This window comes from Kitasatospora sp. NPDC002522, assembly GCF_053595195.1.
Genome location: NZ_JBSFXE010000001.1, coordinates 171,099 through 353,124, shown reverse-complemented (window position 1 = coordinate 353,124; position 182,026 = coordinate 171,099). Strand labels below are relative to the sequence as shown.

Annotated in this window: 175 protein-coding genes, 4 tRNA genes and 2 pseudogenes (1 of these 181 running past the window's edge); 148 read left to right on the top strand and 33 right to left on the bottom strand. The window is 71.9% G+C overall.

Features of this window, described 5'->3' with window-relative positions; genetic code table 11:
* From ACWD4U_RS01630 to ACWD4U_RS01620, 3 genes and pseudogenes are all read left to right on the top strand, one after another.
* A pseudogene (locus ACWD4U_RS01630) lies at nucleotides 1–151 on the top strand (ABC transporter); the annotation flags it as partial.
* Nucleotides 148–930, top strand: coding sequence for an ABC transporter permease (locus ACWD4U_RS01625; RefSeq protein WP_363451219.1), 783 nt, complete (start codon nucleotides 148–150; stop codon nucleotides 928–930). The pseudogene ACWD4U_RS01630 and the gene ACWD4U_RS01625, both read left to right, overlap by 4 nt.
* A 414-nt stretch (nucleotides 931–1,344) precedes the next feature.
* A complete protein-coding gene (locus tag ACWD4U_RS01620) occupies nucleotides 1,345–1,719 on the top strand; it encodes a VOC family protein (protein ID WP_363451217.1) in 375 nt (124 codons plus the stop codon).
* Nucleotides 1,720–1,758: 39 nt separating this feature from the next.
* On the opposite strand, the gene ACWD4U_RS01615 is transcribed toward ACWD4U_RS01620, so the two are convergent.
* Nucleotides 1,759–2,469 (bottom strand): MOSC domain-containing protein, encoded by a 711-nt coding sequence (locus tag ACWD4U_RS01615; protein WP_363451215.1) that lies wholly within the window; start codon nucleotides 2,467–2,469, stop codon nucleotides 1,759–1,761.
* An 82-nt stretch (nucleotides 2,470–2,551) separates the two neighbouring features.
* Nucleotides 2,552–3,292 carry a cyclase family protein gene (locus ACWD4U_RS01610; protein WP_363451213.1) on the bottom strand — a complete coding sequence of 247 codons (741 nt, stop codon included), beginning with the start codon at nucleotides 3,290–3,292 and terminating at the stop codon, nucleotides 2,552–2,554.
* A gap of 230 nt (nucleotides 3,293–3,522) precedes the next feature.
* Here ACWD4U_RS01610 and ACWD4U_RS01605 point away from each other — a divergent pair, with 230 nt between their 5' ends.
* The 6 genes from ACWD4U_RS01605 (at nucleotide 3,523) to ACWD4U_RS01580 (ending at nucleotide 9,203) form a co-directional block, all read left to right on the top strand.
* Entirely contained in the window at nucleotides 3,523–4,200 is a 678-nt protein-coding gene (locus tag ACWD4U_RS01605; protein ID WP_363451211.1) for a UbiX family flavin prenyltransferase, read from the top strand.
* 119 nt (nucleotides 4,201–4,319) lie between these two features.
* On the top strand, nucleotides 4,320–4,781 hold the full coding sequence (locus ACWD4U_RS01600; protein ID WP_363451209.1) for an Lrp/AsnC family transcriptional regulator: 462 nt from the start codon (nucleotides 4,320–4,322) through the stop codon (nucleotides 4,779–4,781).
* A gap of 51 nt (nucleotides 4,782–4,832) precedes the next feature.
* Nucleotides 4,833–5,795, top strand: coding sequence for a threonine ammonia-lyase (locus ACWD4U_RS01595; protein WP_363451207.1), 963 nt, complete (start codon nucleotides 4,833–4,835; stop codon nucleotides 5,793–5,795).
* Between the two features lie 53 nt (nucleotides 5,796–5,848).
* Nucleotides 5,849–7,012, top strand: coding sequence for an aminofutalosine synthase MqnE (mqnE, locus tag ACWD4U_RS01590; protein ID WP_363451205.1), 1,164 nt, complete (start codon nucleotides 5,849–5,851; stop codon nucleotides 7,010–7,012).
* A gap of 208 nt (nucleotides 7,013–7,220) precedes the next feature.
* The gene (locus tag ACWD4U_RS01585; protein WP_363451203.1) at nucleotides 7,221–8,162 is read left to right on the top strand and encodes a L,D-transpeptidase family protein; all 942 of its coding nucleotides are present in this window, start codon (nucleotides 7,221–7,223) and stop codon (nucleotides 8,160–8,162) included.
* A 96-nt stretch (nucleotides 8,163–8,258) separates the two neighbouring features.
* Nucleotides 8,259–9,203 carry a beta-ketoacyl-ACP synthase III gene (locus ACWD4U_RS01580; RefSeq protein ID WP_363451201.1) on the top strand — a complete coding sequence of 315 codons (945 nt, stop codon included), beginning with the start codon at nucleotides 8,259–8,261 and terminating at the stop codon, nucleotides 9,201–9,203.
* A gap of 213 nt (nucleotides 9,204–9,416) precedes the next feature.
* Here ACWD4U_RS01580 and ACWD4U_RS01575 read toward each other — a convergent pair whose 3' ends face one another.
* Nucleotides 9,417–10,058, bottom strand: a complete 642-nt coding sequence (locus ACWD4U_RS01575; RefSeq protein ID WP_363451198.1) for a TetR family transcriptional regulator — start codon at nucleotides 10,056–10,058, stop codon at nucleotides 9,417–9,419.
* A gap of 296 nt (nucleotides 10,059–10,354) precedes the next feature.
* Here ACWD4U_RS01575 and ACWD4U_RS01570 point away from each other — a divergent pair, with 296 nt between their 5' ends.
* Nucleotides 10,355–12,622, top strand: coding sequence for a serine/threonine-protein kinase (locus tag ACWD4U_RS01570; protein ID WP_363451196.1), 2,268 nt, complete (start codon nucleotides 10,355–10,357; stop codon nucleotides 12,620–12,622).
* Between the two features lie 68 nt (nucleotides 12,623–12,690).
* Here ACWD4U_RS01570 and galE read toward each other — a convergent pair whose 3' ends face one another.
* Complete coding sequence (galE, locus tag ACWD4U_RS01565; protein ID WP_363451194.1) at nucleotides 12,691–13,665, bottom strand: UDP-glucose 4-epimerase GalE; 975 nt, start codon at nucleotides 13,663–13,665, stop codon at nucleotides 12,691–12,693.
* Nucleotides 13,666–13,856: 191 nt separating this feature from the next.
* Here galE and ACWD4U_RS01560 point away from each other — a divergent pair, with 191 nt between their 5' ends.
* Nucleotides 13,857–14,897 (top strand): S1C family serine protease, encoded by a 1,041-nt coding sequence (locus ACWD4U_RS01560; RefSeq protein WP_363451422.1) that lies wholly within the window; start codon nucleotides 13,857–13,859, stop codon nucleotides 14,895–14,897.
* A gap of 98 nt (nucleotides 14,898–14,995) precedes the next feature.
* Here the strand turns inward: ACWD4U_RS01560 and ACWD4U_RS01555 are convergent, their stop codons facing one another.
* A complete protein-coding gene (locus ACWD4U_RS01555) occupies nucleotides 14,996–16,150 on the bottom strand; it encodes a sensor histidine kinase (RefSeq protein ID WP_363451191.1) in 1,155 nt (384 codons plus the stop codon).
* 226 nt (nucleotides 16,151–16,376) lie between these two features.
* Here ACWD4U_RS01555 and ACWD4U_RS01550 point away from each other — a divergent pair, with 226 nt between their 5' ends.
* From ACWD4U_RS01550 to ACWD4U_RS01480, 15 genes are all read left to right on the top strand, one after another.
* Nucleotides 16,377–16,784: an NADH-quinone oxidoreductase subunit A gene (locus ACWD4U_RS01550; RefSeq protein ID WP_363451189.1), complete on the top strand. Its 408-nt coding sequence runs from the start codon at nucleotides 16,377–16,379 to the stop codon at nucleotides 16,782–16,784.
* Nucleotides 16,775–17,419: an NADH-quinone oxidoreductase subunit B gene (locus tag ACWD4U_RS01545; RefSeq protein ID WP_363451187.1), complete on the top strand. Its 645-nt coding sequence runs from the start codon at nucleotides 16,775–16,777 to the stop codon at nucleotides 17,417–17,419. The genes ACWD4U_RS01550 and ACWD4U_RS01545 overlap by 10 nt, the downstream gene beginning before the upstream one ends.
* Nucleotides 17,416–18,525: an NADH-quinone oxidoreductase subunit C gene (locus tag ACWD4U_RS01540; RefSeq protein WP_449787062.1), complete on the top strand. Its 1,110-nt coding sequence runs from the start codon at nucleotides 17,416–17,418 to the stop codon at nucleotides 18,523–18,525. Before ACWD4U_RS01545 ends, ACWD4U_RS01540 begins: the two co-directional genes overlap by 4 nt.
* Nucleotides 18,522–19,481, top strand: coding sequence for an NADH-quinone oxidoreductase subunit NuoH (gene nuoH, locus ACWD4U_RS01535; protein WP_363451185.1), 960 nt, complete (start codon nucleotides 18,522–18,524; stop codon nucleotides 19,479–19,481). Before ACWD4U_RS01540 ends, nuoH begins: the two co-directional genes overlap by 4 nt.
* Entirely contained in the window at nucleotides 19,478–20,035 is a 558-nt protein-coding gene (locus ACWD4U_RS01530) for a NuoI/complex I 23 kDa subunit family protein (protein WP_363451418.1), read from the top strand. The genes nuoH and ACWD4U_RS01530 overlap by 4 nt, the downstream gene beginning before the upstream one ends.
* An 8-nt stretch (nucleotides 20,036–20,043) precedes the next feature.
* Nucleotides 20,044–20,589 (top strand): NADH-quinone oxidoreductase subunit J family protein, encoded by a 546-nt coding sequence (locus ACWD4U_RS01525; protein WP_363451416.1) that lies wholly within the window; start codon nucleotides 20,044–20,046, stop codon nucleotides 20,587–20,589.
* 2 nt (nucleotides 20,590–20,591) lie between these two features.
* Nucleotides 20,592–20,960 carry an NADH-quinone oxidoreductase subunit NuoK gene (nuoK, locus tag ACWD4U_RS01520; protein ID WP_363451183.1) on the top strand — a complete coding sequence of 123 codons (369 nt, stop codon included), beginning with the start codon at nucleotides 20,592–20,594 and terminating at the stop codon, nucleotides 20,958–20,960.
* Nucleotides 20,957–22,975, top strand: coding sequence for an NADH-quinone oxidoreductase subunit 5 family protein (locus ACWD4U_RS01515; protein ID WP_363451181.1), 2,019 nt, complete (start codon nucleotides 20,957–20,959; stop codon nucleotides 22,973–22,975). Before nuoK ends, ACWD4U_RS01515 begins: the two co-directional genes overlap by 4 nt.
* A gap of 43 nt (nucleotides 22,976–23,018) precedes the next feature.
* The gene (locus ACWD4U_RS01510) at nucleotides 23,019–24,545 is read left to right on the top strand and encodes a complex I subunit 4 family protein (protein WP_363451179.1); all 1,527 of its coding nucleotides are present in this window, start codon (nucleotides 23,019–23,021) and stop codon (nucleotides 24,543–24,545) included.
* A gap of 32 nt (nucleotides 24,546–24,577) precedes the next feature.
* Nucleotides 24,578–26,086, top strand: coding sequence for an NADH-quinone oxidoreductase subunit N (locus ACWD4U_RS01505; protein ID WP_363451414.1), 1,509 nt, complete (start codon nucleotides 24,578–24,580; stop codon nucleotides 26,084–26,086).
* Nucleotides 26,087–26,191: 105 nt separating this feature from the next.
* The gene (htpX, locus tag ACWD4U_RS01500; protein ID WP_363451177.1) at nucleotides 26,192–27,049 is read left to right on the top strand and encodes a zinc metalloprotease HtpX; all 858 of its coding nucleotides are present in this window, start codon (nucleotides 26,192–26,194) and stop codon (nucleotides 27,047–27,049) included.
* A 105-nt stretch (nucleotides 27,050–27,154) separates the two neighbouring features.
* Nucleotides 27,155–28,867: an aa3-type cytochrome oxidase subunit I gene (gene ctaD, locus ACWD4U_RS01495; protein ID WP_363451412.1), complete on the top strand. Its 1,713-nt coding sequence runs from the start codon at nucleotides 27,155–27,157 to the stop codon at nucleotides 28,865–28,867.
* Nucleotides 28,868–28,994: 127 nt separating this feature from the next.
* Nucleotides 28,995–29,402 carry an SHOCT domain-containing protein gene (locus tag ACWD4U_RS01490; protein WP_363451175.1) on the top strand — a complete coding sequence of 136 codons (408 nt, stop codon included), beginning with the start codon at nucleotides 28,995–28,997 and terminating at the stop codon, nucleotides 29,400–29,402.
* Between the two features lie 151 nt (nucleotides 29,403–29,553).
* Entirely contained in the window at nucleotides 29,554–29,955 is a 402-nt protein-coding gene (locus ACWD4U_RS01485; protein ID WP_363451173.1) for a YccF domain-containing protein, read from the top strand.
* A gap of 152 nt (nucleotides 29,956–30,107) precedes the next feature.
* Nucleotides 30,108–30,872, top strand: coding sequence for a phosphotransferase enzyme family protein (locus ACWD4U_RS01480; protein WP_363451171.1), 765 nt, complete (start codon nucleotides 30,108–30,110; stop codon nucleotides 30,870–30,872).
* A gap of 18 nt (nucleotides 30,873–30,890) precedes the next feature.
* Here the strand turns inward: ACWD4U_RS01480 and mug are convergent, their stop codons facing one another.
* A complete protein-coding gene (gene mug / locus ACWD4U_RS01475) occupies nucleotides 30,891–31,466 on the bottom strand; it encodes a G/U mismatch-specific DNA glycosylase (RefSeq protein ID WP_363451169.1) in 576 nt (191 codons plus the stop codon).
* 122 nt (nucleotides 31,467–31,588) lie between these two features.
* Between mug and ACWD4U_RS01470 the strand changes: the two genes are divergently transcribed.
* Together ACWD4U_RS01470 and ACWD4U_RS01465 are read left to right on the top strand one after the other, a co-directional pair.
* Nucleotides 31,589–32,056, top strand: coding sequence for a hypothetical protein (locus ACWD4U_RS01470; protein ID WP_363451167.1), 468 nt, complete (start codon nucleotides 31,589–31,591; stop codon nucleotides 32,054–32,056).
* Nucleotides 32,057–32,241: 185 nt separating this feature from the next.
* Nucleotides 32,242–32,793 carry a hypothetical protein gene (locus tag ACWD4U_RS01465; RefSeq protein ID WP_363451165.1) on the top strand — a complete coding sequence of 184 codons (552 nt, stop codon included), beginning with the start codon at nucleotides 32,242–32,244 and terminating at the stop codon, nucleotides 32,791–32,793.
* A gap of 73 nt (nucleotides 32,794–32,866) precedes the next feature.
* On the opposite strand, the gene ACWD4U_RS01460 is transcribed toward ACWD4U_RS01465, so the two are convergent.
* Nucleotides 32,867–33,355: a YajQ family cyclic di-GMP-binding protein gene (locus ACWD4U_RS01460; protein ID WP_363451163.1), complete on the bottom strand. Its 489-nt coding sequence runs from the start codon at nucleotides 33,353–33,355 to the stop codon at nucleotides 32,867–32,869.
* 214 nt (nucleotides 33,356–33,569) lie between these two features.
* Between ACWD4U_RS01460 and ACWD4U_RS01455 the strand changes: the two genes are divergently transcribed.
* Nucleotides 33,570–33,650 (top strand) — tRNA-Tyr (locus tag ACWD4U_RS01455).
* Nucleotides 33,651–33,791: 141 nt separating this feature from the next.
* Here ACWD4U_RS01455 and ACWD4U_RS01450 read toward each other — a convergent pair.
* Nucleotides 33,792–36,581: a PKD domain-containing protein gene (locus tag ACWD4U_RS01450; RefSeq protein ID WP_363451161.1), complete on the bottom strand. Its 2,790-nt coding sequence runs from the start codon at nucleotides 36,579–36,581 to the stop codon at nucleotides 33,792–33,794.
* Nucleotides 36,582–36,889: 308 nt separating this feature from the next.
* Here ACWD4U_RS01450 and ACWD4U_RS01445 point away from each other — a divergent pair, with 308 nt between their 5' ends.
* The 4 genes from ACWD4U_RS01445 (at nucleotide 36,890) to ACWD4U_RS01430 (ending at nucleotide 43,277) form a co-directional block, all read left to right on the top strand.
* Complete coding sequence (locus tag ACWD4U_RS01445) at nucleotides 36,890–38,935, top strand: phosphocholine-specific phospholipase C (protein ID WP_363451159.1); 2,046 nt, start codon at nucleotides 36,890–36,892, stop codon at nucleotides 38,933–38,935.
* A gap of 137 nt (nucleotides 38,936–39,072) precedes the next feature.
* A complete protein-coding gene (locus ACWD4U_RS01440; RefSeq protein ID WP_363451157.1) occupies nucleotides 39,073–39,222 on the top strand; it encodes a hypothetical protein in 150 nt (49 codons plus the stop codon).
* Nucleotides 39,219–39,608: a type II toxin-antitoxin system death-on-curing family toxin gene (locus ACWD4U_RS01435; RefSeq protein WP_363451155.1), complete on the top strand. Its 390-nt coding sequence runs from the start codon at nucleotides 39,219–39,221 to the stop codon at nucleotides 39,606–39,608. Before ACWD4U_RS01440 ends, ACWD4U_RS01435 begins: the two co-directional genes overlap by 4 nt.
* Nucleotides 39,609–39,668: 60 nt before the next feature.
* A complete protein-coding gene (locus tag ACWD4U_RS01430; RefSeq protein WP_363451153.1) occupies nucleotides 39,669–43,277 on the top strand; it encodes a leucine-rich repeat domain-containing protein in 3,609 nt (1,202 codons plus the stop codon).
* A gap of 25 nt (nucleotides 43,278–43,302) precedes the next feature.
* On the opposite strand, the gene ACWD4U_RS01425 is transcribed toward ACWD4U_RS01430, so the two are convergent.
* Nucleotides 43,303–44,556: an amidohydrolase family protein gene (locus ACWD4U_RS01425; RefSeq protein ID WP_363451151.1), complete on the bottom strand. Its 1,254-nt coding sequence runs from the start codon at nucleotides 44,554–44,556 to the stop codon at nucleotides 43,303–43,305.
* Between the two features lie 220 nt (nucleotides 44,557–44,776).
* Here ACWD4U_RS01425 and ACWD4U_RS01420 point away from each other — a divergent pair.
* The 9 genes from ACWD4U_RS01420 (at nucleotide 44,777) to ACWD4U_RS01380 (ending at nucleotide 49,968) form a co-directional block, all read left to right on the top strand.
* A tRNA-Thr gene (locus ACWD4U_RS01420) sits at nucleotides 44,777–44,849 on the top strand.
* Nucleotides 44,850–44,890: 41 nt separating this feature from the next.
* Nucleotides 44,891–44,963, top strand: a tRNA-Met gene (locus tag ACWD4U_RS01415).
* Between the two features lie 82 nt (nucleotides 44,964–45,045).
* Nucleotides 45,046–45,210 (top strand): 50S ribosomal protein L33, encoded by a 165-nt coding sequence (gene rpmG / locus ACWD4U_RS01410; RefSeq protein WP_006604855.1) that lies wholly within the window; start codon nucleotides 45,046–45,048, stop codon nucleotides 45,208–45,210.
* Between the two features lie 84 nt (nucleotides 45,211–45,294).
* Nucleotides 45,295–45,750, top strand: coding sequence for a MaoC family dehydratase N-terminal domain-containing protein (locus ACWD4U_RS01405; protein WP_363451149.1), 456 nt, complete (start codon nucleotides 45,295–45,297; stop codon nucleotides 45,748–45,750).
* Nucleotide 45,751: 1 nt separating this feature from the next.
* Entirely contained in the window at nucleotides 45,752–46,174 is a 423-nt protein-coding gene (locus ACWD4U_RS01400; protein WP_363451147.1) for a MaoC family dehydratase, read from the top strand.
* Nucleotides 46,175–46,262: 88 nt separating this feature from the next.
* Complete coding sequence (locus ACWD4U_RS01395) at nucleotides 46,263–46,835, top strand: TetR/AcrR family transcriptional regulator (RefSeq protein ID WP_363451145.1); 573 nt, start codon at nucleotides 46,263–46,265, stop codon at nucleotides 46,833–46,835.
* A 147-nt stretch (nucleotides 46,836–46,982) separates the two neighbouring features.
* Nucleotides 46,983–48,359: a DHA2 family efflux MFS transporter permease subunit gene (locus ACWD4U_RS01390; RefSeq protein ID WP_449787069.1), complete on the top strand. Its 1,377-nt coding sequence runs from the start codon at nucleotides 46,983–46,985 to the stop codon at nucleotides 48,357–48,359.
* 23 nt (nucleotides 48,360–48,382) lie between these two features.
* On the top strand, nucleotides 48,383–48,802 hold the full coding sequence (locus ACWD4U_RS01385) for an antibiotic biosynthesis monooxygenase (protein WP_363451141.1): 420 nt from the start codon (nucleotides 48,383–48,385) through the stop codon (nucleotides 48,800–48,802).
* Nucleotides 48,803–48,927: 125 nt separating this feature from the next.
* Nucleotides 48,928–49,968 (top strand): UDP-N-acetylmuramate dehydrogenase, encoded by a 1,041-nt coding sequence (locus tag ACWD4U_RS01380; RefSeq protein WP_363451139.1) that lies wholly within the window; start codon nucleotides 48,928–48,930, stop codon nucleotides 49,966–49,968.
* Nucleotides 49,969–49,981: 13 nt separating this feature from the next.
* On the opposite strand, the gene ACWD4U_RS01375 is transcribed toward ACWD4U_RS01380, so the two are convergent.
* Together ACWD4U_RS01375 and ACWD4U_RS01370 are read right to left on the bottom strand one after the other, a co-directional pair.
* On the bottom strand, nucleotides 49,982–51,004 hold the full coding sequence (locus ACWD4U_RS01375) for an adenosine deaminase (RefSeq protein ID WP_363451137.1): 1,023 nt from the start codon (nucleotides 51,002–51,004) through the stop codon (nucleotides 49,982–49,984).
* Between the two features lie 111 nt (nucleotides 51,005–51,115).
* Complete coding sequence (locus tag ACWD4U_RS01370; RefSeq protein WP_363451135.1) at nucleotides 51,116–52,354, bottom strand: pyridoxal phosphate-dependent aminotransferase; 1,239 nt, start codon at nucleotides 52,352–52,354, stop codon at nucleotides 51,116–51,118.
* A 262-nt stretch (nucleotides 52,355–52,616) separates the two neighbouring features.
* Here ACWD4U_RS01370 and ACWD4U_RS01365 point away from each other — a divergent pair.
* From ACWD4U_RS01365 to ACWD4U_RS01270, 20 genes are all read left to right on the top strand, one after another.
* Nucleotides 52,617–52,689 (top strand) — tRNA-Trp (locus tag ACWD4U_RS01365).
* Between the two features lie 238 nt (nucleotides 52,690–52,927).
* Nucleotides 52,928–53,194 (top strand): preprotein translocase subunit SecE, encoded by a 267-nt coding sequence (secE, locus tag ACWD4U_RS01360; RefSeq protein ID WP_363451410.1) that lies wholly within the window; start codon nucleotides 52,928–52,930, stop codon nucleotides 53,192–53,194.
* 176 nt (nucleotides 53,195–53,370) lie between these two features.
* Nucleotides 53,371–54,261, top strand: a complete 891-nt coding sequence (gene nusG / locus ACWD4U_RS01355; RefSeq protein WP_449787061.1) for a transcription termination/antitermination protein NusG — start codon at nucleotides 53,371–53,373, stop codon at nucleotides 54,259–54,261.
* 167 nt (nucleotides 54,262–54,428) lie between these two features.
* On the top strand, nucleotides 54,429–54,863 hold the full coding sequence (gene rplK, locus ACWD4U_RS01350) for a 50S ribosomal protein L11 (RefSeq protein WP_030457453.1): 435 nt from the start codon (nucleotides 54,429–54,431) through the stop codon (nucleotides 54,861–54,863).
* A gap of 77 nt (nucleotides 54,864–54,940) precedes the next feature.
* Nucleotides 54,941–55,663 carry a 50S ribosomal protein L1 gene (gene rplA, locus ACWD4U_RS01345; protein WP_363451132.1) on the top strand — a complete coding sequence of 241 codons (723 nt, stop codon included), beginning with the start codon at nucleotides 54,941–54,943 and terminating at the stop codon, nucleotides 55,661–55,663.
* A 159-nt stretch (nucleotides 55,664–55,822) separates the two neighbouring features.
* The gene (locus tag ACWD4U_RS01340; RefSeq protein ID WP_363451130.1) at nucleotides 55,823–56,725 is read left to right on the top strand and encodes a hypothetical protein; all 903 of its coding nucleotides are present in this window, start codon (nucleotides 55,823–55,825) and stop codon (nucleotides 56,723–56,725) included.
* Nucleotides 56,722–57,585 carry a LolA-like protein gene (locus ACWD4U_RS01335; RefSeq protein WP_363451128.1) on the top strand — a complete coding sequence of 288 codons (864 nt, stop codon included), beginning with the start codon at nucleotides 56,722–56,724 and terminating at the stop codon, nucleotides 57,583–57,585. Before ACWD4U_RS01340 ends, ACWD4U_RS01335 begins: the two co-directional genes overlap by 4 nt.
* A gap of 70 nt (nucleotides 57,586–57,655) precedes the next feature.
* Nucleotides 57,656–58,453, top strand: coding sequence for a hypothetical protein (locus tag ACWD4U_RS01330; protein ID WP_363451126.1), 798 nt, complete (start codon nucleotides 57,656–57,658; stop codon nucleotides 58,451–58,453).
* Nucleotides 58,454–58,744: 291 nt separating this feature from the next.
* Nucleotides 58,745–59,299, top strand: a complete 555-nt coding sequence (gene rplJ, locus ACWD4U_RS01325) for a 50S ribosomal protein L10 (protein WP_363451124.1) — start codon at nucleotides 58,745–58,747, stop codon at nucleotides 59,297–59,299.
* A gap of 84 nt (nucleotides 59,300–59,383) precedes the next feature.
* The gene (gene rplL / locus ACWD4U_RS01320; protein WP_363451122.1) at nucleotides 59,384–59,767 is read left to right on the top strand and encodes a 50S ribosomal protein L7/L12; all 384 of its coding nucleotides are present in this window, start codon (nucleotides 59,384–59,386) and stop codon (nucleotides 59,765–59,767) included.
* Nucleotides 59,768–60,387: 620 nt separating this feature from the next.
* Complete coding sequence (rpoB, locus tag ACWD4U_RS01315) at nucleotides 60,388–63,861, top strand: DNA-directed RNA polymerase subunit beta (RefSeq protein ID WP_363451120.1); 3,474 nt, start codon at nucleotides 60,388–60,390, stop codon at nucleotides 63,859–63,861.
* A gap of 103 nt (nucleotides 63,862–63,964) precedes the next feature.
* On the top strand, nucleotides 63,965–67,858 hold the full coding sequence (locus ACWD4U_RS01310; RefSeq protein WP_363451118.1) for a DNA-directed RNA polymerase subunit beta': 3,894 nt from the start codon (nucleotides 63,965–63,967) through the stop codon (nucleotides 67,856–67,858).
* A gap of 170 nt (nucleotides 67,859–68,028) precedes the next feature.
* Nucleotides 68,029–68,697, top strand: coding sequence for a DUF4097 family beta strand repeat-containing protein (locus tag ACWD4U_RS01305; protein ID WP_363451116.1), 669 nt, complete (start codon nucleotides 68,029–68,031; stop codon nucleotides 68,695–68,697).
* Nucleotides 68,698–68,802: 105 nt separating this feature from the next.
* Nucleotides 68,803–70,257 (top strand): WGR domain-containing protein, encoded by a 1,455-nt coding sequence (locus tag ACWD4U_RS01300; RefSeq protein ID WP_363451114.1) that lies wholly within the window; start codon nucleotides 68,803–68,805, stop codon nucleotides 70,255–70,257.
* An 89-nt stretch (nucleotides 70,258–70,346) separates the two neighbouring features.
* The gene (locus ACWD4U_RS01295; protein ID WP_363451112.1) at nucleotides 70,347–71,507 is read left to right on the top strand and encodes a sensor histidine kinase; all 1,161 of its coding nucleotides are present in this window, start codon (nucleotides 70,347–70,349) and stop codon (nucleotides 71,505–71,507) included.
* A 14-nt stretch (nucleotides 71,508–71,521) separates the two neighbouring features.
* Nucleotides 71,522–72,202 (top strand): response regulator transcription factor, encoded by a 681-nt coding sequence (locus ACWD4U_RS01290; RefSeq protein WP_363451110.1) that lies wholly within the window; start codon nucleotides 71,522–71,524, stop codon nucleotides 72,200–72,202.
* Between the two features lie 139 nt (nucleotides 72,203–72,341).
* Complete coding sequence (locus ACWD4U_RS01285; protein ID WP_363451108.1) at nucleotides 72,342–72,923, top strand: hypothetical protein; 582 nt, start codon at nucleotides 72,342–72,344, stop codon at nucleotides 72,921–72,923.
* Nucleotides 72,920–73,669, top strand: coding sequence for an SIR2 family NAD-dependent protein deacylase (locus tag ACWD4U_RS01280; RefSeq protein ID WP_363451106.1), 750 nt, complete (start codon nucleotides 72,920–72,922; stop codon nucleotides 73,667–73,669). The genes ACWD4U_RS01285 and ACWD4U_RS01280 overlap by 4 nt, the downstream gene beginning before the upstream one ends.
* Nucleotides 73,670–73,729: 60 nt before the next feature.
* Nucleotides 73,730–74,944 carry a cytochrome P450 gene (locus ACWD4U_RS01275; RefSeq protein WP_363451104.1) on the top strand — a complete coding sequence of 405 codons (1,215 nt, stop codon included), beginning with the start codon at nucleotides 73,730–73,732 and terminating at the stop codon, nucleotides 74,942–74,944.
* 44 nt (nucleotides 74,945–74,988) lie between these two features.
* On the top strand, nucleotides 74,989–75,963 hold the full coding sequence (locus tag ACWD4U_RS01270; RefSeq protein WP_363451406.1) for an ADP-ribosylglycohydrolase family protein: 975 nt from the start codon (nucleotides 74,989–74,991) through the stop codon (nucleotides 75,961–75,963).
* 42 nt (nucleotides 75,964–76,005) lie between these two features.
* Here ACWD4U_RS01270 and ACWD4U_RS01265 read toward each other — a convergent pair whose 3' ends face one another.
* From ACWD4U_RS01265 to ACWD4U_RS01240, 6 genes are all read right to left on the bottom strand, one after another.
* Nucleotides 76,006–77,709 carry a type IV secretory system conjugative DNA transfer family protein gene (locus tag ACWD4U_RS01265; protein ID WP_363451102.1) on the bottom strand — a complete coding sequence of 568 codons (1,704 nt, stop codon included), beginning with the start codon at nucleotides 77,707–77,709 and terminating at the stop codon, nucleotides 76,006–76,008.
* A gap of 99 nt (nucleotides 77,710–77,808) precedes the next feature.
* Nucleotides 77,809–78,531, bottom strand: a complete 723-nt coding sequence (locus ACWD4U_RS01260; protein WP_363451100.1) for a VWA domain-containing protein — start codon at nucleotides 78,529–78,531, stop codon at nucleotides 77,809–77,811.
* A complete protein-coding gene (locus ACWD4U_RS01255; protein ID WP_363451098.1) occupies nucleotides 78,528–79,562 on the bottom strand; it encodes an ADP-ribosylglycohydrolase family protein in 1,035 nt (344 codons plus the stop codon). The genes ACWD4U_RS01260 and ACWD4U_RS01255 overlap by 4 nt, the downstream gene beginning before the upstream one ends.
* Nucleotides 79,563–79,626: 64 nt before the next feature.
* Nucleotides 79,627–80,919: a DUF2786 domain-containing protein gene (locus tag ACWD4U_RS01250; protein ID WP_363451096.1), complete on the bottom strand. Its 1,293-nt coding sequence runs from the start codon at nucleotides 80,917–80,919 to the stop codon at nucleotides 79,627–79,629.
* Between the two features lie 64 nt (nucleotides 80,920–80,983).
* Nucleotides 80,984–82,594, bottom strand: coding sequence for a transporter (locus ACWD4U_RS01245; protein ID WP_363451094.1), 1,611 nt, complete (start codon nucleotides 82,592–82,594; stop codon nucleotides 80,984–80,986).
* The gene (locus ACWD4U_RS01240; protein WP_363451092.1) at nucleotides 82,591–83,370 is read right to left on the bottom strand and encodes an ABC transporter ATP-binding protein; all 780 of its coding nucleotides are present in this window, start codon (nucleotides 83,368–83,370) and stop codon (nucleotides 82,591–82,593) included. The genes ACWD4U_RS01245 and ACWD4U_RS01240 overlap by 4 nt, the downstream gene beginning before the upstream one ends.
* 198 nt (nucleotides 83,371–83,568) lie before the next feature.
* Here ACWD4U_RS01240 and ACWD4U_RS01235 point away from each other — a divergent pair, with 198 nt between their 5' ends.
* From ACWD4U_RS01235 to ACWD4U_RS01200, 8 genes are all read left to right on the top strand, one after another.
* Complete coding sequence (locus ACWD4U_RS01235; RefSeq protein WP_363451090.1) at nucleotides 83,569–84,114, top strand: DUF1707 and DUF4190 domain-containing protein; 546 nt, start codon at nucleotides 83,569–83,571, stop codon at nucleotides 84,112–84,114.
* A 145-nt stretch (nucleotides 84,115–84,259) separates the two neighbouring features.
* Complete coding sequence (locus ACWD4U_RS01230; protein ID WP_363451088.1) at nucleotides 84,260–85,927, top strand: hypothetical protein; 1,668 nt, start codon at nucleotides 84,260–84,262, stop codon at nucleotides 85,925–85,927.
* A complete protein-coding gene (locus ACWD4U_RS01225) occupies nucleotides 85,924–87,525 on the top strand; it encodes a DUF2142 domain-containing protein (protein ID WP_363451086.1) in 1,602 nt (533 codons plus the stop codon). The genes ACWD4U_RS01230 and ACWD4U_RS01225 overlap by 4 nt, the downstream gene beginning before the upstream one ends.
* A 295-nt stretch (nucleotides 87,526–87,820) precedes the next feature.
* A complete protein-coding gene (gene rpsL, locus ACWD4U_RS01220; RefSeq protein ID WP_014144289.1) occupies nucleotides 87,821–88,192 on the top strand; it encodes a 30S ribosomal protein S12 in 372 nt (123 codons plus the stop codon).
* 2 nt (nucleotides 88,193–88,194) lie between these two features.
* Entirely contained in the window at nucleotides 88,195–88,665 is a 471-nt protein-coding gene (gene rpsG, locus ACWD4U_RS01215; protein ID WP_030457432.1) for a 30S ribosomal protein S7, read from the top strand.
* Between the two features lie 39 nt (nucleotides 88,666–88,704).
* Nucleotides 88,705–90,810: an elongation factor G gene (gene fusA, locus ACWD4U_RS01210; RefSeq protein WP_363451084.1), complete on the top strand. Its 2,106-nt coding sequence runs from the start codon at nucleotides 88,705–88,707 to the stop codon at nucleotides 90,808–90,810.
* Nucleotides 90,811–91,009: 199 nt separating this feature from the next.
* Entirely contained in the window at nucleotides 91,010–92,203 is a 1,194-nt protein-coding gene (gene tuf, locus ACWD4U_RS01205; RefSeq protein ID WP_363451082.1) for an elongation factor Tu, read from the top strand.
* A 114-nt stretch (nucleotides 92,204–92,317) separates the two neighbouring features.
* Nucleotides 92,318–94,321, top strand: a complete 2,004-nt coding sequence (locus ACWD4U_RS01200) for a hypothetical protein (RefSeq protein WP_363451080.1) — start codon at nucleotides 92,318–92,320, stop codon at nucleotides 94,319–94,321.
* 88 nt (nucleotides 94,322–94,409) lie between these two features.
* On the opposite strand, the gene rfbC is transcribed toward ACWD4U_RS01200, so the two are convergent.
* Nucleotides 94,410–95,009, bottom strand: coding sequence for a dTDP-4-dehydrorhamnose 3,5-epimerase (rfbC, locus tag ACWD4U_RS01195; RefSeq protein WP_363451078.1), 600 nt, complete (start codon nucleotides 95,007–95,009; stop codon nucleotides 94,410–94,412).
* Nucleotides 95,006–95,881: a glucose-1-phosphate thymidylyltransferase RfbA gene (rfbA, locus tag ACWD4U_RS01190; RefSeq protein WP_363451076.1), complete on the bottom strand. Its 876-nt coding sequence runs from the start codon at nucleotides 95,879–95,881 to the stop codon at nucleotides 95,006–95,008. Before rfbA ends, rfbC begins: the two co-directional genes overlap by 4 nt.
* Before the next feature lie 83 nt (nucleotides 95,882–95,964).
* Between rfbA and rfbB the strand changes: the two genes are divergently transcribed.
* The 43 genes from rfbB (at nucleotide 95,965) to glmM (ending at nucleotide 125,767) form a co-directional block, all read left to right on the top strand.
* Nucleotides 95,965–96,942, top strand: a complete 978-nt coding sequence (gene rfbB / locus ACWD4U_RS01185) for a dTDP-glucose 4,6-dehydratase (protein WP_363451074.1) — start codon at nucleotides 95,965–95,967, stop codon at nucleotides 96,940–96,942.
* Nucleotides 96,939–97,856 carry a dTDP-4-dehydrorhamnose reductase gene (gene rfbD / locus ACWD4U_RS01180; protein ID WP_363451072.1) on the top strand — a complete coding sequence of 306 codons (918 nt, stop codon included), beginning with the start codon at nucleotides 96,939–96,941 and terminating at the stop codon, nucleotides 97,854–97,856. Before rfbB ends, rfbD begins: the two co-directional genes overlap by 4 nt.
* Complete coding sequence (locus ACWD4U_RS01175; RefSeq protein WP_363451070.1) at nucleotides 97,853–99,181, top strand: polysaccharide biosynthesis protein; 1,329 nt, start codon at nucleotides 97,853–97,855, stop codon at nucleotides 99,179–99,181. The genes rfbD and ACWD4U_RS01175 overlap by 4 nt, the downstream gene beginning before the upstream one ends.
* 72 nt (nucleotides 99,182–99,253) lie before the next feature.
* Nucleotides 99,254–99,943, top strand: a complete 690-nt coding sequence (locus ACWD4U_RS01170) for a glycosyltransferase family 2 protein (protein WP_363451068.1) — start codon at nucleotides 99,254–99,256, stop codon at nucleotides 99,941–99,943.
* Entirely contained in the window at nucleotides 99,940–100,332 is a 393-nt protein-coding gene (locus tag ACWD4U_RS01165) for a DUF2304 domain-containing protein (protein ID WP_363451066.1), read from the top strand. The genes ACWD4U_RS01170 and ACWD4U_RS01165 overlap by 4 nt, the downstream gene beginning before the upstream one ends.
* 4 nt (nucleotides 100,333–100,336) lie before the next feature.
* Nucleotides 100,337–101,245: a glycosyltransferase family 2 protein gene (locus tag ACWD4U_RS01160; protein WP_363451064.1), complete on the top strand. Its 909-nt coding sequence runs from the start codon at nucleotides 100,337–100,339 to the stop codon at nucleotides 101,243–101,245.
* Between the two features lie 32 nt (nucleotides 101,246–101,277).
* Nucleotides 101,278–103,086: a hypothetical protein gene (locus ACWD4U_RS01155; RefSeq protein ID WP_363451062.1), complete on the top strand. Its 1,809-nt coding sequence runs from the start codon at nucleotides 101,278–101,280 to the stop codon at nucleotides 103,084–103,086.
* A 438-nt stretch (nucleotides 103,087–103,524) separates the two neighbouring features.
* Nucleotides 103,525–103,833, top strand: a complete 309-nt coding sequence (rpsJ, locus tag ACWD4U_RS01150; RefSeq protein WP_012785157.1) for a 30S ribosomal protein S10 — start codon at nucleotides 103,525–103,527, stop codon at nucleotides 103,831–103,833.
* A gap of 14 nt (nucleotides 103,834–103,847) precedes the next feature.
* Nucleotides 103,848–104,495 (top strand): 50S ribosomal protein L3, encoded by a 648-nt coding sequence (rplC, locus tag ACWD4U_RS01145; protein ID WP_035863529.1) that lies wholly within the window; start codon nucleotides 103,848–103,850, stop codon nucleotides 104,493–104,495.
* 5 nt (nucleotides 104,496–104,500) lie between these two features.
* Complete coding sequence (rplD, locus tag ACWD4U_RS01140) at nucleotides 104,501–105,178, top strand: 50S ribosomal protein L4 (RefSeq protein ID WP_363451059.1); 678 nt, start codon at nucleotides 104,501–104,503, stop codon at nucleotides 105,176–105,178.
* The gene (rplW, locus tag ACWD4U_RS01135) at nucleotides 105,178–105,495 is read left to right on the top strand and encodes a 50S ribosomal protein L23 (RefSeq protein WP_033214018.1); all 318 of its coding nucleotides are present in this window, start codon (nucleotides 105,178–105,180) and stop codon (nucleotides 105,493–105,495) included. The genes rplD and rplW overlap by 1 nt, the downstream gene beginning before the upstream one ends.
* A gap of 45 nt (nucleotides 105,496–105,540) precedes the next feature.
* Nucleotides 105,541–106,377: a 50S ribosomal protein L2 gene (gene rplB / locus ACWD4U_RS01130; RefSeq protein WP_449787060.1), complete on the top strand. Its 837-nt coding sequence runs from the start codon at nucleotides 105,541–105,543 to the stop codon at nucleotides 106,375–106,377.
* Nucleotides 106,378–106,388: 11 nt separating this feature from the next.
* Nucleotides 106,389–106,670 (top strand): 30S ribosomal protein S19, encoded by a 282-nt coding sequence (gene rpsS, locus ACWD4U_RS01125; protein ID WP_043914586.1) that lies wholly within the window; start codon nucleotides 106,389–106,391, stop codon nucleotides 106,668–106,670.
* 60 nt (nucleotides 106,671–106,730) lie between these two features.
* Entirely contained in the window at nucleotides 106,731–107,078 is a 348-nt protein-coding gene (gene rplV / locus ACWD4U_RS01120) for a 50S ribosomal protein L22 (RefSeq protein ID WP_363462168.1), read from the top strand.
* Complete coding sequence (rpsC, locus tag ACWD4U_RS01115) at nucleotides 107,078–107,902, top strand: 30S ribosomal protein S3 (RefSeq protein ID WP_363462166.1); 825 nt, start codon at nucleotides 107,078–107,080, stop codon at nucleotides 107,900–107,902. Before rplV ends, rpsC begins: the two co-directional genes overlap by 1 nt.
* A gap of 4 nt (nucleotides 107,903–107,906) precedes the next feature.
* On the top strand, nucleotides 107,907–108,326 hold the full coding sequence (gene rplP, locus ACWD4U_RS01110; RefSeq protein WP_014136280.1) for a 50S ribosomal protein L16: 420 nt from the start codon (nucleotides 107,907–107,909) through the stop codon (nucleotides 108,324–108,326).
* Nucleotides 108,326–108,550 (top strand): 50S ribosomal protein L29, encoded by a 225-nt coding sequence (gene rpmC, locus ACWD4U_RS01105; protein WP_030457414.1) that lies wholly within the window; start codon nucleotides 108,326–108,328, stop codon nucleotides 108,548–108,550. The genes rplP and rpmC overlap by 1 nt, the downstream gene beginning before the upstream one ends.
* Nucleotides 108,550–108,822: a 30S ribosomal protein S17 gene (gene rpsQ / locus ACWD4U_RS01100; protein ID WP_014136278.1), complete on the top strand. Its 273-nt coding sequence runs from the start codon at nucleotides 108,550–108,552 to the stop codon at nucleotides 108,820–108,822. Before rpmC ends, rpsQ begins: the two co-directional genes overlap by 1 nt.
* A 102-nt stretch (nucleotides 108,823–108,924) precedes the next feature.
* Nucleotides 108,925–109,296: a 50S ribosomal protein L14 gene (gene rplN / locus ACWD4U_RS01095; protein WP_030263487.1), complete on the top strand. Its 372-nt coding sequence runs from the start codon at nucleotides 108,925–108,927 to the stop codon at nucleotides 109,294–109,296.
* A 15-nt stretch (nucleotides 109,297–109,311) separates the two neighbouring features.
* Complete coding sequence (rplX, locus tag ACWD4U_RS01090) at nucleotides 109,312–109,623, top strand: 50S ribosomal protein L24 (protein WP_033214113.1); 312 nt, start codon at nucleotides 109,312–109,314, stop codon at nucleotides 109,621–109,623.
* On the top strand, nucleotides 109,623–110,192 hold the full coding sequence (gene rplE, locus ACWD4U_RS01085; RefSeq protein WP_345697573.1) for a 50S ribosomal protein L5: 570 nt from the start codon (nucleotides 109,623–109,625) through the stop codon (nucleotides 110,190–110,192). The genes rplX and rplE overlap by 1 nt, the downstream gene beginning before the upstream one ends.
* 3 nt (nucleotides 110,193–110,195) lie before the next feature.
* Complete coding sequence (locus ACWD4U_RS01080; protein ID WP_008747480.1) at nucleotides 110,196–110,381, top strand: type Z 30S ribosomal protein S14; 186 nt, start codon at nucleotides 110,196–110,198, stop codon at nucleotides 110,379–110,381.
* A gap of 266 nt (nucleotides 110,382–110,647) precedes the next feature.
* Entirely contained in the window at nucleotides 110,648–111,055 is a 408-nt protein-coding gene (rpsH, locus tag ACWD4U_RS01075) for a 30S ribosomal protein S8 (protein ID WP_043914570.1), read from the top strand.
* 22 nt (nucleotides 111,056–111,077) lie between these two features.
* Complete coding sequence (gene rplF / locus ACWD4U_RS01070) at nucleotides 111,078–111,617, top strand: 50S ribosomal protein L6 (protein ID WP_363462161.1); 540 nt, start codon at nucleotides 111,078–111,080, stop codon at nucleotides 111,615–111,617.
* 3 nt (nucleotides 111,618–111,620) lie between these two features.
* The gene (rplR, locus tag ACWD4U_RS01065) at nucleotides 111,621–112,004 is read left to right on the top strand and encodes a 50S ribosomal protein L18 (RefSeq protein ID WP_035863513.1); all 384 of its coding nucleotides are present in this window, start codon (nucleotides 111,621–111,623) and stop codon (nucleotides 112,002–112,004) included.
* Between the two features lie 48 nt (nucleotides 112,005–112,052).
* Nucleotides 112,053–112,673 carry a 30S ribosomal protein S5 gene (rpsE, locus tag ACWD4U_RS01060; protein ID WP_449787059.1) on the top strand — a complete coding sequence of 207 codons (621 nt, stop codon included), beginning with the start codon at nucleotides 112,053–112,055 and terminating at the stop codon, nucleotides 112,671–112,673.
* The gene (gene rpmD, locus ACWD4U_RS01055) at nucleotides 112,673–112,855 is read left to right on the top strand and encodes a 50S ribosomal protein L30 (protein WP_014136270.1); all 183 of its coding nucleotides are present in this window, start codon (nucleotides 112,673–112,675) and stop codon (nucleotides 112,853–112,855) included. The genes rpsE and rpmD overlap by 1 nt, the downstream gene beginning before the upstream one ends.
* A 2-nt stretch (nucleotides 112,856–112,857) precedes the next feature.
* Complete coding sequence (gene rplO / locus ACWD4U_RS01050; RefSeq protein ID WP_449787058.1) at nucleotides 112,858–113,310, top strand: 50S ribosomal protein L15; 453 nt, start codon at nucleotides 112,858–112,860, stop codon at nucleotides 113,308–113,310.
* Between the two features lie 262 nt (nucleotides 113,311–113,572).
* Entirely contained in the window at nucleotides 113,573–114,880 is a 1,308-nt protein-coding gene (gene secY, locus ACWD4U_RS01045; RefSeq protein WP_363459885.1) for a preprotein translocase subunit SecY, read from the top strand.
* Nucleotides 114,880–115,539, top strand: coding sequence for an adenylate kinase (locus tag ACWD4U_RS01040; protein ID WP_363459884.1), 660 nt, complete (start codon nucleotides 114,880–114,882; stop codon nucleotides 115,537–115,539). The genes secY and ACWD4U_RS01040 overlap by 1 nt, the downstream gene beginning before the upstream one ends.
* A gap of 107 nt (nucleotides 115,540–115,646) precedes the next feature.
* Entirely contained in the window at nucleotides 115,647–116,483 is an 837-nt protein-coding gene (gene map / locus ACWD4U_RS01035) for a type I methionyl aminopeptidase (RefSeq protein ID WP_363459883.1), read from the top strand.
* A gap of 97 nt (nucleotides 116,484–116,580) precedes the next feature.
* On the top strand, nucleotides 116,581–117,015 hold the full coding sequence (gene mscL / locus ACWD4U_RS01030; protein ID WP_363459882.1) for a large conductance mechanosensitive channel protein MscL: 435 nt from the start codon (nucleotides 116,581–116,583) through the stop codon (nucleotides 117,013–117,015).
* Nucleotides 117,016–117,170: 155 nt separating this feature from the next.
* On the top strand, nucleotides 117,171–117,392 hold the full coding sequence (infA, locus tag ACWD4U_RS01025) for a translation initiation factor IF-1 (RefSeq protein ID WP_003956442.1): 222 nt from the start codon (nucleotides 117,171–117,173) through the stop codon (nucleotides 117,390–117,392).
* 35 nt (nucleotides 117,393–117,427) lie between these two features.
* The gene (gene rpmJ / locus ACWD4U_RS01020) at nucleotides 117,428–117,541 is read left to right on the top strand and encodes a 50S ribosomal protein L36 (RefSeq protein WP_003956441.1); all 114 of its coding nucleotides are present in this window, start codon (nucleotides 117,428–117,430) and stop codon (nucleotides 117,539–117,541) included.
* Nucleotides 117,542–117,716: 175 nt separating this feature from the next.
* Nucleotides 117,717–118,097 carry a 30S ribosomal protein S13 gene (gene rpsM, locus ACWD4U_RS01015; protein ID WP_363459881.1) on the top strand — a complete coding sequence of 127 codons (381 nt, stop codon included), beginning with the start codon at nucleotides 117,717–117,719 and terminating at the stop codon, nucleotides 118,095–118,097.
* 72 nt (nucleotides 118,098–118,169) lie between these two features.
* Nucleotides 118,170–118,577: a 30S ribosomal protein S11 gene (gene rpsK, locus ACWD4U_RS01010; RefSeq protein ID WP_030232513.1), complete on the top strand. Its 408-nt coding sequence runs from the start codon at nucleotides 118,170–118,172 to the stop codon at nucleotides 118,575–118,577.
* 133 nt (nucleotides 118,578–118,710) lie between these two features.
* The gene (locus ACWD4U_RS01005; RefSeq protein ID WP_030457404.1) at nucleotides 118,711–119,733 is read left to right on the top strand and encodes a DNA-directed RNA polymerase subunit alpha; all 1,023 of its coding nucleotides are present in this window, start codon (nucleotides 118,711–118,713) and stop codon (nucleotides 119,731–119,733) included.
* 129 nt (nucleotides 119,734–119,862) lie between these two features.
* Complete coding sequence (gene rplQ / locus ACWD4U_RS01000) at nucleotides 119,863–120,345, top strand: 50S ribosomal protein L17 (protein ID WP_363459880.1); 483 nt, start codon at nucleotides 119,863–119,865, stop codon at nucleotides 120,343–120,345.
* A gap of 79 nt (nucleotides 120,346–120,424) precedes the next feature.
* Nucleotides 120,425–121,366 carry a tRNA pseudouridine(38-40) synthase TruA gene (gene truA / locus ACWD4U_RS00995; protein ID WP_363459879.1) on the top strand — a complete coding sequence of 314 codons (942 nt, stop codon included), beginning with the start codon at nucleotides 120,425–120,427 and terminating at the stop codon, nucleotides 121,364–121,366.
* A gap of 42 nt (nucleotides 121,367–121,408) precedes the next feature.
* A complete protein-coding gene (locus ACWD4U_RS00990; RefSeq protein ID WP_363459878.1) occupies nucleotides 121,409–123,067 on the top strand; it encodes an ABC-F family ATP-binding cassette domain-containing protein in 1,659 nt (552 codons plus the stop codon).
* Between the two features lie 209 nt (nucleotides 123,068–123,276).
* Nucleotides 123,277–123,720 (top strand): 50S ribosomal protein L13, encoded by a 444-nt coding sequence (gene rplM / locus ACWD4U_RS00985; RefSeq protein ID WP_363459877.1) that lies wholly within the window; start codon nucleotides 123,277–123,279, stop codon nucleotides 123,718–123,720.
* Nucleotides 123,721–123,766: 46 nt separating this feature from the next.
* Entirely contained in the window at nucleotides 123,767–124,270 is a 504-nt protein-coding gene (gene rpsI / locus ACWD4U_RS00980; protein WP_363459876.1) for a 30S ribosomal protein S9, read from the top strand.
* A 132-nt stretch (nucleotides 124,271–124,402) separates the two neighbouring features.
* Nucleotides 124,403–125,767 (top strand): phosphoglucosamine mutase, encoded by a 1,365-nt coding sequence (glmM, locus tag ACWD4U_RS00975; protein ID WP_363459875.1) that lies wholly within the window; start codon nucleotides 124,403–124,405, stop codon nucleotides 125,765–125,767.
* Nucleotides 125,768–125,824: 57 nt separating this feature from the next.
* On the opposite strand, the gene ACWD4U_RS00970 is transcribed toward glmM, so the two are convergent.
* From ACWD4U_RS00970 to ACWD4U_RS00960, 3 genes are read right to left on the bottom strand one after another with little or no spacing between them, the layout of a single operon-like run.
* Nucleotides 125,825–127,543, bottom strand: a complete 1,719-nt coding sequence (locus tag ACWD4U_RS00970; RefSeq protein ID WP_363459874.1) for an ArnT family glycosyltransferase — start codon at nucleotides 127,541–127,543, stop codon at nucleotides 125,825–125,827.
* Entirely contained in the window at nucleotides 127,543–128,550 is a 1,008-nt protein-coding gene (locus tag ACWD4U_RS00965; protein ID WP_363459873.1) for a glycoside hydrolase family 26 protein, read from the bottom strand. Before ACWD4U_RS00965 ends, ACWD4U_RS00970 begins: the two co-directional genes overlap by 1 nt.
* The gene (locus tag ACWD4U_RS00960; protein ID WP_449787057.1) at nucleotides 128,547–130,160 is read right to left on the bottom strand and encodes a glycosyltransferase family 2 protein; all 1,614 of its coding nucleotides are present in this window, start codon (nucleotides 130,158–130,160) and stop codon (nucleotides 128,547–128,549) included. The genes ACWD4U_RS00965 and ACWD4U_RS00960 overlap by 4 nt, the downstream gene beginning before the upstream one ends.
* 324 nt (nucleotides 130,161–130,484) lie before the next feature.
* On the opposite strand from ACWD4U_RS00960, the gene ACWD4U_RS00955 reads away from it, so the two are divergent.
* Nucleotides 130,485–131,312: a hypothetical protein gene (locus tag ACWD4U_RS00955; RefSeq protein WP_363459872.1), complete on the top strand. Its 828-nt coding sequence runs from the start codon at nucleotides 130,485–130,487 to the stop codon at nucleotides 131,310–131,312.
* A gap of 191 nt (nucleotides 131,313–131,503) precedes the next feature.
* Nucleotides 131,504–132,397: a glycoside hydrolase family 26 protein gene (locus ACWD4U_RS00950; RefSeq protein WP_363459871.1), complete on the top strand. Its 894-nt coding sequence runs from the start codon at nucleotides 131,504–131,506 to the stop codon at nucleotides 132,395–132,397.
* Nucleotides 132,398–132,404: 7 nt separating this feature from the next.
* On the opposite strand, the gene coaA is transcribed toward ACWD4U_RS00950, so the two are convergent.
* Nucleotides 132,405–133,397: a type I pantothenate kinase gene (gene coaA, locus ACWD4U_RS00945; protein WP_363459870.1), complete on the bottom strand. Its 993-nt coding sequence runs from the start codon at nucleotides 133,395–133,397 to the stop codon at nucleotides 132,405–132,407.
* A 99-nt stretch (nucleotides 133,398–133,496) separates the two neighbouring features.
* Between coaA and glmS the strand changes: the two genes are divergently transcribed.
* The 7 genes from glmS to ACWD4U_RS00910 all read left to right on the top strand — a co-directional run bounded on the left by glmS (nucleotide 133,497) and on the right by ACWD4U_RS00910 (nucleotide 141,107).
* Nucleotides 133,497–135,353, top strand: coding sequence for a glutamine--fructose-6-phosphate transaminase (isomerizing) (glmS, locus tag ACWD4U_RS00940; protein WP_363459869.1), 1,857 nt, complete (start codon nucleotides 133,497–133,499; stop codon nucleotides 135,351–135,353).
* 89 nt (nucleotides 135,354–135,442) lie between these two features.
* A complete protein-coding gene (locus tag ACWD4U_RS00935; protein ID WP_363459868.1) occupies nucleotides 135,443–135,811 on the top strand; it encodes a holo-ACP synthase in 369 nt (122 codons plus the stop codon).
* A gap of 184 nt (nucleotides 135,812–135,995) precedes the next feature.
* Nucleotides 135,996–137,435 (top strand): NAD(P)H-hydrate dehydratase, encoded by a 1,440-nt coding sequence (locus ACWD4U_RS00930; RefSeq protein ID WP_363459867.1) that lies wholly within the window; start codon nucleotides 135,996–135,998, stop codon nucleotides 137,433–137,435.
* Nucleotides 137,436–137,900: 465 nt separating this feature from the next.
* Nucleotides 137,901–139,085 (top strand): alanine racemase, encoded by a 1,185-nt coding sequence (gene alr, locus ACWD4U_RS00925; protein ID WP_363459866.1) that lies wholly within the window; start codon nucleotides 137,901–137,903, stop codon nucleotides 139,083–139,085.
* Nucleotides 139,085–140,260 carry an alpha/beta fold hydrolase gene (locus ACWD4U_RS00920; protein ID WP_363459865.1) on the top strand — a complete coding sequence of 392 codons (1,176 nt, stop codon included), beginning with the start codon at nucleotides 139,085–139,087 and terminating at the stop codon, nucleotides 140,258–140,260. The genes alr and ACWD4U_RS00920 overlap by 1 nt, the downstream gene beginning before the upstream one ends.
* A gap of 61 nt (nucleotides 140,261–140,321) precedes the next feature.
* The gene (gene tsaE / locus ACWD4U_RS00915; RefSeq protein WP_363459864.1) at nucleotides 140,322–140,831 is read left to right on the top strand and encodes a tRNA (adenosine(37)-N6)-threonylcarbamoyltransferase complex ATPase subunit type 1 TsaE; all 510 of its coding nucleotides are present in this window, start codon (nucleotides 140,322–140,324) and stop codon (nucleotides 140,829–140,831) included.
* Nucleotides 140,832–140,933: 102 nt separating this feature from the next.
* Complete coding sequence (locus ACWD4U_RS00910) at nucleotides 140,934–141,107, top strand: hypothetical protein (RefSeq protein WP_449787056.1); 174 nt, start codon at nucleotides 140,934–140,936, stop codon at nucleotides 141,105–141,107.
* 29 nt (nucleotides 141,108–141,136) lie between these two features.
* Here the strand turns inward: ACWD4U_RS00910 and ACWD4U_RS00905 are convergent, their stop codons facing one another.
* Nucleotides 141,137–141,706, bottom strand: a complete 570-nt coding sequence (locus ACWD4U_RS00905) for a hypothetical protein (RefSeq protein WP_363459863.1) — start codon at nucleotides 141,704–141,706, stop codon at nucleotides 141,137–141,139.
* Nucleotides 141,707–141,840: 134 nt separating this feature from the next.
* Between ACWD4U_RS00905 and tsaB the strand changes: the two genes are divergently transcribed.
* The 5 genes from tsaB to ACWD4U_RS00880 all read left to right on the top strand — a co-directional run bounded on the left by tsaB (nucleotide 141,841) and on the right by ACWD4U_RS00880 (nucleotide 145,287).
* Nucleotides 141,841–142,488: a tRNA (adenosine(37)-N6)-threonylcarbamoyltransferase complex dimerization subunit type 1 TsaB gene (gene tsaB / locus ACWD4U_RS00900; RefSeq protein ID WP_363459862.1), complete on the top strand. Its 648-nt coding sequence runs from the start codon at nucleotides 141,841–141,843 to the stop codon at nucleotides 142,486–142,488.
* Between the two features lie 36 nt (nucleotides 142,489–142,524).
* A complete protein-coding gene (gene rimI, locus ACWD4U_RS00895; RefSeq protein WP_363459861.1) occupies nucleotides 142,525–142,995 on the top strand; it encodes a ribosomal protein S18-alanine N-acetyltransferase in 471 nt (156 codons plus the stop codon).
* Nucleotides 142,988–144,082, top strand: coding sequence for a tRNA (adenosine(37)-N6)-threonylcarbamoyltransferase complex transferase subunit TsaD (tsaD, locus tag ACWD4U_RS00890; RefSeq protein WP_363459860.1), 1,095 nt, complete (start codon nucleotides 142,988–142,990; stop codon nucleotides 144,080–144,082). The genes rimI and tsaD overlap by 8 nt, the downstream gene beginning before the upstream one ends.
* Entirely contained in the window at nucleotides 144,079–144,339 is a 261-nt protein-coding gene (locus tag ACWD4U_RS00885) for a hypothetical protein (protein ID WP_363459859.1), read from the top strand. The genes tsaD and ACWD4U_RS00885 overlap by 4 nt, the downstream gene beginning before the upstream one ends.
* A 69-nt stretch (nucleotides 144,340–144,408) precedes the next feature.
* Nucleotides 144,409–145,287 (top strand): polysaccharide deacetylase family protein, encoded by an 879-nt coding sequence (locus ACWD4U_RS00880; RefSeq protein ID WP_363459858.1) that lies wholly within the window; start codon nucleotides 144,409–144,411, stop codon nucleotides 145,285–145,287.
* Here the strand turns inward: ACWD4U_RS00880 and ACWD4U_RS00875 are convergent.
* Nucleotides 145,263–146,441 (bottom strand): class I SAM-dependent methyltransferase, encoded by a 1,179-nt coding sequence (locus ACWD4U_RS00875; protein ID WP_363459857.1) that lies wholly within the window; start codon nucleotides 146,439–146,441, stop codon nucleotides 145,263–145,265. The two genes, ACWD4U_RS00880 and ACWD4U_RS00875, sit on opposite strands and share 25 nt — an antisense overlap.
* A gap of 21 nt (nucleotides 146,442–146,462) precedes the next feature.
* Complete coding sequence (locus tag ACWD4U_RS00870) at nucleotides 146,463–146,837, bottom strand: DUF6234 family protein (protein ID WP_363459856.1); 375 nt, start codon at nucleotides 146,835–146,837, stop codon at nucleotides 146,463–146,465.
* A gap of 265 nt (nucleotides 146,838–147,102) precedes the next feature.
* On the opposite strand from ACWD4U_RS00870, the gene groES reads away from it, so the two are divergent.
* The 3 genes from groES (at nucleotide 147,103) to ACWD4U_RS00855 (ending at nucleotide 150,314) form a co-directional block, all read left to right on the top strand.
* On the top strand, nucleotides 147,103–147,408 hold the full coding sequence (gene groES / locus ACWD4U_RS00865; RefSeq protein WP_014136232.1) for a co-chaperone GroES: 306 nt from the start codon (nucleotides 147,103–147,105) through the stop codon (nucleotides 147,406–147,408).
* A gap of 100 nt (nucleotides 147,409–147,508) precedes the next feature.
* Nucleotides 147,509–149,143 (top strand): chaperonin GroEL, encoded by a 1,635-nt coding sequence (groL, locus tag ACWD4U_RS00860; RefSeq protein ID WP_363459855.1) that lies wholly within the window; start codon nucleotides 147,509–147,511, stop codon nucleotides 149,141–149,143.
* 169 nt (nucleotides 149,144–149,312) lie between these two features.
* On the top strand, nucleotides 149,313–150,314 hold the full coding sequence (locus tag ACWD4U_RS00855) for a LysR family transcriptional regulator (protein WP_363459854.1): 1,002 nt from the start codon (nucleotides 149,313–149,315) through the stop codon (nucleotides 150,312–150,314).
* 175 nt (nucleotides 150,315–150,489) lie between these two features.
* Here ACWD4U_RS00855 and ACWD4U_RS00850 read toward each other — a convergent pair whose 3' ends face one another.
* Nucleotides 150,490–150,816, bottom strand: coding sequence for a WhiB family transcriptional regulator (locus tag ACWD4U_RS00850; RefSeq protein ID WP_363459853.1), 327 nt, complete (start codon nucleotides 150,814–150,816; stop codon nucleotides 150,490–150,492).
* A gap of 536 nt (nucleotides 150,817–151,352) precedes the next feature.
* Here ACWD4U_RS00850 and ACWD4U_RS00845 point away from each other — a divergent pair.
* The 13 genes and pseudogenes from ACWD4U_RS00845 (at nucleotide 151,353) to ACWD4U_RS00785 (ending at nucleotide 169,689) form a co-directional block, all read left to right on the top strand.
* The gene (locus ACWD4U_RS00845; RefSeq protein ID WP_014136228.1) at nucleotides 151,353–151,964 is read left to right on the top strand and encodes a response regulator transcription factor; all 612 of its coding nucleotides are present in this window, start codon (nucleotides 151,353–151,355) and stop codon (nucleotides 151,962–151,964) included.
* 199 nt (nucleotides 151,965–152,163) lie between these two features.
* A complete protein-coding gene (shbA, locus tag ACWD4U_RS00840; RefSeq protein WP_363459852.1) occupies nucleotides 152,164–152,910 on the top strand; it encodes an RNA polymerase sigma factor ShbA in 747 nt (248 codons plus the stop codon).
* A 257-nt stretch (nucleotides 152,911–153,167) separates the two neighbouring features.
* Nucleotides 153,168–154,670 carry an IMP dehydrogenase gene (gene guaB, locus ACWD4U_RS00835; protein ID WP_363459851.1) on the top strand — a complete coding sequence of 501 codons (1,503 nt, stop codon included), beginning with the start codon at nucleotides 153,168–153,170 and terminating at the stop codon, nucleotides 154,668–154,670.
* A gap of 173 nt (nucleotides 154,671–154,843) precedes the next feature.
* Nucleotides 154,844–155,962, top strand: a complete 1,119-nt coding sequence (locus tag ACWD4U_RS00830; RefSeq protein ID WP_363459850.1) for a GuaB3 family IMP dehydrogenase-related protein — start codon at nucleotides 154,844–154,846, stop codon at nucleotides 155,960–155,962.
* A gap of 436 nt (nucleotides 155,963–156,398) precedes the next feature.
* Entirely contained in the window at nucleotides 156,399–158,051 is a 1,653-nt protein-coding gene (locus ACWD4U_RS00825; protein ID WP_363459849.1) for a serine/threonine-protein kinase, read from the top strand.
* Between the two features lie 127 nt (nucleotides 158,052–158,178).
* On the top strand, nucleotides 158,179–159,270 hold the full coding sequence (locus ACWD4U_RS00820; protein WP_363459848.1) for a protein kinase domain-containing protein: 1,092 nt from the start codon (nucleotides 158,179–158,181) through the stop codon (nucleotides 159,268–159,270).
* 159 nt (nucleotides 159,271–159,429) lie between these two features.
* The gene (locus ACWD4U_RS00815) at nucleotides 159,430–161,106 is read left to right on the top strand and encodes a serine/threonine-protein kinase (RefSeq protein ID WP_449787055.1); all 1,677 of its coding nucleotides are present in this window, start codon (nucleotides 159,430–159,432) and stop codon (nucleotides 161,104–161,106) included.
* An 86-nt stretch (nucleotides 161,107–161,192) separates the two neighbouring features.
* The gene (locus ACWD4U_RS00810; RefSeq protein WP_363461817.1) at nucleotides 161,193–162,815 is read left to right on the top strand and encodes a succinic semialdehyde dehydrogenase; all 1,623 of its coding nucleotides are present in this window, start codon (nucleotides 161,193–161,195) and stop codon (nucleotides 162,813–162,815) included.
* Nucleotides 162,816–162,827: 12 nt separating this feature from the next.
* A complete protein-coding gene (locus tag ACWD4U_RS00805; RefSeq protein WP_363461815.1) occupies nucleotides 162,828–164,594 on the top strand; it encodes a GMC family oxidoreductase in 1,767 nt (588 codons plus the stop codon).
* A 73-nt stretch (nucleotides 164,595–164,667) separates the two neighbouring features.
* Nucleotides 164,668–166,137 carry a hypothetical protein gene (locus ACWD4U_RS00800; protein WP_363461813.1) on the top strand — a complete coding sequence of 490 codons (1,470 nt, stop codon included), beginning with the start codon at nucleotides 164,668–164,670 and terminating at the stop codon, nucleotides 166,135–166,137.
* A 765-nt stretch (nucleotides 166,138–166,902) separates the two neighbouring features.
* Nucleotides 166,903–168,489 carry a glutamine-hydrolyzing GMP synthase gene (gene guaA, locus ACWD4U_RS00795; RefSeq protein WP_363461811.1) on the top strand — a complete coding sequence of 529 codons (1,587 nt, stop codon included), beginning with the start codon at nucleotides 166,903–166,905 and terminating at the stop codon, nucleotides 168,487–168,489.
* Nucleotides 168,490–168,627: 138 nt separating this feature from the next.
* Nucleotides 168,628–169,149: pseudogene (locus ACWD4U_RS00790) on the top strand (DoxX family membrane protein); the annotation flags it as partial.
* Nucleotides 169,150–169,179: 30 nt separating this feature from the next.
* Complete coding sequence (locus ACWD4U_RS00785) at nucleotides 169,180–169,689, top strand: QcrA and Rieske domain-containing protein (RefSeq protein WP_449787068.1); 510 nt, start codon at nucleotides 169,180–169,182, stop codon at nucleotides 169,687–169,689.
* A gap of 22 nt (nucleotides 169,690–169,711) precedes the next feature.
* Here ACWD4U_RS00785 and ACWD4U_RS00780 read toward each other — a convergent pair whose 3' ends face one another.
* Both ACWD4U_RS00780 and ACWD4U_RS00775 read right to left on the bottom strand, forming a co-directional pair.
* On the bottom strand, nucleotides 169,712–169,933 hold the full coding sequence (locus ACWD4U_RS00780; RefSeq protein WP_363461807.1) for a hypothetical protein: 222 nt from the start codon (nucleotides 169,931–169,933) through the stop codon (nucleotides 169,712–169,714).
* Nucleotides 169,930–171,414 (bottom strand): PspC domain-containing protein, encoded by a 1,485-nt coding sequence (locus ACWD4U_RS00775; RefSeq protein ID WP_363461805.1) that lies wholly within the window; start codon nucleotides 171,412–171,414, stop codon nucleotides 169,930–169,932. Before ACWD4U_RS00775 ends, ACWD4U_RS00780 begins: the two co-directional genes overlap by 4 nt.
* Before the next feature lie 134 nt (nucleotides 171,415–171,548).
* Here ACWD4U_RS00775 and ACWD4U_RS00770 point away from each other — a divergent pair, with 134 nt between their 5' ends.
* From ACWD4U_RS00770 to ACWD4U_RS00760, 3 genes are all read left to right on the top strand, one after another.
* Complete coding sequence (locus tag ACWD4U_RS00770) at nucleotides 171,549–172,961, top strand: PspC domain-containing protein (protein WP_363461803.1); 1,413 nt, start codon at nucleotides 171,549–171,551, stop codon at nucleotides 172,959–172,961.
* Nucleotides 172,954–173,634: a response regulator transcription factor gene (locus ACWD4U_RS00765; RefSeq protein ID WP_363461801.1), complete on the top strand. Its 681-nt coding sequence runs from the start codon at nucleotides 172,954–172,956 to the stop codon at nucleotides 173,632–173,634. The genes ACWD4U_RS00770 and ACWD4U_RS00765 overlap by 8 nt, the downstream gene beginning before the upstream one ends.
* A gap of 117 nt (nucleotides 173,635–173,751) precedes the next feature.
* Complete coding sequence (locus tag ACWD4U_RS00760) at nucleotides 173,752–174,930, top strand: glycosyltransferase family 39 protein (RefSeq protein ID WP_363461799.1); 1,179 nt, start codon at nucleotides 173,752–173,754, stop codon at nucleotides 174,928–174,930.
* Nucleotides 174,931–174,937: 7 nt separating this feature from the next.
* Here ACWD4U_RS00760 and ACWD4U_RS00755 read toward each other — a convergent pair whose 3' ends face one another.
* Complete coding sequence (locus ACWD4U_RS00755; protein WP_363461797.1) at nucleotides 174,938–175,933, bottom strand: C40 family peptidase; 996 nt, start codon at nucleotides 175,931–175,933, stop codon at nucleotides 174,938–174,940.
* Nucleotides 175,934–176,232: 299 nt separating this feature from the next.
* Here ACWD4U_RS00755 and pcrA point away from each other — a divergent pair, with 299 nt between their 5' ends.
* Together pcrA and ACWD4U_RS00745 are read left to right on the top strand one after the other, a co-directional pair.
* The gene (gene pcrA / locus ACWD4U_RS00750) at nucleotides 176,233–178,875 is read left to right on the top strand and encodes a DNA helicase PcrA (protein WP_363461795.1); all 2,643 of its coding nucleotides are present in this window, start codon (nucleotides 176,233–176,235) and stop codon (nucleotides 178,873–178,875) included.
* Nucleotides 178,876–179,072: 197 nt separating this feature from the next.
* Nucleotides 179,073–179,480 carry a cobalamin B12-binding domain-containing protein gene (locus ACWD4U_RS00745; protein WP_363461216.1) on the top strand — a complete coding sequence of 136 codons (408 nt, stop codon included), beginning with the start codon at nucleotides 179,073–179,075 and terminating at the stop codon, nucleotides 179,478–179,480.
* Between the two features lie 151 nt (nucleotides 179,481–179,631).
* On the opposite strand, the gene ACWD4U_RS00740 is transcribed toward ACWD4U_RS00745, so the two are convergent.
* The 3 genes in view from ACWD4U_RS00740 to ACWD4U_RS00730 are tightly spaced (at most 37 nt apart) and all read right to left on the bottom strand, a layout consistent with a single transcriptional unit that may run on beyond the window.
* Entirely contained in the window at nucleotides 179,632–181,200 is a 1,569-nt protein-coding gene (locus tag ACWD4U_RS00740; RefSeq protein ID WP_363461218.1) for a DUF5691 domain-containing protein, read from the bottom strand.
* The gene (locus tag ACWD4U_RS00735; protein WP_363461220.1) at nucleotides 181,197–181,358 is read right to left on the bottom strand and encodes a hypothetical protein; all 162 of its coding nucleotides are present in this window, start codon (nucleotides 181,356–181,358) and stop codon (nucleotides 181,197–181,199) included. Before ACWD4U_RS00735 ends, ACWD4U_RS00740 begins: the two co-directional genes overlap by 4 nt.
* 37 nt (nucleotides 181,359–181,395) lie before the next feature.
* Nucleotides 181,396–182,026, bottom strand: partial view of an SWIM zinc finger family protein gene (locus ACWD4U_RS00730; RefSeq protein ID WP_363461222.1) — the end only. It continues 686 nt past the right edge of the window; 631 of the gene's 1,317 nt are visible here — the last part of the coding sequence; its start codon lies off the right edge, out of view; the stop codon is at nucleotides 181,396–181,398.

Here is a 182,026-nt window from a genome sequence, read left to right as displayed (position 1 = left end):
CCTCCTCGACCGCCTCCACACCGCCCACATCGAAGCCGACGAACTCACCGTCCACACCCCCGACCTCGACGACGTCTTCTTCGCCCTCACCGGCGCCACCACCGTCCCCGCCCAGAACCAGCCCGCTCAGTCGAAGGAGAACGCCCGATGAGCACCCTCGCCCTGGCCGTGCGCGACTCGTCCACGATGCTGCGCCGCAACCTGCTGCACGCCCGCCGCTACCCCTCGCTGACGCTGAACCTGCTGCTCACCCCGGTGATGCTGCTGCTGCTCTTCGTCTACATCTTCGGCGACACCATGAGCGCCGGGATGTCCGGCGGCCGCACCGCCTACATCGCCTACCTGCTGCCCGGCATCCTGCTGATGACCATCGGCTCCACCACCATCGGCACCGCCGTCTCGGTCGCCACCGACATGACCGAGGGCATCATCGCCCGCTTCCGCACCATGGCCATCCACCGCGGCTCGGTGCTGATCGGACACGTCGTCGGCAGCGTCATCCAGGCCGTGGCCAGCGTCCTCCTGGTCGGCGCGGTCGGCCTGGCGATCGGGTTCCGCACCACCGGCGCCACCGCGCTGGAGTGGCTCGCCGCCCTCGGCCTGCTCGCCGCGTTCTCGCTCGCCCTGACCTGGATCGCCGTCGGCATGGGCATGGGCAGCCCGAACGCGGAGGCCGCCTCCAACAGCGCGATGCCGCTGATCCTGCTGCCGCTGATCTCCAGCGCCTTCGTCCCGCTGCACTCGATGCCCGGCTGGTTCCAGCCGATCGCCCAGTACCAGCCCTTCACCCCCGCCATCGAAACCCTGCGCGGACTGCTCCTCGGCACCGCGATCGGCAACAACTGGTGGATCGCGCTGGCCTGGTGCCTCGCCCTCACCGTCCTCGGCTACCGCTGGTCCAAGAGCCAGTTCGACCGCGACCCCAAGTAACCGGCGTGCGCACCCGGGCCGCGAGCCGGCCCCCGCCACCCCCCGAAGGCCCGTCGCCGCCACCGTCCAGGTGGCAGCGACGGGCCTCCTCGCGTCCGAGGGGGCGCCTACCCCCGCAACGCGAGCCGCGCGTACGCCCGGACGTCCGCATCGGCGTCGGCCAGCCGCTCCCGCAGCGCCTGCGCCACCCCCGGCCCGGCGACCGCCCCCGCCAGCGCCCGGACGGCGGCCTTCCGGACGTCGGCGTCCTGATTGGCCGGGGTTTTCGTTGCTGCGCCGTCACGCCACCTGACGGACCGTCCGACCCGGCGCTGAGCTGGGCGGACGGCGCCCCCGCCGGATGAACCGCCACCCCGCCCGGCGATGCGCCATGCTGGAAGCACGGGCATCGAGCGACCAGGACGGTGAGGTCTGATGATCGGCGTACTGCAGTGCGTGGTGCTGGACTGCCACTACCCGGCGGGCCTGGCCCACTTCTACGCGGGCCTGCTCGGCGGCGAGGTCGACCGCCCCGACGCGCGCTGGTCGCCGGACGACGACTGGTCGACGGTCCACCTGCCCGACGGGATGGTGCTCTGCTTCCAGCGGGCCCCGGACTTCCGCCCGCCGATCTGGCCCGACCCCGCGCACCCGCAGCAGCTCCACCTGGACATCGAGGTCGAGGACCTGGCCGTCGCCGAGCGGCGGGCGCTGGAACTCGGCGCCGAGGTCAAGGACCGCAAGCCGACCTGGACGGTGTACGTCGACCCCGCCGGGCACCCGTTCTGCCTGGTCCGGAAGGTCCCGTGACGGGCATCCGGCCGCTGCGGGGCCGGTGCTGACGCGGGGTCAGTGCAGCGTCAACGCGTCGCCGACCCGCAGTCGGCCCGGCCGGTCGACGGTGGCCAGCGCGTCCAGCCGCCCGTCGTGCTCGTGGACCAGCGTCTTGAGGATCTCCGGCGCGTGCGGCAGGCCCGGCTGCGGGGTGCCCACCATCGCGCAGCGCTCGCTGGAGCGGACGAACGCCAGCCGCACCCCGCCCTTCACCCGGCCCTCGCGGCCGAACCAGCGGTCCTCGGTGAACGGCGGCGTCCCCGGCGGGGTGCGCAGCAGCACGTTCGGGCGGAACCGGCGCTCGTCCACCACCGCCATCGGCACCGCGGCGGCCACCCAGTCCAGGGTGGCGGTGGTCAGCACGCTCACCGGCAGCTGGTCGAAGTGCGAGACGGCGTCCTCGCGGGCGAGTTCCACGTCCTCCTGCTCCAGGTAGGCGCGCAGGAAGGAGGTGGGGTCGGCGACCGGTGAGCCCAGCGGGTCGAACAGTTCCGGGGCGTCGATCCGGGCGCCGAGCCGGGCGCTCAGCCGCAGCAGCCCGTCCATCCGGCGGAAGCGCCGGGTGTTCTTCCCCGACCCGAGCTTCCCGGCCCCGTCCCGGACGGCGTACAGCCGGTCGCCGGCCAGGCCGCGCTCGTCCACCTCGACGGCGTCCAGCAGCTCGCCGCCCGTGGACTTCACGGGGTATCGCCACAGCCGCTCGACGACACCGATCACCTCAGCCATGGGCGCGAGCCTAGCGGCGCTCTCCGGCTTTGGTCTAGACCAAGTCCGGTGCCGCGGAAGGGCGCTGGTGCCGGCGCCGCGCTCAGCCGATCCGCGCCACCGCCCGCACCGGCGCCCCGTCCGCCGCGGTCAGCCGCAGCGGGAACAGCGACACCTCGACCGGCGTGCCCGCCGCCTGCGCCTCCAGCAGCAGCGTCAGGTCCGTCAGGTTCTCCGCGATCACCCCGCCGCCCTCCGGGCCCAGCAGCACCCGGTGCGCCGCCAGCGTCGGCGGCTCCGGAGCCGGATCGTGCTCGTCCGCCAACTCGGCCAGCAGCCGCGCCACTTCGGGGTCCGAAGGGCCCGGGTCCGGCGTCGGGTCCACCGACAGCGCATCGATCCCCACGGTGCGCACCCCGGCGTCCACGATCGCCCGGGCGGCCTCCTCGGTCAGGTACGGGTGCGCGAAGTAGCGGTCCGTCCCCCAGTACCGGGGCCAGCCCGTCGCCAGCAGCAGCACCGTGCCCGGCCCCGACGCGGCCAGCGCCTCGGCGAGATGACGCCCCGTCACCGCCCCGCGGGCCGGGACCTCCCGCAGGTCCACCACCACGGCGGGCCCGGTGAACAGCTCCAACGGCAGCCCGTCCAGCGTCGGCCACCGCACGTCCAGGTGGTACGGCGCGTCCACGTGCGTCCCGGTCTGCGACCCCAGGTGCACCTGCAACACGTTCACCCCCTCCACCTCGGCCGTGAGCGCCGCCCGCAACTCCACTCCGGGATCACCGGGGTACACCGGCATCCCGGACACCACCGGATGCGTCAGATCCACCAACACCGCTGCCATACCTCCATTCTGAGGGGAAGTCGCCCCAACCAGGGGCTCTGGGGGTACCTCCCGGCCCCCCTTGGGGCTGGGGGCGGAACTGCGAGGCGAGTGGCGGTCCGGGTTCCGGGGCGCTGCGAGGTCTGGGCGCCGACGGTTTCCCAAGGCCCCCAGCCGAGCTCAGACCACCAGACACTCGCCTCGCAGTTCCCCGAGCCCCCAGTGGTTGCTCCACAGCGACAATGGGCCCCATGAGCAACACCCGAAAGCCCTGGATCGTCGGCGTCTCCGGTGCCTCCGGCACCCCCTACGCCGCTTCCGTGATCCGCGCCCTGCTCGACGCCGGCGAAGCCGTCGACCTGATCGTCAGCCGGGCCGCGCGGCTCACCATCCTGGACGAGACCGGCATCTCCTTCCGGGACGCCCACTGGCGGGCCGACCTGGCCGACTGGCTGGGCCTCGCCGAGCAGGCGCTGGGGGACGTCCGGTACTGGCCCGCGGGCGACTTCGCGGCGGGCCCGTCCTCCGGCTCGTACCCCGCCAAGGGGATGCTGGTGGTGCCGGCCACCACCGGCGCGGCGGCGGGCATCGCGCTCGGCCTCTCCAAGGACCTGCTCCAGCGCACCGCCTCGGTCACCCTGAAGGAGCGCCGCCCGCTGGTGCTCTGCCTGCGCGAGACCCCGCTGACCGGCGCCACCCTGCGCCACCTGGTGGCCCTCGACGAGCAGGGCGCGGTCGTCCTCCCCGCCTCCCCGGGCTTCTACGCGGGCGGCTCCACCGCCCGGGAACTGGTCGACTTCGTGGCCGGCCGGGTGCTGGACGCGGTCGGCGTCCCGCACGAGCTGTACCGCCGCTGGTCAGGCAGCCTGGGAGAGGCGGCGAGCACCCCCGCGCGACACCGCGAAGTCCACCCGAGCCGGGGCGAGTGAGCGGGCTCGTTACGGGAGAGTATGTTCTCTGGGATACCCGGGTTGATCGGCGCACGACGCCTTGGATTCCGGATAATGATCTGTGGTTCTGGAGAGGTTCGGAAGGACGCGGCAGGCACATGGACTCTGTGGACAGACAGCTCATCCAGGCACTGAGGGAGAACGGCCGCGCCTCGTACGCGGAGCTGGGCCGCCTGGTGGGCCTCTCCGGGCCGAGCGTGACGGACCGGATCAACCGGCTGGAGCAGGCCGGCGTGATCACCGGCTACCGGGCGACCGTCAACCCGGCGAGCCTCGGCTACGGGGTGACGGCACTGATCGGCCTCCAGCTCACCGACGCCGCCGACCACGACGACGTCTCGCACCGGCTGAAGGACCTCCCCGAGGTGGAGGACTGCTGGTTCATCGCGGGCGACGACTCCTACATGCTCAAGGTCCGGGTGCCGGACGTCGAGGGCCTGGAGTCGGTGGTCAAGCGGCTGTCCGGCACCAAGGGCGTGGCCCGCACCCGCACCACCGTGGTGCTCTCCACCAAGTGGGAGAACCGGGTCAGTGAGCTGCCGCTCGACCTGGCCGAGTAACGTCCGCTGCGAAGCGCGCCACTGACGCACCGTCAACGAGAGGGAGCGGACATGACCCTGATCGGCCTGGAGGAACTGCACGCCGCGCAGCGGCGGATCGCCGGCACCGCCGTGCGCACCCCGCTGCTGCCCTGCCCGTGGGCCGCGTCCGGCCCGCGCGAGCTGTGGCTGAAGCCGGAGAACCTCCAGCCGACCGGGGCGTTCAAGATCCGCGGCGCGATGAACCGGCTGGCCGCGCTCACCGACGAGGAGCGCGCCCGCGGCGTGGTCGCCCAGTCCAGCGGCAACCACGCCCAGGCGGTGGCCTACGCGGCGCAGCGCCTCGGCCTCAAGGCGGTCATCGTCATGCCCGACACCTCGCCCGCGGTGAAGATCGAGAACACCCGCGCGTTCGGCGCCGAGGTGGTCATCGTCACCGCCGAGGAACGCGACACCGTCCCCGCCGAGCTGGCCGACGAGCACGGCTACGTCTGGGTGCCGCCGTACGACGACCCGTACATCATCGCGGGCCAGGGCACCGTCGGCGTGGAGATCGCCGAGGACGCCCCCGACGAGCTGGACACCGTGCTGGTGCCGGTCTCCGGCGGCGGACTGATCTCCGGCACCGCCGCCGCGCTCAAGCTGGCCTGCCCGGGCGTGCGGGTGATCGGCGTCGAGCCGGAGTTCGCCGCCGACGCCCAGGCCAGCCTGCGCGCCGGGGTGCGCACCGCCTGGCCGGTCGCCGACACCTACCGCACCATCGCCGACGGCCTGCGCACCACCTCCGTCGGCGTGCTCCCGTTCGAGCACCTCACCGCCTACGTGGACGACATCGTGACGGTCTCCGAGGACGAGATCCGCGCCACCGTCGCGCTGCTCGCCCGGCGCGGCCGGATCGTCGCCGAACCGTCCGGCGCGGTCGCCCCCGCCGCCTACTTCCACCGCGCCGAGGAGCTCGGCGGCCGCGTGTTCGCCGCCGTCGTCAGCGGCGGCAACCTCGACCCCGCCCTGCTGGCCGAGCTGCTGGCCGCCTAGGCGTAGTCTCGACTTCGGCAACGAATCGAAGTCGCAAGGAGGCGGAGCGCCGCATGGACGCAGGGCTCAAGCGCGAGCTGGAGGCGAAGGTCTACGCCGGTGAGCGGCTGACCCGCGAGGACGGGATCGCACTCTACGAGAGCGACGACCTGGCCTGGCTGGGCGGCCTGGCGCACCACGTGCGGACGCGGAAGAACGGCGACGTCGTCCACTTCAACGTCAACCGCCACCTCAACATGACCAACGTCTGCAGCGCCTCCTGCGCCTACTGCTCGTTCCAGCGCAAGCCGGGCGAGAAGGACGCGTACACCATGCGCATCGAGGAGGCCGTGCGGCTGGCCAAGGCGATGGAGGTGGAGTCCCTCACCGAGCTCCACATCGTCAACGGCCTGCACCCGACGCTGCCCTGGCGCTACTACCCGCGCTCCCTCAAGGAGCTCAAGGCCGCGCTGCCGAACGTCTCGCTGAAGGCCTTCACCGCCACCGAGATCCACTGGTTCGAGCGGATCAGCGGCCTGACGGCCAGTGAGATCCTCGACGAGCTGATCGACGCCGGCCTGGAGTCGCTCACCGGCGGCGGCGCGGAGATCTTCGACTGGGAGGTCCGCCAGCACATCGTCGACCACGACACCCACTGGGAGGACTGGTCGCGGATCCACCGCCTGGCGCACGAGAAGGGTCTCAAGACCCCGTGCACCATGCTGTACGGCCACATCGAGGAGCCCCGCCACCGGGTCGACCACGTGCTGCGGCTGCGTGAACTGCAGGACGAGACCGGCGGCTTCCAGGTCTTCATCCCGCTGCGCTACCAGCACGACTTCCACGACTCCAAGGACGGCAAGGTCCGCAACCGTCTGATGGACCGCACCGAGATGGCCACCGGCGCCGAGGCGCTGAAGACCTTCGCGGTCTCCCGGCTGCTCTTCGACAACGTCCCGCACGTCAAGGTCTTCTGGGTGATGCACGGCGTCACCACCGCCCAGCTCGCGCTCAGCCACGGCGCCGACGACATGGACGGCTCGGTGGTCGAGTACAAGATCACCCACGACGCGGACAACTTCGGCACCCCGAACAAGCTCGGCCGCGACGACCTGCTCGACCTGATCCGCGACGCCGGCTTCCGCCCGGTCGAGCGCAACACCCGCTACGAGATCATCCGCGAGTACGACGGCCCGGACCTCCAGCGCCGCGAGACCCCGCAGGCGATGCGCCTCTGACGACCGCCCGACCCGCGCCCCGGTGGCTGCTTCCGACATTCGGAACCGGCCACCGGGGCGCGGTCGTACCCGCGGGGCGTGCGGCGCTGCGCCGCACCACCGAGGGCCTGCGGCGGCGGTGAAGAAACGTTTCCGGCCGCGTATGCTCACAGGCTCATCACACGTCCCGGGTTCCGCACCGGTCTCCGGGTCTGGGAGGATCGACCGCATGTCCGGTTCCCATCGCGCCGCCTCGCACCGCCGTTCGGCCGCCGCGCCGAGCACCCGGAGCGGGGTCCCGGCCGCCGCGCCGAGCACCCGGAACGGGGCCGAGCAGCCCCAGGGCCGTGCCGCGGGCCGCCGTCGCAAGCCGAAGCCGCGCCGGACCCGCAAGTTCACCGTCGGCACCGCGACGCTGCTGGCGCTGGCCGCCGGCTGGTTCACGATCGGCCCGGGCCGGACCTTCCCGCAGACCGCCAGCGCCGCCCCGGACCGCGAGCCCGGCGAGCAGGTGGTCCCGATGCAGGCCGCCGAAGCGCACACCGACGCCCCGGCCGCGGACCGCTCCAGCCGCGACAAGATCACCGCGATTCCCGGTCTCGGCCCCACCTGGACCGCCCAGATCCCCGCCGAGACCCGCCAGCTGCTGGTCGCCAGCGGCAAGGACAAGGACTCCTCCGACTCCACCGTCACGCTCTGGACCCGCGGCGACGACGGCAGCTGGCAGGCCGGCCAGGCCTGGCCCGCGCACAACGCGTACAAGGGCTGGACCGCCGACCACAAGGCCAACGACCTGCGCAGCCCGATCGGCCTGTTCGCGCTCACCGACGCCGGCGGCCGCAAGGCCGACCCCGGTGCCAAGCTCCCGTACGACCGCGACAACGCCTTCCAGATGTCCGGGCGCGGCTTCAACAACGAGCCGCTGGCGGGCTCCTTCGACTACGTCATCGCGATCAACTACAACCGGGTCGCCGGCACCTCGCCGCTCGACACCGGCTTCCCGATGGGCGCCGCCAAGGGCGGCGGCATCTGGCTGCACCTCGACCACGGCGGCCCCACCCACGGCTGCATCTCGCTGACCGAGGACCACATCGTCGAGCTGCTGAAGACCCTCGACCCGGCGATGCATCCGATGATCGTCATGGGTGACGCCCCCGCACTGGCCGCCTGACCAGCGCCGAGTTGTGAGGCCCCTACAGCATCCGGCACCCGATCCTGTGCCAGAGTGTTACCGCCCGACTCACCGGTAACCCGGTTGAGTGGCTGTATGACCGCCTCCCGCATCGTGTCGCTCGGCCACTACCAGCCACCCAAGATCCTCACCAACGACGAGTTGGCGAAGCTGGTCGACACCGACGACGAGTGGATCCGCACCCGGGTCGGCATCCGCACCAGGCACATCGCCGAGTCCGAGACCCTGGTCGACCTCGCCACCGAGGCCGCCCAGAAGGCGCTGGCCGCCAGCGGGTTCTCCGCCGACCAGATCGACCTGGTCGCGGTCGCCACCTGCACCGCCGTGGAACGCAGCCCCAGCACCGCCGCCGCGGTCGCCGCCCGGCTCGGCATCCCCACCCCCGCCGCGTACGAGTTGAACACCGCCTGCTCCGGCTTCTCCTACGCGCTGGCCACCGCCGACCACGCGATCCGGGCCGGCGCCGCCACCCGCGCGCTGGTGATCGGGGTGGAGCGGATGTCCGACATCATCGACTGGACCGACCGGACCACCTGCGTGATCTTCGGCGACGGCGCGGGAGCCGCGGTGGTCGAGGCGGTTCCGGACGAGCAGTCAGGCATCGGCCCGGTGGTGTGGGGCTCCGAGCCGGAGAAGGGCGACGCCGTCGCGATCAGCGGCTGGCAGCCCGTCATCAGCCAGCAGGGCCAGACCGTCTTCCGCTGGGCCACCACGCAGATCGCCCCGCTGGCCCGCCAGGCCTGCGAGAGGGCCGGCCTCGACCCGTCCCAGCTGCGCGGCTTCGTCGCCCACCAGGCCAACCTGCGGATCATCGACGCCATCGCCGGCAAGCTCGGCCTGCCCGAGGACGCGGTGGTCGCCCGCGACGTGGTCGACTCCGGCAACACCTCCGCCGCCTCCATCCCGCTCGCCCTCTCCAAACTGGTCGCGCGCGGCGAGCTCGCCAGCGGCGACCCCGTGCTGCTCTTCGGCTTCGGCGGCGGCCTGGCCTACGCCGGCCAGGTGGTGCGCTGCCCCTGACCGGGCACCCGGGACACCGGGCCGGCCCCGACGGGGCGCCGGACACGACGAAGGGGCGGTCGGGAGAATCTCTCCCGACCGCCCCTTGCGTCCGTAGATGGGTGGCGCACTACGGTACGTCGGCGAACCTCCCCCGAGGACACGGCCGCCGTCCGCCACACCCCGGACAGGAAACCGGGGTTCGCACGCCAGGTGGACTGAGCTCTGCGGCTGTTACTTCGGCGGCTTCTTTCCGGTGACTCCGAGGTACACCTGGAGCGCCAGGTTGGGCTTGAGGTCCTTGACCTTCACGCCCCACGAGGTGAACGCCTTCGAGTGCTCCGCCGCGGAGGCCAGCAACGAGACCAGGGAGCCGGCGATCGCCGACGGATCGACCGACTTGTCGGTCTTGCCCTGGTTGTTGCGGACCGCCTCGGTGAGCGGCGCCGCCACCGAGTTGAGGACCTTCATGCGGATCTTGAAGAACCGCTTGTCCCCTTCCGCGGCACCGAGTGTGACCACTCGGAGAATGGCGTCATTCTTGCGCCAGAAGGCGAGGAATCCGTCCACCAGATCTTCCGAAGTGGTGAACCCGGTCTTTCCCGCCCAGGACTTTCCATCGACGAGCTCTTTGAGCCCGCCGCTGTCCTCGGCCATTTCCTCGGCGATCTCAAGGACTGCGCCCTCGACATCCGGGAAGTACTGGTAGAAGGTCGCGGGGGAGGTACCCGCCATACGGGCGACGTCGATGACCTTGACGTCCCGGTACGGCGACGTGCTGAGCATCTCGCGGAGGCAGTCGAGCAGCTTCTGCCGCGTCTCCTGTCCGCGCCGCCCGGCGACGCGACCGTCGACGGTGCGAACTTGTCCTGTCATGCCGTCAGCTTACCGCCACAAGATCTTGGCGCGATTCGGTGATGCGACTATTAGTCCGCCCGAGGGGGGAAACGACGGTTTTTCAGCGTGTGTTGTTGCCCCCCCGTGCACTGATGACCCCACAGCGTGACGACAAGTCAGCTTCCGCGGTCCTTCCGGGCGGCGGAGCGACCCGGCGGCCGAGGCTGAGGGGCGTGTCACGGGCGGGGGAGATTGGCTCCCGGGCGGTGGGCAATGGAGAATCGTGGGCGCGCCACCGCCGGGGGGCGCTGGCGGACAGGGGAGGTGGCTGCGGAGTGGACCAGCTGACGGCGCACGATCCGAGGCGGATCGGGCCCTTCGAGGTGCTCGCCCGGCTCGGCGCGGGCGGGATGGGCCTGGTCTACCTGGCCCGGTCGGCCTCCGGGCGCCGGGTGGCCATCAAGACCGTGCGCAGCGAGCTCGCCGAGGACAACCTGTTCCGGGTCCGCTTCGCCCGTGAGATCGCCGCGGCCAAGACGGTCGGCGGCTTCTACACCGCCGCCGTGGTGGACGCGGACGCCGACGCCGCGGTCCCGTGGCTGGCCACCGCGTACGTGCCCGCGCCCTCGTTGGAGGACCTGGTCACCGGCTGCGGGCCGCTGCCGGTGGGCGCGGTGCGCTGGCTGACCGCCGGCATCGCGGAGGCCCTGCAGTCCATCCACGCCGCGGGCCTGGTGCACCGTGACCTCAAGCCGTCCAACGTGCTGGTGGTCGAGGACGGGCCGCGGGTGATCGACTTCGGGATCGCCGCCGGGGTCTCCACCACCCGGCTCACCATGACCAACGTCGCGGTCGGCACCCCCGCCTACATGTCGCCCGAGCAGGCCCGGGACAGCCGCAGCGTCACCGGTGCCAGCGACGTCTTCTCGCTCGGCTCGCTGGTGGTGTTCTGCGCCACCGGGCACCCGCCGTACCGCGGCTCCAACCCGGTGGAGACGGTCTTCCAGCTGCTGCGCGACCAACCCGACCTGTCCGGACTGCCGGTGGACCTGGTGGACCTGGTGCGGGCCTGCATGCGGCCCGCGCCCGAGCACCGTCCGACGCCCGCTCAGATCCAGGCCGAGCTGGCGCCGCACCTGTTCTCCCGGGCGGACGCCTCCGGCGAGGCGGGGGACTGGCTGCCGCCGGTCGCGCTGGACCTGATCGAGGCCAAGCGCTCCAGCCGCCGCCCGCCCGCCGCGGCGCCCGCGGTGCCGCCGCAGCCGCTCGCACCGCCCGAGCCGCCGCCGTCGCAGGCCGCCCCGGTCGGCGGGCCCGGCTCCGCCGTCGCCGAGGTGGCCACCGAGCGGATGCGCCCGCACCAACCGCCGCCCGGCCGCCCCGGCGGCGAGGTGCGGCTGCCCGGGACCCAGGTGCCGATAGGGCCCGGGCCCCGGGTCGAGCCGTCCGCGCCCTCCCTCGCGCCGGCCGGCACCGACTGGGTCCGCCGGACCAGCGCCCCCGCGGCGCCGCCGGCCGCCCGCTGGCGGCCCTGGCGGTTCCGGATGTCCAACGACGTGTGGGGCACCCCCGTGGTCGCCGACGGCACCCTGTTCGTCTCCAGCTTCGAGGTGCACGCCCTCGACATCGCCTCCGGGCAGCGCCGCTACAAGACCCACGACGTGGCCTGGGCGCTGGCCGTCGACAACGGCCGGGTGCACGCCGCCGACGGCCCGCACCTCTACACCGTCGACGTCGCCGACGGCACCGAGCGCTGGCGCAGCTCGCTGGACGGCTGGGTGTACTCGCTGGACGCCGCCGACGGCGTGCTCTGCTGCGGCATCCGCGGCGGCGGGGTGCAGCTGCGCTCGGCCGCCAGCGGCGCCGAGCTGTGGCGCGCCGAGGACGCCCAGCAGGAGTACGAGAACCCGCAGTCCGGCCCGGCGCTGGTCGGCGGTGCCGCGTACTACCAGGGCGGCGGGCGGCTGCACTGCGTCGACCCGCGCGGCGGCGGGGTGCGCTGGGCGGTGCCGGTCGGCGGCGACGTGCCGTCCCGGCCGGTGGAGCGCGGCGGGGTGCTGTACGTGACGGCGGGTCAGCGGGTGTACGCGCTGGACGCGGCGACCGGTGCCGAGCGCTGGCGCTTCGACGCGCCGGTGGTGCTGTTCACCCCGCCCGCGGTGGACGGCGCGGCGGTGTACGTCGCCGACTACCTCGGCACCCTGTACGCGCTGGACGCCGTCACCGGGCAGGGCCGCTGGCGGGCCGCCACGGCCGCCAGACAGGGCGCCGAGCCCGCCGTGGTCGCCGACGGCGCGGTGCTGCTCGGCTCGGGCGACACCCTGTTCGCGTTCGACGCGGCCACCGGCCGGGAACGCTGGCGCTACGCCACCCGCGGCGAACTGGTCGGCTCCCCGGCCGTCGCCGACGGCCTGGTCCACCTCGGCAGCCGCGACCACTCGCTGCACACCCTGGAGCTCGCCACCGGCCGGCTGCGCTGGGAACTCGGCACCAAGGGCGAACTGACCGGCTCCCCGGTCGCCGTCGGCGGCCGGGTCTTCGTCGGCTCCAAGGACCGCTGCGTCTACGCGCTCGACGCGTTCTACGGCACGGCGGTGCCGTAACCACCAGGGGCTCCGGGGGTACCTCCCGCCCCCCCCGAGCCCCTGGGTGTTGCACCTTCCCCTGGTAGTTACGGGTGCCGGTGCTGCCAGCCGGCCCACGCGGAGGTGACCATCTCGCGGACGTCGTAGCGGGCGGTCCAGCCGAGCTCGCGGTGGATCAGGTCGGCGGCGGCGACCACCCGGGCGGGGTCGCCGGGGCGGCGGGGGGTGACCTCGGGGGCCAGGTCGAGGCCGGTGACCTCGGCGATCTCGGCGAGCATCTCGCGCACCGAGACGCCCTCGCCGCGGCCGATGTTCAGCACCAGGTTGACCTGCTCGTCCTCGCCCGCCGCGTTCAGCCGACGGACCGCCGCCAGGTGCGCGGAGGCGATGTCCGAGACGTGGATGAAGTCGCGGATGCAGGTGCCGTCCGGGGTCGGGTAGTCGGCGCCGAAGATCCGCGGCGGCTGACCGGCCGTCAGCCGCTCGAAGACCATCGGGACCAGGTTGGTGACGCCCTCGTCGGACAGCTCCGGCGTGGCCGCGCCCGCCACGTTGAAGTAGCGCAGCGCCACGGTCGACATCCCGTACGCGGTGGCGGAGGCGTTCAGCAGCCACTCGCCGATCAGCTTGGACTCGCCGTACGGGTTGATCGGCGCGCACGGGGTGGACTCGGTGACCAGGTCGACGTCCGGCATGCCGTAGACCGCGGCGGAGGAGGAGAGCAGGATGCGCCGCACCCCGCCCGCGACGGCGGCCTCCAGGACCAGGCGCAGGCCCTCGACGTTCTCCTGGTAGTAGCGCAGCGGCTCGGCCACCGACTCGCCGACCTGCTTCTTGGCGGCGATGTGCAGGATGCCGGTGACGCCGTGCTCGGCGATCACCTTGTCCAGCAGCGGGCGGTCGAGGGTGGAGCCGACCACCAGCGGGACGCCGGCCGGCAGGCGGTCCGCGGATCCGCTGCTCAGGTCGTCCAGGACGACGACCGGCTCGCCGGCCCCGGCCAGCTCGCGCACCACATGTCCGCCGATGTATCCGGCCCCGCCGGTGATCAACCAGGTCATGCCGCGATCCTAGTCCGACGTCGCCGGGACGAACTTGGGTGTGTCTCCAAGGGCAACCGGACATAACGGTGAAATGCTGACAAAGTCCTGTCCAGCGACCGGAGGTGGCCGCCGTGCGCCCGAAGAAGGAACCGACCCGCCCGATCCCGGCCGGGCCCCGGCCCACCGGGCCCAAGCTGTGGCTCGGCCCGATGGCGCTGCTGGCCGCGGCCGGACTGCTCGTCACCGGTTGTTCCAGCTCCGGCTCCAGTTCCTCCAGCTCGACGGCGGCCACCGGTCCGGCCTCCGCGGCGGCCACGCCGTCCAGCAGCAACCAGCTGCAGGACGACTACCAGCGGGTGATCGGGCAGGTGCTGCCGTCGGTGGTGCAGATCACCGCGGGGGACAGCCTCGGCTCGGGGATCGTCTTCGACGACAAGGGCGACATCGTCACCAACGCGCACGTGATCGGCAGCGCGCAGACCTTCACCGTCACGCTGGCCAACAGCACCACGCCGCTGGACGCCACCCTGGTCGGCTCCTACCCGGACTCCGACCTCGCGGTGATCAAGCTGAGCAGTCCGCCGAGCGGGCTGAAGCCGGCCGTCTTCGGTGACAGCTCCAAGGTGGAGGTCGGGCAGATCACGCTGGCCATGGGCAGCCCGCTGGGGCTGTCCAGCTCGGTCACCCAGGGCATCGTCTCGGCCACCGGACGGACCGTCAGCGAGCCGAAGAACGCCACCTCGCCGGGCGCCACCATCGGCAACATGGTGCAGACCTCGGCCGCGATCAACCCGGGCAACAGCGGCGGCGCGCTGGTCAACCTCTCCAGCCAGGTGATCGGCATCAACACGCTGGCCGCCGTCGACCAGGAGCTGAACGGCTCGGCCGCGCCCGGCATCGGCTTCGCCATCCCGGCGGTGACCGTCACCGGCATCGCCAACCAGCTGATCAAGGACGGCAAGGTCACCAACTCCGGCCGGGCCGCGCTCGGGGTGACGGTCCGTCCGTACTTCGACGCCAACTACCAGCCGGCCGGGGCGGTGATCGTCTCGGTCACCTCGGGTGGCCCGGCGGCCTCCGCCGGGCTGCAGGCGGGCGACGTGATCACCAAGATCAACGACACCCAGATCACCTCGCCCGCCACGCTGACCACCGCACTGGCCTCGCTCAGCCCCGGCGACAAGGTCACCGTCGGCTACCAGCGCGGCGGCCAGAACCAGACCGCACAGGTCACCCTCGGGACGCTCTAGGGCTTGTCAGACAAGCCTTGGCACCGCCGAACCCGGGCCCGGAGTGCCGTACCGCGCAAGGGAAGCGGCACTCCGGGCCCGCCCATGCCGGCCGTCGGTCAGGAGCGGGCGCCGGCGCGGGTGCGCCAGGGCAGCTCGACCGTGACCGAGGTGGGGCCGCCGGCGGGGCTGTCCACCACGAAGACGCCGTCCACCGACTCGACCCGCTCGGCCAGCCCGGCCAGGCCGCCGCCCGGGCGGACCGTGGCGCCGCCCTTGCCGTCGTCCTGCACCATCAGCATCAGCCGGTCCTCCTGGCGCCAGAGGTCCACCGAGGCGGTCCGGGCGCCGGAGTGCTTGGAGGCGTTGGTGAGCAGCTCGCTGACGGTGAAGTAGGCGATCCCCTCGACCGCGGAGTCCGGGCGGTCGCCGCCCAGCTCGACGTGCACCCGGACCCCGCCGGGGACGGTGCAGCGGGCCGCCACCGAGGAGAGCGCGGCGTCCAGTCCGCGGTCGGTGAGCACCGCCGGGTGGATGCCGCGGGCCAGGTCGCGCAGCTCCTGCAGGGCGAGCTTCACCTCGCCGTGCGCCGCGTCCACCATGTGCCGGGCGGCCTCCGGGTCCTCGGACAGCTTCTCCTTGGCCAGGCCGAGGTCCATCGCCAGCGCCACCAGCCGGGCCTGCGCGCCGTCGTGCAGGTCGCGCTCGATCCGGCGCAGGTCGGCCGCGGCGGTGTCGACCACCGCGCCGCGGTCGTCCTCCAGTTCGCGCACCCGCTCGGACAGCGCGCTCGGCGAGAGCAGGCTCTCCACCAGCATCCGGGACGCCCAGGCCATCGCCCGCATCACGAACGGCAGCACCGGCCAGCCGACGATCAGCACCGCCAGCGTCACCGCGAAGGTCAGCACGCCCCACGGCAGCAGTACCACGCAGTACAGCGCCGAGCGCCAGCTCAGCGAGTCCGTCAACGCCGCGGTGACCCGGCCGCCGAGACCGGCGCGGGACGGCTCCACCGGCACCGGCTCGCCCACCCGGCTGCCGAGGTCGGTGCGGGCGCGGGCCCGGGCGACCGCCCCGAACCAGCGGCAGCCGGCCAGCCCGAAGGCCAGCAGCGGCAGCCCGACCACCGTCACCGCCAGGCCCAGGCCGACCGTGAGCATCACGGTGGTGAACACGAACCCGGCCAGTGCGACCGGCAGGTTCAGCAGCCCGTGCCCGACCTGCCGCCACATCTGCGGCCCGTACAGCGACGGGCGCTTCGGCTCCTCTCCCATGCGCGGCGCACTCTCCTCACTCTCGCCCGGCTGGTGTCGATCACCAGCATCCCGGGAGCGGCCCCGGCGGCGCCATGGTGCTGGATGCCGTCTTCTCCCGGGGGTTAACCCCACCCCCGGTGGTGGACCGTCTTGCAGGGCGGGCGGGTGAAGGGGTAAACGGACGGTGCACATAGACTCGCGCGTTAGCGATGGTCATTGACTGGCAAAGAAGAAGGGCGAACGCATGGAGGGGCAGCCGCTCGCTGCCGACCCCGCCGTCGGCAGCGGCTACTTCGACGCCTACGCGGCCGTCGGCCTGCTGACGGTCATCGGCGTCCTCTTCGTCGCGGTGGCCTTCACCGCCAACCGCCTGCTGCGGCCGGTCGTCCACACCCCGGAGAAGCTGCTCACCTACGAGTGCGGCGTCGACCCGGTCGGTGAGGGCTGGGCCCACACCCAGGTCCGGTACTACGTCTACGCCTTCCTGTACGTGATCTTCGCGGTCGACGCGATCTACCTGTTCCCGTGGGCCACGGTCTTCGCGGCGGCGGGATACGGCGCGACCACGCTGGTGGAGATGTTCGTCTTCATCGGCTTCCTCGCGGTCGGGCTGCTCTACGCCTGGAAGAAGGGCGTTCTGGAATGGACGTGACGCATTCGCACGGGACGCCGGGCTCCGGCCCCGTCCCGCTCGGCATCCCCGACCCGGCCCACCCCGGCGCCGCGGTCGAGCAGCGGCGCCTCGGCCCGCTCGCCCGGCTGGCCCCGGACCCGGTCAAGGTGGTGCTCAACTGGGGCCGCCGGTACAGCCTCTGGTGCTTCAACTTCGGCCTGGCCTGCTGCGCGATCGAGTTCATCGCCGCGTCGATGGCCAAGCACGACTTCATCCGAATGGGCGTCATCCCGTTCGCGCCCGGCCCGCGCCAGGCCGACCTGATGATCGTCTCCGGCACCGTCACCGACAAGATGGCGCCCGCCGTCAAGCGGCTCTACGAGCAGATGCCGGAGCCCAAGTACGTGATCTCCTTCGGCGCCTGCTCCAACTCCGGCGGCCCGTACTGGGACTCGTACTCGGTCACCAAGGGCGTCGACCAGATCATCCCGGTCGACGTCTACGTGCCCGGCTGCCCGCCCCGGCCCGAGGCGCTGCTGCAGGGCATCCTCAAGCTGCAGGAGAAGATCGCCGCCGAGGACGTCCCGCAGCGCTACGCCGCACCCGACGCCGCACTGCGCCGCCCGTTGCAGGCCGCGCCGCCCGCGCCGACCGTCCCGGGGGAGGGCCAGTGACCGACACCCCGGACGCCCCGACGCCCGACGAGCCGTCAACTCCCGCCGAGCCCACGGCGGCCGAGCGCACCGCCGCCGCGATCGGGCCCTGGGCGAGCGGTGCCGAGGCGTACCAGCTGCTCACCGTCGACGTGCCCGCCGAGCACTGGATCGAGGCGCTCACCGCCGCCCGCGACGGGCTCGGCCTCGCCTTCCTGGACTGGCTGAGCGCCGTCGACGACCTCGCCGAGGGCTTCGCGGTCTGCGCCCACCTCGCCGCCGTCGGCCGGCCCGGCGAGGTGCGCCGGCTGCTGCTGCGCACCCGGGTGCCGCGCGAGGGGGCCGTGCTGCCCACCGCCACGGGCGTGTACGCGGGCGCCGCCTGGCACGAGCGCGAGACCCACGAGATGTTCGGCATCGACTTCGCCGGACACCCGCACCTGATCGCCCTGCTGCTGCCGGACGGCTTCGAGGGCCACCCGCTGCGCAAGGACTTCGTGCTGGCCGCCCGGGTCGCCAAGGACTGGCCGGGCGCCAAGGAGCCCGGCGAGTCCGCCGACCACGGCGGCCCGGCCCGGCGCAAGATGCAGCCGGCCGGCGTCCCCGACCCGAACGAGTGGGGCCCGCTCAAGGGCACCCTCCCGCCGGTCGCCGAACGCCCCGCCCGGGCCGCCCGGGCCGGAGCGGCCGCCGGGGTCGACCGTCCGCGCCGTACCCGCAGCGTCGGCGAGGGCTCCGCCACCCAGGCCGCACCGGCCGAGGGCGACACCCCGCCGGTCCGCGCCGACCGTCCGCGCCGCACCCGCAGTGTCGGCGAGGGCTCGGTCAGCCAGGCGCCCGACACCCCGGCGACGCCCGGCACCGCGCCCGAGCCCGCCCCGCGCCGGTCGAGCGACGCCCCGTGGCACGCGCCGGTCCCGGCGTACGACGAGAAGCCCGGATCGGAGGCGGTGCCCGAGGCCGCGCCCGCGCCCGCGGCGAAACCTGACGCCGTCCCCGCGCCGGAGGCCGAGCCCGAGCAGCGGCCCGAGCCCGAGCAGCCGCAGCCCGAGCAGCCGCAGCGCGAGCCGTCGCAGCCCGACAGCGAACCCGACCAGCCCACCGACCGGAACGGAGACAGCGCGTGAACCTCATCGACACGCTGCTGCGCTGCGTCGGGACGCTGGCGGTGTTCCTGGTGCTGCCGCTGGTGGTCGGGCAGACCGAGCACAAGGTGATGGCGCACATGCAGGGCCGGCTCGGCCCGATGTACGCGGGCGGCTTCCACGGCTGGGCGCAGCTGGTCGCCGACGGCGTGAAGTTCGCGCAGAAGGAGGACGTCGTCCCGGCCGGTGCCGACCGGCGGATCTTCCAGGCCGCCCCGGCGGTGGCGCTGCTGCCGTACCTGCTGGTGCTGCTGGCGATCCCGGTCGGGCCGAACGGCTTCGTCGGGCAGGCGATCGACGCGGGCATCTTCTTCGTGCTCGCGGTGATGGGCATCGGCGTGCTCGGCTCGCTGATGGCGGGCTGGGCGTCGGCCAACAAGTTCTCGCTGCTGGGCGCGCTGCGCTCCGCCGCGCAGCTGATGTCGTACGAGCTGCCGATGCTGCTGGCCGCCGCGTCGGTGGCGATGGCGGCCGGGACGGTGTCGCTGCCGGGGATCGTGGACGCCTTCCACTGGTGGTGGATCCCGTGGCAGCTGATCGGCGCGTTCGTGTTCTTCACCGCGGGCCTGGCCGAGCTGCAGCGCCCGCCGTTCGACATGCCGGTGGCCGACTCGGAGATCATCTTCGGCGCGTACACCGAGTACACCGGCCTGCGGTTCGCGCTCTTCCTGCTCGCCGAGTACGCGGGCATCGTGGTGATCTGCGCGCTGACCTCGGTGCTCTTCCTCGGCGGCTGGCACGGCCCGTTCTCCGACGGCCTCGGCTGGCTGTGGACGCTGCTGAAGACCCTGGCGCTGGCCTTCGTGGTGCTCTGGCTGCGGGTCACCTACCCGCGGCTGCGCGAGGACCAGCTGATGCGTTTCGCCTGGACGGTGCTGATCCCGCTCGCCCTGGCCCAGCTCGCCCTCACCGGCATCATCAAGGTGGCGATCTCCTGATGAAGATTCCCGGCAGCGGCCTGGCCAAGGGCCTGGCCGTCACCATGCGCACGATGACCCGCAGGACCGTCACCGCGCAGTACCCCGACGTGCAGCCCGCGCTGCCGCCCCGCTCCCGCGGGGTGATCGGGCTGCTGGAGGAGAACTGCACGGTCTGCATGCTGTGCGCCCGCGAGTGCCCGGACTGGTGCATCTACATCGACTCCCACAAGGAGACGCTGCCCGCCGCCGACCCGAACGCCCGGGCCCGCACCCGCAACGTGCTGGACCGCTTCGCGATCGACTTCTCGCTGTGCATGTACTGCGGGATCTGCATCGAGGTCTGCCCGTTCGACGCGCTGTTCTGGTCCCCGGAGTTCGAGTACGCGGAGACCGACATCCGCGAGCTCACCCACGAGCGGGACCGGCTGCGCGAGTGGATGTGGACCGTCCCCGCGCCGCCCGCGCACGACGGTGCGGCGGAGGAGCCCAAGGAGATCGCCATGGCCCGCAAGGCGGCCGACAAGCTCGCCGCCGCCGCGGCGGCCCAGGAGCAGGAGGGTGGGGAGAGTTGAGCACCCTGCTGGCCGCGGCCGGCTCGCTGGAGCCCGCGGCGCGCTCGTACCTCTCGCCGACCGGGCAGGAGGTCGTCTTCCTGCTGGTCGGGGTGCTCGTGCTCGGCGCCGCGGTGGTCTCGGTGACCACCCGTCAGCTGGTGCACGCCGCGCTCTGGCTGGTGGTCGCGCTCGGCGGCCTGGCGGTGGAGTTCCTGCTGCTGACGGCCGAGTTCGTGGCCTGGGTGCAGGTGCTGGTGTACCTGGGCTCGGTGGTGGTGCTGGTGCTGTTCGGGCTGATGCTCACCCGCGCCCCGATCGGCCGCTCCCCGGACGCCGACTCCGGCAACCGCCCGGCCGCGCTGGCGGTCGGCCTGGCCTCCGCCGCGACCCTGGTCACCCTGGTGGTGGACGCCTTCCGCTCGTCCTGGATCGACCTGTCCGGCGCGGCCGGCACCACCCGGCTGACCGGTGAGTACCTGTTCTCGCACTGGGTGCTGCCGTTCGAGGCGCTCTCGGTGCTGCTGCTCGCCGCCCTGGTCGGCGCGATCGTGCTGTCCCGCAAGGAGCGCTGAGAGTGCATCTCGCCTACCCCGCAGTCCTCGCCGCGCTGCTGTTCAGCGTCGGCGTCTACGGCGTGCTCGCCCGGCGCAACGTCATCCTGGTGCTGATGTCGGTCGAGCTGATGCTGAACGCCGTCAACCTCAACCTGGTCGCCTTCGACGTCTGGCTGCGCGACACCCTGCACGCCGGCCAGGCGCTCACGCTGTTCACCATCACCATCGCCGCCGCCGAGATCGGCCTCGGCCTGGCCGTCGTGCTGCTGGTCTACCGCACCCGCCGCACCGCCGACGTCGACCGGATCACCGCGCTCGGCGACCGGCACGAGGCCGAACTCGCGGACGAGCGGCCCGCCGAGACCGAGAAGGCGCAGGTCACCGCATGAACCTCGCCCTGCCGATCCTGGTCCCGGCGCTGCCCGCGCTCGGCGCCGCCGCCGGCCTCGCCACCGGACGCCGCCACCCGGGCCTGGCCCGCCCGCTGGCCGTCCTGCCGGTCGCGGTGGCCGCCGTGCTGGCCCTGGTGACGGCCCTTCAGCTGGGCACCGGCGCCACCCTGGACGCCGCCACCCGGCTGGCCCCCACCGGCGGCCCGGAGATCTCGCTCGCCCTGCACCTGGACGGCTTCTCCTCGCTGATCTCGGTGCTGGTCGGCCTGGTCGCCACCTGCGTGCAGGTCTACTCCACCGCGTACCTGAAGGACGACCCGCGCTACCCCTCGTACGCGGCGCTGGTCTCGCTGTTCACCGCGGCGATGTTCCTGGTCGTCTACTCCGGCGACCTGATCGTGCTGCTGGTCGGCTGGGAGGTGATGGGCATCTGCTCGTACTTCCTGATCGGCCACCACTGGGAGACCGCCGACGCCCGCAGCGCCTCGCTGAAGGCCTTCCTGGTCACCAAGCTCGGCGACGTGCCGTTCCTGTTCGGCCTGTTCCTGCTCGGCGCGGACGCCGGCAGCTTCCGGATCGACGAGGTGCTGAAGGCCGCCGCCGAGGGCCGGCTCGGCCACCCCACGCTGATCGCGCTGCTGCTGCTGGGCGGCGTCGCGGGCAAGAGCGCCCAGTTCCCGCTGCACACCTGGCTGCCGGACGCGATGGCCGGCCCGACCCCGGTCTCCGCGCTGATCCACGCCGCCACCATGGTCGCGGCCGGCATCTACCTGGTCGCCCGGCTGCTGCCGGTCTTCCTGCTGTCCTCCACCGCGCTGCTGGTGCTCGCGATCATGGCCGCGATCACCATGATCGGCTCGGCGCTGTGCGCGCTGGCCCAGGACGACCTGAAGCGGGTGCTCGCCTACTCGACGGTCGGCCAGCTCGGCTACATGGCCGGCGCGCTGGCCTCCGGCGACCGCGACGCCGCGGTCTTCCACCTGATCACCCACGGCGCGTTCAAGGCGCTGCTGTTCCTCGCCGCCGGTGTGGTGATCCACGCCGCGCACACCAACTCGATCAGCGTGATGTCGCGGATCGACGGCCTGCGCCACCGCGTCCCCGACGCCTACTGGACGATGGGCATCGGCCTGATCGCCCTGATCGGCCTGCCGCCGTTCGCCGGCTTCTTCTCCAAGGAGGCGGTGCTCTCCGCCGCCGAGCACGCCGCGAACGGCGAGGCGCTCACCGGCGGCCTCGGCCCGGCCTCCGCGGTCCCGGCCGCGGCCGGCTCGATCGTGCTCGGCGCCGGACTGCTCACCGCCCTGCTCACCGGCGCCTACGCCACCCGGATGTGGCTGGTCGCCTTCCACGGCAAGCCGCTCCCCGCCGCGGCGGGCACCCACCAGGCCGGCGCCCCGTACTCCCCGGAGATCGACGAGGCCGACCCCGCCAAGGCCGAGCCCGGCGCGATGCGCTGGCCGCTGTGGGTGCTGGCGGTCCCCTCGATGGGCCTCGGCCTGGCCGGGCTGCGCACCGACTGGCTGCCCGCCCTGCTCGACGGCGAGTCGCTGCGCCCGTCCACCACCACCGCGGTGATCGGCACCGGCGTCGCCCTCGCGGGCATCCTGATCAGCTACGCCGCCTGGCGCACCGTCACCTCGCGGCAGGCCGCGCAGCAGCCGGCCGGCCAGGTGCTGGTGCCCGGCCAGCCCGGGCCGCCGGCCGCCGAGACCCTCCCGGCCGACCCCGCGCCCCGCCTGCTCGGCCCGCTCTACCGGCCCGCGCTGCACGGCTTCGGCGTCGACCGGCTGTACCACCTGCTGTTCGTCCGGCCCACCGAGGCCGCCGCCCGGCTGGTCCGCTTCCTGGACAAGGCCGTGGTGGAGACCTACGTCCGCGGCGCGGGCGCGGCCCCCGGCTGGCTCGGCCGGGCGGTGCGCTTCGCCCAGACCGGCAACGCCCAGGGCTACCTGAGCGCCCTGCTCGCCGGGGCCGTCCTGCTCGCCGTCCTGGTGGCGGTCGGCTCATGACCCACCTTCAGCTCCCGTCCCCGGCACGCCCTTGGAGCCCCCGATGAACGCGGTCCTCATCGCCCTCCTGGTGCTGCCGCTGCTCGGCGCGGCCGCCACCCTCGCCCCGATCGGCGAGAAGCAGGCGCTGCGCCTGGGCACCGCCGTCACCGGCGCCACCCTGGCGCTGGCGATCGCCCTGGCGGCCGGCTTCGACCACGACGCCCCGAGCCGGATGCAGGCCGTCACCGACGTCGCCTGGATCCCGGCCCTGGACGTCCGCCTGCACCTGGGCACCGACGGCATCTCGCTGCCGCTGCTGGTGCTCACCGCGCTGCTCACCTTCCTGTGCGCGCTGTACTCGCTGCGCAAGCTCCCCGACGGCCCCGGAGGCCGGGGCTTCACCGGGCTGCTGCTCCTGCTCGAGACCGGCATGCTCGCCACCTTCGCGGTGCTCGACCTGCTGCTGTTCTTCCTGGCCTTCGAGATCGTGCTGATCCCGATGTACTTCCTGATCGCCCGCTGGGGCAGCGGGCAGAAGGTCGCGGCCGCCAACCGGTTCATCCTGTACACCCTGCTCGGCTCCGCGGTGATGCTGCTCGGTTTCCTGCTGATCGGCGTCAAGGCCGGCACCTTCGACATGGTGAAGCTCGCCGACGCGCACGGCGCCGGCCTGTCGCACACCACCCAGCTGATCGCCGCGCTCGCCATCCTGGTCGGCCTCGCCGTGAAGGCCCCCGCCTGGCCGCTGCACTCCTGGCTGCCCGACGCGCACACCGCCGCGCCGACCGCCGGCTCGGTGCTGCTGGCCGGCGTGATGCTCAAGATGGGCACCTACGGCCTGGTCCGCGTCCTGCTGCCGATCGTCCCCGACGGCACCGCCACCTACGCCCCGTACCTCGGCGCGTTCGCCGCCGTCGGCATCGTCTACGGCTCGCTGGCCTGCCTGGCGCTGGCCCGGCAGGGCGCGAAGGGTGACCTGAAGCGGCTGATCGCGTACTCCTCGGTCGGCCACATGGGCTTCGTGCTGCTCGGCATCGCCTCGCTCACCCAGACCGGAGTGAACGGCGCGCTGTTCGCCAACATCGCGCACGGCCTGATCACCGGCCTGCTGTTCTTCCTGGTCGGCGCCGTCAAGGACCGCTACGGCACCGCCGACCTGGACACCCTGTCCGGCACCACCGGCGCCGCCCTGTACGGCCGCGCGCCCCGGATCGGCGGGCTGCTGGTGTTCGCCGCCGTCGCCAGCCTCGGCCTGCCCGGCCTGGCCGGCTTCTGGGGCGAACTGCTCGCCATGTACGGCGCCTTCGACCCGGCCGCGGGCCTGTCCCGGCCCGCCTTCGTGACGTACATGGTGCTGGCCGGCCTCGGCACCCTGCTGACCGCCGCCTACCTGCTGATCGTGGTCAAGCGGGTCTGCATGGGCGACCCGAAGCAGCCCGCCCCGGTCGCCGACCTGCCGGACATCAAGGGCTACGAGGCCGCCAGCTGGACGCCGCTCGCCGCGCTCACCCTGCTCGCGGGCCTGTGGCCGGCCCTGCTGCTCGGCCTCTCCGACCCGGCCGTCAAGCACCTCCTCGGAGGCGGCTGATGACCACCACTCACGACCTGGGGCAGCCCGTCATGACCTCGCTCGCCGTCGCCGACCCGGGCCGGCTGATCCAGTCCGTCGACTGGCTCGCCATCGCCCCGCCGCTGATCGCCGCGCTCGCCGCCCTCGCCGTGCTGGTCGCCGACCTGTTCCTGCCCGACGACCGCAAGCGGCTGCTCGGCTGGCTGACCGTCACCGGGCTGCTCGCCGCGCTGGCCATGCTGCTGCCACTGGTGCTCGGCGACACCCGCTCGACCTTCTGCTTCAAGAGCCCCGGCGGCGGCTGCTCCTACACCGCCGACCACTTCGCGCTCGCCTTCCAACTGCTCGTCCTCGGCGGCGCGCTGCTCACCGCGCTGCTCTCGCTGCACACCGTCGACGACGACCGGCTGCCCCGCGGCGAGTACTGGTTCCTGCTGCTCTCCTCCGCCTGCGGCGCCGCCCTGCTGCCCGCCGCCCGCGACCTCGCCACCCTGGTGATCGCCCTGGAGGTGGCCTCGCTGCCCGCCTTCGCCCTGGTCGCCCTGCGCCGGGACGGCCGCGGCGCGGAGAGCGCGCTGAAGTTCTTCCTGTCCTCGGTCACCGCCACCGCCGTCATGCTGCTCGGCGTCAGCTTCGTCTACGCCGCCGCCGGCACCCTCCAGCTGCAGGGCGTCGCCGAGGGCCTCGCGCACGCCCCCGCCCAGCTGAAGCCGCTGGCCGAGGCCGGCGCGGTGCTCACCCTGGTCGGCTTCGCCTTCAAGACCGCCGCCGTCCCGTTCCACTTCTGGGTGCCCGACACCTACGTCGGCGCTCCGCTCCCGGTGGCCGGCTACCTCTCGGTGGTCGGCAAGGCGGCGGGCCTGTCCGGCCTGGCCCTGGTCACCACCCTGGCGTTCCGCCCGTACGGCCACACCTGGGGCCTGGTGCTGGCGGTGCTCGCCGCGCTCACCATGACGGTCGGCAACGCCGCCGCGCTGCGCCAGCGCACCGGCACCGCGTTCGGCGCGGTGCGGCTGCTCGCCTGGTCCTCGATCGGCCAGGCCGGCTACCTGCTGGTGCCGCTGGCCGCCGCCGGGTACGCCGACTCCGCCGAGCCGCTGGGCGCGACGGTGGCGTACGCGCTGATCTACGGCCTGGTGAACCTGGGCGCGTTCGGCGTGGTCGCGCTGGTCGGTGGCTCGGGCCGGCTGGACGACTTCCGCGGCCTGGCCGCCCGCAACCGCTGGGCGGCGTACGGCCTCGCCTTCTTCCTGCTCTGCCTGGCCGGCCTGCCGCCGGGCGTGGTCGGCCTGTTCGGCAAGGTCGTGGTGTTCCGCGCCGCGGTCGACGCGGGCCTGGGCTGGCTGGCCGTGGTGATGGCGGTGAACGTGGTGATCGCGCTCGCCTACTACCTGAAGTGGACGGCGCTGCTGTTCGCCCCGGCCGCCGCCGAGACCCCCGAGCAGCGCCGCACCCCGGCCTCGCTGAGCGCCGCGCTGGGCCTGGCGGCCTGCGGCGCGGTCGTGCTGTCGGTGGCTCCGCAACTGGTCCTTCAGGTGGTGTCGGGCAGCCTGTTCTGACCTGTGCGAGAGTGCCCGGGGGAACGAACCCGCGAGTTCGGGGCGTTGATCCGGGCAGAGGGAGCCCGCCGGAGGGCCTCCACAGGCACCACAGGAGGGCCCGCAGTGCACCGCCACCACAACGGATTGCGGACGGCCGTCCTCCTCGGCGGACTGTCCGCGCTGATCCTGGTGATCGGCAGCTTCTTCGGCCGGGCGGGCCTGCTGATCGCCCTGGTGGTGGCCGTCGGCACCAACGCCTACGCGTACTGGAACAGCGACAAGCTGGCGCTGCGCGCGATGCGGGCCCGCCCGGTCAGCGAGATCGAGGCCCCGCAGCTGTACCGGATCGTCCGCGAGCTCTCCACCTCGGCCCGCCAGCCGATGCCCCGGCTGTACATCTCGCCCACCCCCGCCCCGAACGCCTTCGCCACCGGCCGCAACCCGCGCAACGCCGCGGTCTGCTGCACCGACGGCATCCTGCAGCTGCTGGACGAGCGCGAGCTGCGCGGGGTGCTCGGCCACGAGCTCAGCCACGTCTACAACCGGGACATCCTGATCTCCTCGGTCGCCGGGGCGCTCGCCTCGGTGGTGATGTTCCTGGTCAACTTCGCCTGGCTGATCCCGATCGGCCGCAGCGACGACGACGACGGCCCCGGCCTGGTCGGGCTGCTGCTGATCATGATCCTCGGCCCGGTCGCCGCGGGCCTGATCCAACTGGCCGTCAGCCGTTCCCGCGAGTACCAGGCGGACGCCGACGGCGCCCGGATCACCGGCGACCCGCTCGCCCTGGCCAGCGCCCTGCGCAAGCTGGAGTCCGGCACCCAGCGCCTCCCGCTCCCGCCGGAGCCGCAGCTGCAGACCGCCAGCCACATGATGATCGCCAACCCGTTCCGCCCGGGCGAGGTCGGCGCCAAGCTGTTCTCCACCCACCCGCCGATGCGCGAGCGGATCGCCCGCCTGGAGCGCCTGGCCGGCCGCTGACCCGTGTGGGCGACCGCAGCGGCGAGCGTCCCCGGCCCACCCGGCCCGCACTGGTAGTGCTTGACGCACTGCCAGACCCGAGGCCGGAGGTGCGGTGCGGTGACGATGCTGCCGAGCGATGCCGAACTGGGGCTGTCCGGCCCGCCCGCGCCACCCCGCCGGCGCCGCCGCTTCGGCCGCGCCTCCCGCCCGTACCGGGGCCGGAAGCTGGTGGTCTGGCTGACCACCACCGATCACAAGCAGATCGGCACCCTCTACATGGGGACGTCGTTCGCCTTCTTCCTGGTGGGCGGGGTGCTGGCTCTGGTGATGCGGGCCGAACTGGCGCGGCCGGGGACCCAGTTGATCTCCAACGAGCAGTTCAACCAGGCGTTCACCATGCACGGCACGATCATGCTGCTGATGTTCGCCACCCCGCTGTTCGCGGGCTTCGCCAACTGGTTCATGCCGCTCCAGATCGGCGCCCCCGACGTCGCCTTCCCCCGGCTGAACGCCTTCGCCTACTGGCTCTACCTGATCGGCTCGCTGATCGCCGTCGGCGGCTTCCTCACCCCGCAGGGCGCCGCCGACTTCGGCTGGTTCGCCTACGCGCCGCTGAACAGCGCGGTGCACTCGCCGGGCATCGGATCCGACATGTGGATCATGGGCCTGGCCTTCTCCGGCTTCGGCACCATCCTCGGCTCGGTCAACTTCATCACCACGGTCATCTGCCTGCGCGCGCCCGGGATGACCATGTTCCGGATGCCGATCTTCGTCTGGAACATCCTGCTCACCTCGGTCCTGGTGCTGATGGCCTTCCCGGTCCTGGCCGCCGCCCTGCTCTGCCTGGAGGCCGACCGGAAGTTCGGCGCGCACGTCTTCGACCCGGCCAACGGCGGCGCGATGCTCTGGCAGCACCTGTTCTGGTTCTTCGGCCACCCCGAGGTGTACATCATCGCGCTGCCGTTCTTCGGCATCGTCACCGAGATCTTCCCGGTCTTCAGCCGCAAGCCGACCTTCGGCTACTCCGGCCTGATCGCCGCCACCATCGCCATCACCGGCCTGTCGGTCACCGTCTGGGCGCACCACATGTTCGTCACCGGCCAGGTGCTGCTGCCGTTCTTCTCCTTCATGACCTTCCTGATCGCCGTCCCGACCGGGGTGAAGTTCTTCAACTGGATCGGCACCATGTGGCAGGGCTCGCTGAGCTTCGAGACCCCGATGCTCTGGTCGATCGGCTTCCTGGTCACCTTCCTCTTCGGCGGCCTCACCGGCGTCATCCTGGCCGCCCCGCCGCTGGACTTCCACGTCTCCGACTCGTACTTCGTGGTCGCCCACTTCCACTACGTGGTCTTCGGCACCGTCGTCTTCGCGATGTTCGCCGGCTTCTACTTCTGGTGGCCCAAGATGACCGGCAGGATGCTGGACGAACGCCTCGGCCGGGTCCACTTCTGGACGCTCTTCGTCGGCTTCCACACCACCTTCCTGGTCCAGCACTGGCTGGGCGCCGAGGGCATGCCGCGCCGCTACGCCGACTACCTCGCCTCGGACGGCTTCACCACCCTCAACACCGTCTCCACCATCGGCTCGTTCCTGCTCGGCCTGTCCACCCTGCCGTTCCTCTACAACGTCTGGCACACCGCCAAGTACCAGCCCAAGGTCGGCGTCGACGACCCGTGGGGCTACGGCCGCTCGCTGGAGTGGGCCACCTCCTGCCCGCCGCCCCGGCACAACTTCGTCACCCTGCCGCGGATCCGCTCCGAGTCCCCGGCCTTCGACCTGCACCACCCCGACATCGCCGAGCTCGACCGCCTGCAGAACGAGATCGAGACCAGCTAGCCCCCCGGTCGCCCGGTGGCCGCACCTGGCATGCGATGTCCGTTTCATGGTGATACGAATCGTTTCGTCCCCTGCGCCATCCGGCCGCCGGGGCGACTCGTCGGACCGTGTGCGGGATCGGAGCGTCATGGACAACTATCCGCTGCTCAACATCTTCTGGACGATGCTGGAGCTGTTCCTCTGGATCCTCTGGTTCTTCCTGCTCTTCAAGATCATCACGGACATCTTCCGCAGTGACGACATGGGCGGCTGGGGCAAGGCCGGCTGGACGTTCTTCGTGATCCTGCTGCCCTTCCTCGGCGTCCTGGTCTACCTGATCGTCCGCGGCGGATCGATGACCCAACGCGACATCACCCAGGCCAAGCAGGCCGACGCCGCGTTCCAGGACTACATCCGCAAGACCGCCGCCACCCCCGCCGGCGGCGGTGCCGCCGCGTCCCACGTGGACGACCTGGCCAAGCTCGCGGACATGAAGAACAGCGGCGCGCTCACCGAGGAGGAGTACCAGAAGGCGAAGGCCAAGCTCCTCACCTGACCCCTCCCACCCGCGAAAGGCCCGCCCCGGAAGCCCCGGGACGGGCCTTTCGCCGTCCCTCGCACCCCGTCGGCCCCGCCCGCGTCACACGCTTGCCACAACCGGGCTCCGCCCGGTCCCCGATCCGCCCCCGATGTGCGAGCCTGGACCCATGAAGGTGATCAACTTCGTACTCAACGTCATCTGGCTGCTCTTCTGCGGACTCTGGATGGCCATCGGTTACGCCATCGCCGGGATCATCTGCTTCATCCTGATCATCACGATCCCCTTCGGCGTCGCCGCGTTCCGCCTGGCCGGCTTCATGCTCTGGCCCTTCGGCCGCACCACCGTCGAGAAGCCCGACGCCGGCGCCGCCTCCTGCGTCGGCAACGTCATCTGGCTGGTCTTCGCCGGCTGGTGGCTCGCCCTCGCCCACCTGGTCACCAGCATCCCGCTCTTCCTCTCCATCATCGGCATCCCCTTCGGCTGGGCGAACCTCAAGATGATCCCCATCTCCCTGATGCCCCTCGGCCGCGAGGTCGTCTCCACCGACGAGGGCTTCGGCGGCCGCTAGCCCGTTCCCCGGCGGGGGACGCTCTTCTCACCCCCCCGGCGCCCTTCCCTCGTTCGCTCCCGCAGTCCGCCCGAGGACCGAAATCCCCTCCCCGGGCGGACTCCGCTGTGCCTACACTCCCCGCGCAGCAGGAGTCGACCCGAAGGAGCCCCGTGCCCGACCAGGAAACCCTCCGTGGCGGCGTCAACCAGGTGGTCCGCATCGGCGCCACCGTCCTCCGCCCCACCGGCCCCAGGTCGCCCGCCGTGCACGGTCTCCTGACCCACCTCCGAGCTCGCGGCTTCACCGCCGCCCCCGCCTTCCACGGCCTGACCGAGGACGGTCGCGAGATCCTCGACTTCCTGCCCGGCGAGGTCTCCAACTACCCGCCGACGCCCGCCGCCGCCTCCCGCACCGCGCTGCTGACCGCCGCCCGCCTCCTGCGGGCGTACCACGACGCCACCCTCGGCTACACCGCCGACGGCTGGATGCTCCCCGCCCGCGAGCCCGTCGAGGTGGTCTGCCACGGTGACTTCGCCCCGCACAACTGCGTCCTGGACGGCGAACGCGTGGTCGGCGTCATCGACTTCGACACCGCCCACCCCGGCCCCCGGCTGTGGGACGTCGCCTACGCGGTCTACCGCTGGGCCCCCACCACGGCCCCCGGCAACGCCGACGGCTTCGGCACGCCCGTCGAACAGGCCCGCCGGGTACGGGAGTTCTGCGACGCGTACGGTCTGGACCCGGCCGACCGGGCCGCCCTGGTGGACGCCGTCGCGGACCGCCTGCACGCCCTGGTCGACTTCATGCACGCCGAGGCCGCCGCCGGCAACGCCGCCTTCGCCTCCCACCTCGCCGACGGCCACCACCTGATGTACCTCGCCGACGCCGCCTACGTCCGGCGTGAACGCGCCCTCTTCGAAGCCGAGTTGGCCTGACCGTCAGTCGCCTCGCGTTCAGCCCTCCGTGGACTCCACGTGCTCCCGCAGCACCCGGAACTCGGCCGCGATGCCGTCCAGCGTGTAGTGCGCGTTCAGGCCGCTCGGGTTGGGCAGCAGCCACACCTCGGTGTCGCCGATCGGCTCCGCCTGCCGCCCGACCGAGGCCCGCGGCCGACCGAACGCCGCCCGGTACGCCCCGATGCCCAGCACCGCGAGGGCGCGCGGGCGCAGCCGCAGCACCCGGTCGACCAGGGCCGCGCCGCCCACCCGGTACTCCTCGGGCGTGAGTTCGGCGGCCTTGGCGGTGGTCCGGGCCACCACGTTGGTGATGCCGAGGCCATGGGCGAGCAGTTCGTCCTGCTCCTCGGGCCGGAGTTGGCGCGGGGTGAAGCCGGAGCGGTGCAGCGCGGGCCAGAACCGGTTGCCCGGCCGGGCGAAGTGGTGTCCGGTCGCGCCCGACCACAGGCCGGGGTTGATGCCGCAGAACAGCACCCGCAGGCCGGGTCCGGAGACGTCCGGGATGGTGGCGTCCTGGGCGGCGGCGAGCTGCTCGGCGGTGGGCCGCGGACGGGGCGCGGGAGTGCTGGTCACCCGCCCCACTCTGCCAGTTCGCCTCCATGAGCGCCCAAGTGCGGTCTGGCCCCGCCAATCGGATGGATTGTCAGTTCGATTGTTTTCCTGACCGGATCGCAATTCCGGCGGAGAATGGGGAGGTGTCATACGAACTGAACGCACTGCTGGCCACCGCCGAACTGCTCGCCGTGGTGGCCGCCGAGGTCCCGGCCGCGCGGATGACCCGCCTGTCCCACGACCTTGCGCTCATCCCGATGACCGACGAGCTTTTCGATGCACTCCAACAACCGTCCCGCAGCGCCGACTTCGGCTTCAAGCGGTTCCCGGACGGATTCGGCCTGCGGATCGCCGCCTGGTCCAAGTCCGCCCCGATCGCGTACGTGGAGACCGACGCCGAACACTCCGGCACCCCGGGCGGCCAGCGCGCCGCCGCCTGGTACGACGGCCGCGTCGTCCTCGGCCCGATCGACGTCGCCACCGGCGACCCCGCGCCCGCCGCGGGACGGCCGCTCGACCAGGTGCTCCGCCACCTCGGCGTCCCGGTCCGGGCCGACCAGGACCCGTGCCGCGTGGTCGGCCTCCACCGCTACCGGCCGCGGGCCGCCTGACGCGGTTCCGGTGCCGCCCTCAGTGGTGGCTGATCCCCCGTCGGATCCGGAGGTGACGGTCCGTCGGCCGCGGCTCCCTGGCTCCGCACCATTCGGCGTACGCGCGGTGGCCGCCCCCGTACGGGTGGCCCAACGTGTGGTGCAGGCGAAATGCCTGAACTCCGCTGAAAGGAACGGCTTTACCCATGCGTGCCCACTGGCCGGCCGCCGCGCTGACCGCAGTCCTGAGCCTCACCACGGTCACCCTGGCGACCGCCATCCCCGCGTCCGCTGCCGACACCGCCGACGTGTTCCGCAACCGTCCCGCCGTCACCCGGCCGATCGCGCCGCCACAGCTGCCCATCGGGCTGCCGGGGCTGCCCGGGCTGCCGATCACGGTCCCCGCCCCGCCGACCGGGTCCACCCAGACCGGTTCGCTGCCGGCCACGGGGGGTCTGCCGACCGACACCCTGCCGGTCTCCCCGCCCTCGACGCCGTCCGTGCCCGCACCGCCCTCGCTGGACCTGCTCGGCACCCTCGGCAACCTGCTGAAATCGCTGACCGGACTGCTGGGAGGCCTGCTCCCGACGAGCGGCGCGCCCGACACCGGCGCGATCCAGAAACTGGTCGAGCAGCTCACCAGCACGATCCAGGGGCTACTCGGCGGCCTCCCGTCCCCGCCCAGCCTGCCGACCCCGACAGGCCTCCCGACCCCGACGAGCCTCCCCAGCCCGCCGGCCGTCCTCACCGTCCACTGACCCGACCTGTTCACGAACCGGACCGGCCGGGCCGCCCCCACCGCACGGGGGTCGGCCCGGCCGGTCCCGCGTGTCAGCGGTAGTTGACGAACTGCAGCGCGAAGTCCAGGTCCTTGCCCTTGAGCAGGGCCTGCACGGCCTGCAGGTCATCACGCGACTTCGAGCTGACCCGCAGCTCGTCGCCCTGCACCTGGGCCTTGACGCCCTTGGGGCCCTCGTCGCGGATGATCTTCGCCACCTTCTTGGCGTCGTCGGTGGTGATGCCTTCCTTCACGTCCGCGAAGATCTTGTACTCCTTGCCGGACAGCTGCGGCTCCGCCGCGTCCAGCGCCTTCAGCGACAGCCCGCGCTTCACGAACTTGGTCTGCAGCACGTCCAGGATCGCCCGGACCCGCTCCTCGCCGTTGGCCTTCATCTCGATCTTCTCGCCGGACCGCTTGATCTCGGCGCCCACGTTCTTGAAGTCGAAGCGCGTGGCGATCTCGCGGGAGGTCTGGTTGATCGCGTTGTCGACCTCCTGCCACTCGACCTTCGAGACGATGTCGAAACTGGAGTCGGCCATGGGTGTTGGTCTCCTTGAGCTACAGGCTTGACGGTCTCGCCACCCGTCCCGGACGGGCGACGCCCCAGCCTATCCAGCGCCCCGCACCCCCGCCCGCAACCGCAGCGCGCCGTCCTTGATCATTGCGTGACTTAACCGAGTGGCAGACCACCCCCCAACATCAGGTATCGTTTACGACGTCGAACAGGGAAGCCCCCTGCGAGACACCATCCCTGGCTGGTTGCCCGAGCGGCCAAAGGGAGCAGACTGTAAATCTGTCGCGCAAGCTACGCAGGTTCGAACCCTGCACCAGCCACCGGATAGTGAACAGCCCCTGATCTGCGGAAACGCTGATCAGGGGCTGTTTCGTTGTGTCCGCCCGCCAGGCTGGCGCGGATGGCCGTTATGGGTGGCCCGGCCCCACCGAAGTTCCGGTGGGGCCGATCAGGTGGGGGGTCTAGCCGGCGGTGAAGTAGCCGAAGAGGTCGGTGATGACGTTGGTCGTGCCGACGTGGTTGTAGACGTCGAAGGAGCCGTTGGAGACCGGGGTGATGACCTGGTTGGGGATGGTGCGGCCGGGGCCGAAGTTGAGGTTGCTGGTGGCCGGGCGCGGGGTGGTGGTGGCGTGGACGGTGAGGAAGCTGTCGGCGGTGCCGTCGACGGCGGTGACGTTGAGGACGGCGGCGGTGGCGTTGGCCGGGACGCCGCCGACCGAGATGCTCGAGTTCGGGGTGAGGGCGTGTCGGCCCGGCTGGCGGGTGTCCATCAGGCGCTGGGGGGAGACGGGGATGAACTTGCCCTTGCTGTCGGGGCTGTAGTAACCGAAGACGTCGACCACCGCGTGCACGCTGCCGATGTGGTTGTAGATGTCGATGCTGCCGCCCTGGCCCACGGGGACGATGACCTGGTTCCCGGTGTCGGTCCCGGCCTTGAAGTTGACGTTCGAGGCGTTCGGGAGCTGGGCACCGGTGGGGTAGACGGTGAGGAAGCTGTCGGCGGTGCCCTCAGTGGCCGTGACGTTCAGTGCGACGGCGGTGGCGTTGGCCGGGATGGCGGAGGCTCCCGCGACCTGGAGGCTGCGGACACCGAACTGGCCCAACGGGGAGTTGGTGGTGCGGGTGTCGAGCAGTCGGGTCGGCGTCGCGGGGGTGTAGTTCGAACCGGCGGCGGGCTTGTAGTAGCCGAGCACGTCGGCGACCACGTGGACGGTGCCGACGTGGTTGTAGAGGCTGATGGTGCCGTCGGCCGTCATCGGGATCGTGACGACGTTGGAGACGTCCTGGCCCGGCTTGAAGTTGACGTTCGAGGCGGTCGGCACCTTGGTGCCGGTGGGGAAGGCGGTCAGGAAGCTGTCGTCGGTGCCCTGCGTCGCCGTCAGGTTGACGACCACGGCGGTCGCGCCGATGGGTACGGCGTTCGGGCCGCTGCCCCCGGCCGCCTGGACGACGGTCGTCGCGCCGGGGCCGAGGGGGGCGGGCCCGGAGGCGGACCAGCGGGTGTCGAGGATGCGGGTGGGCGTGAGCGCGACGTAACCGGCGGGGTCGTAGGCGGTGGTGACCTGCTGGACGGTGGTCGCCTTGGCACCGGACTCGTCGGTGACGGTCAGCGTGACGGCGTAGGTGCCGGGCTGGGGGAAGGTGTGCTGGAGGAACACGCCGGACGAGTCGGTGGTGGGCGTGGATCCGTCGTTCCAGTCGATGACGTACGTGGTGATCTTGTACGGGCCGGAGGAGGCCGACGCGTCGAGGTTGTACCTCATCGGGGAGCTCCACGGCTTCACCGTGAACGAGGGCTGCAGCGTCGCGTCGGCGGGGGCGACGGTCACGTCCTGGTAGGGCTCGCTGGTCACCTTGCCGCCGACGCCGTCGGTGACGGTGACCGTCGGGTGGTACTTGCCCGGCGTGCCGTAGACGTGGGTGGTGGTCGGCTGGTCGCCGGTCTGGGTGGTGCCGTCGCCGAAGTCGTAGGTGTACGTGAGCTTGGTGGGCCAGTCGTTGGTCACGGTGGCGCTGAAGGTCGCCGTGAACGGTGCCGGGCCCTGCGGCGTCCGGTAGCGGCCCGTCGCGCTCAACTCGGCCCGCTTCAGGCCCTGGAGCTGGTACGCGCCGCGGTCGAGCAGGTTTCCGTCGGCCGGCGTGGGGACCTTCGGGTCGTCGGTCGGGCCGTAGCCGAGCAGGTCGGTGGCCGGCACCCCGGGGGCGTTCGGGTCGGCGGACTTGAGGGCCGCGGTGTCGGCGTCGGTCAGCCGGTCGCCGAAGAGCACCGTCCGGTCGAAGACGATGGCGGAGTCGACGTCGTGGGCACCCTGCTGGCTCGTCGCCCGGAAGTCGGCCACGCCGGCGAGGGCGGTTCCGGCCCAGTTGTAGTCGGGGTGACCGGCGGGCGCGTGGACGATGTTGTAGTCGACCTTGGTCCGGGTGACGGACCCCGCGGAGACGGCGATCTGCGCGTCAGGACTACCCGTCGAGGACGGAGCACTCGTCGCGTCCACCACGATGTTGTTCTCGACCGTGGCGTCGGTGGCGGCGCCGAGGAGGGAGATGCCGGGCCCGGTGCCGGCCGAGACGGTGTTGTTGGTGACCACGGCCCCGGGGGCCGCGACGTGGATCGCGCCGGCCAGCGAGCCGGGCAGGTCGTTGCCGGCGATGGTGGTGTTCCCGACCAGGGGGTCGACCACGATGCCGTGCGTGGCTTCCAGGTACGAGCGGCTCAGGGTGACGTGGTCGCCCTGACCGGTGATCAGGACGCCCGCCCCGGCCGACGACTGGGGGGCCTCGCCGACGTCGAGGTGGTCGAGGAGCACGCGGCTGGAGTCCTTGACCACGATCGGGCCGCTGGTCGCGGAGCCGGAGGCGTAGAGGCCGTCGATCACCACGTCGTGGACGCCGGACAGCGTGAGCGCCGGCTGGCCGCCGACGGCGTCGATCTCGGGCTGGCTGGGGAAGTCGTCCGACCCCTTGATGGTGATCGGGTGCCCCGGCAGGCCGGACTTGGTGATCCGGACGGCCTCGTTCAGGGGCGCGCCCGGGGCCACCTGGACCGTCTGGTCGGGCTGGGCGCTGTCGGCGGCCGCGGTGAGGGTGCAGAACGGCAGGGCCTGAGTGCCCGTGCCGCTGTCGGAACACCGGGCGGCGACCGGGTTGACGTAGATCGTGGCGTCGGCCGCGGAGGCGGACGCCGGAACGGCCAGTCCGAGGATGCCCGTGATGCAGGCGACGGACAGGACGGAGGCGCGGTTGGTGCGCACGTGGAATCCCCCCAGAGATGTTGCCTCGCTCGCGGTGTGCGCGATGAGGCCACGCGCAGGGAGCGGAGCAGCAGAGTAACGGAGGGGGTGGACCGTCGATCGTCGGCCCCCCGGTCGTTGTGGGCGGCTGGGTGCCGAAGTGGCAAGGGTCGGTTGCCTGCGAAGTGGCCGAAGCGGGCCGGAGGCCGTGCGACGGCCCCTGGGTGTTCCGAGTTGTTCAGACATCTGCCACTGCGCGCGGGCTAGGCAGTTACCCGACGGTAGGAGAGTCTCTGGTCGACTCATCCGTCGCTGGAGGGAGACCAGGGATGACACCTGTCAATCGGAGGACCTTTCTCGGGTCCGCGGCCGCGCTCGGTGCGGTGCTCGGGTTGGAGAGCCTGCCCGGGACGCTCGGCCGGGCCGAAGCCGCCACCACCGGGACCATCACGGACGTGAAGCACGTGGTGGTGCTGATGCAGGAGAACCGCAGTTTCGACCACTACTTCGGGACGCTGAAGGGCGTACGCGGTTTCGCCGACCGCAGTGCGATCCTGACGGCCGGGGGCAACAGCGTCTTCAACCAGGTGAACGGCAGCGGGCGGCAGTACCCGTGGCAGCTGAGCGCCAACAACACCTGGTGGTGGGGGACCAGCGCGGAGAGCATCGCCCAGTGCGACGGCTCGCTGGACCACGGCTGGTCGACCCAGCACTCCGCCTGGAACGCCGGGAAGATGGACAACTGGATCTCGGCCAAGGGCTCCAACCGCACCATGGGCTACATGGCGCGCGCCGACATCCCGTTCCACTACGCGCTCGCCGACGCCTACACCATCTGCGACGCCTACCACTGCTCGATCCTGAGCGCGACCGGCCCCAACCGCACCTACCTGTGGTCCGGCAGCATCGACCCGAACGGCACCGCGGGCGGGCCGGCGTACGACGGCGGCTCCGAGTCGGGGCTGACCTGGCAGACGTACGCGGAGGCGCTGCAGAACGCCGGGGTCAGCTGGAAGGTGTACCAGAACGCCTCGGACAACTTCGGGGACAACGGGCTCGCCTACTTCAAGCAGTTCACCGACGCGGCGAGTTCCAGCCCGCTGGCGCAGCGCGGCATGGGCTCGGTGCCGAAGGCCAGCGGCTCGACCCCGGACGACATCGCCGCGGCGATCAGGGCGGACGCGCTGGCCGGGACGCTGCCGCAGGTCTCCTGGGTGGTCGCCGACCAGGCGCACTCCGAGCACCCGGACGCCCCGCCGAACGACGGCGCGCACTTCGTCAACCAGGTGATCAACGCGCTGGCCGCCAGCCCGGAGGTCTTCGACTCGACCGTCCTGTTCCTCAACTACGACGAGAACGACGGCTTCTTCGACCACGTCCCGCCGCCGGTGCCGGCCGACGGGACGGCGGACGAGTTCACCGAGGGCGCCGCGATCGGCCTCGGCTTCCGGGTGCCGATGATCATCGTCTCGCCGTGGACCCGCGGTGGCTGGGTCGACTCCGAGGTGTTCGACCACACCTCGGTGATCCGCTTCCTGGAGACCTGGACCTCCGCCATCGGCAAGCCCGCGGCCTGCCCCAACATCTCCGCGTGGCGCCGCCAGGTCTGCGGCGACCTGACCAGTGCCTTCGACTTCGCCCACCCCGTGTACGGGCTGCCCGCGCTCCCCGACGTCAGCGCCACCGTCCACCAGGCCGGCTGCAACGTCACCCCGAACCCCGGTCCGACGACCAACGCGCTGCCCGCCCAGGAGCCAGGCACCAGGCCGGCCCGCGCGCTGCCGTACCAGCCGAACGGCAACGTCGACCGGATCGAGTTCCAGGACGGCGGCAAGACGCTGGTCTGGCTGTCGATGGCCAACCAGGGCCAACCGGCCTCCCGCGCCGCGCACTTCGCGGTCTACGCCAACGCCTACCGCACCGGCGGACCGTGGCAGTACACGGTCGGCGCAGGCGGCAGCGCCACCGACTTCTTCAACGTCGGCACCGGCTTCGGCGACGGCAAGTACGACCTCACCATGACCGGCCCGAACCGCTTCCTGCGCCGCTTCACCGGCAACACCACCACCGCGGGCCGCAGCGTGGAGGCCACCGCGCGCTACGCCGCGGCGCCGGACACCGGCAAGGCGGCGATCTGGTTCCGCATGGTCAACACCTCGGCGGCGTCGGTGAAGTTCACCGTCACCTCGAACAACTACCGCTCCGGCACCTGGACGTACCAGGTCGCCGCGGGCGCGGCGGTCGAGGACTTCTTCAACGCCGAGGCGATCGCGTCCGGTTGGTACGACTTCACGATCACCGTGGACTCCGACGCCGCCTGGACCCGCCGCTTCGTCGGCCACCTGGAGACGGGCGCCGCCAGCATCAGCGGCTGAACCGCGGCCGCCCTGCCCGTACCGGTCGCCCCGGTGCGGGCAGGGCGCTGCCCGGCGACACCAGCCGGAAATCCGTTCGACGGCTCCCTTCCGGCCCCGTTAGCGTCGGCGGCCGGCGACCAGGGAGGAGGCCCGGTATGGAGCAGCAGGAGCAGCAGGACCAGCAGCCGGAGCAGCGGGCGGAGCAGGAGCTCTCGCCGGAGGCGAAGGCGGAGCTCCGGGCCGCGCTGGTCGCGCGGATCCGGGCTGCGAACGCCGAGACGCTGGAGAGGCTGGCCGAGCTGTGAGCGACCGCCGTACCGCGTACCTGGACGAGGGCGACGTCGACTACCTGGTCGGCGAGGCGGCAGTGGTCCGTGACCGGGCGCTGCTGCTCTCCGCACTGGGCCGCCCGCGGGCCAGTGCGTTCGGCGCCGACGCGTACCCGGACGTGTGGACCAAGGCGGTCGCGCTCGGCGAGTCGATCGCCCGCAACCACCCGATGACCGACCGGAACAAGCGCACCGCCTTCGAGTCGATGCTGCTCGTCCTCGACTACAACCACCAGCCCTACACCGACCCCCACCCGGACGCCGCGGTGACCTTCGTGCTGCGCCTCGCCCAGGGCGGATACGCGGGCCAACTGGCGGAAGCGGTAGGGGATTTCCGGCTGATGCTGGGCGCGGAGGACTGACCGCCGCCGCGGTTGGCCGAACGGCTGACCGGGGCGGCGGCGTCTCGTTACGCTCGCTGGGTGGATTCCGAAGAACTGGACGACGCCCGACAGGCGATCGCGGAGGCCCTCGCGGACCGCAGCCGAAGCCTCGTGCTGGAGCTGGAGGGCGTGCCGGAGCAGGAGGTCGACTCCCTCGGGCCGGCGATGCGACAGCTCACCGAACTGCGCGAGCTGGAGCTGGTGGTCGACAAGCTGCCCGCGTGGCTGGCCGAGCTGACCTGGCTGGAGGGGCTCGACCTCAGCTACGCGGACATCGATGAACTTCCGGAATTCATCGGCGAGTTGGCGAATCTGCAAGTGTTGGACCTGACGGAGAGTCCGGTGACCCGGCTGCCCGTCGGGCTGGCCCGGCTGTCCGAATTGCGGGAGCTCGCGCTCGACTTCGTCGACCTGGAGGAATTCCCGGATTTCATCGGCGATTTCAGGCACCTGCGGAAGCTCTCGCTGATCGGCGCGAAAATCCGGCGGCTCCCGGACTGCGTGCGCCGACTCGACGCGCTCGAAACACTCGACCTGGGAATGTCCGATCTGGAGGAAATGCCGCACTGGATCGGCGAGTTGACCTCGCTGACCGAGCTGACGCTGGCCGCCTGCGGGCAGCTGGCCGGACTTCCCGAGCACCTTGCCGAGCTCCGGTCCCTGCGCTACCTGGCGGTGGGCGACCTGGACCTGCCGGCACTGCCGGACTGGATCGGCCGGTTGACGGCCCTGCAGCTGCTCAGCGCGCCCAACAACCAGTTCGAAGAATTCCCCTCCTGCGTCCGGGAGTTGTCCAACCTGACCAGCCTCGATCTGGCCAGCAACGAGCAGCTGGGCAGCCTGCCGGAGTGGATCGGCGAGCTCACCCGGCTCGAACGGCTCGAGCTCAACCGCTGTGGCCTGACCGGGCTCCCGGCCGAGATCGGTGCGCTCGAACAGCTCACCTCGCTCCACCTCATGGCCAACGAGATCACCGAACTCCCGGACTCCATCGGCAGGTTGTCCAGCATCAGGTCCATCGACCTGGACGGCAACCGGCTGGTCGAGCTGCCCGACTCGATCTGCGAACTGCGGAGCCTGTCCATCCTCGACCTGCGCGGAAACCGGCTGACCCGGCTCCCGGACGGCATCGGCCGGCTCGGCAACCTGGGCACGCTCTACCTGCAGTTCAACCGGCTCACCATCCTGCCGCGCGGCCTCGGCGACCTGGCCCTCCAGCTCCTGTCCGTCACCGGCAACCCGCTGCCGCCCGAAGTGCTCGCCGCCGACGAGGACGGCCCCGATGGCCTGGGCACCTTCCTGCGCCTGGTCGCCGACGAGGGCGAGCTGATCCGGGAGGCCAAGCTGGTGCTGGTGGGGGAGGGGGCGGTCGGGAAGTCGAGCCTGCTGGGGGCGTTGCGGGGGGAGGCGTTCGTCGAGGGGCGGAACACCACGCACGGGATCGAGATCAAGCCGGTGGAGGTGACCGCTCCCGGCGGGGCGGTGATCACCTTGAACGGGTGGGACTTCGGCGGGCAGCAGATCTACCGGCCCACCCACCAGCTGTTCTTCACCGAGCCGGCGGTGTACCTGGTGGTGTGGAAGCCCCGGGAGGGGCCGGAGCTCGGGCAGGTGGACGAGTGGATCCGGATGATCCGGCACCGGGCCGGCAGCTCGGCCCGGATCCACGTGGTGGCCACCCACGGCGGCCCGGGTGCCCGGTACGCGCACATCGACGAGGCGGCGCTGCGCGAGCGGTACGGCGAGATGATCGCGGGGTTCCACCACGTCGACAGCCGGGTCCCGGACGCCGCGCTGGCCGGGCTGAGGGACGCCATCGCCCGGACCGCGGCCGGGCTGGCGCACGTGCAGCGCTGGTACCCGCGCAGTTGGAGCCTGCTGCGGCAGGACCTCGGGGCCGGTCCGGAGCCGTACCTGCGCTACGAGGACTACCTGAGCGCGGCCGCCGCGCGCGGGTTGTCCGAGCGCAGTGCCGAGTCGCTGGTCCGCAACGGGCACGCGCTGGGGCACTGGATCCACTACGCGGACGACCCGGGCCTGAACGAGCTGGTGATCCTCAAGGCGGACTGGCTGAGCGTCGCGGTCGGCTTCGTGCTGGACGACCCGGAGACCGTGCAGAGCGCCGGACTGCTGCGCCACCGGAGGCTGGCCCGGATCTGGGCCGACCCGGCCCGCGACCCGGAGCAACGCTACCCGCACCAGCTGCAGCAGATGTTCCTGCGGCTCATGGAACGCTTCGAACTGAGCTACCGGGTGCCGGAGTTGACCGGCGGGGAGCCGCTCAGCCTGGTCGCCCAGCTGGTCCAGGCGCACCGGCCCGACCTCACCGCCGCCTGGGGCTCGTACCGGCCGGGAGATCCCGAACTCGCCCAGATCATCGGGGTGTTCGATCGCGAGAGCCGCCGCCAGGTGTGGCCGGACGGGCTGATGCACCGGCTGATCGTGCTGTTCCACCGGCACTCGCTCGGCCGGGAGAACGTCACCGAGGCGGTGCACTGGTCCGGCGGGATGGTGCTGGCCGAGCGGTACGGCGCCCGCGCGCTGATCACCCTCGCCCAGGAGGGCCTGGTGGTCCGGGTCCGCGGGCTCAACCCGCAGGCCTTCCTGGACCACCTGGTGCGCGAGGTCCGGGACTACGTGGACGGCTTCTGGAAGGGGCTGGAGACCCGGGTGCAGCTCTCCTGCACCGCGCTCTGCCGCCTGCAGCCGGCCGGCCGCGGCCGCTTCGACCTGGACAAGCTCTACCGCCAACTCGACCGCGGACGCGTCGACTTCCCCTGCTCCGAGCCCAGCTGCGACGAGGACCTGGAGATCACCGCGCTGCTGCACGGACTGGACCGCCGCGGCCCCGCCGTCGGCCTCGGCGAACTGGTCCGCTCCGCCGTGGACGACGTGCTGGAGAGCCACATCGACCGGGTCATCGCCGCCCAGAGCGCCGGCACCACCCGCCTGCTCGGCCGCCTCGACGGCCTCGACGACGACCTGCGGATGCGCTTCAGCCGGGTCGACGCCCAGCTCTCCGCCACCCTGCACGCCTTGGCGGACGAGGCGGTCAACGGCCCGCGGCTGTTCAGCCTGGAGGAGCTCGACCGCACGCTGCGCCACCCCGGCCTCACCACCCGCCGCCTGCGGCTCACCCTCTACTGCGAGCACAGCCGCCTCCCGGTCCACCGGCTGGAGACCGGCCGCCCCGACGCCGGGGTGTACGAGATCGAGGTCCCGCGGGAGTGGTGGGTGCGCGCCGCCCCGCTGCTGCGGGCCACCGCCGCCCTGGTCAAGACCCTGCTGCCGGTCAGCCTGGCCGCCCTCGAGTACCAGCTGGACGACCAGGAGTGGGACTCCGTCAAGAAGCAACTCGCCCTCGCCAAGGAGTCCCTGGGCGCCGCCGCGGAGGCCGGGCAGGCGCTCCCCGAGGAACTCGACGCCGACGGCCGGCTCGTCGACTGGGAGGGCCCCGCCGAACTCGCCGAGGGCGGGCTGCTCCGCGAACTGCACGCCCTGCTGGCCGACGAGGACATCGGCTACGCCGACCTGCGCCGGGTCACCGACGCGCAGGGCCGCTACCTCTGGGTGCACCGCCGCTTCGTCGACGTCTACCAGCCGCCGCTCCCGGTCATCCCGGTCGGGCTAACCCGCCTGGGCGGCTGAAGCGGCACGCTCCCGAGGGCGGGCCCTACCCCGGGTGGTTCTGCCGGGGCAGGGCCAGCGCCACGGTGTCCGCGAACTCCCGCACCGCGCTGGTGCGGGAGACCACCCGGCCGTTGTGGACCACCAGTCGGGAGTGGCCACCGGACAGGGCCGCGCCCAGGCTGTCGCCGCGCACCGCGAGCAACTCGGCCGGGAACCCGGCGTCCACCCGTACCAAGGCCAGCCCCAGCGCCGCCCGGGCCTGCCCGGAGACCGCCTCGTACGCCGCCTCCGGCGAGACCGCCCCGCTCGCGGCCAGCAGGCGGGCCGCCTCCAGCGGGTCGGCCCGACCGACCGGGTTGGCGGTGTCCCGCAGGGCTCCGCCGCCCGCCGTCAGGGGGACCCGGGCGATGGTCAACTCCCGTACCAGCGATGGACGCAGGCCGACCGGCGGACCCTCCAGGCCGGTGCAGCCGCCGTTCTGCGGGAGGCAGACCACCCGCATGCCGGCGGTGGCCAGCACGGTCGAGCCGCCCGGCGCCAGCGCGCTGCACGGGCCGACCGTCACCCGCGGCCGGTGCGGCGCCAGCACGGCGACCAGCCGGGCGAGTTGGGCCTGGTCGACGGCGTCGGTGTGCAGGTCGACCGGGCAGTCCGCCTCGCCCGCCGCCTCCAGCAGCGCCTGCACGTAGCCGACCGGGTCCGGGTCCAGGTCGGGGCAGCCCCCGGCGGCGTCCGCGCCCAGCTTCAGCGCCTCCCGCAGCTGCGCCCGCCCGTCCGCCCCGGCCAGTCCGGTGAGCAGCCGTGGCATCGCCACCGCCTGCAGGTCGGCCAGCCCGCGCAGCGCCTGCCGGGCGGTCAGCACCGCCTCCAGCCGGCCGAGCCCGTGCACGTCGCCGATCCGGACGTGGGTGCGCTGGGCGGTCGCCCCGTACCCGAGTGAGGTGAGCGCCGCGTCGGTGACCCGGCGCACCAGGTCGCCCGGCCCCTCCGGCGGCGGGTTGGGCAGCGTCGCGGTGAAGGCGCTGTCGTAGTGCCCGTGCGGCTCGGCGGGCGCGGGCAGCAGCAGGTACCCCGAGAGGTCGATCCGGGCGCCGGTGGTCACCGTCGGCTGCCCGGGCAGCGCGGGCAGCGGGCCGAGGCTGCCGACCGTCCCGACCGCCTGGATCCGGTCCCCGCTGATCCGGACGTCCACCACCCGTCCGTCCGCCAGCCGGCCCCCGGTGAGCAGCAGCACCGGTCCGTGCCCGAGCGGGTTGGCGGCGGACGGCGGCTGGGCTCCCTCGCTGCGTTCACTCATCGGCCCGCTCCTCGCAAGATCGCTGACGGTCGAGCCTAGGCCGCGCTCGCCCGGGACGCTCGGAGGCGGGCTGACGGACGTGTCGGATCACCCCGGTTGCCGACCCGGTCGAACTGGTGTCGGGTGACGGCCCGTCAGTGCGGCCCCGCCGACCTGCGCTGATCCGGCGCGGATACGGATTTCACCTCTGGCCTGGAACCGTGTAATCTCTTCCTCGTTCGCCCCTATAGCTCAGTCGGTAGAGCGTCTCCATGGTAAGGAGAAGGTCTGCGGTTCGATTCCGCATGGGGGCTCTGGTGAAAGGCACTCACCCCGGTGAGGGTTCGATCATCAAAGCGGTGTAGCTCAGTTGGTAGAGCAAGCGGCTCATAATCGCTGTGTCACCGGTTCAAGTCCGGTCACCGCTACTCCGCGTAGTCGATCGGGGGATCCCTCCCGATCGGCTACTCTTGTCTGTGTTCTTATTCGTTGTCCCAGGAAGGCACTCCCGTGGCTGCCACTGACGTCCGCCCGAAGATCACGCTGGCCTGCGTGGAGTGCAAGGAGCGGAACTACATCACCAAGAAGAACCGGCGTAACGACCCGGACCGTCTTGAGATGAAGAAGCACTGCCCGCGTTGCAACTCTCACACCGCGCACCGCGAGACCCGCTGACTTTGCCTCGACTCCAGGCCGCACCCCATCAGGGGGAGCGGCCTGGAGTCATTTCTGCCTGACGAAGCATCAGAGGAGTTGCCCATGCCGCTCGACCCCTCCTTCATCGGGCGGACCTACCCGCCCACCGCGCCGTACGAGGTGGGCCGGGAGAAGATCCGCGAGTTCGCCGCCGCGATCGGCGACGCCAACCCGGCGTACTCCGACGTCGAGGCCGCCAAGTCCCTCGGCCACCTCGACGTGATCGCGCCGCCGACCTTCCCCTTCATCCTCACCTTCCAGGCCGCCGCCCAGGTGGTGAACGACCCCGAGCTGGGCCTCGACTACAGCCGGGTCGTGCACGGCGACCAGAAGTTCAGCTACCTCCGCCCGGTCCGGGCCGGCGACCGGCTCTCGGTCACCGTCTCCATCGACGCGATCAAGTCGCTGGCCGGCAACGACGTCCTGACCGTCCGTGGCGAGGTCCACGACGTCAGCGGCGAGCACGTGGTGACCTCGATCATGACGCTGGTGGCGCGTGCCGCCGACGGGGAGGAGTGACATGACGATCAACTTCGACGAGGTCCAGGTCGGCACCGAGCTGCCCGCCCAGGCCTTCCCGGTGACCCGGGCCGCGCTGGTCCAGTACGCGGGCGCCTCCGGCGACTTCAACCCGATCCACTGGAACGAGAAGTTCGCCCGCGAGGTCGGCCTGCCCGACGTCATCGCGCACGGCATGTTCACCATGGCCGAGGCCATCCGCGTGGTCACCGACTGGACCGGCGACCCCGCCTCCGTCGTCGACTACGGCGTCCGCTTCACCAAGCCCGTGGTCGTCCCCAACGACGAGACCGGCGCCACCATCGAGGTCACGGCCAAGGTCGCCGCCCTCCTCGACGACCGCCGCGTCCGCGTCGACCTGGTCGCCACCAGCGCCGGACAGAAGGTGCTGGGCATGTCGAAGGCGATCGTCCAGCTGAGCTGAGACGCTCGGTCGCACCATCCAGGGCCCCGGGGGCACCTGCGGTGGTTGCTCTCTTGCAAAGTTAGTCATCAATTACTAACCTGAAGCCATGGCCCGGAACAGCATGCGGATGTCCGCCGAGGAGCGGCGCGAGAGCGTCGTCCGTGCGGCGATGGTGGAGTTCGCCCGGGGTGGGTACCGGGGGACGTCCACGGAGGCGATCGCCCGGCGGGTGGGCGTCTCGCAGCCGTACCTGTTCCGCCTGTTCCCCAACAAGCAGGCGATCTTCGAAGCGGCGTGCGAGCACTGCATCGAGGAGACCTGGCGGGTCTTCGACAAGGCGTCCGAGGGCCTGAGCGGGACCGAGGCGCGCGAGGCCATGGGTGAGGCGTACCTGAACCTGGTCGAGGACCGCGAGCAGGTCATGATGCAGATGCAGATGTACGTCTCGGTGTTCGCCGCCGAGTCGCTCGGCGAGATGGAGGTCGGCGAGTCGGCGCGCGCGGCGTGGCTGCGGCTGTTCGAGCGGATCCGGGAGCGCGTGGGCGGTGACCAGAAGGAGGCCACCCAGTTCATGGCGTTCGGGATGCTGATCAACACGCTGGTGGCGCTGGGCTACCCGACGGACCATCAGATCTGGTCCGGGCTGGAGCACGGCGACGACGAGGCCGAGGGCAGCTGAGGCGCTCCGCCCCCGGTGGCGGCGCGCCCTTTTTTCGGCCCACGAAAGTTATTGATCAATCACAACCTTTCGAGACAAGGAAGCAAGGGGGACACCGTGAACAGGCAAGCGATCTGGACCCTGGTGGTGGTCAGCGTGGCCGGCTTCATGGCCGGGCTCGACAACCTGGTGGTCACCACCGCCCTGCCCGCGATCCGTACCGACCTGGGCGGCGCACTCGCCGACCTGGAGTGGACGGTGAGCGCCTACACCCTGACCTTCGCGGTCCTGCTGATGCTCGGCGCGGCCCTCGGCGACCGGTTCGGCCGGCGCCGGATGTTCCTCGGCGGGCTCGCCGTCTTCACGCTCGGCTCCGCCTCGGCGGCGCTCGCGCCGAGCATGGGCGCGCTGATCGCCGCCCGCGCCGTCCAGGGCGCCGGCGCCGCGGTGATGATGCCGCTCACCCTCACGCTGCTCACCGTCGCCGTCCCGGCGGCCAAGCGCGGGATGGCGCTCGGCATCTGGTCCGGCGCCACCGGACTCTCCGTCGCCTTCGGGCCGCTGATCGGCGGCAGCCTCACCGAGCACTTCTCCTGGCAGTGGATCTTCTGGGTGAACGTCCCGGTCGGCCTCGCCCTGCTGCCGATCGCCCGGATCGGCCTCGCCGAGAGCCGCAGCGAGAACCCCCGCCTCGACATCCCCGGCACCGCCCTGGTCAGCGCCGGACTCTTCGGCCTGATCCTCGGCCTGGTCCGCGGCAACCCCGACGGCTGGACCGACCCGCTGGTGCTCACCGCGCTGATCTCGGGCGTCGCGCTGCTGATCGCCTTCGTCGGATACGAGGCCCGCTTCGCACGCCGCCCGATGCTGCCGATGCGACTGTTCCGCAACCGCGCCTTCAGCGCCGTCAACTCCGCCAGCCTGCTGATGTTCCTCGGCATGTTCGGCTCGATCTTCCTGATCAGCCAGTACTTCCAGGGCATCGGCGGCTACACCCCCGAACAGGCCGGCATCCGGATGCTGCCCTGGACCGCCATGCCGCTGATCATCTCCCCGCTGGCCGGCATCCTCTCCGACCGGATCGGCGGCCGTCCGATCGTGGTCACCGGACTCCTCCTGCAGGCCCTCGGCCTGGCCGGCTTCGCCCTGCTCGCCGACCACTCGGCCGGCTACGGCCAGCAGATCCCGGTCCTGGTGCTCTGCGGCATCGGGATGTCCCTCTACTTCGCGCCCACCGCCAACCTGGTGATGGCCAGCGTCCCGCGCGCCGACCAGGGCATCGCCTCCGGCACCAACAACGCCATGCGGGAGGTCGGCGGCGCCCTCGGCGTGGCCGTGCTCTCCGCCGTCTTCTCCGCCCAGGGCGACTACGGCTCCGCGACCGCCTTCACCGACGGCCTGGTCCCCGCCCTGACGGTCGGCTCTGCCGCCGTCGCCGCCGCGGCGCTGGCCGCCGCACTCATCCCGCGCCGGCACGGCATGAAGCCGGTGACGGAGCGTCAGACCACCGCGATGCCCACCGCGCGCGCCGCGGTGCGGTCCTGAACCCGGAACCCGGAGCCACCACGATGCTCACCCTTCCCTGGACCCCGGGCCCCGCGACGCTCCGCGCCCCGGCCACGCCGGTGGTGATGGCCGCCGAACTCCGCGTCCGCAGCCTGCGGTACGTGCCGGGCTTCCTGCGACACTCGCTGCGCATCCGCCGCCAGACCCGCACCGCCGACGGGGCGCTCGGCGTCACCCTGCGCGCCGCCCCGCTGCGCGGCACCTTCTGGGTGCTGTCCGCGTGGACCGATCGCGAAGCGCTCGGGCGCTTCGTCAAGACCGACCCGCACCGCACCGCGATGCTGGCCCTCCGCCCGCACATGGCCGGCTCCCACTTCGCCACCTGGGACGCCACCAGCCCGGGCAGGCCGGATTGGGAAGAAGCAATGAGCCAGTTGCAAGCGTCCAGGGGCCCGGGGAACGGCGGGGGCACGGGGCGGTGACGGTTCCGGGGCGCTGAAAGGTCTGGGCGCATAGAGGTCTCCAGAGACCTACAGCCAAGCTCAGACCACCACGCACTCGCCTCGCAGTTCCCCGAGCCCCTTGATGGTGCAACTACTCTGGGGGCGTGAATGTGGAGATGGATGCGCCGCTGGCCCCGCTGACCACGCTGCGGTTGGGCGGGCCGGCGAGGCGGTTGGTGACGGCGGAGACGGACGCCGAGGTGGTGGCGACGGTTCGCGAGGCGGACCAGGCGGGTGAGCCGCTGCTGGTGATCGGTGGTGGCTCGAACCTGGTGATCGGCGACGCCGGCTTCCCGGGGACGGTGCTGCGGATCGCCACCAAGGGGTTCGCGCTGGACGGGACCCTGCTGGAGCTGGCGGCCGGCGAGGTGTGGTCCGAGGCGGTGGCCCGCACCGTCGCGGCGGGCCTGGCCGGGATCGAGTTCCTGGCCGGCATCCCGGGCTCCGCGGGGGCGACCCCGGTGCAGAACGTGGGGGCGTACGGGCAGGAGGTCGCCGAGACCGTCAGCGAGGTGGTGGCGTACGACCGCCTGCTCGGCGAGACGGTGACGCTGGCCAACGCCGACTGCGCGTTCTCCTACCGGCACAGCCTGTTCAAGGCCGACCCGGACCGCTACGTGGTGCTGCGGGTGCGGTTCCGGCTCGCCGACGAGGGCGGGCTGTCCGCGCCGGTGAAGTACGCCGAGGTGGCGCGCTCGCTGGGGGTCGAGGCCGAGCAGCGGGTGAAGCTGCAGGACGCGCACGACGAGGTGCTGCGGCTGCGTGCGGGCAAGGGCATGGTGCTGGACCCGGCGGACCACGACACCTGGTCGGCGGGCTCGTTCTTCACCAACCCGATCCTGACGGAGGGTCAGTTCGCCGCGTTCAGCGCTCGGTTGGGCGAGCTGCGGGCGCCGAGCTACCCGGCGGGGGAGGGGCGGACCAAGACCTCCGCGGCCTGGCTGATCGACAACGCGGGCTTCCGCAAGGGCCACGGCAGCGGCCCGGCGACGCTCTCCACCAAGCACACGCTCGCCCTGACCAACCGTGGCGCGGCCACCACCGAGGACCTGCTGGCGCTGGCCCGCGAGGTCCGCGACGGCGTGCGCGCGGCGTTCGGCGTGGAGCTGGTCAACGAGCCGGTGATGGTCGGCGTCACCCTCTAGGGTCGGCCTCGCGCTAGGCGTCCAGCAGCCAGCCGTCGATGTCGGCGAGCAGTTCCTTGACGACGTGCTCGGGGGCCCGCGACGAGCGGACCGACTGGCGGGCCAGTTCGGCGAGTTCGGCGTCGGTGAAGGCGTGCGACTCGCGGGCCAGGGTGTACTGGTCGGCGAGCCGGGAGCCGAACAGCAGCGGGTCGTCGGCGCCGAGGGCGAGCGGGACGCCGGCCTCGAAGAGGGTGCGCAGCGGGACGTCCTCGGGGCGCTCGTAGACGCCGAGGGCGACGTTGGAGGCGGGGCAGACCTCGCAGGTGATCTGGCGGTCGGCGAGGCGTTGGAGCAGCCGGGCGTCCTCGGCGGCGCGCACCCCGTGGCCGATCCGGCCGGCGCCGAGGTCGTCCAGGCAGTCGCGGACCGAGCCGGGCCCGGCGAGCTCGCCGCCGTGCGGTGCGGCCAGCAGTCCGCCGTCCCGGGCGATGGCGAAGGCGCGGTCGAAGTCCCGTGCCAGGCCCCGGCGTTCGTCGTTGGAGAGGCCGAAGCCGACCACCCCCCGGTCGGCGTAGCGGACCGCCAGGCGGGCCAGCGTGCGGGCGTCCATCGGGGACTTCATCCGGTTCGCCGCGACCAGCACCCGGATCCCCACCCCGGTCGCCTCCGAGGCGTCCCGGACCGCGTCCAGGATCAGCTCCAGCGTCGGGGTCAGGCCCCCGAGCAGCGGGGCGTACGAGGTCGGGTCGACCTGGATCTCCAGCCACCGGGAGCCGTCGGCGCGTTCGTCCTCGGCGGTCTCCAGGACCAGGCGGCGGATGTCGGACTCGTCGCGCAGGCAGGACCGGGCGGTGTCGTAGAGCCGCTGGAAGCGGAACCAGCCGCGCTCGTCGGTCGCCCGGAGCTTGGGGGGATGGCCCGAGCTGAGCGCCTCCGGCAGCCGGACGCCGTGCTTGTCGGCGAGTTCCAGCAGGGTGGCGGGGCGCATCGAACCGGTGAAGTGCAGGTGCAGATGGGCCTTCGGCAGGCTCCGGACATCACGCAGGCGATCCATTCACCGATCCTGCCGTAAAACCCGCCCGATGTGGAACCGCCCTCCGCACATCCCCCGAAGGGGTGAGATGCGGAGGGCGGCTCCGAAAGGCGTCGGAGGCGTCGGGAGGCGTCAGGCGCGGGCCTCGCCGAGCAGCTTCTGCAGCCGGCTGATGCCCTCCACCAGGTCGGCGTCGCCCAGCGCGTAGGAGAGCCGCAGGTAGCCGGGGGTGCCGAAGGCCTCGCCGGGGACGACCGCGACCTCGGCCTCGTCCAGGATCAGCGCGGCCAGCTCGGCGGAGGTCTGCGGGCGCTTGCCGCGGAGCTCCTTGCCCAGCAGGGCCTTCACCGACGGGTAGGCGTAGAACGCGCCCTCCGGCTCGGGGCAGTAGACGCCCTCGATCTCGTTCAGCATCGCCACGATGGTGCGGCGGCGGCGGTCGAAGGCGGTCTTCATCTCGTCGACCGCGGACAGGTCGCCCGCGACGGCGGCCAGCGCGGCGCGCTGCGCCACGTTGGAGACGTTCGAGGTGGCGTGCGACTGCAGGTTCGCGGCGGCGTTGACGACGTCCTTGGGGCCGATCATCCAGCCCACCCGCCAGCCGGTCATCGCGTAGGTCTTGGCCACGCCGTTGACCACGATGCACTTGTCGGCGAGCTCGGGCAGCAGGGCCGGCAGCGAGGTGAACTTCGCGTCGCCGTACACCAGGTGCTCGTAGATCTCGTCGGTGAGCACCCACAGCCCGTGCTCCAGCGCCCAGCGGCCGAACGCCTCCGCCTCGGCCTCGGTGTACACCGCGCCGGTCGGGTTGGACGGCGAGACGAACAGCACCACCTTGGTGTTCTCGGTGCGGGCCGCCTCCAGCTGCTCCACCGAGACCTTGTAGCCGGTGGTCTCGTCGGCGACCACCTCGACCGGGGTGCCGCCCGCGAGCTTCACCGCCTCCGGGTAGGTGGTCCAGTACGGGGCGGGGATGATCACCTCGTCGCCCGGGTCGAGGATCGCGGCGAAGGCGTTGTAGATCGCCTGCTTGCCGCCGTTGGTCACCAGCACCTGCGAGGCGTCCACCTGGTAGCCGGAGTCGCGCAGCGTCTTGGCGGCGATCGCGGACTTCAGCTCCGGCAGGCCGCCGGCCGGGGTGTAGCGGTGGTTGGCCGGGTCCTGGCAGGCCGCCACGGCGGCGTCCACGATGTAGCCCGGGGTCGGGAAGTCGGGCTCGCCGGCGCCGAAGCCGATCACCGGACGGCCGGCCGCCTTGAGGGCCTTGGCCTTCGCGTCCACGGCGAGGGTCGCGGACTCGGCGATGGCGCCGACCCGGGCGGAGACCCGGCGGTTTGCGGGGGAGACGTTCTCGGGGGTGGGTGCGCTCATGCCTGCATGGTCCCAGAACGCAAGGGGGCGGAGCACGACGGTTTCAGCATGCGTACCGCTGCGTCCACGATCCGTACGCCCGTCGCCGTGGACTCCGGATTGGCGGTTACGGAAAGGCGGTGAATGAGGTTCGACCAATCGGCGAAGAACCCGTACACTCACTGCTCGATGGCTCCCGAAGTGCGGATCCGTCCGCCGGGTTCACCACTTGGCGGTCCGGATGCGGTAGGTTGGGGGCCGCGCCGGAGCCGCAAGGTTTCGAAGGGCACTAGCTCAATTGGTAGAGCACCGGTCTCCAAAACCGGCGGTTGGGGGTTCGAGTCCCTCGTGCCCTGCTGCTTGATCCGTACCAAGCCCGTTCGCTCCGCAGAGCGAGCGGGCTTGATGCGGAGAGGGCCCCACCCAGCACTGCTTTCGCCGGATCGCCCGTGCACCAGGCACGGAAGCTCCGCAGGACCCGGATTCAGGTGAGGACGAGTGACGGAGACCACGGGCTCCACCGCAACGCCTGAGAGCGGCAACCCCGAGGGGACCGACGGCGCGGCGGACGAGACCACCGCGGCGGACGGCAAGCTGTCCCGCCGCGAGCGCCGGCGGGCCAACAAGGCCTCCGGCGGTGACGGCAAGAAGTCCGGCAAGCGGGCCAAGAAGGGCCTGTTCGCCCGGATCGCCGTCTTCTACCGGCAGATCATCGCCGAGCTCCGCAAGGTGGTCTGGCCGACCCGCAGCGAGCTGATCCAGTACACCACCGTCGTGGTGACCTTCGTGATCGTGATGATGCTCCTCGTCGCCGGTCTCGACTGGTGCTTCTCGAAGCTGAGCTTCTGGGTCTTCGGCTGACGCCGGACCCCCATACCGAACTCACCGGGATCCCGCGGGATCCTCGCGCGAACTCCACCCGACCCGGGCCGAACCCTTCGGCCCGGGTCGAGCTGTCGGCGCGAAGCACCGCGGGCGACTACCGTTGAGTCGGTACTGTTGAGGTAACCGTTCCAACCAGGAAAGAAGCAGCGACCGTGTCTGAGTCCCCCCTGTACGACGCCGACGAGACCGTCCGCGAGGCGGATGTCGCCGCCGAGCTGGACGCGGCCGAGGCTGCCGACGTCGAGGCCGCCGAGGAGATCGTGGACGAGGCGGACGCCGCGGAGGACGAGGTCGAGGCCGCCGACGAGGAGGCCGGCGAGCCGGCCGAGGTCGCCGCCGTGCACGAGGTGGACGAGGCCGAGGCCGCTGCGGAGGAAGCCGTCGCCGAGGAGGCCGCGGACGCCGAGGAGACCGAGGAGCCGGCCGAGGAGGTCGAGAGCGACCCGGTCGCCGAGTTCCGCGAGCAGCTGCGCCGCGCCCCGGGCGAGTGGTACGTCATCCACACCTACGCGGGCTACGAGAACCGGGTGAAGCAGAACCTGGAGCAGCGCTCCGTCTCGCTGAACGTCGAGGACTACATCTTCGAGTCCCAGGTTCCGCAGGAGGAGGTCGTCCAGATCAAGAACGGCGACCGCAAGACCATCCGGCAGAACAAGCTCCCCGGCTACGTCCTGGTGCGCATGGACCTCACCCCGGAGTCCTGGGGCGTCGTGCGCAACACCCCCGGTGTCACCGGCTTCGTGGGCAACGCCTACGACCCGTACCCGCTGACCCTGGACGAGGTCGTCAAGATGCTCGCCCCGGACGTCGAGCGCGCCGCCGCCAAGGAGGCCGGCAAGCCGTCTCCGGTCAAGCCGAGCGAGATCCAGGTGCTGGACTTCGAGGTCGGCGACTCGGTCACCGTCACCGACGGTCCGTTCGCCACCCTGCAGGCGACCATCAACGAGATCAACCCCGACTCGAAGAAGGTCAAGGGCCTGGTGGAGATCTTCGGCCGGGAGACCCCGGTGGAGCTCTCCTTCGACCAGATCCAGAAGAACTGATCCACGCGCTTCGGTTCCGGGGCGGGGGCGAAGGCCTCCGCCCCGGAACCGTTTTGGTCCAGCACCGCATCAGCGGTTAGCCTGGTCGGATGTGTGCCTTGGCGGCCGGGTTTCGCCCCGGAGGCCGGGCGCATCAGCACTCACCTCTCGGAAGGACCCGGAGAGACATGCCTCCCAAGAAGAAGAAGGTCACGGGGCTTATCAAGCTCCAGATCAACGCCGGTGCGGCCAACCCGGCGCCGCCGGTCGGCCCCGCGCTGGGTCAGCACGGCGTCAACATCATGGAGTTCTGCAAGGCGTACAACGCGGCCACCGAGTCGCAGCGCGGCATGATCGTGCCGGTGGAGATCACGGTCTACGACGACCGTTCCTTCACCTTCGTCACGAAGACCCCGCCGGCTGCGCGCCTCATCCTGAAGGCCGCGGGCATCGACAAGGGCTCCAAGGAGCCGCACAAGACCAAGGTCGCCAAGCTGACCTCGGCCCAGGTGCGCGAGATCGCCACCACCAAGATGCCCGACCTGAACGCCAACGACCTGGACGCCGCGGAGAAGATCATCGCCGGCACCGCCCGGTCGATGGGCATCACCGTCGAGGGCTGATCAGCCCGTACGTCCTCCGTGGTAGGGCCGGCGCGGCCCGTGAATACCACGAACTCCAATAGCCACCAGGAGCAGCAGTGAAGCGCAGCAAGGCCCTCAAGGCCGCGGACGCCCAGGTCGACCGCACCCGGATCTACGCCCCCCTCGAGGCCGTTCGCCTCGCCAAGGCGACCTCCACCACCAAGTTCGACGGCACCGTCGAGGTCGCCATGCGTCTGGGTGTCGACCCGCGCAAGGCCGACCAGATGGTCCGCAGCACCGTCATCCTCCCGCACGGCACCGGTAAGACCGCTCGGGTCCTGGTCTTCGCGAACGGTGAGCGTGCCGAGGCCGCGCGTGCCGCGGGCGCCGACATCGTCGGCTCCGACGAGCTGATCGACGAGGTCGCCAAGGGTCGTCTGGACTTCGACGCCGTCGTCGCCACCCCGGACCTCATGGGCAAGGTCGGCCGCCTCGGCCGCGTGCTCGGTCCCCGTGGCCTGATGCCGAACCCGAAGACCGGCACCGTGACCCCGGACGTCGCCAAGGCCGTCAACGAGATCAAGGGCGGCAAGATCGAGTTCCGCGTCGACAAGCACTCGAACCTGCACCTGATCATCGGCAAGACCTCGTTCTCCGATGAGCAGCTGGTCGAGAACTACGCCGCCGCGCTGGACGAGGTCCTCCGGGCCAAGCCGTCCGCCGCCAAGGGCCGCTACATCAAGAAGATCGCGTTCTCGACCACCATGGGCCCGGGCGTCCAGGTGGACCCGAACCGCACCCGCAACCTCCTCGTCGAGGAGGACCCGGCGGCGGTCTGACCTCCGGTCAGTTCGTAGCACGGTCGAGCCACCGGGCCCGCACCCCATTGGGGTGCGGGCCCGGTGGCGTTTGCCATTGGTTTGCACAGCGGTCGGGGGGATCGGATACAGTCCGCGTCGCGTCTCTTCAATGAGAATCGGATTAGAGGGGGGATATCCGTGCGCACCCTGCGTACCGTTGCCGCCGCCTGTCTGGCGGCCGGACTGCTCACCGCCTGCACGTCCACCGGGTCGACCGGGGGAGCCTCCGACAACAAGCCCGGCGGCGCGGCCGCCGCCTCGGGCAGCGCCGCGGCCGGCGGATCGGCCGGCGCCACCGGGTCCGCCGCCCCCGGGTCGGCCGCCCAGGGCGGGGCCGCCAAGCCGGCGCCCAAGGAGGCCCTGCTGGCCTCCGCCGCCGTCATGGAGAAGGCCGGCAGCGCCAAGGTCACCGTCACCCCCGGGGACGGCAACGGCAGCGGCGGCACCGGCGAGTACGTCTGGAAGAACCCGCCGTCCTTCCTGCTGAACACCGAGATCGACGGCCAGCAGGGCAAGATCCTGTTCGTCGCCGACGCGATGTACCTCGGCGCTCCGGCCGAGCTGGCCACGCTGGCCGGCGGCAAGAACTGGATGAAGCTCGACCCGCGGGACGCCGTGACCGGTGTGCCCGGCAGCACCGACATCGTGCCGTTCGCCACGATGATGCAGCTGATGGACCCCGGCGTGCAGCTGGTCGCCGCCGCCCCCACCGCCACCCTGGTCGGTCCGGAGACCGTGGCCGGTCAGGCCACCGTCCACTACCGCAGCGAGGTGCAGGTGGACACCCTGGTCGGCGCGATGAAGCTGACCCCCGAGCTGAAGACCAAGGTCAACGCCCAGCTCAAGGCGAGCGGCGCCAGCGCCGTCACCGACTACTGGATCAACGCCAAGGGCGAGCTGGTGCAGCAGTCGAGCACCGACCTGGCCACCACGAAGACCGACAAGCCGAGCACCGTGGTCTACAGCGCGCTCGGCACCGTCCAGGCCACCAAGGCCCCATCCGCGTCCGAGGTCTTCAACCTCGGCGACATCCTGAAGTGAGTTCCCGCAAAGTGCGTCTGCTCCGCTCCGTCCCCGCCCTCGCCCTCACCGCCGCGCTGGTCGGCGGCCTGACCGCCTGCACCGGCGGCGGCTCCGGCAGCCACGACGCCGCGCCGGCGGCCTCCTCGGCCGCGGCCAAGCCGTCCTCCGCCTCGCCGAGCCCCACCCAGGACCCGGCCACCCTGCTGCGCACCGCCGCCGCGAGCCTGCAGCAGGCCGGGGGCGCCAAGTTCACCATGTCCGGCGGGGTCGAGGACGGCTCCGGCGTGATGGTCTGGAAGAGCCCGGTCGGCTTCTCCTTCGTCGGCTCCGACGGCGCCGAGGAGTCGCAGTACCGGTTCGTCGACGGCACGGTCTACCTCGCCACCTCGGCGAAGGACCGCGACAGCACCTTCAAGGGCAAGCACTGGCTGAAGTACGACGCCAAGTCGGTCACCGACAAGGCGGCCGGCGCCGACTCGGCCGCGCTGGTCGGCGTGCTGTTCCTGTCCCGCAACCCGGTGGCCGACCTGACCACCGCGGTCGAGAAGGGCACCCCGACCCTGGTCGGCCCCGAGGCGGTCAAGTCCGTCCCGGCCACCCGCTTCAAGGCCACCTTCACCGCGGACGACCTGGTCGGTGCGCTCGCCGGCCTGACGGACGATCAGAAGGCCCGCACCGTGGCCGACTACAAGAAGAACGGCACCGGCAGCATCACCGTCGACTTCTGGCTGAACGCGAAGGGCGAGCTGATCCAGCTCCGGGAGACCGCCGGCTCCGGCAAGCCCACCGTGATCGGCCTGACCGAGTACGGCACCACGACGCTGGAGGCCCCGGCGGCGAGCGACTGCTTCAACCTGGCCGATCTGCTCAAGGGCTGATCCAGGGCCCACCGGGGCCGCATGGCATGGTGGGGGTGTGACGGACCGGACGGCGGCGGGAGGAGGGGCGATGGCGGTGCGCTGGCAGGTGGCGGCGGCCGGGCTGACGGCCGGGCTGCTGCTGGCCGGGTGCGGCGGCTCCGGCGGGGGCGGCGCCACGCCCGGGCCGAGCAGCCCGCCGTCCTCCTCCTCCGCCCAGCCGACGCCCACCGACCGCTCCCCGCACGGGGTGCTGCTCTCCGCCCAGCTGGTGCTGCACGACGCCCGGCGCGCGGAGTTCCGCTCCACGCTGGGAGGGGAGCGCGCCAAGGGGGCGCTGTTCTGGGCGCCCAAGACCGTGCTGCAGTACCGGCCGGACACCGAGACCCGCCAGCTGATCGTCCTGGACACCTCCGCCTACCTGGGCGGCGACCCGGACACCGCGGCCCGGCTCGGCGGGCCGCACTGGCAGAAGTACGTCGCCAAGGACATCCCGTACGCCGGGCTGGCGGACCGGCTCAACCCGCTGGTCGCCGCCACCGCCGCGGCCGCCGCCGCCCAGCCCGAACTGGTCGGCGACGAGAAGCTGCAGGACAGCACCGTGCACCACTACCGGGCGGTGCTCAGCGCCGCCCGGTACGCCGCCGCGCAGACCCAGCTCACCCCGGCCCGCCGGCAGGCACTGGAGACCGCGCTCGGCCCCGGCGACGTGGTGCTCGACCTCTGGCTCAACGACCACGACCAGCTGGTCCAACTCCGCCGCGCCGCCGCCGACGTGGACACCATCGCCTACACCGAGTTCGGCGCCTCCTCGCTCTCCGTCCAGGCCCCGGCCGAAGCGGACGTCCAGGACGCCGGCACCGCCACCCCGCCCCCGGTGCCCGGATAGGCGATTTGGTCCAGCCGGACGGGTCCCGTAAGCTGACAGAGCCAAAGACCGCTGGTCGTCGCCGTGTCCCCGCAAGGGTGGACGGCACCGAAGGATCCGTACCTCATTCGGATCGCCCGCGCAGGTTATGGAGCAGAGAAGATCTCCGGACCGTTCCGGTCCGTCGAGGTCGTTTCAAGCCCCGTGCGCCTGCGCGCCGGGGCTTCTTCGCTTCCTGGGGTCCGCGGTGTTTGATGGTCGACTTCTCGAAGGTCGGCCCGACTTCGACATCACGGAAGGAGGCGTAAGCCTATGGCCAGGCCCGACAAGGCTGCCGACGTCGCCGAGATCACGGACAAGTTCCGTGCCTCCAGCGCCGCCGTTCTGACCGAGTACCGCGGTCTCACGGTGAAGCAGCTGAAGACGCTGCGTCGCTCGCTCACCGGCAACGCCGATTACGCCGTGGTGAAGAACACGCTGACCAAGATCGCGGCCAACGAGGCCGGGATCTCCGAGCTCGACGACCTGTTCGCCGGTCCGACGGCTGTCGCCTTCGTCACCGGTGACCCGGTGGAGTCGGCGAAGGCTCTGCGTGACTTCGCCAAGGAGAACCCTGCTCTCATCATCAAGGGCGGTGTCCTTGAGGGTAAGGCGCTGACCGCCGATGAGATCAAGAAGCTCGCGGACCTCGAGTCCCGCGAGGTGCTGCTCGCCAAGCTGGCGGGTGCGATGAAGGCCAAGCCGTCCCAGGCTGCCGCGGTCTTCCAGGCGCTCCCGTCCAAGCTCGTTCGCACCGTGGAAGCGCTGCGCGAGAAGGTCGAGCAGGGCGGTGCCGGTACTCCGGCTCCCGCCGAGGACGCGGAGTAACCACTCCCCGTCCCAGCGGGCCCGTATGCACGCCCGCCAATCCGTACATCCGGCACCTGCCGATTTAGTGGAAGGACGCCAATCATGGCGAAGCTCAGCACCGAGGACCTGCTCGAGCAGTTCGAGGGCATGACCCTGATCGAGCTCTCCGAGTTCGTGAAGGCCTTCGAGGAGAAGTTCGACGTCACCGCCGCCGCCCCGGTCGCCGTTGCCGGCCCGGCCGGCCCGGCCGCCGCCGAGGCCGCTGTCGAGGAGCAGGACGAGTTCGACGTCATCCTCGACGGTGCCGGCGACAAGAAGATCCAGGTCATCAAGGAGGTGCGCGCCCTCACCTCCCTCGGCCTGAAGGAGGCCAAGGACCTCGTCGACACCGCCGGTGCGAAGGTTCTCGAGAAGGTCGCGAAGGACGTCGCCGAGAAGGCGAAGGCCCAGCTCGAGGGCGCTGGCGCCAAGGTCACCGTCAAGTGACTCGTTCCTCTCTCTGAGAGGTTCTCCGCAGGCCGGGTCGGCCACCCTTCGGGGTGGCCGACCCGGCCTGCTTTCGTCCCCGGCGGCCACCTGACGGCCATCGGGCCGTCCCCCGATGGCCCAAGCCGGACTCGGTCGTTGTCGGCGCCCGGGGGTAGGGTGATCGCTGTCGTCGGGGCCCCTGGCTCGGTGCGGTTGTAACGCGCGCAGCGGGTCCGACGATGAGTGGGGCAAGAGGTCCACACCCTGGTGGGGGCCTTGACGAACAGCACGAGGCGCGCGATTCTCAAGGCGCGTGTCCAAGCGGAACCGTCTCCGATGCATATTCGGCGGCGGCACTGGGAAGGTTCCCGGTGACGCAGACGTGGGTGCGACGGCCCGGCCGGTGAGGGATCACTGCCCGGGTTGTCGGTTGTACGGGAGGAGCGTCCGATTCGGTCTCCGAATCAGGGCTTGCTAGCAGTGTCGCCTTTGGCTACACTGTCCCTTTGCGCTGCCTGTTAGCTGCTCCGTGACTCGTCGCCCGGAGTGGCCCCTGTCCTGACCTGGGGTTTCCGCCTCGGCCAAGGCCCGGAGGGTATGCGCGTAGTGAGCTCCGAGCCCTCGGAAGGACCCCCCTCTTGGCCGCGCCGCGCAACGCCTCGAACAATTCCGCATCCACCGCCCCGCTCCGCGTCTCGTTCGCGAAGATCAAGGAGCCCCTCGAGGTTCCGAACCTCCTGGCCCTGCAGACCGAGAGCTTTGACTGGCTGCTCGGCAATGCGGCCTGGAAGTCTCGGGTCGAGGCCGCCCTGGAGAGTGGTCAGGACGTCCCCACGAAGTCCGGTCTGGAGGAGATCTTCGAGGAGATCTCCCCGATCGAGGACTTCAGCGGGTCGATGTCCCTGACCTTCCGGGATCACCGTTTCGAGCCGCCGAAGAACTCCATCGACGAGTGCAAGGACCGCGACTTCACCTTCGCGGCCCCGCTCTTCGTCACCGCGGAGTTCACCAACAACGAGACCGGTGAGATCAAGTCCCAGACGGTCTTCATGGGCGACTTCCCGCTCATGACCAACAAGGGCACCTTCATCATCAACGGCACCGAGCGTGTCGTCGTCTCGCAGCTGGTGCGCTCCCCCGGCGTCTACTTCGACTCCACCCTGGACAAGGTGTCCGACAAGGACATCTACTCCGCCAAGATCATCCCCTCCCGCGGTGCCTGGCTGGAGATGGAGATCGACAAGCGCGACATGGTCGGTGTCCGCATCGACCGCAAGCGCAAGCAGTCGGTCACCGTGCTGCTGAAGGCACTCGGCTGGACCAACGAGATGATCATCGAGGAGTTCGGCGAGTACGAGTCGATGCGCGCCACCCTGGAGAAGGACCACACCCAGGGCCAGGACGACGCGCTGCTCGACATCTACCGCAAGCTGCGCCCGGGCGAGCCGCCCACGCGTGAGGCCGCGCAGACGCTGCTGGAGAACCTGTACTTCAACCCGAAGCGTTACGACCTCGCGAAGGTCGGCCGCTACAAGGTGAACCGGAAGCTGGGCAACGCCGAGTCCCTGGACTCCGGCGTGCTCACCGAGCCGGACATCATCGGTGCGATCAAGTACCTGGTGAAGCTGCACGCCGGCGAGACCGAGTGGCGGGACGGCGAGAGCCGCGACATCGTCATCGAGGTCGACGACATCGACCACTTCGGCAACCGTCGTCTCCGCAACGTCGGCGAGCTGATCCAGAACCAGGTCCGTACGGGTCTCGCCCGCATGGAGCGCGTCGTGCGCGAGCGCATGACCACCCAGGACGTCGAGGCGATCACGCCGCAGACCCTGATCAACATCCGGCCGGTCGTCGCCTCCATCAAGGAGTTCTTCGGCACCAGCCAGCTGTCGCAGTTCATGGACCAGACGAACCCGCTGTCGGGCCTGACCCACAAGCGTCGTCTGTCCGCGCTCGGCCCCGGTGGTCTGTCCCGTGAGCGGGCCGGCTTCGAGGTCCGTGACGTGCACCCCTCGCACTACGGCCGCATGTGTCCGATCGAGACCCCCGAAGGCCCGAACATCGGTCTGATCGGCTCGCTCGCCTCCTACGGCCGGGTCAACGCGTTCGGTTTCATCGAGACCCCGTACCGCAAGGTCGTCGACGGTGTCGTCACCGAGGCCGTGGACTACCTGACCGCCGACGAGGAGGACCGCTACGTCATCGCGCAGGCCAACGCCCCGCTGACCGCGGAGCTGACCTTCGCCGAGCCGCGTGTCCTGGTCCGCCGCCGTGGCGGCGAGATCGACTACATCCCCGGCACCGAGATCGACTACATGGACGTCTCGCCGCGCCAGATGGTGTCGGTCGCGACCGCCATGATCCCGTTCCTCGAGCACGACGACGCCAACCGCGCGCTCATGGGCTCGAACATGATGCGCCAGGCGGTGCCGCTGCTGCGCAGCGAGGCCCCGCTGGTCGGCACCGGCATGGAGTACCGCTGCGCGGTCGACGCCGGCGACGTCATCACCGCCGAGAAGGCCGGTGTGGTGCAGGAGGTCTCGGCCGACTACATCACCGTGGCCAACGACGACGGCACGTACACCACGTACCGCGCCGCCAAGTTCACCCGCTCCAACCAGGGCACCGCCTTCAACCAGAAGGTGCTCGTGGACGAGGGCGCCCGGGTCGAGGTCAACCAGGTGCTGGCCGACGGCCCCTGCACCGACCAGGGCGAGATGGCGCTCGGCAAGAACCTCCTCGTGGCGTTCATGTCGTGGGAGGGCCACAACTACGAGGACGCGATCATCCTGTCGCAGCGCCTCGTGCAGGACGACGTCCTCTCCTCGATCCACATCGAGGAGCACGAGGTCGACGCCCGTGACACCAAGCTGGGCCCCGAGGAGATCACCCGGGACATCCCGAACGTCTCCGAGGAGGTCCTCGCCGACCTCGACGAGCGCGGCATCATCCGGATCGGTGCGGACGTCGTCACCGGCGACATCCTGGTCGGCAAGGTCACCCCGAAGGGTGAGACCGAGCTGACCCCGGAGGAGCGCCTGCTCCGCGCGATCTTCGGTGAGAAGGCCCGTGAGGTCCGCGACACCTCGCTGAAGGTGCCGCACGGTGAGTCCGGCAAGGTCATCGGCGTCCGCGTCTTCGACCGCGAGGAGGGGGACGAGCTTCCCCCGGGCGTGAACCAGCTGGTCCGCGTCTACGTCGCCCAGAAGCGCAAGATCACCAACGGTGACAAGCTGGCCGGCCGTCACGGCAACAAGGGCGTCATCTCCAAGATCCTGCCGGTCGAGGACATGCCGTTCCTGGAGGACGGCACCCCGGTCGACATCATCCTGAACCCGCTGGGTGTCCCGTCCCGAATGAACCCGGGACAGGTCCTGGAGATCCACCTCGGCTGGCTCGCCCAGCAGGGCTGGGACGTCTCCGGTCTCGCCGACGAGTGGGCCAAGCGCCTGCAGGCGATCGGCGCCGACACGGTCGAGGGCGGCACCAACCTGGCCACCCCGGTCTTCGACGGCGCCCGCGAGGACGAGATCACCGGCCTGCTGGACAACACCACCCTCACCCGTGACGGTGAGCGCCTGGTGAACTCCACCGGCAAGGCGCGGCTGTTCGACGGCCGCTCCGGCGAGCCGTTCCCGATGCCGATCTCGGTCGGCTACATGTACATCCTCAAGCTGCACCACCTGGTCGACGACAAGCTCCACGCCCGCTCGACCGGTCCGTACTCGATGATCACCCAGCAGCCGCTCGGTGGTAAGGCGCAGTTCGGTGGTCAGCGCTTCGGTGAGATGGAGGTGTGGGCCCTTGAGGCCTACGGCGCCGCGTACGCGCTGCAGGAACTGCTCACCATCAAGTCCGACGACGTCCTCGGCCGTGTGAAGGTCTACGAGGCCATCGTCAAGGGCGAGAACATCCCCGAGCCCGGCATTCCCGAGTCCTTCAAGGTCCTCATCAAGGAAATGCAGTCGCTCTGCCTCAACGTGGAGGTGCTGTCCTCGGACGGCCAGTCCATCGAGATGCGGGACTCCGACGAGGACGTGTTCCGCGCCGCCGAGGAGCTCGGCATTGACCTGTCCCGGCGCGAGCCGAGCAGCGTCGAAGAGGTCTGACGGAGGCCGGGTCGGCTCTCGCACGTGAGAGCCGGCCCAGCCCCCAGGCCCCCCTCAGACCAACAGACAGACTCTCGAATCACGAAAGAGGGCTTGACGACCAGTGCTTGACGTCAACTTCTTCGACGAGCTCCGCATCGGACTGGCCACCGCCGACGACATCCGCCAGTGGTCGCACGGCGAGGTGAAGAAGCCGGAGACCATCAACTACCGCACGCTGAAGCCGGAAAAGGACGGCCTTTTCTGCGAGAAGATCTTCGGTCCCACCCGGGACTGGGAGTGCTACTGCGGCAAGTACAAGCGCGTCCGCTTCAAGGGCATCATCTGTGAGCGCTGCGGCGTCGAGGTGACCCGCGCCAAGGTGCGCCGTGAGCGGATGGGCCACATCGAGCTGGCCGCTCCGGTCACCCACATCTGGTACTTCAAGGGCGTGCCGTCGCGCCTGGGCTACCTGTTGGACCTGGCGCCGAAGGACCTCGAGAAGGTCATCTACTTCGCCGCCTACATGATCACCTGGGTGGACGACGAGCGCCGTCAGCGCGACCTGCCGTCCCTCGAGGCGCACGTCTCGGTCGAGCGCCAGCAGATCGAGAACCGCCGCGACGCCGACCTGGAAGGCCGGGCCAAGAAGGCCGAGTCCGACCTGGCCGAGCTGGAGGCGGAGGGCGCCAAGGCCGACGTGCGCCGCAAGGTGCGCGAGGGCGCCGAGCGCGAGATGAAGCAGCTGCGCGACCGCGCCCAGCGCGAGCTGGACCGGCTCGACGAGGTGTGGACCCGCTTCAAGAACCTCAAGGTCCAGGACCTCGAGGGCGACGAGCTGCTCTACCGCGAGCTGCGTGACCGTTTCGGCACGTACTTCTCGGGCTCGATGGGCGCGGCGGCCCTCAAGGACCGCCTCGAGTCCTTCGACCTGGCCGAGGAGGCCGAGCGCCTCCGCGAGATCATCCGCACCGGCAAGGGCCAGAAGAAGACCCGTGCGCTCAAGCGCCTCAAGGTCGTCTCCGCCTTCCTGCAGACCAGCAACAAGCCCAAGGGCATGGTGCTCGACTGCGTCCCGGTGATCCCGCCGGACCTGCGTCCGATGGTCCAGCTCGACGGTGGCCGCTTCGCCACCTCCGACCTGAACGACCTGTACCGCCGCGTGATCAACCGCAACAACCGCCTGAAGCGGCTTCTCGACCTCGGCGCGCCCGAGATCATCGTGAACAACGAGAAGCGCATGCTCCAGGAGGCCGTCGACGCGCTCTTCGACAACGGCCGTCGTGGTCGCCCGGTCACGGGCCCCGGCAACCGTCCGCTGAAGTCGCTGTCCGACATGCTCAAGGGCAAGCAGGGTCGTTTCCGTCAGAACCTGCTCGGCAAGCGCGTCGACTACTCGGCCCGTTCGGTCATCGTCGTCGGCCCGCAGCTCAAGCTGCACCAGTGCGGTCTGCCGAAGGCCATGGCGCTGGAGCTCTTCAAGCCGTTCGTGATGAAGCGCCTGGTCGACCTGAACCACGCGCAGAACATCAAGTCGGCCAAGCGCATGGTCGAGCGCGCCCGTCCGGTCGTGTGGGACGTCCTCGAAGAGGTCATCGCCGAGCACCCGGTCCTGCTGAACCGTGCGCCCACCCTGCACCGCCTCGGCATCCAGGCCTTCGAGCCGCAGCTGGTCGAGGGCAAGGCCATCCAGATCCACCCGCTCGTCTGCACCGCGTTCAACGCGGACTTCGACGGTGACCAGATGGCCGTCCACCTGCCGCTCTCCGCGGAGGCGCAGGCCGAGGCCCGCATCCTGATGCTGTCCTCGAACAACATCCTGAAGCCGGCCGACGGTCGCCCCGTCACCATGCCGACCCAGGACATGGTGCTCGGTCTGTTCTTCCTCACCTCGGACCGCGAGGAGGTCAAGGGCAAGGGCCGTTCCTTCTCCTCGACCGCCGAGGCGATCATGGCCTTCGACGCCCGCGAGCTGGACGTCCAGGCCCCGATCGACCTGCGGATGGCCGCCGGCACCGTGCCGCCGCGCGGCTGGACCCCGCCGGTGGACGAGGACGGGCAGCCGACCTGGACCGAGGGTGAGCCGTTCCGGATCACCACCACCCTGGGCCGCGCGCTCTTCAACGAGCTGCTGCCCGAGGACTACCCGTTCGTCGACTACGAGATCGGCAAGAAGCAGCTCTCGGCGATCGTCAACGACCTCGCCGAGCGCTACCCGAAGGTCGTCGTCGCCGCGGCGCTCGACAACCTGAAGGCGGCCGGCTTCCACTGGTCGACCCGCTCGGGTGTCACCGTCTCGATCTCGGACGTCATCGTCCCGCCGAGCAAGCCCGCCATCCTGGAGGGCTACGAGGCGCAGGCGGAGAAGGTCCAGCGCCAGTACGAGCGCGGTCTGATCACCGACAACGAGCGCAAGTCCGAGCTCATCGGCATCTGGACCCGTGCGACCAACGAGGTCGCCGACGCGATGGCCGCGAACTTCCCGAAGACAAACCCCATCTTCATGATGGTCGACTCGGGCGCCCGCGGAAACATGATGCAGATGCGTCAGATCGCCGGTATGCGTGGTCTGGTGTCGAACGCGAAGAACGAGACCATCGCGCGTCCCATCAAGGCCTCGTTCCGTGAGGGCCTGTCCGTGCTGGAGTACTTCATCTCCACCCACGGTGCCCGTAAGGGTCTGGCCGACACCGCGCTGCGTACCGCCGACTCGGGTTACCTGACCCGTCGTCTGGTGGACGTCTCGCAGGACGTGATCATCCGCGAGGAGGACTGCGGCACCGAGCGCGGCCTCAAGCTGTCGATCGGTTCGGTCGGTGCGGACGGCGTGCTGCGCAAGGCCGACGACGTCGAGACCAGCGTGTACGCCCGCATGCTGGCCGAGGACATCACCATCGACGGCAAGCTGCTGGCCACCGCCAACACCGACCTCGGCGACGTCCTGATGGACGAGCTGATCCGGCACGGCGTGAGCGAGGTCAAGGTCCGCTCGATCCTGACCTGTGAGTCGGCGGTCGGCACCTGTGCCTTCTGCTACGGCCGTTCGCTGGCCACCGGCAAGCTGGTCGACATCGGTGAGGCGGTCGGCATCATCGCCGCCCAGTCCATCGGTGAGCCCGGCACCCAGCTGACGATGCGTACCTTCCACACCGGTGGTGTGGCCGGTGACGACATCACCCAGGGTCTGCCGCGTGTCGTCGAGCTCTTCGAGGCCCGTACCCCCAAGGGTGTGGCCCCGATCTCGGAGGCGCAGGGCCGGGTCCGGATCGAGGACACCGAGAAGACCCGCAAGGTCGTGGTGACCCCCGACGACGGCACGGACGAGATCGCCTACCCGGTCTCCAAGCGCGTCAAGCTGCTGGTCAGCGAGGGCGAGGCGGTCGAGGTCGGCCAGAAGCTGACCGTCGGTGCGACCAACCCGCACGACGTGCTGCGGATCATGGGCCAGCGTGCCGTCCAGATCCACCTGGTGGCCGAGGTCCAGAAGGTCTACAACTCGCAGGGTGTGTCGATCCACGACAAGCACATCGAGATCATCATCCGGCAGATGCTCCGCCGCGTGACGATCATCGAGTCGGGCGACGCCGAGCTGCTGCCGGGCGAGCTGGTCGAGCGCGGCCGCTTCGAGACCGAGAACCGTCGCGTGGTCTCCGAGGGCGGTCACCCCGCCTCCGGCCGTCCGCAGCTGATGGGTATCACCAAGGCCTCGCTGGCCACCGAGTCCTGGCTGTCGGCCGCCTCCTTCCAGGAGACGACCCGGGTGCTCACCGACGCGGCGATCCACGCCAAGTCGGACCCGCTGCTGGGCCTCAAGGAGAACGTCATCCTCGGCAAGCTCATCCCGGCCGGTACGGGTCTGCCCCGCTACCGCAACATCCGGGTCGAGCCGACCGAGGAGGCCAAGGCCGCGATGTACTCGGCCGTCGGCTACGACGACTACGACCTGTCGCCGTTCGGCGCGGGCTCCGGTCAGGCCGTCCCGCTGGACGACTACGACTACGGTCCGTACACCGGCTGAGCGATCGGCTGATCCGCAGGGCGGTCACCCCACACGGGGTGGCCGCCCTGCGGCGTTCCACCTAGGGGATCCCCCAGGGGACGGAGGTGGGCGAACCCCACTCCAGAGGGAGGCGGGCGGGGGTACGGGGGCGGGAGACTCGGGGGGAGCGAACGGACTGAGGGGGAGCGGTGAAGCGGATCACGGGGGCGTTGCTGGTGGCCGGGGTGCTGGTGGCCGGGGCGGTGGGCTGCGACCGGTGGGACGAGAACCACAAGACGGTGTCGTACGAGGTGCCCGGGCAGGTCACCGAGCTGGTGCTGGACGGGAAGGTCGGCGGCATCGAGGTGATCGCCTCGGACGGACCGGTGCGGGTGATCGAGAAGCAGGGCTGGCGCGACCAGGAGCCGAACGCCACCCACACCCTGGAGGGCGGGGTGCTGAAGCTGGCGTACTCCTGCTCGGACTGCGGGATCGGCTACCAGGTGCGGGTGCCCGCGGGCACGAAGCTGCGGCTGACCGAGGACACCGGTGGGATCAAGCTGGTCGACATGGCCGGGGAGATCGACGCCCGGGCCGACACCGGCGGGATCCAGGCGACCGGGCTGCGGGCGCAGCAGGTGAAGCTGACCGTGCAGACGGGTGGGATCCAGGCGCGGTTCGCCGTCGCCCCGGCCTCCGCCGAACTGCGCACCGACACCGGCGGGGTGGACCTGGCGGTGCCCGGCGGCGCCGACTACCAGGTGGACGCGCACGCCGAAAGCGGTGGCAGCGACTCGTCGGTCCCCTCACAGGCCGGGGCGACGCACAAGCTGGTGGCGCGGGCCGGCAGCGGCGGGGTGCGGGTGCACACCGGCTGATCGGGTGATCAACTGTCAGTGCCGGGGCCTAGATTGGTGGGTGTCGGCAGGTGGCGAGGCCCCTCCCGGTATCCCGAAACCCGTTGCCCGAAAGGGGAGTCGGCCATGTCTGCCACCGTTTCCGCGGAGCCGCAGGTGACCTACCTGGAGCTGTCCGAGGACCAGGGGAGCGCGCACAAGTTCTACGAAGTGCGGCTCGCCGGAGCCGAGTTGACGATCCGCTACGGCCGGATCGGCGACGAGGGGCAGGCCAAGACCACCTCGTACCCGAGCGCCGAGAAGGCGGCGGCCGCGGCCGCCAAGAAGGTCGGCGAGAAGGTCCGCAAGGGCTACGCGCCGGCCGTCCTGGGGGTGCGCCAGCGCCGGGCGGTGACCCGCCGTCAGATCACCTCGTCGCGCTCCACCGCCCGCCAGGCACCGATGCTGTGGCGCTTCCGCTCCGGCTCGCCCGCGTTCGGGGTGTTCGTCGGCGAGGAGCACGCGTGGGTCGGAAACGAGAACGGCGACGTATACACCCTCACCCACACCGGCGAGGTCACCGGCCGCTTCGGCCTGCCCGACGGCGTCAAGTGCATCGTCGCCGACGACTGGTGGATCTACGCCGGCTGCGACGACGGCAAGGTGTACGACCTGGGCGGCAAGGTGCCGCGGGTGGCGTACGAGATCGCCCAGGACGTCGACATCTACTGGCTGGACATCCACGACGGCGTGCTCGGCGTCGCCGACGAGCGCGGCGGGCTGACCACGGTCGACCACGAGGACGAGTTCCAGTGGCGGCGCAACGCCGAGGGCCGGGCCGGCTGGATGGTGCGCTGCGACGCCGAGGCGGTCTACCACGGCCACTCCGCGGGCGTGGCCCGGTACGCGAAGCGCGGCGGCGAGCAGCAGTGGCACACCCGGACCAAGGGGCAGGTGCTGTTCGGCTGGCAGGAGCCCACCGAGGTGTTCGCCGGCACCTCGCAGGGCTGGGTGCACCGGCTGCGGAAGTCCGACGGGTCCGAGGTCGCCGCCTACAAGTGCGACGCCGCGGTGTTCTCCTGCGCGGCCTCGCCCGACGGCGAGTTCGTCTTCGCCGGCGACAACCACTCCTCGGTGTACTGCTTCGCCGCCGACGGCACCCGGCTGTGGAAGCTCGGCACCGGCTGCGGCTCCGCGTACAGCATGCAGTACCGCGACGGGCGGCTGTACGTGGTCACCACCGACGGTTCGCTGGCCTGCCTGGACGCCTCGCCGGACGCGGTGCAGGCCGCCGAGCAGGGCTCGCTGCCGGCCACCGCCGAGGTGCAGGGCGGTGGCATCGAGCGGGTGGTGCCGAGCGCCGAGCTGGAGACGGTCAGCGTCGCGGCGGTCGCCTCCGGTGGCGGCGTCGAGGTCGAGTGCGTGGCCGAGGCGGGCCGGCTGCGGGTCCGGGTGGTCTCGCCCGGCTTCGACCCGAGCTGGCGGGTGCAGTTCCCCAAGGAGGTCCGGGTCGCCGGTGCGCGCTACCTGGTCGCCGAGGTGCGGGAGTCCGGTTCCGGCGGCTTCTACCGGGCGCGTGGGGAGATCAAGCGGCTGCTGTGACGGTCCGTCACCGCGCGGAGGGCGCTCCCGGACGGGGGCGCCCTCCGGCGCGTTGCGGGACGACCGGCGACGGATGGGAGGATGCCCGGATGGGTGACGGGGGAGCGGCTCTGCTGGGCTGGTGGCGGGCCCGGCCGTGGCTGGTCGACGGGCTGCTGGTGGCGCTGTCCGCCGGGGTGTCGCTGTGGGCGGTGGCCAACGACGAGCCGTCCTGGCCGTGGTGGGCCTACGCGCTGGCGCTGGCGAGCGCGGTGCCGCTGTGGTGGCGGCGCCGCCGGCCGTGGGCGGTGATGGCGGCCGCCGGGGCGCCGACCATGGCGCTGTCGGTGCTGGCGCACTCGGCGATGCCGCAGGTCCAGGTCTGCATGGTGGTCGCGATCCACACGCTCGCCGACCGCGGCAAGGACTGGCAGCGCTGGACGCTGCTCACCCTGCTGGTGGTCGGCAACGTGGTCGGCACCCGCTCGCCCAACGGCATGCTGTTCAGCCTGGTCGTCTCGGTCGGCAGCTTCGTCTTCGGCAGCCTGGTCCGCGAGTTGCGCCGGCTCGCCACCGCCGAGGCCGACCGGGCCCACCAGGTCGGCCTGCGGGCCGCCAGCGACGCGGCCCGGGCCGTCGCCGAGGAGCGGGCCCGGATCGCCCGCGAGATGCACGACATCCTCGCCCACGCCGTCTCCCTGATGGTGATTCAGGCCGAGGCCGGCCCGCTGGTGGTCCGCTCCGACCCCGACCGGGCGATCCGCGCGTTCGACGCGATCGCCGACTCCGGCCGCGACGCGATGGTCCAACTGCGGCGGGTGCTGGGCGTGTTGAAGGAGGCCGGGGCAGCGCCCGCGCTGGTGCCGCAGCCGCGGCTGGCCGAACTCGGCGAGGTGCTGGAACGGGTCCGCGGCTCCGGGGTGGAGGTGGACGCGGCCGTCGAGGAGGCCGGGCCGGCCGAGGTCCAGGCCGCCGCCTACCGGATCGTCCAGGAGGCGCTCACCAACGTGGTCAAGCACGCCCGGGCCCGGCGGGTGACCGTCCGGGTCGGGGTGCGCGGCGGCGACGTGCTGGCGGTCTCGGTCACCGACGACGGACGCGGCTCCGGTGCGACCGGTGGCGGTGGCGGTGGCGGTGACGGCTGGTCGGGCGGGCGCGGGCTGGTGTCGATCCGGGAGCGGGCCGCCGCATGCGGGGGCACCGCCCGGATCGGTCCGGGGGCGGACGGCTCCGGGTTCGTGGTGGCGGCCGAGCTGCCGCTCAAGGCGTGAGGGAGAGGGACGGGTTGACGATTCGGGTGGTCATCGCGGATGACCAGGAACTGGTGCGGGCCGGCTTCGGCATGATCCTGGACGCCCAGCCGGACATCACGGTGGTCGCCGAGGCCGCCGACGGGGCCGAGGCGGTCTCCGCCGTGCGCGAGCACGGGCCGGACGTGCTGCTGCTGGACGTCCGGATGCCCGTGATGGACGGGCTGGAGGCGGCGCGGCGGGTGTGCGCGGAGTTCCCCGACTGCAAGGTGATCATGCTGACCACCTTCGACGTCGACGACTACGTGTTCGACGCGCTGTACGCGGGCGCGAGCGGCTTCCTGCTGAAGGACGTGCGACGCGACGACCTGGCGCACGCGGTGCGGGTCGTCGCGTCCGGTGACGCGCTGCTGGCGCCGTCGGTGACCCGGCGGGTGATCGGCGAGGCCACCGCGCGACGCGGCGCGGCCGGCGCGGTCGGCTCCGGGCGCCCGCCCGCCCGACTGCTGGAGCGGCTCACGGTACGGGAGTTGGAGACCCTGCGGCTGGTCGCCCGGGGCATGTCGAACGCGGAGATCGCGGCCGAGCTGGTGGTGAGCGAGCACACGGTGAAGACGCACGTGAGCAACGTGCTGGCGAAGCTGGCCCTGCGGGACCGGGTGCACGCGGTGGTCTTCGCCTACGAGGCCGGGGCGGTGGTAGCGGGCGGGGAGTGAGCGCGGCGACTCCCTAGTGGACGTCCCCTACCCCTCGCGGGGGAGGCCGCCGTTTCGCCGGTGCGGGGGAGGTGCACGGGAGGCGGTGGCGGCAGGGTTGGGGGTGTCGGAGATGGCACTCGGGTAGGGGAGTCGGGCGATGGTGACGGGGCGTCGGGCGTTGGGGTGGTCCGCGGGGCTGCTGGCGGTGTACGGACTGGTACGGCTGGTACCGGGGTCGCGCGGGATCGGGGCCGGGTGGATGGTCGGGCACCTGGCACTGTTCGCGGCGCTCGCGCTGCTGGGCGTCGGACTGGGGGAGTTGGCGCGGCTCGGCGGCGGGCGCGGGGTGTGGGGCCGGATCTGGCGGGACCTCGGGTGGGCGGGCATCGCGGCCTCGCTGGTGCAGACCGGGATCGACCTGTACGTGGGCGCGGTGGCGAGGAACGTGGCGGACCGGTCGGAGCTGTTCGACAAGGTGCAGTCGGTGCCCGGGGTGATGCCGGTGGTGTACACGGTGGTGCCGATGCTGGTCTACGTCGGCCTGCTCGGACTGCTGGTGCGGGCGGTGCTCGCGGGCGCCGCGCCGTGGTGGAGCGCGGCGCTGGTGCTGGTGGGCACGGTGGTGATGGGGGCGTCGCTGGACTTCCTCGCGGTCGGGGCGGTGCTGTACGGGCTGGCCTTCCGGCCGGTGATAACCGGTGGTCACAAGGGGCCGCGGGCCGTACCGTCCGGAGCATGACTGAGAAGCGTCCGCTGGTGGCGGTGTTGACGGGGGCGGGGATCTCGACGGACTCGGGGATCCCCGACTACCGCGGGCCGCAAGGGCTCTGGCAGCGCGATCCGAGCGCGCAGGAACTCGTGACGATCGGGCCGTACCTGGAGAGCACCGAGGTGCGGCGCCGGTCCTGGCTGCTGCGGCGGGACGCCGGGGCGGGGTCCGCCGAGCCGAACCCGGGGCACCTGGCGCTGGTCGAGCTGGAGCGCTCCGGCGTGCCGATGCGGGTGCTGACGCAGAACGTGGACGGGCTGCACCAGAAGGCGGGCCTGCCGGCCCGGAAGGTGATCGAACTGCACGGCACCGCGGCCGAGGTGCAGTGCGTCGGCTGCGCGGCGGTGACGACGATGGCGGCGGCGCTGGAGCGGGTGGCGGCGGGGGAGGACGACCCGGGCTGCGCGCAGTGCGGCGAGGTGCTGCGACCGCGCACGGTGATGTTCGGCGAGCCGCTGGACGACCGGGTGGTGGAGCAGGCGGCCACCGTCGCGAGCGCCTGCCAGCTGTTCATCGCGGTGGGCACCAGCCTCCAGGTGACGCCCGCGGCGTTGCTGCCCGCCGAGGCGCTGGAGAACGGCGCGAAGCTGATCATCGTCAACGGCGAGCCCACCCACTACGACGGCGACGCCGCCGAGGTGATCCGGGAGCCGATCTCCGAGGCGCTGCCGAAGCTGGTGCGCCGGATCGTCGACGGCGACCTGTCCCGCGGCTGACCGTCGGACCCGCTCGTCGGGCTGTTTACCATGGCAGCCCGACGAGCAGGGAGAAGATCGATGGCGAGTGCGGCGTTCGACCCGTGGTCGGCCGAGTTCGTGGCCCACCCGTACCCGGCCTACGCGCAGCTGCGGGAGCAGGCGCCGGTGAGCCACTACGCGCCGAGCGACCAGTGGCTGATCGCCCGGTACGCGGACGTCAGCGCCCTGCTGAGGGACCGTCGACTCGGCCGGACCTACACCCACCGCTTCACCCACGAGGAGTTCGGACGGCCCGCGCCGGATCCGGCGCACGAGCCGTTCCACACCCTCAACGACCACGGGCTGCTGGACCTGGAGGCCCCGGACCACACCCGGATCCGGCGGCTGGTGTCCAAGGCGTTCACGCCGCGGATGGTGGAGTCGCTGCGCCCGGCGGTGGCCCGGCTGGCGGGCGAGCTGGTCGACGGACTGCTCGCGGACGGCGGCGGCGACCTGATCGCCGCGGTCGCGGAGCCGCTGCCGGTCGCGGTGATCGCCGAGATGCTGGGCGTGCCCGAGTCCGACCGGCACCAGCTGCGGCCCTGGTCGGCCGACATCACCGGGATGTTCGAGCTCAACCCGAGCCCCGAGACGGCCCGCCGCGCGGTCGCCGCCAGCGTCGAGTTCTCCGACTACCTGCGGGAGTTGATCCGCCGTCGGCGCGCCGAACCGGGCGGCGACCTGATCTCCGCGCTCGCGCAGGCCGCGGAGGACGGCGACCGGCTGAGCGAGCAGGAGATGGTCTCCACCTGCGTGCTGCTGCTGAACGCCGGCCACGAGGCGACCGTCAACACCACCGGCAACGGCTGGTGGGCGCTGTTTCGCAACCCCGGCGAACTGGCCCGCCTGCGCGCCGACGTGGACGGGCTGCTGCCCACCGCGATCGAGGAACTGATGCGCTACGACACCCCGCTGCAGATGTTCGAGCGCTGGGTGCTGGACGACATCGAGGTCGGCGGGGTGCGGATCCCGCGCGGCGCCGAGGTGGCGCTGCTGTTCGGCTCCGCCAACCGCGACCCGGAGCGGTTCGCCGACCCGGACCGGCTCGACCTGGGCCGCGCCGACAACCCGCACATCACCTTCGGCGCGGGAATCCACTTCTGTCTCGGCGCTCCGCTTGCCAGACTTGAGCTCACCGAGTCCTACGGCGCACTGCTCCGCAAGGCCCCCGGGCTGTCGCTGGTGCGCGAGCCCGAGTGGCAGCCCGGCTACGTGATCCGCGGGCTGAAGGAACTGCCGGTCGAGGTCCGGTAGGCCGAGGTCAAGGGGAGGACGCCGTGGGGCGGGCGACGGGCGCGATGCTGGGGTTGGCGATCGGCGACGCCATGGGCAAGCCGACCGAGTTCCTGACGTACGACGAGATCCGGCTGCTCAGCCCGGACTGGCGGCGGCTGCCGCTGCCGAAGCGGGCGAAGGTCACCGACGACACCCAGATGACGCTCGCCGTGGCACGCGCCCTGCGGGCGGCCCTGGCGGACGGTCCGCTGGTCCCGCTGCGCCTCGAACTGCCGCTGCGCGACGAGTTCGTGGACTGGTGGCGCTCCCCGGACAACGACCGCGCGCCCGGCATGACGTGCCTGCGGTCCTGCTTCCGGCTCTCCACCGATCGGGCCTGGCAGGACGCCAGCGACCTCGGCTCCAAGGGCTGCGGCGCCAACATGCGGGTCGCCCCGGTGGGCCTGGTCCGGGAGTTGAGCGACCGCCAGGTCGCCGGTGCGGCGCAGCTGCAGTCCGGCCTCACCCACGGCCACCCCACCGCGCTGGCCGCCAGCGAGCTCACCGCGTTCACGGTGCGCTGGCTGGCGCAGGGCGCCGACCCGGCCGGCCTGCCCGCCCGGCTGCGCGCGCACGCCCTCGAACAGCGGCTCAGCTACGACGAGTTCTGGCTCGGCGAGCTCGCCGAGAAGGCCCAGGACCACTCGCGCGAGGCGTTCATCGCCCGCGGCTGGGACGACTGCCTGCTCGCCCTGGACCGGCTCGACGCGGCGCTCGCCGCCGGCGAGGTGGACGCCGATCCCTGCGAGCGCACCGGCGCCGGCTGGGTGGCCGAGGAGGCGTTCGCCACCGCGCTGCTCTGCTTCCTGCTGCTGCCGGACGACCCGGTGGCGGCGGTCCGCCGGGCCGCCGCCTCCTCCGGCGACTCCGACTCGCTGGCCTGCCTGGCCGGCGCGTTCGCGGGCACCGCGCACGGCGAGCAGGCGTGGCCGCAGGAGTGGGTGGAGCGGATCGAGTACCGCGAGGAGCTGCTGGCCTTCGGCAAGCTCTGGGACTGACGCCGGGCTCCGGGGCCGGTGCCGCCCCGGTCCGACGCCCCGTCAGTTCCCGGCCAGCGCTGACCGGACGTCGGCGGCGTGCGGGCCGTCCCACCAGGGCACCGCGCGGGCCAGCAGCGGGCGGCTGCCGGACGGCAGCACCAGCACCCGGCCGGCCGGCAGCGCGGCCAGCTCGGCCACGTCCAGCAGCGGTAGCTGCACCTCGTTGCGGGTGACGGTGCGGGCGGCGGCGCCCGGCTGCGCGAGGTGGCCGACCTGGAAGCGGGCCGCGGTGTGCGACCCGGTCAGTTCGGAGAGCATCCGCAGGAAGGCGGGCTCGGCGACGCCGCCGCCGTAGACCCGCACCGTCGCCGCCGACCAGAGCTTGCGCATCCCGGTCTCACCCCAGGCCTCCGCGCCCTGGGACCAGGACTGCAGCAGCGTCAGCAGGCAGATCCCGCGCGAGCCGTAGTAGGCGTACAGGTCCGGCAGGCGCCGCCAGCGGCAGACGGCGGCCGCGTCGTCCAGGACGCCGACCAGCGGGGTGGCCAGCCGGCCGAGCCGCTGGTCGGCGGCCCGGCGCTCGGCGGTCTCCAGCGCGGTCACGGTCAGCGCGGCGGTCAGCGGGCCGGCCGGGTCGGCGCCCTGCCGGGAGAGCGCGTACAGGGTGCCGCCGGCGTCGAGGAGTTCGCCGAGGTCCAGCCGGGGGCGGCCGCCGCCCGGGGTGATCCAGGCGGCCGCCCGCGGGTCGGTCAGGCAGGCGGTCTGCGCCAGCGCGGCGGCGTGGACGGCCAGCCGGTGCGCGTCCGGGGCCTGGGTCCCGGCGGCCAGGCTCTCCGCGGCCCGGTCCTCGCCCGCCTCGCACAGGATCCGCAGCGCGGCGTCGTCCTTCGGCCGGGACAGCCAGGTGCGCACCCGGGTGACCGGGGCGCCGGAGAGCGCGGCGGCCAGCAGCAGACAGGCAGTCAACTCCTCGGCCGCCGGGTCGGGGAGCTCGTCGGAGCGGGCCCCGCCGGGCCGGGCGCCGTCCGCGAACACCCCGGCCAGGGTGCGGGCGGCGGCCAGGTCACCCACCGTGTCCAGCGGGTTCCACCACCACTCGGCCCGCTCGCCGGTCAGCTGCTGCGGGTCGAACACCCGGACCGGGCCGCGGCGTTCGCGCAGCGCGCGGGTGGCGAGCAGCAGCTCGCGCCCGGTGGAGGTGGCCAGCACCGGGCCCGGCGCGTCGAGCACCGCCGGGATCGCCCGGGCGGTGGTCTTGCCGGCCCGCGGACCCCACACGTCGAGCTGCTGGTCCTCGTAACTTCCGTACAGCGGTCGGCCGGTGGCCAGTTCGTCGGCGATCCGCGGGCCGGGCACGGCGCCCTCCGGCAGGACGGTGCCGTGCCGCTCGGCGACCGTGCGGGCCCGCTCGGCGGACAGCCGGTCGGCGGCCGCGACGGGCACCATCAGCCGGGCCACCGTCTCCAGCGGCGCCGGGCCGGAGCGGCGGGCCTGCGCCCGGGCCACCGCCGCGGCCAGCACCGTGCCCAGCTCCAGCGTCGCGTGCTCGCCCTCCGGGTCGCCCAGCAGCGCGGGCAGCACCGGCAGGCCGTCCCAGCGGCCGGCCGGCTCGGCGGCCAGCACGTCGGCCGGCGCGTCGGCGGCGGCGACCAGCAGGTCCGCCGCGGACTGCACGCTGTCCAGCAGGTCCCAGACCGCGCTCTCGACCGCGGCGTCGTCCTCCCGGGCCATCGCGTCCCGCAGTCGGCGCACTCGTTCCAGCATGACGATTCCCCCGAATCACCCTTGTACGACGCCTGGTTGAGGCATCGTCACCGGGTGGGATGCCCCCGCCCGGCCGCCGGTTCCAGTATCCCGCGCCGGTCAGACAGCGCCCAGGACGCCTGCCGCCGCCGCTGCCCGCAGCCACTGCGGGAACTCCGAGAGCAGCCGGTCGTACAGCACCTCGTCGGGCACCGCGCGCGGGTCGCGGCCGGCCGGGAAGAACCCGGCGTTGTCGACCGGCCGGCGGCGCGGCACGGGCAGTTCGTCCAGCCGGTGCAGGAACGCGAACTCCCGGTCGGCGGGGTCGCCGAACCCTACGAACTGCCAGAACATCGGCAGTTCCGCGGCGAGGCAGAGCATGTCCTGCGCCGCGGTCCGCGAGGTCGGACCGCCGTCGGTCTGGAACACCACCAGCGCGGGCGCGGTGTTCCCGGAGCGCAGGTAGTGCCCGATCACCGCCTTCATCGCCACGTGGTAGCTGGTCAGGCCCATCCTGCCCATCGCCTGGTGGGCCTGGTCGATCCGGCCCCGGTAGTCGTCCACCGAGAGCTCGGCCACCCCGTCCACGCCGGTGGAGAAGAACACCACCGGCACCGTGCCGTCGTCGTCCAGGTGCGCGGAGAGCGCCAGCACCTGCTCGGCGAAGTGCTGCACCGCGCCCGAGCGGTAGAACGAGCGCATCGACCCGGAGCGGTCCAGCACCAGGTACACCGCGGCGCGCGTCCCGGTCAGGCCGGTCTTGTCCAGGCTGACCTTGGCCGACTTGTACAGGACGACCAGGCCGGGTGCGGTGCGCGCCAGCTTCTCCAGGCTCACGCTCACCGCGGCGCCCCCGGGTAGCGGTCGGCGACCTCGGCCGGCCGCCGCTCGGCGAAGACCGCCAGCAGGTCGTCGGCCACCCGCAGCACCGTCGCGCGGCCCTCCACCTCGGTGCACCAGTCGGCGGGCAGCCCGGCGGTGCCGTGGAGCGCGCCGACCAGGTTCCCGCAGACCGCACCGGTCGAGTCGCTGTCGCCGGAGTGGTTCACCGACAGCACCAGCGCCGCCCGGGCGTCCGCTCCGGCCAGCGCCGCGTACACCGCGATCGCCAGGCACTCCTCGGCGATCCAGCCGAGGCCGACCCGCTCCACCGTCTCGGCGGCGGGCGGCTCCTCGGCCGCGAGGCGCACCGCGCGGCGCAGCGCCTGCGCGGTCTCCGCGCCGCCCGGGTGCTGCTCGACCTGCGCGATGGTCTCCTCGACCGCCGCGGGCAGCTCCGCCCCGGCGGCGAGCCGCTCCACCAGCGCCGCGAACGCCCCGGCGGCCAGGTAGCCGGTCGGGTGTCCGTGCGTCAACTGGGCACACTGGGCGGCCAGTTCGAAGGCCTGCTCGGCGCCGAGGCCGATCAGCCCGAACGGCGCCGAGCGCATCACGGTGCCGCAGCCCTTGGACTGCGGGTTCACCCGGCCGTCCTGTCCGAACGGCACCAGGCCCCGGAACTCCGGGCTGCCGCCGATCCCGGACAGGCAGGCGCCGCCCGGCGCGCGCGAGGCGTACAGGAACGGCTGGGCCAGCAGCCAGCCGTCCGGCTGCCGCTCCGGGCCGGGCAGTCGCTGCGTCAGCAGCCAGCGCCGGTACGCCTGGTGGAGGTCGGACGGGCGGCCGCCGCGGATCAGGCCCTCCGCGGTGAACAGCGTCATCTGGGTGTCGTCGGTGACCTCACCGCCGCGGCCGCCCGCCGCCAGGCCGGTCAGGCCCGCCGGGCCGAACCGCGCCCGGATCTGATCCAGCTGCAGGAACTCCACCGGCCAGCCCAGGGCGTCGCCCAGCGCCCCGCCCAGCAGCGACCCGCGCACCCGCTCCGCGTACTCCAACTCCCGCCCCTCACCCTCGAGTCGATATGTCGTCAGCTCGATACGTGGCCCGCTCGAGCCGACGTCAGCGGGCGATCCGGCCCGCCGCGCCGTGCAGCGAGGCCCGGTCGGCGGCGGCCCGGCCCTCGTGCCAGCCCTCGCCGTCGCTCACCCGCACCCGCTGCGACACCAGCTTCGGGAACATCTTCCCCACCGCGTCGTCCACCGCCTCCGCCCGGGCCGCCAGCACCGGCAGCAGCCGCTCGTCCGGCAACGGCCGCTCGTCCGGCGCGAGTTGCACCTCGGCGCCGTCCTCGTCCAGAGGTCGCCCGGCGGCCGCGTCCTCGGTCGCCCGCTCGGTCGCCGCCGCCAGCCGCTCGCGGATCCGCGCAGCGTACGCGACCAGGAACGACTGCCGGAAGGCCTTGGTGCGCGGCGCCCCGTCCTTGTGCTTGCGGCTGCCCGCCCGGTGCATCGCCGCGGTCGCCTGCACCAGCAGCGAGGTGTACAGCAGCTCCACCGCGTCCAGGTCCGCGTCGAACCCGATCACCGTGCAGAAGCCGAACTCCTTCGCCCACACCACCCGGCACCGGTTCGCCGCCGCCACCGCGTCCAGCAGCATCGTCTTCGGGCCCTCGTACGGGTTGTCCACCCCGATCCGCACCGCCCCCGGCTCGTCCGCGGACGGACCGCCGACCGCCAGCAGCGCCTCGTCGATCGAGTGACGGGCCATCAGCTGCTGGGCCTTCGCGGTCAGCGCCTCCGCCTCCTCCGGGAAGCCGGTCGACTCCGCCTTCGCCAGCAGCGCCCGGATCCGGCCCAGCATCCGCGGCTCACCGCCGCGCGGCGCCCGCACCGACGTGGACGCCTGCTGCCCCGGGACCGGCCCCACCGGGGTGATCGGCGGCAGGTGGGCCCAGGTCCGCAGCAGCTCCAGGGCGGCCGTCGCCAGCGCGAACCGGTCCAGCCGGTGCCGCTCGGCGAACCGCTGCAGGAACTCGTCGTCCGACGGCCACCACGGCTCGGCCTCCAACTCCCGCAGCTGGTCCTGCCAGCGGCGGTCCAGCGCGGCCGCCGGATGGCGGCGGCCCTCCGCGGCGATCAGGTCCACCGCCAGCGCCAGGTGCGCCGGGTCCAGCTCCCGCCGGGCCACCCGCACCAGGTCCGCGGGCCGCCAGCCCGCCGTCCAGCACCGGCCGATCGAGCGCTCCGCCAGTCCCAGCAGCGCCCGGCTGACCAGCGGCCAGCGCTCCACCGACGCGGCCAGCACCGACGCCGCGCCGTCCACCACGTACTCCAGCCCGTCCGCGGGCGCCGCCACCACCTGCTGCACCGCGCCCGCCAGCAACTCGTCGACGGACTGCTCGCTGGTGGTCACGGGGTCCTGCTTCCTTCGGGGTGTCGGCCGCTGTCCATGATGCCGGAGGCCGCCCGCAAGGCCGTCAGCGCTCGACCACCCGGGCCAGGATCTCGGGGGAGCGGGTCAGCAGCCGCCCGGCGGCCAGCCGCATGCCCAGCAGCGCCAGCGCCGCGCCGTACAGCACGCCGACCGGGAGCACCGGCCAGGCGGCGCGGTGGTCCAGCAGCAGCCAGCCGAGCAGCGCGCCGACCGGCAGGCAGAGCACGGCGACGCCGATCATCGAGCCGAAGGCGTTCAGCATCACGACGCCGTTCTGGCCCGGCGCGGCGTTGCGCATCGGGTTGCCGTCGGCGGGCAGCGCGAACGGGGCGAGCACGCTGAGCAGGCAGCCCAGGCCCGCGCCGGCGCCGAGCGCCGCCATGGTCAGGCCGAGTGCGGGCGCCAGGTTCGCCCAGTCGCCGGTGACGGCGGCCAGCAGCGGGGCGAGCACCAGCACCAGCGGGACGGCGTAGCCGAGGATCGCGTAGACCCGGCCGGCGAGTTCGTCCCGGGCGTCCTGACGGGTGCTCAGCGCGGCGGCGACCATCCAGAACGCGGAGCCGTCCATGCCGAACAGGTTGGCGGTCTGCAGGCCCAGCATCAGCCCGCCGGCGCAGATCACGTACACCGAGCTCCAGCCCTGCACCACCGAGAGCACGGCGAAGACGCAGGTCATGCCGACGCCGGTGAAGATCGCGGCCTTGGCGCGCGGCTCCCGCCAGGCGTACCGCAGGTGCCGCTGCAGCACCGCGCCGACCCGGCCCTGCGGGAGCAGCCGCCAGGCCCGGGTGGAGCGTGCCGAGGAGGTGTCCACCAGCGTGGAGGCGTCGCCGCTGACCATCAGGTTTTGCAGGCTGCGCAGCCACCAGCGCAGCAGCAGCGCCAGCAGGCCGCCGGTGAGCGCCAGCTGCAGCGCCGCGAACGCGTAGTCGCCGTCCCCGGCGGAGCGCACCGCGTCCAGGCCGGAGACCGGCGGGATCCAGCGCAGCACGGCGGCGTACGGGTGCAGCGGCGAGAGGTCGAGGCCGCGGCCCGGGTCCTTGACGGCGCTCTGGAAGCCCAGGTTGCCGATCTGCACCAGCACCGCGAAGGCCAGCCCGCCGAAGATCGCGAAGTCCTTGCCGCGGCGCGAGGAGAGCAGCCGGGCGTTGCCGGCCGCCACCGAACGGGACAGCGCCAGCAGCGTGACCAGGGTGAGCGGCACCGCGACCACCGCCACCACGGCGGACGCCGGGCCCGCGCCGGCCGCGACCGCGGCGCCCGCGAGCAGCAGCAGGCCGATCGCCGGGCCCGGGCCGATCAGGCTGCCCAGCAGGGTGCCGCGCAGCAGCGCGGGCGGGCGCAGCGGCAGCATGGTGAGCCGGGTCGGGTCGGCGCTCTCGTCGCCCGCGAACAGGAACAGCGGCAGCGAGGCCCAGCAGAGGGTGAGCGCGGCGGTGAGCACCGCGGCGGCGTCGGCGGCGCCCGGGTGCCCGTGCAGCACCGCGAAGCCGGTGGCCACGCCGGCGGCCAGCAGCACCCCGAACACGGTGCCCAGCACGTACCCGACGGCCCGCCCGGGGCTGCGCCGCAGCCCGTTGCGCAGCAGCCGCACCTTCAGCGCGACCAGGGCCCGGACGACGGTCCGGTCGTCGGCGGTGACGGTGGAGCTCACCGGTTGCCCCCGCCCAGCCAGTCCAGCGCCTGCCCGTCGTCCTCGCGCACCCCGACCAGGCCGAGGAAGGCCTGGTGCAGCGAGGTGGCGCCGCGGACCTCGTCCAGCGGACCGGCGGCCACCACCTGCCCGGCGTTGATCACCGCCACCCAGTCGCACAGCGACTCGACCAGCTCCATCACGTGGCTGGAGAAGACCACGGTGGAGCCGGAGGCGGCGTAGCGGCTCAGCACGCCGCGGATGGTCTGCGCGGAGACCGGGTCGACGCCCTCGAAGGGCTCGTCGAGGAACAGCACGTCCGGGTTGTGCAGCAGCGCGGCGGCCAGGCCGATCTTCTTGCGCATGCCGGTGGAGTAGTCGGCGACCAGCTTGTCCGCGGCGCCGGTCAGGTCGAGCACGGCCAGCAGCTCCTCGGCGCGCCGGTCGGTCTCCGGGCCGGGCAGGCCGCGCAGCCGGCCGTTGTACTGCAGCAGCTCCCGGCCGCTGAGCCGCTCGAACATCCGCAGGCCCTCCGGCAGGATGCCGATCCGGGCCTTCACCGCGACCGGGTCCTGCCAGACGTCGGCGCCGTGCACCAGCACCGTCCCGTGGTCCGGCCGCAGCAGGCCGGTGACCATCGACAGCGTGGTGGTCTTGCCCGCGCCGTTCGGCCCGACCAGGCCGATGAACGACCCGGCCGGCAGGTCGAGGCTGAGTCCGGCGACCGCGGTCTGCGCGCCGAAGCGCTTCCACAGGTCGCGGATCGAGACGGCGGGCGGCGAGGTGGGCGCCTGCATGGCGGGGGATCTCCTTCTCGGACCGGGGCGGGGCGGATCAGTACGACCCTATGATCGCCGCCCCTCCTCTCCCATCCCCCGTTCGGCGGTACCCGTACCCCGCCGACCTGCCCGGCCGCGTCGGCAACTACCCGGGCCCGCCGTTCGTCCTGCATCCTGGGAGCACCCGCAGCGCGGGGAATCGGGAGGGAGGCCGTGATGGCCGGACAGTGGGGACCTCCGGCGCCGTACGGGCAGCAGCCCTGGCAGCCGGCGCCGACGCAGCAGTCCGCCATGCGGGCCGCGCACACCGACCGTGAGCGGACCGTCGACGTGCTGAAGGCCGCCTACGCGGAGGGCCGGCTCAGCGCCGCCGAGTACGAGCACCGGATGGGCGCCGCCCACCAGGCCGCCACCTACGGGCAGCTCGCCGCGCTGGTCGCCGACCTGCCGGCCGGCCCGATGGTCGCCCCGTTCGGCGCCGCCGTCCCGCTCGTGCCGCCGACCTTCCTGCCCAGCCCGCCGCGCCCGCGCAACGGCATGGCGCTGGCCGCCGCGGTCCTCGGCGGCCTGTGCATCCCCACCATGGGCACCACCGCGCTGCCCGCCGTGATCACCGGCCACATCGCCCGCGCCCAGATCCGCAGCACGCGCGAGGACGGCGACAACCTGGCGGTCCTCGGCCTGGTCCTCGGCTGGGTCTCGATCGCCGGCTGGGCGCTGCTGCTCGGCCTCACGGTGCTGGTCGGCGTCACCGGCGGGTGACCCGCCGGCGCCCGCCGGCACCCACGCTGAACTGGCCTTCCGCTCAGGGCTGTGCTAGCCGCAGCCGGTCTGGACCTGCCCAGTAGGATGCGTGGTCGCTGCCCCTGTGCGGCGCCGGACGACGACCAGCAAGAGGAAACCACCTGTGACTGTCAGTACCGAGGGGTCGGCGGGCGTGCTGCCCGGCCCCGAGAGCCGCGCCGCCGCGCGCGGGCGCGGACGGGCCGGGTGGGCCCGGCTGGCGGGGTCCGCGCCCGCCCTGCTGGCCATGGAGGCGGCGGTGGCGTTCCTCGCCGCGCTGATCCTCCCGTTCATGGCCCGGAGCTTCCAGCTCGACCCGCTGGACCGGATCGCCCAGGTCAGCGGCCTGGCCGCGATCCAGCTGCGGTTCGCGCTGCTCGGCCTGGTCTGCCTCGCCGCCGTGGTGATCGCCATGCGGCTGCGCCGTGGCCGGCACTTCGACCTGGTGGTGCGGTTCGCCAGCGCCGCCATAGCGGGCCTGGCCAGCGGCTTCGTCGCGGCCGGCGCCGTGATGGCGCTGCTCGGCACGCCGTGGCCGATGTTCGGCCTGAACGGCGACAGCGGCCGGATCGTCGAATGGGCGCAGGCCGTCGCGCACGGCCAGCCGTCCGGCTCCGCGGTCTACCCGCCCGGCCCGCTGTACACCCTCGGCTACTACGCGCAGTGGTTCCACGACGGCAACACCGCGTACGCCTTCAAGGACCTGCAGATCCTCGGCGCCGCCGCGTTCGGCCCGCTGACCTACCTCGCCTGGCGGATGCTGCTCAGCCCGCTGCGCGCCCTGGCCTTCGGCGTCGCCCCGGCGTTCACCCTGATCGACGCCTACAAGCCGTACAGCCAGACCGTGCTGGCGGTGCTGATCCCCACGCTGATCGCCCTGGTGGTGGCGCTGCGGCGGAGCGGGAACCAGCGCTGGCCCAAGCTGCTGGCGATCGGCGCCGGCTTCGGCGTGCTGCTCGCCCTGCTCTTCCTCACCTACTCCGGCTGGTTCCTGTGGAGCGCCGCCGGCGTGCTGGTCGCCGCGCTGCTGTACTTCCCCTGGCGCACCGCCCCGGGCAAGGGCGCCGCCTTCCTGGGCTCCACCGTGCTGGCCTTCCTGCTGCTGGCCGGCAGCTACCTGTCGGTGATGCTCACCGAGGGCCAGAGCACCAAGGACTCGAACTTCCGGTTCGACAACTTCACCGACCCCGCCTACTACCTGATGTGGCGCACCGACATGCCCGGCAAGGTCACCGACTGGCCGCCGCCCGGCGAGTACGGCGGCCTCGGCCTGTTCGCGGTGGTCACCTTCGTCTGCCTGGGCGTGGCCCTCTGGCTCGGCATCCGCCGCCCGCTGGTGGTCACCGTGGTGGCGATGTTCGTCAGCGCCTGGCTGATGCGGATGTACATCGCCTCGCACATGTACGAGACGCACACCGTCCAGCTGTACACCCGCACCGACAACCAACTGCTGTACTGCGGCATGATCCTCTGCGCGCTGGTCGCGCACGTGGTCACGCTGCGACTCGCCGAGCGGCAGCGCGCCACGGGGGACAACGGGCCCGCCGCACTGCTCGGCACCATCGGCCGGCCCGCCGCCGTGATAGGCGCGCTGTGCGGCCTGCTGCTCCTCCTGGGTACGGTCTCCTCCTCCATGTCGGACCGCTACCTGCCCGCCAACGACGGCACCTACCGGGTGCTGCCGTGGGTCTCGCACACCGTGCGCAAACTCGACGGCACCTGCCCGAAGTTCGCACCGAATCACCAGTGTTCCAAGGACGGGGACCAGACGTGGCTGACGTACATCCGATGAGCGCGCAGAGCCGGACGACGGCCCGCCTGAGCCGCCTCGCCGACCGGATGACCCGTTCCCCGCGCCGCCTGTGGCTGGTCTCCTTCGCGCTCTTCATGGCGCTGGCCGGCGCCTGGTCGGCCGCCACCCCGCTGGGCGCCTCCCCGGACGAGCACGCGCACTTCATCCGCGCCGCCGCGGTCGCCCGCGGCCAGTTCGGCGGCACCGAGGTGATGGTCAAGCACACCGTGGCCGGCGTCGACGGCTACTTCGCCGAGACCGGCGTCCAGCTGCCCGCGTGGTACCGCGACCTGTCCTCGGACTACCAGTGCTACGCCTGGGAGCCCCGCAACACCGCGAACTGCATGCCGAAGATCGGCTCCGGCGGCCCGACCGTGCAGGCCACCACCGCGGCCGGCCGCTACCACCCCGCCTACTACCTCTTCACCGGCCTGCCCACGCTGGTCACCAGCGGCCCGGCCGCGCTGTACCTGATGCGCCTGCTGTCCGCCGGGCTGTGCGCCGCGCTGCTGGCCAGCGCCATGGTCGGGGTCAACGAGTGGCGGCGCAGGGCGCCCGCGATGCTCGGCCTGCTGGTCGCGGCCACCCCGATGGCGCTGTTCATGGCCGGCATGGTCAACCCCAGCGGCGGCGAGATCGCGGCCGGCATCCTGGTGTGGACCGCGGCGCTGTCCATCCTGATGTCGCCCGACCCGCTGCTGCTCAACCGCCGACTGGCCAGACTCGGCCTGGGCGGCGTGGTGCTGATCAACATCCGCCCGCTGGGTCTGTTCTGGTTCGCCGGCGCGATCGCCTTCGCACTCCTGCTCCAGCAGCGCGGCGCGGTCCGCCAGGTGCTGCGCCGCAAGGCGCTGTGGCTCTGGGCGGCCCTGCTCGGCGCCTCCGCGGTCGGCGCGCTGGCCTGGGCCGCCGCGCACCCCGACAACTCGGTGATCGACATCCCGTACTGGTACAACCCCTGGTACGCCGCCAAGACGACCTTCGCGTACGGCATGGAACACATCGAGCAGATGATCGGCTTCTTCGGCTGGCTGGACACCAAGGCCCCGCCGATCACCTGGGTGGTGTGGATCGGCGCGACCGGCCTGCTGGCCATGCTGACGGTCACCCTGGGCAACCGCCGGCAGATCTTCGCGGTGATCGCGATGACCCTCGCCACGCTCTTCGTCCCGGCCGCCGCGCAGGCCGCCCAGTACCAGCTCGGCCCGGTCTGGCAGGGCCGCTACCTGCTGCCCTTCGCGGTCGGCCTGCCGCTGCTGTGCGGCTTCGTGCTGTCCGCCAAGGACGAGGAACGGCCGATGCTGCCCTGGCGCCGGCTGACCGGCATCACCGCGGTCTCGATGGCCGGGGTCAACGCACTGGCGTTCTACTGGACGCTGCGCCGCTACGCCCTGGGCACCGACGGCTCCTGGCTGATCCACCACGCCCGCTGGCTGCCGCCGCTGGGCTGGCTGCCGTGGCTGGCGATCTACACCGCGGCCGCGCTGTTGGTGCTGGTCCCGGCGTTCGCGACCAACCGCGCCCCGGGCGAGCGCCCGGAGCGGTTCTCGGGCTTCGGCACCGGTCGCCGGAGCTCGCGACTGGCCTCGGTGGACTGAGCCGAACGCCGCACACCCCGGGCGCGCCCCATTTGTTTTGACCGCCGCCCATGCGCTAGGTAGGCTCTGACCTTGTGCCTGGGGTGTGCCCGGGTCCTTGTGCGTGCCAGCAGACCGGCCGCCGCGGCGGAGTTTCCTCCCGTCCGGCCTGTGCCGTCGCCGCAGCTCAGCTCATGGGATTCCGTGATTCTTCCCCCGAAGAGGCCCAACACGCCCGACCGCGTGGGTCGGTGGTGGTGGGAGAACACCGCAGGTTAGTTTTACCAAGCCTTGGCACACAGAAAACGGAGAAACGGTGCCTACGATCCAGCAGCTGGTCCGAAAGGGCCGGCAGGACAAGGTCGAGAAGAACAAGACGCCCGCACTGAAGGGTTCGCCCCAGCGTCGCGGCGTCTGCACGCGTGTGTACACGACCACCCCGAAGAAGCCGAACTCGGCTCTCCGTAAGGTCGCCCGTGTGCGCCTCACCAGCGGGATCGAGGTCACCGCTTACATTCCGGGCGAGGGCCACAACCTGCAGGAGCACTCCATCGTGCTGGTTCGCGGTGGTCGTGTGAAGGACCTTCCTGGTGTCCGCTACAAGATCATCCGCGGTTCGCTCGACACCCAGGGTGTCAAGAACCGCAAGCAGGCTCGCAGCCGCTACGGCGCCAAGAAGGAGAAGTAAGAATGCCTCGTAAGGGCCCCGCCCCGAAGCGCCCGGTCATCATCGACCCGGTCTACGGCTCCCCGCTGGTGACCTCGCTGGTCAACAAGATCCTGCTGCACGGCAAGCGCTCCACCGCCGAGCGGATCGTCTACGGCGCCCTCGAGGGCGTCCGTGAGAAGACCGGTGCCGACCCGGTCGTCGCGCTCAAGCGCGCGCTGGAGAACGTCAAGCCGACCCTCGAGGTCAAGTCCCGCCGCGTCGGTGGCGCCACCTACCAGGTGCCGGTCGAGGTCCGTCCGGGCCGCGCCAACACCCTGGCGCTGCGCTGGCTGGTCGGTTACTCCCGCGCCCGTCGCGAGAAGACCATGACCGAGCGTCTGCTCAACGAGATCCTCGACGCCAGCAACGGCCTGGGCGCTTCCGTGAAGCGTCGCGAGGACACCCACAAGATGGCCGAGTCCAACAAGGCCTTCGCGCACTACCGCTGGTAGTCCGAACCCCGTCACTAGACAGAGAGAGAACGAGCCACCATGGCTGCAACCTCCCTTGACCTCGCCAAGGTCCGCAACATCGGGATCATGGCGCACATCGACGCGGGCAAGACCACCACCACCGAGCGGATCCTGTTCTACACCGGTGTCTCGTACAAGATCGGTGAGGTCCACGATGGCGCTGCCACCATGGACTGGATGGAGCAGGAGCAGGAGCGCGGCATCACCATCACGTCGGCCGCGACGACCTGTCACTGGACCCTCGACGACTCCGACCACACCATCAACATCATCGACACCCCGGGCCACGTCGACTTCACCGTCGAGGTGGAGCGTTCGCTGCGCGTGCTCGACGGTGGCGTGACGGTGTTCGACGGCGTCGCCGGTGTGGAGCCCCAGTCCGAGACCGTGTGGCGGCAGGCTGACCGCTACGGCGTCCCGCGCATCTGCTTCATCAACAAGCTGGACCGCACGGGCGCCGACTTCTACTTCTGCGTGCAGACCATCGTGGACCGCCTCGGCGCCACCCCGCTGGTCATGCAGCTGCCGATCGGCGCCGAGGGCGACTTCGCCGGTGTCGTCGACCTGGTGAAGATGAAGGCCCTGGTCTGGTCCGCCGACGCGCCCAAGGGCGAGATGTACGACACCGTCGACATCCCGGCCGACCTCGCCGAGAAGGCCGCGGAGTACCGCGAGGCCCTGCTCGACACCGTGTCGAACGTCAGCGACGAGGTGATGGAGCTCGCCCTCGAGGGCGAGGACATCCCCGAGGAGCTGCTGGTCGCCGCGATCCGCAAGGGCACGCTGAACTCGGACTTCACCCCGATCTTCTGCGGCTCGGCGTTCAAGAACAAGGGCGTCCAGCCCCTGCTCGACGCGGTTGTGAAGTACCTGCCGTCGCCGCTCGACATCGAGGGCATCGAGGGCACCAAGCCGAACAACCCCGACGAGAAGATCGTCCGTCAGGCCTCGGACGACGAGCCGCTCGCCGCGCTCGCGTTCAAGATCATGTCTGACCCGCACCTGGGCAAGCTCACCTTCGTCCGCGTGTACTCCGGCCGCCTGGAGTCCGGCACCTCGGTGCTGAACTCCGTCAAGGGCAAGAAGGAGCGCATCGGCAAGATCTACCGCATGCACGCGAACAAGCGTGAGGAGATCGACTCGGTGGGCGCCGGCGACATCATCGCCGTCATGGGCCTCAAGCAGACCACCACCGGTGAGACGCTGTCCGACGAGAAGCAGCCGGTCATCCTGGAGTCCATGGACTTCCCGGCCCCGGTCATCCGCGTCGCGATCGAGCCCAAGTCGAAGGGCGACCAGGAGAAGCTGGGCGTCGCGATCCAGCGTCTGGCCGAGGAGGACCCGTCCTTCCAGGTCAACACCGACGAGGAGACCGGCCAGACCATCATCGCGGGTATGGGCGAGCTGCACCTCGAGGTGCTGGTCGACCGTATGCGCCGTGAGTTCAAGGTCGAGGCCAACGTCGGCAAGCCGCAGGTCGCGTACCGCGAGACGATCCGCAAGGCCGTCGAGCGCATCGACTACACGCACAAGAAGCAGACCGGTGGTTCCGGCCAGTTCGCGAAGATCCAGATCGCGATCGAGCCGCTGGAGTCCGGCGAGGGCTACGAGTTCGTCAACAAGGTCACCGGTGGCCGCGTGCCGAAGGAGTACATCCCCTCGGTCGACGCCGGTTGCCAGGAGGCCATGGAGTTCGGCGTGCTCGCCGGCTACCCGCTCCAGGGCGTCCGCGTGAGCCTGCTCGACGGTGCGTCGCACGACGTCGACTCGTCCGAGCTCGCGTTCAAGATCGCCGGTTCCATGGCGTTCAAGGAAGGTGCCAAGAAGGCGTCGCCGGCTCTGCTCGAGCCGATGATGGCCGTCGAGGTCACCACCCCCGAGGACTACATGGGCGACGTGATCGGCGACATCAACTCCCGCCGTGGCCAGATCCGGGCCATGGAGGAGCGTCACGGTGCTCGCGTCGTCAAGGCGCTTGTGCCGCTCTCCGAGATGTTCGGCTACGTCGGTGACCTGCGCAGCAAGACCTCTGGTCGCGCAAGCTACTCGATGCAGTTCGACTCGTACGCCGAGGTTCCGCGGAACGTGGCGGACGACATCATCGCCAAGGCCAAGGGCGAGTGACCTCCCGGTAATCGGGACGAATCGCAACCTTTAGGCTTGAAGGAGGGCACCCGGGCGCAATCCGTCCGGGTTCCGCCCGGGAGCCCTCCGGCACCCCACCCCGCGGGACGGCATGGGGCGCGACCAGCGCCCCGTTCCCAACCCGATCCAGACCAACTGACGTCGTACGGCGTACAGAACTGTCCCCAGGAGGACTGCAGTGGCGAAGGCGAAGTTCGAGCGGACGAAGCCCCACGTCAACATCGGCACCATCGGTCACATCGACCACGGCAAGACCACGCTGACCGCGGCCATCACCAAGGTGCTGCACGACGCGTACCCGGAGATCAACCCCTTCACGCCGTTCGACCAGATCGACAAGGCGCCGGAGGAGCGGCAGCGCGGTATCACCATCTCGATCGCGCACGTCGAGTACCAGACCGAGGCGCGTCACTACGCCCACGTCGACTGCCCGGGTCACGCCGACTACATCAAGAACATGATCACCGGTGCGGCCCAGATGGACGGCGCGATCCTCGTCGTCGCCGCCACCGACGGCCCGATGCCGCAGACCAAGGAGCACGTGCTCCTGGCCCGCCAGGTCGGCGTCCCCTACATCGTCGTCGCCCTGAACAAGGCCGACATGGTGGACGACGAGGAGATCCTGGAGCTCGTCGAGCTCGAGGTCCGTGAGCTCCTCTCCGAGTACGAGTTCCCGGGCGACGACCTGCCGGTCGTCCGCGTCTCCGCGCTGAAGGCGCTGGAGGGCGACAAGGAGTGGGGCGAGAAGCTCCTCGGCCTGATGGCCGCGGTCGACGAGGCCATCCCGACCCCGGCTCGCCTCACCGACCAGCCGTTCCTGATGCCGATCGAGGACGTCTTCACGATCACCGGTCGTGGCACCGTCGTCACCGGTCGTATCGAGCGTGGCATCCTCAAGGTCAACGAGACCGTCGACATCATCGGCATCAAGACCACCAAGACCACCACCACGGTCACCGGTATCGAGATGTTCCGCAAGCTGCTCGACGAGGGCCAGGCCGGTGAGAACGTCGGTCTGCTGCTCCGCGGCATCAAGCGCGAGGACGTCGAGCGCGGCCAGGTCATCATCAAGCCGGGTTCGGTCACGCCGCACACCGACTTCGAGGCCCAGGCCTACATCCTGTCGAAGGACGAGGGTGGCCGCCACACCCCGTTCTTCAACAACTACCGCCCGCAGTTCTACTTCCGTACCACTGACGTGACCGGCGTCGTGACCCTCCCCGAGGGCACCGAGATGGTCATGCCGGGCGACAACACCGCCATGACGGTCGCGCTGATCCAGCCGGTCGCCATGGAGGAGGGCCTGAAGTTCGCCATCCGTGAGGGTGGCCGCACCGTCGGCGCCGGCCAGGTCACCAAGATCGTGAAGTAATTTCACATCTTCTGACCATCGGTCATTCGGAGGGCCCGGCCCCGTCCCGCAAGGGAGGGGGCCGGGCCCTCCGGCGTTACCCGGTATGCTCCTGCGGTGCCTGCGTCTGCTGTTGTGGAAAATGTAAAGGCCCGGCGCCGCCTACCCGGGCGGAAGACCGCCGCCGGCCGCGACCTCTCCCCGGTCGCCCTGGCCGCCGGGCTCGCCGGGGCCTGGCTGGTCCCGTTGCTCACCCACCTGGCAGGCGTCGACCTGCTGCTGCTGCCGCTCCTGGTGCTGGCGGTGGCGAGCGTGCTGCGGATCGGCGGCGGGCTGGTCGACCGGCTGGTTGCGGCCGGACTGGTGACGGCCGGATCGGTGATGGTCTTCGGCCTGCTGTTCTCGGTCTGGCCCTGGGGCCTCGCCCCGGTGCCCACCGTCGGCACCATGCTGACCGCGGTCGTGCTCACCGCCTGGCTGGCCGACCGCCGCCCCGAACTGCCCTGGCGGCGGCTGCGCGGAACCGACCTGGTGATCGCCGGCGTCGGCGCGGTCGTCCTGTACTACCTGCACGGCACCATCCGCGGCCGCTCGGCCGCCGACCGGCTGCCGTACTTCCTGGTCTCCGAGGACCGGATGGGGCACTTCTCGTACTTCGAGGGCATCCGCGAACTCGGCGGCTACGCCTTCCTGCACCAGGACGCCGCCCGGACGTACATGATGACGCCCGCCGAGGGCGTCTACCCGCAGGGCTCGCACTTCCTGCTCGCCTGGATCGACGCGCTGGTCCGCGGCGGCAACGACGCCGGGCCGGTGCTCGGCGAGATGAACCGGTACTTCCTGTACGTGCTGGCCGCCAACGCCCTGCTGTGCGCGGTCGTGGTGTGGGCAGCCCGCTGGGTCGGCGGACCACGCCTGCGCGGCTGGCGGGCGGCCGCGGTGGTCGCCGTGGTCGGCGCGCTGATGCTCTCCGGACTGACCGTCAAACTCTCGCTGCGCGGCTTCGATTCGGAGCTGATCGGCCTGCTCTTCCTGGCCGCCGCGATGGCGCTGCTGATGCGGCCCGCGATGGGCGCCGCCGAGTTCGCCGCCGTCTCGGTCGCCGCGCTGGTCACCGTCACCTACACGTACAACCTGTACGGCGCCTTCGTCGGCCTCGCCCTGGTGGTGGTCTGCTGGGTCTACCGGCGCCGCTTCGCCGGCCGCCGGCGGGCGCTGCTCGCGGTGCTGCTCGGCGGGCTCGCGGTCGCCGCGATCCCCAGCGTGGTCTCGGTGCTCGGCGAACTCGACGTCGCCAAGACCTCCAACCTGCCCGGCCCGATGGCCTCCGCGGACCGCCCGCTGCTGGTCGGCGGCGCCTTCCTGGTGCTGCTCGCCCTGCTGGTCCCCGGCAACCGCCGCACCGGCGTGGCCCGCACCCTGCTGCTGACCCTGCTCGGCAGCGGAAGCGTCCTGCTGGTCTTCGGCCTCTGGCAGAAGGCCACCATCGGCTACTACTCGTACTACTTCGAGAAGCTCGCCATGGCGGTCCTGATCACCGCCGTGATCGCCTTCGGCACCACCGGCTGGCTGCTCCAGCCCCTGGTCCGCCGCCGCCGCGACCACCTGCTGCTCTCGGTCCTGGCCACCGGCGCCGCCTTCAGCCTGATCGCCGGCATCCAGTGGGGCTTCCCCTCCGCCGAGGGCATCCCGGAGAAGAAGAACAGCCCCACCGCCTTCGAGACCGGCGACCTGGTCGCCTTCGCGAAGGGCTCGAGCAAGGTCGACGACTCGCAGACCAGCCAGGTGCTCGCCCGGCGCGACATGAAGCGGATCGACCAGAGCCGCCCGGTGATCGCGCTGTACAGCACCTACTCGTTCCAGAACCTGCGGCAGACCTTCCTGGCCCAGCTGCTGTCGAAGCAGGCCGGGGACATGGTCCCGCTGTACGAGATCTACAACGTCAAGATGGGCGGCAGCCCGGCGCCCGGCGAGATCGACTACCAGAAGTCGCTCACCAGCCTGCGCAAGGCGATCTCCGGCCTCTCCGAGCCGCCCACCGTACTGGTCGGCGACTGGACCCTGACGAACCGCCTCAAGCACGACCTGGGCCCGTCCGGCGTGACCGTCCTGTACGCGCCGGTCGACGGCACGCCCTGACCGGTCCGCACCGGGAGTGAGACGGCCGGGCGGCCCCCCTCGCGGGGAGGCCGCCCGGCCGCTGTCGTCCCGTCAGTCCGACGGGCCGTCAGGCCTGGTTCAGGGTGCGGTAGAAGTCCTGGCAGGCCTGGTAGTCCGGGAGCAGGCCGGACTCGCGGGCCTCGGCGAAGGACGGGGCGGCGGCGTCGCGGGCGGAGAGCTGCGGGTCGTCGGCCGGCCACTCGATGCCCAGGTCGGGGTCGAGCGGGTGGACGGAGTGCTCGGCGGTCGGGTTGAAGGTCTCCGAGCACAGGTACGACAGGGTGGCGTCGTCGGTCAGCGCGCAGAAGCCGTGGCCCATGCCCTCGGGGATGTACACCCCGCGGCGGTCGGTGTCGTCCAGCCGGACGCCCTCCCAGCGGCCGAAGGTGGGGGAGCCCACCCGCAGGTCGACGATCACGTCGAGCACCGCGCCGCGCACGCAGGTGACGTACTTCGCCTGGCTCGGCGGCACGTCGGCGAAGTGGATGCCGCGCACCACGCCGCGGGCGGAGACCGACAGGTTGGCCTGCGCCAGCTTCAGCGGGTGGCCGACCACCTCGGCGAGCCGGTCGAAGCGGTACCACTCGGTGAACAGGCCGCGCGGGTCGCCGTGCAGCTGCGGGGTGACCTCGAAGACACCCTCGATGGAGAGCTCGCGGAACTTCACTTCGCGTCCTCCTCTTCCAGCAGGCGCACCAGGTACTGGCCGTAGCCGCTCTTCAGCAGCGGCTCGGCGAGCGCGCGCAGCTGCTCGCCGTCGATCAGCCCGGCGCGCCAGCACGCCTCCTCGATGCAGCCGATCTTGAAGCCCTGGCGCTCCTCGATGACCCGGACGAACTCCGAGGCCTGCACCATCGACACGTGGGTGCCGGTGTCGAGCCACGCGGTGCCGCGGTCCAGGATCGTCACCTGAAGTTCACCCGCGTTCAGGTAGGCCTCGTTCACCGCGGTGATCTCCAGCTCGCCGCGGGCGCTGGGCTTCAGGCCGCGGGCGATCTCCACCACCTGGTTGTCGTAGAAGTACAGGCCGGGCACCGCGTAGCGGGACTTCGGCTTCTCGGGCTTCTCCTCGATGGAGATGGCCCGGCCGGCCTCGTCGAACTCGACCACGCCGTACGCGGTCGGGTCGGCCACCGGGTAGGCGAAGACCCGGCCGCCCTGGGCGCCGGTGTGCTCGGCGAGCCGGGTGCCCAGGCCGCTGCCGTGGAAGATGTTGTCGCCGAGGATCAGCGCCACGGACTCGTCGCCGATGAAGTCCGCGCCCAGCAGGAAGGCCTGGGCGATGCCCTCGGGGCGCTCCTGGACGGCGTACTCCAGCCGCAGGCCGAACTGCGAGCCGTCGCCGAGCAGCCGCTCGAACTGGGCCCGGTCCTCGGGCGTCGTGATGATGAGGATCTCGCTGATACCGGCCATCACCAGAGTGGACAGCGGGTAGTAGATCATCGGCTTGTCGAAGACGGGGAGCAGCTGCTTCGAGACTGCCCGGGTCAGCGGCCACAACCGGGATCCGGTACCGCCGGCCAAAAGGATTCCACGCATGGCAGCACCCTATTCGACGCAGGTGTCCGCCCGGTCGGCCCGGGGCCGGGGTACCCCGGCGCGGGCGATAGACTCGCGACACTATGCGCATCCTTGTGACCGGCGGCGCCGGCTTCATCGGTTCTGAGTTCGTCCGCCAGCAGCTGGGAGCGGACGCCACTGCCCAGATCACGGTCTTCGACAAGCTCACCTACTCGGGTGTCGAGGAGAACCTCGCTCCGGTGGCCCACCTCCCGGGCTACCGCTTCGTGCAGGGCGACATCTGCGACGTCGAGGCGGTCGACCAGGTGATGGCCGGCCACGACGTGGTCGTCCACTTCGCCGCCGAGTCGCACGTCGACCGTTCGATCGCGGGCGCGGGCCCGTTCGTGATGACCAACGTGGTCGGCACCCAGGTGCTCCTGGACGCCGCCCGCAAGCACGGCGTCGGCCGCTTCGTGCACATCTCCACGGACGAGGTGTACGGCTCGATCAGCGAGGGCTCCTGGACCGAGGAGTGGCCGCTGGAGCCGAACTCCCCGTACTCCTCCTCCAAGGCGGCCTCCGACCTGCTGGCGCTGGCCTACCACCGCACCCACGGCATGGACGTGGTGGTGACCCGCTGCTCCAACAACTACGGGCACTACCAGTTCCCGGAGAAGGTCATCCCGCTGTTCACGACCAACCTGATCGACGGCAAGAAGGTCCCGCTGTACGGCAACGGCGGCAACATCCGCGACTGGCTGCACGTCTCGGACCACTGCCGCGGCATCGACCTGGCGATGCGCGGCGGCCGCGCCGGGCAGGTCTACAACATCGGCGGCGGCACCGAGGTCACCAACAAGGAGCTCACCGGCCTGCTGCTGGACGCGGCCGGCGCGAGCTGGGACATGGTCGAGTACGTCGAGGACCGCAAGGGCCACGACCTGCGCTACTCGATCGACATCTCCAAGATCAGCAGCGAGCTCGGCTACCAGCCGCAGGTCAAGTTCGAGGACGGCCTGGCCGCCACCATCGCCTGGTACCGCGAGAACCGCGCCTGGTGGGAGCCGCTGAAGGCGAAGGCGGCGCTGCAGAAGTGACCGCGAACACCGCGGGCGCCACCCGCTGGCTGGTCACCGGCGCCGCCGGGATGCTCGGGCAGGACGTGCTGTCCCGCCTCGCCCAGCTCCCGGGCGCCGAGGCCACCGCGCTCGGCCGCGCCGACCTCGACATCACCGACCCGGCCGCCGTGCTCGCCGCGGTCGAGGGCCACCAGGTGGTCGTCAACTGCGCCGCCTGGACCAACGTCGACGGCGCGGAGACCGCCGAGGCCGACGCCACCGCCGTCAACGGCGCCGGCGTCCGCAACCTCGCCGCGGCCTGTGCCAAGGTCGGCGCGGTGCTGCTGCACGTCTCCACCGACTACGTGCTGCCCGGCGACGCCACGCAGCCGTACCCGGAGGACGCCGCCACCGCCCCGGTCAACGCCTACGGCCGCTCCAAGCTGGTCGGCGAGCAGGCCGTGGCCGAACTGCTGCCGGAGCACGGCTACGTGGTCCGCACCGCGTGGCTGTACGGCGAACACGGGAAGAACTTCGTCGCCACCATGCTGCGGCTGGCCGCCCAGCGTGACACCCTCGACGTGGTCGACGACCAGCAGGGCCAGCCCACCTGGTCGTACGCGCTGGCCGGGCGACTGGTCGAGCTCGGCACCGCCGCGCTGGCCGGCACCGCCCCCGCGGGCGTCTACCACGGCACCGCGAGCGGCCGCACCACCTGGTGCGGACTGGCCCGGGAGACCTACCGGCTGGCCGGCCTGGACCCCGAGCGGATCCGCCCGACCACCTCGGCGGCCTTCCCCAGTCCCGCCGTCCGACCCGCTTTCAGTGTGCTCGGCCACGACCGCTGGGCCGCGGCCGGCCTCGCCCCGCTGCCCGACTGGCGCGAGCAGCTGGCAGCCGCGCTGGCCACCCCGGTCTTCGCCGAGCTCGCCGCCGCCGGGAGAAACCGATGAGAGGCGTGTTCGCCAAGCTCGCAACGGCGCTGCCGCCGGGGACCGTCGCGGTCGCCGGCGGCACCGTCGTGCTCGGCGCCGCGTCCTACGTGCACCTCGGCGTGGCCGGGCACAGCCTGTCCACCGACGCGATGGCCAACGTCTCGGTGCTCTGGACGATCGTGATGTCGGTCGGCATCGGCGTGTTCTTCCCGATCGAGCAGGAGCTCACCCGGATCGTCGCCGCCCGCGCGGTCGACGGCCACGGCGCCACCCCGGTGCTGCGCCGGGCCGGCGCGCTGACCGCGGCGATCCTCGGCGCCACCCTGCTGGCGCTCGGCCTGGCGGCCGACCCGCTGGCCGACGCGCTGTTCCACGGCGACCGCTCGCTGGTCGCCGCGCTCGGCGGGGCGTTCACCGGAATGGCCCTGTGCTACCTGACCCGCGGCATCCTGGCCGGCCTCGGCCGGTTCGGCGCCTACGGCACCCAGCTCGCCGTCGACGGCGGCCTGCGGATCGTGCTGGCGGCCGGATGCATGGTGGCCGGGCTGCACTCGGCGCTGGCGTTCAGCCTGGTGCTGGCGGTCGCCCCGGTGGTCGCCGTGCTGGTCACCCTGCCGCCGCTGGTGCGCGGGCTGCGGCCCGGCGGGGTGATCGGCTGGCGGGAGCTGTCCGGCGGCCTCGGCCTGCTGATCTGCTCCACCCTGCTGTCGCAGGTGGTGGTCAACGCCGCGGTGATGAGCACCAAGCTGCTCGCGCCCACCGACAGCGTGCTGATCGCCGCGCTGCTGAACGCGCTGGTGCTGGCCCGGGTGCCGTTGTTCGTCTTCGGCTCGCTGCAGGCCTCGCTGCTCAACGGGCTGTCCGCGGCCTTCGCGGCCGGCGACCGGGCGGCGTTCTCCGCGATGCTGCGCAAGATCGGCCTGGTGGTGGGGGCGCTCGGCGTGGCCGGCGGCATCCCCGCCACGATGCTCGGCCCGTGGCTGATCCAGGTGCTGTTCGGCGCCAAGCCGGTCCTCGGGCACCTGGACTTCTTCCTGCTCTCGCTCGGCACCGTCGCCTACATGTTCGCGATGGTGCTCGGCCAGGCGCTGATGGTCTTCCACCGGCACCACCTGCAACTGCTGTGCTGGGCGGTGGGAACGGCCGTCCTGGTCGGGGTCACCTTCGTGCCCGGCGACGTCGCGACCCGGGTGATCCTGGCGTACGCGCTTGGCTCGCTCGCCACCGTGCTCGGTATGCTGACCGCGCTCAGGCTGAGCTTCCGCGACCGCGCCGCAGCGCCGTCGGCCGAAGCCGACCGCGCCGGAACCGGTCCCGTGCGCGCCTCCGTCTCCGGGGAGTAGAGCGTGCCGATCCTCGACAAGATACCGACCACCGCGCCACCCCCGGCGCGGCCGTCCCACGTTGGAGCCTCTGTGTCCCTATACGACGATGTCTGGCTGGTGATCCCGGCCTACAACGAGGGCCAGGTGATCGCCGACGTGGTGGAGGAGGCCCGCAAGACCTTCCCGAACATCGTCGTGGTGGACGACGGCAGCGCCGACGACACCGCGAAGCACGTCGGCGAGACCGGTGCCCACCTGGTCCGCCACCCGGTGAACCTGGGCCAGGGCGCGGCGCTGCAGACCGGGTTGAAGTACGCCCTGGAGCAGCCCGGCGCCGAGTTCTTCGCCACCTTCGACGCCGACGGCCAGCACCAGACGGCCGACGTCGAGAAGATGGTCGAGCTGCTGCGCACCGGCACCGCCGACGTGGTGCTCGGCTCGCGCTTCATCGAGCAGAACGGCCAGGTGCCGTGGATCAAGCGGGTCGTGCTGCGCACCGCCGCCGCGGTCAGCCCGACCGCGCGCAAGCTCAAGCTGACCGACGCCCACAACGGGCTGCGGGTGCTCAACCGTGAGGCGGCCGGGCGCATCCGGATCACCATGAACGGCATGGCGCACGCCTCCGAGATCGTCAGTTTCCTGGCCGGCTCCGACCTGCGGGTCGCCGAGCTGCCGGTCGACATCCTGTACACCGAATACTCGCGCGCCAAGGGTCAGTCCCTGATCAACGGCGTCAACATCCTCTTCGACATCTCCTTGCGGGAGCGTGGCCGCCGATGAAGTTCTTCTGGATCCAGCTGGTCCTCATCCTGGGCTCGGTCTCGCTGGCACTGATGTTCATCCGGCGCTGGGACCGCGCCAACACCCGCGCCTGGAAGCGCATCGCGTTCTCGGTCTTCGTGATCGCGAACATCTACGCGGTGCTCCGCCCGGGCGACGTCACCTGGCTGGCCCACCAGCTCGGTGTCGGCCGCGGCACCGACCTGGTGCTGTACGTGATGGTGCTGGGCGTCGGCTTCCTGACCCTGAACACCTTCCTGCGCTTCCGCTCGATCGAGAAGAAGCTCACCGACCTGGCCCGCACCGTCGCGATCAACGAGGGCGTGCGCAGCAACGAGGAGCGGCTCAGCACCGACGAGCCCAAGCCCTCCTCCACGCTGAAGGTCTGACCCGGTGGCCGGCTTCGACTTCATGCTCCCGTACTACGGGGACGTGCGACTGATGCAGGACGCCGTGCGCAGCGTCCTGGCCCAGACCGACGGTGACTTCCGCCTCGTGGTGATCGACGACGGCCGCGAGCCGGAGGTCCCCGGCTGGTTCGCCTCGCTCGGCGACGAGCGGGTGCACTACCTGCGCAACGAGCAGAACCTCGGCATCACCAAGAACTTCCAGAAGTGCGTGCGGCTCTCCGAGGCCGAGCACGTGGTCATCATGGGCTGCGACGACCTGCTGCACCCGACCTACCTGGAGACCGTGCGCGCGGTGCTCAAGGAGCACCCGGGCGCGGGCATGGTGCAGCCGGGCGTCGAGGTGATCGACGGCGACGGCAACGTCACCTCCGGCCTGGTCGACCAGACCAAGCGCCGGCTGTACGCGCCCAAGGTGGAGGGGCGCCGGCTGATGGGCGGCGAGGAGCTGGCGGCCAGCGTGCTGCGCGGCAACTGGCTGTACTTCCCGTCCATCTGCTGGCGCGGCGAGGCGCTGCGGCAGGTCAACTTCCGCGACGACTACTCGGTGATCCAGGACCTGGCGCTGGTGGTCGACCTGCTGGAGCTGGGCGAGCAGATGGTGATCGACGGCGGCGCCCCGGTCTTCCAGTACCGCCGGCACGCGGTCAGCGAGTCCTCGGTGCAGGCCTTCTCCGGCTCCCGGTTCACCGAGGCCGAGAAGTACTTCACCGCGGTCGCCGAGCGGATGGACGCCCGCGGCTGGCCCAAGGCCGCCCGCGCGGCCCGGTTCCACAGCGCGTCGCGGCTGCACGCGCTGACCATGCTGCCGGGCGCGCTGCGCCACGGCCGAGCGGACGGCGCCAAGGTGATGGCCCGGCACGCACTGACCGGCGGATCGCGGCAGAGCGGCTGACCATGCCGACGGACAGTCAGGGGGAACGGCGGGTGGACACCATAACCGGCACCGCGGCACGGACCGCGGCGGCGGACGGGCCGGCGCAGCGCGAGCCGTCCGGCGGCGCCGAGCGGCCCGGCAGGCGCGGCCTGTGGGCGTTCGCCCTGCTGGCCGGGTACCTCGCCCAGGCGGCCTTCCGCTGGGTGCTGTCGCGCGGCCACACCTTCCCGGTGATCCACGCGGACGAGGCCTCGTACCTGGCGATCGCCCGGGTGCTGGCCGGCCATCCGACCACCGAGATGCCGGTCGGCGTGGTCATCCCCGGCGGCTACCCGCTGCTGCTGGTCCCGGCCTACCGGCTGGGCCACGACGCGGAGAGCATCTTCCGGCTGGTGATGGCGACCAACGCGCTGGTCAGCGCGCTGGTCTTCCCGCTGGCCTACCTGGCGCTGCGCCGGCTCGCGCTGTCCCGCCCGGCGGCGCTGCTGATCGGCACGGCCGCCGCGGCGCTCGGGCCGGTGGTCTTCTACGCCGAGTACGCGATGTCCGAGACGGTCTTCACGGTCATCCTGCTGGCCTGGGCGATCACCATGCACGGCTGGCTGTCCGCGGGCACGGTGCGCCGCCGCTCCTGGTACGCGGCCGGCACCGGCGCGCTGGCGGCGTACGCGATGGCCACCCACGACCGCGGCGGCGTGGTGGTGGCGCTGACCTGCCTGGTGCTGGTGGCGGCGCTGGTGCGGCGCTGGGCGCCCAGGCGGGCCTCCTGGACCGGGCTGGCGGTGCTGGCGGTCGGCGGCGTGCTGGACAAGCTGTTCGCGATCTGGGTGCAGGCCCAGTTCAAGGACAGCCCGGCCAGCTCGGTCGGCACCCAGGTGGTGAAGAACCTGATCGACACCCACCTGCTGCTGCGCACGCTGAAGCGGGTGGTCGGCCAGTGGTGGTACTTCACCACCAGCTCGTACGGCCTGGCCGCGGTGGCCGTGGTGCTGTGCCTGGTGGCGGTGTTCAGCCGCCGCTTCGCGGTCGCCGACCGGGTGGTCTCGTTCTGCCTGCTCGCCCTGGTGGCCGGGGTGGCGCTGGCCTCCTCGGCGGGCCTGGGCAACGACGCGCGCGTCGACAACTGGGTGTACGCCCGCTACCTGGCCCCGCTGGTGCCGGTCTTCTTCGTGATCGGGGCGGCCGCGCTGGTCCGGCTGACCCGCCGTCAGGTGCTGTGGCTGTGGGCCGGCGGCTCGCTGTTCATGGTGGCCACCGGCGGCGTGGTGGTGCGGCTGGTCGGCCCGGCGCTGCACAAGGTCGACATCATCCCGTGGACCATGCCGGACGCGCTGTTCCTGGCCCACAACTGGACCGAGCTGCACCTCTGGCGCACCACCGCGGGCGCCCTGCTGGTGCTGGCCGGCTGCGTGCTGGTGCGGCTGCTGGCCGGCCGCCGCTCCGGCTGGCTGCTGGGCGTGCTGCTGACCGGCTTCGCGGTGCTGGCCACCTCGGTGATGAGCACCCACATCACCAACCGCTACTACACCGGCTACAAGAAGGCGATCGCGGTCGGCTTCGCCCAGGACGCCGAACTCCGGCCCGGCGACAACCTGGTGATGGAGTGGGACGTCGACTGGGGCCTGCGGATGGCCCAGAGCTACCTGGTCTACCCGGGCCGGGTCTGGACGGTCAGCCTGCGCTACGGCACCCCGCCGCCGGCCGCGGCGAACGTCGCCGTGGTCCCGCTGCCGAAGGACGCCCCGGACGCCGACCCGGCCACCAGCTGGCCGAAGGCCCCGTCCGGCTGGCACGTCGTCAAGGTCAACAAGCACCCCGACCGCGAGTACGGCGGCGGCTACGTGATCTGGCGCCGCTGAGCCCCGTCGAACGTCTGACCAGCTCACCCGCTCGGGTGGATCCGATCATGGTCGGATCCACCCGATTGGCGTCTCGGCCGCGTTCTGTGGCAGGATGTCCGGGTTGCTCGGTTGAGTGCCGATGCTGCGCGCCTCCCGCCGGGAGGACCGGAAGCGAGTCCCATGTACTCGTCGTTCCCGTGAATGGCCGTTCATGTGCCCACGTGCTGTATGTGGGTGCAGTGGTGTGTAAGCGACACCGCGGCAGCTGCGGGGCGAAAGTACGGGAATCTTCCGGGAAGCGTGTGCGGGGCCTCGATCCGGCTCACCTCCCCCAGCAATTCGAGACCGACGAGATTCTTCGCCGGTTTTTTGCAAGCGCGAGTGCGACACGCCCGAGCGCGGGGGTCGGAGGAGGAGTCGTGCGGCAACTCACGAACGAAGGACTACAAGGTAGCCATGGCGGGACAGAAGATCCGCATCCGGCTCAAGGCCTACGACCACGAGGTCATCGACTCCTCGGCGAAGAAGATCGTCGAGACGGTGATCCGTACTGGTGCGCAGGTCGCGGGCCCGGTGCCGCTGCCCACTGAGAAGAACGTGTACTGCGTCATCCGCTCGCCGCACAAGTACAAGGACTCGCGCGAGCACTTCGAGATGCGCACTCACAAGCGTCTGATCGACATCCTCGACCCCACGCCGAAGACGGTTGACTCGCTGATGCGTCTCGACCTGCCGGCCGGTGTCGACATCGAGATCAAGCTCTGAGAGGCGCACCGAAGATGGCTAAGCAGATTAAGGGCATCCTGGGCGAGAAGCTCGGCATGACCCAGGTCTGGGACGAGAACAACCGGGTCGTCCCGGTGACCGTCGTCAAGGCTGGGCCCAATGTCGTGACCCAGGTCCACACCGCCGACAGCCCGGCCGGCTACGACGCCGTGCAGATCGGCTTCGGCGAGATCGACCCCCGCAAGGTGAACAAGCCCCTCCAGGGCCACTTCGCCAAGGCCGGTGTCACCCCCCGCCGCCACCTGGTCGAGCTCCGTACCTCGGACGCGTCCGAGTACACCCTGGGCCAGGAGATCACCGCCGAGCTGTTCGAGGCGGGTGTCAAGGTCGACGTGACCGGCACCTCCAAGGGCAAGGGCTTCGCCGGTGTCATGAAGCGTCACAACTTCAAGGGCCTCGGCGCCGGTCACGGCACCCAGCGCAAGCACCGTTCCCCCGGTTCCATCGGTGGCTGCGCCACCCCGGGCCGTGTGTTCAAGGGCATGCGTATGGCGGGTCGGATGGGTCACGAGCGCGTGACCACCCAGAACCTGACCGTGCACGCGGTCGACGCGGAGAAGGGTCTGCTGCTCATCAAGGGCGCGATCCCGGGTCCGAACGGCGGCCTCGTCCTCGTCCGCACCGCGGCGAAGGGGCTGTGAAGGATATGAGCACCATTGACATTCTGTCGCCGGCCGGCGACAAGGCCGGCAGCCTCGAGCTGCCCGCCGAGATCTTCGACGCCAAGGTCAGCGTTCCGCTGATGCACCAGGTCGTCGTGGCGCAGCTCGCTGCGGCCCGTCAGGGCACTCACAAGGTCAAGCGTCGTGGCGAGGTCCGTGGTGGCGGCAAGAAGCCGTACCGCCAGAAGGGCACCGGTCGTGCCCGTCAGGGCTCGACCCGCGCGCCGCAGTTCGCCGGTGGTGGCGTCGTGCACGGTCCCGTGCCGCGTGACTACTCGCAGCGGACCCCGAAGAAGATGATCGCCGCCGCGCTCCGCGGTGCGCTCACGGACCGGGCCCGCCACAACCGCATCCACGTCGTCACCGGCGTGGTTGCCACCGAGGCGCCGTCGACCAAGGCCGCGAAGAGCCTGCTCGGCAAGATCTCCGAGCGCAAGAACCTCCTCCTGGTGGTCGAGCGCGAGGACGAGCTGGGCATCCTGTCCGCCCGCAACCTGGCGAACGTGCACATCCTGGACGCCGGCCAGCTGAACACCTACGACGTGCTCGTCTCCGACGATGTGGTCTTCACCCAGGCCGCCTTCGAGCGTTTCGTGGCCGGTCCGGCCGCGTCCGCCAAGGCCGTTGCTGCTGAGGGCGAGCTCGAAGGGACTGCCGCCTGATGAGCGAGATCACCTCCAAGACGTTCACGGACCCCCGTGACGTCCTGATCAAGCCGGTCATCTCCGAGAAGAGCTACTCGCTCCTCGACGAGAACAAGTACACGTTCGTCGTGGCTCCCGGTGCCAACAAGACCCAGATCAAGCAGGCCGTCGAGGCGGTCTTCTCGGTCAAGGTCGAGGCCGTGAACACGCTGAACCGCCAGGGCAAGCGCAAGCGCTCCCGCACCGGTTTCGGCAAGCGCAAGGACACCAAGCGCGCGATCGTGACGCTGGCCGAGGGCAACCGCATCGACATCTTCGGTGGTCCGGTCGCCTGACCCTAGGGTCAGGGACTGCGATCGTCGTCAAGGACGAGGACAGAAATGGGTATCCGCAAGTACAAGCCGACTACGCCGGGCCGCCGTGGCTCCAGCGTGGCCGACTTCGTCGAAATCACGCGGTCCACGCCGGAGAAGTCGCTGGTTCGCCCGCTGCACAGCAAGGGCGGCCGTAACAACGCCGGTCGTGTCACTGCTCGCCACCAGGGTGGCGGTCACAAGCGCGCCTACCGTCTGATCGACTTCCGTCGTCACGACAAGGACGGCGTGCCGGCCAAGGTCGCGCACATCGAGTACGACCCGAACCGCACTGCGCGCATCGCGCTCCTGCACTACGCGGACGGCGAGAAGCGCTACATCATCGCCCCCCGCGGCGTGGCGCAGGGTGACCGGATCGAGAACGGCCCCGGGGCCGACATCAAGCCGGGCAACAACCTGCCGCTGCGCAACATCCCGGTCGGTACCACCATCCACGCGGTGGAGCTCCGTCCCGGCGGTGGCGCCAAGATGGCCCGCTCCGCGGGTGCCGGCATCCAGCTGCTCGCCCGTGAGGGTCGCATGGCGCACCTGCGCATGCCCTCCGGCGAGATCCGCCTGGTGGACGCGCGCTGCCGCGCGACCGTCGGCGAGGTCGGCAACGCCGAGCAGTCGAACATCAACTGGGGCAAGGCCGGCCGTATGCGCTGGAAGGGCGTCCGCCCGACCGTGCGTGGTGTGGCCATGAACCCGATCGACCACCCGCACGGTGGTGGTGAGGGTAAGACCTCCGGTGGTCGCCACCCGGTCTCGCCGTGGGGCAAGCCCGAGGGCCGCACCCGTCGCCCGAACAAGGCGTCGGACAAGCTCATCGTGCGCCGCCGCAAGACCAACAAGAAGCGCTAGGAGCAGGTCAGATGCCGCGCAGTCTCAAGAAGGGCCCCTTCATCGACGGCCACCTTCAGAAGAAGGTGGACGTGCAGAACGAGGCGGGCACGCAGAACGTCATCAAGACCTGGTCCCGTCGTTCCGTGATCTCCCCGGCCATGCTCGGCCACACGATCGCGGTACACGATGGCCGCAAGCACGTCCCGGTGTTCGTCACCGAGTCGATGGTCGGCCACAAGCTCGGCGAGTTCGCTCCCACGCGCACCTTCAAGGGGCACGTGAAGGAAGACCGCAAGTCGAAGCGCCGCTAATCGCTTCCGAGCTTTAAGCGCCAGTAAGACTCAGTGACTTAACTCCTTAAGGGGACAACCATGGAAGCCAGGGCTCAGGCGCGGTACATCCGCGTGACGCCCATGAAGGCCCGCCGCGTGGTGGACCTCATCCGCGGCCTGCCGGCTGCGGAGGCCCAGGCGGTCCTGCGTTTCGCTCCGCAGGCCGCCACCGTGCCGGTCGGCAAGGTGCTCAACAGCGCCATTGCCAACGCCGCGCACAACTACAACCACTCCAACGTGGACGACCTCTACATCTCCGAGGCGTACGTTGACGAGGGCCCGACCCTGAAGCGGTTCCGTCCGCGTGCCCAGGGCCGTGCCTACCGGATCCGCAAGCGGACCAGCCACATCACCGTGGTCGTCAGCAGCAAGGAAGGGACCCGGTAATGGGCCAGAAGGTTAACCCGCACGGGTTCCGCCTCGGCATCAGCACGGACTTCAAGTCCCGCTGGTACGCCGACAAGCTGTACAAGGACTACGTCAAGGAAGACGTCGCCATCCGGCGTCTCATGACGAAGGGCATGGAGCGCGCCGGCATCTCGAAGGTGGAGATCGAGCGCACCCGTGACCGCGTCCGCGTGGACATCCACACCGCCCGTCCGGGCATCGTGATCGGCCGCCGCGGCGCGGAGGCCGACAAGATCCGGGGCAACCTGGAGAAGCTGACCGGCAAGCAGGTCCAGCTGAACATCCTCGAGGTCAAGAACCCCGAGCTGGACGCCCAGCTCGTGGCTCAGGGCGTCGCGGAGCAGCTGTCCTCCCGCGTCTCCTTCCGTCGCGCCATGCGTAAGAGCATGCAGTCGACCATGAAGGCCGGCGCCAAGGGCATCAAGGTCCAGTGCTCCGGTCGTCTCGGCGGCGCCGAGATGAGCCGTTCGGAGTTCTACCGCGAAGGCCGTGTGCCGCTGCACACCCTGCGCGCGAACGTCGACTACGGCTTCTTCGAGGCCAAGACCACCTTCGGCCGCATCGGCGTGAAGGTCTGGATCTACAAGGGCGACGTCAAGAACATCGCCGAGGTCCGCGCTGAGAACGCCGCTGCCCGCTCGGGCAACCGCCCGGCCCGTCCCGAGGGTGGTCGTCCCGCCCGCGGTGGCGAGCGCCGTGGTGGCGAGCGTGGTGGCCGCGGCCGTCGTCCCGCCGCTGCCGAGGCCACTGCGGCCCCGGTGACCGAGGCGCCGGCTGCCGAGAACACCGGAACGGAGGCCTGACCCCATGCTGATCCCTCGCCGGGTCAAGCACCGCAAGCAGCACCACCCGAAGCGCCGTGGCGCTTCCAAGGGTGGCACCGAGCTGGCGTTCGGCCAGTTCGGCATCCAGGCCGTCACCCCGGCCTACGTGACGAACCGTCAGATCGAGTCCGCTCGTATCGCGATCACCCGTCACATCCGCCGTGGCGGCAAGGTCTGGATCAACATCTACCCGGACCGCCCGCTCACCAAGAAGCCGGCCGAGACCCGCATGGGTTCCGGTAAGGGTTCGCCGGAGTGGTGGATCGCGAACGTGCACCCGGGCCGGGTCATGTTCGAGCTGTCGTACCCGAACGAGAAGATTGCCCGCGAGGCGCTCACGCGTGCCGCGCACAAGCTTCCGATGAAGTGCCGGATCGTTCGGCGCGAGGACGGTGAAAGCTGATGTCGGCCGCTACCAAGGCTGCGGAGCTTCGCGAGCTGGACAACGAGGCCCTCGTTGCGAAGCTGCGTGAGGCCAAGGAGGAGCTGTTCAACCTCCGCTTCCAGGCGGCGACCGGGCAGCTCGACAACCACGGCCGGCTTCGGCTGGTCCGTAAGGACATCGCGCGGATCTACACCCTGATGCGCGAGCGCGAGCTGGGCATCGAGACGGTGGAGAACGCCTGATGACTGAGAACACCAACGAGACGCGCGGTTTCCGCAAGACCCGTGAGGGTCTCGTCGTCAGCGACAAGATGGACAAGACCGTCGTCGTCGCCGTCGAGGACCGCGTCAAGCACGCGCTGTACGGCAAGGTCATCCGCCGTACCAACAAGCTGAAGGCGCACGACGAGCAGAACGCGTGCGGTGTCGGCGACCGTGTCCTCCTGATGGAGACCCGGCCGCTGTCCGCGACGAAGCGCTGGCGCGTCGTCGAGATCCTCGAGAAGGCCAAGTAACAAGGTTGTTCGCGGTACGGCCGTATGTGCACCAGACCCCCAGGGGTGCGGGTGTGAGCAGCGGCCGGCCCGTCAACACTTGTTGACGATCAGGAGAAAGCTGTGATCCAGCAGGAGTCGCGACTGCGCGTCGCCGACAACACGGGTGCCAAGGAGATTCTCTGCATCCGCGTTCTCGGTGGCTCCGGTCGCCGCTACGCCGGTATCGGGGACGTCATCGTCGCCACCGTCAAGGACGCGATCCCCGGCGGTTCGGTGAAGAAGGGTGACGTCGTCAAGTGCGTCATCGTTCGCACCGTCAAGGAGCGCCGCCGTCCGGACGGTTCGTACATCCGCTTCGACGAGAACGCCGCTGTGGTTCTCAAGAACACCGATGGCGACCCCCGCGGTACCCGCATCTTCGGCCCGGTGGGCCGCGAGCTGCGTGACAAGAAGTTCATGAAGATCATCTCGCTGGCGCCGGAGGTGCTCTAACCCATGGCGAACAGCATGAAGATCAAGAAGGGTGACCTGGTCCAGGTCATCACCGGCAAGGACAAGGGCAAGCAGGGCAAGGTCATCCAGGCCATCCCCGCTGAGAACAAGGTCCTGGTCGAGGGTGTCAACCGGGTCAAGAAGCACACCAAGCCGGGCCCCGGCACGCAGGGTGGCATCGTGACCGTCGAGGCCCCGGTGCACGTCTCCAACGTCCAGCTGGTCGTGGAGAAGGACGGCAAGAAGGTCGTTACCCGCGTCGGCTACCGCTTTGACGACCAGGGCAACAAGATCCGCGTTGCCAAGCGGACCGGTGAGGACATCTGATGTCTGAGACGACTGTTGAGAAGGTGACCCCCCGTCTCAAGGAGCGTTACAACTCCGAGATCAAGGGTCAGCTGCACGAGCAGTTCTCGTACGAGAACGTCATGCTGATCCCCGGCCTGGTCAAGGTCGTGGTCAACATGGGTGTCGGCGAGGCCGCCCGTGACAGCAAGCTGATCGAAGGCGCCATCAAGGACCTGACCGCGATCACCGGTCAGAAGCCGGCCGTGACCAAGGCCCGCAAGTCCATCGCGCAGTTCAAGCTGCGCGAGGGTCAGCCGATCGGCGCCCACGTCACCCTCCGTGGTGACCGCATGTGGGAGTTCGTGGACCGTCTGGTGTCGCTGGCTCTGCCGCGTATCCGTGACTTCCGCGGCCTCTCGCCCAAGCAGTTCGACGGCCGTGGCAACTACACCTTCGGTCTGACCGAGCAGGTCATGTTCCACGAGATCGACCAGGACAAGGTCGACCGTCAGCGCGGTATGGACATCACCGTCGTGACCACCGCTCAGACCGACGATGAGGGCCGGGCGCTCCTGCGCGCTCTGGGCTTCCCGTTCAAGGAGGCGTGAGCCATGGCGAAGAAGGCCCTGATCGCTAAGTCCGAGCGCAAGCCGAAGTTCGGCGTCCGGGCTTACACCCGGTGCCAGCGCTGCGGCCGCCCGCACTCGGTGTACCGCAAGTTCGGCCTGTGCCGTGTGTGCCTCCGTGAGATGGCGCACCGCGGCGAGCTGCCGGGCGTGACCAAGAGCTCCTGGTAGTCCTTACCAGCTGCTCTGACCAGCGAAGCAGTGGTGCCCGGCCCCCGATTTTTGGGTTCCTGTACCGGATCCCGTAAGGTTGTGGGGTCGGGCCCCTGCCGCAGCGCCCCTTCCGGGTAGCCTGCGGCTCTCGTTTGAGGGCTCGCACAACCCAGTCTTACTACGTCGTAGGTCCCCTGCGCTTGTGCCCCTTTCGCACTCTTTCACGAGTGCGCGAAGGGGGACCTGGTGCGGAGAAACCACGGCGAGAGAGGCCTGAGGCCACCATGACCATGACCGACCCCATCGCAGACATGCTCACTCGTCTGCGTAACGCCAACTCGGCGTACCACGACTCCGTCGTGATGCCGTCGAGCAAGATCAAGGCGCATGTCGCCGAGATCCTGCAGCAGGAGGGGTACATCTCCTCCTACAAGGTTGAGGACCCCACCGAGAACGAGGTCGGCAAGAAGCTGACCATCGAGCTCAAGTTCGGTCCGAACCGTGAGCGCTCCATCGCCGGCATCAAGCGCATCAGCAAGCCGGGTCTGCGTGTTTACGCAAAGTCCACCAACCTGCCGAAGGTTCTCGGCGGCCTGGGCGTGGCGATCATCTCCACGTCCTCCGGCCTCCTGACCGACAAGCAGGCCGCCAAGAAGGGCGTAGGCGGAGAAGTTCTCGCCTACGTCTGGTAATCCGGGAAACGGAGGTACAGCAATGTCGCGCATTGGACGGCTGCCCATCCAGGTTCCCGCTGGTGTGGACGTCACCATCGACGGCCAGACGGTCTCGGTGAAGGGCCCCAAGGGCTCCCTCACCCACGTCGTCGCCGCGCCGATCGAAATCGGCAAGGGCGAGGACGGCACTCTGCTCGTCACCCGCCCGAACGACGAGCGTCAGTCGAAGGCCCTGCACGGCCTTTCGCGCACGCTGGTGGCGAACATGATCACCGGCGTGACCGCGGGCTACCGCAAGTCGCTGGAGATCAGCGGTGTCGGTTACCGAGTCACGGCGAAGGGCTCCAACATGGAGTTCGCGCTGGGCTACAGCCACCCGATCCTGGTCGAGGCGCCGGAGGGCATCTCCTTCGTCGTCGAGTCGCCCACCAAGTTCCACGTGGACGGCACCGACAAGCAGAAGGTCGGCGAGATCGCCGCGAAGATCCGCAAGCTGCGCAAGCCCGACCCGTACAAGGCCAAGGGCGTCAAGTACGCGGGCGAGGTCATCCGCCGCAAGGTCGGAAAGAGTGGTAAGTAAGCGATGAGCGTCTCTGTCAAGATCGGCAAGGGCAACGCCTACAAGAACGCCGCCCGCAAGCGCCGCGCCATCCGCGTTCGCAAGCGCGTCGTCGGCACCGAGGTGCGTCCGCGCCTCGTCGTGACGCGTTCGAACCGCCACATGGTCGCCCAGGTCATCGACGATGCCAAGGGTCACACCCTGGCGTCGGCGTCCACCCTCGATGTGTCCATCAAGGGCACCGAGGGCGACAAGACCGAGCTGGCCAAGAAGGTCGGAAGCCTGGTCGCCGAGCGCGCCAAGGCCGCCGGCGTCGAGTCGGTCGTCTTCGACCGCGCGGGCAACCGGTACGCCGGCCGCATCGCCGCCCTGGCGGACGCGGCCCGCGAGGCCGGGCTCGACTTCTAAGCCGCTCGTCGACTCTGTCGACGGACGTAAACGAGAGAGGTAATTCCAATGGCTGGACCCCAGCGCCGCGAAGGCGGCGCCGGTCGCGGCACCGGTGGCGAGCGGCGCGACCGTAAGCGTGACGATCGGGGCGGAGCCCCGGTCGCCGAGAAGACCGCTTACGTCGAGCGCGTGGTCGCGATCAACCGTGTCGCCAAGGTTGTCAAGGGTGGTCGTCGTTTCAGCTTCACCGCGCTGGTCGTGGTGGGCGACGGTGACGGCACCGTGGGTGTCGGTTACGGCAAGGCGAAGGAGGTTCCGGCCGCCATCGCCAAGGGTGTTGAGGAGGCCAAGAAGAACTTCTTCAAGGTCCCCCGTATCCAGGGCACCATCCCGCACCCGATCCAGGGCGAGAAGGCCGCCGGCGTCGTGCTGCTGAAGCCGGCGTCCCCCGGTACCGGTGTTATCGCCGGTGGCCCGGTGCGTGCCGTCCTGGAGTGCGCCGGCGTCCACGACATCCTGTCGAAGTCGCTCGGCTCGGACAACGCGATCAACATCGTGCACGCCACCGTGGCCGCTCTGAAGGGCCTCGTGCGCCCCGAGGAGATCGCCGCCCGTCGTGGCCTGCCCCTGGAGGACGTGGCCCCGGCCGCGCTGCTCCGGGCCCGTGCGGCTGGGGTGAGCGCCTGATGGCTCGCCTGAAGGTCACCCAGACCAAGTCGTACATCGGTAGCAAGCAGAACCACCGTGACACCCTGCGTTCGCTCGGCCTCAAGCGGCTGAACGACACCGTGGTGAAGGAGGACCGCCCGGAGATCCGCGGCATGGTCCACACCGTTCGTCACCTCGTCACGGTCGAGGAGGTGGACTGATCATGTCTGACAACCCGATCAAGATCCACAACCTGCGTCCCGCCCCGGGCGCCAAGACCGACAAGATCCGCGTCGGTCGTGGTGAGGGCTCCAAGGGTAAGACCGCCGGTCGTGGTACCAAGGGCACCAAGGCCCGCTACCAGGTTCCGCAGCGCTTCGAGGGTGGCCAGATGCCCCTCCACATGCGCCTGCCGAAGCTGAAGGGCTTCAAGAACCCGGCCCACAAGCAGTTCCAGGTCGTGAACCTGGACCGCCTGGCCGAGCTCTACCCGAACGGTGGCGAGGTCACCGTGGCCGACCTGATCGCGAAGGGCGCCGTTCGCAAGAACGAGCTCGTCAAGGTCCTCGGCCAGGGCGACATCGCGGTGGCGCTGCAGGTGACGGTCGACGCCGTCTCCGGCTCCGCCGCCGAGAAGATCACCGCCGCCGGCGGCTCGGTCACCGAGCTGCTGTGACGTCGTCGATCTGACGCACGGACAGAAACCGGGCCCCGGCCCGCCTTTGTGAAAGGCGGGCCGGGGCCCGGCCGCGTTTCCGGCGGGAACGCGTGTGCTGGATTTGTGTGTCAAACCCGGGCAAGCCGTACCCCGTGAGTGGGGGAGCGGCGGTACGCGCTTCTGCCAAGTACCCGGGCACTGTTAGAGTCCCTGAAGTTCCCTTTCCCCACATCAGGACCGACCCTTCCGCCGACGACGCGCGGGAGGCGCAGGAGGCACCGTGCTCAGTGCGTTCGCGCGGGCGTTCCAGACGCCCGACCTGCGCAAGAAGCTGCTGTTCACGCTGGGCATCATGGTGCTGTTCCGGCTGGGCGCGCACATCCCCGTACCAGGGGTCAACTTCACGTACGTGCACGAATGCGTGAAGGAGAGCAAGCAAGGCCTGTTCGGCCTGGTCAACCTGTTCAGCGGCGGCGCGCTGCTGCAGTTGACCATCTTCGCGCTCGGCATCATGCCGTACATCACGGCCAGCATCATCCTGCAGCTGCTCACCGTCGTCATTCCGCGACTCGAGGCGCTGAAGAAGGAGGGGCAGGCCGGTAACGCGAAGATCACCCAGTACACCCGGTACCTGACCATCGCGCTGGCGGTGCTCCAGGGCACCGGCATCATCGCGACCGCGTCCAGCGGCGCCCTGTTCTCGGGCTGTGTCTACGCCCGGGACATCGTGCCCGACCAGTCGATCTTCCGGATCGCCACGATGGTCGTGATCATGACCGCGGGCACCACCGTGATCATGTGGCTGGGTGAGCTGATCACCGACCGCGGCATCGGCAACGGCATGTCCATCCTGATCTTCACCTCGATCGCCGCCGGTTTCCCGGGCTCGATGTGGGCGATCAAGCAGTCCGGCAAGCTGCTGGACGGCTGGGGCGAGTTCGCCTCGGTGATCCTGGTCGGCATCATCGTGGTCTGCCTGGTCATCTTCGTCGAGCAGGCGCAGCGCCGGATCCCGGTGCAGTACGCGAAGCGGATGATCGGCCGCCGGGCGTTCGGCGGAACCTCGACCTACATCCCGCTGAAGGTCAACCAGGCCGGTGTGATCCCGGTCATCTTCGCCTCGTCGCTGCTGTACATCCCGGCGCTCGTGGTGCAGCTGACGAACTCTCAGGCCGGCTGGGCGATCTGGGTCAAGAACCACTTCGTCAAGGGCGACCACCCGATCTACATGGTCACGTACTTCGTGCTGATCGTGTTCTTCGCCTTCTTCTACGTGGCCATCTCCTTCAACCCCGAAGAAGTTGCCGACAATATGAAGAAGTATGGTGGCTTCATCCCGGGCATCCGGGCCGGCCGACCGACGGCCGAGTACCTGAACTACGTGCTCACCCGCATCACGTGGCCGGGGTCGCTCTACCTGGGCCTGATCGCGTTGATCCCGATGATCGCCCTGGTCGCCTTCGGACAGCAGACCAACTTCCCGTTCGGCGGCACCTCCGTGCTCATCGTCGTCGGCGTCGGACTCGAAACTGTGAAGCAGATCGAGAGCCAACTCCAGCAGCGCAATTACGAAGGGTTCCTCCGCTGATGCGAATCGTCCTCGTCGGACCCCCCGGGGCCGGGAAGGGTACTCAGGCGCACGTTCTGGCCAAGACCCTGTCCATTCCCCACATCTCGACCGGTGACCTGTTCCGCGCCAACATCAGCCAGGGCACCCCGCTGGGCCTCGAGGCGAAGGCGTACATGGACGCCGGCCGCCTGGTGCCCGACGAGGTGACCATCGGGATGGCCAAGGACCGGATGCTCCAGGAGGACGCCGCCGCCGGCTTCCTGCTGGACGGCTTCCCGCGCAACCTTGGCCAGGCCGAGGCGCTGGACGGGTTCCTCGCCGAGCAGGGCATCACGCTGGACGGCGTGCTGGACCTGGAGGTCCCCGAGGACGAGGTCGTCAAGCGGATCGCCGGTCGCCGGCTGTGCCGCAACAACGGCGCCCACGTGTTCCACGTGGTGTACAACCCGCCGAAGGTCGAGGGCGTCTGCGACGAGTGCGGCGGAGAGCTGTACCAGCGCTCCGACGACACCGAGGAAGCCGTCCGGGTCCGCCTGGAGGAGTACCACTCCAAGACGGAGCCGATCATCGGCTACTACCAGGAGCAGGGCCTCCTGGTGACCATCTCCGCCCTCGGCAAGGTGGACGAGGTGACCGAGCGCGCGGTCGCCGCCCTGGAGCAGAAGAAGAACGCCTGAGCCGCGTCCGAGACGGCCGGGCCGCCCCGCGAGGGGGCGGCCCGGCCGTCTCGGCGTCGTACGGTGGTAGGGCTGTCGTTACCCGGATCGTGGAAGGCGTTGACCAGATGGTGGAGATCAAGACCCCCGAGCAGATCGCGAAGATGCGGGCGGCCGGGCTGGTCGTCGCCGAGGCCCTGAAGGCCTGCCGCGAGGCGGTGGCCCCGGGGGTGACCACCGGCGAGCTGAACGAGATCGCCGACCGGGTCATCGCCAAGCACGGCGCCACCTCCAACTTCCGCGCCCACCACGGCGGCCTGTGGTTCCCGGGGGTGATCTGCGCCTCGGTCAACGAGGAGGTCGTGCACGGCATCCCGGGCGACCGGGTGCTGCAGGCCGGGGACCTGATCTCGATCGACTGCGGCGCGATCCTGGACGGCTGGCACGGCGACGCGGCGATCACCGTCGCGGTCGGCGAGACCGCCCCGGAGAACGTGATGCTCTCCCGGGTCACCGAGGGCTCGATGTGGGCCGGCATCGCCCAGATGAAGAAGGCCAACCGGCTGGTCGACGTCTCCCGCGCGATCGAGGGCTTCATCCGCCGCCAGCCGCTGCCGCCGAAGGGCACGTGGGGCATCACCGAGGGCTACGGCGGCCACGGCATCGGCACCGCCATGCACATGGAGCCGCACGTGCTGAACTACGTGGCCGGCCGCGGCAAGGGCCCGAAGCTGGTGCCGGGCACGGTACTGGCGATCGAGCCGATGGTCTCGCTCGGCACCCCGCACACCGAGGTGCTGGAGGACGACTGGACCGTGGTCACGGTCGACGGCACCTGGGCCTCGCACTGGGAGCACTCGGTGGCCGTCACCGAGCAGGGCCCGCTGGTGCTCACCGCCTTCGACGGCGGCAAGGCCGAGCTCGCCAAGCTGGGCGTGACCGCCGCGCCGGACCCGCTGGGCTGAGTCTCTTCTCTCACCGGGGCCCGGAGGTTTTGGACCTCCGGGCCCCTTGTCCTATTTTCTTCAGCGGACACCCGCAGCTACCCCAGGGGAGAGACCAGTGCTCAAGGGCTTCCGCGACTTCATGATGCGCGGCAACGTGATCGACATGGCCGTCGGTGTGGTGATCGGTGCCGCCTTCACCGCGGTGGTGACCGGCTTCGTGTCGGCCTTCCTCACCCCGCTGGTCGGCGTGGTGGTCGGCGCGGCCGGCGACTTCGGCGCGTACAAGTTCACCGCGGGCGGCGTCACCTTCCCGTACGGCCAGTTCCTGAACGTGCTGATCGCGTTCTTCCTGACCGCCGCGGTGCTCTACTTCTGCGTGGTGCTGCCGATCACCAAGGCCACCGCGCGGTACCTGCCGAAGAAGCCGTCGGTGCCCAAGCGCCCCTGCCCGGAGTGCCTGACCGACATCCCGGAGGCGGCCCGCCGCTGCGCGGCCTGCACCGCGGCGGTGGAGCCGGTGCTGCCGCTCACCGTGAAGGCGCAGCGCTGAATTTCGCCTCGGCGCGGTGCTTGGTTTACGATGGTGCGTCGGCTCTCTCGTAGCGTGTTTCGGCACGCCCTCGCCCCGTAGGGTAGAGGTGAAGCCTGGTTCGCACGAGCGTTCCGCATACGGTAGCCGGACCCGAAGGGTGGATCTCGCAGTTCATGGCTAAGAAGCAAGGCGCCATTGAGATCGAGGGCACCGTGATCGAGTCTCTTCCGAACGCGATGTTCAAGGTCGAGCTGCAGAACGGTCACAAGGTCCTCGCGCACATCAGCGGCAAGATGCGCATGCACTACATCCGCATCCTTCCGGATGACCGGGTCGTGGTGGAGCTCAGCCCCTACGACCTGACCCGCGGCCGGATCGTCTACCGGTACAAGTAACAACCGTCAGATCTAGACCCCGGAGAACCTGAATCATGAAGGTCAAGCCGAGCGTCAAGAAGATCTGCGACAAGTGCAAGGTGATCCGCCGTCACGGCCGGGTCATGGTGATCTGCGACAACCTGCGCCACAAGCAGCGCCAGGGCTGAGTCACCCCCCAGCATTTCTCGTAGTACCTTCGCGCGACGCGCACCAACGTCATACGCGGGCCGCCCGATCCGTCCGATGGACGGACTGCCACCCCCGGTCAGAGGCCGGGGCTCCCTGTCGAGAGACAGCGAGTAGGCGGCACGTCAGACCTCTGAAGAACCACAGGAGCCTTGAATGGCACGCCTTTCCGGCGTTGATCTCCCCCGTGAGAAGCGGATCGAGATCGCCCTCACCTACGTCTACGGCATCGGCAAGACCCGCGCCCAGCAGGCGCTCGTCGAGACCGGCGTGAGCCCGGACATCCGCGTCCGCGACATCACCGAGGACGACCTCGTCAAGCTGCAGAAGTTCGTGGACGCGAACTTCGAGGTCGAGGGTGACCTCCGCCGCCAGGTCGCCGCCGACATCCGCCGCAAGGTCGAGATCGGCTGCTACGAGGGTCTGCGTCACCGTCGTGGCCTGCCGGTCCGCGGTCAGCGCACCCACACCAACGCGCGTACCCGCAAGGGCCCGCGTCGCGCGATCGCCGGCAAGAAGAAGCCGGGCAAGAAGTAGTCCGTCCCGTCACCGGACATCCCTCCGGCCCGCGGGTTAGCGGACCGACCACCTCAGTAGGAGAACAGACTTATGCCCCCCAAGGGTCGTCAGGCTGCCGGCGCGAAGAAGATCCGCCGCAAGGAGAAGAAGAACGTCGCTCACGGGCACGCCCACATCAAGAGCACGTTCAACAACACGATCGTCTCGATCACGGACCCCGCGGGCAACGTGATCTCCTGGGCCTCCGCCGGCCACGTCGGTTTCAAGGGCTCGCGCAAGTCCACCCCGTTCGCCGCGCAGATGGCCGCCGAGGCCGCTGCCCGTCGCGCGCAGGAGCACGGCATGCGCAAGGTCGACGTCTTCGTCAAGGGTCCGGGCTCCGGCCGTGAGACCGCGATCCGCTCGCTCCAGGCCACCGGCCTGGAGGTGGGCTCGATCCAGGACGTCACCCCCACCCCGCACAACGGCTGCCGTCCGCCGAAGCGCCGCCGCGTCTGACGCGACGCCTGGGATTACCAGGCGGCCGGTGTTTTAAACCTGGTACGGGCTCCCGTTTCGCACGGGAGCCCGTACGCTTGAGTTCTATCGGCATCAAATAGTGGGTGTCGAAGACAACTGGAGGATCCAGAACATGCTGATCGCTCAGCGTCCTTCGCTGACCGAAGAGGTCGTCGACGAGTTCCGCTCGCGGTTCGTGATCGAGCCGCTCGAGCCGGGCTTCGGCTACACCCTCGGCAACTCGCTCCGCCGCACGCTCCTCTCCTCGATCCCGGGTGCCGCTGTCACCAGCATCCGGATCGACGGTGTCCTGCACGAGTTCACCACCGTGCCGGGCGTCAAGGAGGACGTCACCGACCTCATCCTGAACATCAAGCAGCTGGTCGTCTCCTCGGAGCACGACGAGCCGGTCGTGATGTACCTGCGCAAGCAGGGCCCGGGTGTGGTCACCGCCGCCGACATCGCGCCGCCGGCCGGTGTCGAGGTGCACAACCCCGAGCTGGTCCTCGCCACGCTGAACGGCAAGGGCAAGCTGGAGATGGAGCTGACCGTCGAGCGCGGTCGCGGCTACGTCTCCGCCGTGCAGAACAAGGCTTCCGGCCAGGAGATCGGCCGCATCCCGGTCGACTCGATCTACAGCCCCGTGCTGAAGGTCACCTACAAGGTCGAGGCCACCCGTGTCGAGCAGCGCACCGACTTCGACAAGCTGATCGTCGACGTCGAGACCAAGCCCGCCATGCGTCCGCGCGACGCGATGGCGTCGGCCGGCAAGACCCTGGTCGAGCTGTTCGGCCTGGCCCGCGAGCTGAACGTCGACGCCGAGGGCATCGACATGGGTCCGTCCCCGACGGACGCCGCCCTGGCCGCGGACCTGGCGCTGCCGATCGAGGAGCTGGAACTCACCGTCCGCTCCTACAACTGCCTCAAGCGCGAGGGCATCCACACCGTGGGTGAGCTCGTCGCCCGCTCGGAGGCCGACCTGCTCGACATCCGCAACTTCGGTGCGAAGTCGATCGACGAGGTCAAGGCGAAGCTGGCCGGCATGGGCCTGGCCCTCAAGGACAGCCCGCCCGGGTTCGACCCGACCGCTGCCGCCGACGCCTTCGGCGCCGACGACCTGGACGACCAGGGCTACGCGGAGACCGAGCAGTACTGATGTGAGCTCGGCCCGGAGGCGGTTCCCCGCGAACCGCCTCCGGTGCTGTGAAAGTCGTGCGGACGCAGTGTCCGTACGCCCGTTGCGGTACCTGGTACGGCCGCAGTCGGAGATTCAAGGAGCGAATCCATGCCCCGTCCCACCAAGGGCGCCCGCCTCGGCGGCGGCCCGCACCACGAGCCGCTGCTGCTGGCCGGCCTGGCCCGCGAGCTGTTCCAGTACGGCCGCATCACCACCACCGAGGCCAAGGCTCGCCGCCTGCGCCCGCTGGCGGAGAAGCTGATCACCAAGGCGAAGAAGGGCGACATCCACAACCGTCGCCTGGTGCGCAAGACCATCACCGACGTGTCGGTCCTGCACACCCTCTTCACCGAGATCGCGCCGCGGTTCGAGAACCGCCCCGGCGGTTACACCCGCATCACCAAGATCGGCCCCCGTCGTGGCGACAACGCCCCGATGGCCGTGATCGAGCTGGTCGAGGGCGAGATCGCCACCAAGGCGACCGTCGCCGAGGCCGAGGCCGCCGCCAAGCGCGCCGTCAAGGAGGCCGAGCAGGCCGCCGAGACCGCCGAGGCGAAGGCCGACGAGGCCACCGAGGCCGAGCAGGCCTGACACCGCCAGGTGTTCGTCCGGGCCCGCTTCTCCCAACTCGTTGGGGGAGCGGGCCCGTTCCGTTTCCATGGGAGATGAAGTGCGCAACGACTGTGCCGAGCTGCCGCCGGTGAAGGACGGCCCGGCCGACGGGTACCGGCGGATCCGGCTCGACCTCGCCTACCACGGCGCCGAGTTCTCCGGCTGGGCCCGCCAGCGCGGACGGCGCACCGTGCAGGAGGAGATCGAGACCGCGCTGCGCATCGTCACCCGCAGCGAGGAGCACTTCCCGCTGACCGTGGCCGGACGCACCGACGCCGGGGTGCACGCCCGCGGGCAGGTGGCCCACGTCGACCTGCCCGAGGAGCTGTGGGCGCAGCACGGGGCCAAGCTGCTGCGGCGGATGGCGGGGCGGCTGCCGGCCGACGTGCGGATCTACCGGATCTCCGAGGCGCCGCACGGCTTCGACGCCCGGTTCGCGGCGATCTGGCGGCGCTACGCGTACCGGGTGGCCGACCACCCGGGCGGGGTGGACCCGATGCTGCGCGGCCACGTGCTGTGGCACGACCGGCCGCTGGACCTGGACAGGATGAACCACGCCGCCGGGCTGCTGCTCGGGGAGCACGACTTCGCGGCGTACTGCAAGAAGCGCGAGGGCGCGACCACCATCCGCACCCTGCTGGAGCTGCACTGGGAGCGGGTGCCGATCGACCCGTACGCGGCGCAGGAGGGCTCGCTGGCGGTGGCCACGGTGCGGGCGGACGCGTTCTGCCACAACATGGTGCGCTCGCTGGTCGGCGCGATGCTGCTGGTCGGCGACGGGCACCGGCCGCCGGAGTTCCCCAGCGAGGTGCTGGCGGGGCGGGTGCGCAACTCCGCGGTCAACGTGGTCCGGCCGTACGGGCTGACGCTGGAGGAGGTCGGCTACCCGGCCGACGAGCAGCTCGCGGAGCGCAACCGGCTGGCGCGGCGGATGCGGACCCTGCCGGGGGCGGTGGAGCCGGGGGCGGCCGAGCAGGGGTCGGACGGGGCGGCCGGCTAATCCGTTTTGTCGCAGGGCGTGGGCTTGGCACAATCCGGAGGCATGGGACACGTCGAGATCTCGCACCTGGAGTACTACCTGCCGGACGGGCGGGTGCTGTTCGATGACGCGTCCTTCCGCGTGGGGGAGGGCGCGGCGGTCGCGCTGGTGGGCGCCAACGGCGCCGGTAAGACCACGCTGCTGCGGATGATCGCCGGCGACGTGCAGCCGCACGGCGGTTCGGTGAAGGTCAGCGGCGGGCTCGGCGTGATGCGCCAGTTCGTCGGCACCACCGGCCGCGAGGACACCGCCGACACCCCGGGCGCGCTGCCCGCCGACGCCTCGGTGCGGGACCTGCTGGTCTCGGTCGCCCCGAAGCGGATCGCCGACGCGGCCCGCCGGGTGGACGCCGCCGAGCTGGCGATGATCGCCCAGGACGACGAGAAGTCGCAGATGGCGTACGCGCAGGCGCTCTCCGACTGGGCCGACGCCGGCGGCTACGAGTACGAGGCCGACTGGGACGTGTGCACCGTGGCCGCGCTCGGCATCCCGTTCGACAAGGCGCAGTGGCGCGGGCTGAACACCCTCTCCGGCGGCGAGCAGAAGCGGCTGGTGCTGGAGGCGCTGCTGCGCGGTCCGGACGAGGTGCTGCTGCTCGACGAGCCGGACAACTACCTGGACGTGCCGGGCAAGCGCTGGCTGGAGGAGGCGATCCAGGCCACCTCGAAGACCGTGCTGTACATCTCGCACGACCGCGAGCTGCTCTCCCGCACCGCCGAGAAGATCATCGCGGTGGAGTCCGGCGCGGCCGGCTCCAGCGTGTGGGTGCACGGCGGCGGCTTCGAGTCCTTCCACCAGGCCCGCCAGGACCGCTTCGCCCGCTTCGAGGAGCTCGGGCGCCGCTGGGACGAGGAGCACGCCAAGCTGAAGAAGCTGGTGGTCAACCTGCGCCAGGCCGCGTCGGTCAGCCACGCGCTGGCCACCCGGTACGCCGCCGCCCAGACCCGGCTGAAGAAGTTCGAGGAGGCCGGCCGCCCGGAGGAGCCGCCGCGCGAGCAGTCGATCTCCATGCGGCTGAAGGGCGGCCGCACCGGCGTGCGGGCCTTCACCATGGAGGGCCTGGAGCTGACCGGCCTGATGAAGCCCTTCGACCTGGAGGTCTACTACGGCGAGCGGGTCGCGGTGCTGGGCTCCAACGGCTCCGGCAAGTCGCACTTCCTGCGGATGCTGGCGGGCGACGAGACGGTCCGGCACGGCGGCAGCTGGAAGCTGGGCGCCCGGGTGGTGCCCGGCCACTTCCGGCAGACCCACGCCCACCCCGAGCTGCTGGGCCGCACGATCCGCTCGATCGTCGAGGAGGAGCACGCGCTCTCCCGGGGCGCCGCGATGGCCGCGCTGCGCCGCTACGAGCTGGACCGTCAGGAGGAGCAGAAGTTCGAGTCGCTGTCCGGCGGGCAGCAGGCCCGGCTGATGATCCTCAAGCTGGAGCTGTCGGGTTCGACGGCGCTGCTGCTGGACGAGCCGACCGACAACCTGGACCTGGAGAGCGCGGAGGCGCTGCAGCAGGGCCTGGAGGCGTTCGACGGCACGGTGCTGTGCGTCACCCACGACCGCTGGTTCGCCCGTAGCTTCGACCGCTTCCTGGTGTTCGGTTCGGACGGCCGGGTGTACGAGTCGCCGGAGCCGGTGTGGGACGAGTCACGCGTGGTGCGCGACCGCTGAGCCGGTTTGGAGCAGCGGGGGCCGGGCGGGTATTGTTGGCCCTTGTTGTGCGTATTGGCTCGCTCTATCTCACGTGAGAGGTCGGTACGCCGGAGACGACAGGCCGAACTCCAGCGGCTGCCCGAATTGCGTCCGGGCGGATCGGCTGGAGGCCCCGGGCCTTGGTGCTCCTGTCAGGACCCACTCACTGAAAAGCGAAGGCTACGACCGTGCGTACGTACAGCCCCAAGCCCGGCGACGTCCAGCGTCAGTGGCACGTCATCGACGCGACCGACGTCGTGCTCGGCCGCCTGGCCTCCCAGGCCGCTAACCTCCTGCGGGGCAAGCACAAGGCGATCTACGCGCCGCACGTTGACACTGGTGACTTCGTCATCATCATCAACGCCGACAAGGTGCACCTCTCGGGCAACAAGAAGACCCAGAAGCTGGCCTACCGCCACAGCGGCTTCCCGGGCGGTCTCCGCTCGGTCCGCTACGACGACCTGCTCGCGAAGAACCCCGAGAAGGCCGTCGAGAAGGCGATCAAGGGCATGGTCCCGAAGAACAGCCTGGGCCGTCAGATGCTCTCGAAGCTGAAGGTCTACTCGGGCGACCAGCACCCGCACGCTGCGCAGCAGCCGGTGCCGTTCGAGATCACCCAGGTCGCGCAGTAATTCCGGCCACCAAGCCCCAACTGACGTAGAAAAGCTGAGGAACACCGTGGCCGAGACTGCCATCGAGAGCACCCTCGAGGTCGAGTTCGACGAGAACGTCGACGAGTACACCACCGAGACCGAGTACACCACCGAGTCGCTGGCCGGCCGCTTCGGCGAGGCCGTCCCCGGCGCCGGCCTCGGCCGCCGCAAGGAGGCGATCGCCCGCGTGCGCATCGTCCCCGGCACCGGCCAGTGGAAGATCAACGGTCGCACCCTGGAGAACTACTTCCCCAACAAGGTGCACCAGCAGACCGTGAACGAGCCCTTCAAGCTCCTCGAGCTGGACGGCCGTTACGACGTCGTCGCCCGCATCTCGGGTGGCGGCGTCTCCGGCCAGGCCTACGCGCTGCGCCTCGGCGTGGCCCGTGCGCTGAACGAGGCGGACGTGGACAACAACCGCGGCCCGCTCAAGAAGGCCGGCTTCCTGACCCGCGACTCCCGCGCCGTCGAGCGCAAGAAGGCCGGTCTGAAGAAGGCCCGCAAGGCGCCGCAGTACAGCAAGCGCTAATCGCACCCTTGCGATTCACCCACGCCCCGGAGCACCTTCGTGCTCCGGGGCGTTGTGCTCCCGGACCGGTGCGGGGTCCGTGGGGCGGTACCACTCCAGCCGACAGGCGCGACAGGACGGGACGAACGGAACATGGCACGACTCTTCGGTACGGACGGGGTACGCGGGGTGGCCAACGAGGGCCTGACCGCGGAGCTGGCGCTCGGCCTGTCGGTGGCGGCGGCCCATGTGCTGGGTGACGCGGGCGCGTTCGAGGGACACCGCCCGGTCGCCGTGGTCGGCCGTGACCCCCGGGCGTCCGGTGAGTTCCTGGAGGCCGCGGTGATCGCCGGCCTGGCCAGCGCCGGCGTGGACGTGCTGCGGGTCGGCGTGCTGCCGACCCCGGCTGTGGCGTACCTGACCGGGGCGCTCGGCGCGGACTTCGGCGTGATGCTGTCCGCCAGCCACAACGCGATGCCCGACAACGGCATCAAGTTCCTCGCCCGCGGCGGCCACAAGCTGGACGACGCGATCGAGGACGCCATCGAGGACCACTACCTCCGCTACGGCGTCGGCGACGAGACCTGGAAGCGCCCGACCGGCGCGGCGGTCGGCCGGGTCCGCCAGTACACCGAGGGCTTCGACCGGTACGTGGCGCACCTGGTCGCCGTGCTGCCGAACCGACTTGACGGTGTGAAGGTCGTCATCGACGGCGCGCACGGTGCGGCCGCCCGGGTCGCCCCGGAGGCGTTCGCCCGGGCCGGCGCGGAGGTGGTGTACACCCTCGGCGCGGAGCCCAACGGCCTGAACATCAACGACGGTGTCGGCTCCACCCACCTGGACAAGCTGCGCGCCGCGATGAAGGAGCACCGCGCGGACCTCGGCATCGCCCTGGACGGCGACGCCGACCGCTGCCTGGCCGCGGACGCCGACGGCAACGAGGTGGACGGCGACCAGATCATCGCCATCCTCGCGGTCGCGATGAAGGAGGCCGGGACGCTGCGCCGCAACACCGCGGTCGCCACCGTGATGTCCAACCTCGGCTTCAAGCTGGCGATGGAGCGCGAGGGCATCGAGCTGGTGCAGACCGCGGTCGGCGACCGGTACGTGCTGGAGGAGATGAAGCAGCACGGCTTCGCGCTCGGCGGCGAGCAGTCCGGCCACGTCATCCTGCTCGACCACGCCACCACCGGCGACGGCACGCTGACCGGTCTGATGCTGGGCGCCCGGCTGGCCGCCACCAAGCAGCCGCTGGCCGACCTGGCCGCGGTGATGACGCGGCTGCCGCAGGTGCTGATCAACGTCAAGGGCGTGGACAAGGACCGGGTCGAGTCCTGCCTCGAACTGCAGCTCGCCGTCAGCGAGGCGGAGGCCGAACTCGGTTCCACCGGGCGGGTGTTGCTGCGCAAGTCGGGCACCGAGCCGCTGGTCCGGGTGATGGTCGAGGCGGCCGACCACGAGCAGGCGCAGGGCGTCTGCCAGCGACTCGCCGACGCCGTCCGCACCCACCTGGGCTGACCGGCCGTCAGGCCTGACCGAGGGCCCGGCACACCGTCCCTGACGGTGTGCCGGGCCTCAGTTCTTGGCGGCGGCGGCGGTGTCGCCGCTCTTCTTGACCGGGATCCAGACCTGGTAGAAGCCCTTACCGTAGGTGTTCTGGTAGGGGATGCTCACCAGCAGGCGGTACTTGCCCTCGCTGCGCAGCTGCTTGACCAGGCGGTCGTCGAGGGCACCGGTGACGGTGCGGTCGAAGACCACGACGTCGAAGTAGCCGTCGGTGAGGGCGGCCTTGAAGCCCGGCTCACCGGTCAGGACCTTCTTGTCCTTGGTCTGGTAGGTGATGGTGTAGGTGGAGGTCCACTGGTTGAAGTCGACCTTCTGCCGCAGGTAGTACCGCGGCACCGAGTTGGCCTCCACCAGGTAGTGGCCGTCGGGGACGAGCTGCTTGTCCAGGGTGGTGATCAGCTGGTCCGAGTTCGGCCACGCGTGGTACAGGTTGCTCGACTGCACCATGCCGAGCACCAGCATGGTGACCCAGGCGAGGATGCCCAGCTGCGGGTGGCGGAAGTGCGAGCCGACCACGCGGGTGATGCCCAGTGCGGCCATCGGGGCGGCGAAGAACAGGCCGTAGCCGATGTGCTTGTGCAGCGAGACGTTCTCGTGGATGTAGATCTGGTAGGCGGGGGCCAGCAGGGCCGTGCCGGTCAGCAGCAGGCCCATCAGGGTGCGCCAGAGGCGGCGCGGCACCCGCACCGCCATCAGCGTCGGGGCCTCGCTCATCCGGCCCTTCTTGGCGTACAGCACGGTGCCCAGCAGGGCCAGGGCGAACAGCAGGCCGCCCCACTCGGCACACTCGCGGGCCATCTCCAGCGGTACGCCGTGGCCGACCGCGCGGCCGGTGGTGGTGGACTGCAGGCCCTGGAGGACGTCGCTGCCGGTGAGCTTCAACACGGTGACGGTCGCGCCGACCGCGACCGCGGGGATCAGGAACAGCCGCAGCAGCGATCGCCAGGCGTGGTACGGGACGGCTGCCAGACAGGCCAGGGCGACCACGATCGGGGCGTACATCAGGGCCGCGTACTTGACCGCGACGGCCAGCACCAGCACCGGGGGGATGGTCAGGGTGGAGAGCCACCAGCCGCGGCGGGCGGTGCGCACCGCCAGCCATGCGCCGACCGCGATCAGGAACAGCGCCATCGCGTCGTAGGTGGCGAGCGCGCCCATGAACAGGGTGGACTGCATGACGCCGAAGCAGCCGGCCGCGACCAGCCCGACCCGCTCGTTGAAGAGCCGACGGGTCATCATGTACAGCAGCGCCGTGGTGCCGAGCATGAACGCCAGCGAGAGCCCGCGGGCGCCGGCCAGGCCGAGGTGGGCGTCGGCGGCGGCGGCCAGCGGCGGGTAGAGCAGCGGTGAGCCGGAGAAGTACGCGGCGAACGAGTTCGGGAGCGCCGCACCGCCCTGCAGGTGGTGCAGTTGGAGGTGTCCCGCGTACAGGTACAGGGCCTCGTCCTCGAAGGCGCTGTTGCTCAGCCGGAGCGTCAACAGCGCCTGGGCGACCAGGATGAGCAGCAGCACGAGCCGGCTGACCCAGGTGCGGCGGCTGCTCGGCAGCGGGTCCCACCCGACGTCGGGGACGTCGGGCAGGGTGTAGCCGGGCTCGTGCGGCGCCTCGGGCTCGGCCGGACGGTCCTCGAACCAGCCGAAGTCGCGCTCCTGCCGGTAGCGATCCTCCGGTCCGTTGTCGACCGGGTCCGGCTGCTGCGGGATGTAGGTGTCGCGTTGCTGGGTCATCAGGGGTTTCTCGGATCGAAGCCGTATTGCGGGTCGGCGGCCTGCTGCTTGAAGGCGGAGAGCGTGGAGGCCGTCTTCTCCAGCCGCCAGTCGGCCCGCTTGCTGATGTTGAACCAGATGAAGCCGAGTACGTCGGGATGCTTCTCGACGCCGCCGAACAGTTCCTCGACGAAGCTCGCGGCCTTCTTCCCGGGTTCGGCCGCGGTCTCGCTGATGATGAACGGCTTGGCGCTGAACTGCCGGATCTGCGTCATGGTGGGGCCGTAGAGCTGGTCGAAGTTCTTGTCACAGCACTCGGTCCAGTAGCCGACCATGCCGACCCAGTCGACGTAGCCGTCACCGGGGTAGTACGGCTGAAGGGCGACCTTGGGCACCGGGTTGACGATGTTCGGGCTCCACACCCAGATCACGTTGGAGGCCCCGCGGTCCTGGAAGATGTCGTGGATCCGGTGCCAGGCGCCGACGAAGTCCTCGGCGCTGTTGGTCTTGGTGCCCCAGTCGTACCAGTGGCCGTTCATCTCGTGGCCGAAGCTGATCGCCACCGGGACGTTGGTCTTCTGCACGGCGGAGGCGAAGGTCTTGATGTACGCGTCCGAAGCGCCCTTGGCGATGTCGGCGAGCGGGGTCTTGTACGGCTCCCAGGCGATGTACGGCAGCGCGCCGTTCTGCCAGCTCAGCCGGATGCCGGTGGAGTCGAACTGGTCGCCCCAACTGGCGTAGTTCTCGATGATGTTGGGCTGCTTGCCGACCATCGTGGTGAAGCCCTTGACCGGGTCCATGGAGGCCGGGGCGCCGTCCAGGGCGACACCGAGGTACTTCTTGGCAGGCTGGAGCAGCGGGGTGATGTCGACCGGCGCCTGGGCCGTGTCGGACGGGGCGACCAGGGTGTCGCCCTTCCCGAAGGCGTCGCCGCCGCCGGATCCGCCGGGCCGGCTGCAGCCGGCCAGCACGGCGAGGACACCGGCCAGCAGGAGGCAGGCCGCCTTGGCTCGGAGGGTCGGTTTCACGCGGTGATCTCGCTTCGGGGCTGGAGGAGGGTGCGGCCGACCACCAGGGCGTAGAACAGCCCGGACGCCAGCACCAGGGCGTAGTCCGGCGGGTAGCCGGTGAGGATCCGCCACACCGACAGTCCCACCCAGGCCAGCGCGGTGCCGCCGCCCCACACCCACAGGCCGATCCACAGCCGTCGGGTCTTGTTCTTCTTGGCGCCGGACGACCCGGTGGGCTGCCAGGCCATCCGCTTGCGGCGCACGATGTCCCAGATCGCGAAGAAGTGCGCCCAGCCGTACATCATCCGGCAGGACCAGGCCTCGAGCCGGTAGGGGACCCGGTGCCAGAGGGGGAAGACCATGGTGGTGTACACCAGGCTGGGCAGTACCAGCCAGAGGCGGTTCACCAGGAACATCTCCGGGTGGAAGACCAGCAGCGCGAGCGGGATGGCCGGCATCAGGAAGACGAAGATCGCGGTGTGGATGTAGTAGAAGAAGCCGGACATGTAGCACAGCCGGCTGCCCCACCGGAGCTTGGTGTCCCAGAACTTCTTGCTGCCGAGCAGGCTCATCGAGCCGGAGCACCAGCGGTACTGCTGGTTGTAGAAGGCACCGGCGGTGTCCGGGCAGACGCCGGTGGCCAGCGCCAGCGGCACGTACTTCAGACCCCAGCCGAGGCGGCGCAGGTCGAAGCCGGTGTGCACGTCCTCGGAATGCTCGATGAGGGTGGTACCGCCGTTCTCCTCCAGCGCGGCCCGGCGGTAGACGGCACAGCTGCCGACGCAGATCGCGCCGTCACGGGACTGCCGGGAGACCTGCACGGAGCGGTAGAACAGCTCCTGGACGGCGCCGGCGCCGCGCTCGATCCAGCTCTGCGAGTCGAGCACGCGGAAGAACTGCGGGGACTGGACGATGCCGAGCTTGGGGTCGGCGTCCAGGTACGGCAGCAGCTCCGACAGCAGGTCGGCGCGGGGGGTGAAGTCGGCGTCCAGGATGAGGATGAACTCGCCGTCCGAGCCCGCGAAGCCGAAGTGCAGGTTGCCGGCCTTCTTGAACCAGCCGCGGTTCGGCCGGGTGCCGTACCGGAACCCGAAGTCGGCGGCCATGGCGGCCAGTTCGGGGCTGGCCGAGTCGTCCAGGACGTACGGCATGCACATCCCCGGGTACTGGTCGGCCATCGCCCGCACGTGGGTCCAGGTGTTGTGCAGGATCTCGATCGGCTCGCCGCACACCGGCAGGAAGACGTCGACGGTGGGGTAATCCTCGGGCCGCCAGTTCCGTACGAGCTGGCGGTGGCCCTTAAGGTCGAAGTCGCCGTTGAAGCCCGTCACCCGCAGGGAGATCAGGTAGTAGATCACCGTGAAGGCCAGGAACGGCGCGTAGATCCACAGCCAGGGGGTGCTGGACACCAGGCTGACCTGGCTGGCCGTCAGGCACCCGAAGCTGATCAGCGAGCTCAGTGTGAGCACCCAGAGGTGGCGCTTGCCGTACGAGTACTTCTCGGCATCGCTCGGCGGCTGCGGCAGTAGGCCCAACTGCGGGGTCGCGACGGGCTCGCGCCGACGGCGCGCTGCGGGGACGGCGCTGCGTCGCTGGCCGCGGCGCGCCGACTCGGTACTGCTGGACAAATGGGGCCCCCAGGGCCGACGTCGAAGTCGCGTTGGCCGGTCTGCGTCACGTGGCGCGGCCGGTTGCGTCTTGCGCGAACCTTTCGCCGGGCGAGTTTATCCGACGGGCAGGGCGGCCAGCGGACGGGATCTGTGACGGTTGAATCACGGTCAGGGGGCCGACCGGCGGCGGAATGCGGACATTTCGGTTCGGCGTGGAGGTGGCTGCACCGGATGGGCGCAAATGCCCTAGCATTCACGCACATGAGCGATGGGATGGGTGTACCGCAGAATCCGAGCGCGCCCGGCGGACAGCCGCAACCGCCCTACGGCATGCCGCCGCAGATGCCTGACCAGCAGACGCCGGGTCAGCCGGTGCAGGGCGCACCGCAGTTCCCGCAGCAGCAGCAGTGGCAGCCGCAGCCACAGTACCCCTTCCAGGGCATGCCGCCCGCCCATCCCACCGAGCCGGACTGGCAGCAGCTGGCCGACCAGCGTGAGGCGCAGACCAAGCGCAAGCGCCTGATGGCGGGTCTCGGTGTCGGTATCGGCGTCGTGGTGCTGGGTGCCGGCGCGATCGCCGTCGCGGTGCTGAACCAGGGGGACAGCCCCGACCCGAACCCGATCGCCTCCCACTCCGCCACCGCCTCCGGCTCCTCGTCGGCGAAGCCTTCGGGGAGCGCGTCGCCGGCCAAGTCGCTGCCTCCGGCGATCACCGCCAACGCCCTCTTCGCCGACCCGTCGCTTACCATCGAGGGCCACAACTACGTCCGCAAGACCACGGTCACCGACATCCCGTGCTGGAAGGCCACCGGCAACGGCCTCGGCGACGTCCTGACCGGCGCGGACTGCTCGCAGCTGATGCGGGCCACCTACTTCTCCGGCAACGAGGCGGTCACCGTCGGCGTCGCGGTGTTCAAGAGCGAGGCGGACGCGGCCAAGGCGGGCGGCGGATTCAAGGGACAGATCCAGCCGCTGTTCGGGAAGGACAACGTCGGCGAGTTCTGCCGTAACGTGGCCTGTTCGCTGACCAACAAGGTGGAGGGCCGGTACCTCCTGCTCACCGTGGCCGGTCCGATCAGTGGCGGCGCCGGCGACCAGGATCCGCTGGCGCAGAGCTCGGGCAAGGAACTCGCGGGGTACTTCGACCAGTTGCTCGCCAAGGGGAACTGAAGCACGTCGAAGGGACGTCCCGAATGACCCGGCGAAGCCGGAGGACCGCCGCGGCCGCGTGCGTGCTGCTGCTCGCGGCAGCGGCAGGCTGCTCGTCGCCTTCCGCTCCGGCTCCGGCCGGGGCGGTCCTACAGGCGGACCGGGGGCCGAGCGCACAGGCCTCGGCGACGTCGTCCGCCGCGGCCGGCCAGGTGACCAAGTCGGAGCTGCTGCGCGCCTCGGGCGTGTACTTCGGCGTGAGCACCTACCAGACCCCGGCGAGCGCGGAGACCGACGCGGTCGCCGCGGCGGCCGGGACGAAGCCGACGATGCTCCAGTACTTCCTGGACTGGCGCAAGGAGTTCGACCCGGACACGGTCCGCGAGATCTACCGCCAGGGCGCCGTCCCGATGCTCACCTGGGAGCCCGGCGACGCCCCGTACGACGCCGACCAGCCGTGGTACTCCACCGGCCGGATCGCGGCCGGTGACTTCGACGCGTACATCACCCGCTTCGCCCGCGCGGTGCGCGACCAGCGCCTCCCGATCGTGCTCCGCTTCGCGCACGAGATGAACGGCGACTGGTACCCGTGGGGCAGCGGCGTCAACGGCAACCAGCCGGGCGACTACGCGGCCGCGTGGCGCCACGTGCACGACGTCTTCGCCGCGGAGCGGGCCGACAACGTGATCTGGCTGTGGAGCCCCAACGTGCTCCGCGGCGTCAAGGGCGACCTGCACAAGCTCTACCCCGGCGACGCCTACGTCGACTGGCTCGGTATGGACGCCTACGGCTTCGGCGAGAAGACCGCGTCCGAGGTGCTCGACCCGACGTACGTGGCGCTGCGTGAGATCGCCGACAAGCCGGTCTTCGTGTCGGAGACCGGCGCGATGCCCGACCCCGGCAAGGCGGCCTGGATCACCGACATGTTCCAGTGGATATCCGAGCACCCCAAGGTGCCCGGTTTCGTCTGGTTCGAGCACAGCGTCGAGGAGGGCGGCAAGTACGACTACCGGTTCGCCGCCGACCCGGCCACCCGGAAGGCCTTCTCGACCGGGCTGGGCACCCTGAAGCTGCGTCCCTGGCCGGTGGCCCAGCCGCCCTCCTGACGGCCCGCTAGAGCTTGCGCAGCAGCGCCCTGCGGACCTTGTGGTCCACGCCCTTCTGCAGGATCAGGGTGGCCCGGCCGCGGGTCGGTAGGACGTTCTCCAACAGGTTGGGCTTGTTGATGGTGCGCCAGACCTGGCGGCCGTAGTCCATCGCCTCCTCCTCCGGGACCTCGGTGAAGCGGCGGAAGTAGGAGTTGGGGTCCTGGAAGGCGGTCTCGCGCAGCTTGCGGAACCGGTCCAGGTACCAGCGCTCGATGTCGTCGGTGCGGGCGTCGACGTAGATCGAGAAGTCGAAGTAGTCGGCGACCGCGAGGCGGGTCCGGCCGTCGGTGCCCGGCAGCGCGGGCTGGAGGACGTTCAGGCCCTCGACGATCAGGATGTCCGGGCGCTCCACGACCAGCCGTTCCTCCGGCACGATGTCGTAGACCAGATGCGAGTACACCGGGGCGGTGACGCGCTCCTTGCCCGCCTTGACGTCGGCCACGAACCGCATCAGCGCGCGCCGGTCGTACGACTCCGGGAAGCCCTTGCGGGCCATCAGGCCGCGCCGGCGGAGCTCCGCGTTGGGCAGCAGGAAGCCGTCGGTGGTGACCAGTTCGACCCGGGGGTGCTCGGGCCAGCGGGCCAGCAGCGCCTGCAGCAGGCGGGCGGTGGTGGACTTGCCGACCGCGACCGAGCCGGCCACCCCGATGACGAACGGGGTGCGCACCCGCTCGGTGTCGGCGACGTCGAGGAAGGTGCCGACCGCGCCGCGCAGTTCGTGCGTGGCGTGGATGTACAGGTTCAGCAGCCGGGACAGCGGCAGGTAGACGTCGCGCACCTCGTCGAGGTCCAGCGCGGTGCCGAGGCCGCGCAGGCGCTCGACCTCCTCGGCGGTGAGCGGCATCGGGGTGCGCTCGCGCAGCGCGCTCCACTCGGCGCGGTCCAGATCCACGTACGGCGAGGGGGTGGGCGCGGCGGGCGCGCCCGTCGTACAGAGTTCGGTCAGCACAACGTCCATTGTGAGCGGTGCCCGGGCCACCGGGCGTTGTGGTGTCGGTCACCCGGTGCGCTCACCAGGCCGTACGGGCCGCTCAGGGGCCCGCATATGCTGGCGCACATGTGCGGAATTGTTGGATATGTGGGCCCGCAGGCGGCCCTCGACGTAGTGATCGCAGGACTGCGACGGCTGGAGTACCGGGGCTACGACTCGGCCGGCGTCGCGGTGCAGACGCGGGGAGCCGACGGGCAGTGGTTCCTCGCCACCGACAAGCGGGCCGGAAAGCTCGTCAACCTGGAGAAGTCGCTGGCCGAAACCCCTCTGCCGGCCGGCACCACGGGCATCGGACACACCCGCTGGGCCACCCACGGCGGGCCTACCGACGCCAATGCCCACCCCCACCTGGACGACCACGGCAAGGTCGCCGTGGTCCACAACGGCATCATCGAGAACTTCGCCCGGCTGCGCGCCGAGCTCGCCGACCGCGGCCACACGCTGCGCTCGGAGACCGACACCGAGGTGGTCGCCCACCTGCTCGCCGAGGCCTACGACGGCGACCTGGCCGAGGCGATGCGCATCGTGTGCCGGCAGCTGGACGGCGCCTTCACCCTGGTCGCGGTGCACGCCGACGCCCCCGACGTGGTGGTCGGCGCCCGCCGAAACTCCCCGCTGGTGGTCGGCGTCGGCGAGGGCGAGAACTTCCTCGCCTCCGACGTCGCCGCGTTCATCGCGCACACCCGCGAGGCGATCGAGCTCGGCCAGGACCAGGTCGTCGAGCTGCGCACCTCCGGCGTGACGGTGACCAACTTCGACGGCACGCCCGCCGAGGTCCGCGAGTACCACGTCGACTGGGACGCCTCCGCCGCCGAGAAGGGCGGCTACGACTACTTCATGCTCAAGGAGATCGCCGAGCAGCCGAAGGCCGTCGCCGACACCCTCCTCGGCCGGATCGGCACCGACGGCCGGCTCACCCTCGACGAGCTGCGCATCCCCGACCAGGTGCTGCGTGAGATCGACAAGGTGGTGATCGTCGCCTGCGGCACCGCCTTCCACGCCGGCATGATCGCCAAGTACGCGATCGAGCACTGGACCCGCATCCCCTGCGAGGTCGAGGTGGCCAGCGAGTTCCGCTACCGCGACCCGATCATGGACGACCGCACCCTGGTCATCGCCATCTCGCAGTCCGGCGAGACCATGGACACCCTGATGGCGCTCCGGCACGCCCGCGAGCAGGGCGCCAAGGTGCTGGCGATCTGCAACACCAACGGCTCGACCATCCCGCGCGAGTCCGACGCGGTGCTGTACACCCACGCCGGTCCGGAGGTCGCGGTCGCCTCGACCAAGGCGTTCCTGACCCAGCTGGTCGCCTGCTACCTGGTCGCGCTGTACCTGGGCCAGGTCCGCGGCACCAAGTGGGGCGACGAGATCTCCTCGGTGATCCGCGAGCTCGGCGACGCCCCCCGCCAGGTCGAGCAGGTGCTCGGCACCATGGAGCCGGTCCGGGAGCTGGCCCGTTCGCTGGCCGACGCCCGCTCGGTGCTGTTCCTCGGACGGCACGTCGGCTTCCCGGTCGCCCTGGAAGGCGCGCTCAAGCTCAAGGAGCTCGCCTACATGCACGCCGAGGGCTTCGCCGCCGGCGAGCTCAAGCACGGCCCGATCGCGCTGATCGAGGAAGGCCTGCCGGTGGTCGTCGTGGTGCCCTCGCCGCGCGGCCGCTCGATCCTGCACGACAAGATCGTCTCCAACATCCAGGAGATCCGGGCCCGCGGCGCGAAGACCATCGTGATCGCCGAGGAGGGCGACGAGGCGGTCGTCCCCTACGCCGACCACCTGATCCGCATCCCGGTCACCCCGACCCTGCTGCAGCCGCTGGTCTCCACCGTGCCGCTGCAGGTCTTCGCCTGCGAACTCGCCACCGCCAAGGGCCACGAGGTGGACCAGCCGCGCAACCTGGCGAAGTCCGTCACCGTCGAGTAGCCGATTCCGCCGACGGGCCCCGACCGCAACCCTCCGGTCGGGGCCCGTTGGCGTATCGTCCGGGCCGTGGACCAGGACGGGAGCAGCGCGTGATCATCGGGGTCGGCATCGACGTGGCGGACATCGGGCGGTTCGGGGAGTCCCTGGAACGCACCCCCGGGCTCGCCGAACGGCTGTTCACCCCCAACGAGTTGACGCTCCCGTCCGGCCAGCGCCGGGGCACCGCCTCGCTGGCCGCCCGGTTCGCCGCCAAGGAGGCCCTGGCGAAGGCGCTCGGCGCGCCGCCCGGACTGCGCTGGGAGGACGCCGAGGTCAGGGTCGAGGACTCCGGCCGGCCCGTGCTGCACGTCACCGGCACGGTCGAAGCCCGGGCCGCCGTCCTCGGGGTGACGTCGTGGCACGTGTCGCTCAGTCACGACGCCGGTGTCGCCTCGGCCGTGGTGATCGCCGAGGGCTGACCCCGGTCGTCCGGGTCGGGCCGGGTCGTCCGGGTCGGGCCGAGAGGACTGTGGCCGGGGACGGGCGCGCGGTGCCGGAGCGCCTGCGGCGGGGGCGGGCGCGCGAGAGGATGGCTCCGTCCGGCGGCGGCCCCGGCGGGTCGAGCCGCGGGTCCCGTGCCGCCGAGCCGTAGGAGACCGACGCATGCGCCACGCCCACCGGGTCGACCAGGTCCGCGCCGCCGAGGCCGCGCTGATGGCCGCCCTCCCCGACGGCACCCTGATGCAGCGTGCCGCCGCCGGACTCGCCGCCACCTGCGCGAGCCTGCTGCCCCGCGTCTACGGCAGCCGGATCCTGGTGCTGGCCGGCTCCGGCGACAACGGCGGCGACGCGCTGTACGCCGCCGCCCGGCTCGCCCGCCGCGGCGCCCGCGCCGAGGCACTGCTGCTCGACCCCGCCAAGGCGCACGCCGCCGGCCTGGCCGCCCTGCTCGCCGCCGGGGGCCGGGTCGTCGAGGACCCGGAGGCCTTCACCCGCGCCGACCTCGTCCTGGACGGCATCGTCGGCATCGGCGGCCGCGGCGGACTGCGCCCCGCGGCCGCGCCGTTCGCCACCATGCGGCGCCGCGGCCCGGTGGTCGCCGTCGACGTGCCCAGCGGCGTCGACCCCGACACCGGCGAGGTCCCCGGCGCCGCGCTGCGCGCCGACGTCACGGTCTGCTTCGGCACCCACAAGCCCGGCCTGCTGATCGACCCCGGCGCCACGTACGCGGGCGTGGTGCACCTGGTCGACATCGGACTGGACCTGCCGCCCGCGCCCGTCCAGGTGCTGCAGCACGCCGACCTGGCCGCGCTGCTGCCCGCGCCCGGCGCCGAGAGCGACAAGTACCGGCGCGGCGTGGTCGGCGTCGCCGCGGGCTCCGCGCGCTACCCCGGCGCCGCGGCCCTCGCCGTGGCCGGCGCGCTGCGCGGCGGCGCCGGGGCCGTCCGGTACGCGGGCAGCGCCGCCGCCGAGGTGGTGCGGCGCTTCCCGGAGACCCTGGTGACCGACGGCGGACCGGCCGACGCCGGCCGGGCACAGGCCTGGGTGGTCGGCCCCGGCGGCGGCGACGGCGCCGAACGGGCGCTGCGGGAGGCGCTCGCCGCCGAGGTGCCGGTGCTGGTCGACGCCGACGGCCTCACCGAACTCGCCCGGATCGGCCCCGAGTTGCTCCGCGACCGCCCGGCCCCGACGCTGCTCACCCCGCACGCGGGCGAGGCCGCCCGGCTGCTGGCGGGCGCCGCCGAGCACACCGACGCCGAGACCGTCGCCGCGCGGCGGCTGTGGGCCGCGAGGCTGCTCGCCGCGCGGTACGGCGCCACGGTGCTGCTCAAGGGCTCCACGACGGTGGTCGCCGCGCCCGAGGGCCAGGTCCGGGTCAACCCCACCGGCACCGGCTGGCTCGGCACCGCCGGCAGCGGCGACGTCCTCTCCGGCCTGGCGGGCTCCCTCCTCGCCGCCGGCCTCGCCCCGCTCGACGCCGCCGGCGCCGCCGCCTACCTGCACGGCCTGGCGGGCCGTCACGCCGCGGGCCCCGGCGCGCCGATCACCGCGCTGGACATCGCGGACGCGCTGCACCCCGTCTGGCAGTCGCTCACCGCGTAGGAGGGGGAGGGGGACGAAGAGGGACAGAGGGGTGGGGGGCGAAGAGGGATGGGGGCGAAGAGGGATGGGGCTGGGGGCGAGGAGGCCGGGGACGGGGGGGCGAAGAGGGACAGAGGGGTGGGGGCGAAGTGGCCGGGGAGCGGGGGCGTAGAGGGACAGAGGGGTGGGAGCGAGGAGAGTCGGAGGGCGGGGGCGTAGAGGGACGGACGTGCCCGGGGGTGGCGGGTGAGCCGCTGAGCGCCGCGCGGGCGTCGTGGAACCGGAAGGGCGGGTGCCGCGTGGTGAGTGCTGTCAGCCGTGGCGCCGGTGGTCGCGCAGCGTGGTGGGTGGGTTTCGCTGTGGTGATGCGGGCGGGTGCGGGAGGTGAGGTCCGGGTGGGCGGTTCGGGCGGACGGGTGTCGATGGTCCCCGGTCGGCCGTGCCCCTGATGGGGGGAGCGGCGGGTGTCTGGGAGACTGATACGCGATGACGACTGCGAACACCACCGGGACGCCCGCGCTGACCCAGGGGGTCCGCGCCGAGGCGACCGTCGACCTGGAAGCCCTGCGTGACAACCTCGCCGCGCTGCGGGCCCGGACCGGCGGCCCCGAACTGATGGCCGTGGTCAAGGCGGATGCCTACGGCCACGGCGCGGTTCGGTGTGCCCGCGAGGCGGTCGCGGCCGGCGCCGGCTGGCTCGGCACCGCCACGCCCGAGGAGGCGCTGGCGCTGCGGGCCGCGGGGATCGGGCCGGAGCAGGCCCGCGTGCTGTGCTGGCTGTGGACGCCGGGCGGCCCGTGGGCGCAGGCGCTGCGCGAGTCCGTCGACATCTCGATCAGCGGCCGGTGGGCGCTGGACGAGCTGCTCGCCGCCGTCCGGGAGACCGGTGTCCCGGCCCGGGTCCACCTCAAGGCCGACACCGGCCTGGGCCGCAACGGCTGCCAGCCGCACGACTGGCCCGACCTGGTCGACGCCGCGGTCAAGGCGCAGGCCGACGGGTTGCTGCGGGTGGTCGGCGTGTGGTCGCACTTCGCCGCCGCCGACGAGCCCGGCCACCCGTCGATCCAGGCCCAACTGGACTCCTTCGCCCAGGCGCTGGCCTTCGCCGAGCGCTCCGGCGTGGACCCCGAGGTGCGGCACCTGGCCAACTCCCCGGCGACCCTGCTGCTGCCGCAGTCGCACTACGACCTGGTCCGCCCGGGCCTGGCCATGTACGGCCTGTCCCCGGTGCCGGACCTCGGCGGGCCCGCCGACTTCGGGCTGCGGCCGGTGATGTCGCTGTCCGCCCGGCTCGCCCTGGTGAAGCGGGTGCCCGGCGGCCACGGCGTCTCGTACGGCCACCACTACACCACCGCCGGGCCGACCACCCTGGGCCTGGTCCCGCTCGGCTACGCGGACGGCGTGCCGCGGCACGCCAGCAACACCGGGCCGGTGCAGATCGGCTCGACCTGGTACCGGGTGGCCGGCCGGGTCGCGATGGACCAGTTCGTGGTCGACCTCGGCGGGGACACCCCCGACGTCGGCGAGGAGGTCCTGCTGTTCGGTTCCGGCGAGCGGGGCGAGCCCACCGCCGAGGACTGGGCCCGGGCCTGCGGCACCATCGCGTACGAGATCATCACGCGGATCGGCGGCCGGGTGCCGCGCCGCTACGTCGGCGGAGTCGGTGCCTGATGGCCGGTGAGTCGTCCGCGTCCTCCGGGGTGTCCCGGGCCGGGCTGATCGGCATCTCGCTGGGCGTGCTCGCCGCGGGCGCGGCGGCCGGTGTGGCCATAGAGCGGCTGACGGTGGGTCGGGCGATGCGCCGCCGGGCCCGCGAGGAGCTCGACGCGGCCGCGCCGTTCGGCTCGCTGCGCGGCACCCCGCGGCGGGTGACGGCGGCGGACGGCACCCAGCTGTACACCGAGGTCGACGAGGCCGACGGGCCCAGCCCGCTGACCGTGGTGTTCTGCCACGGCTACTGCCTGAACCAGGACAGCTGGCACTTCCAGCGCGCCGCCCTGCGCGGCCGGCTGCGGATGGTCTTCTGGGACCAGCGCAGCCACGGCCGCTCCGAGCGCTCCCGCTCGTACCTGGACGGCGAGCCCGCCTCGATCGACCAGCTCGGCGGCGACCTCAAGGCGGTGCTGGACGCGGTGGTCCCCGAGGGTCCGGTGGTGCTGGTCGGCCACTCGATGGGCGGGATGACCGTGATGGCGCTGGCCGCGCAGCACCCCGAGCTGTTCGCGTCGGACGGCCGGGTCGCCGGGGTCGCGCTGGTGGGCACCCTCGCGGGCGGCTGGGACTCGGTGACGCTGGGCCTGCCGGCCGCCGGGGCGCGGGTGGTGAAGCGGGTCGCACCCGGCGTGGTGCGCCTGCTGGGCCGTCAGGTCGAGCTGGTGGAGGCGACCCGGCGGTGGGGTTCGGACGTCGCCGCGGTGTTCTACCGGCGGTTCTCGTTCGGCGGCAAGGACGTCGACCCGGCGGTGGCCCGGTTCGCCGAGCAGTTGCTGGACGCCACCCCGATCGACGTGGTCGCCGAGTTCTACCCGGCGTTCTCGCTGCACGACAAGCAGGGCGCGCTGGCCGCACTCGACGGGCTGCCCGCCCTGGTGCTGGCCGGCACCCGGGACCTGCTGACCCCGCCCGAGTACAGCGAGGCGATCGCCGCGGCGCTGCCGGACTCCCGGCTGGTGCTGGCCCCGGAGACCGGGCACCTGGTGATGCTGGAGCGCCCCGAGCTGGTCGACCACGAACTGGCGGCGCTGCTGGAGCGGGCCGCCGAGTACGCCGGGACCGGCCCGCTGCCCGAGCGGGTGCGGGAGTTGGCGCAGGAGCCGGCCGCGGAGCCGGAGCCGGAGCAGGGCTGAGCGGGCGTCCGGCCGGGGTGTGTCACCGTAGGGGTGGCCGCAACGATCGAAGAAGGACGCCATGGGTTCGCAGACCACTCTGACCGTCGCCACCGCGGAGCGGATGACCACGCTCGGCCGGGACCTCGCCGGGCTGCTGCGCCCCGGTGACCTGGTGCTGCTCTCCGGCGAGCTGGGCGCGGGCAAGACCACGCTGACCCGCGGCCTCGGCGAGGGCCTCGGGGTGCGCGGCGCGGTGACCTCGCCGACCTTCGTGATCGCCCGGGTGCACCCCTCGCTGACCGGCGGCCCCGCGCTGGTGCACGTCGACGCGTATCGGCTCGGCGGCGGTCTGGAGGAGATGGAGGACCTCGACCTGGACGTGTCGCTGTCCGAGTCGGTGATCGTGGTCGAGTGGGGCGAGGGCAAGGTCGAGGAGCTGTCCGAGGACCGGCTGGAGATCCGGATCGAACGCACCCTCGGCGGGGCCGACGTGGACCTGGTCGGGGAGTCGGACGGCCGCCGGGTCACCCTCACCGGGCTGGGCGTCCGCTGGGACGACGCGGATCTCACCGGATTGGGTGACAGCTGACCCCGGTTCCCGACAGGGTGTCGGCATCCTGTTGCGGCGGGCGGCGCGGGCGTGATGGGATGGCGGCAGCAGGTTAGGTATGCCTAACTAGGGAGGCGCCCCATGGCGAGCACCACCCCCCGGAACACCCCGCGCCCCGAACAGCCGCCGGCCCGGCCCGAGGAACGGGCCCCGCGCCCCGAGCCGCGCCCCGACGCCGTCCCGATGCGGGCGCTACTGGCGTCCTGCCGGGCCGCCGAGGCGGTCTCCACCCCACCGGAGCGCGACGCCGCCTGAGCCGGCCCCGGCCCGCGGGTGCCTCCCGGTCAGGGGACGACGACCACCCGCGTGCCGTTCGGCGCGAAGTCCCACAGGGTCTGGCCGTCCGCCTTGGCGACCCGCAGGCCGCCGGTCTTGACGGTCGGGTCGGCGGACGGCGCGGGCGCGCCCTCGTCCACCAGCGCGCTGAAGCCGAAGGTGGTGCCGGCCTGCTGGGCGAACCGCACCACGTGCTCGACCGCCCGCTTGTCGGTGCCGGTGCCCGAGGCGGTGCGGCTGTAGACGGTGTACGAGCCGGGCGCGGGCTGCGCGGTGCCGGGCGTCGCCTTGAACGCGGCCACCACCGGCGCGGGCTTCTTCGGGTCGACCAGCCAGACCTGACGGTCCTTCACGGAATACACCACCCGCAGCCCGGCGCCGGAGTCCGCGGGCACCGGCGGAACGCTCGCCGAGGGGCCGGGCGACGGGGCGGCGGACGCGGCCGGGGAGCTCGCGGCGGGTGTGGCGGCGACCGCCCGGGAGGGGGCGCCGTTCGCCTGGAACGCCAGCAGCCCGATCACCGCCATGGCCCCCAGGGTCAGCCCGCCGACCACCACACCAGGACCCAGCTTCGCCACGTCAGCTCCTCACGGTCGCCACCACCCGTACCGGCACCCCATCGTGCCAGGTCCGCCACGCCGTTCCGGGTTCTTCCGATCGTGTGTTCACGGCCGGTGCGGGCACCCGCGCCGGACCCTCTAACCTTGAACCCGTGCTCCTCCTCGCCTTCGACACCGCCACCCCCGCCGTCACCGCCGCCGTCCACGACGGCGAGCGGGTGCTCGCCGAGTCCTACGAGGTCGACGCGCGGCGGCACGGGGAACTGCTGCTGCCCACCATCGCCGCCGTGCTGCGCACCGCGGGCGTGGACAAGCGGCAGCTCACCGCCCTGGCGGTCGGCGTCGGCCCCGGCCCGTACACCGGCCTGCGGGTCGGCCTGGTGACCGCCGCCGCGCTCGGCGACGCGCTGGGCCTGCCGGTGCACGGCGTCTGCACGCTCGACGCGATCGCCCACCAGGCGCGCCGCGAGGGCGTCGACGGCCCGTTCACGGTGGCCACCGACGCCCGCCGCAAGGAGGTCTACTGGGCCTCCTACGACGCGGCCGGCGCCCGGGTCTCCGGCCCGTCGGTGGACCGCCCCGCCGAGATCGAACCCGGCGAGCGGACGGTCGGCGCCGGCGCCCTGCTGTACGCACTCCCGCAGGCGAGCGGCCCCGAGCACGTCTCGGCGGGCGCGCTGGCGGACTTCGCGGTGCGCGAGCTGGCGGCTGGGCGCGAGCTGCTGCCGAACACCCCGCTGTACCTGCGGCGGCCGGACGCGCAGGTGCCCGCGGGGTACAAGGCGGTGCTTCCGGCGTGAACGGCTGCGTCCGTGGCTAAGTACACGCTGCGTCCCATGCGGTGGTGGGACATCGAGCCCGTCATGGCGCTGGAGCACCTGCTGTTCCCCGAGGACGCCTGGTCGCGCGGGATGTACTGGTCGGAGCTGGCCGAGGCGTACCCCGGCGGGAGCCGGCACTACGTGGTGGCGGTCGACGACGGCGACGCCGTGGTCGGGTACGCGGGGCTGATGGCGGTCGGGGCGGACGCCGACGTGCAGACCATCGCGGTGGACACCGGCCACCAGGGCGCGGGACTCGGGGGAGTGCTGCTGGCCGAGCTGGTCGCGGAGTCGGTCCGGCGCGGCTGTGCGGAGCTGCTGCTGGAGGTGCGGGTGGACAACCTGCGCGCCCAGCGGCTGTACGAGCGGTTCGGGTTCGAGCCGGTCGGGATCCGGCGGGGCTACTACCAGCCCGCCAACGTGGACGCACTGGTGATGCGTCTGGACCACCTGGCAAGCGATCTGAAGGACCATCAGAATGGCTGACGAACCTCTCGTCCTCGGCATCGAGACCTCCTGCGACGAGACCGGCGTCGGCATCGTCCGCGGCACCACGCTGCTCGCCGACGCGGTCGCCTCGAGCGTCAACGACCACGCGCGGTTCGGCGGCGTCGTCCCGGAGATCGCCAGCCGGGCGCACCTGGAGGCGATGATCCCGACCATCCGGCGGGCGCTGGACACCGCCGGGGTGAAGGCGAGCGACCTGGACGGCATCGCGGTGACCGCGGGCCCGGGCCTGGCCGGGGCGCTGCTGGTCGGCGTGAGCGCCGCCAAGGCGTACGCCTGGGCGCTGGACAAGCCGCTGTACGGGGTGAACCACCTGGCCTCGCACATCTGCGTGGACCAGCTGGAGCACGGCCGGCTGCCCGAGCCGACGATGGCGCTGCTGGTCTCCGGCGGGCACTCCTCGCTGCTGCTCAGCGGGGACATCACCTCCGACGTCCGCCCGCTGGGCTCGACCATCGACGACGCGGCGGGCGAGGCCTTCGACAAGGTGGCCCGGGTGCTCGGGCTGGGCTTCCCCGGCGGGCCGGTGGTGGACCGGATGGCCCGCGAGGGCGACGGGAAGGCGATCGCGTTCCCGCGCGGGCTGAACAACGCGGGCGACCCCGCGTACGACTTCTCGTTCTCCGGCCTGAAGACCGCCGTGGCGCGCTGGGTGGAGGCCAAGCGGCGGGCCGGCGAGCCGGTGCCGGTGGCGGACGTGGCGGCGTCGTTCCAGGAGGCGGTCACCGACGTGCTGACCCGCAAGGCCGTCCGGGCCTGCAAGGACAACGACGTCGACCACCTGATGATCGGCGGCGGCGTGGCCGCCAACTCGCGGCTGCGCGAGATGGCGCAGCAGCGCTGCGACAAGGCGGGCATCGTGCTGCGGGTGCCGCGGCCGGGCCTGTGCACCGACAACGGCGCGATGGTGGCGGCGCTCGGCGCGGAGATGGTGTGGCGCAACCGCACCCCGTCCGCCTTCGACCTGTCGGCGGACTCCTCGCTGCCGGTCACCGAGACGCACGTGCCGGGCGCGGACACCGGGCACGGCGACTTCCACGCGCACGCCCACGAGGCGCTGAAGTGACCCTGGCGGCGATGTGGGAGGCCCGCGCCGCCGACGGCCGCGGGGCCGAACTGCACGCCTGGGCACGGGCGGTGGCGCTGCCGGCGGTGCGCGGTGCGGCCGGCCTGGAGCGGGTCGAGCTGTTCACCGCCCCCGGCGAGCGGGTGCTGCTGATCGCGCTGTGGGAGGGCGAGCCGCAGCCGGTCCCGGAGCCGCCCGCCGGGCTGCTCGCCCGTCCGGTGCACCACTGGACCTTCACCCGCACCGATGCCGGGTAGGCAACCGCGGAACCGGTACCGTCGTCCTGAACATCGACACGCGTGTAGAGGAAGAGCGAGGGGACACCGGTGACGAAGAGGGCCCGGATCGGGTACGGGGCGGGGGCGCTCGCCGTCCTGCTGGCGGCGAGCGGGTGCGGCGGCTCCGCTCCGGCCGGGCACCAGTCCGCTCCCGCGCCGTCCGCCGCCGCGTCCTCGGACGCACCCAGCGCCGGCGCGCCGTCAGGCGCCGCCCAGGACGCGGTCGGTGACGCCGCGTGGGCGAAGTGGGGCCTCAAGCCGATGGCCAAGGCGCCCGCCCCGCCCGCCGACAAGCCGATCAAGCTGGCCAAGACGGGCACGGTGCCGGTCTTCAGCACCGTCCCCACCGGCGACAAGGTCGTCTTCATCACCATCGACGACGGGGCCGAGAAGGACCCCAAGTTCGTCCAGATGCTGACCGACCTGAAGGTGCCGATCACGATGTTCCTGACCAAGGACATCGTCAAGGGCGACTACGGCTACTTCAAGCCGCTGCAGGCGCTCGGCAACAGCATCCAGAACCACACCGTCACCCACCCCGTGATGAGCAAGCTCAGCCCGGACAAGCAGAAGACCGAGGTCTGCGACGACCAGGCCGCGCTCACCCAGCAGTACGGCACCGCCCCGTTCCTGTTCCGCCCGCCGTTCGGCGACGGCGCGCACACCCCCTCGCTGAACACCGCCGTCCAGCAGTGCGGTCCGCGCGCCATCGTGCTCTGGCAGGAGTCGATGCAGATCCACGACATGCAGTACCAGGGCGAGAAGAAGCTCAAGAACGGCGACATCATCCTCGCCCACTTCCGCGGCCCCTCCGAGCTGAAGGGCGAGACCATGACCCAGATGTTCGGCGAGATGCTCGCCCGCATCCAGGAGCAGGGCTTCGCGGTGGCCCGGCTCGACGACTACATCGCCAAGCCCACCGGCTGACCCAGCATCATCACCGGGCCGTTCGGCGTGCGGGACAGGATCACCGTCACCTCGTTCGGCCCGGACGGCTTCAGCTGCCGGCGCAGCTCCTCCGGCGTGATCGCCATCCCGCGCTTCTTGATCACCACGGTGCCGACCCGGCGCTCCCGCAGCAGCGCCTTGAGCTTCTTCACGTGGTACGGCAGGACGTCGGTCAGCTCGTAGGCGTGCGCGTACGGGGTCGGCCGCAACTCGTCCGAGGTGACGTAGGCGATCATCGGGTCGATCAGCCGCCCGCCGGTCCAGACGGCCACCTCCGCGACCATCCGGGCCCGGATCACCGCCCCGTCCGGCTCGTACAGGTAGCGGCCCACCGGCCCGACCTCCGGGTCCGGCAGCACCCCGCCGGTGTGCGAGTGGCCGCCGGGCAGCAGCGTCGCCCGGTACGGCGCGGCGGGCGCGGCGCCGAACCACAGCACCGCCTCCTTCACCTCGCCGTGGTCGGAGACCCACTCCGCCTCCGCGCCGTCCGGCACCAGCTCGTGCGGGATCCCCGGCGCCACCTTCAACGCCCCGAACGGCGCGCAGCGGGCCGCCTCGACCGCCCACGACAGCGGCGGGCTGTACGCCTCGGGGTCGAACACCCGGCCGCGCGCGGTGCGCCGCGCCGGATCGGTGAACACCGCGTCGTAGCCCGCGACGTCGACGTCCGCGACGTCCGCGCAGCGCACCTCCACCAGCTCCGCCACGCCGAGCGCCGCCGCGTTCGCGCTCGCCACCGCGCAGGTCAGCTCGTCCCGGTCCACCGCCAGCACCGCGATCCCCGCCCGGGCCAGCGCGATCGCGTCGCCGCCGATCCCGCAGCACAGGTCCGCCAGCCGCTTCACCCCCAGCGCGGCGAACCGCCCCGCCCGCCACTCGGCGACGCTGCGCCGGGTCGCCTGCTCCACCCCGTGCTGGGTGAAGTACATCGACGCGGCGTCCGCGCCGAACTTCGCCGCCGCCCGCTGCCGCAGCCGCGCCTGCTCGAACGCCGCCCGCACCAGTTCGGCCGGGTAGTCCCGGCGCAGCCGGGTCGCCAGGGCCAGCTCCTCGGCCGCCGAGAACTCCCGCAGTTCGGCCAGCAGCGCCTGCCCCTGCTCGGTCAGCAGCGCCCGGAACGATTCGATCTCCACCCCCTCATTCTCGCCGCCCGGTCACCCGCCGGTCGCCGAGCAGTCCGAGCCGCTGTAGCAGGGCTGGTACCCGCTCGGCAGCGGCCGCGGCTCCTCGTGCCGGTGGTCGTACGCGGACCCGGCGGCGGCCAGCGCCAGCACCGCGGCCAGCAGCAGCGCCTGCGCCACCGCCGTCACGCGCAGCCCGCCGCGCCAGGTCAGCACCGCCGCCACCACCGGCACGACCGCGCAGCCGAGCAGCACCGGCACCAGGTCGTACGGCTGTGCGGCGGAGCCGTCGAGGCTCCCGTCGGCGAAGGCGGCGCGCAGCAGCAGCGCCGCGCCCGCGGCGGCCTCCAGGCAGAGCAGGCCGAGCAGGGTGAGCAGGTCGACGGCGATCGGTGCGCGGCGAGTCATGTCGGGAGTCTGGCGACGCTCGGCCCCGGGCGCCTGAGTACCCGGGCTCAGACGGCCCGGAAACCCGCGCCCTTCCGAAACTCGCGCGCGACGCGTTGGCACTCTGGTTGACTGAGTGCTAACGGCGTCCTATGGTCGTTCCTGGCACTCCCCCCAGGGTGAGTGCTAACGCGATGAAGCGTGGCTGACCCCCGCGACGGCAGTTCGCGCGCCATCGCCACCTACCTGATAGACAACCCCGTAATCTCCGAAGGGGAGCTCGGACGTGACCACCAGCAGCAAGGTTGCCATCAAGCCGCTCGAGGACCGCATCGTGGTCCAGCCGCTCGACGCCGAGACCACCACCGCCTCCGGCCTGGTGATCCCGGACACCGCCAAGGAGAAGCCCCAGGAGGGCGTCGTCCTGGCCGTCGGCCCGGGTCGCTTCGAGGACGGCCAGCGTCTGCCGCTCGACGTCGCCGTCGGTGACATCGTCCTGTACTCGAAGTACGGCGGCACCGAGGTCAAGTACCAGGGCGAGGAGTACCTGGTCCTCTCGGCTCGCGACGTTCTCGCCATCATCGAGAAGTAAGACGTCCCAGCCCCGCCCCGGATCCGTGTCAGCACTGACAGGGGCCCGGGGCGCGGCTTTTGCTCCACGTACGCAGACCTACCCCTGAGGAAACGGGATCATGGCGAAGACCCTGCAGTTCGACGAGGACGCCCGCCGCTCGCTGGAGCGCGGCGTCAACAAGCTGGCCGACACCGTCAAGGTGACGATCGGCCCCAAGGGCCGCAACGTCGTCATCGACAAGAAGTTCGGCGCCCCCACCATCACCAACGACGGTGTGACCATCGCCCGCGAGGTCGAGCTCGACGACCCGTACGAGAACCTCGGCGCGCAGCTGGTCAAGGAGGTCGCCACCAAGACCAACGACGTCGCGGGCGACGGCACCACCACCGCCACCGTGCTCGCCCAGGCCCTGGTCAACGAGGGCCTGCGCAACGTCGCCGCCGGCGCCGGCCCGGCCGCCCTGAAGAAGGGCATCGACAAGGCCGTCGCCGCCGTCACCGAGCACCTGCTCTCGATCGCCCGCGAGATCGAGGGCAAGGACGACGTCGCCGCCGTCGCCTCCCTCTCCGCCCAGGACGCCCAGGTCGGCGAGCTGATCGCCGAGGCGATCGACAAGGTCGGCAAGGACGGTGTGATCACCGTCGAGGAGTCCAACACCTTCGGCGTCGAGCTCGAGTTCACCGAGGGCATGCAGTTCGACAAGGGCTACCTGTCGCCGTACTTCGTCACCGACGCGGAGCGCCAGGAAGCCGTCCTGGAGGACCCGTACATCCTCATCACCCAGGGCAAGATCTCCAGCATCCAGGAGCTCCTGCCGCTGCTGGAGAAGGTCCTGCAGGTCGGCGGCTCGCGCCCGCTGCTGATCATCGCCGAGGACGTCGACGGCGAGGCCCTCTCCACCCTGGTGGTCAACAAGATCCGCGGCACCTTCAACGCGGTCGCGGTCAAGGCCCCCGGCTTCGGTGACCGCCGCAAGGCCATCCTCGGCGACATCGCCACCCTCACCGGCGGCGAGGTCGTCTCCGAGGAGGTCGGCCTCAAGCTCGACCAGGTCGGCCTGGAGGTGCTCGGCACCGCCCGCCGCGTCACCGTCACCAAGGACGAGACCATCGTCGTCGACGGCGCCGGCGACTCCGCCGCCGTGGCCGGCCGGGTCGCCCAGATCAAGGCCGAGATCGCCAACACCGACTCCGACTGGGACCGCGAGAAGCTCCAGGAGCGCCTCGCGAAGCTGGCCGGCGGCGTCTGCGTCATCAAGGTCGGCGCGGCCACCGAGGTCGAGCTCAAGGAGCGCAAGCACCGTCTCGAGGACGCCATCTCCGCGACCCGCGCCGCGGTCGAGGAGGGCATCGTCGCCGGCGGTGGCGCCTCCCTGGTGCACGCCGCCAAGGTCCTGGAGGACGGCCTCGGCCTGACCGGCGACGAGGCCACCGGTGTCTCCGTCGTCCGCAAGGCGCTCGCCGAGCCGCTGCGCTGGATCGCCCAGAACGCCGGCCTCGAGGGTTACGTCATCACCCACAAGGTCGCCGAGCTGGACGCCGGCTTCGGCTACAACGCGGCCACCGGCGAGTACGGCGACCTGCTGAAGGCCGGCGTCATCGACCCGGTCAAGGTCACCCGCTCCGCCCTGGAGAACGCGGCCTCCATCGCCTCCCTGCTGCTCACCACCGAGACCCTCGTGGTGGAGAAGAAGGAAGAGGAGGCCGACAACGGCCACGGCCACTCGCACGGCGGGCACGGCCACAGCCACTGACACCAGCCGATAGGCAGGTAGGCAACCACCAGGGGCGCGAGGAACCGCGCGACCGGCCGGGCACTCTCGTAGTGCGCGGCCGGGAGCGCAGCCACCTCGCGCCCTTCGTGCTGTCCCGCGGTTCCTCGCGCCGCGGTCGCGCCCGTCCGCGCTCGCTACCCTGGACCCCGTGATCGAGGCCCGTCATCTCCGCGTCCTGCGCGCCGTCGCCGACACCGGTTCCTTCTCCGCCGCCGCGCGCGAACTGGGGTGCACCCAGCCGGCGGTGAGCCAGCAGATGAAGGCGCTGGAGAAGGCGGTGGACACCCCGCTGGTGGTGCGCTCCGGGCGGGAGATGCAGCTGAGCGAGGCCGGGCGGGTGCTGCTGAAGCACGCCACCGGGATCCTCGCGGGACTGTCCGCCGCCGAGGAGGAGGTCGCGGCGATCGCCGGGCTGCGGGCCGGACGGGTCCGGCTGGTGTCCTTCCCGACGGCCAGCTCGACGCTGGTGCCGCGCTCGGTCGCCCGGCTGCGGACGGCCCACCCGGGGGTGCGGGTCTCGCTGGTCGAGGCGGAGCCGCCGCAGTCGCTGGCGATGCTGCGCGGCGGCGAGTGCGAGGTGGCGCTGGCATTCCGGTACCCGGACTCGCAGGGCGGGCTGAGCCTGCCGTCCCCGCACGCGACGCTGCGCGAGGCGCGGGCCGAGGCGACCCTGGAGGCGGCCGCCGCCGCGGCGGCCAACGACTGGTCGGACCTGGTGGTGCGCCCGCTGCTGGACGACCCGCTGGTCGGGCTGGTGCCGGCCGGGCACCCGCTGGCCGGGCGGGGCGAGGAGCGGCCGGTGGACCTGGCCGAGCTGGCCGGGGAGCAGTGGATCGCGGGCTGTCCGCAGTGCCGCGGCCACCTGGTCGAACTCTGCGGCGACGCCGGCTTCGCACCGGCCATCGACTTCGCCACCGACGACTACCCGGCGGTGGTCGGCCTGGTCGGTGCGGGCCTCGGGGTGGCGGTGCTCCCCGGGCTGGCGCTGGAGTCGGTGCGGCACCCGGGGGTGGCGGCCGTCCCGGTGCGGGTGGCGTCGGGGGAGCCGGCGCGGCGCGAGGTGGTGGCGCTGACCCTGCCGGACCTGGCGCAGGTTCCGGCGGTGGCGCTGATGCTGGACCAGCTCGCGGGGGCGGCCGCCGCCCGCTGAGGGCCGCCGCCCGCCCGTGCACGCGGCGCCTGCGGGACGGCGGCGCTGCGCGTGCGGAGGATCGTTTCTGCACACCCGGGGCCGCGGCGGGGGACACGCCCGGCGGCCGGGCATCGGTGAATCGGTCGGACCGGGTGGGCCGGTCGGGTCGAGCGGCTCGGTCGGGTCGGGCGGATCAGCGGCGGATGGTCTGCGGCATGGCGAGCGGGACCTCGACCAGCCGGTTGCGGGAGCGCCCGAGCAGCTCCTCGCGTTCGTCCTCGGTCAGCCCGCCCCACACGCCGTACGGCTCGCGGACGGCCAGGGCGTGGGCGGCGCACTGGGCGCGCACCGGGCAGCGCATGCAGACCTCCTTCGCGCTCGCCTCCCGGGAGGTCCGGGCGGCTCCCCGCTCGCCTTCCGGGTGGAAGAACAGCGAGCTGTCCACGCCGCGGCAGGCGGCGGAGAGCTGCCAGTCCCAGAGGTCTGCGTTGGGGCCGGGGAGGCGGGAGAAATCTGCCATGGCTCATTCCCTTCAAAGGCTCGGGACCTGGCGGCTCTGCTGCGGGTTGCGGCGGCGAGGCTGCACGGGGCCGGTACGGACACCTGGAAATATGACTTACGCCAACTACCAGGACAAGTCACCCACACACCGACACAACAGTCAATGACCTGACAGATGCTATAAAAACGGACAAACGGGGCAAGAGGTTTGAAGCCGTACGCTGCGTCGATCGGGTGTCCGGCGGGGCGTGGACCGTCACGGAAGGGCGCGCACGGCGCGGGCACCGCGCGCGAGCTGCACGAAAGTGCGGCGTGTGCACCGCGAGGTGGCTCTTGTGTGATGGGTCGGCCACGTACAGTGGTGGAGATGGACCTGAAGCCGTAACTCATTCGAGTGACGGTCGTTGGATGTACGGAGGCGGTTAAAGGGCGCTGGACATCGGGAACGATCGCGGAGCCAGGCGATCGGAACGGGGTCCGACCCGGGGCCGTGTCGGAGAGGTTCGTACCAGCCAGGAGGCTCAACGTGACGCGGATCTGCTGCGGAGGACGGTCATGACATCCGTACTCGTCTGCGACGATTCCCCGCTCGCCCGGGAAGCGCTTCGCCGTGCGGTGGCGACCGTGCCCGGCGTCGACCGGGTGACCACTGCGACGAACGGTGAGGAGGTCCTCCGCCGCTGGGTGGCCGACCGTTCCGATCTCGTTCTGATGGATGTCCGGATGCCCGGCCTCGGCGGGGTGGAGACGGTTCGCCGGCTGCTCTCGGCCGACCCGGGTGCGCGGATCATCATGCTCACCGTCGCCGAGGACCTGGACGGCGTGGCCCTCGCGGTCGCCGCCGGGGCCCGCGGCTACCTGCACAAGGACGCCTCGCGCGCCGAACTGCGGGCCACCGTCACCCAGGCGCTGGCCGACCCGACCTGGCGGCTCGCCCCGCGCCGGCTGCGCAGTCCGGACATGGGCGCCGCGCCGACGCTGACGGCCCGTGAGATCCAGGTGCTGGAGGGCATGAGCCACGGCCGCTCCAACGCGGAGATCGGCCGGGAGCTGTTCCTCTCCGAGGACACCGTGAAGACGCACGCCAGGCGGCTGTTCAAGAAGCTCGGCGCCTCGGACCGCGCGCACGCGGTGGCCCTGGGCTTCCGCTGGGGCCTGGTCCGCTGAGCGGCCGGGATTTCGAACTGCGCTCGCTCGGACGTGTGACGTTGTGGTCCCGAGGCTGCACCATGGAGTAGTGGAGCACCTCGGGGACCAACGGACAGGCAGGGGAGGCGGCACGGTGCACGCGGCGACGCATAACGTTCCGATGCACAAGTCCGGACGCGGTGCCGCGTTTTCCGGTCCGACCAGGCACCATGGACCGATGCGTGACGACGAGGCAGCCGCCGGGACCGAGCCGGCACAGCCCGCCCCCGGGGGCGGGGCTGCCGATCCGTCGTACACCCCGGATGCCGGGGACTCGCCCCCACCGGACGCCGGACGCCGGGACTCTGACGATCCGCCGGTCGGCGCAGTGCGCCCGCCGGTGCTCGGCAGCGGCGCCTCGCCGGAGGTGGCGGACCTGGTCGCCGCCGCGGCACGCGGGGACGGCCGGGCGATCGAGGCGCTGCTCGCCTACGTGCTGCCGCTGGCGCTGCGGTACTGCCGCGGCCGGCTGGTCCGGCTGCCGGGCGGGGCCCGGCACCACGTGGACGACGTGGCGCAGGAGGTGTGCGTCGCGGTGCTGTGCGCGCTGCCGCGGTACCGGGACACCGGCCGCCCGTTCGAGGCCTTCGTGTACGGGATCGCCGCGCACAAGATCGCCGATCTGCAGCGCGCCGCGATGCGCGGGCCCGGCTCGACGGTGATCCCGCCGGACGACCTGCCGGAGACGCCGGACGACTCGCTCGGTCCGGAGGAGCGGGCGCTGCTGTCCAGCGACGCGGCGTGGATCAAGGAGCTGCTGTCCAACCTGCCGGCCCGGCAGCGCGAGCTGGTGCTGCTGCGGGTGGCGGACGGGCTGTCCGCGGAGGAGACCGGCGAGGTGCTGGGGATGTCCCCGGGCGCGGTGCGGGTCGCCCAGCACCGGGCGCTGTCGCGGTTGCGGGCGCTGGCGGAGGAGTCCGGCTAGTCCGGGGGCCGTCGTCGTCGCCGGGGCGTTTCCTGGTCGGCGGGCGGAAGAAGCGCGGGGGCGTGCGCGTTGTCAAGAGGGCGCGACGAGTTGCCCCGCGTCACCAGTACCATGGGGTATCGGCGCCTGGTCGGGTCGCCAAAGTTTCGTTGGCGTGCGCGGGGTTCCCCTGGAGGTTCCTCCGAACGCCGGGCGTCTTGGCGGCCGAGAGCCGGATGCCCGTGCGCAGAACGACGGCCCGCCACGGAAGGTTCCCCATGTCTTACAACGCCGCCGGCGTCCCCGAGAAGTTCGCGATGCTCGGACTCACGTACGACGACGTCCTGCTGCTGCCCGGGGCCTCCGAGGTGCTCCCCAACCAGGTCGACACCTCCTCCCGGATCTCCCGGAACGTACGGGTGAACATCCCGCTGCTGTCGGCGGCGATGGACAAGGTCACCGAGTCCCGGATGGCGATCGCGATGGCCCGGCAGGGCGGCGTCGGCGTCCTGCACCGCAACCTGTCGATCGAGGACCAGGTCAACCAGGTCGACCTGGTGAAGCGTTCCGAGTCCGGCATGGTGACCGACCCGATCACGGTCGGCCCGGACGCCACGCTGGCCGACGCCGACGCGCTGTGCGCGCGGTTCCGGATCTCCGGCGTCCCGGTGGCCTCCGCGGAGGGCAAGCTGCTGGGCATCGTCACCAACCGCGACATGGCGTTCGAGACCGACCGCAGCCGCAAGGTCGCCGAGATCATGACCCCGATGCCGCTGATCACCGGCAAGGTCGGGATCTCCGGCGAGGACGCGATGGCGCTGCTGCGCCGCCACAAGATCGAGAAGCTGCCGCTGGTCGACGACGAGGGCCGGATCAAGGGCCTGATCACCGTCAAGGACTTCGTCAAGGCGGAGAAGTACCCGAACGCCGCGAAGGACGCCGAGGGCCGGCTGCTGGTGGGCGCCGCGGTCGGTGCCTCCGCCGAGGCCTTCGACCGCGCCCAGGCGCTGGTCGGCGCGGGCGTGGACTTCCTGGTCGTCGACACCTCGCACGGGCACTCGCACAACGCGCTGGCGTGGATCTCCAAGATCAGGGCCGCGGTGCCGGTGGACGTCATCGGCGGCAACGTCGCCACCCGGGACGGCGCGCAGGCGCTGATCGACGCGGGCGTGGACGGCGTGAAGGTCGGTGTCGGCCCCGGCTCGATCTGCACCACCCGCGTGGTCGCCGGCGTCGGCGTGCCGCAGGTGACGGCGATCTGGGAGGCCTCGCAGGCCTGTCAGGACGCGGGCGTGCCGATCATCGGCGACGGCGGCCTGCAGTACTCGGGCGACATCGGCAAGGCGCTGGCCGCCGGCGCGGACACCGTGATGCTGGGCTCGCTGCTGGCCGGCTGCGAGGAGTCGCCGGGCGAGCTGCTGTTCATCAACGGCAAGCAGTTCAAGTCGTACCGCGGCATGGGTTCGCTGGGCGCCATGCAGTCCCGCGGCCAGGCGAAGTCCTTCTCCAAGGACCGCTACTTCCAGGCCGACGTCTCCTCCGACGAGAAGCTGATCGCCGAGGGCATCGAGGGCCAGGTGCCCTACCGCGGCCCGCTGTCCGCGGTGCTGTTCCAGCTGGTCGGCGGTCTGCGGCAGACCATGGGCTACGTGGGCGCGGCGAGCATCGACGAGATGCAGACCAAGGGCCGGTTCGTCCGGATCACCTCGGCGGGTCTCAAGGAGAGCCACCCGCACGACATCCAGATGACGGTCGAGGCGCCGAACTACAACGGCCGGTAAGGCTTTCGGGAATCCGCCCGGGCCGCAGGGGACTGCGGGCCGGGCGGATTCCGCTGTCCGGGGACGGGCGACGCGCGCGGTGCGTGCGCCCCTGACGGGGCGCCGGGGGCGGTGCGGGATACTTGTGCGGCCGGGGTGACCCGGTTGGAGATGAAGCAGCAGAAGGGCTCGAAGTGACTGAGATCGAGATCGGGCGAGGCAAGCGCGGGCGCCGGGCGTACTCCTTCGACGACATCGCCGTCGTCCCCAGCCGCCGTACGCGCGACCCGAAGGAGGTCTCGATCGCCTGGCAGATCGACGCCTACCGGTTCGAACTGCCGTTCCTCGCCGCGCCGATGGACAGCGTGGTGTCGCCGCAGCAGGCCATCGAGATCGGGCGGCTCGGCGGCCTCGGCGTGCTGAACCTCGAGGGGCTCTGGACCCGCTACGAGGACCCGCGGCCGCTGCTGGAGGAGATCGCCGCGCTCAAGGACGAGGCGGCGGCGACCCGGCGGCTGCAGGAGATCTACGCGGAGCCGATCAAGGCGGAGCTGATCAAGGAGCGGATCAAGGAGGTCCGTGACTCGGGCGTGGTGACCGCGGCGGCGCTGTCGCCGCAGCGGACCGCCGAGTTCTCCAAGGTCGTGGTGGACGCCGGGGTCGACGTGTTCGTGATCCGCGGGACCACGGTCTCCGCCGAGCACGTCTCCGGCGCCGCGGAGCCGCTCAACCTGAAGCAGTTCATCTACGAGCTGGACGTGCCGGTGATCGTCGGCGGCTGCGCCACCTACACCGCGGCGCTGCACCTGATGCGCACCGGCGCGGCGGGCGTGCTGGTCGGCTTCGGCGGCGGCGCGGCGCACACCACCCGCGGCGTGCTGGGCATCCAGGTGCCGATGGCGACCGCGGTGGCGGACGTGGCGGCGGCCCGCCGGGACTACATGGACGAGTCCGGCGGCCGGTACGTGCACGTGATCGCGGACGGCGGCGTCGGCTACAGCGGCGACATCCCGAAGGCGGTCGCCTGCGGTGCGGACGCGGTGATGATCGGCGCCGCGCTGGCCCGGGCCACCGACGCGCCCGGCCGCGGCTACCACTGGGGCATGGAGGCCGTCCACGACGAGCTGCCGCGCGGCAAGCGGGTCGACCTGGGCACCGTCGGCACCACCGAGGAGATCCTCACCGGCCCGTCGCACACCCCCGACGGCACCATGAACCTCTTCGGCGCCCTGCGCCGCGCGATGGCCACCACCGGCTACACCGAGCTCAAGGAGTTCCAGCGCGTCGAGGTGACGGTCAACCCCGCCCGCTGACCCCCGCACCCGACGAAGGGCCCCGCCGCGATCCCGCGCCGGGGCCCTTCGCGTGTCGGGGCGTCAGGCGCGGGCGCCTGGGGCGGGCCACAGTTGGCCGAAGAACGGGGCCGGGTGGCCGGTGCGCGGCGGGAGGCTCCGCGGGGCAGGCGGAGGTTTGCGGTCGCACGACCGGGCCGGGCGTGGGTTCTCGGGCCGGCGGACGAGTGCCGGTGCGGCGGGGCGGAGGTGATGCCGGGTCAGGTGGACGGCGGGTGCCGGTGGGGTGGGTGGGGGTGGTGGGGTGGGTGGGAGTGGGGGCGGGTGGCTTCGGGGTGGGGGGACAGGGGATGATGGGGGCTTGGCGTTCGGGGGGACCGCCGGGTGGGCCGACGTGTCGTCAGGGCCCGGTCGGGATGGGCGCCGGGGGCCGCAACATGATGGGGAGAGCGCACCGATGACGCAGCCGCAGGAGTCGACGGGACGTCTGCTGGCGGACCGCTACCGGCTCGACGGGGTGCTCGGACGCGGTGGCATGGGCACCGTCTGGCGGGCCGAGGACGAGATGCTGGGCCGGATCGTCGCGGTGAAGGAACTGCGGATGACCGGGGCCGTCGACGAGGCGGAGAAGCACCGGCTGATCGTCCGCACGATGCGCGAGGCCAAGGCCACCGCGCGGATCCGGCACACCGCCGCGGTCACCGTCTTCGACGTGGTCGAGGAGGACGGGCGGCCGTGGATCGTGATGGAGCTGGTCGACGGGCGCTCGCTGGCCGACGTGGTCCGTGAGGACGGGGTGCTCGGCCCGGCGCGGGCCGCCGCGATCGGCCTCGACCTGCTCGGGGTGCTCGGCGCCGCGCACGCCCAGGGCGTGCTGCACCGCGACGTGAAGCCGTCGAACGTGCTGATCGGCGAGGACGGGCGGACCGTGCTCACCGACTTCGGCATCGCCTCGGTGGAGGGCGACACCTCGATCACCTCGACCGGGATGCTGGTCGGCGCGCCGTCGTACATAGCCCCCGAGCGGGCCCGCGGCCAGCGGCCCGGACCGCCGTCCGACCTGTGGTCGCTCGGCGGGACGCTGTACGCGATGGTCGAGGGCGTGCCGCCGTACGACCGGGGCTCGGCGCTGGCCACGCTCACCGCGGTGATGACCGAGGAGCTGCCTCCGGCGAAGAACGCCGGGCCGCTGGCGCCGGTGATCGAGGGCCTGCTGGAGAAGGACCCGGCGAAGCGGATGGACGCGGACGCGGCGCGGGCGCTGCTGACGCGGATCGTGGCGGGCGAGGCGGCCGCCGAGGCCGCGCCGGCCGTGGTGCCGCAGGCGCCGGTCGAGGCGGCGACCGAGATGCTGCCGGTGGGTGCGGAGACGACCGTGCTGGCGCGGCTGCGCGGCGCCCTCGCCGGGCGGCGGCGCACCGTGCTGGCGGGCGCGGCGGTGCTGACGGTGCTGGCGCTGGTGGCGGCGCTGCTGGCGCTGTGGCCGCGCGACCACGCGGGCGGGGCGCGGGCGGACGCGGCGTCCAGCCCGCCCGCGGCGCCGGCATCCGCTTCGGGGTCCGCGCCGGCCCCGGCCCCGCCGCAGACCTCCGTGGCGCCGCAGGCCTCCGCGTCGGCGGGTGGCGCGGAGCAGCCCGCGGCGGCGCTGACGCCGGGTCAGCTGCCGGCCGGGTTCACCACGTTCACCGACCCGTCGGGGTTCACCATCGCGCTGCCGGACTGGATGACCGACCAGGGGCACGACTACCGGTCGACCAGCCGGCGCTTCGAGGGGCGGGGGCTGCGGCTGGTGGTGGACTGGCAGTCGCCGGCCGGGTCGAGCGCGCTGAAGGACTGGCAGGACGCGGACCGCTCCGCGACGATGAGCGGCTACCAGCGGATCCGGGTCGAGTCGGTGACGTACCGCGGGTGGAGCAACGCCGCGGACTGGGAGTGGACCTACAACGGCAAGACCGGCACCCTGCTGCACTCGCTGAACCGCGGCTTCGTGACCGGTAACGGCAAGTACGGGTACGCGATCTACTGGACCATGCCGGAGTCGGTGTGGTCGGCGCCTGACGGGTCGTTGGCCCGCCGGATCTCCTTCGACAGCTTCCAGCCCGCGCCGTAGCCGCCGGGCGGTGACCGCCGGGCCGAACTCGCCGGGTTCGGCCCGGCGGTTGCGTTTTGGCGTACCGGCAGGTCGTCGGGCGGGTGGCGGGCCGTAGTCTGTCGGGACGACGGCGTGAGGAACAGGCATGCGAGCGGTTCCGGGGCAGGTGGTGGCCGGGCGGTACCGGATGACGGACCGTGCGGAGGGTGAGATCGGGCTGCCCGCGGTGGACGCGTCGGGGGCGCGGGTGCGGCTGTTCGGGCTGGAGCTGCCCGAACTGCTGGTGCCGGGCCACCCGGTGGGCGCCCCGGCGCCGTCGTACGGGCCCCGGCTGACGGCGCGGGTCGCGCAGGTCGCGGCGGTCGCGCCGACCCACCCGCGGCTGCTGCGCGGCCTGGCCGCCGGGCCGGACGGCGAGGTGCTGTGGATCGCGGAGGAGCGGCTGTCGGGCGGGCCGCTGTCCCGGCTGGCCGGGAACGGGCCGGTGTCGCCGTACCGGGTCGCGGAGATCGGGGCGGACCTGGCCGGGGCGCTGCGGGCGCTGCACGAGGCCGGGCTGACGCACGGGAACGTCACCGCCGAGACGGTGCTGGTGTGCGAGGACGGCGCGGCGATGCTCGGCGGGCTGCTGCTCGGCGCGGCCGAGGAGGAGCTGTGCGCGGCGCTCGGCGGCTCGGTGCCGCGCCGGGTGTACGAGACCCGGGCGCTGATGCTGGGTCCGCGCGCCGAGCGGTGGGCGATCGACGCGGGGGCGCCCGCCGACGCCTGGGCGCTGGGTGTGCTGCTGTACCGGCTGCTGACCGGCCACGGCCCGTACCCGGAGCACGACCTGCCGACCCTGCTGGCCGCCGTCCGGGACGGCCGGCATCACCCGGCGGACGGCTGCGGTCCGCTGCGGCCGCTGGTGGAACGGCTGTTGCAGCCGGACCCGGAGCTCCGGCCGGAGGCCGCCGCCGTCCAGCGGGAGCTGCGGGAGCTGCTGGCGTTCGCGCCGGAGCCGCTGCCGGGCGGTCCGCCGGACCCGCTGCTGCCGGTGCCGAGGCCCGTCGCGGGCCCGCTGGTGGCGAGGCCGCGCGGCGCCCGCCGGACCGGGCGTCAGCACACGGAGCGTCAGGCACCGTCGGCGGCCGGGCGGCCGGGGCGGATACCGGCGCGGCTGCTGGGTCCGCTGGTGGTCGGTTCGGTGTTTTTGGTGCTGTTCGCGGCGCTGGTCGGAATCGTCCTCGTCGCGGGCTGAGAGCGGCCGGTCACCGTGCGGTCTCCTGGCGGGGTGCGATGCCCGCGCCGCTCCGGGCAGCCTAGGCTTGCCCTCGAACCGTCGGTGCGACATGGCACACCGGTGTGCCAAGCCCCGTCCGGCCGACGGTGGGGGGACGTAGGAAGGGGGGACGGTCGGATGGGTGCACATGACCAGTCGACGGACCGTCTGCTGGCCGGGCGGTACGCGCTCGGCGAGCGCCTGGGCCGCGGCGGGATGGGGACCGTCTGGCGGGCCAGGGACGAGATGCTGGACCGGGAGGTCGCCGTCAAGGAGTTGACGGTCAGCCACCTGTCGGAGGAGGACCTGGAGATCCTCCAGTCCCGGATGAAGCGCGAGGCCCGGGCCGCGGCCCGGATCAAGCACCCGGGCGTGATCACCATCCACGACGTGCTGGAGCAGGACGGCCGCCCGTGGATCGTCATGGAGCTGATCGACGGCCGCGCGCTGTCCGACGTCATCTCCCAGGACGGCACCCTGACGCCCCGTGAGGCCGCCGAGGTCGGCCTGCAGGTGCTCGCCGCGCTGCACCGCGGCCACCAGCTCGGGGTGCTGCACCGGGACGTGAAGCCGGCCAACGTGCTGTTGGAGCACAACACCGGGCGGGTGGTGCTGCTCGACTTCGGCATCGCCAAGTTCGAGGGCGCGATGGAGATCACCCGCCCCGGCGACCTGGTCGGCTCGCCCGACTACCTGGCGCCCGAGCGCGCCCAGGGCCAGCGCCCCGGGCCCGCCTCGGACCTGTGGGCGCTCGGCGCGACCCTGTACGCGGCGGTCGAGGGCACCTCGCCGTTCCGCCGCGACACGCCGCTGACCACGCTGGCCGCGGTGGTCACCGACCCGCTCCCGGAACCGCAGCGAGCCGGGGGGCTCGCACCGGTGCTGGGCGCGCTGATGGCCAAGGACCCCGCCGACCGGCCCGCCGCCGACGAGGCGATGCGGATGCTGCGCGAGGTCGCCGCCGGATCCACCGTCAGCATCCGGCTGCCCGCTCCGGCGGACCCGCCGAGCGAGCCCACCCAGTCGGTGCCGGTGGTCGACCGCACCGAGCCGGAGCCCGAGGCCGTCCACCCCACCGAGGCGGACACCGCCGCGGTGCCCGGCCCCGCCGGCACGGTGGCCGCGCCCGCGCCCGCGCCCGCGCCGGGGCCCGCCCCCGCCGCGCCGCGCCCGCGGCGGCGACGGCGGGTGCTGGCCGTGCTGGTCGCGGTGCTGCTGGTCGGCGGCGCGGCGGGCGGCGGGGCGTACCTGGCCACCCACCACACCCCGAACCGGGGCGGTACCGGGCAGCCCGACGGCGGCGACACCGCCGCGCCGGCCACCGAGAGCGCCGCGCCGACCGGCCAGGTGCCCAGCGGCGGGCCGGCCCCCGCCGGGTACGTGTGGCAGGACGACCCGGACGGTTACCGCTTCCTGCTGCCGACCACCGACGGGACGTGGACCCGCGTCGAGGAGGGCGGCCAGGTGTACTACTCGCCGGACGCCCGGGTGCACTACCTGCAGTTCGCGGTGACGGTCGGTCAGCCGCTCACTCCCCTCCAGCACTTCGAGGAGATGGAGCTGTCGGTCAGCAAGAACCTGAAGGAGTACCAGTCCACCGGTCCGGTCGCGGCGCGGATCAACGACCGGGAGGGCGCGGTGTGGGAGTTCAGCTACACCGCGAAGGACGGCACCCGGCGGCACGCCAAGGAGGCGGAGTTCCGCAACACCGACGGGACCTCGTACGCGGTGTACGTGTCGGGGCCGGAGAAGGACTGGGTGCAGAGCCTGCGCCGGTTCACCACGGTGCTCAACAACTTCACGCCGAAGCGGTAGGCGCGCCCCGGCGCTTTCGCTCCGCGCTCCGAAATCCGTGTTACCGGCGGGTACACAACGGGGCGCGGAGGCTTTACGCTGCCCGCATGACGGAGACCACGGCGGAGAGCCAGGCCCGGGCCGGCGGGCGCAACCCTGCGGCGAAGGCGGCGGCGCGCAGCGTCGCCTCGGCGGTGCCGGCCGCGCTGGTCGCGCGGCTGGCGAAGGGGGTGACCGCCTCCGGAGGGGAGACGGCGGAGACCCTCGCCCCGCTGACCGGCGACGTCCTGGCGACGCTGCCGCTGTCGTCGGCCGCGGACGTCGAGGACGCGTTCGCGGCGGCCCGGCGGGCCCAGCCCGGCTGGGCGGCGCTGCCGCTGCGGCACCGCACCGGCGTGCTGCTGCGCTTCCACGACCTGCTGCTGAAGCGGCAGGACGAGGTGCTGGACCTGATCCAGGCGGAGACCGGCAAGACCCGGCTGCACGCCTTCGAGGAGGTCATGGCGGTGGCCTCGGCGGCCCGGCACTACGGGCGCCGCGCCTCGGCCTACCTGCGCGACCGCCGCCGCGGCGGCGCGGTGCCGGGGCTGACCAGTGCGGTGGAGTCCCGGCGGCCCAAGGGCGTGGTCGGGCAGATCTCGCCGTGGAACTACCCGTTCGAGCTGTCGGTGGGCGACGCGCTGCCGGCCCTGGTCGCGGGCAACGCGGTGGTCAACAAGCCGGACACCCAGACCGCGCTGACCGCGCTGTGGGCCCGCGAGCTGTTCGTCGAGGCCGGCCTGCCCGCCGAGGTGTGGCAGATCGTGCTCGGCGACGGCCCGGTGATCGGCCCCGAGGTGGTCGAGCGCGCCGACTACGTGGCCTTCACCGGCTCCACCCGCACCGGCCGCGACGTGGCGACCCGGGCGGCCGCCCGCCTGGTCGGCGCCTCGCTGGAACTCGGCGGCAAGAACGCCATGCTGGTGCTGGCCGACGCCGACCTGGACCGGGCCGCAGAAGGCGCCGTGCGGGCCTGCTTCTCCTCCGCCGGGCAGCTGTGCATCTCGATCGAGCGGCTGTACGTGCACCGCTCGGTCGCCGAGGAGTTCCTGGCCCGGTTCGCCGCCCGCACCGCGGCGCTGCGGCTCGGCGGCGGCCTGGCCTACGGCGCCGACATGGGATCGCTGGTGTCGAAGCGTCAGCTGGAGACCGTGACCCGGCACGTCGAGGACGCCGTGAAGGCCGGCGCGACGGTGGTGACGGGCGGTCAGGCCCGGCCCGACCTCGGGCCGCTGTTCTTCGAGCCGACCGTCCTGGACGGCGTCACCCCCGCGATGGCGGTGCGCGCGGAGGAGACCTTCGGCCCGGTGGTGTCGATCTACCGCTTCGACACCGAGGACGAGGCGGTCGCCGCCGCCAACGGCACCCCGTACGGCCTGAACTCCAGCGTCTGGACCAAGGACACCCGGCGCGGCCGAAGGGTCGCCGCGCGGCTGCGCACCGGCACCGTCAACGTGAACGAGGCCTATGCCGCCGCGTACGGCTCGGTGGCCTCGCCGATGGGCGGCATGGGCGACTCCGGGCTCGGCCGGCGGCACGGCGCGGAGGGCATCCTGCGCTACACCGAGGCGCAGACCGTCGCCGTGCAGCGGCTGCTGCCGATCGGCCCGTCGATGGGCATGGACGACCAGGGGTTCGCCGCGTTCTTCACCACCGGCCTGAAGCTCATGAAGGCGTTCCGCCTCAAGTAGAGGAGTGCAGCAGTGTCGTTCGACTACGACGTCGTGGTGGTCGGTTCGGGCTTCGGCGGTTCGGTCGCGGCACTGCGGCTGACCGAGAAGGGCTACCGGGTCGCGGTGCTGGAGGCCGGCCGCCGCTTCGACCGCGACGAGCTCCCCTCCACCTCCTGGGACACCCGCAACTACCTGTGGGCGCCCGGGCTCGGCCTGTACGGCATCCAGCGCATCCACCTGCTGCGCAACGTGCTGATCCTGGCCGGCGCGGGTGTCGGCGGCGGCTCGCTGAACTACGCCAACACGCTGTACGTCCCGCCGAAGCCGTTCTTCGAGGACCGGCAGTGGGCGCACATCACCGACTGGCAGTCCGAACTCGCCCCGTTCTACGACCAGGCGCAGCGGATGCTCGGCGTGCGGCTCAACCCGACGCTGACCCCCTCGGACGTGCACCTGAAGGAGGCCGCCGAGGCGATGGGCTGCGGCGACACCTTCCACATGGCGCCGGTCGGCGTGTTCTTCGGCGACGGGCAGGACGCCGACGGCGCCGCGAGGACCGTCCCCGGCGCCGAGGTCCCCGACCCGTACTTCGGCGGCGCCGGACCCAGCCGCAAGGCCTGCACCGAGTGCGGCGAGTGCATGACCGGCTGCCGGCACGGCGCGAAGAACATGCTCACCGAGAACTACCTGTACCTCGCCGAGCGCAACGGCGCCGAGATCCTGCCGCTCACCACCGTCAAGCGGCTGCGCCCGCACGGCGAGGGCTACGCGCTGGACGTGCTGCCCACCGACGCCCGCACCCGGCGCGCCCGCCGCGCGGGCGCGCGCACCGTCACCGCCGAGCGGGTGGTGGTCGCGGCCGGCACCTACGGCACCCAGACGCTGCTGCACCGGATGCGCGAGGGCGGCCAGCTGCCCGGGATCTCCGCCCGGCTCGGCCACCTCACCCGCACCAACTCCGAGGCGCTGGTGGGCGCGCAGACCTCCGACCGGCGCTACGGCGAGCGGGTGGACTTCACCCGCGGTGTGGCGATCACCTCGTCCATCCACCCCGACGAGAACACCCACATCGAGCCGGTGCGCTACGGCCGCGGCTCCAACGCGATGGGCGCGCTCAGCATCCAGCAGGTGGCCGGCGCCGGCCGCGGACCGCGCTGGCTGCGCTACCTCGCCGCGGTCGGCCGGCACCCGTGGATCTTCGCCCAGTCGATGAACCAGCACCGCTGGTCGGAGAAGACCATCATCGGCCTGGTCATGCAGTCGCTGGACAACTCGCTGACCGTGTCGCTGAAGACGTCCGGCCCCGGGAAGGGCAAGCTGACCTCCCGTCAGGGCCACGGCGCGCCCAACCCCAGCTGGATCCCCGCCGCCGAGGAAGGCGCCCGGGCGCTCGCCGCGTCCATCAACGGCTTCGCCGGGTCCACCGCCGGCGAGATCTTCGACATCCCGCTGACCGCGCACTTCCTCGGCGGCTGCCCGATCGGCGACAGCGCCGACACCGGCGTCGTCGACCCCTACCACCGCCTCTACGGCTACCCGGGGATCAGCGTGGTCGACGGCTCCGCGGTCTCCGCCAACCTGGGCGTCAACCCGTCGCTGACCATCACCGCGCAGGCCGAACGCGCCATGTCGATGTGGCCCAACCGCGGCGAGGCCGACCCGCGCCCCGAGCAGGGCGCCGCCTACCACGCGGTGGCGGCCGTCGCCCCGGTCGCCCCGGCCGTGCCCGCGGACGCCTTCGGGGCGCTGCGCCTGCCGCTGCTGGCCGTGCCGGAGGTGCCCCGCAAGGCGCACTGACGCCGATTGACACGCTCTCAGCCCCGGTGGGATAACGGGCCCTCGATCGTTCGAGTACCGGGGGAGCCGGACCATGCCCATCTGCACTGGCTGCGGAGCCGCCTCGGCCCGCGGCGCGGCGAGCTGCGCCAACTGCGGCGACTCGCTGACCGGCGGGCCGGCCATCGGCCCGGTGGTCGAGTCCGAGGCGCCGGCGGCGGCCTCGCCGTGGGGCGCGGGCCGGGTCCACCAGGCGCGCGACTGGCCGGTGCCGCACCGCGGTTGGCTGACCGCCGGGAAGCTGCTGCTGGCCCCGACCGGGCTGCTGCTGGCGGCCGCGGTGCTCGGCTCGGCGAGCAGTGACGAGGCGCTGCTCTACCTCGCCGTGAGCAGCCGCTTCCAGGTCTGGATGTCGCTCACCCTGACCGCGTTCGGCGCGCCGTGGACCAGCACCCTGGGCGAGGGCCCGGGCACGTCGGCGGAGACCCTGCAGGTGCTGCCGTACGCGATCACCCTGGGCTGGCTGGCCGCGCTCTGGCTGGGCCTGCGCCTGACCGCCCGGTCCCGGCTCGACGCCGGCGCCGACGCGAACCCGCGCGCCGCGGCGGCGCAGGCGCTGCGGGTCGGCGCGGTGTCGGCGGCCGTCGCCCTGCTGCTCGGCCTGCTGTCCACCGGCAACCCGGTCGCGGACCTCGCCCCCGACACCGTGCACGCCGAGTCCGGGGTGGCACTGCTGCCGCTCGCGCTGTCGGCGGGCCTCGCCGCGGCCGGGCTCGCCTTCGCGGTGGACGCCGCGCCGCTGCTGCGCGCGGCCGCCGCGCGGCGGCGGTGGCTCGGCGGCTGGCTGCTCGCCTGGCAGCACGCCGCGCGGGTCACCGCGGGCCTGCTGGCCGCGCTCACCGCGGTCGCGCTGGTGCTGCGACTGGTGGCCGACCACCCCTACCCGCTGGCCGACCACCAGTCGCTGACCGTGAACGGCGGGCTGTTCGTCTACGCGATCGGCAGCGGGGCCCGCACGCTGTCCCCGACCTGGATGGGCATGAAGCCGGGCAGCTCGTTCGCGCTGTACGACCTGGCCGGGCACGGCGCGGTGTGGTGGCTGGCGGCGGCGCCGGTGCTGCTGGCGGCGCTGGCGCTCGGCTGGTCCGCGCACCGCGGCCGCCTCGCGCTCGCCGACCGGGCCCGGCTGGCCGTGCTGTACACGGCCCTGCCCGCGCTGCTGGTGCTCGGCACCACGACCCGGCTGCGCTACACCCAGACCGGCGGGTACGACCTGGACGCCCGCCCCTGGCCCGACCTGGTCGGCTGGTCGGTGACCTCGGTACTGGCCGCCGGCGCCGCCTGGGCGGTGTTCGGGGCGCTGCTGGTGCCCGCCGTGCTGGACGCGCTGCGGCGCACCCCGGCGCCGGTCCGCGAGCCGGACGCGCCGGAGGGCGGGTCGTACGGGCCGGAGGGCGAGTCGTACGGGCTGGTGGAAGTGGCGGCCGAGCCGGAGCCCGCGGTGGCGCACGCCGACCTGCTGGACTCGCACGACGCCTACCGCCGTCCACTGCAAGGGAGTTGACGGACCGTCGGGCGGGAAGGGCAAAGGGCCCCGCGGGGGAACGGGGCCCTTTGTCGGTCAGCACGCGCGGCGTCAGGGCTGCGCCGGGTGCTGGGGTGACGGCGCCGGGGGAGGAGCGCCGTCGCGTCGGTTGGTAAGGGGACACGCGCCTGGGCCGGGTGGGCCTCACGGAGCGTGAGATGAGAACCGTTCTCGCCAACGGTCCTTGAACGGATCGGAGGTGGCCGGTCGGCCCCCCGCCTCACAGCATCGTCGTGGACGAGGGCCGTGCTGTGCAACCGATTCGACGCAAATTCGGCCCGGAACGATTCGGGGCGGGGCACCGGACGGCGCCGACCCGACCACTCCGAGGCGGTCACTGTCCGTAGTACTGGCATGCGGGGCGTACCGGGGCGTACGCCGGAGCGGGCGGCTGACTGAGGTGCGGCGGCCGGCACCGGTACCGGCCGCCACACCCCGGGTCCGCCCGGTCGCGGCCGGGTTCGCTGTCCCCTGCTACCCGACCGCCTCACCGGGGCGCGGTCCCACGGCGGGCCCGTGCCCGCCACGCGCACCGGTGGACCGGAGAGATCCACGCGTGGTCCGCCGTACGGTGCAGCCCGCAACTGGCGGATGCCGGCGGCTCGTACGGTCTCCCGGTGCAACGATTCGCCGCCCCGGGCGGTCACGGGGCGGTGCGGCGGCAGACGAGTGAACCGGAGGCGTTCGGACCGCCCGGTAGACTCGGGTACCGACACCCCTTGTACCGCCGCCGGAAGGCCGTCCGTGTCCTCTGCTTCTCCCGTCCAGTCCGCACCCGAGAACGACACCGTCCTGGTCGTCGACTTCGGTGCCCAGTACGCCCAGCTCATCGCCCGTCGGGTCCGTGAGGCGCGGGTCTACAGCGAGATCGTCCCGAGCACCATGCCGGTCGCCGAGATGCTCGCCAGGAACCCGAAGGCGATCATCCTCTCCGGCGGCCCGTCGTCGGTGTACGAGGACGGCGCCCCGCAGCTCGACCGCGCGATCTTCGAGGCCGGGGTGCCGGTCTTCGGCATGTGCTACGGCTTCCAGCTGATGGCGACCGCCCTCGGCGGCACCGTCGACAACAGCGGCGCCCGCGAGTACGGCCGCACCGCGCTGACCGTCTCGCGCCCCGGCTCCACGCTGTTCGAGGGCACCCCGGCGCAGCAGTCGGTGTGGATGTCGCACGGCGACGCCTGCTCGGCCGCGCCGGAGGGCTTCACCGTCACCGCCTCCACCGACGTGGTCCCGGTCGCGGCGTTCGAGAACGACGAGCGCAAGCTGTACGGCGTGCAGTACCACCCCGAGGTGATGCACTCCGAGCACGGCCAGCAGGTGCTGGAGCACTTCCTGTACCGCGGCGCCGGCATCGCCCCGAACTGGACCACCACCAACGTGGTCGAGGAGCAGGTCGCGCTGATCCGCGAGCAGGTCGGCGACAAGCGCGCCATCTGCGGCCTGTCCGGCGGCGTGGACTCCGCGGTCGCCGCCGCGCTGGTGCAGCGCGCCATCGGCGACCGGCTGACCTGCGTGTACGTCGACCACGGCCTGATGCGCAAGGGCGAGACCGAGCAGGTCGAGAAGGACTTCGTCGCGGCCACCGGCGTCAAGCTGGTCGTGGTCGACGCCGAGGAGCGCTTCCTGACCGCGCTGGCGGGCGTCTCCGACCCCGAGCAGAAGCGCAAGATCATCGGCCGCGAGTTCATCCGGGTCTTCGAGCAGGCCCAGGCCGACATCATCGCCGACGAGGGCCCGGCCGTGGAGTTCCTGGTCCAGGGCACCCTGTACCCGGACGTGGTGGAGTCCGGCGGCGGCACCGGTACCGCCAACATCAAGTCCCACCACAACGTCGGCGGCCTGCCCGAGGACCTCGAGTTCCAGCTGGTCGAGCCGCTGCGCAAGCTGTTCAAGGACGAGGTCCGGATGGTCGGCCAGGAGCTCGGCCTGCCCGCCGAGATCGTCCAGCGCCAGCCGTTCCCCGGCCCGGGCCTCGGCATCCGGATCGTCGGCGAGGTCACCAAGGACCGCCTCGACCTGCTGCGCGACGCCGACGCGATCGCCCGCGAGGAGCTGACCGCGGCCGGCCTGGACGCCGAGATCTGGCAGTGCCCGGTGGTGCTGCTGGCCGACGTCCGCAGCGTCGGCGTGCAGGGCGACGGCCGCACCTACGGCCACCCGATCGTGCTGCGCCCGGTCTCCTCCGAGGACGCGATGACCGCCGACTGGTCGCGCCTGCCCTACGAGGTGCTGGCGAAGATCTCCACCCGGATCACCAACGAGGTCCGGGACGTGAACCGGGTGGTCCTGGACGTCACCTCCAAGCCGCCGGGCACCATCGAGTGGGAGTGATCCCACCGGCAATCGCGTGACCGCGCCGCCGCTCCCCGTACAGGGGAGTGGCGGCGCGGTCATGTGCGAGCGGCACCGGGCACAATCGGACCCGATCCTGTCGGCGGACGACAGGCGGTGAGGGAGAGGGCGGAGAGCATGGCGGCGGTCACCGACCATCACGACGGGCACACCGGGCACACGGCGGGGGAGAGAATCGCGCACTGGAAGGCGCTGGGCAGCCGGTTCGCGCTGCTGCCGCTGCGGCTGTTCCTGGGGGTGACCTTCGTCTACGCGGCCTTCGACAAGCTCTCCGACGCGCACTACCTGGCCGGCGCGGGCGACGCCGCCTCGTTCTACGCGCAGACCAAGGCGGTCAAGGGCGCCAGCCCGATCGGCTGGGCGCTCGGCCCGGCCCTGGACGCGCCCACCTTCTTCGGCCTGCTGATCGCCTTCGGCGAGCTCGCGGTGGGCCTGGGCACCCTGTTCGGCCTGTGGGGCCGGGTCGCCGCGCTCGGCGGCGCCGCGCTCAGCGCCACCCTCTGGCTGACCGTCAGCTGGCAGACCACGCCGTACTACCTCGGAAACGACCTGGCCTACCTGATGGCCTGGACACCGCTGCTGCTGGCCGGCACCCCCTACCTGTCGGTGGACGGCTACCTGGCCGCCCGCGCCGCCCGCGACCGGGCCCGCGGCCTCGCCGAGGACGCGGTGCGCCGCCGCGCCCTGCTGGACGGCGGCATCGCCGCGGTCGCGCTGGGCGGCGCCGGGCTGCTCTCCGGCTCGCTGACCGCCAGCTTCGGCCGGGACGAGACCCCGCCGGCCGCCGCGGGCACGACGCCCGGCGCCACCAGCCCCGTCCCGCAGGCCAGCGGCAGCGCCGGCGGCGCGTCCGGCGGCTCCGGCGGCTCGGGCGTGAAGGTCCCGGCCGCGCAGGTGCCGGTCGGCGGCTCCGCCAGCGTCAAGGACCCGGCCAGCGGCGACGCCGTGTACATCGTGCAGCCCGCCGCCGGGCAGTACACCGGGCTGTCCTCGGTCTGCACGCACTCCGGATGCGCCGTCAACCCGCCCAAGGACGGCCAGCTGTACTGCCCGTGCCACGGCTCCAAGTTCGACGCCGCGACCGGCGCGGTGATCACCGGGCCGGCCGTGAAGCCGCTGCCCAAGTACAAGGTCACCAAGAACGGCGACCAGCTGGAGCTCGGCCCGCAGCAGAGCTGACGGGCCGTCGGACGCCGGACGTTCAGTCCTCGCGCTCGGACCGCTGCGGGTCCCGGCCGCGCCTGGAGGCCGCCACCAGGGCGCCGCCGAGGCCCGCCGCACCGAGCGCGATGCACACCACCGGCAGCACGAACCGGCCGTTCACCTCGCGGCCGTTCAGCGAGGCCACCAGGAACAGCACCGCCAGCGCGGTGAACAGCGCGCCCGCGATCAGCGCGTACAGGTCGAACGGATGCTTCCTCATCCCCGCACCACCTTGAGGTCACCGGCGCCCACCGACACCGTCAGCTCCAGCACACCCCGGGACTGCTGGCCCTCCGGGACCAGCAGCACCACGTTCTCGTTGGTCGCCGGCCCGTCGAAGGTCTCGCCGTCCGGCAGGCTCACCGTGCCCACCGCGTCGCGCAGCTTCAGCCGCAGCTCCACCTGCGACGGGACCGTCACCGTGGCGTCGCCCGCGACCAGCCGCAGCTCGGTCGAGACGGTGCCGCCGGCCGGGTCCACCGCTGCCAGGTCCAGCTTCGCGTCGCCGAAGCCGTGGGTGTAGCGGGAGTGCAGCCCGGTCGACGTCGCCGTCCAGACGACGTCGCCGGTGCTGCCCGCCACCGTCGCCGAGGTGCCGGACGACACCACCAGACCCGCCGTCAGCAGCAGCGACAGGAAGGTCAGTCCGCGGGTGCGGCCCCAGCGGGCCGAGAGCATCATCGCCAGGCCCAGCGGCACCAGCGCCACCGCCAGCACGGTCGACCACCGGTGGTGCCCGCCGTCGCTCGCCGCCACCGCCCAGGCCGCGCCGATCGACACCAGCACCGCCGAGGCGCCCAGCGCGGAACTCCCCCGCCGCGCGTGCCGCAGCCGCCGCGCGGCCCGCTGCGCCTCGCGCTGCTCGCGGTGCAACTCCCGCCGCTGCCGGTGCAGTTCGTGCCGGTCCAGGGGCCGCTTGCGCAGCGGGTCGCCCTCCGGCAGGTCGGTGCGCTGCCACCACGGCTGCGCCTCCGCCCCCGGCGGCGGCGCGCCCGTGTACGGGTTGCGCTCCGGGTGCCGCGGATCCCACAGGTAGCCGGACGGGCCGGGCGGCGGGGTGTCCGTGGGCACCTCGCCCGACACCTGCTGGTCGTGCCAGGTCCGCATCCGCTCGTGGAACTCCACGCTGCGGGCCTTCCACTCGCCGCGCAGGTCGCGGCTCATCGCCTCGCCCCAGGACTTCCAGTCCGCCCACTGCTCGGCGCCGCCGAGCCGGTCGTACGGGCCGCCCTCGGCGGACTGCTTGCCGTCGGGGCCGCGGCCCGCCTGCCGGCGGCGCTCAGGGTCGTAGCGCAGCGCCAGGAAGACCAGTGCGGCGAGCAGCAGCAGCGGGAAGAGCTGGCCGCCGTCGCCCATCGAGGAGAAGAACACCCCGGTGCCGATCACGGTCAGCAGCACCGCGCCGACCGACTGGCCGTCCACCCGCCCGGTCAGCACCCGCTGCAGTTCGTTGCGCCCGCCCTCGCCGTCCGGCTCCTCGCGCGGCACCACCAGCCAGGCCACGCCGTACAGGAACAGGCCGAGGCCGCCGGTCAGGCCGAGCACCGCGACCACCACCCGGAACACCACCGGGTCGATGTCCAGGTGCCGCCCCAGGCCGCCGCAGACCCCCGCCACCACGCGGTGCCGCGAGGAGCGGGTCAGCGCCGGGCGCGGCGCCGGTTCGGTGGGGGCGGTCCCCGTGCTCTGGTCGTCCGTCATGCCCCCATCCTCCCGGGCCCGGGCGGGCCGCCCAACCGTCGCGGGCCCGGGAGCGACCCTGAACTGTCCCTGAGAGCGGGCTCAGGGCCGTACCCTGATGCGCCGCCGACCCGGCACCTGCCACCATCGGTGCCGTGGCCGCACCAGACACCCGAACACCCGAGCCCGCGCCGACCGACGACCCGGCCGGCGCGCCGCCCTACCGCCGGCTGTACCGCAGCCCGCACGGGCGGATCCTCGGCGGCGTCTGCCAGGGCCTGGCCATCCACCTCGGGCTGCCGGTCACCTGGGTGCGGATCGCCTTCATCGTGCTGTTCTTCTCGCAGGGCATCGGGACCCTGCTGTACGCCGCGTTCTGGGTGGTCGTCCCGCTCGGCATCAACCAGGCCGCGCCCGGCGGCCCGTGGACCCCGCAGCGGCCCGAGTCGCCCGCCGGACGCCGGCTCGGACGGCTGCGCGAACTGCTCGACCGCACCTTCCACGGCGAGGACGGCGCCCCCGGCGCGGGCACCGTGCAGGGCCCCGCCGCGAGCCCCGCCCCGGCCGGCGCCACCGCGGTCGCCCCGCGCGGCGGCGGTGGCAGCCTGGGCCAGCTGTTCGCGCTGCTCGGCCTGGTGATCGGCGTGATGGCGCTGCTCTCCGTGCTCGGCATCCAGACCGCCAAGCCCTACGTGTGGCCGCTGCTCGCGGTCGGCGTCGGCGTCGCGCTGGTGTGGCGGCAGGCCGACGACTCGCGCTGGCAGCGCTGGTTCGGGCTGGAGCCGGGCAGCCGCAAGGGCGCCTACCTGCGGGTGCTGGCCGGCGTGCTGCTGGTGGTGGCCGGCATCATCGGCTTCTTCGTGATGCAGGGCGTCGCCTCGCCGGTCGCCCTGGTCATCGAGTCCTCGCTGGCCGTGGTGGCCGGCGCGCTGGTCCTCGGCGGTCCGTCCGCGCTGCGGCTGTGGCAGGACCTCGGCGCGGAGCGCACCGCCCGCATCCGCGCCCAGGAGCGCGCCGAGATCGCCGCGCACGTCCACGACTCGGTGCTGCACACCCTGACGCTCATTCAGCGCCGCGCCGAGGACCCCAAGGAGGTGCTGCGCCTGGCCCGCGCACAGGAGCGCGAACTGCGGCTGTGGCTCTACCGCCCGGAGGCCGCCGCCGAGGCCGCCCCCGACACCCTCGCCGAGCGGCTGCGCGCGGTCGTCGCCGAGGTCGAGGACCGGCACGGCGTCCACCTCGAGCTGGTCTGCGTCGGCGACTGCCCGATGGACGAGAAGATCGCCTCGCAGATGCAGGCCGCGAGGGAGGCGATGGTCAACGCCGCCAAGTACGGTGGCGGAGGACCGGTCCAGGTCTACGCGGAGGTGGAGGGGAGGACGGTGTCGGTGTTCGTCCGCGACCACGGCCCCGGCTTCGACCCCGACGACCTCCCCGAGGACCGCATGGGCGTACGCGAGTCGATCATCGGCCGGATGCGGCGCAACGGGGGCACCGCGCGGGTGCGGCCCGCGCCGGACGGCGGCACCGAGGTCGAGTTGGAGATGGAGAGGGCGGCAGATGACTGAGGCAGCGTCAGCGGAGGCGGCACCCGGCAGGCGGGCCCGGGTGGTCCTGGTGGACGACCACCGGATGTTCCGCACCGGCGTGCGCGCCGAGATCGGGCGCACCGACGAGACCGGAATCGACGTGGTCGGCGAGGCCGACGACGTCGAGTCCGCGGTCCGGGTGGTCGCCGAGACCCGGCCGGACGTGGTGCTGCTCGACGTCCACCTGCCCGGCGGCGGCGGCGTCGAGGTGCTGCGCCGCTCCGCGGCGGTCGAGGGCGTGCGCTTCCTGGCGCTGTCCGTCTCCGACGCGGCCGAGGACGTCATCGGCGTGATCCGCGGCGGCGCCCGCGGCTACGTCACCAAGACCATCACCGGCACCGACCTGGTCAACGCGATCTTCCGGATCTCCGACGGCGACGCGGTCTTCTCCCCCAGGCTGGCCGGCTTCGTCCTCGACGCCTTCGCCGCCACCGACACCCCGCCGGTCGACGAGGACCTCGACCGGCTCACCCAGCGCGAACGCGAGGTCCTGCGGCTGATCGCCCGCGGCTACGCGTACAAGGAGATCGCCAAGCAGCTGTTCATCTCCGTGAAGACCGTGGAGAGCCACGTCTCCGCGGTGCTGCGCAAGCTCCAGCTGAGCAACCGTCACGAACTCACCCGCTGGGCGACGGCGCGCCGCCTGGTCTGAAGCGGCGGTGGCGGGCGGCTGTCGGAGAGTTGACGGCCGCTCACGCCGGGGGAACGTCAGGTGACGGCGCGGCGGATGGCTTGGCCATGCGGTGGACCGGTGTGGGACGGTTGACCGGTGCGTGTGGAGACCGTGGAGAGCGCCCGGAGCGCCTGGCCCCGGCCGTCCTCCGTGCGCCCCGCCGAGCGGCCGGTGCGCGCGCTGTGGGCGGCCGCGCCGGCGCTGCTCGGCTACCTCGCGGTGCGGGCCGCCGGCGTGCTGCTGGCGGTGCACGTCGGACGGGACGAGCAGACGGGCGGGCTGCGCCGGCTGGCGACGCTGTGGGACGCCTGGTGGTACCAGTCGATCGCCGACCACGGCTACTCCGGCACCGGACCGGTGGCGGGCCCGCACGGGGCGTACCAGCCGTACGCGTTCTTCCCCGGCTACCCGGCGCTGATCCGGGCGCTGCCGGTCTCCGCCGAGTGGGCCGCGCTGGCGGTGTCCTGGGCGGCGGCGGTGGCCGCGGCGTGGGGGATCTTCGCGATCGCCGACCACGTGTACGGGCGGCGGGTCGGGGTGCTGACCGTGCTGCTGTGGGGCGTGCTGCCGGTCGCGGTGATCGAGAACGCCGCGTACTCGGAGGCGCTGTTCACCGCCTTCGCCGCCTGGGCGGTGTACGCGGCGCTGACCCGCCGGTGGGTCCTGGCCGGGCTGCTGAGCTCCGCCGCCGGACTCACCCGGCCGACCGGCATCGCGCTGGCCGCGGCGATCGGCGCGGCCGCGCTGTGGGAACTGCTGCGCGGGCGGGGCGGCTGGCGGGCGCTCGGGGCGATCGCGCTGGCCCCGCTCGGCTTCGTCGGCTACCTCGCCTGGGTCGGGCACCGGATGGGCCGCTGGGACGGCTACTTCCGGGTCCAGGACGCCTGGGAGTCGCACTTCGACCTCGGCCGGGCCACCTGGAAGTCGCTCAAGCAGCTGTTCGCCGGCGGCGGGCAGGTCTGGTTCACCGACGTGGTGGTCGCCGCCACCCTGATCACCGCGGTGCTGATGCTCGGGGTGTCGCTGGTGCAGCGCCAGCCGCTGGTGGTGCTGCTGTACAGCGCGGCGATGCTCGCCCTGGCGCTCGGCGATGCCGCGTACTTCAACTCCCGGGCGCGGTTCCTGCTGCCCGCCTTCGGGCTGCTGCTGCCGGTCGCCACCGCGCTGGCCCGCACCCGCAACCGGCTGGTGCTGCCGCTGGCCTTCGGCATGGCCGCGCTGGTCTCCGCCGCGTACGGCGGGTACCTGCTGTACGGCTACCCCGACGCGCCCTGACGCCGGGTCAGCCCGGGCGGACCGCGCCCGCGAATGGCATCACGTCGATCGACTCGTAGCGCACCGGGGCGCCCGGGTGCGGCGCGTGGATCATCCGCCCGCCGCCGGTGTACAGGCCGACGTGGCTGACCCCGGAGTAGAAGAACACCAGGTCGCCGGGGAGCAGCCGGTCCCGGGTGATCCTGGGGGCGGCGGCGATCTGCGCGTAGGTGGTGCGCGGCAGCTTCACCCCGGCGGCCCGCCAGGCGGCCTGGGTGAGGCCGGAGCAGTCGTAGGAGTCCGGTCCGGTGGCGCCCCACACGTACGGCTTGCCGAGCTGGGCGCGGGCGAAGGCGAGCGCGGCGGCGGCCCGGCCGTTCGGCGCGGGCTGCGGCGGGCCGGCCCGGCCCGGGGCGTCGGCGGGGTCGCCGAGCGCGGACAGCAGCGTCCTGGCCTCGTGCAGGCGCTGCTGCACGGCCGCCTTCTCCTCGGCCAACTGCCGTTCCTGTTCGGCGAGTTCGGTGAGGTCGGCGCGGGCCTCGGCGGCCCGGGAGGTGAGGCCGGCGCGCTGCTGCCCGTACTGCTGGAGGGCGGCCAGCTCCAGCGCGCCGACCCGGTCGAGGCTGGCGGAGTGCTCCAGGAACCGCTGCGGGTCGTCGTCCAGGGCCAGGCGCAGCGCCGCGGGCAGGCCGCCGGTGCGGTACTGCTCGGCGGCGAGCGCGCCGAGCCGGGTGCGCACCGCCTCGGCGGCGTCGGTGCGGCGGGCCAGTTCGTCCTGGAGCAGGGAGACCCGGGTGCGCAGCTCGGCGATCCGCTCGCGGGTGCCGTCGTAGCGCTGGGTGGCCTCCTCGGCCTCCCGGTACAGGGCGTCCAGCCGGGCCCGGGTCTGCTGCGGGCCGGGCGGCGGCTCGGCGGGCGCGGCGGCGGCCAGCGGGGCGGGGGCCAGCGCGGTGACCGAGGCGAGGGCGCCGATCCGGAGCCGGCGGCGGGCGGTGGCGGTGCGGGGTCTGCGGTGCGACGCCATGGCGGCGTTCTCCTTTCGGACCGGCCCGCGGGGTGGTTCGGGGGCGGACCGGCGGGCGGCCCGCGGCGCGGGCGGCCGGTGGGGAGGCGACGTTAGCGGCCGGTGCCGCACGACACGGCGACGCGTCACGGCCGTGCCCGCAAACGTTCGGAACTGGTGGGTCCGTTTTCCGCTCCGGGTGGCAGTCGGTTCGCCGACCGGCCGGATCCGACCGCTTCGCGCCCGCTGCTGCCCGTCCGACCGGCGGCCGCCGGGGACCCGGCCGCGCTGTCGGCGGCGGGTCATAGACTCGGAGTGCCATGACTAGCCTCTTTGACGACCTCCCGCTCCCCGGCTTCGAGCGTCCTGCCGTCGGGTCGAGCCGCCGCCCGCAAGCGTCGCAGCCGCCCCTCACGCAGTGGTCGGACCAGGAGGCCCCGCCCGCCGACGAGCCCTACGACGACGCCCCGTACGACGCCGGGCAGGAAGCGGCGTACGCCGCGTACGAGGAGGACATCCCGGACGGGCTGTTCGCCACCGACCACGCCGCCGAGACCGAGCGCGACGCCTGGTACCGCAACGGCGCCGCCCGGACCGTGATCGACCCCGAGCAGCTGCTGGAGGGCATGAACGACCCGCAGCGCGAGGCCGTCGTCCACCACGGCTCCCCGCTGCTGCTGGTGGCCGGCGCCGGCTCCGGCAAGACCCGGGTGCTCACCCACCGGATCGCCTACCTGCTCGGCGCCCGCGGCGTGCAGCCCGGCGAGATCCTGGCGATCACCTTCACCAACAAGGCCGCCGGCGAGATGCGCGAACGCGTCGAGGCGCTGGTCGGCCCGCGCGCCAAGGCGATGTGGGTCTCCACCTTCCACAGCGCCTGCGTGCGGATCCTGCGCCGCGAGGCGAAGCAGCTGGGCATGAGCTCCAGCTTCTCGATCTACGACTCCGCCGACTCGCAGCGGCTGATGGCCCTGGTCTGCCGCGACCTGGACCTCGACCCCAAGCAGTTCCCGCCGAAGTCCTTCACCGCCAAGATCAGCAACCTGAAGAACGAGCTGATCGACGAGGAGACCTACGCCGACCAGGCCGCCAACCCGATGGAGAAGAAGCTCGCCGAGGCGTACTTCCTCTACCAGCGGCGCCTGCGCGAGGCCAACGCCCTCGACTTCGACGACATCATCATGACCACCGTCCACCTGCTCCAGGCGTTCCCCGACGTCGCCGAGCACTACCGGCGGCGGTTCCGGCACATCCTGGTCGACGAGTACCAGGACACCAACCACGCCCAGTACACCCTGGTCCGCGAACTCAGCGGCGGCGCCGCCGCGCACGCCCCGAAGATGACCGCCGACGGCGACTTCGTGAACCCCGCCGACGCCCGGCTGGCCCAGATCGCCCCCGCCGAGCTGTGCGTGGTCGGTGACGCCGACCAGTCGATCTACGCCTTCCGCGGCGCCACGATCCGCAACATCCTCCAGTTCGAGGAGGACTACCCCAACGCGACGACCATCCTGCTGGAGCAGAACTACCGCTCGACGCAGACCATCCTGAGCGCCGCCAACGCCGTCATCGAACGCAACACCAACCGGCGCAAGAAGAACCTGTGGACCGCCGGCGACCAGGGCGACCTCGTCACCGGCTACGTCGCCGACGACGAGCACGGCGAGGCCCAGTTCATCGCCGAGGAGATCGACCGGCTCACCGACGCCGGCCACGCCCGCCCCGGCGACGTGGCGATCTTCTACCGCACCAACGCGCAGTCCCGGGTCTTCGAAGAGGTGTTCATCCGGGTCGGCCTGCCCTACAAGGTGGTCGGCGGCGTCCGCTTCTACGAGCGCAAGGAGGTCAAGGACGTCCTCGCCTACCTGCGCGTCCTCTCCAACCCCGAGGACACCGTCCCGCTGCGCCGCATCCTCAACGTCCCCAAGCGCGGCATCGGCGAGCGCGCCGAGGCGATGATCGACGCCCTGGCCTCCCGCGAGCGGATCTCCTTCGCGCAGGCGCTGCGCCGCGTCGACGAGGCGTACGGGATGGCCGCGCGCTCCGCCAACGCGGTGAAGAAGTTCAACGAGCTGCTGGCCGGGCTGCGCCAGGTGGTGGAGTCCGGGGCCGGCCCCGCCGCCGTGCTGGAGGCCGTCCTGGAGGAGACCGGCTACCTCGCCGAACTCCAGTCCTCCACCGACCCGCAGGACGAGACCCGGGTGGAGAACCTCCAGGAACTCGCCTCCGTCGCCCTGGAGTACGAGAAGGACCCCGGCGAGCGCCCCGAGGGCGAGGGCGACGACGGCCCGCCCGTCGGCTCGCTCGCCGACTTCCTGGAGCGGGTCGCGCTGGTCGCCGACTCCGACCAGATCCCGGACGACGAGGAGGGCGCGGGCGTCATCACGATGATGACCCTGCACACCGCCAAGGGCCTCGAGTTCCCGGTGGTCTTCCTCACCGGCATGGAGGACGGGATCTTCCCGCACATGCGCGCCCTCAACCAGGTCCAGGAACTGGAGGAGGAACGCCGCCTCGCCTACGTCGGCCTCACCCGGGCCCGGCAGCGGCTCTACCTCACCCGCTCGGTGCTGCGCAGCGCCTGGGGCCAGCCCTCCTACAACCCGGCCTCCCGCTTCCTGGAGGAGATCCCGGACACCCTGATCGAGTGGAAGCGCACCGGCGCGAGCGCGGTGCCCGCCTCCCGCGGCTACTCCTCGAACTCCTCGTCCTCGCGCGGTGGTTCGTCCTCCGGCTCGCTGACGTCCACGCCCAAGGCGGGCTGGGGCAAGTCCGCGCGCAGCATGGTCGACCGCGAGGTGGTCGCCCTCGCGGTCGGCGACCGGGTCAGCCACGACACCTTCGGCCTCGGCACCGTCGTCGCCACCCAGGGCATCGGCGACAAGGCCAGGGCCACCGTCGACTTCGGCTCCACCGGCCGCAAGGAGCTGCTGCTCCGGTACGCCCCCGTCGAGAAGCTCTAGCCGCGACCGGGCCCCGACCGGGCTCCACGGCGCTGCACCGGGTCCGCCGGACGGGCGGAGGGGTTGTGATATTCCCCTCCTCTCGACCGGCGGAAACGGTCGGCGGCCCCGGCGGGCGCTACCCTCCCCTCAGATCTGTTAGAAGTGGTTAACACCGTCCGCGGGGCGGTGTGGACGACGTGGTCCAGGAGGCAGTGATGGGTGTGTCAGGGCCGATCCGAGTGGTGGTCGCCAAGCCGGGCCTCGACGGCCACGACCGGGGCGCCAAGGTCATCGCGCGGGCCCTGCGCGACGCCGGCATGGAGGTCATCTACACCGGCCTGCACCAGACCCCCGAGCAGATCGTCGACACGGCGATCCAGGAGGACGCGGACGGCATCGGCCTGTCGATCCTCTCCGGCGCGCACATGACGCTCTGCGCGAAGGTCATCGAGCTCCTCAAGGAGCGCGACGCGGCCGACATCAAGGTCTTCTGCGGCGGCATCATCCCCGACGCCGACATCACCGAACTCAAGGCCCTCGGCGTCGCCGACATCTTCACCCCGGGCACCCCGACCCAGGACGTCGTCACCTGGGTCGAGACCAACCTGCGCTCCGCCAGCTGAGGCAATCGGGCACCACAACAGGGGCTCGGGGAACTGCGAGGCGAGTGCCTGGCGGTCTTGGTCCGGCTGCAGGTCTCGGAGACGTCCATGCGCCCAGACCCGCAGCGCTCCGGCACTCGACCGCCACGCACCCCCGCCGTTCCCCGGGCCCCTACCCGCCGAGCTCTGCGAGCATCGCCTGGCGGAACCTCAGCGTGCCCGCGAGGCGGGTGAAGGTGTCGGACCAGGCGGTGTCGGGGGACGTCTCGGCGGCGAGGGCCTCGACCGCGGGGGCGGTCTCGGGGGCCAGGGCGCGTTCGGTCATGCCGAGGACGCCGCTGTGGCTCCAGGGGTAGGCGCCGAGTTCCGCGGCGCGTTTGAGCGCGGCGACCACCGCGGTGGACAGTGGCGGGGTCCAGGGCGTGGCGCAGGCGCCGAGCAGTTGGAAGGCGTCGCCGAGGCCGTGGGTCTGGACGAACGCGGCGGTCCACACGGCGCGTTCGGCGGGCGGCAGGACGGCCAGCAGGCGGGCCGGCGAGCCGGGGGTGCGGGTGTCGCGGCCGGGCCGGGGTGCGGCACCGAGCAGGGCGCGGGCCCAGGCGGTGTCGCGTTGGCGGACGGCGGCGCGGGCCCAGGCCTCGCGGAGGTCCTCGGCCCATTCGGCGCCGCCGTCGGCGGCGGTCTCGGCGGTGGGCAGCGCGAGCAGTTGAGCGATCGTCAGGCCGGTGTCGGCGGTCCACAGCGAGAGCGGCGCGGCGGCGACGATCTCGCCGAGCCACCAGGCCCGTTCGCCGCGCCCGGTGGGCGACTTGACGGGTATGCCGTCGCGTTGCATGGCGGCGTCGCACGCGGTGGGCGGGGTGACGGTCAGTCGCGCGCCGTCGTAGTGGACGGCGGCGCGGGCGCGGGCGGCCATCCGGTCGGCGAGGGCGGAGCCGGGGAGGGTCGAGAGCAGTTCGGCGGCGGTGGCGCGGACGTTCTTGGAGCGGTCGGCGAGCGCGGCCTCCAGGAACTCCTCGTCGGCGGGGGAGAGGCCGTCCTGCAGGGCGTCGACGAACAGGACGCGGTCCTCGGCGCGTTCGGTGGTCCAGGTGGTGGCGAGCAGGGCGAGCCCGGCGGCGGGGTCGGTGCGGCGCAGCCGGGTGAGGTGGGTGACGCGTTCGGCGAACAGGCCTTCCTGCCAGACGAGTTCGCCGTCCTGGCCGGTGGCGTCGGCGACCGCGGTGCGGGTGACATACTTCCAGTCGGGATTCTGCGGGGCGAGCCAGCGGCCGAGCGGGCCGGCCAGGGCGACCGCGTCGGCGCGCAGTTCGGAGCGGGCCCGGGCGGCGTCGAGCAACGCGGGGACCAGGGCGGGCGGCAGCCGGTAGCCGTGGGCGCGGGCGGCGGTCAGCCACTGGGGGAGCAGTTCGGCGAGGTTGGCGGTGCTGCCGTGGCCGGTGCGGGTGCCGAGCAGCACGTCGAGGCGGCGGGCGGCGGGTTCGGGCAGCGGCGGCCGCTGGTCGGCGGGCGCGGGTGCGGGCGGCTGGAGCGCGGCGGCGGGCAGGGCGCCGGCCCGGCGGCGGACCACGGTGAGCGCGGCCAGGTCGAGCAGGGCGGCGGCCGGGTCGGCGCGGTCGACGGCCTCGGCGAGCGGAGTGCCGGGCGTGTCGGGCAGCGGGCGCCGGTCGGTGCCGAGCAGGGCGGCGCCCTGCAGTTCGGCCCAGTGGTCGGCGGCGGTGTCGAGGGCGGGGACGGTCAAGCCCGGGCTCCGTTCGGACGGTGGGCGGTGCGCCGGCGGCGGCTCCAGCCGCTGGCGGTGGCGGCGCGGCGGGCGGCGTGGTGCAGGGCGATGCGCTGGACGGCGGTGCGGGAGTCGGCGGAGGGGGCGGTGGGCCGGTGGACGGGGGTGCGGGTCACGGGATGGCCTCCGGGCTGGTGAGGGGGCGTCAGTTCGTCACCTGGTGAGGCCGACGGGGTGGCCGTCGGCGTCCCAGGCGGTGACCGGGGTGAAGCCGGCGTGGCCGCATTCGCCGAACAGGGTGACGGGGTGTCCGGCGGAGACGGCGGTCAGTCGCCACAGGGCGGTGTCGGGCAGGGCGCCGTTCCGGATCGGCAGGGTGTGCCGGCCGTCGGTGAGCCGCCAGCCGTCCGGGCCGAGCACCGGGACCACGTCGGCGAGGACGGTCGGCCAGGCGTCCAGCCAAGGGTCCTCGGCGAGCGCGGTGCCGTACTCGGCGAGCGCCTCGGCGGGGGAGAGGCCGGCGGGGGGTTCGGCGGGGCCGGGTTCGGGGGCGCCGTAGCGGGTGCCGAGGACGGCGCGCAGCGGGCGGGCGCCGGGGTGGTAGGCGAGGTCGGCCTCCAGGACGCGGCCGGTGGGCAGCGCCAGGTCGGGGGCCTGGCCGGGGCGGCCGAAGGCGAGCAGCAGGGCGGCGCGGCCGGTCTTGGCGCCGCGCAGCCACACCCGGCGGGTGGTGAGCCGATCGTCGGCGGTGTCGCGGCTGCCGAGCACCTGCCAGCGGTCGCGGACGGTGGGGCCGGCCAGCAGCTCGGCGGTGTCGGTGGTGAAGCCGACCCGGGTGCGGACG

What these genes read in the sequence shown, in the direction of transcription:
- ACWD4U_RS01465 (WP_363451165.1), top strand. Translation starts at nt 32,242, where the DNA reads ATGCGTGCCCACTGGCCGGCCGCCGCGCTGACCGCAGTCCTGAGCCTC.
- ACWD4U_RS01555 (WP_363451191.1), bottom strand. Translation starts at nt 16,150, where the DNA reads ATGGGAGAGGAGCCGAAGCGCCCGTCGCTGTACGGGCCGCAGATGTGG.
- rpsH (WP_043914570.1), top strand. Translation starts at nt 110,648, where the DNA reads ATGACCATGACCGACCCCATCGCAGACATGCTCACTCGTCTGCGTAAC.
- glmM (WP_363459875.1), top strand. Translation starts at nt 124,403, where the DNA reads ATGGCACGACTCTTCGGTACGGACGGGGTACGCGGGGTGGCCAACGAG.
- rplD (WP_363451059.1), top strand. Translation starts at nt 104,501, where the DNA reads ATGAGCACCATTGACATTCTGTCGCCGGCCGGCGACAAGGCCGGCAGC.
- rplK (WP_030457453.1), top strand. Translation starts at nt 54,429, where the DNA reads ATGCCTCCCAAGAAGAAGAAGGTCACGGGGCTTATCAAGCTCCAGATC.
- ACWD4U_RS01600 (WP_363451209.1), top strand. Translation starts at nt 4,320, where the DNA reads ATGGACTCTGTGGACAGACAGCTCATCCAGGCACTGAGGGAGAACGGC.
- ACWD4U_RS01235 (WP_363451090.1), top strand. Translation starts at nt 83,569, where the DNA reads ATGGCCGGACAGTGGGGACCTCCGGCGCCGTACGGGCAGCAGCCCTGG.
- ACWD4U_RS01625 (WP_363451219.1), top strand. Translation starts at nt 148, where the DNA reads ATGAGCACCCTCGCCCTGGCCGTGCGCGACTCGTCCACGATGCTGCGC.
- ACWD4U_RS01445 (WP_363451159.1), top strand. Translation starts at nt 36,890, where the DNA reads ATGACACCTGTCAATCGGAGGACCTTTCTCGGGTCCGCGGCCGCGCTC.
- ACWD4U_RS01385 (WP_363451141.1), top strand. Translation starts at nt 48,383, where the DNA reads ATGCTCACCCTTCCCTGGACCCCGGGCCCCGCGACGCTCCGCGCCCCG.
- ACWD4U_RS01490 (WP_363451175.1), top strand. Translation starts at nt 28,995, where the DNA reads ATGGACAACTATCCGCTGCTCAACATCTTCTGGACGATGCTGGAGCTG.
- rpsG (WP_030457432.1), top strand. Translation starts at nt 88,195, where the DNA reads ATGCCTCGTAAGGGCCCCGCCCCGAAGCGCCCGGTCATCATCGACCCG.
- ACWD4U_RS00745 (WP_363461216.1), top strand. Translation starts at nt 179,073, where the DNA reads ATGGGTGTGTCAGGGCCGATCCGAGTGGTGGTCGCCAAGCCGGGCCTC.
- guaB (WP_363459851.1), top strand. Translation starts at nt 153,168, where the DNA reads ATGTCTTACAACGCCGCCGGCGTCCCCGAGAAGTTCGCGATGCTCGGA.
- rplR (WP_035863513.1), top strand. Translation starts at nt 111,621, where the DNA reads ATGAGCGTCTCTGTCAAGATCGGCAAGGGCAACGCCTACAAGAACGCC.
- rpsJ (WP_012785157.1), top strand. Translation starts at nt 103,525, where the DNA reads ATGGCGGGACAGAAGATCCGCATCCGGCTCAAGGCCTACGACCACGAG.
- ACWD4U_RS01265 (WP_363451102.1), bottom strand. Translation starts at nt 77,709, where the DNA reads ATGCTGGAACGAGTGCGCCGACTGCGGGACGCGATGGCCCGGGAGGAC.
- ACWD4U_RS01620 (WP_363451217.1), top strand. Translation starts at nt 1,345, where the DNA reads ATGATCGGCGTACTGCAGTGCGTGGTGCTGGACTGCCACTACCCGGCG.
- ACWD4U_RS01605 (WP_363451211.1), top strand. Translation starts at nt 3,523, where the DNA reads ATGAGCAACACCCGAAAGCCCTGGATCGTCGGCGTCTCCGGTGCCTCC.
- ACWD4U_RS00930 (WP_363459867.1), top strand. Translation starts at nt 135,996, where the DNA reads ATGCGCCACGCCCACCGGGTCGACCAGGTCCGCGCCGCCGAGGCCGCG.
- ACWD4U_RS00800 (WP_363461813.1), top strand. Translation starts at nt 164,668, where the DNA reads ATGCCCATCTGCACTGGCTGCGGAGCCGCCTCGGCCCGCGGCGCGGCG.
- ACWD4U_RS01585 (WP_363451203.1), top strand. Translation starts at nt 7,221, where the DNA reads ATGTCCGGTTCCCATCGCGCCGCCTCGCACCGCCGTTCGGCCGCCGCG.
- rplF (WP_363462161.1), top strand. Translation starts at nt 111,078, where the DNA reads ATGTCGCGCATTGGACGGCTGCCCATCCAGGTTCCCGCTGGTGTGGAC.
- coaA (WP_363459870.1), bottom strand. Translation starts at nt 133,397, where the DNA reads ATGGACGTTGTGCTGACCGAACTCTGTACGACGGGCGCGCCCGCCGCG.
- rplQ (WP_363459880.1), top strand. Translation starts at nt 119,863, where the DNA reads ATGCCCCGTCCCACCAAGGGCGCCCGCCTCGGCGGCGGCCCGCACCAC.
- ACWD4U_RS00820 (WP_363459848.1), top strand. Translation starts at nt 158,179, where the DNA reads ATGCGAGCGGTTCCGGGGCAGGTGGTGGCCGGGCGGTACCGGATGACG.
- ACWD4U_RS00815 (WP_449787055.1), top strand. Translation starts at nt 159,430, where the DNA reads ATGGGTGCACATGACCAGTCGACGGACCGTCTGCTGGCCGGGCGGTAC.
- ACWD4U_RS01425 (WP_363451151.1), bottom strand. Translation starts at nt 44,556, where the DNA reads ATGAGTGAACGCAGCGAGGGAGCCCAGCCGCCGTCCGCCGCCAACCCG.
- ACWD4U_RS00755 (WP_363461797.1), bottom strand. Translation starts at nt 175,933, where the DNA reads ATGGCGTCGCACCGCAGACCCCGCACCGCCACCGCCCGCCGCCGGCTC.
- rfbB (WP_363451074.1), top strand. Translation starts at nt 95,965, where the DNA reads ATGCGCATCCTTGTGACCGGCGGCGCCGGCTTCATCGGTTCTGAGTTC.
- ACWD4U_RS01405 (WP_363451149.1), top strand. Translation starts at nt 45,295, where the DNA reads ATGCCGCTCGACCCCTCCTTCATCGGGCGGACCTACCCGCCCACCGCG.
- ACWD4U_RS01300 (WP_363451114.1), top strand. Translation starts at nt 68,803, where the DNA reads ATGTCTGCCACCGTTTCCGCGGAGCCGCAGGTGACCTACCTGGAGCTG.
- ACWD4U_RS00775 (WP_363461805.1), bottom strand. Translation starts at nt 171,414, where the DNA reads ATGACGGACGACCAGAGCACGGGGACCGCCCCCACCGAACCGGCGCCG.
- mqnE (WP_363451205.1), top strand. Translation starts at nt 5,849, where the DNA reads ATGGACGCAGGGCTCAAGCGCGAGCTGGAGGCGAAGGTCTACGCCGGT.
- ACWD4U_RS00990 (WP_363459878.1), top strand. Translation starts at nt 121,409, where the DNA reads ATGGGACACGTCGAGATCTCGCACCTGGAGTACTACCTGCCGGACGGG.
- ACWD4U_RS01040 (WP_363459884.1), top strand. Translation starts at nt 114,880, where the DNA reads ATGCGAATCGTCCTCGTCGGACCCCCCGGGGCCGGGAAGGGTACTCAG.
- ACWD4U_RS01610 (WP_363451213.1), bottom strand. Translation starts at nt 3,292, where the DNA reads ATGGCAGCGGTGTTGGTGGATCTGACGCATCCGGTGGTGTCCGGGATG.
- ACWD4U_RS01390 (WP_449787069.1), top strand. Translation starts at nt 46,983, where the DNA reads ATGGCCGGGCTCGACAACCTGGTGGTCACCACCGCCCTGCCCGCGATC.
- ACWD4U_RS00955 (WP_363459872.1), top strand. Translation starts at nt 130,485, where the DNA reads ATGCCTGACCAGCAGACGCCGGGTCAGCCGGTGCAGGGCGCACCGCAG.
- tsaE (WP_363459864.1), top strand. Translation starts at nt 140,322, where the DNA reads ATGGGTTCGCAGACCACTCTGACCGTCGCCACCGCGGAGCGGATGACC.
- ACWD4U_RS01395 (WP_363451145.1), top strand. Translation starts at nt 46,263, where the DNA reads ATGGCCCGGAACAGCATGCGGATGTCCGCCGAGGAGCGGCGCGAGAGC.
- fusA (WP_363451084.1), top strand. Translation starts at nt 88,705, where the DNA reads ATGGCTGCAACCTCCCTTGACCTCGCCAAGGTCCGCAACATCGGGATC.
- map (WP_363459883.1), top strand. Translation starts at nt 115,647, where the DNA reads ATGGTGGAGATCAAGACCCCCGAGCAGATCGCGAAGATGCGGGCGGCC.
- infA (WP_003956442.1), top strand. Translation starts at nt 117,171, where the DNA reads ATGGCTAAGAAGCAAGGCGCCATTGAGATCGAGGGCACCGTGATCGAG.
- ACWD4U_RS01575 (WP_363451198.1), bottom strand. Translation starts at nt 10,058, where the DNA reads ATGACAGGACAAGTTCGCACCGTCGACGGTCGCGTCGCCGGGCGGCGC.
- rimI (WP_363459861.1), top strand. Translation starts at nt 142,525, where the DNA reads ATGCGGTGGTGGGACATCGAGCCCGTCATGGCGCTGGAGCACCTGCTG.
- ACWD4U_RS01560 (WP_363451422.1), top strand. Translation starts at nt 13,857, where the DNA reads ATGGCGCTGCTGGCCGCGGCCGGACTGCTCGTCACCGGTTGTTCCAGC.
- ACWD4U_RS01005 (WP_030457404.1), top strand. Translation starts at nt 118,711, where the DNA reads ATGCTGATCGCTCAGCGTCCTTCGCTGACCGAAGAGGTCGTCGACGAG.
- ACWD4U_RS01440 (WP_363451157.1), top strand. Translation starts at nt 39,073, where the DNA reads ATGGAGCAGCAGGAGCAGCAGGACCAGCAGCCGGAGCAGCGGGCGGAG.
- ACWD4U_RS01275 (WP_363451104.1), top strand. Translation starts at nt 73,730, where the DNA reads ATGGCGAGTGCGGCGTTCGACCCGTGGTCGGCCGAGTTCGTGGCCCAC.
- rplB (WP_449787060.1), top strand. Translation starts at nt 105,541, where the DNA reads ATGGGTATCCGCAAGTACAAGCCGACTACGCCGGGCCGCCGTGGCTCC.
- ACWD4U_RS01460 (WP_363451163.1), bottom strand. Translation starts at nt 33,355, where the DNA reads ATGGCCGACTCCAGTTTCGACATCGTCTCGAAGGTCGAGTGGCAGGAG.
- ACWD4U_RS01580 (WP_363451201.1), top strand. Translation starts at nt 8,259, where the DNA reads ATGACCGCCTCCCGCATCGTGTCGCTCGGCCACTACCAGCCACCCAAG.
- ACWD4U_RS01175 (WP_363451070.1), top strand. Translation starts at nt 97,853, where the DNA reads ATGAGAGGCGTGTTCGCCAAGCTCGCAACGGCGCTGCCGCCGGGGACC.
- glmS (WP_363459869.1), top strand. Translation starts at nt 133,497, where the DNA reads ATGTGCGGAATTGTTGGATATGTGGGCCCGCAGGCGGCCCTCGACGTA.
- rpmC (WP_030457414.1), top strand. Translation starts at nt 108,326, where the DNA reads ATGTCGGCCGCTACCAAGGCTGCGGAGCTTCGCGAGCTGGACAACGAG.
- rplL (WP_363451122.1), top strand. Translation starts at nt 59,384, where the DNA reads ATGGCGAAGCTCAGCACCGAGGACCTGCTCGAGCAGTTCGAGGGCATG.
- rpsE (WP_449787059.1), top strand. Translation starts at nt 112,053, where the DNA reads ATGGCTGGACCCCAGCGCCGCGAAGGCGGCGCCGGTCGCGGCACCGGT.
- rfbA (WP_363451076.1), bottom strand. Translation starts at nt 95,881, where the DNA reads ATGCGTGGAATCCTTTTGGCCGGCGGTACCGGATCCCGGTTGTGGCCG.
- ACWD4U_RS00825 (WP_363459849.1), top strand. Translation starts at nt 156,399, where the DNA reads ATGACGCAGCCGCAGGAGTCGACGGGACGTCTGCTGGCGGACCGCTAC.
- rplP (WP_014136280.1), top strand. Translation starts at nt 107,907, where the DNA reads ATGCTGATCCCTCGCCGGGTCAAGCACCGCAAGCAGCACCACCCGAAG.
- ACWD4U_RS01545 (WP_363451187.1), top strand. Translation starts at nt 16,775, where the DNA reads ATGGACGTGACGCATTCGCACGGGACGCCGGGCTCCGGCCCCGTCCCG.
- ACWD4U_RS01485 (WP_363451173.1), top strand. Translation starts at nt 29,554, where the DNA reads ATGAAGGTGATCAACTTCGTACTCAACGTCATCTGGCTGCTCTTCTGC.
- shbA (WP_363459852.1), top strand. Translation starts at nt 152,164, where the DNA reads ATGCGTGACGACGAGGCAGCCGCCGGGACCGAGCCGGCACAGCCCGCC.
- rplO (WP_449787058.1), top strand. Translation starts at nt 112,858, where the DNA reads ATGTCTGACAACCCGATCAAGATCCACAACCTGCGTCCCGCCCCGGGC.
- rplV (WP_363462168.1), top strand. Translation starts at nt 106,731, where the DNA reads ATGGAAGCCAGGGCTCAGGCGCGGTACATCCGCGTGACGCCCATGAAG.
- ACWD4U_RS00765 (WP_363461801.1), top strand. Translation starts at nt 172,954, where the DNA reads ATGACTGAGGCAGCGTCAGCGGAGGCGGCACCCGGCAGGCGGGCCCGG.
- ACWD4U_RS01280 (WP_363451106.1), top strand. Translation starts at nt 72,920, where the DNA reads ATGACTGAGAAGCGTCCGCTGGTGGCGGTGTTGACGGGGGCGGGGATC.
- rplJ (WP_363451124.1), top strand. Translation starts at nt 58,745, where the DNA reads ATGGCCAGGCCCGACAAGGCTGCCGACGTCGCCGAGATCACGGACAAG.
- rpmD (WP_014136270.1), top strand. Translation starts at nt 112,673, where the DNA reads ATGGCTCGCCTGAAGGTCACCCAGACCAAGTCGTACATCGGTAGCAAG.
- groL (WP_363459855.1), top strand. Translation starts at nt 147,509, where the DNA reads ATGGCGAAGACCCTGCAGTTCGACGAGGACGCCCGCCGCTCGCTGGAG.
- ACWD4U_RS01270 (WP_363451406.1), top strand. Translation starts at nt 74,989, where the DNA reads ATGCTGGGGTTGGCGATCGGCGACGCCATGGGCAAGCCGACCGAGTTC.
- ACWD4U_RS01285 (WP_363451108.1), top strand. Translation starts at nt 72,342, where the DNA reads ATGGTGACGGGGCGTCGGGCGTTGGGGTGGTCCGCGGGGCTGCTGGCG.
- ACWD4U_RS01165 (WP_363451066.1), top strand. Translation starts at nt 99,940, where the DNA reads ATGAAGTTCTTCTGGATCCAGCTGGTCCTCATCCTGGGCTCGGTCTCG.
- ACWD4U_RS01080 (WP_008747480.1), top strand. Translation starts at nt 110,196, where the DNA reads ATGGCGAAGAAGGCCCTGATCGCTAAGTCCGAGCGCAAGCCGAAGTTC.
- rpsM (WP_363459881.1), top strand. Translation starts at nt 117,717, where the DNA reads ATGGCACGCCTTTCCGGCGTTGATCTCCCCCGTGAGAAGCGGATCGAG.
- rplE (WP_345697573.1), top strand. Translation starts at nt 109,623, where the DNA reads ATGTCTGAGACGACTGTTGAGAAGGTGACCCCCCGTCTCAAGGAGCGT.
- ACWD4U_RS01595 (WP_363451207.1), top strand. Translation starts at nt 4,833, where the DNA reads ATGACCCTGATCGGCCTGGAGGAACTGCACGCCGCGCAGCGGCGGATC.
- ACWD4U_RS01240 (WP_363451092.1), bottom strand. Translation starts at nt 83,370, where the DNA reads ATGCAGGCGCCCACCTCGCCGCCCGCCGTCTCGATCCGCGACCTGTGG.
- ACWD4U_RS00920 (WP_363459865.1), top strand. Translation starts at nt 139,085, where the DNA reads ATGGCCGGTGAGTCGTCCGCGTCCTCCGGGGTGTCCCGGGCCGGGCTG.
- ACWD4U_RS01370 (WP_363451135.1), bottom strand. Translation starts at nt 52,354, where the DNA reads ATGAGCGCACCCACCCCCGAGAACGTCTCCCCCGCAAACCGCCGGGTC.
- rpsQ (WP_014136278.1), top strand. Translation starts at nt 108,550, where the DNA reads ATGACTGAGAACACCAACGAGACGCGCGGTTTCCGCAAGACCCGTGAG.
- rpmJ (WP_003956441.1), top strand. Translation starts at nt 117,428, where the DNA reads ATGAAGGTCAAGCCGAGCGTCAAGAAGATCTGCGACAAGTGCAAGGTG.
- ACWD4U_RS01225 (WP_363451086.1), top strand. Translation starts at nt 85,924, where the DNA reads ATGAGCGCGCAGAGCCGGACGACGGCCCGCCTGAGCCGCCTCGCCGAC.
- ACWD4U_RS01505 (WP_363451414.1), top strand. Translation starts at nt 24,578, where the DNA reads ATGACCTCGCTCGCCGTCGCCGACCCGGGCCGGCTGATCCAGTCCGTC.
- ACWD4U_RS00780 (WP_363461807.1), bottom strand. Translation starts at nt 169,933, where the DNA reads ATGAGGAAGCATCCGTTCGACCTGTACGCGCTGATCGCGGGCGCGCTG.
- rplW (WP_033214018.1), top strand. Translation starts at nt 105,178, where the DNA reads ATGAGCGAGATCACCTCCAAGACGTTCACGGACCCCCGTGACGTCCTG.
- rpsS (WP_043914586.1), top strand. Translation starts at nt 106,389, where the DNA reads ATGCCGCGCAGTCTCAAGAAGGGCCCCTTCATCGACGGCCACCTTCAG.
- ACWD4U_RS01550 (WP_363451189.1), top strand. Translation starts at nt 16,377, where the DNA reads ATGGAGGGGCAGCCGCTCGCTGCCGACCCCGCCGTCGGCAGCGGCTAC.
- rplC (WP_035863529.1), top strand. Translation starts at nt 103,848, where the DNA reads ATGGCTAAGCAGATTAAGGGCATCCTGGGCGAGAAGCTCGGCATGACC.
- ACWD4U_RS00970 (WP_363459874.1), bottom strand. Translation starts at nt 127,543, where the DNA reads ATGACCCAGCAACGCGACACCTACATCCCGCAGCAGCCGGACCCGGTC.
- ACWD4U_RS00810 (WP_363461817.1), top strand. Translation starts at nt 161,193, where the DNA reads ATGACGGAGACCACGGCGGAGAGCCAGGCCCGGGCCGGCGGGCGCAAC.
- ACWD4U_RS00910 (WP_449787056.1), top strand. Translation starts at nt 140,934, where the DNA reads ATGGCGAGCACCACCCCCCGGAACACCCCGCGCCCCGAACAGCCGCCG.
- ACWD4U_RS01330 (WP_363451126.1), top strand. Translation starts at nt 57,656, where the DNA reads ATGGCGGTGCGCTGGCAGGTGGCGGCGGCCGGGCTGACGGCCGGGCTG.
- rpsK (WP_030232513.1), top strand. Translation starts at nt 118,170, where the DNA reads ATGCCCCCCAAGGGTCGTCAGGCTGCCGGCGCGAAGAAGATCCGCCGC.
- ctaD (WP_363451412.1), top strand. Translation starts at nt 27,155, where the DNA reads ATGCTGCCGAGCGATGCCGAACTGGGGCTGTCCGGCCCGCCCGCGCCA.
- tsaD (WP_363459860.1), top strand. Translation starts at nt 142,988, where the DNA reads ATGGCTGACGAACCTCTCGTCCTCGGCATCGAGACCTCCTGCGACGAG.
- ACWD4U_RS00845 (WP_014136228.1), top strand. Translation starts at nt 151,353, where the DNA reads ATGACATCCGTACTCGTCTGCGACGATTCCCCGCTCGCCCGGGAAGCG.
- ACWD4U_RS01510 (WP_363451179.1), top strand. Translation starts at nt 23,019, where the DNA reads ATGAACGCGGTCCTCATCGCCCTCCTGGTGCTGCCGCTGCTCGGCGCG.
- ACWD4U_RS00870 (WP_363459856.1), bottom strand. Translation starts at nt 146,837, where the DNA reads ATGACTCGCCGCGCACCGATCGCCGTCGACCTGCTCACCCTGCTCGGC.
- ACWD4U_RS01295 (WP_363451112.1), top strand. Translation starts at nt 70,347, where the DNA reads ATGGGTGACGGGGGAGCGGCTCTGCTGGGCTGGTGGCGGGCCCGGCCG.
- galE (WP_363451194.1), bottom strand. Translation starts at nt 13,665, where the DNA reads ATGACCTGGTTGATCACCGGCGGGGCCGGATACATCGGCGGACATGTG.
- ACWD4U_RS01615 (WP_363451215.1), bottom strand. Translation starts at nt 2,469, where the DNA reads ATGGCTGAGGTGATCGGTGTCGTCGAGCGGCTGTGGCGATACCCCGTG.
- rpsC (WP_363462166.1), top strand. Translation starts at nt 107,078, where the DNA reads ATGGGCCAGAAGGTTAACCCGCACGGGTTCCGCCTCGGCATCAGCACG.
- ACWD4U_RS01375 (WP_363451137.1), bottom strand. Translation starts at nt 51,004, where the DNA reads ATGGATCGCCTGCGTGATGTCCGGAGCCTGCCGAAGGCCCATCTGCAC.
- ACWD4U_RS01515 (WP_363451181.1), top strand. Translation starts at nt 20,957, where the DNA reads ATGAACCTCGCCCTGCCGATCCTGGTCCCGGCGCTGCCCGCGCTCGGC.
- alr (WP_363459866.1), top strand. Translation starts at nt 137,901, where the DNA reads ATGACGACTGCGAACACCACCGGGACGCCCGCGCTGACCCAGGGGGTC.
- rplX (WP_033214113.1), top strand. Translation starts at nt 109,312, where the DNA reads ATGAAGATCAAGAAGGGTGACCTGGTCCAGGTCATCACCGGCAAGGAC.
- ACWD4U_RS00850 (WP_363459853.1), bottom strand. Translation starts at nt 150,816, where the DNA reads ATGGCAGATTTCTCCCGCCTCCCCGGCCCCAACGCAGACCTCTGGGAC.
- ACWD4U_RS01400 (WP_363451147.1), top strand. Translation starts at nt 45,752, where the DNA reads ATGACGATCAACTTCGACGAGGTCCAGGTCGGCACCGAGCTGCCCGCC.
- pcrA (WP_363461795.1), top strand. Translation starts at nt 176,233, where the DNA reads ATGACTAGCCTCTTTGACGACCTCCCGCTCCCCGGCTTCGAGCGTCCT.